The 230686-nt window shown below is 38.5% G+C and carries 212 protein-coding genes, 11 tRNA genes and 1 riboswitch; of the genes, 116 read left to right on the plus strand and 107 right to left on the minus strand.

Annotated elements, in window-relative coordinates; all coding sequences use genetic code 11:
- The first annotated feature begins 154 nt into the window (after positions 1-154).
- Entirely contained in the window at positions 155-685 is a 531-nt protein-coding gene (locus tag AW165_RS20300) for an NMCC_0638 family (lipo)protein (protein ID WP_060465978.1), read from the plus strand.
- Between the two features lie 59 nt (positions 686-744).
- Here AW165_RS20300 and AW165_RS12125 read toward each other — a convergent pair whose 3' ends face one another.
- From AW165_RS12125 to AW165_RS12135, 3 genes are all read right to left on the minus strand, one after another.
- The gene (locus tag AW165_RS12125) at positions 745-2118 is read right to left on the minus strand and encodes a dihydrolipoyl dehydrogenase (RefSeq protein ID WP_060465979.1); all 1374 of its coding nucleotides are present in this window, start codon (positions 2116-2118) and stop codon (positions 745-747) included.
- A gap of 82 nt (positions 2119-2200) precedes the next feature.
- A complete protein-coding gene (locus AW165_RS12130; protein ID WP_060465980.1) occupies positions 2201-3400 on the minus strand; it encodes a hypothetical protein in 1200 nt (399 codons plus the stop codon).
- A gap of 365 nt (positions 3401-3765) precedes the next feature.
- Complete coding sequence (locus AW165_RS12135) at positions 3766-4101, minus strand: TIGR01244 family sulfur transferase (RefSeq protein WP_002116083.1); 336 nt, start codon at positions 4099-4101, stop codon at positions 3766-3768.
- A gap of 192 nt (positions 4102-4293) precedes the next feature.
- Between AW165_RS12135 and AW165_RS12140 the strand changes: the two genes are divergently transcribed.
- The 3 genes from AW165_RS12140 to AW165_RS12150 are packed head-to-tail and all read left to right on the plus strand — an operon-like array spanning position 4294 to position 6046.
- A complete protein-coding gene (locus AW165_RS12140; RefSeq protein WP_060465981.1) occupies positions 4294-5190 on the plus strand; it encodes an alpha/beta hydrolase in 897 nt (298 codons plus the stop codon).
- Positions 5191-5628, plus strand: a complete 438-nt coding sequence (gene trxC, locus AW165_RS12145) for a thioredoxin TrxC (RefSeq protein WP_003655112.1) — start codon at positions 5191-5193, stop codon at positions 5626-5628.
- 1 nt (position 5629) lies between these two features.
- Positions 5630-6046 carry an acyl-CoA thioesterase gene (locus AW165_RS12150; RefSeq protein WP_002116010.1) on the plus strand — a complete coding sequence of 139 codons (417 nt, stop codon included), beginning with the start codon at positions 5630-5632 and terminating at the stop codon, positions 6044-6046.
- A 70-nt stretch (positions 6047-6116) separates the two neighbouring features.
- On the opposite strand, the gene AW165_RS12155 is transcribed toward AW165_RS12150, so the two are convergent.
- From AW165_RS12155 to AW165_RS12165, 3 genes are all read right to left on the minus strand, one after another.
- Positions 6117-6623 (minus strand): ester cyclase, encoded by a 507-nt coding sequence (locus AW165_RS12155; RefSeq protein WP_060465982.1) that lies wholly within the window; start codon positions 6621-6623, stop codon positions 6117-6119.
- 76 nt (positions 6624-6699) lie between these two features.
- Positions 6700-7194 carry a DUF4442 domain-containing protein gene (locus AW165_RS12160; RefSeq protein WP_005804736.1) on the minus strand — a complete coding sequence of 165 codons (495 nt, stop codon included), beginning with the start codon at positions 7192-7194 and terminating at the stop codon, positions 6700-6702.
- A 34-nt stretch (positions 7195-7228) separates the two neighbouring features.
- Positions 7229-7717 (minus strand): YajQ family cyclic di-GMP-binding protein, encoded by a 489-nt coding sequence (locus tag AW165_RS12165; protein ID WP_002051423.1) that lies wholly within the window; start codon positions 7715-7717, stop codon positions 7229-7231.
- 91 nt (positions 7718-7808) lie between these two features.
- Between AW165_RS12165 and AW165_RS12170 the strand changes: the two genes are divergently transcribed.
- Positions 7809-8123 (plus strand): rhodanese-like domain-containing protein, encoded by a 315-nt coding sequence (locus tag AW165_RS12170; protein ID WP_002116171.1) that lies wholly within the window; start codon positions 7809-7811, stop codon positions 8121-8123.
- Positions 8124-8159: 36 nt separating this feature from the next.
- Here the strand turns inward: AW165_RS12170 and mnmC are convergent, their stop codons facing one another.
- Genes mnmC through AW165_RS12190 form a run of 4 tightly spaced genes read right to left on the minus strand, consistent with a single transcriptional unit; the run spans position 8160 to position 11496 of the window.
- Positions 8160-10034: an FAD-dependent 5-carboxymethylaminomethyl-2-thiouridine(34) oxidoreductase MnmC gene (gene mnmC, locus AW165_RS12175; protein ID WP_060465983.1), complete on the minus strand. Its 1875-nt coding sequence runs from the start codon at positions 10032-10034 to the stop codon at positions 8160-8162.
- 23 nt (positions 10035-10057) lie between these two features.
- Positions 10058-10540 carry a hypothetical protein gene (locus AW165_RS12180; protein ID WP_060465984.1) on the minus strand — a complete coding sequence of 161 codons (483 nt, stop codon included), beginning with the start codon at positions 10538-10540 and terminating at the stop codon, positions 10058-10060.
- Between the two features lie 4 nt (positions 10541-10544).
- Positions 10545-10847: a YciI family protein gene (locus AW165_RS12185; RefSeq protein ID WP_032005578.1), complete on the minus strand. Its 303-nt coding sequence runs from the start codon at positions 10845-10847 to the stop codon at positions 10545-10547.
- A gap of 34 nt (positions 10848-10881) precedes the next feature.
- Positions 10882-11496, minus strand: coding sequence for a septation protein IspZ (locus AW165_RS12190; protein ID WP_005064166.1), 615 nt, complete (start codon positions 11494-11496; stop codon positions 10882-10884).
- A 44-nt stretch (positions 11497-11540) separates the two neighbouring features.
- On the opposite strand from AW165_RS12190, the gene AW165_RS12195 reads away from it, so the two are divergent.
- A complete protein-coding gene (locus tag AW165_RS12195) occupies positions 11541-12392 on the plus strand; it encodes a PHP domain-containing protein (RefSeq protein WP_060465985.1) in 852 nt (283 codons plus the stop codon).
- Between the two features lie 6 nt (positions 12393-12398).
- Here the strand turns inward: AW165_RS12195 and AW165_RS12200 are convergent, their stop codons facing one another.
- Both AW165_RS12200 and radC read right to left on the minus strand, forming a co-directional pair.
- On the minus strand, positions 12399-13310 hold the full coding sequence (locus AW165_RS12200) for a bestrophin family protein (RefSeq protein ID WP_005064169.1): 912 nt from the start codon (positions 13308-13310) through the stop codon (positions 12399-12401).
- 61 nt (positions 13311-13371) lie between these two features.
- Entirely contained in the window at positions 13372-14091 is a 720-nt protein-coding gene (gene radC / locus AW165_RS12205; RefSeq protein WP_081410647.1) for a RadC family protein, read from the minus strand.
- A gap of 99 nt (positions 14092-14190) precedes the next feature.
- Here radC and coaBC point away from each other — a divergent pair, with 99 nt between their 5' ends.
- Positions 14191-15444 carry a bifunctional phosphopantothenoylcysteine decarboxylase/phosphopantothenate--cysteine ligase CoaBC gene (gene coaBC / locus AW165_RS12210; protein WP_002116235.1) on the plus strand — a complete coding sequence of 418 codons (1254 nt, stop codon included), beginning with the start codon at positions 14191-14193 and terminating at the stop codon, positions 15442-15444.
- A gap of 64 nt (positions 15445-15508) precedes the next feature.
- Here the strand turns inward: coaBC and secF are convergent, their stop codons facing one another.
- From secF to queA, 8 genes are all read right to left on the minus strand, one after another.
- Positions 15509-16474, minus strand: a complete 966-nt coding sequence (gene secF, locus AW165_RS12215) for a protein translocase subunit SecF (RefSeq protein WP_014207646.1) — start codon at positions 16472-16474, stop codon at positions 15509-15511.
- Between the two features lie 8 nt (positions 16475-16482).
- The gene (secD, locus tag AW165_RS12220; protein ID WP_002116237.1) at positions 16483-18384 is read right to left on the minus strand and encodes a protein translocase subunit SecD; all 1902 of its coding nucleotides are present in this window, start codon (positions 18382-18384) and stop codon (positions 16483-16485) included.
- A gap of 51 nt (positions 18385-18435) precedes the next feature.
- Positions 18436-18765, minus strand: a complete 330-nt coding sequence (gene yajC / locus AW165_RS12225; protein WP_002116168.1) for a preprotein translocase subunit YajC — start codon at positions 18763-18765, stop codon at positions 18436-18438.
- 97 nt (positions 18766-18862) lie between these two features.
- Positions 18863-19996 (minus strand): tRNA guanosine(34) transglycosylase Tgt, encoded by a 1134-nt coding sequence (tgt, locus tag AW165_RS12230; protein WP_002116306.1) that lies wholly within the window; start codon positions 19994-19996, stop codon positions 18863-18865.
- Between the two features lie 153 nt (positions 19997-20149).
- Positions 20150-20719, minus strand: coding sequence for a LemA family protein (locus AW165_RS12235; RefSeq protein WP_060465987.1), 570 nt, complete (start codon positions 20717-20719; stop codon positions 20150-20152).
- Positions 20720-20804: 85 nt separating this feature from the next.
- Complete coding sequence (locus AW165_RS12240; RefSeq protein ID WP_060465988.1) at positions 20805-21833, minus strand: hypothetical protein; 1029 nt, start codon at positions 21831-21833, stop codon at positions 20805-20807.
- Positions 21834-21925: 92 nt separating this feature from the next.
- Positions 21926-22927: a hypothetical protein gene (locus AW165_RS12245; RefSeq protein WP_060465989.1), complete on the minus strand. Its 1002-nt coding sequence runs from the start codon at positions 22925-22927 to the stop codon at positions 21926-21928.
- Between the two features lie 85 nt (positions 22928-23012).
- Positions 23013-24050, minus strand: a complete 1038-nt coding sequence (gene queA / locus AW165_RS12250; RefSeq protein ID WP_060465990.1) for a tRNA preQ1(34) S-adenosylmethionine ribosyltransferase-isomerase QueA — start codon at positions 24048-24050, stop codon at positions 23013-23015.
- Between the two features lie 182 nt (positions 24051-24232).
- Here queA and AW165_RS12255 point away from each other — a divergent pair.
- From AW165_RS12255 to AW165_RS12300, 10 genes are all read left to right on the plus strand, one after another.
- Positions 24233-24319: transfer RNA gene (locus AW165_RS12255), tRNA-Leu, on the plus strand.
- Between the two features lie 323 nt (positions 24320-24642).
- On the plus strand, positions 24643-25665 hold the full coding sequence (locus AW165_RS12260; protein ID WP_060465991.1) for a DUF2939 domain-containing protein: 1023 nt from the start codon (positions 24643-24645) through the stop codon (positions 25663-25665).
- A gap of 321 nt (positions 25666-25986) precedes the next feature.
- A complete protein-coding gene (locus tag AW165_RS12265; RefSeq protein WP_060465992.1) occupies positions 25987-27258 on the plus strand; it encodes a sensor histidine kinase in 1272 nt (423 codons plus the stop codon).
- 67 nt (positions 27259-27325) lie between these two features.
- Positions 27326-30076: a bifunctional [glutamate--ammonia ligase]-adenylyl-L-tyrosine phosphorylase/[glutamate--ammonia-ligase] adenylyltransferase gene (glnE, locus tag AW165_RS12270; protein WP_060465993.1), complete on the plus strand. Its 2751-nt coding sequence runs from the start codon at positions 27326-27328 to the stop codon at positions 30074-30076.
- A 24-nt stretch (positions 30077-30100) separates the two neighbouring features.
- Positions 30101-31027, plus strand: coding sequence for a branched-chain amino acid transaminase (locus AW165_RS12275; protein ID WP_017385645.1), 927 nt, complete (start codon positions 30101-30103; stop codon positions 31025-31027).
- 69 nt (positions 31028-31096) lie between these two features.
- A complete protein-coding gene (locus AW165_RS12280; RefSeq protein WP_060465994.1) occupies positions 31097-31987 on the plus strand; it encodes a mitochondrial fission ELM1 family protein in 891 nt (296 codons plus the stop codon).
- A 22-nt stretch (positions 31988-32009) separates the two neighbouring features.
- On the plus strand, positions 32010-33038 hold the full coding sequence (locus AW165_RS12285; RefSeq protein WP_060465995.1) for a glycosyltransferase: 1029 nt from the start codon (positions 32010-32012) through the stop codon (positions 33036-33038).
- Positions 33035-33790, plus strand: a complete 756-nt coding sequence (locus tag AW165_RS12290) for a polysaccharide deacetylase family protein (RefSeq protein ID WP_060465996.1) — start codon at positions 33035-33037, stop codon at positions 33788-33790. The genes AW165_RS12285 and AW165_RS12290 overlap by 4 nt, the downstream gene beginning before the upstream one ends.
- Complete coding sequence (locus AW165_RS12295; protein ID WP_060465997.1) at positions 33787-34551, plus strand: glycosyltransferase family 2 protein; 765 nt, start codon at positions 33787-33789, stop codon at positions 34549-34551. The genes AW165_RS12290 and AW165_RS12295 overlap by 4 nt, the downstream gene beginning before the upstream one ends.
- Before the next feature lie 11 nt (positions 34552-34562).
- Positions 34563-35597, plus strand: a complete 1035-nt coding sequence (locus tag AW165_RS12300; protein ID WP_060465998.1) for a glycosyltransferase — start codon at positions 34563-34565, stop codon at positions 35595-35597.
- Here the strand turns inward: AW165_RS12300 and ghy are convergent.
- Both ghy and AW165_RS12310 read right to left on the minus strand, forming a co-directional pair.
- Positions 35594-36487 carry a glycosyl hydrolase Ghy gene (ghy, locus tag AW165_RS12305; protein WP_060465999.1) on the minus strand — a complete coding sequence of 298 codons (894 nt, stop codon included), beginning with the start codon at positions 36485-36487 and terminating at the stop codon, positions 35594-35596. The genes AW165_RS12300 and ghy overlap by 4 nt on opposite strands.
- Positions 36488-36505: 18 nt before the next feature.
- Positions 36506-37321: a glycosyltransferase family 25 protein gene (locus tag AW165_RS12310; RefSeq protein WP_060466000.1), complete on the minus strand. Its 816-nt coding sequence runs from the start codon at positions 37319-37321 to the stop codon at positions 36506-36508.
- 216 nt (positions 37322-37537) lie between these two features.
- Here AW165_RS12310 and AW165_RS12315 point away from each other — a divergent pair, with 216 nt between their 5' ends.
- Positions 37538-38326 (plus strand): glycosyltransferase, encoded by a 789-nt coding sequence (locus AW165_RS12315; protein WP_081410648.1) that lies wholly within the window; start codon positions 37538-37540, stop codon positions 38324-38326.
- 65 nt (positions 38327-38391) lie between these two features.
- Complete coding sequence (locus AW165_RS12320; protein WP_060466001.1) at positions 38392-39543, plus strand: glycosyltransferase family 4 protein; 1152 nt, start codon at positions 38392-38394, stop codon at positions 39541-39543.
- A 37-nt stretch (positions 39544-39580) separates the two neighbouring features.
- Here AW165_RS12320 and AW165_RS12325 read toward each other — a convergent pair whose 3' ends face one another.
- The 3 genes from AW165_RS12325 to AW165_RS12335 form a co-directional block, all read right to left on the minus strand.
- On the minus strand, positions 39581-39799 hold the full coding sequence (locus AW165_RS12325) for a hypothetical protein (protein WP_060466002.1): 219 nt from the start codon (positions 39797-39799) through the stop codon (positions 39581-39583).
- 148 nt (positions 39800-39947) lie between these two features.
- Entirely contained in the window at positions 39948-41732 is a 1785-nt protein-coding gene (gene aspS / locus AW165_RS12330) for an aspartate--tRNA ligase (RefSeq protein ID WP_005064200.1), read from the minus strand.
- Positions 41733-41902: 170 nt separating this feature from the next.
- Complete coding sequence (locus AW165_RS12335) at positions 41903-42667, minus strand: DUF4184 family protein (protein WP_060466003.1); 765 nt, start codon at positions 42665-42667, stop codon at positions 41903-41905.
- A 136-nt stretch (positions 42668-42803) separates the two neighbouring features.
- On the opposite strand from AW165_RS12335, the gene znuD reads away from it, so the two are divergent.
- On the plus strand, positions 42804-44858 hold the full coding sequence (gene znuD / locus AW165_RS12340) for a zinc piracy TonB-dependent receptor ZnuD (protein WP_060466004.1): 2055 nt from the start codon (positions 42804-42806) through the stop codon (positions 44856-44858).
- A gap of 75 nt (positions 44859-44933) precedes the next feature.
- Positions 44934-46397: a phospholipase D family protein gene (locus AW165_RS12345; protein ID WP_057070606.1), complete on the plus strand. Its 1464-nt coding sequence runs from the start codon at positions 44934-44936 to the stop codon at positions 46395-46397.
- A 277-nt stretch (positions 46398-46674) separates the two neighbouring features.
- Here the strand turns inward: AW165_RS12345 and AW165_RS12350 are convergent, their stop codons facing one another.
- Positions 46675-47121 carry a hypothetical protein gene (locus AW165_RS12350; RefSeq protein ID WP_002116392.1) on the minus strand — a complete coding sequence of 149 codons (447 nt, stop codon included), beginning with the start codon at positions 47119-47121 and terminating at the stop codon, positions 46675-46677.
- A gap of 165 nt (positions 47122-47286) precedes the next feature.
- On the opposite strand from AW165_RS12350, the gene AW165_RS12355 reads away from it, so the two are divergent.
- Positions 47287-47670, plus strand: coding sequence for an RcnB family protein (locus AW165_RS12355; protein ID WP_005064209.1), 384 nt, complete (start codon positions 47287-47289; stop codon positions 47668-47670).
- Positions 47671-47708: 38 nt separating this feature from the next.
- Here the strand turns inward: AW165_RS12355 and AW165_RS12360 are convergent, their stop codons facing one another.
- The 4 genes from AW165_RS12360 to AW165_RS12375 form a co-directional block, all read right to left on the minus strand.
- Positions 47709-48191 (minus strand): phosphate-starvation-inducible protein PsiE, encoded by a 483-nt coding sequence (locus AW165_RS12360; protein ID WP_002116490.1) that lies wholly within the window; start codon positions 48189-48191, stop codon positions 47709-47711.
- A 121-nt stretch (positions 48192-48312) separates the two neighbouring features.
- Entirely contained in the window at positions 48313-50094 is a 1782-nt protein-coding gene (locus AW165_RS12365; RefSeq protein ID WP_060466005.1) for an acyl-CoA dehydrogenase C-terminal domain-containing protein, read from the minus strand.
- A gap of 167 nt (positions 50095-50261) precedes the next feature.
- Entirely contained in the window at positions 50262-52064 is a 1803-nt protein-coding gene (locus AW165_RS12370) for an acyl-CoA dehydrogenase C-terminal domain-containing protein (protein ID WP_039762875.1), read from the minus strand.
- Between the two features lie 289 nt (positions 52065-52353).
- Positions 52354-52731, minus strand: coding sequence for a hypothetical protein (locus tag AW165_RS12375; RefSeq protein WP_060466006.1), 378 nt, complete (start codon positions 52729-52731; stop codon positions 52354-52356).
- A gap of 132 nt (positions 52732-52863) precedes the next feature.
- On the opposite strand from AW165_RS12375, the gene baeS reads away from it, so the two are divergent.
- Positions 52864-54522: a sensor histidine kinase efflux regulator BaeS gene (baeS, locus tag AW165_RS12380; protein ID WP_005064224.1), complete on the plus strand. Its 1659-nt coding sequence runs from the start codon at positions 52864-52866 to the stop codon at positions 54520-54522.
- Between the two features lie 21 nt (positions 54523-54543).
- Positions 54544-55230, plus strand: a complete 687-nt coding sequence (locus tag AW165_RS12385) for a response regulator (protein ID WP_002116101.1) — start codon at positions 54544-54546, stop codon at positions 55228-55230.
- A 70-nt stretch (positions 55231-55300) separates the two neighbouring features.
- Here AW165_RS12385 and AW165_RS12390 read toward each other — a convergent pair whose 3' ends face one another.
- The 3 genes from AW165_RS12390 to AW165_RS12400 form a co-directional block, all read right to left on the minus strand.
- Positions 55301-55882 (minus strand): L,D-transpeptidase family protein, encoded by a 582-nt coding sequence (locus tag AW165_RS12390; protein ID WP_060466007.1) that lies wholly within the window; start codon positions 55880-55882, stop codon positions 55301-55303.
- Positions 55883-55956: 74 nt separating this feature from the next.
- Positions 55957-57399: a protein adenylyltransferase SelO gene (locus AW165_RS12395; RefSeq protein WP_060466008.1), complete on the minus strand. Its 1443-nt coding sequence runs from the start codon at positions 57397-57399 to the stop codon at positions 55957-55959.
- A gap of 99 nt (positions 57400-57498) precedes the next feature.
- Positions 57499-58671: an acyl-CoA desaturase gene (locus AW165_RS12400; RefSeq protein WP_002116208.1), complete on the minus strand. Its 1173-nt coding sequence runs from the start codon at positions 58669-58671 to the stop codon at positions 57499-57501.
- A 208-nt stretch (positions 58672-58879) separates the two neighbouring features.
- Here AW165_RS12400 and AW165_RS12405 point away from each other — a divergent pair, with 208 nt between their 5' ends.
- Complete coding sequence (locus AW165_RS12405) at positions 58880-59413, plus strand: META domain-containing protein (RefSeq protein ID WP_005064230.1); 534 nt, start codon at positions 58880-58882, stop codon at positions 59411-59413.
- 28 nt (positions 59414-59441) lie between these two features.
- Here AW165_RS12405 and AW165_RS12410 read toward each other — a convergent pair whose 3' ends face one another.
- The 3 genes from AW165_RS12410 to AW165_RS12420 all read right to left on the minus strand — a co-directional run bounded on the left by AW165_RS12410 (position 59442) and on the right by AW165_RS12420 (position 62779).
- Positions 59442-60155, minus strand: a complete 714-nt coding sequence (locus AW165_RS12410) for a glycerophosphodiester phosphodiesterase (protein ID WP_060466009.1) — start codon at positions 60153-60155, stop codon at positions 59442-59444.
- Positions 60156-60230: 75 nt separating this feature from the next.
- Entirely contained in the window at positions 60231-60809 is a 579-nt protein-coding gene (locus tag AW165_RS12415) for a cob(I)yrinic acid a,c-diamide adenosyltransferase (RefSeq protein ID WP_060466010.1), read from the minus strand.
- Between the two features lie 95 nt (positions 60810-60904).
- A complete protein-coding gene (locus AW165_RS12420) occupies positions 60905-62779 on the minus strand; it encodes a TonB-dependent receptor plug domain-containing protein (RefSeq protein ID WP_060466011.1) in 1875 nt (624 codons plus the stop codon).
- Positions 62780-62814: 35 nt separating this feature from the next.
- A riboswitch (cobalamin riboswitch) is annotated at positions 62815-63022 on the minus strand.
- Between the two features lie 126 nt (positions 63023-63148).
- Here AW165_RS12420 and AW165_RS12425 point away from each other — a divergent pair.
- Genes AW165_RS12425 through AW165_RS12440 form a run of 4 tightly spaced genes read left to right on the plus strand, consistent with a single transcriptional unit; the run spans position 63149 to position 66576 of the window.
- Entirely contained in the window at positions 63149-63817 is a 669-nt protein-coding gene (locus AW165_RS12425) for a phosphoribosylanthranilate isomerase (protein ID WP_060466012.1), read from the plus strand.
- Positions 63792-65021 (plus strand): tryptophan synthase subunit beta, encoded by a 1230-nt coding sequence (gene trpB, locus AW165_RS12430; RefSeq protein WP_060466013.1) that lies wholly within the window; start codon positions 63792-63794, stop codon positions 65019-65021. The genes AW165_RS12425 and trpB overlap by 26 nt, the downstream gene beginning before the upstream one ends.
- Before the next feature lie 9 nt (positions 65022-65030).
- The gene (locus AW165_RS12435; RefSeq protein ID WP_005072710.1) at positions 65031-65543 is read left to right on the plus strand and encodes a DUF1543 domain-containing protein; all 513 of its coding nucleotides are present in this window, start codon (positions 65031-65033) and stop codon (positions 65541-65543) included.
- A gap of 37 nt (positions 65544-65580) precedes the next feature.
- A complete protein-coding gene (locus AW165_RS12440) occupies positions 65581-66576 on the plus strand; it encodes a DUF2804 domain-containing protein (protein WP_060466014.1) in 996 nt (331 codons plus the stop codon).
- A gap of 8 nt (positions 66577-66584) precedes the next feature.
- Here AW165_RS12440 and AW165_RS12445 read toward each other — a convergent pair whose 3' ends face one another.
- On the minus strand, positions 66585-67460 hold the full coding sequence (locus AW165_RS12445; protein ID WP_005072715.1) for a metal-dependent hydrolase: 876 nt from the start codon (positions 67458-67460) through the stop codon (positions 66585-66587).
- Between the two features lie 121 nt (positions 67461-67581).
- Between AW165_RS12445 and AW165_RS12450 the strand changes: the two genes are divergently transcribed.
- From AW165_RS12450 to AW165_RS12470, 5 genes are all read left to right on the plus strand, one after another.
- On the plus strand, positions 67582-68631 hold the full coding sequence (locus tag AW165_RS12450) for an AraC family transcriptional regulator (protein WP_060466015.1): 1050 nt from the start codon (positions 67582-67584) through the stop codon (positions 68629-68631).
- 246 nt (positions 68632-68877) lie between these two features.
- A complete protein-coding gene (gene trpA, locus AW165_RS12455) occupies positions 68878-69681 on the plus strand; it encodes a tryptophan synthase subunit alpha (RefSeq protein WP_060466016.1) in 804 nt (267 codons plus the stop codon).
- Entirely contained in the window at positions 69678-70574 is an 897-nt protein-coding gene (accD, locus tag AW165_RS12460; RefSeq protein ID WP_002116475.1) for an acetyl-CoA carboxylase, carboxyltransferase subunit beta, read from the plus strand. Before trpA ends, accD begins: the two co-directional genes overlap by 4 nt.
- The gene (gene folC, locus AW165_RS12465) at positions 70571-71857 is read left to right on the plus strand and encodes a bifunctional tetrahydrofolate synthase/dihydrofolate synthase (RefSeq protein ID WP_060466017.1); all 1287 of its coding nucleotides are present in this window, start codon (positions 70571-70573) and stop codon (positions 71855-71857) included. Before accD ends, folC begins: the two co-directional genes overlap by 4 nt.
- Complete coding sequence (locus AW165_RS12470; RefSeq protein WP_005804697.1) at positions 71848-72906, plus strand: SPOR domain-containing protein; 1059 nt, start codon at positions 71848-71850, stop codon at positions 72904-72906. The genes folC and AW165_RS12470 overlap by 10 nt, the downstream gene beginning before the upstream one ends.
- Before the next feature lie 29 nt (positions 72907-72935).
- Here the strand turns inward: AW165_RS12470 and AW165_RS12475 are convergent, their stop codons facing one another.
- Genes AW165_RS12475 through AW165_RS12485 form a run of 4 tightly spaced genes read right to left on the minus strand, consistent with a single transcriptional unit; the run spans position 72936 to position 75192 of the window.
- Entirely contained in the window at positions 72936-73514 is a 579-nt protein-coding gene (locus AW165_RS12475) for a dual specificity protein phosphatase family protein (RefSeq protein ID WP_005064259.1), read from the minus strand.
- Positions 73511-74323: an MBL fold metallo-hydrolase gene (locus AW165_RS12480; protein ID WP_212823863.1), complete on the minus strand. Its 813-nt coding sequence runs from the start codon at positions 74321-74323 to the stop codon at positions 73511-73513. The genes AW165_RS12475 and AW165_RS12480 overlap by 4 nt, the downstream gene beginning before the upstream one ends.
- A gap of 31 nt (positions 74324-74354) precedes the next feature.
- Entirely contained in the window at positions 74355-74510 is a 156-nt protein-coding gene (locus tag AW165_RS19960; protein WP_212823866.1) for a hypothetical protein, read from the minus strand.
- Positions 74511-74550: 40 nt separating this feature from the next.
- Complete coding sequence (locus AW165_RS12485; protein WP_002116558.1) at positions 74551-75192, minus strand: peroxiredoxin; 642 nt, start codon at positions 75190-75192, stop codon at positions 74551-74553.
- A gap of 406 nt (positions 75193-75598) precedes the next feature.
- Between AW165_RS12485 and secA the strand changes: the two genes are divergently transcribed.
- Together secA and AW165_RS12495 are read left to right on the plus strand one after the other, a co-directional pair.
- Positions 75599-78319 (plus strand): preprotein translocase subunit SecA, encoded by a 2721-nt coding sequence (gene secA, locus AW165_RS12490; protein WP_060466018.1) that lies wholly within the window; start codon positions 75599-75601, stop codon positions 78317-78319.
- Between the two features lie 131 nt (positions 78320-78450).
- Positions 78451-78894, plus strand: coding sequence for a hypothetical protein (locus AW165_RS12495; RefSeq protein WP_002116535.1), 444 nt, complete (start codon positions 78451-78453; stop codon positions 78892-78894).
- Between the two features lie 66 nt (positions 78895-78960).
- Here AW165_RS12495 and AW165_RS12500 read toward each other — a convergent pair whose 3' ends face one another.
- Both AW165_RS12500 and trhA read right to left on the minus strand, forming a co-directional pair.
- Positions 78961-80271, minus strand: coding sequence for an MFS transporter (locus AW165_RS12500; RefSeq protein ID WP_016143091.1), 1311 nt, complete (start codon positions 80269-80271; stop codon positions 78961-78963).
- Positions 80272-80403: 132 nt separating this feature from the next.
- Positions 80404-81045 carry a PAQR family membrane homeostasis protein TrhA gene (gene trhA / locus AW165_RS12505; RefSeq protein ID WP_031944657.1) on the minus strand — a complete coding sequence of 214 codons (642 nt, stop codon included), beginning with the start codon at positions 81043-81045 and terminating at the stop codon, positions 80404-80406.
- A gap of 128 nt (positions 81046-81173) precedes the next feature.
- Between trhA and AW165_RS12510 the strand changes: the two genes are divergently transcribed.
- The gene (locus tag AW165_RS12510) at positions 81174-82385 is read left to right on the plus strand and encodes a class I SAM-dependent methyltransferase (RefSeq protein ID WP_081410650.1); all 1212 of its coding nucleotides are present in this window, start codon (positions 81174-81176) and stop codon (positions 82383-82385) included.
- Positions 82386-82397: 12 nt separating this feature from the next.
- Positions 82398-82817, plus strand: coding sequence for a GNAT family N-acetyltransferase (locus AW165_RS12515; protein WP_060466020.1), 420 nt, complete (start codon positions 82398-82400; stop codon positions 82815-82817).
- Between the two features lie 29 nt (positions 82818-82846).
- Here AW165_RS12515 and AW165_RS12520 read toward each other — a convergent pair whose 3' ends face one another.
- From AW165_RS12520 to AW165_RS12540, 5 genes are all read right to left on the minus strand, one after another.
- The gene (locus AW165_RS12520; protein WP_060466021.1) at positions 82847-83707 is read right to left on the minus strand and encodes a patatin-like phospholipase family protein; all 861 of its coding nucleotides are present in this window, start codon (positions 83705-83707) and stop codon (positions 82847-82849) included.
- Positions 83708-83722: 15 nt separating this feature from the next.
- On the minus strand, positions 83723-83980 hold the full coding sequence (locus tag AW165_RS12525) for a hypothetical protein (protein ID WP_001280981.1): 258 nt from the start codon (positions 83978-83980) through the stop codon (positions 83723-83725).
- 165 nt (positions 83981-84145) lie between these two features.
- On the minus strand, positions 84146-86281 hold the full coding sequence (locus AW165_RS12530) for a 3-hydroxyacyl-CoA dehydrogenase NAD-binding domain-containing protein (RefSeq protein WP_060466022.1): 2136 nt from the start codon (positions 86279-86281) through the stop codon (positions 84146-84148).
- An 18-nt stretch (positions 86282-86299) separates the two neighbouring features.
- Entirely contained in the window at positions 86300-87505 is a 1206-nt protein-coding gene (locus AW165_RS12535) for an acetyl-CoA C-acetyltransferase (RefSeq protein ID WP_060466023.1), read from the minus strand.
- 169 nt (positions 87506-87674) lie between these two features.
- Positions 87675-88685, minus strand: coding sequence for an AraC family transcriptional regulator (locus AW165_RS12540; RefSeq protein ID WP_002116561.1), 1011 nt, complete (start codon positions 88683-88685; stop codon positions 87675-87677).
- Between the two features lie 210 nt (positions 88686-88895).
- Between AW165_RS12540 and AW165_RS12545 the strand changes: the two genes are divergently transcribed.
- From AW165_RS12545 to AW165_RS12570, 6 genes are all read left to right on the plus strand, one after another.
- Positions 88896-90014 carry a CaiB/BaiF CoA transferase family protein gene (locus AW165_RS12545; RefSeq protein WP_002116185.1) on the plus strand — a complete coding sequence of 373 codons (1119 nt, stop codon included), beginning with the start codon at positions 88896-88898 and terminating at the stop codon, positions 90012-90014.
- A 155-nt stretch (positions 90015-90169) separates the two neighbouring features.
- A complete protein-coding gene (locus AW165_RS12550) occupies positions 90170-91402 on the plus strand; it encodes a carbohydrate porin (RefSeq protein WP_081410656.1) in 1233 nt (410 codons plus the stop codon).
- 174 nt (positions 91403-91576) lie between these two features.
- Complete coding sequence (locus AW165_RS12555) at positions 91577-93982, plus strand: glucose/quinate/shikimate family membrane-bound PQQ-dependent dehydrogenase (protein ID WP_005064285.1); 2406 nt, start codon at positions 91577-91579, stop codon at positions 93980-93982.
- Between the two features lie 166 nt (positions 93983-94148).
- Positions 94149-95792 carry a nitrite/sulfite reductase gene (locus AW165_RS12560; protein ID WP_060466025.1) on the plus strand — a complete coding sequence of 548 codons (1644 nt, stop codon included), beginning with the start codon at positions 94149-94151 and terminating at the stop codon, positions 95790-95792.
- Positions 95785-96270, plus strand: a complete 486-nt coding sequence (locus tag AW165_RS12565) for a DUF934 domain-containing protein (RefSeq protein WP_017385604.1) — start codon at positions 95785-95787, stop codon at positions 96268-96270. The genes AW165_RS12560 and AW165_RS12565 overlap by 8 nt, the downstream gene beginning before the upstream one ends.
- An 81-nt stretch (positions 96271-96351) precedes the next feature.
- Complete coding sequence (locus tag AW165_RS12570) at positions 96352-96705, plus strand: DMT family transporter (protein ID WP_017385603.1); 354 nt, start codon at positions 96352-96354, stop codon at positions 96703-96705.
- A gap of 51 nt (positions 96706-96756) precedes the next feature.
- On the opposite strand, the gene AW165_RS12575 is transcribed toward AW165_RS12570, so the two are convergent.
- The 3 genes from AW165_RS12575 to AW165_RS12585 all read right to left on the minus strand — a co-directional run bounded on the left by AW165_RS12575 (position 96757) and on the right by AW165_RS12585 (position 99129).
- Entirely contained in the window at positions 96757-97200 is a 444-nt protein-coding gene (locus AW165_RS12575) for a VOC family protein (protein WP_060466026.1), read from the minus strand.
- A gap of 129 nt (positions 97201-97329) precedes the next feature.
- Positions 97330-98505, minus strand: a complete 1176-nt coding sequence (locus AW165_RS12580) for a thiolase family protein (RefSeq protein ID WP_014207591.1) — start codon at positions 98503-98505, stop codon at positions 97330-97332.
- 108 nt (positions 98506-98613) lie between these two features.
- Positions 98614-99129, minus strand: coding sequence for a GspH/FimT family pseudopilin (locus tag AW165_RS12585; protein ID WP_060466027.1), 516 nt, complete (start codon positions 99127-99129; stop codon positions 98614-98616).
- Between the two features lie 379 nt (positions 99130-99508).
- Here AW165_RS12585 and omp38 point away from each other — a divergent pair, with 379 nt between their 5' ends.
- The gene (gene omp38 / locus AW165_RS12590; protein ID WP_060466028.1) at positions 99509-100573 is read left to right on the plus strand and encodes an outer membrane protein Omp38; all 1065 of its coding nucleotides are present in this window, start codon (positions 99509-99511) and stop codon (positions 100571-100573) included.
- A gap of 121 nt (positions 100574-100694) precedes the next feature.
- On the opposite strand, the gene AW165_RS19755 is transcribed toward omp38, so the two are convergent.
- The 5 genes from AW165_RS19755 to AW165_RS12610 form a co-directional block, all read right to left on the minus strand.
- The gene (locus AW165_RS19755; RefSeq protein WP_171254252.1) at positions 100695-100838 is read right to left on the minus strand and encodes a hypothetical protein; all 144 of its coding nucleotides are present in this window, start codon (positions 100836-100838) and stop codon (positions 100695-100697) included.
- Between the two features lie 18 nt (positions 100839-100856).
- Complete coding sequence (locus AW165_RS12595) at positions 100857-102062, minus strand: RtcB family protein (RefSeq protein ID WP_060466029.1); 1206 nt, start codon at positions 102060-102062, stop codon at positions 100857-100859.
- Between the two features lie 264 nt (positions 102063-102326).
- Complete coding sequence (locus AW165_RS12600; protein ID WP_014207587.1) at positions 102327-103787, minus strand: amino acid permease; 1461 nt, start codon at positions 103785-103787, stop codon at positions 102327-102329.
- 21 nt (positions 103788-103808) lie between these two features.
- Positions 103809-104822, minus strand: coding sequence for a methyltransferase (locus AW165_RS12605; protein ID WP_060466030.1), 1014 nt, complete (start codon positions 104820-104822; stop codon positions 103809-103811).
- Between the two features lie 63 nt (positions 104823-104885).
- Positions 104886-106244: a uracil-xanthine permease family protein gene (locus tag AW165_RS12610; RefSeq protein ID WP_002116159.1), complete on the minus strand. Its 1359-nt coding sequence runs from the start codon at positions 106242-106244 to the stop codon at positions 104886-104888.
- A gap of 178 nt (positions 106245-106422) precedes the next feature.
- Here AW165_RS12610 and typA point away from each other — a divergent pair, with 178 nt between their 5' ends.
- The 3 genes from typA to AW165_RS12625 all read left to right on the plus strand — a co-directional run bounded on the left by typA (position 106423) and on the right by AW165_RS12625 (position 109426).
- Positions 106423-108258 carry a translational GTPase TypA gene (typA, locus tag AW165_RS12615; RefSeq protein WP_002116501.1) on the plus strand — a complete coding sequence of 612 codons (1836 nt, stop codon included), beginning with the start codon at positions 106423-106425 and terminating at the stop codon, positions 108256-108258.
- 257 nt (positions 108259-108515) lie between these two features.
- Positions 108516-108947: a large conductance mechanosensitive channel protein MscL gene (mscL, locus tag AW165_RS12620; RefSeq protein WP_014207584.1), complete on the plus strand. Its 432-nt coding sequence runs from the start codon at positions 108516-108518 to the stop codon at positions 108945-108947.
- A 134-nt stretch (positions 108948-109081) separates the two neighbouring features.
- Positions 109082-109426, plus strand: a complete 345-nt coding sequence (locus AW165_RS12625) for a gamma-glutamylcyclotransferase family protein (RefSeq protein WP_060466031.1) — start codon at positions 109082-109084, stop codon at positions 109424-109426.
- Between the two features lie 14 nt (positions 109427-109440).
- On the opposite strand, the gene AW165_RS12630 is transcribed toward AW165_RS12625, so the two are convergent.
- On the minus strand, positions 109441-109731 hold the full coding sequence (locus AW165_RS12630) for a peptidylprolyl isomerase (protein ID WP_002051379.1): 291 nt from the start codon (positions 109729-109731) through the stop codon (positions 109441-109443).
- A gap of 19 nt (positions 109732-109750) precedes the next feature.
- Positions 109751-110575 (minus strand): bifunctional DNA-formamidopyrimidine glycosylase/DNA-(apurinic or apyrimidinic site) lyase, encoded by an 825-nt coding sequence (gene mutM / locus AW165_RS12635; RefSeq protein WP_060466032.1) that lies wholly within the window; start codon positions 110573-110575, stop codon positions 109751-109753.
- 75 nt (positions 110576-110650) lie between these two features.
- Between mutM and AW165_RS12640 the strand changes: the two genes are divergently transcribed.
- The 4 genes from AW165_RS12640 (at position 110651) to AW165_RS12655 (ending at position 115589) form a co-directional block, all read left to right on the plus strand.
- Complete coding sequence (locus tag AW165_RS12640) at positions 110651-111217, plus strand: DNA-3-methyladenine glycosylase (RefSeq protein ID WP_060466033.1); 567 nt, start codon at positions 110651-110653, stop codon at positions 111215-111217.
- Between the two features lie 134 nt (positions 111218-111351).
- Positions 111352-113490, plus strand: a complete 2139-nt coding sequence (locus tag AW165_RS12645; protein ID WP_060466034.1) for a TonB-dependent receptor family protein — start codon at positions 111352-111354, stop codon at positions 113488-113490.
- 9 nt (positions 113491-113499) lie between these two features.
- Positions 113500-114609 carry an NADH:flavin oxidoreductase/NADH oxidase gene (locus tag AW165_RS12650; RefSeq protein WP_060466035.1) on the plus strand — a complete coding sequence of 370 codons (1110 nt, stop codon included), beginning with the start codon at positions 113500-113502 and terminating at the stop codon, positions 114607-114609.
- Positions 114610-114665: 56 nt separating this feature from the next.
- The gene (locus AW165_RS12655) at positions 114666-115589 is read left to right on the plus strand and encodes an AEC family transporter (protein WP_060466036.1); all 924 of its coding nucleotides are present in this window, start codon (positions 114666-114668) and stop codon (positions 115587-115589) included.
- A 31-nt stretch (positions 115590-115620) separates the two neighbouring features.
- Here the strand turns inward: AW165_RS12655 and AW165_RS12660 are convergent, their stop codons facing one another.
- From AW165_RS12660 to AW165_RS19315, 4 genes are all read right to left on the minus strand, one after another.
- Positions 115621-116445: a tetratricopeptide repeat protein gene (locus AW165_RS12660; protein ID WP_060466037.1), complete on the minus strand. Its 825-nt coding sequence runs from the start codon at positions 116443-116445 to the stop codon at positions 115621-115623.
- Positions 116446-116630: 185 nt separating this feature from the next.
- The gene (locus AW165_RS12665) at positions 116631-117341 is read right to left on the minus strand and encodes a DsbC family protein (protein WP_002116329.1); all 711 of its coding nucleotides are present in this window, start codon (positions 117339-117341) and stop codon (positions 116631-116633) included.
- Between the two features lie 146 nt (positions 117342-117487).
- Positions 117488-118210, minus strand: coding sequence for a YgfZ/GcvT domain-containing protein (locus AW165_RS12670; protein WP_060466038.1), 723 nt, complete (start codon positions 118208-118210; stop codon positions 117488-117490).
- A gap of 59 nt (positions 118211-118269) precedes the next feature.
- A complete protein-coding gene (locus tag AW165_RS19315) occupies positions 118270-118386 on the minus strand; it encodes a hypothetical protein (RefSeq protein ID WP_002116161.1) in 117 nt (38 codons plus the stop codon).
- Between the two features lie 38 nt (positions 118387-118424).
- Between AW165_RS19315 and AW165_RS12675 the strand changes: the two genes are divergently transcribed.
- The 4 genes from AW165_RS12675 to AW165_RS12690 all read left to right on the plus strand — a co-directional run bounded on the left by AW165_RS12675 (position 118425) and on the right by AW165_RS12690 (position 120360).
- Positions 118425-118877, plus strand: coding sequence for an SRPBCC family protein (locus tag AW165_RS12675; RefSeq protein WP_014207573.1), 453 nt, complete (start codon positions 118425-118427; stop codon positions 118875-118877).
- 138 nt (positions 118878-119015) lie between these two features.
- Entirely contained in the window at positions 119016-119372 is a 357-nt protein-coding gene (locus tag AW165_RS12680) for a DUF488 domain-containing protein (protein WP_060466102.1), read from the plus strand.
- Positions 119373-119462: 90 nt separating this feature from the next.
- Positions 119463-119807, plus strand: a complete 345-nt coding sequence (locus AW165_RS12685) for a zinc ribbon domain-containing protein YjdM (RefSeq protein ID WP_002116259.1) — start codon at positions 119463-119465, stop codon at positions 119805-119807.
- A gap of 211 nt (positions 119808-120018) precedes the next feature.
- Complete coding sequence (locus tag AW165_RS12690) at positions 120019-120360, plus strand: YegP family protein (protein ID WP_005064346.1); 342 nt, start codon at positions 120019-120021, stop codon at positions 120358-120360.
- A 54-nt stretch (positions 120361-120414) separates the two neighbouring features.
- Here AW165_RS12690 and AW165_RS12695 read toward each other — a convergent pair whose 3' ends face one another.
- The 4 genes from AW165_RS12695 to AW165_RS12710 form a co-directional block, all read right to left on the minus strand.
- On the minus strand, positions 120415-122130 hold the full coding sequence (locus AW165_RS12695; RefSeq protein ID WP_060466039.1) for a proline--tRNA ligase: 1716 nt from the start codon (positions 122128-122130) through the stop codon (positions 120415-120417).
- 58 nt (positions 122131-122188) lie between these two features.
- Positions 122189-125287 carry an efflux RND transporter permease subunit gene (locus AW165_RS12700; protein WP_060466040.1) on the minus strand — a complete coding sequence of 1033 codons (3099 nt, stop codon included), beginning with the start codon at positions 125285-125287 and terminating at the stop codon, positions 122189-122191.
- A 15-nt stretch (positions 125288-125302) separates the two neighbouring features.
- Positions 125303-126412 carry an efflux RND transporter periplasmic adaptor subunit gene (locus tag AW165_RS12705; RefSeq protein ID WP_081410658.1) on the minus strand — a complete coding sequence of 370 codons (1110 nt, stop codon included), beginning with the start codon at positions 126410-126412 and terminating at the stop codon, positions 125303-125305.
- A 68-nt stretch (positions 126413-126480) separates the two neighbouring features.
- Positions 126481-127119: a hypothetical protein gene (locus tag AW165_RS12710; RefSeq protein WP_044100316.1), complete on the minus strand. Its 639-nt coding sequence runs from the start codon at positions 127117-127119 to the stop codon at positions 126481-126483.
- A 284-nt stretch (positions 127120-127403) separates the two neighbouring features.
- Between AW165_RS12710 and pilG the strand changes: the two genes are divergently transcribed.
- From pilG to AW165_RS12745, 7 genes are all read left to right on the plus strand, one after another.
- On the plus strand, positions 127404-127787 hold the full coding sequence (pilG, locus tag AW165_RS12715; protein ID WP_000389061.1) for a twitching motility response regulator PilG: 384 nt from the start codon (positions 127404-127406) through the stop codon (positions 127785-127787).
- Between the two features lie 23 nt (positions 127788-127810).
- Positions 127811-128173 carry a response regulator gene (locus AW165_RS12720; RefSeq protein WP_046811934.1) on the plus strand — a complete coding sequence of 121 codons (363 nt, stop codon included), beginning with the start codon at positions 127811-127813 and terminating at the stop codon, positions 128171-128173.
- A 56-nt stretch (positions 128174-128229) separates the two neighbouring features.
- Complete coding sequence (locus AW165_RS12725; protein WP_060466042.1) at positions 128230-128766, plus strand: chemotaxis protein CheW; 537 nt, start codon at positions 128230-128232, stop codon at positions 128764-128766.
- Positions 128767-128812: 46 nt separating this feature from the next.
- Positions 128813-130894, plus strand: a complete 2082-nt coding sequence (locus AW165_RS12730) for a methyl-accepting chemotaxis protein (protein ID WP_060466043.1) — start codon at positions 128813-128815, stop codon at positions 130892-130894.
- 147 nt (positions 130895-131041) lie between these two features.
- Positions 131042-135571 (plus strand): Hpt domain-containing protein, encoded by a 4530-nt coding sequence (locus AW165_RS12735; protein WP_060466044.1) that lies wholly within the window; start codon positions 131042-131044, stop codon positions 135569-135571.
- Entirely contained in the window at positions 135568-136035 is a 468-nt protein-coding gene (locus tag AW165_RS12740; protein WP_060466045.1) for a hypothetical protein, read from the plus strand. Before AW165_RS12735 ends, AW165_RS12740 begins: the two co-directional genes overlap by 4 nt.
- 309 nt (positions 136036-136344) lie before the next feature.
- The gene (locus tag AW165_RS12745; protein WP_060466046.1) at positions 136345-137226 is read left to right on the plus strand and encodes an alpha/beta fold hydrolase; all 882 of its coding nucleotides are present in this window, start codon (positions 136345-136347) and stop codon (positions 137224-137226) included.
- A gap of 135 nt (positions 137227-137361) precedes the next feature.
- Here the strand turns inward: AW165_RS12745 and dapE are convergent, their stop codons facing one another.
- From dapE to AW165_RS12760, 3 genes are all read right to left on the minus strand, one after another.
- Entirely contained in the window at positions 137362-138498 is a 1137-nt protein-coding gene (gene dapE, locus AW165_RS12750; RefSeq protein WP_005064372.1) for a succinyl-diaminopimelate desuccinylase, read from the minus strand.
- Between the two features lie 126 nt (positions 138499-138624).
- Positions 138625-138768, minus strand: a complete 144-nt coding sequence (locus AW165_RS12755; RefSeq protein ID WP_014207555.1) for an entericidin A/B family lipoprotein — start codon at positions 138766-138768, stop codon at positions 138625-138627.
- Between the two features lie 123 nt (positions 138769-138891).
- Entirely contained in the window at positions 138892-139773 is an 882-nt protein-coding gene (locus tag AW165_RS12760) for a DUF1853 family protein (RefSeq protein WP_060466047.1), read from the minus strand.
- A 103-nt stretch (positions 139774-139876) separates the two neighbouring features.
- On the opposite strand from AW165_RS12760, the gene AW165_RS12765 reads away from it, so the two are divergent.
- The 11 genes from AW165_RS12765 to AW165_RS12815 all read left to right on the plus strand — a co-directional run bounded on the left by AW165_RS12765 (position 139877) and on the right by AW165_RS12815 (position 142138).
- Positions 139877-140245: a YbaN family protein gene (locus AW165_RS12765; protein ID WP_017400240.1), complete on the plus strand. Its 369-nt coding sequence runs from the start codon at positions 139877-139879 to the stop codon at positions 140243-140245.
- A 90-nt stretch (positions 140246-140335) separates the two neighbouring features.
- Positions 140336-140839 (plus strand): cell wall-recycling L,D-carboxypeptidase ElsL, encoded by a 504-nt coding sequence (elsL, locus tag AW165_RS12770; protein WP_057070566.1) that lies wholly within the window; start codon positions 140336-140338, stop codon positions 140837-140839.
- A gap of 206 nt (positions 140840-141045) precedes the next feature.
- Positions 141046-141121 (plus strand) — tRNA-Val (locus AW165_RS12775).
- Positions 141122-141145: 24 nt separating this feature from the next.
- Positions 141146-141222 (plus strand) — tRNA-Asp (locus tag AW165_RS12780).
- Positions 141223-141269: 47 nt separating this feature from the next.
- Positions 141270-141346, plus strand: a tRNA-Asp gene (locus AW165_RS12785).
- A 47-nt stretch (positions 141347-141393) separates the two neighbouring features.
- A tRNA-Asp gene (locus AW165_RS12790) sits at positions 141394-141470 on the plus strand.
- Positions 141471-141517: 47 nt separating this feature from the next.
- Positions 141518-141594: transfer RNA gene (locus AW165_RS12795), tRNA-Asp, on the plus strand.
- Between the two features lie 47 nt (positions 141595-141641).
- Positions 141642-141718: transfer RNA gene (locus AW165_RS12800), tRNA-Asp, on the plus strand.
- Positions 141719-141807: 89 nt separating this feature from the next.
- A tRNA-Val gene (locus AW165_RS12805) sits at positions 141808-141883 on the plus strand.
- Between the two features lie 36 nt (positions 141884-141919).
- Positions 141920-141996 (plus strand) — tRNA-Asp (locus AW165_RS12810).
- 66 nt (positions 141997-142062) lie between these two features.
- Positions 142063-142138: transfer RNA gene (locus AW165_RS12815), tRNA-Val, on the plus strand.
- Between the two features lie 373 nt (positions 142139-142511).
- Here the strand turns inward: AW165_RS12815 and AW165_RS12820 are convergent.
- The 4 genes from AW165_RS12820 to yccS form a co-directional block, all read right to left on the minus strand.
- Positions 142512-143297, minus strand: a complete 786-nt coding sequence (locus tag AW165_RS12820; protein WP_060466048.1) for a YdcF family protein — start codon at positions 143295-143297, stop codon at positions 142512-142514.
- Positions 143298-143411: 114 nt separating this feature from the next.
- Positions 143412-146000, minus strand: a complete 2589-nt coding sequence (locus AW165_RS12825; protein ID WP_060466049.1) for a PepSY domain-containing protein — start codon at positions 145998-146000, stop codon at positions 143412-143414.
- 155 nt (positions 146001-146155) lie between these two features.
- Entirely contained in the window at positions 146156-146731 is a 576-nt protein-coding gene (locus AW165_RS12830; protein WP_002116136.1) for an SdpI family protein, read from the minus strand.
- Positions 146732-146831: 100 nt separating this feature from the next.
- Positions 146832-149006 (minus strand): YccS family putative transporter, encoded by a 2175-nt coding sequence (yccS, locus tag AW165_RS12835; protein WP_017400237.1) that lies wholly within the window; start codon positions 149004-149006, stop codon positions 146832-146834.
- A gap of 127 nt (positions 149007-149133) precedes the next feature.
- On the opposite strand from yccS, the gene AW165_RS12840 reads away from it, so the two are divergent.
- On the plus strand, positions 149134-150348 hold the full coding sequence (locus tag AW165_RS12840) for a multidrug effflux MFS transporter (RefSeq protein ID WP_060466050.1): 1215 nt from the start codon (positions 149134-149136) through the stop codon (positions 150346-150348).
- 25 nt (positions 150349-150373) lie between these two features.
- Here AW165_RS12840 and AW165_RS12845 read toward each other — a convergent pair whose 3' ends face one another.
- Complete coding sequence (locus AW165_RS12845) at positions 150374-151081, minus strand: nitroreductase (protein ID WP_060466051.1); 708 nt, start codon at positions 151079-151081, stop codon at positions 150374-150376.
- Between the two features lie 510 nt (positions 151082-151591).
- On the opposite strand from AW165_RS12845, the gene AW165_RS12850 reads away from it, so the two are divergent.
- The 7 genes from AW165_RS12850 (at position 151592) to AW165_RS12875 (ending at position 160024) form a co-directional block, all read left to right on the plus strand.
- Entirely contained in the window at positions 151592-151795 is a 204-nt protein-coding gene (locus AW165_RS12850; protein WP_005064392.1) for a hypothetical protein, read from the plus strand.
- A 183-nt stretch (positions 151796-151978) separates the two neighbouring features.
- Positions 151979-152119 carry a hypothetical protein gene (locus AW165_RS19325; protein WP_014207545.1) on the plus strand — a complete coding sequence of 47 codons (141 nt, stop codon included), beginning with the start codon at positions 151979-151981 and terminating at the stop codon, positions 152117-152119.
- A 99-nt stretch (positions 152120-152218) separates the two neighbouring features.
- Entirely contained in the window at positions 152219-153694 is a 1476-nt protein-coding gene (locus AW165_RS12855) for an alanine/glycine:cation symporter family protein (RefSeq protein WP_017400234.1), read from the plus strand.
- A 170-nt stretch (positions 153695-153864) separates the two neighbouring features.
- Positions 153865-154839, plus strand: a complete 975-nt coding sequence (locus tag AW165_RS12860; protein WP_005804673.1) for a patatin-like phospholipase family protein — start codon at positions 153865-153867, stop codon at positions 154837-154839.
- 203 nt (positions 154840-155042) lie between these two features.
- Positions 155043-156278, plus strand: coding sequence for a threonine ammonia-lyase (locus AW165_RS12865; protein ID WP_060466052.1), 1236 nt, complete (start codon positions 155043-155045; stop codon positions 156276-156278).
- Between the two features lie 237 nt (positions 156279-156515).
- On the plus strand, positions 156516-157709 hold the full coding sequence (sbmA, locus tag AW165_RS12870; protein ID WP_032005414.1) for a peptide antibiotic transporter SbmA: 1194 nt from the start codon (positions 156516-156518) through the stop codon (positions 157707-157709).
- A 266-nt stretch (positions 157710-157975) separates the two neighbouring features.
- The gene (locus AW165_RS12875; protein ID WP_060466053.1) at positions 157976-160024 is read left to right on the plus strand and encodes a M13 family metallopeptidase; all 2049 of its coding nucleotides are present in this window, start codon (positions 157976-157978) and stop codon (positions 160022-160024) included.
- A 43-nt stretch (positions 160025-160067) separates the two neighbouring features.
- Here the strand turns inward: AW165_RS12875 and AW165_RS12880 are convergent, their stop codons facing one another.
- On the minus strand, positions 160068-160817 hold the full coding sequence (locus AW165_RS12880; protein ID WP_060466054.1) for a DUF4850 domain-containing protein: 750 nt from the start codon (positions 160815-160817) through the stop codon (positions 160068-160070).
- A 124-nt stretch (positions 160818-160941) separates the two neighbouring features.
- Here AW165_RS12880 and AW165_RS12885 point away from each other — a divergent pair, with 124 nt between their 5' ends.
- Entirely contained in the window at positions 160942-162009 is a 1068-nt protein-coding gene (locus tag AW165_RS12885; protein ID WP_060466055.1) for a DUF1176 domain-containing protein, read from the plus strand.
- An 83-nt stretch (positions 162010-162092) separates the two neighbouring features.
- A complete protein-coding gene (locus AW165_RS12890) occupies positions 162093-162611 on the plus strand; it encodes a hypothetical protein (RefSeq protein WP_060466056.1) in 519 nt (172 codons plus the stop codon).
- A gap of 77 nt (positions 162612-162688) precedes the next feature.
- On the opposite strand, the gene AW165_RS12895 is transcribed toward AW165_RS12890, so the two are convergent.
- The 4 genes from AW165_RS12895 to gatC form a co-directional block, all read right to left on the minus strand.
- Entirely contained in the window at positions 162689-163267 is a 579-nt protein-coding gene (locus AW165_RS12895) for a DJ-1/PfpI family protein (protein ID WP_060466057.1), read from the minus strand.
- 169 nt (positions 163268-163436) lie between these two features.
- Entirely contained in the window at positions 163437-164906 is a 1470-nt protein-coding gene (gene gatB, locus AW165_RS12900; RefSeq protein ID WP_000796643.1) for an Asp-tRNA(Asn)/Glu-tRNA(Gln) amidotransferase subunit GatB, read from the minus strand.
- Positions 164906-166384 (minus strand): Asp-tRNA(Asn)/Glu-tRNA(Gln) amidotransferase subunit GatA, encoded by a 1479-nt coding sequence (gene gatA, locus AW165_RS12905; protein ID WP_005072830.1) that lies wholly within the window; start codon positions 166382-166384, stop codon positions 164906-164908. The genes gatB and gatA overlap by 1 nt, the downstream gene beginning before the upstream one ends.
- A 53-nt stretch (positions 166385-166437) precedes the next feature.
- Positions 166438-166752 carry an Asp-tRNA(Asn)/Glu-tRNA(Gln) amidotransferase subunit GatC gene (gene gatC, locus AW165_RS12910; protein ID WP_000107699.1) on the minus strand — a complete coding sequence of 105 codons (315 nt, stop codon included), beginning with the start codon at positions 166750-166752 and terminating at the stop codon, positions 166438-166440.
- Positions 166753-166885: 133 nt separating this feature from the next.
- Between gatC and AW165_RS12915 the strand changes: the two genes are divergently transcribed.
- The 6 genes from AW165_RS12915 to AW165_RS19330 all read left to right on the plus strand — a co-directional run bounded on the left by AW165_RS12915 (position 166886) and on the right by AW165_RS19330 (position 171707).
- A complete protein-coding gene (locus AW165_RS12915) occupies positions 166886-167926 on the plus strand; it encodes a rod shape-determining protein (RefSeq protein ID WP_000601379.1) in 1041 nt (346 codons plus the stop codon).
- A 16-nt stretch (positions 167927-167942) separates the two neighbouring features.
- A complete protein-coding gene (gene mreC, locus AW165_RS12920) occupies positions 167943-168800 on the plus strand; it encodes a rod shape-determining protein MreC (protein ID WP_032056659.1) in 858 nt (285 codons plus the stop codon).
- Complete coding sequence (mreD, locus tag AW165_RS12925; protein WP_060466058.1) at positions 168787-169278, plus strand: rod shape-determining protein MreD; 492 nt, start codon at positions 168787-168789, stop codon at positions 169276-169278. Before mreC ends, mreD begins: the two co-directional genes overlap by 14 nt.
- Positions 169266-169826: a Maf-like protein gene (locus AW165_RS12930; RefSeq protein ID WP_060466059.1), complete on the plus strand. Its 561-nt coding sequence runs from the start codon at positions 169266-169268 to the stop codon at positions 169824-169826. The genes mreD and AW165_RS12930 overlap by 13 nt, the downstream gene beginning before the upstream one ends.
- Before the next feature lie 113 nt (positions 169827-169939).
- Positions 169940-171394 (plus strand): ribonuclease G, encoded by a 1455-nt coding sequence (gene rng, locus AW165_RS12935; protein WP_005064412.1) that lies wholly within the window; start codon positions 169940-169942, stop codon positions 171392-171394.
- Between the two features lie 139 nt (positions 171395-171533).
- Positions 171534-171707 (plus strand): PA1571 family protein, encoded by a 174-nt coding sequence (locus tag AW165_RS19330; protein WP_002116397.1) that lies wholly within the window; start codon positions 171534-171536, stop codon positions 171705-171707.
- 27 nt (positions 171708-171734) lie between these two features.
- Here AW165_RS19330 and AW165_RS12940 read toward each other — a convergent pair whose 3' ends face one another.
- Entirely contained in the window at positions 171735-173120 is a 1386-nt protein-coding gene (locus AW165_RS12940) for a WS/DGAT/MGAT family O-acyltransferase (RefSeq protein WP_060466060.1), read from the minus strand.
- 171 nt (positions 173121-173291) lie between these two features.
- Positions 173292-174026, minus strand: coding sequence for a phosphoadenylyl-sulfate reductase (locus AW165_RS12945; protein ID WP_060466061.1), 735 nt, complete (start codon positions 174024-174026; stop codon positions 173292-173294).
- A 184-nt stretch (positions 174027-174210) separates the two neighbouring features.
- Here AW165_RS12945 and thrH point away from each other — a divergent pair, with 184 nt between their 5' ends.
- Positions 174211-174828, plus strand: a complete 618-nt coding sequence (gene thrH, locus AW165_RS12950) for a bifunctional phosphoserine phosphatase/homoserine phosphotransferase ThrH (protein ID WP_002116438.1) — start codon at positions 174211-174213, stop codon at positions 174826-174828.
- Between the two features lie 58 nt (positions 174829-174886).
- Here thrH and AW165_RS12955 read toward each other — a convergent pair whose 3' ends face one another.
- Positions 174887-176251, minus strand: a complete 1365-nt coding sequence (locus AW165_RS12955) for an outer membrane protein transport protein (protein ID WP_060466062.1) — start codon at positions 176249-176251, stop codon at positions 174887-174889.
- Positions 176252-176850: 599 nt separating this feature from the next.
- On the minus strand, positions 176851-177549 hold the full coding sequence (locus AW165_RS12960) for an NAD(P)H-dependent oxidoreductase (protein ID WP_060466063.1): 699 nt from the start codon (positions 177547-177549) through the stop codon (positions 176851-176853).
- 159 nt (positions 177550-177708) lie between these two features.
- On the opposite strand from AW165_RS12960, the gene AW165_RS12965 reads away from it, so the two are divergent.
- The gene (locus AW165_RS12965) at positions 177709-178734 is read left to right on the plus strand and encodes an AraC family transcriptional regulator (protein WP_060466064.1); all 1026 of its coding nucleotides are present in this window, start codon (positions 177709-177711) and stop codon (positions 178732-178734) included.
- A gap of 48 nt (positions 178735-178782) precedes the next feature.
- Here AW165_RS12965 and AW165_RS12970 read toward each other — a convergent pair whose 3' ends face one another.
- Together AW165_RS12970 and AW165_RS12975 are read right to left on the minus strand one after the other, a co-directional pair.
- Complete coding sequence (locus tag AW165_RS12970) at positions 178783-179775, minus strand: fatty acid desaturase family protein (RefSeq protein ID WP_060466065.1); 993 nt, start codon at positions 179773-179775, stop codon at positions 178783-178785.
- 105 nt (positions 179776-179880) lie between these two features.
- Entirely contained in the window at positions 179881-180681 is an 801-nt protein-coding gene (locus AW165_RS12975) for a PaaX family transcriptional regulator C-terminal domain-containing protein (protein WP_017402623.1), read from the minus strand.
- Positions 180682-181034: 353 nt separating this feature from the next.
- Between AW165_RS12975 and AW165_RS12980 the strand changes: the two genes are divergently transcribed.
- The 8 genes from AW165_RS12980 (at position 181035) to AW165_RS13020 (ending at position 187823) form a co-directional block, all read left to right on the plus strand.
- Entirely contained in the window at positions 181035-181853 is an 819-nt protein-coding gene (locus tag AW165_RS12980; RefSeq protein ID WP_002116515.1) for an undecaprenyl-diphosphate phosphatase, read from the plus strand.
- Positions 181854-182010: 157 nt separating this feature from the next.
- Positions 182011-182907 carry an AraC family transcriptional regulator gene (locus AW165_RS12985; RefSeq protein WP_060466066.1) on the plus strand — a complete coding sequence of 299 codons (897 nt, stop codon included), beginning with the start codon at positions 182011-182013 and terminating at the stop codon, positions 182905-182907.
- Positions 182908-182939: 32 nt separating this feature from the next.
- Entirely contained in the window at positions 182940-183950 is a 1011-nt protein-coding gene (locus AW165_RS12990) for an NAD(P)H-quinone oxidoreductase (protein WP_081410653.1), read from the plus strand.
- A 208-nt stretch (positions 183951-184158) separates the two neighbouring features.
- Entirely contained in the window at positions 184159-185034 is an 876-nt protein-coding gene (gene hchA / locus AW165_RS12995; protein ID WP_060466068.1) for a glyoxalase III HchA, read from the plus strand.
- Positions 185035-185165: 131 nt separating this feature from the next.
- The gene (locus AW165_RS13000) at positions 185166-185675 is read left to right on the plus strand and encodes a hypothetical protein (RefSeq protein ID WP_060466069.1); all 510 of its coding nucleotides are present in this window, start codon (positions 185166-185168) and stop codon (positions 185673-185675) included.
- Positions 185676-185710: 35 nt separating this feature from the next.
- Positions 185711-186160, plus strand: coding sequence for a hypothetical protein (locus AW165_RS13005; RefSeq protein WP_060466070.1), 450 nt, complete (start codon positions 185711-185713; stop codon positions 186158-186160).
- A gap of 481 nt (positions 186161-186641) precedes the next feature.
- Positions 186642-187061: a hypothetical protein gene (locus AW165_RS13015; RefSeq protein ID WP_060466072.1), complete on the plus strand. Its 420-nt coding sequence runs from the start codon at positions 186642-186644 to the stop codon at positions 187059-187061.
- Positions 187062-187364: 303 nt separating this feature from the next.
- The gene (locus AW165_RS13020; protein WP_060466073.1) at positions 187365-187823 is read left to right on the plus strand and encodes an SMI1/KNR4 family protein; all 459 of its coding nucleotides are present in this window, start codon (positions 187365-187367) and stop codon (positions 187821-187823) included.
- 681 nt (positions 187824-188504) lie between these two features.
- Here the strand turns inward: AW165_RS13020 and AW165_RS13025 are convergent.
- Positions 188505-188577: transfer RNA gene (locus AW165_RS13025), tRNA-Arg, on the minus strand.
- A 308-nt stretch (positions 188578-188885) separates the two neighbouring features.
- Between AW165_RS13025 and AW165_RS13030 the strand changes: the two genes are divergently transcribed.
- Positions 188886-189140 (plus strand): TIGR03643 family protein, encoded by a 255-nt coding sequence (locus tag AW165_RS13030; protein ID WP_032052731.1) that lies wholly within the window; start codon positions 188886-188888, stop codon positions 189138-189140.
- 85 nt (positions 189141-189225) lie between these two features.
- On the opposite strand, the gene AW165_RS19345 is transcribed toward AW165_RS13030, so the two are convergent.
- Together AW165_RS19345 and AW165_RS13035 are read right to left on the minus strand one after the other, a co-directional pair.
- Positions 189226-189366 carry a DUF2256 domain-containing protein gene (locus tag AW165_RS19345; RefSeq protein ID WP_081410660.1) on the minus strand — a complete coding sequence of 47 codons (141 nt, stop codon included), beginning with the start codon at positions 189364-189366 and terminating at the stop codon, positions 189226-189228.
- A 4-nt stretch (positions 189367-189370) separates the two neighbouring features.
- Complete coding sequence (locus AW165_RS13035) at positions 189371-190894, minus strand: cryptochrome/photolyase family protein (protein WP_060466074.1); 1524 nt, start codon at positions 190892-190894, stop codon at positions 189371-189373.
- Positions 190895-191182: 288 nt separating this feature from the next.
- On the opposite strand from AW165_RS13035, the gene nudC reads away from it, so the two are divergent.
- The gene (gene nudC, locus AW165_RS13040) at positions 191183-191962 is read left to right on the plus strand and encodes an NAD(+) diphosphatase (protein ID WP_060466075.1); all 780 of its coding nucleotides are present in this window, start codon (positions 191183-191185) and stop codon (positions 191960-191962) included.
- Positions 191963-192017: 55 nt separating this feature from the next.
- Here nudC and AW165_RS13045 read toward each other — a convergent pair whose 3' ends face one another.
- Positions 192018-193397, minus strand: a complete 1380-nt coding sequence (locus AW165_RS13045; RefSeq protein ID WP_031946772.1) for an amino acid permease — start codon at positions 193395-193397, stop codon at positions 192018-192020.
- 378 nt (positions 193398-193775) lie between these two features.
- Between AW165_RS13045 and prpF the strand changes: the two genes are divergently transcribed.
- The 3 genes from prpF to AW165_RS13060 all read left to right on the plus strand — a co-directional run bounded on the left by prpF (position 193776) and on the right by AW165_RS13060 (position 196465).
- Entirely contained in the window at positions 193776-194963 is a 1188-nt protein-coding gene (gene prpF / locus AW165_RS13050; RefSeq protein ID WP_060466076.1) for a 2-methylaconitate cis-trans isomerase PrpF, read from the plus strand.
- Between the two features lie 163 nt (positions 194964-195126).
- Positions 195127-196038, plus strand: coding sequence for a polyprenyl synthetase family protein (locus AW165_RS13055; RefSeq protein WP_060466077.1), 912 nt, complete (start codon positions 195127-195129; stop codon positions 196036-196038).
- Between the two features lie 58 nt (positions 196039-196096).
- Positions 196097-196465 (plus strand): MmcQ/YjbR family DNA-binding protein, encoded by a 369-nt coding sequence (locus tag AW165_RS13060; RefSeq protein ID WP_060466078.1) that lies wholly within the window; start codon positions 196097-196099, stop codon positions 196463-196465.
- A gap of 71 nt (positions 196466-196536) precedes the next feature.
- Here AW165_RS13060 and AW165_RS13065 read toward each other — a convergent pair whose 3' ends face one another.
- The 4 genes from AW165_RS13065 to AW165_RS13080 form a co-directional block, all read right to left on the minus strand.
- Entirely contained in the window at positions 196537-197391 is an 855-nt protein-coding gene (locus AW165_RS13065; protein ID WP_002116544.1) for an SPFH domain-containing protein, read from the minus strand.
- A 28-nt stretch (positions 197392-197419) separates the two neighbouring features.
- Entirely contained in the window at positions 197420-197881 is a 462-nt protein-coding gene (locus tag AW165_RS13070; RefSeq protein WP_016143172.1) for an NfeD family protein, read from the minus strand.
- A gap of 105 nt (positions 197882-197986) precedes the next feature.
- Positions 197987-198904 (minus strand): patatin-like phospholipase family protein, encoded by a 918-nt coding sequence (locus tag AW165_RS13075; RefSeq protein ID WP_014207516.1) that lies wholly within the window; start codon positions 198902-198904, stop codon positions 197987-197989.
- A gap of 66 nt (positions 198905-198970) precedes the next feature.
- Positions 198971-199597, minus strand: a complete 627-nt coding sequence (locus tag AW165_RS13080; protein ID WP_060466079.1) for a lysophospholipid acyltransferase family protein — start codon at positions 199595-199597, stop codon at positions 198971-198973.
- A gap of 128 nt (positions 199598-199725) precedes the next feature.
- On the opposite strand from AW165_RS13080, the gene AW165_RS13085 reads away from it, so the two are divergent.
- From AW165_RS13085 to AW165_RS13110, 6 genes are all read left to right on the plus strand, one after another.
- A complete protein-coding gene (locus AW165_RS13085; protein WP_060466080.1) occupies positions 199726-200985 on the plus strand; it encodes an MFS transporter in 1260 nt (419 codons plus the stop codon).
- A 73-nt stretch (positions 200986-201058) separates the two neighbouring features.
- Positions 201059-201250: a hypothetical protein gene (locus AW165_RS13090; RefSeq protein ID WP_014207513.1), complete on the plus strand. Its 192-nt coding sequence runs from the start codon at positions 201059-201061 to the stop codon at positions 201248-201250.
- 273 nt (positions 201251-201523) lie between these two features.
- A complete protein-coding gene (locus tag AW165_RS13095) occupies positions 201524-202816 on the plus strand; it encodes a DcaP family trimeric outer membrane transporter (RefSeq protein WP_002116353.1) in 1293 nt (430 codons plus the stop codon).
- Between the two features lie 178 nt (positions 202817-202994).
- Positions 202995-204644, plus strand: coding sequence for a phosphoethanolamine transferase (locus AW165_RS13100; RefSeq protein WP_060466081.1), 1650 nt, complete (start codon positions 202995-202997; stop codon positions 204642-204644).
- A 14-nt stretch (positions 204645-204658) separates the two neighbouring features.
- Positions 204659-205333 (plus strand): DNA-binding response regulator PmrA, encoded by a 675-nt coding sequence (locus tag AW165_RS13105; RefSeq protein ID WP_002116411.1) that lies wholly within the window; start codon positions 204659-204661, stop codon positions 205331-205333.
- 23 nt (positions 205334-205356) lie between these two features.
- Positions 205357-206691: an ATP-binding protein gene (locus tag AW165_RS13110; protein ID WP_060466082.1), complete on the plus strand. Its 1335-nt coding sequence runs from the start codon at positions 205357-205359 to the stop codon at positions 206689-206691.
- 1 nt (position 206692) lies between these two features.
- On the opposite strand, the gene AW165_RS13115 is transcribed toward AW165_RS13110, so the two are convergent.
- The 3 genes from AW165_RS13115 to AW165_RS13125 form a co-directional block, all read right to left on the minus strand.
- Complete coding sequence (locus AW165_RS13115; RefSeq protein ID WP_081410654.1) at positions 206693-207403, minus strand: phosphatase PAP2 family protein; 711 nt, start codon at positions 207401-207403, stop codon at positions 206693-206695.
- Between the two features lie 138 nt (positions 207404-207541).
- The gene (locus AW165_RS13120) at positions 207542-208729 is read right to left on the minus strand and encodes an ammonium transporter (RefSeq protein ID WP_016143347.1); all 1188 of its coding nucleotides are present in this window, start codon (positions 208727-208729) and stop codon (positions 207542-207544) included.
- Between the two features lie 305 nt (positions 208730-209034).
- On the minus strand, positions 209035-209919 hold the full coding sequence (locus AW165_RS13125; RefSeq protein ID WP_060466084.1) for a LysR family transcriptional regulator: 885 nt from the start codon (positions 209917-209919) through the stop codon (positions 209035-209037).
- A gap of 116 nt (positions 209920-210035) precedes the next feature.
- Here AW165_RS13125 and AW165_RS13130 point away from each other — a divergent pair, with 116 nt between their 5' ends.
- Together AW165_RS13130 and AW165_RS13135 are read left to right on the plus strand one after the other, a co-directional pair.
- Positions 210036-210941: an AEC family transporter gene (locus AW165_RS13130; protein WP_060466085.1), complete on the plus strand. Its 906-nt coding sequence runs from the start codon at positions 210036-210038 to the stop codon at positions 210939-210941.
- A 128-nt stretch (positions 210942-211069) separates the two neighbouring features.
- Positions 211070-212086 (plus strand): molecular chaperone DnaJ, encoded by a 1017-nt coding sequence (locus AW165_RS13135; protein WP_060466086.1) that lies wholly within the window; start codon positions 211070-211072, stop codon positions 212084-212086.
- A gap of 57 nt (positions 212087-212143) precedes the next feature.
- On the opposite strand, the gene AW165_RS13140 is transcribed toward AW165_RS13135, so the two are convergent.
- The 3 genes from AW165_RS13140 to AW165_RS13150 form a co-directional block, all read right to left on the minus strand.
- A complete protein-coding gene (locus tag AW165_RS13140) occupies positions 212144-213163 on the minus strand; it encodes a DUF4435 domain-containing protein (RefSeq protein WP_060466087.1) in 1020 nt (339 codons plus the stop codon).
- The gene (locus AW165_RS13145) at positions 213156-214781 is read right to left on the minus strand and encodes an AAA family ATPase (protein ID WP_060466088.1); all 1626 of its coding nucleotides are present in this window, start codon (positions 214779-214781) and stop codon (positions 213156-213158) included. Before AW165_RS13145 ends, AW165_RS13140 begins: the two co-directional genes overlap by 8 nt.
- Positions 214782-214852: 71 nt before the next feature.
- Positions 214853-217750: a valine--tRNA ligase gene (locus AW165_RS13150; protein ID WP_044101603.1), complete on the minus strand. Its 2898-nt coding sequence runs from the start codon at positions 217748-217750 to the stop codon at positions 214853-214855.
- A gap of 196 nt (positions 217751-217946) precedes the next feature.
- Between AW165_RS13150 and AW165_RS13155 the strand changes: the two genes are divergently transcribed.
- The 3 genes from AW165_RS13155 to AW165_RS13165 are packed head-to-tail and all read left to right on the plus strand — an operon-like array spanning position 217947 to position 219939.
- Positions 217947-218618 (plus strand): hypothetical protein, encoded by a 672-nt coding sequence (locus AW165_RS13155; protein WP_060466089.1) that lies wholly within the window; start codon positions 217947-217949, stop codon positions 218616-218618.
- 25 nt (positions 218619-218643) lie between these two features.
- Entirely contained in the window at positions 218644-219450 is an 807-nt protein-coding gene (locus AW165_RS13160; RefSeq protein WP_005064503.1) for an SDR family NAD(P)-dependent oxidoreductase, read from the plus strand.
- A gap of 54 nt (positions 219451-219504) precedes the next feature.
- A complete protein-coding gene (locus tag AW165_RS13165; protein WP_017402613.1) occupies positions 219505-219939 on the plus strand; it encodes a nuclear transport factor 2 family protein in 435 nt (144 codons plus the stop codon).
- On the opposite strand, the gene AW165_RS13170 is transcribed toward AW165_RS13165, so the two are convergent.
- From AW165_RS13170 to sdsA, 8 genes are all read right to left on the minus strand, one after another.
- The gene (locus AW165_RS13170) at positions 219936-220370 is read right to left on the minus strand and encodes a YbjQ family protein (protein WP_002116525.1); all 435 of its coding nucleotides are present in this window, start codon (positions 220368-220370) and stop codon (positions 219936-219938) included. The two genes, AW165_RS13165 and AW165_RS13170, sit on opposite strands and share 4 nt — an antisense overlap.
- Positions 220371-220377: 7 nt before the next feature.
- The gene (locus AW165_RS13175; RefSeq protein WP_002116377.1) at positions 220378-220728 is read right to left on the minus strand and encodes a YbjQ family protein; all 351 of its coding nucleotides are present in this window, start codon (positions 220726-220728) and stop codon (positions 220378-220380) included.
- Between the two features lie 108 nt (positions 220729-220836).
- On the minus strand, positions 220837-222288 hold the full coding sequence (gene adeK / locus AW165_RS13180; protein ID WP_060466090.1) for a multidrug efflux RND transporter outer membrane channel subunit AdeK: 1452 nt from the start codon (positions 222286-222288) through the stop codon (positions 220837-220839).
- Positions 222288-225464 carry a multidrug efflux RND transporter permease subunit AdeJ gene (gene adeJ, locus AW165_RS13185; RefSeq protein WP_060466091.1) on the minus strand — a complete coding sequence of 1059 codons (3177 nt, stop codon included), beginning with the start codon at positions 225462-225464 and terminating at the stop codon, positions 222288-222290. The genes adeK and adeJ overlap by 1 nt, the downstream gene beginning before the upstream one ends.
- 12 nt (positions 225465-225476) lie before the next feature.
- Positions 225477-226724, minus strand: coding sequence for a multidrug efflux RND transporter periplasmic adaptor subunit AdeI (gene adeI / locus AW165_RS13190; protein ID WP_002116482.1), 1248 nt, complete (start codon positions 226722-226724; stop codon positions 225477-225479).
- A gap of 24 nt (positions 226725-226748) precedes the next feature.
- A complete protein-coding gene (locus AW165_RS13195; protein ID WP_005064516.1) occupies positions 226749-227375 on the minus strand; it encodes a phosphatase PAP2 family protein in 627 nt (208 codons plus the stop codon).
- Between the two features lie 183 nt (positions 227376-227558).
- The gene (locus AW165_RS13200) at positions 227559-229619 is read right to left on the minus strand and encodes a site-specific recombinase (protein ID WP_060466092.1); all 2061 of its coding nucleotides are present in this window, start codon (positions 229617-229619) and stop codon (positions 227559-227561) included.
- A 14-nt stretch (positions 229620-229633) separates the two neighbouring features.
- Positions 229634-230611 (minus strand): All-trans-nonaprenyl-diphosphate synthase, encoded by a 978-nt coding sequence (sdsA, locus tag AW165_RS13205; protein ID WP_002116233.1) that lies wholly within the window; start codon positions 230609-230611, stop codon positions 229634-229636.
- Positions 230612-230686 lie beyond the last annotated feature (75 nt).

Genomic DNA, 230686 nt, shown 5'->3' on the forward strand with positions numbered 1-230686 from the left:
GAGTAAGTCATCGCCAGCTCATTATTCAAACACCCCCATTCTAATGAATGGGGGTGTTTTTTATTGCGATAAAAAAAATCTAAATCCCCGAGTAACTTTAGAATGAATTATGATATAAATCACATTATTTAAAATGATAATAAGAGTATTAATCATGAAATTTTCAGAATTTAAAATATTTTCCTTCATATTGTCTACAATACTCAGTTGTAGTTCTATATATGCTAATGAAACTGTGAAAAGTTTGTATAGTACAAAAGCCTTTTTAAATATTTGTGTAAGTTCTAGAGGAAACCCTGAATTAATAAATAAACAAGCAAAAAATATGGGATTTATCCAAATGCCTAATGAATATGCTGCACATTTTTTAAAAGATTATAATGGTCATGCATGGATGATAAGTTCCTCTGAAGGAAAATTTGTTATTACTCAACTCGATAATGGCGTATGTTCATTATTTATAAATAAAGGAAATTCAACTGAAATTCAGAAGAATTTAGAAAGCTGGCTACCTCCAGAATCTACGGGCCTAACTTATAAAAAAGAAGTATATAAAGATAAGAATTTGACCACAACAAATTATATTATTTCTAAAAATGGGAAGGCTTTAGAAATATGGATATATACTAGTTCATCAGAAAAGAATGCTTCATTAGTTGCGGTTATTTCCCATCAAATGAATTAATGAAAGCAAGCGGAAGTAGAAGAGCCAATTTAATTAATAAAGGACTCTCCTAAAATTGATTATTTCAGTTGTCTACGCGCATGCTTTAGAGCAGTTCGAAGGCCTTCTTCTAAAGTCGGGTGATAAAAGGGTTTCTCTAGAATATCATTTAGCGTTAATTCTTCACCGATTATCCAGCTTAATAAATGGGCCATATGTTCAGTTGCTTCTGTAAATAGCTCAGCACCTAGAAGCTTTTGGCTTTTTCGTTCTATATAAACTTCAATAGCACCTTTATTTTTTCCAAGAACTATAGCTCTTCCTTGTCGTTCATAAGAGGCTTCGCCTGTAATAAAATCTATACCTTCATCTTTTAATTGCTTATAACTTTGACCTACGATCGCCATTTCAGGATGACTAAAGACAATTCCTAATGGAGTAAGCGTCTTAACTGAGTTTACCTGTGGATAATTTAAACAGTTATAAACAACTTTTTTACCTTCATGTGCTGCTTCATGTTGTAGTGGCGTTGAGGTGTAAGCGTCACCGACAACAAAAATTGGATATGTATCTAGCTGCTTAGTTTTAGCATTTACAGGTAATAACTTAATATCTTTGAATGAATTATCAATATTTTCTAGTTTTAAAGTATCAATTAAACTTGTACGGCCGGTTGCAGCTAAAACATATTCAACTTCGAGAGTTTTCTCTGTTTCATCAACTTGGTAAGTTAATACAGCGTTTTCCTTACTGCATTTAACTTCACTCGGTAAAGTCTCGAATAGAATTGTTAATTCTTTTCCTAGCTCTTTTTGAGCAAGCTGTTGAACTCTAGAACTGGTTAGGATTCCAATTCGTTTACTGCGAGCGAAGATTGTTGTTTCTACACCTAGACGATGCATAGCCTGTGCAATCTCAAGAGCGATCACACCACTACCAATTACAGCAATAGATTTAGGAAGTGTTTTTAACTCAAATATTTGGTCTGTTGTTATAAGCCGGTTTCCTAATTCTTGCTTCCAAATTTGATCATAATTAGGAGTTGAACCAACCGCCAAAATAAAACTTTTTGATTTGTACCGTTTTTCGTTAACTTCTACAGTTTGTGCATCAATAAAATGTGCCTTGCCAGAAATTTTATGCTCAGTCGGCCATTGATCTACATCTTTTAAAGTTGCTTGTGTAAATCTATCACGTAAAGTTTGTAAATGCTGCATCACTTGATCAGTATTAATATTTGCAGATATGTCTAAAGCAACCTCTTGAGCATTTTGAATGTCAAACATACGGTTTGCTGTAGAGATGAGAACTTTACTTGGCATACAGCCTACACGGGCACAAGTAGTATCCCATGGTCCATCATTTATAATTAAAATATTGTTGGTATGTTTAACGGCTTCTTTGTATGCGCTAATACCAGCAGTACCTGCGCCAATGATAATAATATCGAACATTGTCATTAAGCTATTTTAATAGATATTTAGAATATATAGAAAAACCCTCTTAAACAGAGGGTTTCGTCCTAATTATTTAGCTTTAAAATGTAAATTTTTGCATAAAAGGTGTTTTTAGGGTTGTTGAAACAGTACCATTCTGACTAACAGAAGACTGACCTTCAATGCTTATCCCATTAATAACATGCTTAAAGTCTAATGTGGTTCCATTCAAGCTTTGTTTGAAAGTAAAAATATTTTGTCCTTCTAAATAAATACTGCCATTAAATTTCTGTGCATTCGTTGTTGGTGATTCATTTTCAACTCGGCTTCCTTCAAGGCTAGTAATACTTGGTAGGCTCAATATTTGGTGATTATTAGCCATTACTTTATATGTCGCATTGTTCGTATTACCAGGAGTTGAGTTCACAACAAATGAAATTGGCTCTGCAAAAGGGACATTAGGATTGTCATTAATGAGTACGTTGAAACCAGAACCACCTTGAACTACATAGAGATCACCATCAATTGATGTATTATCTTTATAGACACTCATTGCACCCGTGGTTACTTCTTTTTCAGTTGGTTGGCCAGTCTCTGGATCTTGAACTAGAGCGGTTGTCGTAATTTTATAATCACTTGTGGCAGCATTAATTAATACGAATCTTTTTTGCTTGGTTTGTTCAAGTCCCCATGACTGTTGGAAAGGATAAGCAAACGCACCTGTAATAGTTACATCTTGAAAGTTTTTATCATTATTTTCATTTTCAAAAATATAAATTCTGGTATTTGATTGATAGTCCTGTAAGTTCGGAGATATATTGTCGTTTGCCAGTTTAATGTTCTTCAAGTCGTCTGCTGTAATATCAAAATCCCAATCATTATATCCAGTGAGTAAAGTTTTTATTTCTTCCCCTTTAAATACATAGCAGGCGCGGTAGTCTGTAGTACTCTTGATAAAACATTTATCACGATAGTGATCGGAGTACTTAGTAAGATCTACTTTTCGAATGTCTAAGGTTAACTTAAGTGGTCCTTGAGCAAAGGTATCTAGTGCATGATCAATATAACCTTTTGATTGCTTTTCATCATTAAGATCATAGGCACCAAATAGATATTTACCTTCTTGTTTTACATTATTTAAAACTGAGGTCGCTAACTCCTGATCTGGTGATGGAGTGATTGGTATTGTTGTAGAACCAGAATTTGAATTTTGATTATAGTAGCCATCATTGCCACCCCCACCACAAGCTGTCAAAAAAGCAGCCAAAGTAACTCCACATACTCCTTGAGTAAGTTTCATGATTATCCCCATTAAAATGATAAGTTATTTAAAATAATTTTTTAGGTTTATAAAATAACATATATTTCATGAGGTTGCTCATGATATTTATAGGCAGGGTAACTGATTAAATGCGTGTACCCATCGTTACCCCGACAGTAGGTTTTACTTGCATTGAGGAGCATGCGCTAATGATTAAACAGCTTAAAAGAACGAAAATAAATTTATTCATAGAAAATTAATAAATGAATCAAAAGATATAAATACTCTAAATTAATATTATTTTTAGTTCTGTTGAGTTCGTGCAGAGATATGCAAAATAATTTATCAAAAAACCCTACTTTAAAGAAGAAAATAGGGTTTTAAAGAGTACCAATTTTTTAAACTTAGTCGTCTAACAAATCCATTTGTTTCGCTAATTGATATAGATTATTTGAACGGTTTCCTGTGCGGCAGAACATCAGCACAGGTTTTGGCAATTCATTATAATGATTAGCAAAAGTACGTACATCTAGTTCAGTAATTTGTCCAGCTACAACAGGTTGATAAACATAGTCTAAGCCTACTTGACGTGCTGCTTCTTCAATCTGAGCGCTTGTAGGTTGTTCTGGGCCGCCTTCCATATCTGGTCGGTTATTAATAATAGATTTAAATCCTTTTTCTACAACTTGGCCAACGTGTTCTGGACCAATTTGACCTGCGAAACCAACATTATCTGACATTTCGTCACTCCAAAATTTAACAAAACCTCTTATGCTGTATCATAGCATTAAGCTTAACCTGAGATACAAGACACTAAAACGTTGTTCCTACATAGATAAAACTTATGTCATAGAACAGCTCTAGATTTTTAAAAGGCGATCAGGATGTTTTTTGTAAATTCATTACTTCGACCATAATGCCACGGAGCACATATGCACGCTTATACGGTTGAGCCTTTATATGTTCCATGTGATCAGGAAATGATCGCAGCTGACTTTTATATTCCAAAAACAAATAATAAATCTGCGGTAATTATCATGGCGCATGGTTTTGCCGGATTGCGTCAATTTAAACTCATTCAGTATGCCCAGCGATTTGCTCAAGCAGGTTACGCTGTTATTTTATTTGATTACAGATATTGGGGCGGCAGTACTGGCAAGCCTAGAGAAATGGTCTCCATCAATTCACAATTAGAAGATTGGAAGACAGTGATTCAGTATGCTTCGACTTGTAAACTTGTAGATAACCGAAGGATTGTGCTTTGGGGAACTTCTTTAAGTGGGGGATATGCGCTAAGCCTAGCTTCTGAGTTAAAGAATATTCAAGCAGTTTTAGTACAAATTCCATATGTAGATGGCGCTGAAACTGCCAAGCTCTATCCTTTACAGCGTTATCCCCAAGCATTAAAGCTATCGAGTCAGGATTATATGGGATCAAAGATGGGGCTTAATCCAAAGAGATTACCTGTTGTTGATCAACATAACCTATGCTTTATGCCTACTGCAGATAGTTATTATGGCTATTTATCGATTGTGAATCCTGATTATTATTGGAGTGGGGAAGTTCCTGCTCGTGTCTTTTTTAATCTGATGCGATACCGTCCAATCCAAGTTGTGCGCCAGATTAATATTCCTGTTTTATTTATTGCTGCACAAAAAGATTCACTTATTTCTATTGAGTCAAGCCGTGAAGCTGCGACAAATATTGCGCCTTTTGTGAGTTATCATGAATGGGATATGAAACATTTTGATATCTATCACGGTTCATGGTTTGAAAAAGCAGTGACAACCCAATTAGAATTTTTACATCAGCATATAGGAGTGATGTAAATGATTATTGTATGTGCATCGTGTGGTGCTAAAAACCGAGTTCCAGAAGAAAAACTTCCAGAACAACCAAGCTGTGGGCAATGTCATCAGCCATTACTACCGCTTGCACCTATTGAGCTAAATGAGCAAAATTTTAGTAACTACATCACGAATAGTGATCTACCTATTCTTATAGACTTATGGGCAGAATGGTGTGGACCTTGTAAAATGATGGCTCCACATTTTGCGCAGGTCGCAAAACAGAATCCAGGCGTTATCTTTGCCAAGATTGATACCGAAGAATCTCCTCGCTTGAGCCAAGCTTTTCATGTGAGAAGTATTCCGACACTTGTCTTAATGAATAAAACGACAGAGGTCGCGCGTATTAGCGGTGCGTTACGTGCGCCTGAATTGCAACAGTGGCTCGATCAACAACTTCAAACGAATTTCGGGAGCTAAGGTGTCAGAAGCTTATACCAAACCAGAAGGAATTTTATCCTTACAAACGATTGCCATGCCAGCAGATACAAACTGGAGTGGTGATGTATTTGGTGGATGGATTGTGTCACAAATGGACTTGGCTGGAGCAATTCACGCAGAACGTTTCAGTCGTGGTCGCTGTGCTACGATTTCTATTAATCAAATGACCTTTTTGGTTCCGGTAAAAGTTGGCTTTGTCATTAGCTGCTATACCAAGATCTTAAAAGTTGGAAATACTTCTATTCAGATGCAAATTGAAGTTTGGGATAGTCATGATGACTCTCGTGAACCAATACGCATTACTGAAGGAGTTTTTACCTTTGTAGCAGTAGATGTAAAAGGTAATAAGCGTCAAATACCTGAAGAAGCGAAACAGAAGTTTTTGGAAACTCAATAAGAATCAGAAAGCCTGAATCTTAGTATTCAGGCTTTAATTTTTATTCAAAAGAAAAACTAGTTTTTAGAAATTAAAACATCGTATTTGTATTTTTGCTTTGATCAGGAATATTTTGTATCACATCCCAATGCTCTACGATTTTTCCATTTTCAACACGGAATATATCAACAATTGCTCTTCCTCGATCTTTTTCATTTTCAGTCGAATGGACATGTAAAACGACAAGATTGCCTTCAGCAATCGCACGTTTAATCTCATTTTTAGCTTGCGGATTCTTTTGGAATTTTTCAGTGAAGAAATTAACGAAAGGTGCTTTCCCATCTGGAACATTAGGATTGTGCTGAATGTATTGTTGACCAATATAGCGGTCTGCATATTCTTTAACTTTATGTTTTAAAAAGACACCTTCATAAAAGTCGGTCACTATTCTTTTGTTTTGAGCACTTACTTTATCAATAGCTTCTGATTTAGCCGAAGTTACTTTACTGGTTTTAATGCTGGGTTCAGTCGCGTGAGCCGTTATTGTTGTAAATATTAAACTGGTAAATAAAGAGGAAAGAATTAATATTTTTTTCATTTTTAACCTCAAGATACAAAATATTAGTTTTATATCTTGAGGTAAATAACCGTCTAAAAATACTTTAGATTAGTTATTATTTCTTACGTTTAGGTAACCATGCCCAGAGCATTTGACATTGAATTGGTTCATTGCCTGCGTCATCAATCACAGTAACAGGAATCACAAGTTCGCCTTTCTCATTATCTGCAATAAACTTTTGTTGTTCAGCAGACAATGTTGCTGTAGCAGTCAAACCGCCTTCAACCACTTTTAAATAATCTACATGTAATGATTTGATTAATAAAATACGATTATCAGGAATATGTAAACCGGTTAGAAAACCTGTTGCAGTTTCTGCTAAAAGAGCCATAGCCGCGGCATGCACTCCTTTAATATGATTTTGCATATTTTTTTGGTTATCTAAACGGACAGTAACGTGGTTTGAGTCTACTTCCAGATAGCGGATATTTGCTGTACCCACCATTGGTACGATACGGCCAAACGCCTTGCTCCAAAGCGTGCTCCGAATACCTTTAGGGAATTTTGAAGTTGCTTTTACCAGTTTTGATAGACGATTGGATTGAGACATGGGATTACCTTAGCTTTAAATGGCCGACAAGATATTAATCTTTAAAGTTATTAAACTGTAATGGCACACCGAATTGTTGTTCACGTAAAAAAGTCATGACTTGTTGTAAGGTGTCACGCTTTTTATCAGTCACACGAATTTTGTCGCCTTGAATAGAAGATTGCACTTTAACGCCACTTTCTTTAATGGCTTTATTAATTTTTTTTGCAGTATCAGAGTCAAGACCATCTTTAAGTTTAATGACTTGTACAAAGTTTTTGCCAGAAGCCGCAGCTTTTTGTGGATCAAGTGCTTGAACATCAATTTTACGTTTATAAAAATGATTTTCTAACATGTTATAAACTTGTTCACACTGGAAATCACTTTCGGTACTGATTTTGATTTCTTTATTTTTTTCATTTAATTCGATAGAAACATCGTGACCACGGAAGTCAAAGCGTGTTGCAATCTCTTTTTGTGTGTTTTGTACAGCATGATTAACTTCAAATAACTCTAATTCAGAGACAATATCGAAAGAAGGCATAGTTTAGACCTTTACAAAGTGAAAGAATATTTGAGATGCTAAGAGGGTTTTCTTCATTTGCCAAGTGTTGTTTACATCAAAGGAGTGCACAATGATCCGTAAACAAGAAATTACAACATTTGAATTCCCAGAAAATGCTGTTATCTGGGATGTCCGTGATACTAATGCTTATGCAGAAGGGCATGTTAAAGGTGCGGTGAATCGCCCAATTAATGATTTGAATGCTGATATTTTGAACCAGGTCTCTGCGGGTCAGCCGATTTATATTTTATGTGGTGGTGGTAGCAAAGCTCCTCGTGCAGCTGAGAAACTAGAAGGATTGGATGCCTCGCGTGAATATGTCGTGCTGATGGGCGGGACACGTGCAGCTCGTGATGCTGGCTTGCCTCTAGAGCAGGGCGCATAAAAAAAGCACCTTCGGGTGCTTTTTTATTGAAGTGAATTATTGCGGTTTAAAATAAGGCTTTTTAGGTTTCACTTTCTTTTGGAACCGTTGAGGATTCAATTTTTGTAATAAGCGGTCTGGTACTGGACAAGCTTCTCCTAACATTTGAGCAACTAAGATTTCACTGCACAGCGGGGCAAATAAGAAGCCTTTAGAGCCAAGCCCAGCAAAAGTAGCAATTCGGCTATTCTCCTGCATTTTTCCAACCAGAGGAAAATAATCCAAGCTTTGTGCCCGTATAGATGCACGTCCTTGCCATGCCGAAGGTGATGGTAACTTTTCAGCATATTCATGGAATACACTGTGGATTAATTCAAAGTTATGCACATGGTCTTCGGGAAGTACATCTTGGTCTTCACGATTTGGGTAGAAAGACGCACCCAAAATCATCTGTGAAGCATCAAGTTGCATGCAATAGCCGCCATAGCTATACGCTTCATTTAAAGGTAAAGGGGCAAACGTATTATCAACCCAGCTCACTTGTCCACGTATTGGTTTTAACTGCGGATAGCTGTCAAATAAAGCAGCACTTTCTCGAGCACAGCACACAACGACATGATCTGCTTCTGCAATAACTTGATTATTGGTTTGCAATTGAACTTTCTTTTCACAAGAAACAAGTGCTGTGACATGGGCAATTTTGAGATTGATACATGGATGCTGCAAAATTTCATCACGTAATTGATGTGGTGAGACGGAGCCAGCCTCAGTTAGCAATATGCTTGAGTAATCAGTTTCAAGTGAGTTCGCTGAGTTAGTAACAACTTGAGCTGGATACTGATTTACCAAATCGAGAAGTTCATCTGCATTTTTCAATGCAATTTGTTGAATTTGAAGTGGACGGAATGCATTAAAATTTTTATAAAAATTTAAAGCATGTTGCCAACTTAAAGTCATGAGATGTTCATGACTTTGTTCAATTGGGCATAGTTTCGGATTAAGTAATGCCAAAGGGTTTCCAGAGGCACCCGATAATGCATTGTTTTGCTCGTATAAGGTCACTTGGTGGCCACGTGTTGCAAATGCCCACGCCATGCTTAAACCTGCTACACCAGCCCCTATAATCGCAATATGCTGTTGCTCTGTAGCCAATGTATGAGTTTGATCTAATTCTGTGAAACCTTCATCAGATTCAGGCAGATTCCAGACTGCTTTGAGCATTTCTCGTTTATGGCCAAAACCACGTGGACGAGAAATATCAATACCATGTGCTTTGAGTCCACGTTTTAGAATGCCAGCAACACTAAAAGAGGCAAATGTAGTGCCATAACCTGAAAGACGGACAATATTGTTTAAAACATTCTGTTCCCACATGTCTGGGTTGCAAGACGGTGCAAAGCCATCTAAAAACCACGCATTCACAGCTTTAGTTTTAGCCATGCTTGGGAAAATTTCTTGCGCATCTCCAAGCCATAAATCGATGCTAAAACGTTCTTTAGGAAAAGTTAAACGATGACATCCGGCAATAGGCAGGGGATATTGTTCAATTAACTGCTCTGCAAGTGGTTTAAGCTCATCCCAGACATTTAAAGCGCGAATAAGATCAGCTTTACTTAACGGAAATTTTTCTACGCTAATTGCGTGTAGATGGCTTTGATTATCAGGACGAACTTGCTGCCAAAGTTGCCAAAGTGCAAGAATATTTAAACCTGTACCAAAACCGGTTTCTCCTACACTGAAATATTCAAAATCTTTTAGATTAGCTAATCGTTCTGATAAGTCATTACCATTTAGAAAAACATGTCGTGTTTCAAGTAGGCCATTATCTTTAGAGAAGTAGACATCACCAAATTGTTTAGAAATGGGAATCTCGATACCATCGACAAATTCCCAGTCCAGCTCTGCTGTTTGGATACGGTTTGATACGTTCATTGAATTTAATAGATCGCTTGGTATTACCACTGGCGTCGACGTTTTGTATGAATATAACTAGCAATAAAGAAACCTAGCAATACACCACCCGCTAAGGTAACAGCGCCATATAAAAACATTTGCGCACTTCGTTCGCTTTGTAAGACTTGAACCTGAACAGAGAGATTATCATTTTTTAGCTGTAACTCTTGGTTCTGGGCCAATGCTTCAAGGTTGGCATGTTCTAGCTGTTTTAAGCGAGATGCTTGATCTTGAACCAGGGCTTTGATTTTTGCGTCTTGCTGTTGCTTGTTCTTTGCGAGCTGTTCTGCTGTAAGTGGTTGTGTTGCAGTTGGTGCTGTCGTCGCTGCAGTTTTGGCTCCAGTTGAAGATGTTGGAGCTGGTTTAGCGGCTTGAGTTGAAGGCGCACTTGGGGAGTGAGTTGCTGGTGTCGCAGCAGGTTCAACTGCTCCAGCAGTTGAACATATCAAACACAAGCCAAGAAAGCTTTTGATTGCAAGCTGCATGCGATTACCCTTTTGGAAATGCTTTATTAAACGGTTTTACATCAACGTGAGCATAAATGCCTTCTTTAAGAAATGGTTCTTCTTTTAACCATTCATCTAATGCTTCGCGACTGTCGAATTCAACAATCATGGTGCTACCAAAGAAGCCTGCTTGCGGATCATTAGGATCTTTTGGCATAGCACCCGCTGTAACAAGGCGGCCTTCATCATCGAGTTTTTGTAGACGTTCGATATGCTGAGGGCGTACTGCCAAGCGTTTTTCTAAAGTTCCTTCGTTATCGGTACAGCTTAGAACAAAAAAAGGCATGTAATCGTATCTCTATAATCAATCTGGAAGCACTTTAAGCGTCTGGTGACTTAAAATGTTTGCGTAAAATAATGAACTGAATAATGATAAATGAAAACATCACGATCATGTCACCAAATGCAGTAAATTCGCCCCAATATTTTCCACCGTGAAATAAAAATGCGAAGAATACATGCAGACAAGACATAACGACAAACATCGCAGCCCAAGCGAAATTGAGATTTTTCCAACCTTTTTCACTCAAATCTAAAATAGGGTCAAATAAGCGTTGAATGAGCGGTTTACGGTCTTTACCAAACCAAGGTGAAACCAAGAATGCGCCTGCGAAAACTAAATTTAAAATCGCAGCTTTGAGACGAATATAGAAATCGTCACTTAACATGAGGGTGATACCACCAAAAATGACAGTCATAAACAATACAAACCACTGTTGTTTATCAAGACGGAATTTTTGGAAAACGAATAGGGCACCATATACCACAAGCATTGAAATAATTAAGCCAGTCGTCGCTACAAGAATATTATTATTATCGGCACCACCAGCAGACCCGATCAGTTTCAGTAAAGGATGCTGGGTGTCAGTTGGATCAACTGTTTTATATAAATAGAAGAAAATAATTAATGGAACAAAGTCCAGAAGTGCTTTCATGTTAGAGTATCTGATCAGGTTTGGCGAATGGCATAGTATAAAAGATGCAAGGCATAGATTTACATACACATAGCAATATTTCTGATGGAACTTTGTCTCCGGAATTGCTGGTGCAAGCTGCTATTGATGTAAACTTGCATACGTTGGCTTTGACTGACCACGATACAATGGATGGGTTGCAGCGTGCAAAAATTGCTGCACAAGGTCATGATTTAAATATTATTTCTGGTGCAGAGATTTCTAGTCAGTGGTCGCGCCCAACCACTAAGAAGAGTTATGGTGTACATATTGTTGCTTTAAATATGCAAGATGAAGCACCAATTTTAGAAGCATTAGAACAACAAAAAAGAATTAGAGCGCAAAGAGCTAAAGTGATTTGTGAGCTATTAGAAAAATGTATTGGTTTTCAGATTTATGATGATGTTCTTGCCAAAGTAGAAAATCAGGCGGATAGGGTAACAAGAACTCATATTGCTAAAACATTGGTCGAGAAAAATGTCGTGACTCGTCCTCAACAAGCATTTGATCGTTTCTTAAAAGAAGGAAAACGTGCTTTTGTAAAGTTTGAAGGACTAAGCTTAAAAGAAACCATTGATGTGATTCATCAAAGTAAAGGCTTCGCAGTATTAGCACACCCGACCCGTTATGATTTATCTGCAACTAATGTTCGTTATTTAATTGAATTATTCGCGACTTCAGGTGGAGACGCAATTGAGTTACCTCCACAAATGGAACCTCTATCTACTCGCCAGATGATTGATCGAATGATTGAACAATATCAGTTGGCAGTTTCAATTGGCAGTGATTTTCATGGTGAAAATATGCCATGGATTAAACTAGGAAATACGCCTAAACCCACTGATAAGCAGCATGGGATTTGGGAACGTTTTCTTTAATCGAGCTCAGAGTAAGTTGTTATCTTGAGCTTGAATTGGAGGAGGTGTTGGTTTACCTAGAGTCCCTAATAACTCAATCTCGATACTACGTACCATTGCATCTAGCGGTAAATCATTACTTTGGGTACCAAAAGGCTCTTCAATTTCAGAGCTTAGAGCATCCAGACCCAAAAATGTGTATGCCAAAATTCCGACGAGTAAAGGTGTTGCTAATCCAAGCAATGAACCCAGACTAAACGGCAACATAAAACAGAAAAAATAGACTGTGCGGTTAAGTAAAACTGAATAAGCAAATGGAATAGGTGTATTGGCAATTCGGTCACAGCCAGTTTGTACGACGCTTAAGTCGGCAACATTCTTATTCATTTGTGCATAAATGATGTCAGAAATTTCACCTTCTTTAAGTGCCTGCAACAATTCCCAGTGAATGAGACTGAGCGTGTACTGAGGAGCATTATTTTGTTGGTAGAGTTGAGTGAGTGCTTGCTGACTCATACCACTGGTTTGTATTAACTCAGTTGGGTTCGCCGTCTGACGACGTAAACGGTCACGCAATACATTAGCAAAAACAATCACATGTTGAATAACGCGCTCACGGCGAGCTTGAGTTAAAATACGGCAGTCACGGTCAAAATGGCGCGAAGTTGCAATGAGAACGCCCCATAATTTTCGAGCTTCCCACCAACGGTCATAACACGCAGTATTTTTAAATCCTAAAAAAATAGAAAGTACGACACCAATGAGCGTGAAGCCAACCAAAGGAATCTCTGGAAAGCGATAAAGATTGATGTATTCGACTCCACCAATGATTGCCGAGATCAGCATCACAACGCCTAGGGATGGCAAAATTTTGGGTAAAATTGTGCCTCGCCAAGAGAATAATACTTTGAAAATGCTAGGCTGTTCCCGAACAATCATTTTATTTTAAACGTCGCTATTTTTGTTTTGATCTTCTAGGCTTAGTAGTACTTTGTCAATATCATTGAACTGATATTGTTGCTGGGTTGAGCAGTTGTTGTTCAGCAAAGGAAAAGCTCCCTTCTGGTGAGATAATAAAGTGGTCAAGCAGACGAATTTCGACAAGCTGACAAGCCTGTTCAAGTTGCTGAGTTAAGGCAATATCTTCGGAAGACGGTTGTGGAGAACCAAAGGGATGATTATGTGCAATAACGAGCTGGCAAGCATGTTGCTGTAAGGCATAGCGTAGGGTTTGATTGACCGAAACTGCGCAATGCTGAACTGAACCAAAGAATAGCTTTTTAAAATGAAGCTTTCTTAATTCGGGATCTAGGCACAAAACAGCAAAGACTTCTTGTTTTTCGCCTTTTAATTCATAACGCAGATAATCCAAAACTAAATCTGATGAATGAAGGCTGATATTATTTGTCTGGAAGTGATGATCGAGATAACGCCGTCCAAGTTCTTTGACTGCCAGTAATTGTGAATATTTCGTTGCCCCAATGCCATTAAATTGAGTTAACTCACTAAATGAGGCATCAAACACGGCATTAAGATTACCGAAGTGCTGAATGAGTAAACGAGATAACTCGACTGCTGAATGTTGCCTTGAACCTGAGCGAAGAAAAATCGCGAGTAGCTCAGCATCTGATAAACTTTGTGGACCTTGTTGTAATAACCGTTCTCTTGGCCGTTCTTGTTCAGGCCAATTTTTAATAGAAGTATTCATATTCCCCAGCATTATTCGCTTAAAATTTTATTTTGTTTGCCCAATCAATCTTGGGTCTGCGCGTATTTAATGCTATTGTGAGCGCCACTGCAACAGAAAGGTATCCTGTTCGTGAGCTTTGATCTAAGCGTTATTCCTCATAAAAACATTGTTTTAGCTGTTACTGGCGGAATTGCTGCCTATAAAAGTGCCATCTTAGTCCGCCGCCTCAAAGATTATGGCTTTGACGTGCGAGTGGTGATGACACATGGTGCTCAGGCATTTATTACCCCACTAACTTTTCAGGCTCTTTCTGGTAATCCTGTTCATACTGAACTTCTAGACCCTGCGGCTGAAGCGGGTATGGGACATATTGAATTAGCACGTTGGGCTGATTTATTACTAGTCGCACCTGCAAGTTGTGACACATTGGCTAAATTTGCGAATGGTTTGGCAGATGATTTACTCAGTACAGTTTTTTTGGCAACAAAATCTCCTGTTTGGGTAGCTCCGGCGATGAATCAGCAAATGTGGGCGGCTAAAGCAACTCAACGTAATTTGCAAACCTTGGTCGAAGATGGCGTACATGTGATCATGCCGGATGCGGGTGAGCAGGCTTGTGGTGATGTTGGCTTAGGCCGTATGCCTGAGCCAGAAGAAATTGCTCGCCAAGTCGCTGGCTATTTCCATCAAGCTCAACGTGCCATCGCTGAGAAATTTGGACTGTTGGCAGGTAAGCGAGTAGTTATTACTGCTGGGCCGACACGTGAAGCGATTGATCCTGTCCGTTATATCTCAAACCATAGTACTGGCAAAATGGGCTTTGCTTTAGCCGCTGCTTGTTATGCTGCTGGCGCGCAAGTGACTCTGATTGCGGGACCTGTAAGTTTAGATACGCCTAATGGTGTTCAACGTGTAAATGTTGCCTCAGCACGACAAATGCTCGATGTTAGTATGAGTTCACTAGAAACAGGCTGCGATATTTTTATTGCGACTGCGGCAGTTGCAGACTATCGCGTAGCAGAAGTTGCTGAGCATAAAATTAAAAAAGCAGGGGATGAGTTGAATGTTTCCCTTGTCAAAAATCCAGATATTGTGGCAACAATCGCAGGTCAGGAAAAACGTCCATTTATGGTGGGCTTTGCAGCCGAAACGCAAAATGTTGAAGAATATGCGGCAGGTAAACTTGTTGCTAAAAAATTAGACATGATTGCGTGTAACGATGTATCACGTGCTGATATTGGATTTGCTTCCGATGAGAATGCGATGACAGTTTTCTTTGCTGAAAGCTATCACATGAAAAAGCGGGAGTTGGAGAAAGCATCTAAACAGGAAATTTCTCAACAATTGGTTGAAGCTATTTCGGATGCATTACGCCGTAAATAATTTTTGAATCAAATAAAAAACCGCGAATGAATCGCGGTTTTTTATTTGTCTTGTTTTAGACAACTTAAGGAATTTCATCCTCAAATTCAGGTTTAACCTGAACGATGAAGTCTTGACGGTTAAGACCACGCCATAATGCAAATGCAGTACCGATATAAATCGAAGAATAAGTACCGACAAATACACCAACAAACATTGCCACAGAGAACCAGTGTAGACCATCACCACCTAAGAACATCATTGCTAGAACAACAAGTAATAATGTCATTGAGGTATGAATAGTACGACGCAAAGTCTCAGTTAACGCAATATCGACGATTTCACGAGGAGTCGCACCGCGAATTTTACGGAAATTTTCACGAATACGGTCTGACACTACAATGTTATCGTTAAGTGAGAAACCAATAACAGCAAGTACCGCAGCTAACACTGTAAGGTCAAATGGCCATTGGAATAATGCAAAAGCACCAATAATAATGATGATGTCGTGGAATAAAGACATTACAGCACCCATCGCGAGTTTGAATTCAAAGCGGATGGTTACGTAGATCAACATTAAGATAAGTGCAAGTGCAACGGCACCAGCAGAACGAACATAGAGCTCGTTACCAACCTGACCACCTACAGAGTCCACTTTATGAACTTCGGCAGCATTATTTGGTAATTGTACAGCCTTAGTGATCGCGTTATTGAGATCTTCAACCTTAACTTCTTGTACTGGCATACGCACAAGTAAGTCTTTATTACTGCCTAAGGTTTGTACTACAGCATCTTTAAAACCAGCTTTATCGAGCGCCTGAATAACTTCAGACTGATTGGCTGGTTGAGCATAGTTAAGCTCAGCTGAAACACCACCTGTAAAGTCTAAACCGAGGTTAAGACCTTTAGTCGCAATAAAGAAAATACTTGCCAAAGTAATCAGGATCGAGAAGATCGCTGCAGGTTTGGCAATCTTCATGAACGGGATGATTTTTGCATCATCCGGACGACCATATTGTTTTGAATCTTGTTGAGTCACTTTAGTCATCATCGATCTCCTTAAATGCTCAACTTTTTCAAATTACGACGTTTGCCATAAATGATTTGTACGATTGCACGAGTTACTGTAATTGCAGTAAACATCGAACAAATAATACCGATCATTAATGTCACGGCGAAACCTTTGATTGGGCCTGTACCAATTGCAAACAGAATGAATGCAACGAGGAACGTGGTTAAGTTCGAGTCAAAAATGGTGTTATAGGCTCGATCATAACCGGCCACAATGGCCTGTTTGGGTGAGGCCCCCCAGAGCATTTCTTCTCGGATACGCTCACATATCAATACGTTCGCATCGACCGCCATACCAATGGTAATAACGATACCGGCAATACCCGGTAAGGTGAGGGAAGCTCCAATCCATGACATCACGGTTAAAATCATTGCCAAGTTAAACACAAGAGCAAAGTTCGCGATTAAACCGAATACACGGAAGAAAACCACCATCCAGATTGCAACGAGCAAGAAGCCGATTTGAGTAGACAATACACCTTTATCAATGTTTTCTTGACCAAGGCTTGGACCTACTACACGCTCTTCAACAAAGTACATTGGCGCAGCCAAAGCACCAGCACGAAGCATTAATGCAAGTTCAGATGCTTCTTGAGGAGAACTTAAACCGGTAATACGGAAAGTCGAACCTAAAACAGCTTGAACTGTTGCAGCGTTAATGACTACAGACTCAGTATATGGCGTACGAACTTCTGTTTGTGCACCAGTTTTTGGATCTGTGACATAGTTAATTTTTTGCTTGTTCTCGATGAACAATACCGCCATGCGTTTACCAACCGCATTACGGGTTGCATCGGACATTAGCTTACCGCCAGCGCTGTCGAGCGTGATATTTACTTCGGCACCGCCAGAGTCCTGACTAAAGCCAGAGCTTGCATTTTGAACACGCTCACCAGTCAAGATTCGGTTACGTTGCAACAAGAGTTGACGACCGCTATCTAAAGACTCATAAGCAAAAACTTCTGTGCCCGGAGGTAAAGGTTGACCATTATATTTACCCGTATATGGATCGATATATTGATCATTTAAGTCAGAAACTAAACGGAATTCGAGGTTCGCAGTACGTCCTAAAACACGTTTAGCTTCAGCAGTATCTTGTACACCCGGTAATTCAACAACAATACGGTTGCTACCCTGACTTTGTACCAATGCTTCTGCAACACCAAGTTCGTTAATACGATTACGTAATGTTGTTAAGTTCTGATTTACCGCATATGACTGAATTTCTTGGCGACGTACATCGGTATAAGTAAGCTTTAAAGTAGAACCTGTAGAGCTTGCTAATGCCTGTTGGGTATATTCATTCCCATTACGACGTAAAAAATCCATTGCTGCATCACGGTCAGCATTGTCAGCAAATTGAACAGTGATCACATTATTTGTTAATGCAAGACTGTTAAATTTGATCTTGTTTTCACGGAACTGACGACGCAAATCGGTGGCAGAGGTTTCCATACGTTGGGCAACGGCTTTGTCCATATCTACTTCAAGCAAGAAGTGGACACCACCACGTAAGTCCAAACCAAGTTTCATTGGTTTTGCCCCAATCTTTTGCAGCCATTCCGGTGTGGTTGGTGCAAGGTTTAGGGCGACAACATATTCATCACCTAAGTCACGACGTAATACTTCTTTTGCTTTTAACTGCGCTTCAGATGAACTGACACGCAATAGGGCAGCATTATTTGTAAAAGTATTGTCATGGCTCGCAATATTTGCTGTTTTTAAAATTTGCTCTGCTTTTTTCACCACACTTTGATCAATTTGGGTACCAGCTTTGGCACCGGAAATTTGAACAGCGGGCTCATCCGGATATAGACTCGGCAGTGCGTATAATGTACTGATTACCAGAACAACCAGAATCAGTAAATATTTCCATGCAGGGTAACGCATTCGCTTTCTTCTTAAATGAAAAAGCCGTGCTAAAGCACGACTGTTTTATGATTAAAGGTTATTTAGAGTGCCTTCAGGTAATACTGAAATTACGCTGGCACGCTGAATTTTTACTTCTACACCACGGCTAAGTTCAACAACTGCATAGTCACCTTCAATTTTGGTTACTTTGCCCATTAAACCGCCAGCGAAAACAACTTCACTACCAACACCTAAGCTCTCGATTAAAGAACGGTGTTCTTTAGCACGTTTTGCTTGAGGGCGCCAAATTAAGAAATAAAAGATTGCAACGAATACGACAATCATCAAGATGTTTGGCAAAATACCATTAGTTGGGCCAGCTGCCGGTGCTGCATGAGCAGCAGAAATTAAAAAGCTCATTTTGATTTCCTAAAGTTAAAAATATGAGTCAGATAACTGACATAATCCTAATTCGTTTTGCAATTTACCTTGTCTTGAGGTTGAGCGCAAATCTGGCTTATTCATCAACCGGACATGGTGGAACTTCTAAACCACGACGGGCATAAAAGTCCTGAACAAATTCATCAAATGTGCCATTGTCTAATGCATCACGCATACCTTCAGTCAAACGTTGGTAATAACGTAAGTTATGAATAGTACCGAGCATAGACGCTAACATTTCTCCACATTTTTCAAGGTGGAATAGATAAGCACGGGTAAAGTTCTTGCAAGTGTAGCAATCGCAATGTGGATCGAGTGGGCTCTGGTCATGGCGATATTTACTATTACGAATACGTACCAGACCATCAGTGACAAAATAATGACCGTTTCGCGCATTACGAGTCGGCATTACACAGTCAAACATATCGACACCGCGGCGCACCGCTTCAACGATATCTTCTGGTTTACCAACACCCATCAAATAACGCGGTTTGTCATGTGGCATTTTATTCGGTAGATAATCTAAAACTTTGATCATCTCTTCTTTAGGTTCACCTACAGATAAACCGCCAATTGCGTAACCGTCAAAGCCGATTTCTAAAAGGCCATTTAAAGACTCATCGCGTAAGTCTTCATACATGCCACCTTGAATAATGCCAAATAACGCATTGTGATTTTTGAGCTCATCATGATGATGGGTTTTACAACGTTTTGCCCAGCGCAAAGAAAGCTGCAATGATTTTTGAGCTTCTTCATGTGTCGCAGGGTAAGGCGTACACTCATCAAAAATCATCACGATGTCAGAGTTCAAGACCTGCTGAATTTCCATAGAAATTTCAGGTGATAAAAATACTTTTGAACCATCAATCGGTGAGCGGAAGGTAACACCTTCCTCTTTGATTTTGCGCATTGCGCCAAGACTAAAAACCTGGAAACCGCCAGAGTCAGTCAAAATTGGCTTATTCCATTTAATAAAGTCATGCAAACCACCGTGTTCTTTAATCACTTCAAGACCCGGACGCAAATATAAATGGAACGTATTTCCTAAAATAATTTGTGCCTGAATGTCTTCGATGTCACGAGGTAACATGCCTTTGACTGTGCCGTAAGTCCCCACTGGCATAAAAACAGGTGTTTCAACAACACCATGTTCTAAAGTTAAACGACCACGACGGGCGCGCCCCGACTGACCTAATTTTTCAAACTTCATCTAAAAATCCTGAACACGAGCAGAGGCGAAGAAACAGTTCGCTGCTAAAAAGAGGGCTATTTTCCTTGATTCTGCGACGTAGTTCTACTACTAAATGTAGCTGGTTATAAAATAGATAAATTTCCGATAGTTTAGATACTATTTTTCTTCCTATTAAAAATTAGGTTTATAGTCAAAATTTTCATTAACAAGATTATCTCTAAAAGGGCGAATCGCTTTCTTGGATAAAGTTAAGGTGTTAATGAGATTATTAGGGAATACTTCAATCTGGTTGTTGAATAGCTCGACATTACGGTTAAAAATGCTAATTGCTGCACCAACATTTTCATTTTGTTCCTGAATATCATCCATCATTTTGCTATACAGCGAATCAGCTTTAAGCTCTGGATAATTTTCAACAACAACGTTTAAGCTTCGAATAAGTTCTTGGCTCATTTTCTCGATCTGTTGTAGTTGAGAAATATCAGTGTTATTCACATTTAAATTAAGAATTTGTTGACGTAATTGAGTAACCTTTTCTAATGTCGATTTTTCAAATTGAGTATATTGATTGAGTGTTGATTCGAGGGATTCCAAGGTCTTTACTTTTTGACGCTCGAAATTGGCAACTTCAGCCCAAGCTCTTTTAGTCGCATTAAAATAACGTACGATGGTGTTACGGATGTGAACGCCCCAGACAACCAGTACGACGAAAATCCCCAAGAAAATAAATAAACCTGTCATTTTTACTCCTCTTATTTTTGTTCCCTCATTGAGCCTTTTAACTTCTTATTTTTTGATAAGTTGCCAGTTCAGCGCTACGAGAGATTTATTTAATTAAATTAAGCATTAATTGCTGAAATTTTTCATATTGCGGCATAGTCATGGTACGCAAGTGCCCACGTAATGTTGAAACATCATGTATTTCACTTTGCTTGCTGGTGATCTGAAAAAGATCTTGTTCACCGAGATAACACAAAATTTGCTCTTCATGATGATAAATTAAATCACCTTTAAAGTGTTGAAAAAAATCATGAAGTTTTAAAGTTATACTTGGGCTAACTTCTTTAGCTAATTGGTGTTGGGCAGTACCAAAAATATTGAGCTTTTGGTTAATCAGAATGTCAGTGCTTTGCCATTCAGTTAAGTAAGGTGCAAAAAAGTGAGAACGTTGGTTACTTACAGCAATACCCAATGCAGGCATTTGAAATATAAAAGCGCCCCATAGATCTCTATGGATCTCTTTAACTATTTTTTTGTCACTATCCTGATTTTGAAGAATGGGGAAATTATTTACATAGTGATATTTGAACAGCAGAACTTGATGTTCCGTAATTCCATCATCCCATGTAGTGGAAGCAAACTGAGTAATTTCATTAGATTCATTACCCCGATTAAACAGTGGAAAGTGTTGCTTTAATTTACTTAAGACTAAAATTGGTTGAGATTGAATAGGAAGATAGGCCGGTAACTGTTGAAACCGTAATCCATAACGTAAAGTGGTGATACGTTCTTCTAAATAGTGAATGACTTCGCTTAGAGGTTTTTGCGGTTCATAGAGCAAATAGGCCAGAAAACCAGTTAAAAATGCCCATAAGAGGCTCAAAATATATTGAATATGAGGATGAAAAAAGTATCCAAAGAATAAAGTCGTAATACTGCAAATACCTAACAAATACGGCAATACATTAACAAAACGAAGGTTAGGATCTTCACGCCATGGATGTAACGCATTTAAGAGTTCTTGATCTGTTTGTGATTTTTGTCCAGCATCCCAAAGTCGAGCAATATTGCGAAAAACCTGTGTATTTTTCTTACGTCTTATATGTAGAACTTCTTGTAAGGTATTAATTGGCATGGAAGTAATGAGGTCATTATCATAAAGTGCTATTTTTAGATTATCTTTTAAATTGAATGAGATAAATAGAAATAAGTCATAAATAATTACTTTTATGATTTCGGCATTTGAGTTTCATTAATGAAATGCTGCAATTTATTTGCAAATTGCTCAAACTCTGGCATTAAAAGAGTTTCAAGGCATTCAGCAAGCTCACGTACACTAGCGCCATATAAGCTTTGTTGCTGTAAAAGATTTACATTACAGAGCCAACATAATGCAGAGGTTTCAGGGTGTACATAAAAATCCCCTGGAAAATCTTCCAACATTTTTTCTAATAATAACAAACGGTCTGGGCTTAGAAATTTTACTAAATCCAACTCATTAATTCCGCTTTGTTGGTACTTTTGATTAAAACGGATATCACTTGATTCCCAAGCTACTCTTAAGCGACAAACCTTTTTCTGTTTACTTGAAATACTAACTCCGCGAACTGGAAAATTCTCTAAAATAACGCCGTATAAGTTATAGCTAACATCTTTTAGTTCCCATTTACCTTTTGAATTATAGGCCATCTCTCGATTGATATAATGGTATCTAAAGATTTTATAGGGGTGAATTGTTTCTCTTACTTGCCACTTGCCGTGTATTGCAGTTAAAACTGAATTTTCTTGATTGCCTAACTTAAACAAAGGAAAGTCTGAAGCGGATGTTCCTTCTTTAGGTAGGTTATCTTCAGTTGCAAATTTGAAATTATATTTATGTTCATAATAATAAATTTGGATATCTTGAAGTAGGCAAATCAGTTCGGAGGTAGAGGCTCTATGATAAAAACCATAAAAGATTGCAAGAATGGCAAAAGGGAAGAAGTAAATCGAGATTAAAAAGCCTAATGCCATACAAACTAAGGCGAAAATTGTAGCATTCCAAAAAATATAATTTCGAATATCAAGTTGTTGGGTGCCTGTCCAATTTTTTAATGAATGAATAAGTATTTCTGGAGGTAATTGCTGATTAAGTAAATTTCTTAATGCCTCAATATTTTTTAAAGTAATTTTGTTATGTGTATTTTGATTGTCAAAAGCACTTTGAATTTTTTGAAAAAGCAGTTTCATAAATTTTATTATTAGTCGAAATTGTAGTTGGGTCAGCTGGATTAAACTTTAAATGAGCTTATAAAATTTAACCCAGCTTTAATTTTTAAACTTCTAGCTTATCAATCAGCATTGCATCGCCATAGCTAAAGAAACGATAGCGGCTTTTAACTGCATGTTCATAAGCAGCCAAAATGTTGTCTCGATTTGATAGCGCTGATACCAACATGAGCAGGGTAGACTCTGGTAAATGGAAGTTAGTAATTAAACGGTCTACGATGCAGAACTCATAACCTGGATAGATAAAGATTTGCGTGTCGCCAGTCCAAGCTGCGATTTTACCGCCATGAGCTTGAGCTGCACTTTCTAAAGCACGTGTCGCAGTTGTACCAATGGCAATCACTTTATTACCACGTGCTTTAGTCGCCAAAATTAAATCAATAGTTTCTTGAGGAACATCACACCATTCACTGTGCATGACATGATTGGTAATGTCATCAGTACGAACAGGCATAAATGTGCCAGCACCAACGTGTAAAGTCACGAAAGTTTTTTGAACATTTTTTTGCTCTAACTTTGCTAGTAACTCTTCGTCAAAGTGCAAGCTCGCAGTAGGTGCTGCAACACTGGCAATTTTTTCAGGATTATGGAAAACCGTTTGATAGCGTTCAGTGTCAATTTCTTCTGCTTCACGGTTAAAGTAAGGCGGAATAGGCAACTGACCATATTGCTCAAGAACAGGCAAGATCGGCTGTGAAAACTCAACCACAAATAAATTTTCGTGACGACCACGTACAATCACAGGAATATTATCTGCACCAACAAAAAGCTCCGCACCTGCTTTAGGTGAGTTGCTAGATTTGATATGACAATACGCTGTGGTGTGGTTCAGCATACGCTCAACCAAAATCTCAATAGCACCGCCTGTAGAGCGTTTTCCTTTAAGTCGAGCTTTCATGACCTTGGTGTCATTAAGCACCAACAAATCACCCTCTTCGAACAGATCGATAATGTCTGTGAACATGTGATCGTGATATTTACCCTTTGAGTCTAAATGCAACAACCGCGAAGCACTACGTGATTCGAGAGGGTAACGGGCAATAAGTTCATCAGGTAATTCAAAGGAAAAGTCAGACAGTTGCATATTTGAGAAAAAACACCACAAAAATTGGGCCTAGTATAAACTTTTTCGCTTTTTTATGGCTGTGCTTCTGACCTAAATCATGAAAAATGTTTAAATGATCTAAAAGTGAACGATAATATTCACTTAGGGTTTGACAAGTTTTACAAACGCGCTAATATACGCAACACAAACATACTTCCTCTCCCGAGGTGGTGAAATTGGTAGACGCGGCGGACTCAAAATCCGCTGTCAGAGATGACGTGTCGGTTCGAGTCCGACCCTCGGGACCATATTCAGAATCGTAAGATTCTACGAAAACCTCTAAGCTAACGGCTTAGGGGTTTTTTTGTTGGGTTAAAATGCCTATCAATTATAATTTTATCTTTTATTGTTAATTCTTAATTTATAGAAGGTTTAGATCTCTTATGAAATTTCATTTGGGAGACAATTTGTGAAAATAAGTGATGATCTATAATTTTGGCGGAATAAATAGATCTGTCCTTCATTCAAAGTCTTGAGCTGTAAATTTTGATTAGAATATAAAAGACAAGATAGGGGATATGTTTAGGTAGAATTATTTTCTACTTATTATTTTACAATTAGAGAGTAAATCATGAATAAAAAAGCTATAGGGGTAATCTTCGGATTAATCATTTTGATTTTTGGGTATTTATACGCTTCGCCTTATATCATCTTAAATAGTATTAAGAATGCATTGAAAGAGAATGATAGTGAACAGGTTTCTGCTTATATTGACTATACAAGTGTACGCCAAAGTCTGAAAGATCAGATGAATGCTTATATGTTAAAAGAGATCACAGCTAAAGAAGCTAATGGTTGGGAAGCTTTAGGTGCAATGATGGTTTCAACTTTGGCCGAAAAGATGGTCGATGCGGTAGTAACACCTGAAGGTATGACCTTGATGCTGCAAGGGAAGAATCTTAGAAAAAGTTTAACTGGTAAGAGAGAGGAAGAAGATACGCATAAAGAAAGAACAGATACCTCAAAGATAGAATATAGAACTCGGTACTTATCAATGAGTATGTTTGAGGTAACTTTTAAAAATAAAGAGAATGGTTCGGATGTAAAAATCATTATGGAGCGTGATGGTTTAAGCTGGAAAATAAAAAAGATTGTTTTACCCATGGATGAGATAAACCCTGAACAAAAACTAAAGCCGACAACGATTCCTACAGTAGAAAAAATACCAGAATCTGAAACTTCAGCGATGATAGAACCAACGACAACATTTAATTTCTCTGGTGTACAGAAGGGGGCGAAACTTGAATCTTGTTATCATGATCCATGTTCAATTATTCGGGTTATGGAGTTCAAGTTAATAAAGCAAACACCCACTGAATCAAATATTGAGTTATCAGTTGTAGGTGGTAGTCGAGGCTGGGATGCTAAAAAAATAGAATGGAACCATGAAGCTCATAAAATCCAGATTCAATGCTCTATCACTAAGCCAACATTACAGATTGAAGATGAGGTAACAATAATACCTTTAAATGATTCTGGAGTGCCTGGGGTATTATGGTCAGATGCCGAAACTTATATGCAAGCATGCCATAACTACACTGGGGACATGGGAGCTGGCATTCAACAGTATGGTTATAATGTACAAGATAGTTAAGTTATTAATAAAATAGTAATCTGAAAAAAGGCTAGTTTATTGGCCTTTTTTTAAACAATACTTTTAATTAGCTTTTGAAAATTCTGAACTCGCATTTCTAACATCTTACAACTCGCCACCTTCAAATATTTGTTGTATTTTCCTCAAGCATACCCACTTTATGTATCTGAAAACCTTTAATTGAAACTTCACATTTCTATTTTGAAAAGAACGTTGCTCTTTTAATGTACTGTGTTAAAGTTTGTAGTAGATCATAATGATTATAAGTACATTTCTTGAGAGCGGTTCCGACCAAAAACGACATAATCTGTGAGGCGGGCAATGACATTCCAACGTTTAGAACTAAATCAGGTTGAGCAGTTAAGTGCTTGTAGGATATCCCTGTTGCTTGGATTAAATGCCGAGCAGAACTACATCGAACAATTTTTCCGGTTTAGTCTTCGTCTTTTGAATTGTAAAAAAGCCTTATTGACTTTTAATCAGGAACCTTACTTTTGGCACCGTTGCCCTGAAGGCATGACGGCAATTTCGTTTAAGCCATCAAAGCATTTAAAACAGTGCTTCGCCAAACAACAGATCATTAATCACTTACATCCCTCATATCAAAATTTAATCAACTATTTAAAAGAATTAAATATTGAGTGCAGCAGGGCATTGGCCGTGCATCTTCTACATCCTGATAAAACCTCGATGGGTTTTGCTGTCTTTTTTGATGACGATGCGGCAACGTTTGAAGATGATGATATTCAATTATTGCTCGATTATTGTTCTACTTTTATGCAGCAAGTCGAGTTGAAGTTTAACTATGAAGAGTTAAACGAGCTCTATGAACAACAGGTAGCAATTAATTCGAGTAAGACAAAATTTTTCTCGATTATCTCACATGACTTACGTGCACCCTTTCATGGATTGCTTGGATTTTCTGAGGTACTTGCTAAAGAGCGTGAAACTTTAGATGAATCTAGTATTCAAAATATTGCAGACTATTTATATGACACCTCACAATCGACCTATAACTTGCTTGAAAGTTTGCTGACATGGGCGATGGCCGAGGGAGGGCGTTTTGTCTATCACCCGATTAACTTTAAACTTAGACAAGTCAGCAATATTGTTTGTGATGTACTGCACACATTAGCTTTAAAGAAAAATATTGAACTGGTTAATGGTGTTCCAGATGATTTAAACATCTACGCCGATATCAATATGATGACCTCTGTAATTCAAAACTTGGTGTCAAATGCGCTGAAATTTACCGACGTTGATGGATCAGGCAAAGTCTTTATTGAAGCCAGGCAAGCAGATGCAAATATAGAAATTACTGTTCGAGACACAGGTCTGGGCATGACTGAGCAACAAATGGCAAATTTATTCCATCCACGTATTACTGCAAGCTTTAAAGGCACTGCAGGGGAAAAAGGTGCTGGTTTAGGTTTGAGTCTTTGCAAGCGTTTTGTCGAGATTAATCAGGGGCAAATTACTGTTGATTCTAAAGAAGGGGTGGGAACGACATTTAAGGTTCTATTACCTTCAGCTCAAGAAAGTCATGAGGTGCATACCGAACATCATTCTTCATCAGAAGCAAAATTAGTCTAATCCCTTTTCCTAACACTACTCGAACTGCTATAACTAAAAACAGAGTACGAGGAAAAGAGCTTTTTATATGAATGCGGAGCAGTTACAAAAAACATTGCGTGCCAGTCAGTACGCAGAACAAGTTTTAGGTTTGCATCAAGCTGTTTTAGAACAAGATTATCAAATAGATCAATTTACTGCACCGCTCTCTACCGAACAGATTTACCAATTTGTACAGACCACGCTAGATGGGATTAGTGATGAAACGCTTTGGATGCGCGGAATGCGCATTTTACGTAACCGTCTAATGTTCCGCTGGATCTGGCAGGATGCCAATCAGCTGACTGATGTTGTCACACTCACTCGTGAACTTTCTGATTTTGCCGATGCCAGTATTTGTGCAGCAAAGGATTTTGCGCGTGTCGCACTTGTGGCGAAACACGGTGAACCTGTGAGTTACTCTGGCAAAGTTCAAGATTTGATTGTTGTTGCCATGGGTAAACTTGGTGCTCAAGAGCTTAACTTGTCGAGTGATATCGACTTAATTTTTGCCTTTGATGAGCAAGGTGAAACCAACGGTCGCAAATGTATTGATGTACAGCAGTTCTGTATTTTGTGGGGGCAAAAACTCATTTATTTGCTTGAGCACATTACCGCAGATGGTTTTGTGTTTAGAGTTGATATGCGTTTACGTCCTTGGGGGGATGGCTCGGCATTAGCGATTAGTCATGCCGCTTTAGAAAAATATTTAAGTCAACATGGCCGTGAGTGGGAACGTTATGCGTGGATTAAAGCGCGTGTTGTCACTGGAGGTAAAGAAGGGCAAGACTTGTTAGAAATGACACGTCCTTTTGTGTTCCGCCGTTATGTCGACTACACCGCTTTTGCCGCGATGCGTGATATGAAAGCGATGATTGAGCGTGAAGTGTTACGTCGTCATATTGAGGATGATATTAAACTCGGGGCGGGTGGTATTCGTGAAATTGAGTTTATTGTTCAGGTATTTCAGCTTATTTATGGCGGGTCTAAACGTGAGTTACAAGACCGTCAATGTTTAGTTAGTCTTGAGCACATTGGGGAAGCTGGCTTATTAGAAAAACAAGCTGTATTAGAACTTGAAGATGCTTACCTATTTTTACGCCGTGTTGAACATGCAATTCAAGCTTTGAATGATCAACAAACGCAGTTGTTGCCAGAAGAATTAGATCTAAGACAACGCATTATAGATACCTTAGGTTTTACGAGCTGGAATGAGTTTCTCGATGTTCTTAATGAAAAACGTCAAAAGGTAAAAGTTCAATTTAAGCAACTGATTGAAGATACCAGCTCTAATGCAGCAACTGAAAATTTTGGGCAGTTAGAGCAGCAGTTAGATGAGGTGCTAGATGACAATGCGAAAAATCTAATTCATGAGTTTTGGCATGGCCATGCACTTAAAAAACTTCCTTCAAATGCTGTGCAGCGTTTAAAAACGTTTTGGCCTCATTTAATTGAAGCGATCTTACAGTCTGAACAACCACAAACTGCACTGTTGCGTTTAATGCCACTGATTGAATCAGTCATGCGTCGAACCGTGTATTTGGTGATGTTGATTGAAAGTAAGGGGGCACTGCAACGCTTAGTGAAAATGGCGACAGTGAGCCCGTGGATTTGTGAAGAGTTGACTCAGTATCCGGTGCTACTGGATGAGTTCTTATCGATGGACTTTGAGTTACCAAAACGTAAGGACTTAGAAGACTCATTACGTCAGCAGTTGCTTCGTATTGAGATTGATCAGGTCGAAGACCAAATGCGAGCACTTCGCCTGTTTAAAAAGAGCAATGTACTCACTGTTGCGGCCAGTGATGTGTTAGCTGAAAGCCCATTAATGAAAGTATCTGATGCATTGACTGATATTGCTGAAGTCAGTGTAAACGCAACTCTCCATTTAGCTTATCAGACCGTGGCGAAGCGCCATGGTTACCCAAAAGATGTTGATGGGAAACGCTGCTCACTCGACTACAAAGCTTTTGCTGTTATTGGTTATGGCAAGGTGGGTGGCATTGAGCTTGGCTATGGTTCTGACTTAGACCTTGTCTTTATTCATTATCTAGATGAACAAGCAGATACTGATGGAACGAAGTCTATTAGTGGCTTTGAGTTTGCTATGCGTGTCGCTCAAAAGTTTATGTCACTCATGACCACTCAAACCCTTGATGGTCGTGTTTATGAAATTGATACACGCTTAAGACCTTCAGGTGAAGCCGGTTTATTGGTAACAAGTCTTAAGGCTTACGAACACTATCAGTTGAAAAGTGCATGGCTTTGGGAGCATCAGGCATTAGTACGTGCCCGCTCTATTGCAGGTGATGAGGCGCTTTGCCAGAAATTTGAAATATTTCGACGCGAGATATTGACTCAATCTAGAGATGAGGCTTATGTTCGTGAGGAAGTGTTGAAAATGCGTCAGAAAATGAAAGACCACCTAGGTTCGTCTTCTGAACAAAAAAAACATGGTATTTTTCATTTAAAACAGGACGCAGGTGGTATCGTCGATATCGAATTTATGGCACAGTATGCTGTACTTGCATGGAGCGGGACGAAACCCGATCTCGCCCATTATTCTGATAATGTAAGAATATTAGAAGATGCTGCTAAAGCAGACTGCTTATCCAGTGAAGATGCCACAGCATTAATTCGAGCCTATCTTAGTGAACGTGCCGAAAGCCACCGCTTAGCCCTTGCAAATCAATCCATGCAAGTCAGCGCAGCGGACTGGCGTAGTACCCGTGCGGTCGTTTGCAATTTATGGCAAAGATTAATAGACCCAACCGCCTTGGTTGAGTTGGATAGTGAATGATTTTATAACAATTTGGAGTGTTCCATGAATTTGGCTGATCGTGATGGTTTTATTTGGCAAGATGGAAAATTAATTGATTGGCGTGATGCAAAGATTCACGTTTTAACCCATACATTACACTACAGTATGGGCGTATTTGAGGGTGTTCGTGCTTATGAAACGCCTAAAGGTACTGCCATTTTCCGTCTTCAAGACCACACAAAACGTTTGTTAAATTCAGCAAAAATTTATCAAATGAAAGTGCCGTATGATCAAGCCACGCTTGAACAAGCACAAATCGATGTTGTTCGTGAAAATAAACTAGCTTCTTGCTATTTACGTCCATTAATCTGGATCGGTTCAGAAAAACTTGGTATTGCAGCAACAAATAACACGATTCATGCCGCAGTTGCAGCATGGGCGTGGGGCGCATACCTTGGTGATGAAGCAATGGCGAATGGTATTCGTGTTAAAACTTCATCATTTACTCACCATCATCCAAACGTGACGATGTGTAAAGCAAAAGCATCTGGTAACTACACATTGTCAATTCTTGCTCATCAAGAAGTTGCACATTCTGGTTACGACGAAGCAATGTTAATGGACCCACAAGGTTATGTGTGCCAAGGTTCTGGTGAAAACGTATTCTTAATTAAAGATGGCGTTTTGCACACTCCAGATATCGCTGGTGGTGCGCTTGATGGTATTACACGTCAAACTGTGATGACAATCGCTAGAGATCTTGGTTACCAAGTTGTTGAGCGCCGTATTACACGTGACGAATTTTATATCGCAGACGAAGCATTCTTCACAGGTACTGCTGCTGAAGTAACACCAATTCGTGAATACGATGACCGTCCAATCGGTTCGGGTACTCGTGGCCCAATTACCACTGAAATCCAAAAAACTTACTTTGATGCGGTTCAAGGTAGAAATCCGAAATATGAACACTGGTTAACTTACGTAAAATAAGTTAATCCGTTAACATAAAAAGGCGAACTTCGGTTTCGCCTTTTTTATTTTTTGGCTTAGGGAGCTTCTATGCATATTGTCTATGTGTCTGATGGTAAGGCAGGGCACCGCTCACAAGCATTAGGCTTGTTTCAGGCAATGCAAAGACAACAGCCAGAAACAACTTTTGAAGAGGTCCTAATTTCTGAGTTACCTATTATTTCTTTAATTCAGGCACTTTTCTCTTCAAAAAAATCCTTATTTAAACAAGTACCTGACTTTGTATTTGGCGTGGGAAGTCACACTCATTTTCGTGTTTGGTTACTCGGTAGAATTTTTAAAAAGGCTAAAACGATTATTTTAATGAAGCCAAGTTTACCTATTGGTTGCTTTGATTATGCTGTTATTCCAGAACATGACGGTATTCACGCCGATAGCCATGTGATTGTCACGCGTGGTGCATTAAACCCCATCCGTAATGAAAATCGCCATCAAACCGCGAGAGTTTTAATCGCTTTAGGTGGTTCATCTAAACGACATCAATGGAACCAAAATAAAGTATTAACCAGTGTTCAAAAAATTGTGGAGAATAATCCAGATGCTGAAATTATTCTGACCACTTCACGTCGAACCCCAGCAGAGTTTGTCGATATTTTAAGACAACAAAGTTTTGCCCAGCATTTACACATATTTCCAGTTGATCAAACACCCCAAGGCTGGATTTTCGAAGAAATGCAAAAAGCAGAAGCAGTTTGGGTGACAGAAGACAGCGTCTCTATGATTTTTGAGGCGCTTACCGCGGGTTGTCGAGTCGGGGTGATGGCAATGGACCGTTTGAAAGACGACCGGATTACGCACTCAGTTGATCAAATGTTAGAATCAAAATTAATTTCACAGCAGACTTGTGTTGTACAGTTACCACAACCTTATGCTTTTAAAGAAGCAGACCGTGTGGCAACATATCTTTTATCAAAAAATTAAATTTTTTATTTTGAGTAAATAAATGAAAATATTGCATATTGCAAATTTTGGCTTTAATAAACAAGGCGCCCATTTTTACTGCACAGACCGTAAAATTTCTGCCGGATTAATTGAAAATGGCCATTTCGTTTATGATTTTAGTTTTCGAGATATGGCTCGAATGGGCACCATTTTTAAAACAAAAAAACTGGGTGCCAATTGGGCTAATAAAGAAGTCTTAAAAGTCGTTAATAATATTGAGCCGGACTTGGTACTGATTGGACATAGTGACTTAATGAGTCCAGATGTTCTAAGACAAATTAAAGAATCTTATCCAAATACTAAAATTGCATTTTGGTATGTTGATCCGCTTTATCTTGAAAACAAACTCGACTTTGTTAAAGCATTCTCGCCATATTTGGATGCTATTTTCTGTACAACAGGCGGGGAATATCTACAAAAGTTAAAACAGCCTCATTTAAGCGTAGCCTATCTGCCAAATGTAGGTCACCGTAATGTAGAAACATTACAGCAATTTTCAAATTCTAAGACTGACAAGACTTTTATTTTCTGCGGCGTGGTCTATAAAGAACCTGAGCGTGAGAAGTTCTTAAAGGACTTGGCAGATGCTTTGCAACAAGGCCATGTGAACTATCAATATTATGGTTGTTTTGAACAACCTGGCGTTTATGGTAAAGCGTATTATAAAGTTCTGTCTGAAACAAAAATGGGACTTAATTACTCACGTCGTAATGATGTAACCTTGTATAGTTCTGACCGTATTGTACAGCTGACTGGTAATGGTTTACTTACCTTTAGCCCAAGAATTCCGGGCTTTGAGAAGCTCTATACTGAGCAGGAAGTGGTTTACTTTGATGATCAGTTTGACTTGGCCAAGAAGATCCAATTCTTTGATCAAAATCCAGAGCAGGCTGAAAAAATAGCGAAAGAAGGCTGGGAGAAAACACGTAGGTCTTTCAATGCTAAACGCATTACCCAATTTATGGTTGAAGTGACATTTAAGCAGCCCTTTTCAGAAGATTATGAATGGTCACATGAGGTTTATGCATGATGTGGTTTTTGTACGTTGCGGTAGGCCTATTAGTACTTGCTGCACTGTTATATGTGCTGGGTAATTATACATTCTGGCTTCCGTTTCGTTCGAGTAAACTACCTCGCATTGTGATGCTACATCAGGTTACCCCTAAAGATGCGGCCTCTGGCATGAATATGCCTCCTGAAAAGTTTGAACAACTCTTAACGTTATTGACGCGTAAGGGGACTACTTTTTGCTTTGTTTCCGAGCTTGAACAATATCGGAATCAAAAAAATGTCGTTGCTTTAAGTTTTGATGATGGCTTTATGGATAATTATCTTTATGCCTATCCATTACTAAAAAAATATAATGCAAAGGCAACCATTTATTTGGCGACACGAATTGAAGGAATCGAAAAGCTAACTCATGATCAAATCCATGAAATGGCCAACTCTGGTTTAATTGAATTTGGTGCACATACCCAACATCATGTGAACTTACTTAAACTTGATGATCAAACTGCTTATGACGAGATGCTTCAGTCTAAGCGTGATGTTGAAGCATTAGTTGGAAAGTGCCCGAGTTTTGCTTATCCATTTGGTCGATTTAATGAAAAGCACCAGAAAATGGCTCAAGAGATTGGCTTTAAAAACGCAGTATCGACTCGTAAAAAAATCGAAGCGTATGAAGCAGCTAATCAATTTAATATTCCACGTGTCAGCACGCATGGTGCCATGAATGCTTTACAGATGCGTATCGCCCTTGCTAAAGGACGTTATAAGTTATGAATAAAATTCCATGTAGTGTCTATATTGTCACTTTAAACTGTGGTGCTTGGTTAGAGCGGACTTTGCAAAGTGTCAGTGAGTTTGATGAAGTTATTATTTTAGACTCTGGCAGTACTGATAATACTTATGAAATTGCTCAGCGTTTTGAAAATACGCAAATCTCTCATCAAGATTGGCAAGGTTATGCCGGGCAAAAAAGTTTAGCTTTAGCAAAATGCCGAAATGATTGGGTGCTCAATCTAGATGGCGATGAAGTTTTATCTAACGAGTTAAAACAAGAGATTGTTGAGACCATTCAACAGAACAAGCTTGATGCATTAATCACACCAATTAATGATGTGTTCTTAGGTGTTCCAAACAGCAAACATACTAAAAAACATGCAAAGGTACGTTTTTTCCGTAAGTCTAAAGGGCATTATGATCTTGCTAATAAGGTCCATGAAAATGTGATTGTAGACGGTGAATCTCAGCGTGCCCAACATGATATTTATCATTATGGTGAGTCGAGTATTTTCGTTAAGGTCGAAAAAAATAACCAATATTCCAACTTAAAAGCGTTAGAGAAATACCAAAAAGGAAAGTCTCCAAGTGTTGCAAAATTGGTTTTGGTGATGCCTGTGACTTTTATGAAGTCTTATTTTATTCGCCGTAGTTTCTTAAATGGTTGGCGTGGTTTCGTAAATAGTATGATTAATGCGTTTTATGCTTTTCTAAAAGAAGCCAAACTGTTTGAACAGACCATGAATAAAGATAAGAAATAAGTAGGCAAGCTATGAAAATTGTTCAGGTATTGGCAACGAGTGGTGGAGTAGGTGGATTAGAGCAGCACACTTTTAACCTTGTTAATGAGCTTGCTTTAAACCATGAAGTACATGTGATTGCACATCCTTGCTATGTAGACAAGTTTAGCCAACAAGTACATTTTCATGCTATCGATTTTGCCCGTAGTCGTTGGAATATTTTTTTACTTTGGCAACTTAAAAATCTTATTCAGCAGATCCAACCCGCTATTGTTCATGCACAAGCAGGAAAAGCGGCTGAGCTGATTGCCCGCATTAAGCCATTTGTATCTGGTCCAAAGTTTGTAACGACTGTTCATGGTACTAAAAAGAATAAATCTGCTTATTTAGCAGGTGATGCAGTTATTGCGGTGAGCCAAGCGCTCACGCAAGGCATTCCAGAGTCTAAAGCACACGTAGTTTATAACGGGGTATATCCTCAGCCCGTACTTACAACTGAAAATAAAGAAAAATTACTTCAATCGATTCAAAAAGATTTTACCGAGCTAGACACAAGCAAAAAAGTTGTTATGTGTATTGGACGTCTAGAACCAGTAAAAAATATCAGCTTGTTGATTGATTCGATGCAACAGATTGATGCCAATTTATGGATTGTTGGTGACGGTTCACTTCGAGCAAGTTTGGAAAAGCAAGTCAGCGAATTGAACATGCAAAATCGGGTCGCTTTTCTTGGGTTTAGAACTGATGCGCGTGATCTGGTACAACTGGCTGATATGGTGGTTTTATCATCAGATCGTGAAGGTTTCCCACTTGTTATGGTCGAAGCTTTACAGGCCGATAAAGCAATGGCTTCAACCAAAGTGAACGGTGTGACCGAGTGGTTGCCAGAGCAATATCTGGCACAAATTGGAGATGCACAAGGTTTAGCAAAAGCGATTGAATATGCACTGCAACCTGAGGCTCAAAACGACTTTAGCCCTTTGTATGCAAAAGCCAAGGCTGAACTGACTGTACCAGCCATGGCTGAGCAGACGCTTAATATTTATAAAGGCCTGGTGAAAACTTAATTATTCTTCGGTGTAAGGCGGATGGCATCAAGTACCACGAAGTTATCTTCGACATTAATAGTATGACAACCGTCATCTGCTTGATTCCAGTCTGGTAAAACTACTTCTAGTAATTTTTCTTCATAAGCTATTGGGCTAAGCTGAGTAATTGCCTTTAATTCGATATTGCCGCCATACCGCTTTAAAGAATCTTGGCTTGGTCGAACCAGTTGCCCTTTATAAATAAAAGGTTTGCCTGCCATACGGAACTGCTGACTGCCTCGACACACCGGATTCATTGGGTGCTCTTGCCAGTTCGGATTTAAAATATCTTCGGTAAAGAATAGATCTAAACGATCACCAAATTTCTTACAATCACGCCGTGTTGAAGTAAAAAGATACCATAGGCCTTCATGATAGAAAGGGGTGCTGTCGACTGCTTCGATATTCTCTATCAGATTAGAATGCTTTTCCCATTTCAATGGAAATTCGGTACATTTCCAAAGTTCAATTGTCTTGTTGGCAGAAGTTTCTGGGATCATGTACCAAGTGTCTTCTAACTTAAATACACAAGGATAAGAAAGGTGATAGTCGAGCTTTAAGATTGTCTCTGGTGGTGTGTAGGTGCCATCTTTAAAGACTTCTAAAACAGAAAGAAAACCTACTGGATGTTGATCATCAACTTCTTCAAAAAAAATGAAATGACGGCCATTTTCATAAGCATAAAAACTATCTGCAAAAGTAAACTTTCTAGGGGAATGGATTTCAAAGAGTGAATCTAATTGCTCAAGTGTAGTAAAAGGTTGCTCTAACCAGCCAAAGCGCATATACCAATGAGAGTCAAAAGTTTTTGCTTTTTTTGCTTGTTGGTACTTGTACCATTTTTTTTGAAGACCGCGAGTTATTAACATTTCATTACCTGTAGCTACTCATTTTTGTGTTTGGGCGGATTGGAGAAAGTATGCTAATCGAATAATTTTTTTGAAAATAAAAAGAGAAATAATCCGAGAAATTAAATCATTTTTCATTTTGTTAAAGTTCTTTTTAAAGCGATTTGGCTTTTTCATGTATGTTTTTCTATCAGATGCAATATGGCTTTGCATCTCGTCGTCATGCTCAAAGCAATAATAAAAAGGAGTGGAAATATCTCCTTCTAATAAATATTTCCAGTCATCAATATAAGTCAATTTCTTTATTTGCTTATTGACAAAATCTTGAGCAGTTTCTCGGGTTAAAGAGTAAGCATATGTGGCTGTATATAGGTCTTTAGGGCCAGTCATATTGAAGTAAAGTTCATCATTACTTACGTATCCTCTTATTCGTCGTCTAGATGGTTCAGAGTGTCCTCCTAAGAATGCGAATGCGGGATTGGTTTCTAATAAAGAATGTAATTTCTGCTGTATATGTTCGGTTTGAAAAATTACATCATCTTCAATAATTATTATGCGATCATATGCTGCATAATCACCTTGAGCTAGACGTTGCCAAATAATCATATGACTTAACCAGCAGCCTAGTTCACTTGGTCCTAATTCATGATCACATAATCCAGCAAACTGACGACTTAAATTTAAAAAAGTTAAATACTCATTAGGAAGTTTTTTTCCATAAATTGCTTCGAAAAATTCAAAATCAATTTGTATGTCATGAATGATTGATTGCAAATTCTGGTGTTGATGTTTAATTTCTTCTTGGCGTTCATCACTTCCTTGTAAAGAGACACATAGAATAAGAATCTTTTTCATGTTTCAACTAACTTGATACAATACAATTTAGATATTCTATACTTCTGTATTTATTGTTGATAGTCCTTCTACATATTCTTCTGGTTTAGCTCTAAAATAATTTAGAAGTTACAAGTAGTGTTGGTGGTTGCTTGTACCTTTGGTGAGGGCGATCAGATTATGTGAGGGTTAACAATAATAGTATGGGCAACAAGAATTTATAAAGGCTATACCTAAATGATGTCAAATAATTTACCTATCATTCATGCTTTGTGGATTGGAGAAAAACTCGGAGCAATTTCTAGATGTTGTTTACACTCTTTTGTAATGAGGGGGCATGAGGTCCATTTACACACATATGCAGATATTATAGATGTTCCAGAGGGAGTAAAGTTAGTAGATGCAAATAAAATTATTTCTAAAGACCAAATTATAAAACATAAGGAAACAGGAAGTTATGCATTATTTTCAGATATTTTTCGTTATGAATTAATGCGTAAAGTTGATGGTGTCTATGTTGACTGTGATGTGTATTGTTTAAAATCTATTTCAATACCAGAGCATGGATACTTATTAGGCTTTGAGGATGATGAATGGATTAACGGAGCGATTTTGCGTATTCCTAAAGAAAGTGATTTACTTAAAGAACTATTAAAAGCCGCATATGATCCTTTTTTTGTGCCACCATGGTTCTCTATAAGTAAACAATTTAAATTAAAAATAAAAAAAATAATGGGAATTGGAAAAAGTCTAGCAGATATGCCATGGGGAGTTATTGGTCCTAAAGCTATTACTTATTATGTTAAGCAGTTGGATTTAAAAAATAATATTCAACCAATTGATATTTTTTATCCTGTTCACTATCAATGTATAAGTCAGCTTTGTGATCCTGCCCTTACTATAGCTGATATTACTACTTCTCGTACTACTTGTATTCATTTATATAACGAGATGTTAAAAGGTATAAAACTAGATGAATTAGATGACCATACTATTATGTCACGTCTTTTAAGATGTGATATTTAATTGTTTATTAAGATAATTAAAGCAAGTTTTAAGTGTACATTTTATTAATGTATTGAGGATGTTTAATGAGTGAATATAATAGACCAATTAGAGTTGGTTTGATTATTGATGAGTTTTTTGGCGGTGCTAATACTGCTTTTGGTGGTTATGGATTTTTAGCGAGAAATCATATAGCTAAATATATTCCAAATGCGGATATTCAAATTGATGTGTTACTAGGTAAAGGAAGCAAAAAACTCTTTGCTGAAGAGTATTTAGTAGATGACGTTAAATTATATCGACTTCCGCGTAGAAAATGGTTTGCTCGTCGCTGGCTTAGGAAAAAAAATTATGACATTTATTTAAGTGTTGAATTAACATTTAATTATGTATTGGAAAATGAATTAGATAAAAGAAAAAAATTAGTTTTATGGATACAAGATCCAAGACCTACCTATGAGTGGGAAGAAATTAATACAGTTAAATTATTTCCTGAAACTAATTATTATAATCAAAAAATATATGATCTAGTACATGATTGGTATAATAATGGCCGTGTAAAATTTATTTCGCAAGGATATTTTCTTAATCAGAAAGCTATCGATTTATATCAATTGGAAAATAGTGTTCCCATAGAATATATGCCTAATCCAATTGATATTAATTTCAATTTTGATGTTAAAACTTATGTTAAAAAGAATATAATCATTTTTTTAGGTCGTCTAGAATCTGTAAAACGAGGGTGGTTATTTTGTGAAATCGCAAAAAGAATGCCGCAATATGAATTCTATGTACTAGGACAGACTTTTAGAGAGGAAAGTAAAAATAATGAGATTATGAAAGGTTACCAGAATATTGATAACTTGCATTTTGCGGGCCATGTCGAAGGCAGCGAAAAAGAAAAATTTTTAAAAGATGCTAAGTTGCTTATTAATACCTCTATTCATGAAGCATTACCTATTTCATTTTTAGAAGCGCTTTCTTTTGGAACTTTATTAGTAAGTAACCGTAACCCTGAAGAACTAACGAGTAAATTTGGAATTCACGTAGGAGATGTATTAGGAGATGGCTTTGAAAAAGTTCATTTATATGTTGAAGCTATTGAATCTTTAATGGAAAATGAAGAACAGAGACATCTTTTAGCAATACAAGCTAGAAAATATATTGAGGAATATCATAATGTAGCTGATTTTACTAAAAAATTAAGAAATATCCTATTTCAAGAAGTAAAGTCTTAAGAATAAAATCCCGTATTGATAAATACGGGTAATTTTCTTATAGTTTATCCGCATTTCCTTTTAAAACCATATAAATCAATGCAACAAAAATGAGCAATGCACCAACCAAGCTACTTACACAGAAAAATAAAATACGTTGATTTGTAGTCATGTTAAATAATTCATTTGCAAGAATATAGCGCATGAAAAACCATTGTGCGAGGGAGAATACAATCACGACTAAAGCATGTCGACGTACATCAGGGCGCATAGCCATATAGCTGACCTTTTAATTGAAAGCAGCCTATTATGCCACTAACGTGCTTTTTCGCAAAGCATAGCTTATGAAAACTGAATGTTTGTTTGATATTGTTTAATAAAAAACCCTGCATAAGCAGGGTTTTTTAATTTGAAGATCTAAAAAATTATTTAGATTCTTCAGCTTTTGGCTTTTCACGTAAGCGGATACCCAAGTCACGAAGCTGGTTTGCTTCAACAGGAGCAGGTGCTTGAGTAAGTGGACATTCAGCAGTCTTAGTTTTCGGGAATGCGATAACGTCACGAATTGAAGTCGCGCCAGTCATAAGCATAACTAAACGGTCAAGACCAAATGCCAAACCACCGTGTGGAGGAGCACCATAACGAAGTGCGTTAAGTAAGAAGCTGAATTTCTCTTCTGCTTCTTCATCAGAAATACCAAGCGCTTCAAAAATCGCTTTTTGCATTTCTAATGTGTAAATACGAAGTGAACCACCACCAACTTCAGTACCATTCAATACCATGTCGTAAGCAACAGAAAGTGCTTCACCTGGATTGCTCTTCACGTCTTCTACGCTAGATTTAGGTAGCGTGAATGGGTGGTGAACAGAAGTCCATTTACCATCGTCAGTTTCTTCAAACATTGGGAAGTCAACAACCCAAAGTGGAGCCCACTCACAAGTTGAAAGGTTCAAGTCGTGACCAATCTTGACACGAAGCGCACCCATTGCGTCATTTACAACTTTAGCTTTATCAGCACCGAAGAATACGATATCGCCATCTTGCGCGCCAACACGTTCCAGCAGCTCAAGTACAATCGGTTCAATGAATTTCACGATTGGAGATTGAAGACCTTCAATTCCTTTAGCGAGTTCATTAACTTTAATGTACGCTAAACCTTTAGCACCATAGATGCCAACGAATTTGGTGTATTCATCAATTGCACTACGTGGCAATGAAGCTGCACCTGGAACACGTAAAGCAACAATACGACCTTTAGGATCTTTTGCAGGGCCAGCGAATACTTTGAACTCTACTTCTTGCATTAAGTCTGCAACGTCAACGAGTTTCAACGGAATACGCAAATCTGGTTTGTCAGATGCATAGTCACGCATTGCTTCGCTATATGGCATACGGCGGAATTTTTCAAATTTTACGCCAAGCAAGTCGTTAAATAATTTAACAGTCATGCCTTCCATCAAATCCATGATTTCATCGTCGTTTAAGAACGATGTTTCAATGTCGATTTGAGTAAATTCTGGCTGACGGTCAGCACGTAAGTCTTCATCACGGAAACATTTCGCGATTTGGTAGTACCGATCAATACCACCAACCATCAATAATTGTTTAAACAATTGCGGTGATTGTGGAAGTGCGTAGAAGCTACCATTTTGTACACGACTTGGTACTAAATAGTCACGTGCACCTTCAGGAGTTGCACGAGTTAAAATTGGAGTCTCAACGTCTAAGAAACCGTGATCGTCTAAATAATTACGGATCAAGTTAGTTACTTTAGAACGGAAACGTAAGCGATCTAACATTTCTGGACGACGGATGTCCAAGAAACGATATTTTAAACGGTGTTCTTCTGACACGTTAATGGTGTCATCATTTAACGGGAATGGCGGAGTTTCAGAAGCAGCAAGAACTTCGATTTCTTTGCCTAAAACTTCGATTTGACCACTCACCATATTTTGGTTTTCAGTACCTTCATAACGGCGACGAACACGACCTGTAATTTTTAATACATATTCAGAACGTGCTTTATCTGCTGTTGCAAATGCTTCTGGAGTATCTGGGTCAATAACCACTTGAACGAGACCATCACGGTCACGCATATCAAGGAAAATAACACCGCCATGGTCACGGCGACGATGTACCCAACCGCATAGTGTAACGGTCTGGTCGATTTGGGCTTCAGTTAAAGAGCCACAGTAATGAGTTCGCATCATGATGAAGATTATCCAAACTATATTGGCTGAAAGGACGGATGCGTAAACCGCGCACCGTCAAAAAAGTAAGTTTTCGATTATGCCTTGTTGGATGGTTTGTCACAAGAACTAGATCAAAAAACCGCAGAAATTAACCTGAAAATGAGCAATTTGGCAGCGATTTTAATTATTCATCCCATTCTTTGTTGTCGATCTAAAACCAAGAATAGTAAGCATCCTAAGCTAAAGGTACTTAACCAACCTTGCATAAATTCATTAATAGAGCGGCCCGTAAAATAATACGTATCGGCATGCCAAACTTCATGAGGAATGTAGCGGGCATAATCCCAAAAAGAAAATAGGCCTAACACTGTAGATAAAATCAAAAGAAACCATGCAAAAAATTTAATTTTTTTACTTACTTTCCAGTGTTGTTTATAGCGCTGATAATAATGAACACACATCCAAGCAATAAAAGGTAGCGCAAGAGCAGAGGAGCCTAGCTGTAAAAGACGATGTAAGGGATAAGGGTGTCCCAAAAGATGAACTGTGGTCGCTAATACATCTTTAAATATAAAAGTCCGAAAGTCTGAGTGTGTTAGGCCATCCCAAATTAAATGAGTGGCAATCCCTAAAATAAGCGCGAGTAATGTTCCAATCAAAAATAAAAACATACGTTTTAAAGAGTGGAGGTCAAGATCATGTTGAATGCCCAAAAAACGATAAATTACAGGCCGGTAAAGTAAATACCAAATAGCACAGAATAATAATCCTAATGCAAGATTTGGGTAGAAAAGTCCTTTCCATTGATGTGTCAACATCCCTGACTGCATTGTAAATAAGCGGTAAAGATCGGGTGTCATACTTCCAATTGCTAGAGCTGCAACTGGTAAAGTGTTTCGGCTAAGCTTTGAAAGAGGGGGTGCTATAACGGCATGAGAGATTGTAAAAGGCATTATAAAACAGAGATTACTCACATCATTTAATTGCCCAGTCTAAAGAATCAGCCGATTGGAAATGTTTTTTATTGCAAAAAGACTGAAATGTTATAATATAACAAAACAAAAGGCGTAGCGATCAGAGAATCACCTCATGTTGTTCTATAAAAATATTTTGACCTTATCCATTTTAGCTGTCATATCCGTACCTTCGTTTGCAGCAGAAAGTGAAAATGTTGAAAAGCTAGAAACCATTCGAATTAAGGCTCATCCACTTGAGCAAACTTCACAAGATTTTGCTGTGGCAGATACTGTTGTTGATCAAAAGCATCTGTCGCAAGGCGCTGCTGCCATTGGGGATGCACTCAGTAGTGAAGTCGGAATTTACGCGAATCAGTTTGGGGCTGGTTCGAGTCGTCCAGTGATTCGTGGACAAGATGGACCACGCGTTAAAGTACTTCAAAATTCATCAGAAAATATTGATGTCTCGACGTTGTCTCCTGACCATGCTGTTACTGTAGATCCTGTGCTTGCGAAACAAGTCGAAGTAATTCGCGGCCCTTCAACTTTACTGTTTGGTGCGGGGACTGTCGGTGGTTTAGTCAACGTCATTGATAACAAGATCCCTACGCAAATGCCTGAAAATGGTTATGAAGGACAAGTTGGCTTACGTTACAACACTGGAAGTGATGAAAAACTGGCGAGCGCTGGCGTAACTGTTGGCCTAGGCAGCCAAGTTGCTTTACGTGTTGAGGGGTTAACTCGTGATGCGAATAATTATATTGCGCCCAATTATATTCATGAAGGTGAAAAAGAGCGCCGTGTAGACAATACTTTTGCGCAGGGTGACTCGGTTAATGTTGGTTTGTCTTGGATTTATGACCGTGGTTATACGGGTATTTCTTATAGTAACCGTCGTGATCAATATGGTTTACCGGGGCATAGCCATGAATACGAAACTTGCCATATTCATGGTTTAAGTTTGCATTGTGGAGACCATGAAGAGGGTGAAGAAGGTCACGATCATGAGCATGAAGAACATGAACATGGTGGCCCATGGATTGATTTAAAATCTGAGCGTTACGATTTTAAAACCGAGTTAAATGATCCATTTGCAGGCTTCCAAAAGTTACGTGCGCAAGCAAGCTATACTGACTATCAGCACGACGAAATTGAAGAGGGAACAATTGCGACCCGATTCCAAAACAAAGGTTATGATGGACGTATTGAGTTAGTACATAACCCGATTGCAAGTTGGGAAGGGGTAATTGGTGCACAGTTAGGTCAACAGAAATTAGATTTAACTGGCGAAGAAGCATTTATGGCTCCGACCACTACCAAAAAGTGGAGCGTATTTGCTTTAGAACATAAACAATGGAAAGACGTACATTTTGAGCTTTCTGCCCGTGCAGATCAGCAAGAAATTGATGTAGACGACAATTCTAAACAGGATTTTGATGGTTCGGCATTTTCTTACGCAGGTGCTGCGAATTGGGAATTTGCACCGAACTATAAACTTTCTTTTGTCGCTTCACATCAGGAACGTTTACCTTTAGCTCAAGAGTTATATGCAAATGGTGGACATTTTGCGACGAATACTTATGAGTTAGGCAATGATCAACTCAGTAAGGAAAAATCGAATAATGTTGAGTTAGGTTTGCATTTTGATAATGACAAACTTGATTATCATCTTCATGTGTACCATAACTGGTTTGATGACTACATCTATGCGCAAACCCTTGACCGTTATAAAGACTTCCGTTTAGTTCAATACACTCAAGATAAAGCACGCTTCTATGGTGCAGAGGGTGAAATTGGTTATCAAATTACCCCAATGTACAAGATCAGTGCTTTTGGTGATTATGTGCGCGGTAAAATTGATGCAGAAGGTAATGCTCCACGTATTCCAGCAGGACGTTTAGGTACTAAAGTCGATGCAGATTTTGGTGATGGTTTTAGTGGTTCTGCCGAGTACTACCATGTCTTTAACCAAGATAAGATTGCAGCTTACGAGACCGAAACTGAAGGCTATAACATGCTCAATCTTGGGGTGGCATATTCTGGACAATATGGTGCAAAAACAGATTATCGTGTTTATATGAAAGCAAATAACTTGTTAGATGACACGGTTTATCAACATGCTTCATTCTTATCAAATATTCCACAAGTTGGACGTAATTTTACAGTAGGTGTTGATTTTAGTTTCTAAGGCTTTAACACGAAACTAAACTTGAAAAATCAATCCAAAAGACCTAATTTGAAAGCATCAAGTTAGGTCTTTTTTATGCGTATTTTTCAACGAATTCATCAAAAAATAAATTGGTCAGGGCGTCGTTATATGGCGGTATTACTTTGCGTTGTTGCTATTGCATATCTTGCATCAGCGATTTACCACACAGTAAAACCATTACCACAAGGGATTAACTTTAGTGGCAAGCTTAGACATGCCGATGTCAAATTTTTAGCAGACAAAACTTATCTTGATGCAAAAGGGCAACAGCAGGTTGATCAGCACATCTTTGATGAAATCTTGAAAATGATTGATGAGGCAAAAACCACGATTGTGGTGGATATGTTCTTGTTTAATTCTGAAGTAGGTGACTCAAAACTCAAGCAAAGACCATTAATGCAAGAGCTAACCGATGCATTAGTAAGTAAGAAAAGACAGAACCGCCAAATTCAGATCGTTATGATTACCGACCCGATTAACTCGGTTTATGGTGGTATCAGCCCTGAACACTACCGTCAGTTACGTCAGGCAGGTGTTGATGTGATTGAAACGAATTTAGCCCCTTTACGAGCTTCTAACCCATTCTGGTCAGGCTTCTGGTACATCTGCTGTCAAAATATTGGTAATAACCCTGAAAAGGGCTGGTTACCGAATCCATTCGGTGATGAAAAAATTACACTGCGCAGCTATCTAAACTTATTTAATTTTAAGGCCAATCACCGTAAGACTGTTGTGGTCGATACCGATGCTGGTTGGAAGTCATTGGTGACCTCAGCAAATCCACACGATGGTAGTTCTAGACACTCTAATGTCGCGTTGGTTGTAACAGGGGCAACAGCTGCTGATGTTCTTCAAACTGAAGCTGCAGTTGCACAAATGTCAGGCAGTAGCTCTCCATCGCTCATTTTAGGTGACTTTGAAAAAGACGTTAGCAAGCCTCAAGTGCAGGTGTTAACTGAAGGCGCAATTTATCAATCTGTATTGAAATTGATTAATTCAGCGAAGCCGAAAGAGCATCTTGATTTAAGTATGTTCTATTTATCTGAACGCAAGATTATTCAAGCGCTAAAAAATGCTCAAGAACGAGGCGTTATTGTTCGTGTTTTACTAGATCCGAATAAAGATGCATTTGGTCGACAAAAGAATGGTATTCCAAACCGTCAGGTGGCTTCAGAGCTACACGCTGCGGGCATTCCAATCCGTTGGTGTGATACACATGGCGAGCAGAACCATAGCAAAATGATCTTGAAATATAATGCCCAACACGCTGAGTTGATTGTAGGATCTGCCAACTTTACGGCCCGTAATTTAAAAAATTATAACCTTGAAACGGATATGTTGGTCATTGGCAAAGTTCAAGATCAAGTTTTTAAAGATGCGCAAGATTACTTCAATACCTCGTGGTCAAACCTAAAAGATAGACAGATGAGCGTGGATTACGCGAAGTATGCAGATGAGTCTAAAGCGAAGTATTGGATTTATCGTTTTATGGAATGGTCAGGATTATCGACTTTTTAATTCTATTTTTTATATAAACGTTGAGGCTATATGTTCACGACGGAGTCTTACTTAGTCTCACCCTAAAACTAGAGCTCATTCGTTACTTTGGTTTTGCCCAAAGTAACCAAAGGCATTTGTCATCCACAAAACCTGTTCAATATCTTCATTTAACCGATTTTATTGCAAATACAATATATTCATAAATTTCGGGCAGGTTGTGGATGACATTTAGCACAAGCGAATATTGGAAAATATTAATTTCTATATCACTTAGCCTACCCATCATTGAAATAATTTAAGGTGCAGGCGGAATCAATTGATCCAACGCTTTATCATCAAGTTTTTCGATTTCACTCAAATCCGTTTTAATTTTCCACTGTGACTCATCGTCAACAGGATTCGGCAAACGCGCTTCAAGCCAATCACAAACCACATCCGGAGAAAATTCAGGATGGTTACATTGAATAATCCATGATAAAAAGTCTTTGGCTTCACCATTCATGTAAGGTGGCGGTGAAACAGGGAAGAATAATGTGGGTAGGCGTTCATTCGTCGATAGATAATTTAAAACATGACCTAATTCTTGAACTGTTTGCCATGCAAGTGCATGCTCTACGTCAATACTGAACTTAAACCACCAAGCATGTTCGCCATCTGCTCCATGAGCCATAATACGGGCTTCTTGTACACTTGGAACTTTGCAAAAAAATTGATGAAGACGCTCAAAACTGATTTCAGACACAGCAATTGACCTAGTTTGAAAAATGCTAATGGTAGCACAGATACAGATTCTTCATATTTTCTTTATAGTCATTACAAAGTTTAGCAATCAAAGCGGTTTTATTCATGGTTTCTCCTTGAGTCTCTTCTAATCTAGCTTCATATCAAGATTAAAAGGAAATAGGCCATGAAAAAGCCAATCGTTCTTGTACTTTCGACATTAATGTTAGGTATATCAGCTACCGCGATGGCCGATTCTGGACACCGTTGGAACAATGACCATGGTAAAAACTATGATCGATATGAGCATCGTGATGACCGCCGTCATGATTATCGTAATGATCACCGAGCGCCAGTTTGGTCAAATGCTGATCGTGGTAAGCATTATGGTAACTATGTTGCTTTTAAACGTGGTGAACGTATTCCTGCCCAATATCGCCATAGCCGCTATTATGTTTCGGACTGGAGAGCACACCGTTTATATGCGCCACCACGTGGATACCACTGGGTTAAAACCCCTAACCAATACTTATTAGTAGACTCAAGACACAACATTTACCGAGTTCGTTAAATGTAAAACTAAAAAGGCCTCAATAGTGAGGCCTTTTTCTATGCTAACTCATCATCTTGCGGTTGAGGGGTTTTCAAATTATTTGAGGTTTTTGCATGTTTCTCTTTCATTACTGATGGGTAGTGCCATGAAGCAAATCGTACAACTAAAATAGATAAGGCTAAAATCAAAATTGAGCCTGTAATAATGACTTGATCAATATCTGCTTTATGATCATGTTGAATATCTGAAATGAGTAGACGGGTTAAGGCCGTAATCGCGACATAAATAAGAAATCGTACAGGCATATGGTTGGTTTTAAAGTAAATTCCAACCATTGCTCCAAGCTCTAAGTAAATAAATAATAATAAAATATCATCAATTGAAGCATACTTTTTGACAGTAAGAATTTCAAAAACCGTATTGGCTGCCGACCATGCCACCATACACCCGATAATAAACAAGGCTAAATAATGGAAGGCTTCTACGGCGTAATGTCCGAAACGGTCAAGTATTCGTTCGTATTTTTTAGGATCAGGCATAATAAGATCTTTTGTTCACTTCGTAATGTTTAGAAATTAAACAAATTTTGTGCCAATGGAAATAGTAAATACAAAATAAAAAAACGCCTGATTATTCAGGCGTTTTTTATAAAGAACTTAATTAAGATTGATTTGTAAAGTAATCTTCACTAAAGCCCATAATTAAGTCAGAACCAGCTTTGACTTTAGCAATACGCGCATCAATATCTGGCAAGATACGTTCAACAAAGTACTGAGCCAAAGCAAGTTTGTTTTGGTAGAAATCACCAGACTTATCTTTAGCAGCGGCAGCAATTTTCGCAAACATGTATGAGAAGCTGAGTAAACCCACTGCATGTAAATAATCAACCGCAGCTGAGTTAGGGAACTCTACATTTTCAGCAGCTTGCTCAATAATAAACTGAGTGATTGCTTCGATTTCAGTTGCAGCATCTAAAGTTGCATCTTTAATGAAGTTCAAATCAGTGTCTAAGTCATTTGCAAAGTCACGAATTTCAGTGATGTATTCAGCAATGAATGCACCGCCACATTTAATGGTTTTACGACCAATTAAATCTTGAGATTGAACACCGTTGGTTCCTTCGTAGATTTGAGCAATACGAAGGTCACGAATACATTGTTCCATACCCCATTCGCGGATGTAACCGTGACCACCAAATACCATTTGAGCATCTAAAGTCGCTTGGAATGCGGTATCTGTGAGGTAAGCTTTTGCAATTGGAGTTAAAAGCGCAACGCGGTCATTGGCTTTTTTCACTGCTGCTGCATCAGTTGAGAATTTAGTGATATCGAGTTGTTGACCTACATAGACTGCAAATGCACGAGATGCTTCATTATTTGCACGTACATTTAACAACATACGACGTACATCACCATGCACTAAAATGCTGTCAGCAGGTTTATTTGGCGATTGAACACCAGCTGCACTACGACCTTGTAAACGGTCAGTCGCGTATTGAGCAGCATTTTGATAAGCAAATTCAGATGCACCTAAACCTTGAATACCCATTGATAAACGTTCGTAGTTCATCATAACGAACATTGCAGCAAGGCCTTCGTTTTCTTTACCAACGAGGTAACCTTTAGCTCCATCAAAGTTCATCACACAAGTTGCAGATGCCTTGATACCCATTTTATGTTCAATAGAACCTGGACCAACATGGTTACGGTCGCCTAAAGAACCATCTTCATTTACAAGGTATTTCGGTACGATAAATAACGAGATACCACGTGAACCAGCAGGGGCGTCTGGAGTTTTAGCAAGTACCAAATGAATGATGTTTTCTGCTAAATCGTTGTCACCGCCAGTGATGAAGATTTTAGTACCTGTGATGTTATAAGTACCGTCTTCATTACGTTCAGCTTTGGTTTTGATAATACCTAAGTCAGTACCTGCATGTGGCTCGGTTAAGCACATGGTACCTGACCATTCACCTGAATAAATCTTAGGTAAATAAGTTTCTTTTTGTTCTTGAGATGCGTAGCTGCTTAAAGCCATACCTGCACCCACGGAAAGAAGCGGGTAAAGCATGAAAGATGGGTTAGTCGCAAATAACATTTCATCAGAAAGAACGGTGAGCATTTTTGGCATGCCTTGACCGCCCCATTCCTCATCGGCACCTAAGCCAATCCAACCACCTTCTGCATATTGACGAAATGCATCTTTAAAACCAGCTGGTGTGAATACTTCGCCGTTTTCATAGCGAGCACCTTCTTCGTCACCGGTACGGTTTAATGGATGAGTCACGTTCTGAGCAAATTTAGCCATTTCTTCTAAAATTGCTTCAGCTGTTGCAGCATCTACATGAGCGAGTTTCTCATTAGACTGCCAAAATTGTTCTGCTTTAAATACATCATTTAAGATGAATTTCATATCAGCTAAAGGAGCATTGTAAATTGGCATAATCGTTCACCTTTTTTGTGCACATTGGCCTGTGCTAGATATCCTGTAAAACGAAATGGATATGGAATTTAAAGTGTAAATTTATCATTGATTTTATAAAAAAAGGACCGTCAAAACTGAGCAGTCCTTTTTTGTTTTTTAACATTGCATATCGCAACTAACTATGGTTAGAAAGCGAAATGTTCAGCGTCTAATGACATTAATGGATCTAGACCACCAGCGATCACATCTACGTGAGAACGTACACGTGGCAAGATTTTCTTGAAGTAGAAACGAGCAGTAGTTACTTTCGCATTATAGAAGTCAACATCGGTTGTACCTTCTGCCAATTTCTCTTGTGCTACAAGCGCCATACGAGCCCATAGGTAAGCTAAAGTGATATAACCTGCGAAGTATAGGTAATCTACAGCAGCAGCACCGACTTCATCTGGGTTTTGCATCGCACGCATACCGATTTGCATAGTAAGATCGCCCCATTCTTTGTTAAGCGCCGCAAGCGGTTCAACAAATTCTTTCATAGCAGCGTTGTCTTTGTTTGCTTCTACGAATTTATGGATGATCTTAGTGAAGTCACGTAGCATTGCACCTTGAGTTTGCAATACTTTACGACCTAACAAATCAAGTGCTTGGATTTCAGTTGTACCTTCATACAAGCAAGCAATACGTGTATCACGTACGATTTGTTCCATGCCATGCTCAGAAATAAAGCCATGACCACCGAAGACTTGTACACCGTGCTTAGCAGATTCAGAACCTGTTTCAGTTAAGAATGCTTTTGCAATTGGAGTCAATAAAGACAAGATGTTGTCAGCAAACTTACGCTCTTCTTCAGTTTCGCCTTTTTCAACGATATCTGCGTATTGAGCAAGTAAGTAAACAAGAGCACGACCGCCTTCAGCAAACGCTTTTTGAGTTAAAAGCATGTTACGAACAGCAGGGTGAACGATAATTGGATCTGCTTCTTTTTCTGGAGCTTTAGGACCAGAAAGTGAACGCATTGCTAAACGTTCTTTCGCGTAAGTTAACGCACCTTGGAAAGATGATTCAGACGCTGCTAAACCTTGAACAGCAGTACCAATACGTGCTGTGTTCATGAAGGTGAACATACAGTTCAAACCACGGTTTTCAGGTCCAATCAAGTAACCTTTAGCTTGGTCAAAGTTAATGACACAAGTCGCGTTACCATGAATACCCATTTTGTGCTCGATAGAACCACAACGAACTGCATTACGCTCGCCTACAGTACCATCTGCATTTACATGGAATTTAGGAACGATGAATAATGAGATACCTTTGGTACCTTTTGGCGCACCTGGTAAACGAGCAAGAACGATATGGATGATGTTTTCAGCCATGTCATGTTCACCAGCAGAGATAAAGATTTTCTCGCCAGAGATTGCATAGCTACCATCAGCATTTGGTTCTGCTTTAGTACGGATAATACCTAAATCTGAACCTGCATGAGACTCAGTTAAGCACATCGTACCTGTCCAAACACCTGAAACAAGGTTTGGTAAATAAGTATTTTTTTGTTCATCAGAACCGTGATGCTCTAATGTACGTACAGCTCCGTGAGACAAGCCTGGGTACATGCCCCATGCCCAGTTAGAGCTACCTACCATTTCAGAAATTGCGATACCTAAAGAGTTAGGTAAGGCCTGACCACCGTATTGTTCTTCTGCTGATAAAGACGGAAAGCCAAGTTCAATATATTTTTGATAAGCTTCTTTAAAACCTGTTGGAGTAGTGACTACGCCATCATTCCAAGTACAACCTTCACGGTCGCCCACTTGGTTTAAAGGAGAAAGTTCATTTTCACAGAAGTCAGCAGCAGCTTCTAAATATTGATCAACCAATTCACGGCTTACGTTACCTTGGAAATCAGGTAATTTTGCATAGTGTTCTTCAGCATTTAATAATTCATGCAAAACAAATTGCATATCACGTAAGGGCGCTTTGTATTGTGGCATATCGGGTTCCTCAATACTGGTGAAACCAGAGTTATAATCTTAATCTATGAGAATGTGCCATGAGGCACCTTGGACTATTACATCGTGCAACAACTTGCATAACTGCACAAGCACCTCAGGACCTTTACTTTGTGACTGCAAAGTCAAGAAAAAAATGCTTAAACTAGCTAAGTGCTTTGAGTGTAAACACTTTTGGTTATGTTTATATGATACAAATAGTCAAAATCGTAAACACTTATGTATAAACAAAAGGCGCCTATAGGCGCCTTTTGTTTTATGATTTTTAGAATTATTTTGCTTGAACTGGTGCAGGAGCAGGGGCATTAACAGGTGGTTGAGGGCGTTTTGGTTCAAAACGAAGGTTACAAGTACCTTCAAGTGTCTTATCTCCAATTTGAACACTTACGGGTTGTCCATTGGCCTTACCATCACATGCTTTTTGGATTTGTTCAAAGCGAGCTTGACGTTCTGCGCGGTGCTGTTCCCATGCAGCTTTTTGTTCTGGGGTGAACTCACGGTGCTTCATACGGTGGTGACCCTCACGTGGGCCATCTTGCATCATTCCATGCTCTGGTTTAGGTGGTTGAGTTGTCGATTGACACGCAGCCAAACTTCCGATTGTTACAATTGCCGCACTGAATAATGCAATTTTTGCCGTCATTTTCATATTTAAAGCCCTTTAATGTTGTGTTTTCTGATGGCTTAAAGATTAGATAATAAAGATGTAGAAACAATGGAGAGTTTTTCTTTTCGTTGTTGGTTACAATGCAAAATATAGGGTAAAAATGAGAGAGTGGTTTTGAACGTTCTACGTGTTCCCATTGCATTACGGTTATTTTTGACAGTCTTGCTCACCACATTGCTTATTGCGACTGCAAGCTTGAGCGTTTTGCACTGGACAATGCAAAAGAACTTTGCCAAATATGTGGCTGACGTTGAAATGCAGAAACTAGACCGCCTCATTACCAATCTTGGCGATGTCTATACCGTGTACCATGATTGGGGAAATGCGATTCAGGCACAGATTTTACAAATCGAAGGAACAGCGGCTCCCGATGACTATGATCGTCTCTCACAGTGGTGGCTTCGTCGCCAATATGACATTGCCATACAGCAGCATTCTTTTGATGAACACGCGCTTATCAATATTTCACCGCAAGTTGCACCGACAAATAAAAATACTATTTTTAGTGATGAGGAATTAAGAGCACTCGAGCAAAATTTACCTTCCCAGTATCAACCCTTTGAAGGGCTACGTTTCCCTTTAAGCGCAAACCAATTTCGCCCAAGTGATGATAAAAATAAGTCTAAGAAGGGAAGCTTAAAAGATATTGAAACCCAAAATGGGAAGAAACGTTTTATCGCTTTACCAGACCGTTTAGGATTGAGTTCCCGTTTATCTCTATATGATGCACAGCACCAGTTTGTGGTAGGTGAACCGCCTTCTTCAGATCAAATGTCATTTCGCCCGATTATTTTAAATAATAAAGTCGTGGGATATTTAGGTTTAAAGCCTGTTTTAGATAAAGAAGACGCTTTGAGTATTAATTTCTTTAGTAATCAAAAGCGTTATTTACTCTTAATTTATGCTTTAACCTTACTATCAAGTTTAGTTGCAGCACTGTTAATGGCGACTTATTTTAAAAAGCCAATTCAGCGTTTATTAAATGCAACCAATGAATTAACCAAAGGAAATTATCAACACCAAGTGGTCATTAAGCGAAATGATGAGCTAGGTGATTTATCTACTCAATTGAACCACTTGGCAGAGATTTTACATCAGCATGAAGAGTCGCGACGTCAATGGGTGGCTGATACTTCTCATGAATTAAAAACGCCTTTAGCTGTATTGCAAGCACAAATTGAAGCGATGCAAGACGGGATTCGAAAAGCCACACCTGAACATTTAGATGCAATGATGCGTCAGGTTTCAAGCTTGAAAAAATTGACCCAAGACCTTGCAGACTTGGCGCAGGCAGATGCTCAGCAGCTTAAGTGTTATTTGAGCTCTGTAAATCCATGGGAAGTGGTACTACAAGAAGTTGAAAACTTTAAACCCAAACTTGAGCAGGCTGGTCTCGAAATTCAAGTTGAAGGAACAAGTTCTCCGCTATTATTAGACCGTGACCGGTTTAAACAGATTATTGTTAATTTAATTAGTAATAGTATTCGTTATACGGAAACAGGTGGCAAAATTCATATTCATACAAGCCAGACTCCTCAAGAGTGGACTTTGTATGTCGATGATAGTCCTTATGGTTTAAGTGATGAGCAGTTATCCCGTTTAGGTGAACGTTTCTATCGCGTAGATGATTCGCGTACGCGTAGTACAGGTGGAACAGGGCTGGGCTTAGCTTTGTCTTGTAAGATTGCGCAGGCGCTTGGTGGTACACTCAGTTTTGAACATTCACCATTAGGTGGTTTACGTTGTGTACTTACTTTTAAAAAGCAGAGTTAAATATAAAAGGAAAAATATCTCATGAAACATGTGATGTTGGTTGAAGATGAAGTCGAATTGGCGCATTTGGTGCGTGATTATCTTGAAGCTGCCGGTTTTGAAGTAAGTATGTTTCATGATGGTCAAGATGCCTATGCGAGTTTCCAGCAACGTAAACCAAATTTGATGATTCTGGACCTAATGGTTCCACGAATGGATGGTTTAACGATTTGCCGTAAAGTTCGTGAACAATCAGATTTACCGATTATTATGGTCACTGCCCGTACCGAAGAAATTGACCGAGTATTAGGTCTTAACATGGGAGCTGATGATTACGTATGTAAACCATTTAGCCCAAAAGAGTTAGTGGCTCGTGTACAAGCTGTTTTACGCCGTTTAGAGCGTAAGGCAGAACCTGAACAAAATGATTCTTTCCGAATTGATAAAGCACAACAAAGAATTTGGTATCAACAAAAATCGTTGAGCTTAACGCCAACCGAATTTCGCTTACTTGAGCTATTTTTAGAGCATGTGGGGCAAGTTTATTCACGTGCACAATTATTGGATCATATTAATCCAGATAGCTTTGATGTTGCCGATCGTGTGATTGACAGCCATATCAAAAACTTGCGACGAAAAATTAGTGAAGCAGCGGAAACTGGTAACCGCCATGAGTGGATTCAAGCAGTTTATGGTGTAGGTTATCGCTTCGAATATCCTGAAGAGTAAGTCTTCATAAAAGTTATTCTGTGGATAACCACAATGTTATCCACAGAAAATGTGGATAGTTTTAAAGATTTTATGGATAAATTATAATCTTGGTTTGATTGGGTACCAATTGCCAAATTTCATCTATATCTACATTTCTAACCGCGATACATCCTAACGTCCAATCCTTATGGGGCATATAAGTCGAGCTAAAAGGCATCGAGAGTAATGATTTCGGAACAGATCCATGAATCATGATATCTCCTCCTATTGGTTGATGATGTTGCTTGGCATAAGCAATATCTTTCGCATTGGGATAGGAAATATGCAAAGATTTATAGTAAGCACTTTGTGAGTTTCGCCAATCTATAGAATAAATCCCTTCAGGAGTTCTACCATCATTTTCAAAGTGTTTATGTCCTTTGGGATTAAAGCCGAGACGAATCGGATATTGCCGAATCACGTCCTGATTACTCTTGAGCAGAAGTAGGCGTTGGTTTTTAAACACTTCAATTGAAGTAACAGGCTTGGTCTTGATTATTTCTTGGATCTCTTCATTTGAGAGGGCTTGATGGCTTGACGTAAAAGTCGGTAAATATTTTTCATAATTATAAAAAGCGATTCCCAGTGGAACTATAAGAAATGTACAAATAATGAGGGGTTTAATTTTCATATATTATTCTTTGATGTGTAAGAAACTCTCTTAAGCTAAGTGGCTTAAGAGAGTTTAGTTTTTTAATATTAAGATTAAGATGAACAGCTCACTGCCACATCTGGAACATCACTTGGTAATGGCCCTAAATCTTGTGGTTGCTCAAGATCTGGTTGTCTTGTGTATGGATGATTAAGTAGCTTAAATAAACGATCTACTTCGCTAAAATCATCTCTTTCCGCTGCTTCAATAGCACGCTGAGCCATGTGATTCCGTAAAATATAAATCGGATTTGCTTTTTGCATATTTGCATCCAGCTCATCAATATCTTGATGTTCACGAATGCTTTCATATTGGCTAAGAAACTCATCAAACTGTCGAATATCAAGGCAATCATCTCGTAAAGCTTTGTATTCTTTATTTTGAAGACGAATAAAACTTTGAGTGTAATCGAGTTGTTCAGTTTGTAAGATTCTTAAAAACGCAAAACTACAATCAAGGCTGTCTTTGTGGAAATGGGGAAGTCCCATTTTTTGACATAAACCTTGTCCATAGTGTTCTAAAAAGATTGGTTCAAATTGTTCTAAGCAACGTGCTAACTCTTCTTTAAACTTATCTTTTTGTTCAGGTTCAGCGAGAGGAATTAAGTTGTTTAGCCACGTCCATAAGTTCCAATGGCCTATACTCGGTTGATTTTGATAGGTATAACGACCTTGGTAGTCCGAGTGATTGTTGATCCAGTTGGGGCGGAAACGCTCCATAAAACCATATGGCCCAAAATCGAGTGTTGAACCTGTAATATTTAAGTTATCGGTATTCATCACTCCATGAGCAAATCCAACCAATTGCCATTTCGCAATCATAATTGCAGTACATTCAACTACCTTTTTTGCAAAGGATAAAATTGGATTTTCAGTTTCTAAGCATTCTGGATAATGCCATTCAATACATTTTTGAGTGAATTCTGACAGCAATTCAGGCGCATATTGATTAATCCATTCGAAGTGTCCTAAACGAATATGACATTCAGATGTTCTAAGTAGCATTGCGCCTAACTCTAGTTTTTCACGCTGTACACCTTGAGTCGAGGTTGTAAAACCGACTGCATGACTAGATGCGACGCCTAAAGCATTTAGAGCATGTCCTGCTAAATATTCACGGACCACAGAACGTAATACTGCTCGCCCATCTCCCATTCTTGAATAAGGCGTAGGACCTGCACCTTTGAGATGTAGGTCAATGGTTTGACCCTTTGTATTCAGTATTTGCGCAATCAGTAAGCCACGTCCATCGCCGAGTTGTCCTGCCCATTGTCCGAATTGGTGGCCAGCATAGACCATCGCAAGAGACGGAAATTCAGGGAATGTACGCTGTCCACTACAGATCTCAACCCATGCATTTTTATCGTCTTCTGACCATTGCAGTTCATCAGCCAAAGCACTGTTAAAATGTCCTGCTTTTGCACCACGTAAAGGTGATGGTTGCTGAACATGAAATAATTTAGACGGAAGTGAAGGGTAGAGCGGATTAAACTGCATAGGCTTAGCAAAATAGAGAGAGCAGATTTCACTATAACACAGTTAAAAAGCAGGCATAAAAATAGCTCCCGAAAGAGCTATTTTAGATCAGAATTTATTTTAGTCTGACACCACGTTGGTATTCTTTTTAACACTACGCATCAGTGTTTCTAAGCATTCGCGGTGATGACTTAAACGGTGTTCAAGCAATTGGAAATCAACTTTAAGCTTATGATCCATTCTATGAATCTTTTCAGCCATTGCTGCTTTTTTCGCTTGTAACTCTTGTTCTTTAAGTTTTGCCCAATCATTTAATGTGTGTGTAAATGCTTCATACTCTTGTGCAATACGTTGCTTCATTTGAGTAATGTCTGCATTTACATCATGACCATAAATAGCGAGGTCTTGTTCAGCGTATTTAAATTTCATCGCCAGTTCTGCTTTTTTAATATTAAAGCTTGGAATACGACGTAAATTTTTAGCTAAACCAATTTTAGAACATGACCAGATTAACCATTTTGTTGGGTCATATTGCCACCATTTCACACCATTACGATAGTCGTATTGGAAGATATGGTGATAGTTGTGGTAACCCTCGCCCCAAGTGGCAATGGCTAACCAGAAATTATCACGTGCTGAGTTTTCGTCTGTATAAGGACGTTTACCAAACATATGGCAAAGCGAGTTAATAAAGAATGTAACTTGATGGCTAATGATTAAACGTAACAAACCACCTAAAAGGACTACACCCCATAGGTCGCCAGTTGCCCAACCGATTAAACCTAAAATACCAACATGAACTGCAACTACAAGTAGCGCGTAATATTTATGCTGGAACATGACCAATTTATCATTGAGTAGGTCTGGTGCATTTTTAAAGTCTGGCTCAGATGGTGAATGATCGCGGATCATCCAACCCATATGGGCATACCAAAAACCACGCTCAATCGAATACGGATCTTCATCAACATCATCAACATGTCGATGGTGAGTACGGTGACCAGATGCCCAGAACAAAATACTATTTTGCACGGCAAATGTTCCACCGATCATTAAAAGAATTTTAAGCGGTAACGACGCTTCATAAGCTCGGTGAGCCCAAAGGCGATGGTAACCAGCAGTAATCCCCATACTACTTAGAGCTAAAAGAAAAAATAAGCTTACCCATGCGCTTACACTAAAATCATAATAATACGCATAAATCGGGATTATGATTGCGGCAAGAATTGGTAAACCAATTAAGGTAATGCTAGCGGTCCAGTTAATTGGGGCTTTGAGTGGGGCGGAAGTCATATCCGGCAGCGCTCCTAGAATCCTTGTGAAACAAGGTACAAAGACAAAACGACATAGCAAAACCAATCATCAAGATATATTGCTATTCTATCCTTCATATTAGCACGTGCTTAGTGAGAATCACTAGCATTATTGTACAGATGTATTGAAAGAACCGTAACAGAATTAAACTATGTCAAAGAGTTTTTCAAGCAGGAGAAGTTGTTTAATGAACGTACAACGATTGAAAAAAAAGAACAGCATTGATATTTCAAGAAAATTATCATTGAAGTGTGTCTTGGTCACAATCAGTCTTGTATTAGCCGCATGTCAAAGTGCACCCGAACAAACTACGAAAAAAGTTCAAACAAAAAGAACAGTTCATCAGACTCAAACCCCTATTGTAAAAAAGCGAGTGAGTCCAGATGGCATTCAAGATATTGATTGGCAGATCACTCAGATCAGTGGTCATAAGGCAAAATTTTTTAACCAATGGCCAACCCTTTCACTGAACTCAGCAGTCAAAACAGTATCGGGACATACTGGCTGTAATGCTGTTTTTGGCCGTTATACATTTAATTTCAGTCAGCAAAAACTTGATATGCAAGTAAATGCAGGCCATTCAAGCTGTGATGGTGCTTTGGCTCAAGAAGCAGAGCTGGTAGATGCTTTGCAACGTATCCAACGCTTCCAACTCGTAGGTAATACGCTATATCTACTTGACCAAAGTGGTCAGCGCCTCATTCAGGCACAAAAGAAATAAAAGGTGGTTTTTACCACCTTTTTTATATTTACAGGGCTTGTAACATCGTAGTTGGAATATCTGTAATTAAGCCCTGAATTTCTAAATCACGCAGCCTTTTTGCTCTTTCTACATCATTCACTGTCCACACACTAATGTTCAACCCAGCTTGATGAGATAGTTGGATCATTTCATCTGTTGCCAGCTGATCATGCCAACCAATATGACCGCAACCATATTGATGCGCGAGTTCAATTGCCGTTGCCCCAACAGGAAGTTCAACTAACAATCCGCGTTTAAATTGAGAGTTTATATCGCGTAAGGCGGTTAGAATTTGAAGATCAAAACTTGTGATGGTTACAACTTTTTCAAAGCCCTGTAATTCCGTCTCAAGCTTTTGAACGAGCTTTTCGGCCAACGCCATATCTCTTACAGCTTTAACTTCAACTTCAATATGATCGAAATTATCAAGTAAGTTTAAAACACCTGTAAGGGTCGGTGTTGGTTCAGGAGTCGGCCAATTGGGCCAGCTTTGACGATGATCAAATGACAACGCTTGAGCTAAAGTAGATTGTTCTACAACTTGATCGACTCCAGCTGTACGCAAAAAATTGTCATCATGAATAACAACTAACTCTTGGTCTTGAAGCTGACGAATATCGAATTCGACACCACGAATACCTAAATTTTTTATGTGCTGAAACCCACCAAGTGTATTTTCAGGAGCTTCTCGGCGTGCACCACGATGACCAATAATGCGCATAATTTTCTTCTATGAAATCTTTTGATTATGGTCTCTTTAAAAAGAGCAGAGACCATGTTTTAATCTAATCTATTTTTAAATAATCTCATTAATATTTTTTTGCCAAAGTACTTCTTGTCCGCCTTCGGCACGTTGTAAAGCACGCGATGCGACAAATAACCAGTCAGATAGACGGTTTAAAAGTTGGAGTGCTGTAGCTTGAATATTTTGATCACGAGTTTGTACTGACATGAGCGATCGTTCTGCACGGCGGCAAACGGCACGGGCTTGATGAGCATAACTACAAGATAAAGAACCAGACGGTAGAATAAATTCCTTAAGCATCGGTAAGTCTTCATTCATACGGTCAATTTCTTTTTCAAGAAATTCAATACAAGCGGGCTGAAGTAAATTGTAGTTTGGAATACAAACCTCTCCACCTAAATCAAAAAGCCAATGTTGAATTAAACTTAAGCTTTTATCCCAATCAGCCTTGTTAGTTACTTGGCTATCTGCGATTTGAGCACGAAGTACCCCAATAATGGCGTTGAGTTCATCAACATCACCAAGTGCTGTAATTCGTAAATCATCCTTGGCAACACGAGAACCATCGCCTAAACCTGTTGTACCTGAGTCGCCTGTGCGTGTATAGATTTTGCTTAAACGGTGTCCCATGATGGATATCCTGAACATAAAAAAGGGATAATGTCGGTCAGAACATTACCCCGAAACTGGAGTTAAGAAAATATTTTTATAGTTGGAGTGAGAAATTAATAACGGAAAGTGACCCCAACAGAAGCTTGGCGGCCACCGTTGATATATTCTGAACCGAAATCGTTAACGACAATATTTTCTACATCACCAATATTCTGAATATTAGTGAAAAGTTTTACATTTGAGCTGATATTCCAAAAAGCATTTAGATCAACTGTTGCATAACCTGGAACTTTAATATTAGCAGAGCTTGTATTTGCTTTTGAGCGAGCAACTACAGCAGCATTGACACCATACAATCCATCATCATAGCCCACTGTCAATGTATAAGTTTGACGAGGTCGATAAGGAGTATCTAATTTAGTCTCTTTATTTTGTGCTTTTGAGTAGACATATTCAGCATTTGCAAATAGGTTGTCGAGTACCCATTTCAAGCCAATTTCACCGCCTTGAATTTTTGCTTTATTTAAATTGATGTAGGTTGTTTTTCCGTCTATCTTACCCGAGCTAATCAAATTCTCCACATCAGTAGAATAACCTGAAATATAAGCTGATAATCCGTAGTTTAGTTTTTGATCTAAACCAATTTCATAAGAGACACTTTTTTCTGGCTTGAGATTCGGATTACTATAAAAGCTACTACCATAAGAACCATATAAATGTTCTAGTGTTGGTGCTTTAAATGCCGTACCAACATTGGTATAGATACTTGTAAGTGGTAAAAGCTGATAGCGTACTGCGATTTGTCCAACAGTATGTGTGCCAAACCAATCATTATCTTCTAAGCGTATGCCAGCTTGAGTGTTGAGACCATTCTTCTGATATTGGTGTTGTAAATAATAACCTGTAGAGTTCGTACTGCGTATCGCTTCCGGAGTAGATGATGCATCATATTCTGACTTGCTATATGTAACACCAGCTAAAATATTCTGATGTTCCATGAATTTCCAAACTGCGTTTAGATCACTTTCATTTGTTTCAGTATTATAGTGACTAGATGTAAGCTTATAGGTTTGCCAATCTGTATCTGTTGATACCCTTGTGTTCTTAATATTGGAATAACGTGCATTAAGCTTAATATCAGGATTGACTTGATATGAACCTAACCAATTGATGAGTTGATTTTTGAAATCACGTATTCCTGTGTTGGAATTTAAAGTTGAGTCATAATATACATTGGTACCTTGATTCTCACTAATAGAGATGCTGGTATCAATCTGATTTTGCTGATAACCTATTTTTGCATGGTATCCTTTTTGATCAAAGCCAGCTTTATCATTTTTATCTTGAATGCTAAGTATTCGTGTTCCATCCGATTCTAAACGTTGTCCGCCAACCTGAGCATAGAATCCAGAAGCATCAACATAATCTGCATTAATAATCGACTTATAAGTATTATTCTCTCCATAAATTCCAGTCAAATTTATGCCTGATTTTGTTGGTTTTTTTGAGATTAAGTTGATTACACCACTAATAGCATCTGAACCATATTGTACTGAAGCTGGACCTTTTAGAATTTCAATTTGATCAACATCAGTTAAATTTATAAATTCTGGATTGACTGGACCGAAACCATTTTGTGAATTTAAACGGGCACCATCTTTCAATAAAAGTGTTTGCCCAGTTTGCCCACCTCGTAAAGATAGGTCTGCAAGTTGGCCAATTCCACCATTTTGTTTTACATAAATAGATGCATCTTTTTGCAAGATGTCAGATAGATTTAAAGCAGGATTCTTTTCAATTTCTTCTTTTGAAATCACTGTAATACGTGCCGGAACTTCACTCGCTTTTTCAGCAGTTTTTGAAGCAGTGACTACAATTGGATCAAGCTGAGTTACATTCGTTGAATCTTCAGCAAAAATAACAGGTGAAAACCCCATCGCAATAGCGATAGCCCCTACTAGACGAGTAGGTTGAAAAGACTTAGACATAACATGCTCCATACATTCACCCCACGTGAATGATCGGGTAGATAGATGAAACAAGTAGGTCTCCGGACTTCAGCGCCATATTTAATTTATGGACATATTCACCTTCCCACATTACTGCAGTGGTGTAAGTCGAGAACGACTTAAAAAATATGCTTTACATTGTTACCGTTGCGGGGGCAGTGCCGGACTTTCACCAGCTTCCCTAAAGCATGAATTGCTTACACTTGCTTCCAATTTTACGCAGTATAAAGTGGCGATTTACTTCATACAATGTCATTTGGAGCAATTCCCTGAGAACTTTTACGCAAGGGACAAAAATTGCATTACAATGGCGTTTATTTTAAGAAATGGTTGTAGTTTAGGCAGATCATGAGCCAATCAAACCAAAAACGTACACGAGCAAAAATCTGTGGAATTACTCGCATTCAAGATGTTCAGGCAGTTGTTGCTGCTGGAGCAGATGCGATTGGTTTTGTTTTTTTTCCGCCAAGTCCAAGACATGTAACAGTTGAACAGGCCCAAGAATTAGCAAAAGTAATTCCACCTTATGTACAAATGGTAGGTTTGTTTGTAAATGCGAGTGCTACTGAAATTCAGGATGTACTTGATTGTGTTCCCCTAGATGTATTACAACTACATGGCGATGAAACTCCAGAACAATGTCAGGAAATTGCTCGCCATTGTAAACGTCGCTGGTATAAAGCGATTCAGGTTAAACCTGATCTGGATGTAGTTGCTGAAATTCAAAAATATCAGGCAGCGGGTGCCAGTGCTGTATTGCTCGATGCATGGCATCCTGAGCTCAAAGGGGGCACAGGACATCAGTTTGACTGGTCTAAATTCCCAAAACTTGATATTCCATTAATCTTGGCAGGTGGTTTAACCCCTGACAATGTCATTGACGCTATTCATACTACCGGTGCTTTTGCAGTAGATGTGAGCGGAGGCGTAGAGTCCGCAAAAGGTATAAAAGACCAACAACTCATTGAACGATTTATGCAAGGAGTCCAACGTGGATCAGCAAAACAATGTGATTGACTATACACAGTACCCAGATGCTGCAGGGCATTTCGGTATCCATGGCGGACGTTTTGTGTCAGAAACTCTAATGGCGGCATTAGAAGATTTAGAAAATCTCTATTCCCGCATGAAAAATGATGAACAGTTTTTGGCAGAATTCGACCGTGACCTCGCCTACTATGTAGGTCGTCCTAGTCCACTTTATTATGCTGAGCGATGGTCAAAAGAGTTAGGTGGTGCGCAAATTTACCTTAAACGTGAAGACTTGAACCATACAGGCTCACATAAGGTAAACAATACGATTGGTCAGGCGTTATTGGCAAAGCTTTCTGGTAAAAAACGTATTATTGCCGAAACTGGTGCTGGGCAGCATGGTGTAGCAACAGCAACAATTGCAGCACGTTTAGGTCTTGAATGTGTTGTTTATATGGGTGCTGAAGACGTTAAGCGTCAAGCCATGAACGTTTATCGTATGCGTTTGTTGGGTGCTACAGTTGTTCCTGTACAAAGCGGCTCTAAAACGCTGAAAGACGCCATGAACGAAGCAATGCGTGACTGGGTAACTAATGTTGATACGACCTACTATGTGATTGGTACAGTTGCAGGCCCGCATCCATATCCTCAACTCGTTCGTGACTTCCAGTCGATTATTGGTCGTGAAGCGCGTAAACAGATTTTGGAACAAGCAGGTCGCTTACCAGATGCATTAGTTGCCTGTGTAGGTGGTGGTTCAAATGCAATGGGCTTGTTCTATCCATTCTTAAACGATGCCAACGTGAAAATGTATGGTGTTGAAGCAGCTGGTTTTGGTATTGAAACTGGTAAACACTCTGCGCCATTAAATGCGGGTCATGTGGGCGTATTACATGGTAACCGTACTTATTTAATGAGTGATGAGCAAGGCCAGATTATTGAGACACACAGTATCTCGGCGGGCCTTGATTATCCGGGTGTTGGCCCTGAACATAGCTTCTTGAAAGATATGAAGCGCGTAGAATACGTGCCGATTAATGATACTGAGGCTCTACAAGGTTTCCGTGATTTAACCAAAATCGAAGGGATTATTCCTGCACTTGAAAGCTCACATGCTATGGCGTACGTCTCTAAGCTTGCACCGACGATGTCTAAAGATCAGATTATTATTGCGACTGTTTCAGGTCGCGGTGATAAAGATTTAATGACAGTTGCACGTATTGATGGCGTAGAAATGGTTGAGATATAAGAGGATACAATGCCAAGTTTGTTTATGGTGATGTTAGGCGGGCGTCATGCACGTGCTAATACAGAAGTTCATGATGTAGTCATGGCTGTAGGAGATACTTTGGAAGAAGTTTATCCTCAACTTAAACAGGCTTGGTTTGGTGAGGCTCAAGGATTACATATTGATGCTTGGGCCAAGCTCTCTGGTGTTAGCTCTCAAGGGCAAAATTATCAAATTCACTTTACAGACGCTGCTCCACAACCAGATGATTTAAAATTATATTTAATTAATCTGGGCGGATATAATGCAAGTGAATTCGGTGAACTTCACCGTTATGAGTTTGTGGTTGCACCAAATGCGGTAGTTGCCAAACAATTAGGTAAACAATTTATAGATCGGCAGTGGCAAAAAGCACATACAGATCGAGTCATTGATATTGATGACTGCTTAGCGATAGATTGTGTAGCAGGGCGCTATATTCATTTAATAAAAGGCGATTTTGCTGAAACAATTTGGGAAAATACGTATTTGACCGTGGTATAGGTCATTTGAAATCTAATATTCATATGGAAGTGGGTAAATGGATTTAATTCAAGAAAATGGACAGCCTCGCTACGGGCGTTTTGAATCTGTACCGTCAACCATTCACGTACAACATTATATTTATAAAACCCCTTACGGTAAGGTCCTTAAAGGCTGGCGTAAACAATTAAAATATAAAAAATTTAAATTCTGCGGCATTCAACATAAACACTATAGTATTGGTCTGGCAATTGCAGATATTGGCTGGGTTGGGCATGGCTTTTTCTATATTTATGACCATGAAACTCAGCAAGTCATCGAGTGGAATGCCATTCAGCCTTTAGGTCATAAAACCTATCTCGATGAACAGCCATTGTTTAATCAAAGCTATTTTTCTAAATCGCCTTATCAGTTTGATATCCAGCATGCCAATGGTGTGCGATACATTCGAGTCACTAAATATGGTGAGATTCAACTTAGCGCTCGTATTTTTTGTGCTGGAACCGATATATTAAGCTTGTGTACACCAACAGGAATCAATGGTTGGACCTATACCCAAAAGCAGACCACATTGGCTGTAGAGGGAATGTTTATTAATAAACAAAACCAAATCGTACAATTTGATGAAAAGACATTTGCCTCTTTAGATGATACCTGCGGTTTTTTGCGACCTGAAACGGCTTGGTTCTGGCTTTCATGTAATTTCTGGGATGAGCAAGGGCGTCGTATAGGGCTAAATCTGGCTTCTGGTGTTAATGAAAGTTTTGGTAATGAAAACTGCTTATGGATTAACGGCGTTTTATTTCCACTAACTGATGTTTTATTTGAAAAAGTAAATGATGAACTTTGGAAAATTAGCTCTCTAGATCAAAAGCTTAATCTACAAGTGCATATTGGTTGGTGCCGATACGAAAATATTAATTTAAGAATGATTGGCAGCCAGTTCAACCAGTGGCAAGCTAAAATTAGCGGCACGATAGAGCATGAGGCAACCGATATAATCAATTGCAATGAGCAATACGGTTTACTAGAACAACATTATGCAAAATGGTAACAAGCAGGTTATAAACCTGCTTGCCAGAATGCCTCACCAGCTGCAATAGGATCATTGGTCTTTTCGAGTGTTTCAATCCAAACAGGATATTGACGAATGACTGGATGCTGACTTGGATGAAAGTCTTTTTTAAACCAATCTAAATATTGGTTTTTCATAGCGGTTAATGTGCCATTTTTGCCAAAGAACCAAGGTAAACCTTTAAGATTCATCAAGAGTCTTTCTCTTGGACTAAAGCCATCACATTTCAACATGATATTCGTGCGATAGAGTGTAAAGCCAAACATCAGTACTGTCGTAAGAACCAATACAAAACGACGAGTCGACTCAGGAACTTCACCTACTTGTTTCATGACATCAAAAGCAACATCGCGGTGCTCCATCTCTTCAATGGCATGCCACGCGAATAGCGCTCGAACATAGGGGTGAGCATTTTCTAAAGTTTTTTTATGGCTATAAAACGTTTCTGCCATTAGCGCTGTTAAATGTTCCGCTGCCGCTGTCATTGCAATATTGTATTGTGGTGAGCGTTTGGTGAGTTCAAAACGAAAAATTCTTTTAAGTGTAGCTGTGAACTGGTCAACAGGCATGCCTTGCTCTTTCATGAGCTGATTCATTTTGTCATGTGCAATACCGTGTTGAGCTTCTTGTTTAATAAAGTCTGCAACCCGTTTTTGTAGTTCGGGATCATCAATTTTGTCTCGGAACATGCGGACACATTCAATAAAATAACGCTCTCCATCCGGAAAGGTTAAGCTGAGCGCATCAAACATACGAGTCAAAAAAGGATCATTATTAAACCAAAAGCGAGGCGCTTCGTTTAAATGAAAATCCAGATCTTTACGAACCACTGGCTCGACCTGATAAGAAACATGTGCGTTCATATTTTTATTTCTCGCATCTAACATGTTCATTAGTATGTCGCTAATAGTCGGCTTTGTTTTGACAGTTATTGCCAATTTTTATACAGTTTGCGACAAGATGGCATTAAAAAAAGGATGAGCCATGCAGGATTTTACGATTTCAAATGGCTACTTTTATCTGTGGAATACTTATCTAAAAGAAAAAGGAGTCGATTGGCAGGCATTAAACCTTACAGATGTTCAGGCCCGTCAAGTTCAAAATATTTTAGCTTCATCTATTGATGCTCAATCTTCTTTAAACTTTTTTCTTGAACTTTTAGAGCTGACAGAGTCTCGTCTACAAGTTTCTAATTTAGCCCTAGAAATGGCAACTTGTATTACACCTGCCAATTTTGGTGTACTGGGATACATGGCTTCTCGGAGTGGGAGCTTTGCAGAGGTTCTTGAATATGTCATGAAATTTCATCGGCTCGTCATTGACGGTGAGCAAGTCGTACCTATGCAAGTTGAGCAAGATGCTTCTAACATTCGTTTGTATTGGCCGCTAGTTGATGCCAGTAATATTATACTTTGTGAGCTGACTTTAGCTGCTATGGTTCAGCTTGCTAAACAAATTGCTCCTTTCCATGATTTTCTCTTGCAGCATGTTGAGTTTGTGCACCGCTCACGTGGTCCCTTAGTTCACTATCAGCGTTTCTTTCAATGTAAATTATCATTTGAGCAACCATACTATGCATTAACTTTTGCAAGTGAGGGATTGAATGTTCGTCCTCGACATGCAGACCCCAGCTTAATGCAACTTTTAGTGAAACAAGCAGAAGAGGCATTGGCTCAGCGGAAAATACATACAGATTTGGCTCAGCAAATACATTGGATTGTTCATGAATATTTCAAACACAAGCAACAAGCCCCGAAAATAGAGGATATTGCCATCGAGTTGAATATTTCAGTACGTAGCTTGCAGCGTCAATTACAGTCATTAAATACTTCATTTAAATTAATTTTAGATACTGAACGCATGAAACGCTGTGAAATATTACTTCACCAAAATGAAAGCCTCACCACAATTGCTGAACAGTTGGGATATTCGGATCAGTCGGCACTTGCACGGGCTCATAAAAATTTGACAGGACAAACTTTACTCATGCGGAAAAGGGAATTACAACTCGCCAATAAAAATGTTGAGAAATAAGTTTTGCATGATTGTTTTTTGATCATGTGGCGATCTAATAATGGCTCGAAAATAGGAAGCTTTGATCATTGAGAAAAGTTTCAAAATATTGATAAATGTACACCATGGGTTGTATGAATCATACAATCGAATATCGCCATAACGTTAGACCTGTTCAATGGACAAAAAATAGCGTTAAAATGCGATGTTCTTGTATTTCTACAAACAACTCCTCAATTTTAAATAATTCAAGGAAAGCACAACCCTATGTCACGTCTTGCCACCCGTTTTGAAAAGCTTAAGTCCCAACAACGTAAAGCGCTTGTATCTTATGTTATGGCGGGTGATCCACAGCCACAAGTAACGGTTCCGTTACTGCATAAAATGGTTGCGGCAGGAGTAGATGTCATTGAGCTTGGTTTACCATTTTCAGATCCAATGGCTGATGGTCCGATAATTGCGCTTGCAGCTGAACGTGCGCTTGCAGCAGGGACCAATACGTTGGATGCACTTAACATGGTAAAAGAGTTCCGTGAGCAGGATCAGGAAACACCTGTTGTTTTAATGGGTTATCTGAATCCGGTTGAAGTGATTGGTTACGAGAAGTTTGTTTCTCATGCGAAACAATGTGGTGTAGATGGTTTACTACTTGTAGATTTACCACCAGAAGAGTCAAAAGAGTTTGGTGCTGTGTTGAAACAACATGATATGGACCAAATTTTCTTACTTGCGCCAACTTCTACAGATCAACGCATTCAACATGTGACAAATCAGGCAAGTGGTTTTATCTACTACGTTTCACTTAAGGGTGTAACTGGAGCAGCAACACTTGATACGGCAGAAGCTGCTGCGCGTATTCAAAAAATCAAAAATGCCACGAATATTCCAGTGGGTGTTGGTTTTGGTATTAGTGATGCCGCTTCAGCAAAAGCAATGGGTAGCGTTGCTGATGCCGTGATTGTAGGTAGTGCTTTCGTTAAAAATTTTGCAACGTTGGCAGCGGATGACGCTGTTGAACAGACGGTGAGTAAAGTCAAGGAGCTTCGAGCAGCGCTCGATGAGTTAGTATGAATCAAGAAGTGAAACCAGGGAAAGTTCTTAGCCCTTCGACACCATGGACAAAACGTCCGGTTCCAGGTATTGAAGTCGCAGATGAGCAACAAATTCTCAAAGCAACATTTACTGAGCCAACGATAGAATGTCCTGAATGTCATGCACTAGTGACACGTACAGCAATTTCTTTCAATGCATATGTTTGTCCGCAATGTGATGAACACTTGCGAATGAAAGCTCGTGACCGCTTGAACTGGTTCTTCGATAATGTTGTAACTGAATTGGGTCAAGAATTTACTGCTAAAGATCCATTAAAGTTTGTTGACTCTAAACCGTATCCAGATCGTATGCGTGAAGCGCAAAGCAAAACTGGTGAAACGGAAGCGTTAATTGCCATGCAAGGTAACTTAAATGGCGTAGATATGATTGCATGTGCTTTTGAGTTCGACTTTATGGGCGGCTCAATGGGTACAGTTGTAGGTGACCGTTTTGTAAAGGCTGCCGAGCTTGCAATTGAAAAACGTCAGCCATTAATCTGTTTCGCAGCTTCTGGCGGCGCGCGTATGCAAGAAGGTATGTTATCGCTTATGCAAATGGCGCGTACTTCTGCTGCGATTCAAAAATTAAAAGATGCGGGCTTACCATATATCGTTGTATTAACACATCCTGTGTATGGCGGTGTAACAGCTTCTTTAGCAATGTTGGGTGATATTCATATTGCTGAACCTAAAGCAATGATTGGCTTTGCTGGTAAACGTGTAATTGAGCAGACTGTACGTGAAACTCTTGAAGAACCGTTCCAACGTGCTGAATATTTGCTTGATCATGGTGTAATCGATCAGATTGTTCATCGCCACGCTTTACGTGATACTGTATCTCGACTTGTATCGAAATTGATGAACTTACCTTGAACCAACAAGCTCCACTTTCAATAGACTCTTTAGATACATGGCTCAATTATTGGAGCCATGTTCACGTTACAGGGATAGATCTTGGTCTGGAACGTGTAATTCCTGTTGCAGAAAAGCTGGGTGTAACTCAGCCTCATGCTAAAGTTTTTACAGTAGCCGGAACGAATGGTAAAGGCTCGACCACAACCACACTGGCTGCGATATTAAACGCACAAGGTTATAAAGTTGGGTTATATCAGTCACCGCATATCTATCGCTTTAATGAGCGAGTTAAGTTAGGTGGAGTTGAAGTCGATGATCAAAGTCTGATTGATGCTTTTGTTCAAGTCGATCAGGCTCGTCGCGATTGTGATTTAAGCTTATCTTTTTTTGAAGCAACCACTTTGGCTGCTTTTGTTATTTTTAAACAACAACAATGTGATGTATGGGTGCTCGAAGTTGGTTTGGGCGGGCGTTTAGATGTCGTCAATGTGATTGATCCCGACATTGCAGTGATTACTAATATTGGCCTAGATCACACAGATTGGCTAGGCGATACCATCGAAAAAATTGCTTTTGAAAAAGCAGGCATTATTCGTCCACATATTCCAGTTATCTTCGCGGGTGAGCAACAATTACCGCAAGCAATTCAAGATAAAGCACAAAGTTCACAAGCAGACTTATATACCGTTAATCGTGATTATTTTTATAAGCTCGCAGAAGATGGACAAAACTGGTACTTTGCTTCGGAAGGAACCACTTTAAAACTTCCTTTAGGTACATTAGCGATTGAAAATATTGCAGGAGCAGTTGCGGCCATTTTAAATAGCGGACTTGAAATTTCTCAGTCAGCATTAGAAAAAGGTATTCTATCTGCTCGCTTAGCAGGGCGTTTTGAACAGCGCCAAGTGGACGGGAAAACGGTCATTTTTGATGCTGGGCACAATCCACATGGTGTTGAATTTTTGTTAAAGCAATTGCGAAATTTCTTAGAATACAATAAACAGTACACAGAAGTTGTCGCAGTATTTTCAATGCTGGCAGATAAAGATATAAAATCGGTAGTCGATTTATTGAAACCTACTGTTTTACATTGGAAAATTGCTGAATTGAATGTGCCGCGTGCTGCACCGATTCAGCAACTCAATGATGCCTTGCAAGGCCAGACAGTACAACAATATGGCAATATCAAAGAGGCTTTTAAATCAGCGCTTGAGCAAACAAATAACAATCAGCTGATTTTAGCCTGTGGTTCGTTTCATACTTTAGAAGCGATTTGGGAGTATTTGGAAGAATGTCAATGAATAACAAACAACGCTGGATGGGTGGCGTTGTTTTACTAGGAGGTGGTGTTTTATTGGCAGCATTACTTCTAAAAGGAAATGAGGAAATAAAACAGGTTGAAGCTCAACCATCCGCATCCACATCGCCAAAAACTCAAACTAAACCAAAACAGACAACTGAAGGGCAAATGGTACAACTACAACCTCTTGCGGTTGATGTTGAAACTGAAAAACGTTTGCTAGAAGAACAGCGCCGTGCGCGTGAAAAGGCCGTTGCTGAACAAGAAGCACGTGCAGCTGAGTTCTTAGCAATGCAGCAGCAAGCTGAAGCTGATGCTGCTCGTAAAGCTGCAGCAGAGTACGCTGCGATTAATGCGCGCCGTACAGCGGCTCAAGAAAGTTCAGATAATATTCCACCGGAGTTAGTGGGTGAGGCGAAAGCTAAAAACCAGCAAACCAATACGGTGAATAAAACAACTGATACTTCAAAAATAGATGCAGACAAAAAAGCTGCAGAAGCCAAACGACAAGCAGAAGCAGACAAGAAAGCGGCTGATGCTAAGCGTCAAGCAGAAGCAGACAAAAAAGCAACTGAAGCAAAACGTCAAGCGGAAGCAGAAAAGAAATCAGCTGAAGCTAAACGACAGGCAGAAGCAGATAAAAAGGCTGCAGAAGCAAAACGCCAAGCAGAAGCAGACAAGAAAGCTGCTGAAGCCAAACGACAAGCAGAAGCTGATAAAAAAGCCTCTGATGCTAAACGAAAAGCGGAAGCTGAGAAAAAAGCTGAAGCTGAAAAAGCACGTGAACTGCTTGAAAATGGCGATAAAAAGTGGATGGTTCAAGTCGCTTTGGCTGCTAACCAAGCCAATGCAGATGCAGTTGTTTCTAAATTACGAGCTAAAGGCTATAAGGTTACTACAAGCCCAACCAGTAAGGGTATTCGTATTATGGTTGGACCTGCAAAAGACCGTGATACAGCAGATGCTGCGCGTAAGAAAATTACTTCTGATTCAAGTTTAAACATGAAATCAGCGTGGGTGATTGACTGGGTACCGTTAGACCAACGTTAACCAAATTAAAAATTCCACTCAAGATGTCACTAAGATGGATTCGACAGTTGCTGTTGAATCCATCTTACATTTTCAGGTGTAAATAATCGGTCAATGTTCTTCCAAATAATATGATAACCGTAACCCCCTTGTTTCATTTCCTTAACCGCATCATCAATTGCCCAATTTTCAAAAATAATGCGATACATGGCAACGCTGGCCCCTGTACGATCTGAACCATGGTAGCAGTGCAATAAAACGCGCTGATCATTCTGCTTGGCAATTTTGATTTGTTGCATGACTTCTAAGAGATCTTGTCGGTCAATTGCCCAAGTGTTGATAGGAATATGTACAAGATTAAAATTTTCATTTTTAAAAACTAAACTATCTGCGTCTTTGGCTCTTAAATTAATGATCGTTCCAATTTGATGATTCTTTAATTCAGAAATCATTGCTGTATCAGGTTGTTCACTGCGATAAACATCATTACTAATTTGATAAAAGTTATGAGTCTGAGAAACTAAGCTTCCCCAATCTTGTGGTCGATGCTCATGGGCGATACTTTCGTGCTGCATACATCCTTGTAAACTTATACAGATGACAAGTGTAAGGAGCGATAATTTCTTCATGTTTGATACCGTTTAAGCTCATCAGGGTCGTGAGCACAAATTATTTCAATCGTGGATTCATGTTGAGCTAAATGCTGTAAACGCTTGAGGTTAAAAAGACGCTTTTCATTATCTTCTGCAAATGTTTTTTCCACCAGACCAAGTGATCTTAATTTATTTTTAGGGTTTAACTCTAGGTGTGAGTAGTAGGCATCTCCACAAAATAATAACCATTGATTTTGTTGCTTTATGGCAATTCCGCAATGTCCAGCTGTATGTCCTAACAGTGGTATCATTAAAATTTCATCTTGAAACAGCGGAAAACCTTTGACTTTTTCGAGGTTGAACCATGCTTCACCTTTTTGATATTCAACGAAGTTCCAATACCGATGATCTTTATATTGATTGGTTCTATAGCGAAGTTTGCCTTTAAAATTTGGAAGTTGGGCAGCGTTGTATTCTGCTGCTAAAACATGAACTGTGGCATGAGGAAAATCTGAGATACCACCAGCATGGTCAAAATCAAGATGAGTGACAAAGATATGCTGTACATCTTTGGGACTAAACCCGAGCTTTTGGATTTGTTGGATCGCACTAAATTCAAGATTATGGTCAATATTGCCTAAGCGTTTAACTAATGAGCCTAGGCGCTGCTTCATATGTAAGTAATCTTGCAAGCCAAAACCAGTATCGATAAGCACTAAGCCTCGATCAGTTTCAACTAAAAGACAATGACAGATTACCTCAGCTCGGAAGCCTTTTTGTCCAAATAAGGGGGCACAAACTGGGCACATGCTGCCACACTTTAAATGATGAATTTTATAGATCATGATTTTTATTTTTTTACCGAATCGTTTCGAGTTATAACTGATCTGAACAATAAAAACCATGAGTATTCAATACATAAATAAAAAAGCCATCACTACGGATGACTTTTTCGGGTGTGATATTTAATCTAAGTGTGGCTACGCGCTTCGCTTGTCTTGTAGGGACTTTTTCAGATGTTTGCCTACGCACTGCGTTTGTCTTGCGCTTTGATTAAAGCCTTTTAAAGGCTTTAATCTTGCTCAGGCTGTGGCGTGAGGCGTAAATAAGGTTTAACAGCCGTATAGCCTTTAGGGAAACGTTGTTTAATTTCTTCTTCATCTTTAAGTGATGGCACAATAACGACATCTTCGCCTTGTTGCCAGTTCGCTGGTGTAGCGACTTTATGCTTATCTGTTAATTGTAATGAATCCACAACACGTAAGACTTCATTAAAATTTCGGCCTGTCGAAGCAGGATAGGTAATGATTAAGCGAACTTTTTTGTTAGGATCAATAATCACTAATGAGCGCACTGTCAGTGTTTCACTAGCGTTAGGGTGGATAAAACCATAGAGCTCAGATACCTTACGGTCTTTATCTGCAATGATTGGAAAGTTTACAGTTGTGTTTTGTGTTTCATTAATATCGTTGATCCAGCCCTTATGCGACTCTACATCGTCTACAGATAAAGCAATCGCTTTAACATTACGCTTGGTAAATTCATCTTTTAATTTTGCTGTATAACCTAACTCAGTTGTACATACAGGAGTATAGTCGGCTGGATGTGAAAATAAGATTCCCCAACTATCCCCTAAAAAATCATAAAAATTAATTGTGCCTTCACTCGATTCTTGTTGAAAATCGGGAGCAGTATCTCCTAATCGTAGTGTCATGATCTTTCCTCAATTGCTCATAATTTGTTATTCGATTGAATGAATATGCAGCATTTACTTTATGATTAAAATTATTGTTTTTGTATTTTATTATGAACTTTTTATATAAGTGTAAATATATATGACTAAAACTCATTATTTTAAGTGCTTAATCAATGTAACTTTAAGGTAAATTTGCTAAATTAGATTCCTCGGAAGTTATGCTTAATCGATGAGCGTTAATGGTGTGTTTTTGGTGCTCGGCACATTAAGGGGAGATTAGATGAATGAAAAACCATTCGTCTAACTATCAGATTTTTTTTAGGGGTTTTGTGCAAACCCCTTGTACTTCAAATTTCTGACACCATAATAAACGACTGAGAAAAAGTTTATTCATTTGACCAAGCAAGATTTAGAGAGTTTATCCATGTTGGCAAGTCTGATCGGAGGTATCTTCGGTACAAAAAATGAGCGTGAACTCAAACGCATGCGCAAAATTGTTGAGCAAATCAATGCGCTCGAGCCGACGATATCAGCTTTAAGCGATGCAGACTTATCTGCAAAAACTCCAGAATTCAAACAACGTTATAATAATGGCGAAAGTTTAGATAAATTACTTCCAGAAGCGTTTGCAGTTTGTCGTGAAGCTGCTAAACGTGTAATGGGTATGCGTCATTATGACGTTCAGTTAATTGGTGGTATTACCTTACATGAAGGTAAGATTGCCGAGATGCGTACTGGTGAAGGTAAAACCCTTATGGGTACTCTGGCGTGTTATTTAAACGCTTTGAGTGGTCAGGGTGTACATGTCATTACTGTGAACGATTATTTGGCACAGCGTGATGCCGAGTTGAACCGCCCATTATTTGAATTTTTGGGCCTATCAATTGGTACGATTTATTCAATGCAAGGTCCATCAGAAAAAGCGGAAGCTTATCTTGCAGATATTACTTACGGTACCAATAACGAATTCGGTTTTGACTACTTACGTGACAACATGGTGTTTTCTTTAGCAGAAAAGAAACAACGTGGTTTGCACTATGCCATTATCGATGAAGTTGACTCCATCTTAATTGATGAGGCACGTACACCATTAATTATTTCTGGTCAAAGTGAAGACTCTTCACACCTCTACAGTGCAATCAATACGATTCCACCTAAATTGCATCCGCAAAAAGAAGAAAAAGTAGCAGATGGCGGCCATTTTTGGATTGATGAAAAGCAGCGTTCAGTTGAAATGACCGAAGTTGGTTATGAAACTGTTGAACAAGAACTTATTCAAATGGGCTTGTTGGCCGAAGGCGAAAGCTTATATTCAGCAACAAACCTAAACCTTGTTCACCATGTATCTGCTGCTATTCGTGCGCATTTCCTATTCCAACGTGATGTTCACTATATTATTCATGATGGTGAAGTGGTTATTGTCGATGAACATACGGGTCGTACTATGCCGGGTCGTCGTTGGTCAGAAGGTTTGCATCAAGCTGTTGAAGCAAAAGAAGGCTTAGAAATTCAGCCTGAAAACCAAACTTTAGCGACAACAACATTCCAGAACTATTTCCGTCTCTATAAAAAGCTTTCAGGTATGACAGGTACTGCTGATACTGAAGCTGCGGAAATGAAAGAAATTTACGGTCTTGATGTTGTGATTATTCCAACTCACCGTCCAATGATTCGTAACGACCAAAACGATTTAATTTATTTAAACCGTAACGGCAAATATAACGCGATTATTCAAGAAATTATGAATATTCGTCAGCAGGGTGTGGCTCCAATTCTGATTGGTACAGCAACCATTGAAGCCAGCGAAATTTTATCTTCTAAGTTAATGCAAGCTGGTATTCATCATGAAGTGTTGAATGCAAAGCAGCATGAGCGTGAAGCTGACATTATTGCTCAAGCGGGTAGCCCGAATGCAGTAACGATTGCAACTAACATGGCTGGTCGTGGTACGGATATTATCTTGGGTGGTAACTGGAAAGCTAAGCTTGCCAAACTTGAAAACCCAACTGCAGAAGATGAAGCACGTCTAAAAGCACAATGGGAACAAGACCACGAAGATGTATTGCAAGCCGGTGGTTTGCATATCATTGGTTCTGAACGCCATGAATCACGTCGTATTGACAACCAGTTACGTGGTCGTGCCGGTCGTCAGGGTGACCCTGGTGTTTCTCGTTTCTATTTATCTCTTGAAGATGACCTTATGCGTATTTTCGCAGGCGACCGTGTCGTTGGTATGATGCGCGCGATGGGTTTAAAAGAAGACGAAGCGATTGAACATAAAATGGTGAGCCGTTCGATTGAGAATGCTCAGCGTAAAGTTGAAGCGCGTAACTTCGATATTCGTAAGAACTTATTAAAATACGATGATGTGAATAATGAACAGCGTAAGATCATTTACTCACAACGTGATGAAGTATTAGCTGAAAATACCTTAAAAGAATACGTTGAAGAAATGCATCGTGAAGTGATGCAAGGCATGATTGCCAACTTTATTCCACCAGAGTCAATTCATGACCAGTGGGATGTGGAAGGTTTAGAAAATGCTTTACGTATTGATTTAGGTATTGAGCTGCCAATTCAAGAATGGTTAGACCAAGATCGTCGTTTAGATGAAGAAGGTTTGGTTGAGCGTATTAGTGATGAAGTGATTGAGCGTTATCGTCAGCGCCGTGCTCAAATGGGTGATGAATCAGCAGCAATGCTTGAGCGCCATTTCGTTTTAAATTCTCTTGATCGCCATTGGAAAGATCACTTGGCTGCAATGGATTATTTGCGTCAAGGTATTCACTTACGTGGCTATGCGCAAAAGAACCCTGAGCAGGAATATAAGAAAGAAGCTTTCAACCTGTTTGTAAACATGTTGGGTATTATTAAAACTGATGTTGTGACTGATTTGTCTCGCGTACATATCCCAACACCAGAAGAACTTGCAGAAATGGAAGCTCAACAGCAGCAGCAAGCTGAATCGATGAAGCTTTCTTTTGAACATGATGATGTAGATGGTTTAACTGGTGAAGTTACACTTTCTCAAGAAACCATGAACGAGTCTGCCGATCAGCAAGCTTTCCCTGTTCCAGAAAGCCGTAATGCCCCATGCCCATGTGGTTCAGGACTAAAATATAAGCAATGTCACGGTAAGATCTAATCTGCCTTCACAAAAAAAGCAGAACAATTGTTCTGCTTTTTTTATGTTTGTAGTAAGCCTGTGAATAATGTTTGCAGTTTTAAGCATTAAATGCTATTTACTTCTCATCCAGAGTGTATGTTGGAAAGACAATGAAAAAAGTATTACAACCTTTATTTTTAACTGTTCTTGCTGTACCAAGTTTTGTTTTTGCAGCAGAAGCAGCTTCAGCCCCTCAAACGACAACGGTTGACAAAGTACTTGCAGCAAAAGGCCCAACTTCGGCTCAAGCTGTAGTGAAGCAAGAAAATACTACAGTGATTAGTCCACGTACAGGGATTCGCTATACGTTGGGTAACACAGGTAATCGCCCAATTATTTTACAAACTACAGCGATTGCTCCGGCAAACTCAGCAAACATTAATCGAATTGTGGCAAGTAACCCAGCTCTTTCTGCAAAAAGCCAAGAAAAAGCAAAAGTTGCTTTAATTGGTGAAGCAGCAGTAGCAGGACCAGCAGCAGTTGCAGCAAGCAATGTAACAGCGCCAGCTGCAACAAATAGTGTTGCTCCCGCAAATCCTGCATCAATGAATTAATTCATATACGTATAAAAAAGCCAGTTCAAATTGAACTGGCTTTTTCATGGGGGTGTCTTTACAACTTTAAATCTGATTATTCACATCATCATTTTTTGTTTCACGAATGAGTAAGAATGCGATAAGTGATAAAAGTGATGCAGCAGTAAGATAATAACCAACCGCATATAAACCATAAGTTTCAGCAAGTTTAGTCGCAATCAGTGGGGCAAACGATGCACCAAAAATACCAGCCAAGTTAAAAGTTAATGCTGAACCTGTATATCGAACTGAAGTTGGGAAAAGTTCAGAAAGAACTGTACCAATTGGACCATATGTTAAGCCCATAATTGCCAAGCCAGTACATAAGAAAAGGAATACAATTAAGGTATTTCCAGACTCTAACATACTAGAGAAAAACAAGCCGAAAATCGCAGCAGCAATACAAACGCCAATAGAAGTTGTTTTACGACCAAATTTTTCTGCAAAAATAGCCGATAAAGGAATGAATGCGGCGAAGCAAAGTGTGGCAAAGAGTTGAAGTTCTAAGAATTCACCACGCGCATAACCCAGTTTAGTGGTTCCCCAGTTTAAGGCAAATACGGTAGTAAGATAGAACACAACAAAGGTACAGATTGCTGCAACTGTACCAAGAATAAGCTTACCGGTATGTTTGGTTAAAACTTCTTTAAATGGAATATTAACTTCTTTTTGCTTATCTAAGACTTTCTGGAAAGCTGGAGTTTCATGAAGTTTTAAACGGATATATAAGCCAACAATAACCAATACAGCACTGGCAATGAATGGAATACGCCAACCCCATTGCATGAATGCTTGCTCAGGAATAACTGCGCTTAATAGTAAGAATGAACCTGTTGCCAAAATAAAGCCAATTGGGGCACCTAGCTGCGGAAACATGCCGTACCATGCTCTTTTTCCTTCTGGGGCATTTTCAGTCGCTAATAATACTGCACCGCTCCATTCACCGCCTAGGCCTAAGCCTTGTCCTAAACGACAAACAGCTAATAGTAATGGTGCGACAATCCCGATTTGGGCATAGGTTGGAAGCAAACCAATACATACAGTTGAAATACCCATAGTCAGTAAAGCTGCAACTAAAGTTGCTTTTCGGCCAATACGATCTCCTAGATGGCCAAATAATGCGGCACCGATAGGACGGGCAATAAAGGCAATTGCAAAGGTTGCCAGAGATTGTAAGACTGCGGCACTGCCACTACTAGCAGGGAAAAATAGGTGAGGAAAGATAATCACGGCAGCTGTTGCATAGATATAAAAGTCGAAGAACTCAATGGTTGTACCGACTAAGCTTGCAAACAAAACTCGTGTTTTTGAATTAGTGGCTACTACAGGAGCAGCAGTCGCAGAGGTTGACTCCATATAAGTCCTTATATCCGTTAAAATTTATTTTTAATTACTATTCTTTTTAAAGACGTATTTTTCTCAAAGAATAGCGTGAAAGAACATCATCCATGACTCTTTCAGGATCACTGAATATGAGTGAAAAATGGACTAAACTACGTACCAATAGATTGCAAGAAAATGTGCCCCTGCACCTAAAAGCACAAAAATATGCCAGATCGCATGGGTATATCTTACCTTTTTTAACGCGTAAAACAATGCTCCAACCGTATAAGCTAATCCGCCAATAATTAACAAAATCAACGCGTCTTTACTTAGATAGGTGCGCATATCATCCATAACAAATACAGCAAGCCAACCCATAAGAACATAAGCAAGTAGCGAAATTTTCTGAAAACGATGAATAAAAACTAACTTGAAAAGTGTACCAATTGCAGCAATGCTCCAGAGAGCAATAAGTAAAATATGAGCTTTTTGCGTAGGTATAGCAATGCTTAAGAACGGGGTATATGTTCCCGCAATTAAATAATAAATAGCAGTGTGGTCGAGTTTTTTATACCAGTAGCGTAAGTTTTGTGTTTGAGCAAAATGATAGAGCGTAGAACTGGTAAAAACTAAAATTAGACTAAATGAGTATACCCATAAGCCCACCCACTGAGCAGTTGAAAGATAAGATCCCTTTATAATTAAAAAGATAGAAGCTACAACTGCCATAACAACACCAGCACCATGACTATAGGCATTAAATAGTTCTTCTTTTGGATCGTAAGTTTCCAACACAGATTTACTCATAACTTTAATTTTTTTGATTAAAAATACAAATGTATAGAAATACAAAACAGTCGTAAAGTTATTTTATTTTTAATCCTAGACCCTTTAAACTTCTATTTTATATGAGTCTTCATTTTTCAGGTACATCCGTGTCGGTTTTCTCCTTTGAGCAAGAACAGCAATTCTTTCATGAAATCAAGCAAATGCTTGACCAACAAGCTTTTGAGCGTTTGATCTTGAGCCAATATAAGGGAGAGTTGGCGCAGCTGGAAAAAATTACTTTCCGCATTGTAGAGCTACATGGACAAAAACAGCTTTCAGCTCTATACCATCACACGACCCAAGATGTGACTAAAAATTATTCATTTCAAGAAGGTTTGCAACAAATTGAGCAATTAATCACTCAGTGTAAGCAAGCAAACTTATTTTCGACTACTCAAGAAATTCAACTTAAAAAAAATAAGAAAAAAGCCATATTAAATATGGGCAAAAAGCAGGCGGTAAATACGACACAAACGGTTCAGGCACATGACCGTGAAAAGCAGCGCTATGTACAGCAGGGGAATGCATTTTTAAAAGAGCTGGGTATTACTGATGAAAAAGCTCAGGTCATTCCAAGCATGGCTCGTAAATGGAAACAGATTAATAAATTTATCGAAATTTTTGCGAGTGCCTATGAACAGATTGATGCGTCTCAACAAGAGTTACGCATTGTCGATTTTGGCTCGGGGAAAGGTTATTTAACTTTTGCATTATATGATTATCTGCAACAACAACAGAAAACACCATTAATTACTGGTGTAGAGCTGCGCCGTAATTTGGTGGAGTTTTGCCAGAACGTTGCAGACAAAGTGCATTTTAATCACTTAGACTTTTTTGAAGGTGATGTTCGTAGTTATCAACCGGAAAAGCTGGATGTTATGATTGCCTTACACGCATGTGATATTGCGACTGACTTTGCTATTCATACTGGAATTCGTTTAAACGCTTCGATGATTATGTGCGCACCATGTTGCCACAAAGAGTTACGCCCTCAATTACATAGCCCAGAAGTTTTACAACCAATGCTACAGTTTGGTATTCATGCTGGACAACAAGCTGAGATGCTGACTGACACTTTACGTGCTTTACTTTTAAAAGCGTATGGTTATGAAACCAAAGTTTTTGAGTTTGTATCGCTTGAACATACCAGCAAAAATAAAATGATTTTGGCGACAAAACGCAAAAACGTTTCACAGCCTGACACCAAGATTATGGCTCAAATCCAAGCATTGAAAGAAATGTACGGAATTAAAAAACAAACGTTGGAATTATTATTGCAAGATCAGTTGCCGATCGAAAATATCGGCTGTAAGTGCTAGGACGGTGAATGGATGTATAAAATTGTAGAGGGTGGTTGGGAACAGCTTGAGCAAGATGCCAAATACATCCGTGAACAAGTCTTTATCCGAGAACAGGGAATTGCACCTGAAGATGAATGGGACGACTTGGATGCCACAGTTCTACATTTTATTGTCTATGACAAAGAGCAGCCTATCGCTACAGCACGCTTGTTGCCGCAACATAGCGTAGGGCGTGTTGCTGTTTTAATGCCTTATCGAAAGCAGGGTATAGGTCAAATTTTAATGCAGCATATTATTGAATATGCGCGCCAACATAAATTGCCTTACTTAAAGCTTTCAGCACAAACCTATGTGACAGCTTTTTACGAAGTTTTAGGTTTTAAAGTGCAGGGGGAGGTTTACGAAGACTGTGGCATTCCACATATTGATATGGTTTTGAAGTTAAATTGAGATTTCTTTTTAGAAATCTCAATTTTAATTTATTTCATTGCATTCCAACTTTCGATGGCCTGTAAGCCAGTTTCTAAACCGACTTCATAACTGTAGCGAAGCTTTTTTGGATTGGTAGTTAAACGGCCAGCCATATTTTTAAGAGGCGGTGGACACACTTCTAAAATTTGCTGGTCTGGATTTTCACCACGAACAAAATCGACCGAAGCGTTATAACGAGCACAGCGGCTACGCAAGCTACTAGCGAAACCATAATGATGTTTAAACGCATATTTTGCGAGGAATTGATCACCTCGACTACTTGCTTTGAAATAGTTTTTCGGACGAGTACGTAAAACTAACATTTTTTTGACGCCACTTTGCTGAGCCGTCCAGCGAACGGGTAGGGCATCTGCAACACCACCATCAAAATAAGGTTCACCCATAATATCGACGGGATGACGCGTTAAAACTGGAATTGAGCTAGAAGCACGAAGCGCATTGAGTAAATTGTCTTTACCCGCACGAAGATATTCTGCATGACCTGTTTTGGCATGCGTCAACACCATATAAAAATCTGGATTTTTAGCGAAAAGACTCTGTTGATCAAGTGGATGTTCTTTTTCACCAATTTCCCACATCCATTTTAAATCAAGTAAGTCGCCGCCTTTAAAAAAGCGTTTGTAATCGATAAATTCAGGACGCAGTGAATGATCAATATAAAATGTTAGAGTGCGGCCTTGCTGGCCTGCTAGGTAGTTGGCGACATTAGTTGAACCAGACGATACACCAACATATAAATCGAATGGGTTGAACTGTTGTTGTAAAAACGCGTCAAGTACACCACTGGTAAAGGCACCACGCATGCCTCCACCTTCTACAACCAGTGCGTTGCGGGAAAAATCTGTCATTTGAAAAATATCTGATTACTGAGTTGATTGCTTATGTTCTTGCATATCCATTTCAGGCATGTTGTCACTATGTTGAGCATGTTGCTCTGTAGAGTGTTCAGCCTTTTGCTGCATTTGCTCTTGTTGTGCTTTGCGCTGTGCACCTGGCATATAGTCAGGTTCATTACTCATTGCTAAATAGAAAAAGCCAAGGAAAATTGCACTTAAAACACCAACGATCAGAACAAATTTCCAGCCTAAAATTGCTGACTCGGAAGAATTTTTATCGGACATAAGAATTTCTCGAATGTGCTGTAGAAGCACAAAAATGAAGTCTATTTATAGCATATTTAGGTCGGTGGCAGGAATCTTAAAGGTCATAAAGAAAAACCCATATAAATAAAATATATTTATATGGGTAAGGTTTATGCAGTTTTTTAAATATTCAATAAGACTAAATTACTGAATATTTTGTTTCTGCTCAGCTTTGGTTTTTAGTAAAGCTGGTGGTGTAAAACGTTCACCATATTTGGCAGCTAATTCTTCGGCACGTTTTTGTGCTTTATCAGTACCATACTGATTTAGGAATTGAATTGCTCCTCCAGTCCAAGGTGCATAACCAATCCCAAAGATAGAACCGACATTGGCATCAATTACAGACTCCAATACGCCTTCTTCATAACAACGTAAAGTATCTAAGGCCTGTACAAACAGAATGCGATCAATCATATCTTGTTCAGAAATATCATGATCTTTTTTCCAGCGGTTTAAGCCTTCCCATAGATGCTTTTTACCATTTTCAGGGTATTCATAAAAACCAGCTCCAGCAGCTTTACCTTTACGGTTTAACTCATGAATCATGGTGTGAACCACTTCATCTACAGAAGTTTTAGGTAAATCTTTTCCTTCGGCTTGTAGAGCTTTGCGTGCTTCACTGGCAACATGTTCGGTTAATGTTAAAGATACTTCATCTTGAATAGCGAGGGGGCCAACTGGCATACCAGCTTTCAGTGCTGCCATTTCAATACGCGCTGGGTGGACGCCTTCGGCAAGCAAGCGCATACCTTCTTGAATGAAAGTACCAAACACACGACTGGTAAAGAAACCACGGCTATCATTAACAACAATCGGTGTTTTTCCAATTTGTTGTACAAAGTCGTAAGCTTTGGCAAGTGTATCTGCGGAGGTGTTTTTACCTTTGATAATTTCAACCAACTGCATTTTGTCGACAGGGCTAAAGAAATGCAGACCGATAAAAGCTTTATCATCCTTACTTGCTTGAGCTAAACCTGTAATTGGCAGGGTTGAGGTGTTTGATGCCATCACACCGTTAGGCGCTAAGTATTGTTCAGCTTCTTGAGTGACTTTAGCTTTGAGTTCTTGGTTTTCAAATACCGCTTCAATAATTAAATCACAACCTTGTAAGTCTTGAGCTGAAGCTGTAGCCGTAATGAGCGATAAAACCTGATCACGTTTTTCTGCGGTCATGCGGCCTTGTGAAACGCGTTTATCTAAGAGCTTTTGTGAATACGCTTTGCCTTTCTCTGCATTTTCAACAGATACATCTTTAAGTACAACTGGAATGCCTTTAATGGCTGTTGAATAGGCAATGCCCGCACCCATCATGCCTGCACCCAATACACCTACTTTAGTGGCTTGCCATTTTGCAACGTCGGCAGGGCGGCTCGCACCAGACTTAATTGCATTTAGACCATGCCAGAAAGTGCCGATCATATTTTTAGAAATTTGACCTGTGGTAAGCTGAGTAAAGTAGCGAGACTCAATACGCAGTGCAGTATCGACATCAACTTGAGCACCTTCAACTGCGGCAGCCATAATCGCTTCAGGGGCAGGGTAACAACCTTTGGTTTTATCTCTTAACATGGCTGGCGCAATTGCAAGAACTTGTGCAACTGCTGGAGTTTTTGGATCACCACCCGGGATTTTGTAGCCCTTTACATCAAAAGGCTGTTGAGATTTTGGATTAGCCTTGATCCAAGCAATTGCTTTATCTAAAAGCTCTTGATCATTTTCGGCAGTGTCATGAATTAAACCTAAAGATTTTGCTTTATCAACACCGAACTGTTTGCCTTCCATTAAAAATGGGAACGCATTTTGAAGCCCAAGCAAACGTACCATACGTACAATACCACCGCCGCCTGGTAACAAACCTAAAGTGACTTCTGGTAGGCCAAATTTGCTTTTCGGGTCATTGATTGCAATACGGTGATGGCAACTTAATGCAATTTCCCAACCACCGCCAAGTGCTGTGCCATTTAATGCTGCAACGACTGGAATACCAAGCGTTTCAATTGTACGTAAATGACCTTTTAGCTTTTCAACCATATTGAAAAAGTCAGTTGCGTGTTCAGGCTGAACTTGAATCAGCTCATCTAAATCACCACCTGCAAAGAAAGTTTTTTTAGCCGAGCGGAAAATAACCCCTGAAAGTTCTGTTTCTGCTTTAAGTTTCTGAGTCGCTTCATCGAGCGAGTCACGAAACTCGGCATTCATGGTGTTCGCAGATTGACTAGTTGAATCAAGCGTTAAAATGACAATATTGTCGGCATTTTTTTCGTATTGAATTGCACTCATCTTCTATATTCCTAATTTTTATACGCGTTCAATAATGGTGGCAATACCCATCCCACCGCCAACACAGAGGGTCGCTAAACCGCGCTTTTTATCTTGTCGTTCAAGCTCATCAAGTAAAGTGCCTAAAATCATGGCACCTGTTGCTCCTAATGGATGACCTAAAGCAATCGCACCGCCATTTACGTTGACTTTCTCAGCTGGGACGTTGAGTTCATTAATAAAACGCATAACAACTGCCGCGAATGCTTCATTGACTTCAAACAGGTCAATATCATCAATCGTTAGCCCAGCTTTTTCTAAAGCTTTACGTGCAGCAGGAGCTGGGCCAGTCAGCATGATGGTTGGATCAGTACCGACTAATGCAGTCGCCAAAACTTTAGCGCGTGGTTTTAAATTTTGTTCTTTTACCGCTTTTTCAGAAGCTAATAAAACTACAGCTGCTCCATCGACAATGCCTGATGAGTTACCTGCGTGATGAACATGATTGATTTTTTGTGCTTCCGGATATTTTTGTAAAGCAACTGCATCAAAGCCCATTTGGCCCATCATTTCAAAACTTGGGTTGAGCTTCGTTAGACCTTCGAGTGTGGTATTGCCTTTAATAAATTCATCTTTCTCTAAAATCACCACACCTGCATGATCTTTTACCGGTACAACTGAGTGGTCGAAATAACCATTTGATTGTGCTGCCGCAGCTTTTTGTTGTGATTTCACAGCGAAATTATCAACATCTTCACGGCTATAGCCATCTAAGGTTGCAATGAGGTCGGCTCCAATGCCTTGCGGAACAAATGATGACTTAAGGTTTGTTTCAGGGTCTAACGCCCACGGTCCGCCATCCGAGCCCATTGGAATGCGTGACATTGATTCAACGCCACCAGCAACCACTAAATCTTCCCAACCAGAGCGGACTTTCATTGCTGCCATGTTGACTGCTTCTAAGCCTGATGCACAAAAGCGATTGATTTGCACCCCAGCAACATCATCATTCCAACCTGCTGCAATCGCTGCTGTTTTGGCAATATCACCACCTTGATCGCCAATTGGTGTTACGCAGCCCAAAACAATGTCATCGACTTTAGACGTATCGAGTTGATGGCGCTGCTGTAATTCATTTAATAAGGTCGTCAGTAATGTAATTGGTTTTACTTCGTAAAGAGAGCCATCTTTTTTTCCTTTTCCGCGTGGGGTGCGAATGGCATCAATAATATAAGCCTCGCTCATAACAGTTCCTTTTTTATTACTTAAACTTTGTTGTGTTTTGAGTGTACTGGTTTTAAAAGGCAACGCAATGACGATAAGCGCACCAGTCAGGTGATGATTTTTGCCAATAGAAATACAAAAAAGCCCAAGTTGAACTTGGGCTAAATGTGAAGCTAAATAGATTTAAGAATTAGTGATAACCATGTAGCTGGCGATATAGGCCAGGGGTTACACCCGTCCACTTTTTAAATGCACGGTGGAAAGTACTGGTTTCACTAAAGCCAACTTGTTGGGCAACATCTTCAAGTGTTAATTCTGGGTTAAGTAACAAGTGAATCGCAGCATCTCGACGTAAAGCATCTTTCACACCTTGATAGCTTTTACCTTCAGCAGCCAAACGGCGGCGTAAGGTTTGCGGAGATAAATATAACATTGATGCAACGTCATTAAGCGTTGGCATTTCTTCACCAATTTGGCTTTTGAGCACTTCACGAATACGAGAAGTTAGCGAGTTGGTGTTTTTGAATTTTACTAAAAGCTGAGCAGGAGCTGCTTTTAAGAATTCTTCTAGCGTTTTCTCATCTTGGCGGATTGGCAAATCAAGATAATCAGCTGCAAAGGTAATTTCAGTACGTGGTGCATCAAACTGCATAACTGGTGCAAAAAATAATGCATCATATTCATCTGCATGTGCAGGACGTGGATAGCTAAAATGAACACGTTCTAATGGCAAGCGACGTTCAATCAACCATGATGCTAGACCGTGCCAAATCATGAGCATGCTTTCAGTAATGAAATGGTCTGGATCTAAAGTTTTTGGAATGAGGGGAACTAGACGTGCTTCATGTTTGTCACGCTCTAGAGTTACAGACCATTCATCGCCAAATAATTTGTAGAATTGAGATGACAGTTCAAGGGCTTGGCCCAATGTTTTTGCGTGAATAATCAACTGACACATAATGGCAAAAGTGCCCAGACGACGCGGTTGTACGTCAAATCCAACGTGTTCATCCTGTGTGACCATCCACAACATTTTTATAAAACGAGTGTATTGTTCTGGTGAGATTCGAGCTTTAGGTTGACGTAATAATTCCGCTTCAATACCCACATGTGAAAGGAGCATTTCAACATCCATGCCAAGGCGTTTTACGCCTGTCAAAGCCGCATTCACGAAGTGGATGCTAATCGTATCGCGACTCATATTGAATCCTTCAGTCTCTTTGATGTTCACTTTAAATTGACCTAAATGACCGTCTAAAAAAATAAATTGGCGATTTACAACAGAGTAAAAGCACTTTTTACATGTTAAATTGCCGAAATGATCAAGGTAAATGGCTGAACATGACATTGTTTTAGTATATTTGCTTAACTAATATAAAAGAAAATTCGAATAATAGTGGTTAAAAATACGATGACGACAGCATTAAATGGACTTAAAGTTCTCGATTTCTCGACGCTCTTACCTGGACCTTTTGCCACAATGTATCTGGCCGATATGGGAGCAGAAGTCATCCATATCGAATCTCCATCACGTCCTGATTTAATCCGAATCATGCCGCCATATGCAAATGGTCAAGCAACAGCACATAGTTATTTAAACCGAAATAAACAGTCGATTGTTCTCGATTTAAAGGATAAGGCGAGTATTGATCTGATTAAAGCCAAAATTTCTGAGTTTGATATTGTCATAGAGCAGTTCCGACCTGATGTTATGCGCCGTCTCGGTTTAGACTACGCGACACTTGCCGAAATTAACCCACGTCTCATTTATTGTTCAATTACAGGTTATGGACAAACAGGGAGCTATAAAGACAGAGCTGGGCATGACATTAACTATTTAGCTTTAGCAGGTATTGCTGGATATAGCGGCCGACAAGACAGTGGTCCACCACCGCTCGGTATTCAAGTTGCAGACATTGCAGGTGGTTCACTTCATGCTGTCATTGCAATTTTAGCTGCGGTTGTCGAACGTGGACGTAGTGGAATGGGACAATATATTGATATTTCCATGACCGATTGTGTTGCTAGCCTCAATAGTATGGCCGCATCAGCGACACTTGCTGCACAGGTTGAGCAGGCTCCAGAGCATGGCATGCTCAATGGCGGTATTTTTTATGACTATTATATGACTCAAGATGGCCGTTATCTTTCAATAGGTAGTCTTGAGCCACAATTTATGTCTGGTTTATCAGTGGCGCTTGATTTGCCTTTATTATTACAAAAAGGTGCTTCCTTAGATGTCGAAGACCGACAAGAAGTTAAACAAGCCATTCAAGAGAAAATTAAAACGAAATCATTTAAAGAATGGCATGAAATTTTTGCAAATCTTGATGTGTGTGTAGAACCTGTTTTAAGCCTAACTGAGTCCTTAAACTCGCCTTTAGCACAAGAACGTGGATGGATTGTGGATGTACCTTTGCAAAATAATACAGCGGATACAGAACCACAATTGGCTTGTCCAATTAAGTTTTCAAGATCGAAAATGAGATATTCCTTTATAGGTCAAAAACTTGGTGAAGGGCAGTGGTAAAGAGCTGGGGCCATTTTTCATACAATGTGTATTAAGATTATTATTAGATTAATCAATCGATTAACATTTTGAATAATTTCTTTACATAAAATTAGCGTACCCTTTATAAACAAAGACATAAAAGGTATGTAAACATGAAAACACATAAATCCTTGATGGCTTCCTGTTTATCCGTTTTATCAATTACTCTTTTTATACAGCATGCACAAGCTGCTGCTGCATTCGACCCAAATAGTCCTTGGATGTTGGGTGATTGGAACGGTCAACGCACAGCGTTACAAGCACAAGGTTATGATTTTTCTTTTGGATATACCGGCGAATACGCCGGTATTTTAGATTCAAAAAATACGTCTACGCATGGTAGTGCTTATACGGGGCAACTTGCACTAGGAACTCATTTTGACCTAAATAAAATTTTAGGTTGGCAAGATACGGAAGCTCAAATCACATTAACATATCGTGATGGGCAGTCGCTTTCTGAACATTCACCAGCTTTAGCAGGGCACTTAAGCTCGGTGCAAGAAGTGTGGGGGCGTGAGCAAACTTGGCGTTTAACAGATTTGTGGATCAAGAAGAAATTCCTTGATCAGAAGTTAGATGTGAAAGTCGGTCGTTTTGGTGAAGGTGAAGACTTTAACAGTTTTGACTGTGATTTCCAGAATTTAGCGCTTTGTGGTTCGCAAGTCGGTAACTGGGTGGGCGATCAGTGGTATAACTGGCCAGTAAGCCAATGGGCAATGCGTGTTAAATATAACTTGCAACCTGACTTATATACGCAAGTTGGTGTATATGAATACAACCCGGAAAATCTGGACCGAGGTAAAGGTTTTAACTTAAGTACTGATGGTTCTCACGGTGCAATTATTCCTGCCGAAGTAGTTTGGTCACCTAAATTAGGCGCTCAAAGTATGGCTGGTGAATACCGTTTAGGTTATTACTACAGCACTGCTGACGCCGAAGAAATTACGAATAAGGCTCAAACATCTCATAAACAAGGGGTGTGGGTAACTGCAAAACAAAAATTATTCCAGCCTGCTGATCAAACAGATCGCGGTTTGACAGGTTTTGTGAACCTGACTTTCCACGACTCTGATACCAACAAAATTGATAACATGCAAAATGTAGGCTTGGTCTATAAAGGTTTGCTCAATCAACGTCCTCAAGATGAGTTGGCACTCGGTGTGGCTCGTATCCATATCAAGGATGATTGGAACGATGTTCAAACTAAAGAATATGACACTGAATACAATACCGAGTTTTACTACGGTATTCATGCCACTAACTGGTTAACTATTCGTCCAAATGTGCAATATGTTCGTCATGTTGGTGCATTAAAAAATGGTGATAACACTTGGGTTGGCGGTATTAAATTCTCAACTGCATTCTAAGCGTAATTACTCCGAAAAACGGATTGTCGAGGGCTAAATCATTGATTGAATTATCCTGACCTTCCGTTTTTTCTTGATGCCTGAATTTGTTTTAGATGTATTGGTGATGCCATTTTTCTATAAGGTTCTTGGCACATCTTTCCTATAAAAATGATGATTGATAAGAGGTGGTTTATGAATCAACCTACTTCAAGATCAGGTTTAACGACTTTTACCGTAATTATTATTGGGTTACTGGCGTTATTCCTGTTAATTGGAGGTATTTGGCTCGCTACACTAGGCGGTTCAATTTACTACATTATAGCTGGAGTATTACTCCTCATTGTTGCATGGCAACTCTACAAGCGTGCTTCTACTGCTTTGTGGGTTTATGCTGCATTAATGCTAGGAACTATTATCTGGAGTGTCTGGGAAGTTGGAACAGACTTTTGGGCGCTTGCACCACGTTTAGATATTTTAGGTATTCTTGGTTTATGGTTATTGGTTCCGGCTGTAACTCGTGGAATCAACAACCTTGGATCAAGTAAAGTTGCCTTATCTTCAACTTTAGCAATTGCAATCGTGTTGATGGTTTATTCTATCTTCAACGATCCGCAAGAAATTAATGGTGAAATCAAAACACCTCAACCAGAAACAGCTCAAGCCGTGCCTGGTGTTGCTGAAAGTGATTGGCCAGCTTATGGCCGTACTCAAGCAGGTGTGCGTTATTCTCCATTGAAACAGATCAATGATCAAAACGTAAAAGACTTGAAAGTTGCTTGGACTTTACGTACTGGCGATCTTAAGACAGATAACGACTCTGGCGAAACGACTAATCAGGTTACACCGATTAAAATCGGTAATAACATGTTTATCTGTACAGCTCACCAGCAGTTAATTGCGATTGATCCTGCTACAGGTAAAGAAAAATGGCGTTTTGATCCGAAACTTAAAACGGATAAATCGTTCCAGCATTTAACTTGTCGTGGTGTGATGTACTACGATGCAAACAATACAACTGAGTTTGCAACGAGTCTTCAAAGCAAGAAATCTAGCTCTACACAATGTCCACGTAAGGTATTTGTACCAGTCAACGATGGCCGTTTAGTGGCTGTAAATGCTGACACTGGTAAAGCATGTACTGACTTTGGTCAAAATGGTCAAGTGAACTTACAAGAGTTTATGCCATATGCTTATCCAGGCGGTTACAACCCAACATCTCCTGGTATCGTGACTGGATCAACTGTTGTGATTGCTGGTTCTGTAACAGATAACTACTCCAATAAAGAGCCATCTGGTGTGATTCGTGGATACGACGTTAACACTGGTAAACTTCTTTGGGTATTTGATACTGGCGCAGCAGATCCAAATGCAATGCCGGGCGAAGGTACTACTTTTGTTCATAACTCACCAAATGCGTGGGCACCTTTAGCATACGATGCCAAACTTGATATCGTTTATGTACCAACAGGTGTAGGTACACCAGATATCTGGGGTGGTGATCGTACCGAGCTGAAAGAGCGTTATGCAAACTCAATGTTAGCGATTAATGCTTCTACTGGTAAATTAGTGTGGAACTTCCAGACAACCCATCACGATTTATGGGATATGGACGTACCATCACAACCATCTTTAGCTGATATCAAAAACAAAGCCGGCCAAACTGTTCCTGCAATCTATGTATTGACGAAAACAGGTAATGCCTTTGTGCTTGATCGCCGTAATGGTCAACCAATTGTTCCTGTAACTGAGAAACCAGTTCCACAAACAGTTAAACGTGGACCACAAACTAAAGGTGAGTTCTATTCAAAAACTCAGCCATTCTCTGACTTGAACTTGGCACCACAAGATAAATTGACTGATAAAGACATGTGGGGTGCCACTATGCTTGATCAGCTCATGTGTCGTGTATCTTTCAAACGTCTAAATTACGATGGTATTTATACGCCACCATCTGAAAACGGTACTTTAGTTTTCCCTGGTAACTTGGGTGTATTTGAATGGGGTGGTATGTCAGTTAACCCTGATCGTCAGGTTGCTGTAATGAACCCGATTGGTCTGCCATTCGTAAGTCGGTTAATTCCTGCTGATCCAAACCGTGCACAAACTGCAAAAGGTGCGGGAACTGAGCAGGGCGTACAACCGATGTACGGCGTACCGTATGGTGTTGAAATTAGCGCATTCTTATCTCCGCTTGGTTTACCTTGTAAACAACCGGCTTGGGGCTATGTAGCTGGCGTTGATTTGAAAACTCATGAAGTGGTATGGAAAAAACGTATTGGTACAATCCGTGATAGCTTGCCGAACTTGTTCCAGTTACCAGCTGTGAAAATTGGTGTGCCTGGTTTAGGTGGTTCAATTTCTACTGCCGGTAATGTCATGTTTGTTGGTGCAACTCAAGATAACTACTTACGTGCGTTTAACGTTACTAACGGTAAGAAACTTTGGGAAGCGCGTTTACCAGCAGGTGGACAAGCAACACCAATGACTTATGAAATCAATGGTAAGCAATATGTTGTGATCATGGCTGGTGGTCATGGTTCATTTGGTACGAAAATGGGCGACTATTTAGTGGCTTATGCCTTACCAGATAACAAATAAAAAGCTTTTATAGAAAGGGCCCGGATTTATCCGGGCTTTTTTTATGTCGATTTATATTAAAGCTTATCAATAAAACCGTTATTAAATATGCAAAAAAAGCATTTTATTGATGAATAAAAGCTCGCTATGCTATCCGCCTTAATAATGAATCTACTAGCCATACGCCATGTATTTATATACCGATTTCGACCAGCAGCTGGTTAATGAACGAGTTGCTCAGTTCCGTGATCAAACAGAACGCTATTTAGCTGGCAAACTTTCTGAAGACGAATATCGTCCATTACGTTTGCAAAATGGTTTATATGTGCAACGTTATGCGCCTATGCTGCGTATAGCTGTGCCGTATGGCTTAATGAATTCTAAACAATTACGTAAAGTTGCTGAAGTTTCAACTGCTTATGACCGTGGTTATGCACATGTATCTACACGTCAAAACATTCAGTTAAACTGGCCTGCACTTGAAGATGTGCCAGACATTTTAGCTGAACTTGCAACTGTACAAATGCATGCCATTCAAACCAGTGGTAACTGTATTCGTAACACCACAACTGACCAATATGCAGGTGTGGTTGCTGGTGAAATTGCAGATCCACGTCCAACATGTGAATTGATTCGTCAGTGGAGTACATTCCACCCAGAATTTGCATTCTTGCCACGTAAGTTCAAAATTGCTGTTTCTGCACTTGAAGAAAAAGATCGTGCGGCAACTGCATTCCACGATATTGGTGTTTATATCGTGCGTAATGAAGCAGGCGAGATCGGCTATAAAATTATGGCTGGTGGTGGTTTAGGCCGTACTCCAATCATTGGTAGCGTTATCCGTGATTTTTTACCACGTGAAGACTTAATTGCTTACTTAGAAGCGGTTTTACGTGTTTATAACTTGCATGGTCGTCGTGATAACAAATATAAAGCACGTATCAAAATTCTAGTTAAAGCATTAACTCCTGAAGTGTTTGCACAGAAAGTTGAAGCTGAATTTGAACATACACGTGAAGCATTGAAGATTCAGCCAGAAATCTTGAAAAAACTGGATGAAGAATTCACCCCGTTTGATTATCAAGATTTGGCAGATGAAGACTTCACAGCTTTATTTGCTGAACATCCAAAATTCAAACAATGGTTCAATATCAACACGCATGCGCATAAAGTGAAGGGCTATCGTATTGTTACGATTTCTCTAAAACGCGCAGGTATTGCGCCAGGTGATATGACCACCGAAGAAATGAATTTTATTGCAGACCTTGCTGATAAATATACTTTCGGCGAACTTCGCACGACTCATGAGCAAAACATTGCTTTGGCAGATGTGCCTCAAAAAGATTTGTTTGATGTATGGCAAGCGCTTGAACAACAAAATATGGCACGTGCACATATCGGCTTTATTACCGATATCATTAGTTGCCCGGGCGGTGATTTCTGTTCACTTGCAAATGCGAAATCAATTCCAATTGCTGAAGCAATTACACGTCGTTTTGATGACTTAGACAAAGTTTATGATCTTGGTCATTTAGATCTAAATATTTCTGGTTGTATGAATGCTTGTGGTCATCACCATGTAGGTAACATCGGTATTTTAGGTGTAGATAAGAAAGGCGCTGAGTTCTATCAAATTACATTAGGTGGTAATTCAGACCATGATGCATCAATCGGTGACATCTTAGGGCCATCTTTTGCAGCAGATGCTGTGCCAGATGTCATTGAAGAAGTATTGAATACTTATCTTGATTTGCGTACTGAAGGTGAGCGTTTTGTTGATACATATCGCCGTGTAGGAATTCAACCATTTAAGGAGCGTGCATATGCTTAATACAGCTCTACCAGTGCTTTATAAAGATGGCACGATTACAGATAATACTTATCAAATCATTGCTGAAGATGGTGTTATTCCCCAAGGTGATGTTGTTGTAACAACAGCTCAACTCGATCAATTAGCTAACGTTCAAGGCAAAAAAGCTTTGTATGTGACTGTAAATGATTCACCTGAAGAGCACACATTTCCATTAAATGAACTTGATGCAATCTTCATTGAGTTTGCGGGTTTTGGTGATGGTCGTGGTTATTCATTCGCTGCACTACTACGTCGTCAAGGTTTTCAAGGTGAGTTGCGTGCAACTGGTGATGTGTTTAAGGATGTCTTAAACTATTTAAAACGTTCAGGTTTTGATAGTTTTGTGATTAAAGAAGGTAAAGATGTGCAAGAAGCGGCAGCTGGTTTGCAAGACTTTACCAACCCATACCAAGCCTCAACAGCCGTACCGCAAGCAAGTTATCAAACTGGCGCTTAAATAGTTTTTAAATATAAAGGCTGAACTCAGGTTCAGCTTTTTTTATGAATAATTTTTAAATGACTCAACTGAAGAACAACAATGTTTGGTTTAATTTCAAAAATAAATCCTGGTGCTTGGTGGCTACTTTTTGCTATTGCGACAGATGTACTCTCAACATTTTATTCTGCTAAGGGGAATGGCTTAGTCAATAAAACAGCTCAGGGTATTGCTCTGGTTTTGTATATTATTTCTTTTGCATGCGCTGCTATTGCTTTGAAATATATGCAAGCTGGAATCTTATATGTGCTTTGGTCTGGGATAGGTGTATTAGCAACAGCTTTTTTGGCAAAGATTTTTCTTGGTCAGAATATTGATGTGGCAGGATGGGTGGGAATTGGTTTTATTACTGTAGGTTTAATGATTATTGCACAATATTCCAATATCGATGTTTAAAGCCCTTATAGAAATATTAAGTATCTCTATAAGGGCTAAATATTGAAAATATTAGGTATCGAGCTGGCAGTTAACCATCCACTTTATACCGAACTGATCGGTAAAAGCGCCATACAATGCGCCCCAGAACGTTTTTTCTAAAGGCATTTCAATTTGACCATTAACAGATAAAGCATCAAAAAGTTGTTTTGCTTTTTCTTGCTCATCTTTTTCAAAGTTGATCGAGATGTAGTGATTATTTCCTTGGGTAAAAACGCTGTTAGGGGCACAAAACTGATCATTTGTATCTGAGGCCATAAGCACAGTGTACTCATTAATCGGTAAAGAAACATGTAGAACCAGATTTTTGTCGGCTTCCGATAACGTCACACCTTCAGGCGCTGGCATATCACCATAACGGCTTAACATACCGAATTCACCGCCAAATACTGATTTATAAAAGTTAAAGGCTTGTTCTGCTTGACCTTGGAAATTGAGATAGTGATTGAGTTGCATTGTTATTGTCCATTGTTGTTTTCGTTTAAAGGAATAAGTTAAAACTTAAAAGTGATTTTGTGGGTCATTTTTTGTAGTTTTTTCATAAAAAATCCCACCGAAGTGGGATTTTAAAATAATGAATTTGGATTAAATGAGTTCAATTGCAACTGCTGTTGCCTCACCACCACCAATACAGAGTGCAGCAATACCTTTTTTACCGCCAGTACGTTTCAGTGCATGAATAAGGGTAAGAATAATACGAGAACCCGTAGAACCTACAGGGTGACCTAGTGCACAAGCACCACCATTGATATTTACTTTCTCTGCATCAAGTTTGAAATCATCAATTGGGCACATAGTAACCATAGCAAACGCTTCGTTAATTTCCCAAAGATCGACGTCTTGAGCATTCCATCCCGCTTTTTTAAGAACTTTTTCAATAGCACCAACTGGAGCGATCGTAAATTCTGAAGGATGCTGAGAGTTTGACGCTGTCGCGATAATTTTTGCAAGCGGTTGTAAACCGCGCTGTGCTGCAACTTCACTTGAAGTTAATACTAATGCAGACGCACCATCCGAAATAGAACTTGCATTTGCGGCGGTAATCGTACCGTCTTTTGCAAAAGCTGGTTTGAGTGAAGGAATCTTGTCAATCTTGGCATTTAAAGGTTGTTCATCCTGATCAACAACGACATCACCTTTACGACTAGGTACAGTAACTGGAACGATTTCGTCTTTGAAATAACCTTCAGTAATTGCTGTTTGAGCACGTTTCAAAGAGCGAATCGCAAAGTCATCCATTTGCTCACGTGTATAGCCACGAGTATTGGCCATATCTTGAGCAAATGAACCCATTAAACGCCCAGTTTCAGCATCTTCAAGCCCATCAAAGAACATATGATCTTTAATTTCACCATGGCCCATGCGATAGCCAGCTCGTGCTTTTGGTAAAACATAAGGTGCATTTGTCATAGACTCCATACCGCCAGCAACAACAACTTCAGCACTACCTGCTTTAATCATATCAGCGGCTTGCATAACAGCTTTCATGCCAGAACCACAAAGCTTGTTAATCGTTACTGCACCTGTAGAGTCTGGTAAGCCAGCTTTACGCATCGCTTGACGTGCTGGACCTTGCTTTAGGCCAGCAGGCAGTACACAACCCATAATGACTTCTTCGACATCAGTAGGCTGTAAACCTGCTCGTGCGATTGCTTCTTTAATCGTTACAGCACCTAATTCAGGCGCTGTAAGTCCTGATAGTGATCCTTGAAAACCACCCATGGCAGTACGAGCACCATTTACAATTACGATGTCAGTCATTGTTGTAATCTCCGATTGTTCTTAATCTCAAAATAAGAAATGTTTAAAACCTAGGCAGTATATTGCAAAAATCAAAGAGAGATATCTTCTGCATTAGACTGTAGAGTTCTAACAATTTTTAAGGTCTTCTAAACGGGTGTGTCCCATTTTGCTGAGAATTAATTTAAAGTTTTTAAGCTGGTTATAAGAACAGTAAGTAAAAGTGCCGTTAGATTCGCGTGGGAGTCCTGTGTCGCCCTGAAATACAATACTATTTAGTTTTTTTCCAAACTTTTGAAATTTTAAAGAACCGTAGCGATGAGCAAGTTCAACATTGGTTAATACTTCTTCATTGTTTTCTCTTTGTAGATTCTGATTCGTGTCTACAAAGCTTATAAGACTTGTATCCCAGTTACTATTACATGTAGACAAATCAACACTTGGGCAAATTACGACACTCTTATGTCGTAGAATTGCGTCGTATTTGGCTTTTTGTATATGAATTGTGAGTAGTCGAGACGAATTTTTTAATTCTACAGAAGCCATAAATTGATGATATAAAGGAAGCGCTATAGTGGCCATAATCATAAGAATTGCGAGTGTTATAGTGAGTTCCAACAACGTGAAACCGGGAGATTTAAACATTAAAATTCCTTAATATATAAAGAAATATTTTGATTTTATGCTTTCTATCAATGATTTATAATGATTTTTGTAGTGAGGAAACACAAAATTAAATAAAGGTTATCAGGATGCTAGAATACTGGTAAAATCACCGTAAGCGAAAGAAAGAAGTTGTTCATATTTGCTAGTTGAGTGAAAAATTACCGAATTACAACGGAAATTGTAAGTAATTTTGTCAATAATTTACTTGATTAAAATTATCAAGCACTTGGAAAGTCTATCAAGTGTTTGTATGATTCAAATGTGAATAGCTTAAAAATAATACTGGGGTGAAAATATCTCAGGGGCCAATAAATTTAGGCTGAGCTTGAACAACAATTGTTATCTCTGGAGGATATCCATGAAATTGAGTCGTATTGCACTTGCTATGCTTGTCGCTGCTCCATTAGCTGCTGCTAATGCTGGCGTAACTGTTACTCCATTATTGCTTGGTTACACTTTCCAAGACACTCAACACAACAATGGCGGTAAAGATGGCGAGTTAACTAACGGACCTGAATTACAAGACGATTTATTCGTTGGTGCAGCTCTTGGTATCGAGTTAACACCATGGTTAGGTTTCGAAGCTGAATATAACCAAGTTAAGGGTGATGTAGAAGGTATTGCTGGTGCTCCAAGCGCTGAATACAAACAAAAACAAATCAACGGTAACTTCTATGTTACTTCTGATTTAATCACTAAAAACTATGACAGCAAAATCAAGCCATACGTATTGTTAGGTGCTGGTCACTACAAATACGAGATTCCTGACCTTTCTTATCACAATGATGAAGAAGGTACTTTAGGTAATGCTGGTGTTGGTGCTTTCTGGCGCTTAAACGATGCTTTATCTCTTCGTACAGAAGCTCGTGGTACTTATAACTTTGACGAAAAATTCTGGAACTATACAGCTCTTGCTGGTTTGAACGTAGTTCTTGGTGGTCACTTGAAGCCTGCTGCTCCTGTAGTAGAAGTTGCTCCAGTTGAACCAACTCCAGTTGCTCCACAACCACAAGAGTTAACTGAAGACCTTAACATGGAACTTCGTGTGTTCTTTGATACTAACAAATCAAACATCAAAGACCAATACAAGCCAGAAATCGCTAAAGTTGCTGAGAAGTTAACTGAATACCCTAACGCTACTGCACGTATCGAAGGTCACACAGATAACACTGGTCCACGTAAGTTGAACGAACGTTTATCTTTAGCTCGTGCTAACTCTGTTAAATCAGCTCTTGTTAACGAATACAACGTTGATGCATCTCGTTTGTCTACTCAAGGTTTCGCTTGGGATCAACCGATTGCTGACAACAAAACTAAAGAAGGTCGTGCTATGAACCGTCGTGTATTCGCGACAATCACTGGTAGCCGTACTGTAGTTGTTCAACCTGGTCAAGAAGCGGCAGCTCCTGCAGCAGCTCAATAATTTGAGTTCTTGAACAGTAAAAAAGCGACTCGTTAGAGTCGCTTTTTTTATGGCGATTTTTAAAATATTTAGGCATTTCTGTGTCTCCTTAATAATTACTTTCGATCTTGGTTTAAATTAGTTACCAATTACCTTTCTTCAATTGCTGTTTAGTGTCTTGTCTATCTCTGCGATGTTGAGCACGAGGTTTTTCCGTTTCGTGCATACCACCTTTGTGTAGTAAAGGGGATAGAGCTACTTGATTACGGACTTTGATCTTTGGCATTTCTTTAATTTTCATGCTTTAACCTTTAATACATAAAACTTGTTTTAGAGTATGAACGACTTCAATGAGATCTGACTGATTCGCCATGACTTCATCAATGTCTTTATAGGCGCTTGGAATTTCATCGACAACGCCATTGTCTTTACGGCATTCAATACCTTGGGTTTGTTCAATAAGATCTTGCTGATTAAAAAGCACTTTTGCTTTACTTCTGCTCATCTTACGCCCAGCCCCATGAGAACAAGAACAAAATGATTCAGGATTTGCTTTGCCTTTAACGATATAAGATCGTGCTCCCATTGAACCTGGAATAATACCTAGCTCATCTAAGCCTGCTCTAATTGCACCTTTTCGGGTAATCAATAGATTTTCGCCAAAATGTGTTTCACGGCTTACATAATTATGATGACAATTAATCGCTTCTTTTGTCATTTGAAAAGAAGGTAGAAGAGGGCGGATCGCTTCTAAAATTAATCGCATCATCTCTTTGCGATTTTCAAAAGCATATTCTTGTGCCCACTCTACAGCTTCTACATAATCATCGAAACTTTTTGAGCCTTCAGCAAAATAACTTAAGTCTTTATCCGGTACATGTCCAAAGCGATGCTGAGCTTCTTTTTTGGCTAACTCAATAAAGTAAGTACCAATAACATTACCGAGCCCTCTGCTACCTGAGTGTAGCATTAGCCATACATCTTGATTCTCATCAATACATAATTCTATAAAGTGATTACCACCACCCAAGGTCCCAAGTTGTTTTTGCCATGTTGCATCAAATTGCCGAAGCATTCGGACAAGACCAGGATGCTTTTTGATAATTGGTTCTAAGCGTTTTTCAAGTGGAATAATGCTAGAAGCTTTCGCTTTGACTTGTTTATGCAAAGCAAAGCCAACCGGGACTTTGCGTTCGATCGCATCACGCAAACGACTTAAGTTATCAGGTAATTGTGAAGCCTTTAAACTCAAGCGAATTGCATTCATACCACAACCAATATCTACCCCTACAGCAGCAGGGATAATGGCGTGTTTAGTTGGAATAACACTACCTACAGTTGCGCCTTTTCCTAGGTGAACATCGGGCATAACAGCAATATGAGAATAGATGAATTGCAGTTGTGCCATTTTCTTGAGTTGTTCGATACTTTCACTATCTATGTCTTGAGTGAAAATTTTAACAGGGACACCATAAAGTGCCTCCTTGTTTAATATTTTTTGTATGCCCATAATTTTTCTCTTATTTTTGTCCGAGCAGGCATAAAAAAACCTAGCGAATGCTAGGTTCTAAATTTAAGCATTCGGACAAGTGGTGTGAATTTGTACACTTGTCCGTGAGCTGACATCGTGCCAAATAATTTAATCTGTTTTACCTTGTACTAATGGCATGATGTCCTCCTTATTTAAAAGTGCCGTTGAAAATCTGAACGGCATTTTACGCTTTTTAAATCAAAGATCAAGCTTTTGATCTTTGATTTACTTTAATGACTAGTTTTAATCTTGCTCAGGTTTGACGTTCATTTGATCGTAAGAGATCAATTTGGTTTTATTTTTCCACTTATAACCTAACCAAATGATCAAGAACAGTGGCAAGCTAATATAAGTTGAAAGTAAGCCTAACCAATCAATTTTTCCACCTAAAATGGCTTGGTAGTTCTGTCCTAAGATAATGATTGAACAGAGAATAAATGCAAACCAAGGTGCAAATGGGAAAAATTTGGCACGATATGCTAAATCTTCTAATTTATAACCTTGAGCAATGTATCCTTTACGGAAGCGATAGTGTGAAATTGCGATTCCTAACCAAACAATAAAACCGCACATACCAGACATATTGAGTAGCCAGTTAAATACTTGTTTTTCACCAATAAATGTCGTTAAGAAACAGAATGCAGCAATAAACGTTGTTGCATATAGCGCGTTCATTGGAACGCCACGGCCATCGAGTTTTGCAAACCACTTTGGTGCACGGCCTTCTTGAGCCATTTTAAACAACATACGAGTTGAGGAATACATGCCTGAATTACCTGCTGATAAAATAGCAGTAAGAATGACAGCATTCATTAAACTCGCAGCAAAAGCAAAACCTACTCTTTCATAAAGCAATGTAAATGGAGATAGTGCGATATCTTCAGTGGCAGCTGCTTGTAATAAATTCGGGTCATCATAGGCAATTAGAGTGCCGATAATGAAAATACATAGGATATAGAATAATAAGATTCGCCAGAAAATCTGTTTGATTGCAAGTGGAATTGTCTTCTTTGGATCTTTTGATTCGCCAGCAGCAACCCCAACCATTTCAGTTCCTTGGAAAGAGAATCCGGCAATCATTGCTACACCAATCATGGCTTGTAAACCGCCTACAAAAGGTGCCTCTTTATAGGTCCAGTTTCCGAAGGTTGCAACACCTGGAGTTAGCATAATCTTGATAATCATAGCTAAGCCAATAATAATAAATGCAACAATCGCAATTACTTTGACCATCGAAAACCAGAATTCGCTTTCCCCAAATCCCTTTACTGTCATGGCATTGATCAGAAAGATAACGATAAGGAACAGGGCACTCCAATAGAACCCTGGAATATCAGGGAACCAGAACTTCATAATAAACTGAACCGCAACAAGTTCGAATGCAACCGTAATTGCCCAGTTATACCAATAGTTCCAGCCTAGAGCGAAACCAAAGCCTTCTTCGACATAACGACTGCCGTAAGTAAAAAAGGCGCCGGATGTTGGTGTATGAGTTGCAAGCTCACCTAAGCTGGTCATTAAGAAGTAAATCATAATGCCAATGAGTGAGTAGGCGAGTAGCGCTCCACCAGGGCCAGCGTTTGCAATGGTTGATCCAGAAGCAAGGAAGAGGCCTGTACCAATGGAACCACCAATGGCGATCATATTCAGATGACGAGCCCCAAGCTTACGCTGGAGTTTTTCAGGAGCATGTGTTTCGCTCATGGAGATTCCTTACATAGTTTGTTATGCACAGGCATATAACACCTTAAAGCCTTGATGATCAGTTTTAATCTGGCACTGACCAAAGTGCTTCTCAATTAAGATCGGATAGTTTAAAAAACGGTTTGCTACAATCCATAGCTCACCTGATGCCTTTAAATGTTTTTTAGCGTTCTGGCAGAGTCCTTCACTTGCATCATAGTTGGTATGAATACCCTGATGGAAAGGGGGATTACTGACAATGGCATCGAGTTCTGTTGGAGCGTCTGCAATTCCTGTAACGGGCTGCAATCTCAACTGGTCTGAACCTATTCCATTTCGACTAAAAGTCATTTCCGTTGACCGTAAAGCGAAAGCATCAATATCTAGGGCATGAATAATATTACTTGAATTTATTTTTGCCAAATAGCAACTGATAATTCCAGCACCACACCCGAAGTCGGCAATTCTACCTGATTTCACCTGATTAAGATAAGGGAGTAAAATAGCAGTTCCGACATCTAGATGATTTTGGCTAAATACACCAGGAAGGGCACAAATCGTAAGCTCTTGTTCATTAACATGAACAGTGTAAGTTTTAAGCCAACTTTCGAGAGGTTTAATTTGTTCTGTTTTCTCAATCTTTAAGTGCCATAACTGACAGTGACGTGCACTATCAAGTTTAAGTACTTTGCCGAAGCTTTGTAATTGTTTGGCAGCGCGTTCAACACCACCTTTTTTTTCACCTACTAAAAAAACAGACTGAGCAGTTTTAAGATTGCTCATTACGACATGCAATATGTAATTTAACAGTTCTTTAGATTTGGGAACAAAAATGACAGCTTGATCGAATTCTTGTAATGGAAACTCAACTGAGAAATGCGCATTTGTTCCACTATTTATAAAGCTCTGGTAGTCAGCATGGTTCCATGTCCAGACTGAAGCATCAATATCCGCTGGTAATTGACTGACTAGGGCATCATTCGGTGCATTAATGAACAAGATTCTACCTTTTAAATAGTCTTGCTGTCTTAATACCACTTCACTTCTAGGATCCATGTACATCTCTCATGAAGAAGAATGCCCAGTGGGAACTGGGCAATAATCAAAATTAAAAAATAGTTATTTATGTGTTTCAGGAAGTACAACATTTAAAATTAATGCTGCTATACCACCTGTCGCTACGCCAGAGCTAAAAATATTTTTAAATAATTCTGGAAGGTGCTCCAAAATTTGAGGAACTTGAGCAACACCCAAACCTAATGCAAGTGAAATTGCGATAATTAAAAGTGCTCGGCGATCAAGGTGAATAGATGAGAGAATGTTAATGCCTGATGCAGCAACCGCACCGAACATCACCATCACAGCGCCACCTAATACCGCTTGTGGTACGGCTTGTATTACACCAGCTACTGCTGGAAATAAACCTAATAAAATAAGTAAAGCAGCAATCCAGATACCCACATAACGACTTGCAACCCCAGTAAGTTGAATTACACCATTATTTTGAGCAAAAACAGAACTAGGGAAAGTGTTAAATAAGCCTGCGAGTAAAGAGTTCGCGCCATTCACTAAAACGCCACCTTTAATACGCTTCATCCATTCAGGGCCATTAACGGGTTGGTTTGAAAGTTTACTGGTTGCTGTCACATCACCAATTGCTTCTAAAGATGTGACTAAATAAATAAAAGCCATTGGAATGAATAAGCCCCAAGAAAAGCTTAAACCAAAGTGCATTGGCGTTGGAATCTGTACAAGAGGCGCATCTTTAATACCTGAGAAATCTAGGTAACCCATAAATCCTGCAAGAATGTAACCAATCACTAAAGCAATTAAAATTGCTGAACTTTTAATCCACACCACTCGGATACGGTTTAGCACAATAATAATAGCAAGTACGGTACATGACATAATAAGGTTGTCTGCACTTGCAAAAGTATGGTCTTGCATCGCTTGGTAGCCACCACCCATGCTAATCAAGCCTTCTTTAATCAGTGTTAAGCCAATTAATAAAACAACAATGCCAGTCACCAAGGGAGTAATTAATCTTTTTACCCATGGAAGAATTTGCGAAACACCCATTTCAATAAAGGAACCAGCAATTACTACACCAAAAATTGCAGCCATAACTTGGTTTACTGGCGTTCCAGCAGCCACCATTGCACTACCAATACCAATAATTGGGCCAATAAAGTTAAAGCTTGTGCCTTGTACAATCAGAAGGCCAGCACCAAATGGGCCGACTTTTTTACATTGAAGAAATGTAGCAATACCCGAAATTACCAAAGACATCGATAAAATCATGTTGGTTTCGGTACGTGACACACCTAAAGCTAAACAAATTAAAAGCCCTGGTGTAACAATTGGTACAATAATCGCAAGCAAATGCTGGAAAGCTGCTAAAAAAGCGATCAGAGGTTTTGGTCGATCATCTAAGCCATAAACAAGGTCAAGATGGTCTTGAGAGTGTTGATTGGACATGGGTGTAGGTCCGCCGCAATTTTGCAAATTGGCGCTATTCTAATCGAGATACCTATCTTTACAAAACGAATTACAGGCTATTGGAAAATTTTTTTGTCAATGTCAATAAACTGTCACTACTCAAGAGTAGTGTTTTTCTGTATAATTTGCCCTCAAATTTCAGGCGTTTCGAATTTTCATGTCAGATATCAAAAATCTCCGTAATATCGCAATTATTGCGCACGTCGACCACGGGAAAACCACACTTGTCGATAAACTACTTCAGCAATCTGGTGCTCTCGGTGAACGAGCAGGCGAGATTGAGCGTGTCATGGACTCAAATGCGCTTGAAAGTGAACGTGGTATTACCATTCTTGCAAAGAACACTTCTATTACTTGGTTAGATAAACGTACTGATACAACTTACCGTATCAACATCGTGGATACCCCGGGACACGCCGACTTCGGTGGTGAAGTAGAACGTGTTATGTCGATGGTTGACTGCGTATTACTTTTAGTTGACTCTCAAGAAGGCCCAATGCCACAAACTCGCTTTGTGACACAAAAAGCCTTTGCTCGTGGTTTAAAACCAATTGTTATTATTAACAAAGTTGACAAACCAAGTGCACGTCCAGATTGGGTTATTGATCAAGTATTTGATTTATTTGATAACCTTGGTGCAACTGATGAGCAATTAGATTTCCCAATCGTTTATGCATCAGGTTTACGTGGTGTAGCGGGTCCTGCTCCAGAAGAACTTGCAGAAGACATGACTCCGTTGTTCGAAACGATTGTAGACATCGTTGAACCACCAGCAGTTGACGTTGATGGTCCATTCCAAATGCAGATTTCATCACTTGACTATAACAGCTTCGTAGGTGTTATCGGTGTTGGTCGTATTCAACGTGGTTCAGTAAAATTAAATACTCCTGTTACTGTAATTGACAAAGAAGGCAATACACGTAACGGTCGTATCTTAAAAATCATGGGTTACCATGGTTTAGAGCGTATTGATGTTGAGTCAGCATCTGCTGGTGATATCGTATGTATTACTGGTATCGACGCACTTAATATTTCTGACACGATTTGTGATCCGAAAAATGTTGAAGCATTACCAGCTTTATCTGTAGATGAACCTACAGTATCTATGACTTTCCAAGTAAACAACTCTCCGTTTGCTGGTAAAGAAGGTAAATTCGTAACTTCACGTAATATTCGTGAACGTCTTGATCGCGAATTAATTCATAACGTAGCTTTACGTGTTGAAGACACTGACAGTCCAGACCGTTTCAAAGTATCTGGCCGTGGTGAACTTCATCTTTCAGTTTTAATTGAAAACATGCGTCGTGAAGGCTTCGAAATGGGCGTATCTCGTCCACAAGTAATCATCAAAGAAATTGATGGTGAAAGACAAGAGCCTTACGAAAACGTAACTTTTGACGTTGAAGAACAGCATCAAGGTGCTGTAATGGAACAAATGGGTCACCGTAAAGGCGAGATGACCAATATGGAAGTTGACGGTAAAGGCCGTATCCGTATTGAAGCAACTGTACCTTCACGTGGTTTGATTGGTTTCCGTTCTGAATTCTTGACCATGACTTCTGGTACAGGGATCATGACTTCAAGCTTCTCGCATTATGGTCCTGTTAAACAAGGTACTGTTGCGAAACGTCAAAACGGTGTATTGATCTCTATGGTTCAAGGTACTTGCTTGGGCTATGCATTGTTCAGTTTACAAGACCGTGGTCGTTTGTTCGCTAAACCACAGTTAGAAGTTTACGAAGGTATGATCGTGGGTATTAACTCTCGTTCAGACGATATGGTTGTAAACCCGACTAAAGCGAAACAATTAACTAACGTTCGTGCGTCTGGTACAGATGATGCTTTAACTTTAGTACCTGCAATTGAATATACGCTTGAACAAGCGCTTGAATTCATTGAAGATGACGAGTTAGTAGAAGTAACACCTAAATCAATCCGTATCCGTAAGCGTTACTTGACTGAAAATGAACGTAAACGTAACCGTGATAAATAATTTTTCTTAAATGAAAAAGAAAAAACCGCTAAATTAATTTAGCGGTTTTTTTTAATCGTTATATTTGAAATTAAAGTGGGCTTAAAATCATATTTTTGTTGTAAGAGAATATGTTGTTAAAGTGTGAAATGACTTTCTTTTTTTGATAAAAATATTAAATTATCAATATCATGGCGAGTACTATCTAATTCGATAAGATGCCAATGAAAAAGAAAAATATGACGTGTTTCGGCCCCCCGACATCTGGAGATGTTTAGATGAGTATTATTCAAGAATTTAAAGAATTTGCCATTAAAGGCAATATGATGGATTTAGCCATTGGTGTGATTATTGGTGGTGCTTTTGGCAAAATCGTGGACTCTTTAGTTAAAGATATCATCATGCCGCTTATCACTGTAATTACTGGTGGTGGTGTTGATTTCTCTCAAAAATTCATTGTATTAGGTGCAAACCCTAATAATTTACAATCTTTAGATGCCTTGCAAAAAGCAGGTGTTAATGTTTTAACTTATGGTAATTTCCTCACCATTTTAATTAACTTCATTATTTTGGCTTGGGTTGTGTTCTTAATGGTGAAATTATTAAATAGACTTCGCCGTGATAAAAATGAACCAGAAGCTCCAGCTGCAACTCCTGAAGATATTCAATTATTACGTGAAATTCGTGATGAGCTGAAAAAACAAGCCTAATAAGATTTGAAATAAAAACGGTACCTTGAGTGCCGTTTTTTATTACTTCATATTTTATATTGGACTCAGGATGTTGATAAAATTGCAAGATCGCAGATCAGACCAACTATGAATATTGAAAAAGGGATAAATTAATGAATCAGCTTTTTGTGTATGGAACATTATGTCCAAATAAAGCAAATGCTCATATTCTCGAACAGATTGGGGGTAGTTGGATCAAAGCCAGTGTAAGAGGTGTGATTCATATTTTAGATTGGGGTCCTGACAAAGGCTTAAAAGCGCTTGAGTTAGATTCGCAAGCGGATTGGGTAGAGGGTTATTTGTTTAGCACAGAAAAACTTGCTGAAAACTGGCAGATGCTTGATGACTTTGAAGGTTTTCAATACCAGCGTGTTATCGCAAATATAAAATTAGAGTCAGGCGATTATGTTAAAGCCTGGACATATCAGCTGAATGCACAGGCTTCTGAAAAACCATAGTTAAAATTATGGAATCAGCGTAAGCTACCCATTCTAAATTTAACTTCTAAAAGATGATAGCCAAACTGGCTTTTGATTGGACCTTGTAACACACGTTCAGCAGCTGTAAAAACAACTTTGTCGATGACGGGCACCAATTGCCCTTTTTTGACTTCACCAAGTTCACCACCACGTTTTGCCGAATTACAGGTAGAGTATTGCTTGGCAAGTTTGGCAAAGTCAGCGCCACTTTGTAACTTCTTTTTTAGCTGCTCAGCTAAGTCTTTATCTTTGACTAAAATATGTCGGACAATTGCTGTTTGCATGTTGTCTTCCTCCAAAAAATTAAGGCTTTCTCAGCTTTTTAAGCGGTTGGCACTGTGGGCAAAATACGCTGGCACGCTGACCAAGTTTTAAGTTTTCTAATGTGGTTTCACAGTTAACGCACATTTCTCCAGCACGACCATAAGCAAGTAGTGTTTGCTGGAAATAACCATTTTCACCCATGGCATTGCTGTAGTCTCGTAATGTCGAGCCACCCAAATCAATCGCCGACTTTAAAATGCGCTTAATCTCGACAACAAGTTTTTCAATTTGTTGCATGGTTAAATCACAAGCGGGCTGTGCTGGATGAATGCCAACATTAAACAAGCTTTCAGTTGCATAAATATTGCCTACACCGACGACTACATGATTATCCATGAGTGCAATTTTTATGCCGACAGATTTATTCTTGAGTTTTGAAGCTAAATATTCTGCATGAAAGTCGGTACTTAGAGGTTCAGGCCCCAAAGTATCTATGAGTTTGCCTTGAGTCTCGTGGTTAAGCCAAAGAATGCAGCCAAAACGGCGAGGGTCATGGTAACGTAATTGCTGATCTTCAAATTGAATAATCAGATGATCATGCTTTCTCAGTTCATCATTTGGCTCGGTCAGACGAAAGCTTCCTGACATACCTAAATGCCAAAGCATTTGATCTTGTTCAAACTCTGCCAAAATATATTTTGAACGTCGATTTAACCCGATGAGACGTTGTCCGACAAGTTTCTGAACATCAGCTGGTATAGGCCAGCGTAAGCTAGGATTACGTACTTCAACACTAAGAACTTTTTGATTCAATAAGGGAAATAAACTGGTTTTGGTGGTTTCGACTTCGGGTAACTCAGGCATGCCAACTCGCAGAATTAACAGATATACTGGATTAATCAAGTATAACGTGTGGTATGTAATATTTCAGAGATTACTATGTCAGATATTTTACCATTAAGCTGGTTTCAACGTGAAACCTCAGAAGTGGCTTATGATTTAATCGGTTGCGTATTGTGTAAACGACAACCTGACGGCCAAGTGATCCGCTGTACAATTAGTGAAACTGAAGCTTATTTGGGTGTTCGTGATAAAGCCTGCCATAGTTACAATGATAAACGTACAGCTCGAACAGAGGTAATGTATGGCCATGGTGGTACGATTTACGTCTACTTAATTTATGGCATGTATGAAATGCTTAATATTATTACTCAAACAGAGGGTGTACCTGAAGGAGTGATGATTCGTTCTGCGTTTTTAAATAATGCTTCAACCAAAAAAGACTATAAGCTTTTAGCTGGGCCCGGCAAATTGACACGCTATTTAGGTATTGATCGATCTTTAAAAGGACAAACCTTGGGAGAAGGATCTGGACTATGGGTTGAAGCGGCATCAACGCAACCAGAAGTAGTGCTAACGCCACGTATTGGAATTGATTATGCCGAAGAAGCAAAACATTGGCCTGAACGATATTGCTGGAAAGACCATCCATCTTTGAGTCGATAATTCTAATCTGGAAATCAATTTTTAGATATTGATGAAGAGTGTTCTAGATTTACAACAATGCAGATCGAATTCTATATCCAGACAAGACACCGCTTTTTGTTATGATAACTACAATATAAATAAAGGAAATAAGCATGTCCTTATTACGCTTAGACCGACTTCATTACTGTATTTTGATGAGTATGGGCTGTATTTCTAGCCCCATTGTTTGGGCAGATGACTCAGTTCAAGACATTGTTGTATTGCCAACCTTACATGTGGAAGCAACGCGTACCGATACAACCTATTTGCAAACACCAGCTTCGGTTTTTCGAATAGATGCACCTCAAGTTGATACTTCTTCACAAGTAAATTTAACCGAAGTTGTGAAGGGGATACCGAGTTTACAAATTCGTAATCGTGAAAATTATGCACAAGATTTACAGCTATCTATGCGAGGTTTTGGTGCACGCTCTACTTTTGGTGTTCGAGGCATTCGGCTTTATGTAGATGGTATTCCCGCAACAATGCCAGATGGGCAGGGCCAAACGTCTAATATCGATTTAAGTAGTTTGGATCATGTTGAAGTTCTAACGGGACCTTTTTCATCGCTATATGGAAACTCATCTGGCGGGACAATTTTAACTTCTACTAAAGAAGGACAAGGAAAAGATTCAATTGAGCTGAGCTATTCGGGAGGCAGCCACGATAAAAGCCGAGCTGGACTCGTGCTACAAGGTGGAGCAAAGGGTGCGAATGAACCGAGTTATGTTATTAGTTCATCATACTTCGATACTGATGGTTACCGAGAACATAGCGGTGCAGAAAAAGTATTAAATAATGCAAAACTCAGTTGGAGTCTTGATGATGGTAGCAAAATCAACTGGATAACCAACTATGTAAAAATTCATGCAGACGATCCAGGCGGTTTAACCCGTGCTGATTGGGAAAATAATCCAAAACAGGTTGTCCAAAATGTTTTAGATTACAATGCCCGAAAAGAAATCGATCAAATTCAAACAGGATTGACGTGGTCAAAACCAATTAATGACCAACATGAACTTTATGCAATGACCTATATGGGGCAACGTCAGGTAACACAATACCAATCGATTCCTGATACTGTACAGAAGAATCCAAATACACCGTACCAAGCTGGTGGCGTAATTGATTTTAAGCGTAATTATTATGGCGCTGATTTCCGTTGGACGGGCAAAGAGTTACTCCCAAATACTACTCTAAGCGTTGGTGTTGCACTTGATGCAATGAAAGAAGATCGACAAGGTTATCAAAACTTTAATGATACTGGTGATAAAGGTGTAAAAGGGGCTCTACGCCGTGATGAAGATAATACTTTGTGGAATATCGACCCATATTTACAAGCGTCATGGCAGTTCTTGCCTACATGGCGTTTAGATACGGGTGTACGTTATAGCAATGTCCATTACAAATCGAAAGATTATTATATTGTTGGTTTGAATGGAGATAATAGCGGTAAGACATCTTATGAAGAGGTGTTACCTTCAGTTGCTTTAAGTTGGCAAATCACTCCAGATGTTTTGGTTTATGCAAGCTACGCAAAAGGTTTTGAAACGCCAACATTTACTGAAATGGCCTACCCTGCACAAGGTGGTGCAAGTACTTTAGATTTAAAACCATCGACAAGTGATACTTATGAAACTGGTTTAAAGTCACAAAATCAATTAGGTGATTTTACGTTGGCAGTTTTCCAAACAAAAACTAAGAATGATATTGTTTCAGCGGAAAGCTTTGCTGGCCGATCAACCTTCCGCAATGCAGATAAAACCTTACGTGAAGGCGTAGAGTTTGCCTGGAATAAAAAGTTGTGGCGAGATTTAACAGCGATTGCAAGCTATACATATTTAGATGCAACCTTTGATTCTACTGTACCCGCAGCTGGGAAAATTTCTGAGATCCCAGAAGGAAATGCCATTCCAGGAATTGCTAAAAACCAGGCTTATGCCTCTTTAGCTTGGCAGCCATCGCACGGTCTATATGGCGGTGTAGAAGTACAGTATATGGATAAAGTATACGTGAATGATACCAACAGTGACGCAGCGCCAAGCTACAGTGTAACCTCAGCTAATGTGGGCTACGCATGGGTAATGGGCGACTGGAAAGTGAATAGCTTTGCCCGTGTAGATAACCTATTTGATAAAAACTATGCAGGTTCAGTGATTGTAAATGATTCAACTCAACCAGTTGGACGTTACTTTGAACCAGCGGATGGACGTAACTGGAGTGCAGGTTTACGTGTAATTAAGCAATTTTAGGAATTAAAAATGGCAAAATTATTTGAAACGGTTAACTTTGGTTCACTACAACTGGTCAATAGAATTGTAATTGCTCCAATGTGCCAATATTCGGCAACAGATGATGGTGAAATTACCTATTGGCATGAACAGCAATGGGCAAATTATGCATTATCTGGCGCTGGGCTTTGTATTGTAGAGGCGACTGCTGTACAACCTGAAGGTCGGATTAGCTATGCTGACCTTGGGCTTTGGAATGATCAACAACGTGACAAAATTAAAACGTTGTTAGCTAAGGTTCATACACTTTCACCGATGCCATTTGGAATTCAGTTAGCACATGCAGGCCGTAAAGCATCTACTGAAAAGCCATGGTTAGGCAAAGGACAAATTGCAAAAGATCAGCCTCATGGTTGGCAAACGGTTGCACCAAGTGAAAGTACTTTTTCTGTTCATGATGCGGCACCCCATGCTTTGACCATTGCTGAGATTAAACAAGTTCAACAAGACTTTGCAGCGGCTGCAAAACGTGCTGTAGAAGCTGGGTTTGAGTTGATTGAAGTTCATGCTGCACATGGTTATTTACTTCATCAATTCTTATCGCCAATTGCCAATCAGCGTACTGATGAATATGGCGGTTCTTTAGAAAACCGTATGCGTATGACTCTTGAGATTCTTCAAGCAATTAAACTCGCTGTACCAAAGGGTTATCCTGTTGGCGTTAGACTCTCTGCGACTGATTGGTTAGAGAGCATAGAGCATTGGGATGTTGAATCTACAGTGGGGTTATCAAAAGCTTTAGAGCAATTGGGTGCAGCCTATGTGCATGTGTCTAGTGGTGGTTTGCACGAGCATCAATCTATTACGATTGGGGCAGGTTACCAAGTTCCATTTGCTGAACAAGTTAAAAAGCATGTGTCTATTCCAGTTATTGCTGTAGGGTTAATTACTGAGCCAGAACATGCTGAACAAATTTTGGAAAACCAGCAAGCTGATGCTATTGGTCTTGCTCGTGCAATGTTATATGACCCAAGATGGCCTTGGCATGCAGCAGCGGCTTTAGGGGCAGAAGTTAAAATTGCCCCTCAGTATTTACGTTGCCAACCTCATGGCTTAAAACAGCTTTTTAACTCTTTTTAATTGTATTGGGCAAAGTCATCTTTGCCCATTTTTCTTTCGCTAAGTGAGGACGGTCAGTGGTTTTTCAGGTTATTTTACCTATCTTGATATTGCTATTGATGGGCTATGTTTGTGTCCTCATCAAATTGGTAACACCTGAACAGATCAGGGCTCTTAGCGCATTCGTAATTAAAATTTCTTTACCAGCTTTTTTAATTCATTCTTTGGCAAATAAAAACTTACAAGACATTTGGCACCCCGCTTATTTTATTGCTTATGGCGGTGGATCTTTAATTTTATTTTTCTTGGCTTTCATTCTCTATCGAAAATATTTTAAAAATAGCTTAACCCATAGCGCTGTCATATCGATGGGGGCATCTATGTCCAATACTGGATTTATGGGAACAGCTATTCTAACCATGTTGATAGGTAATCACGCTGCAATCTATATTTCTTTAACACTCATCATTGAAAATTTATTGATTGTGGCGCTCATGCTGATTTTGGCCGAAGCTGGTTTACATCAACAACAAAATCTTTTACCGCTTTTAAAACAGACATTTTTAAACTTACTCAAGAATCCTGTCATTATCGCGATTTTGGTTGGGATGGGATGCATTCTTTTAGATGTTAACCTTCCTGCGACGCTTGATCAGTCTTTAGAGTTACTTGGGCGTACAGCTTCGCCTTTGGCCTTGTTTGCAATTGGCGGGAGTTTGGTGGGTATTGGAATAACAACGGTAAATATAGAAAGTGTTTTGTTGGCGACCTTTAAAGTTGTGCTAATGCCATCTGTTATTTTTGCACTTTTTTTAATAACTCCAAATGTAAGCCGTGAAATGCTTTACGCAGGAACATTAATCGCTGCTTTACCAATGCCGATTGCTTTCGGAATTTTTGGACAGGCTTATGGCTTAAATGAAAAAGCCTTAACCCCGCTTATGATTAGTACAATTGTTGGTTTTATTGGGGTGAGCTGGCTGATTGCTTTGTGGTGGTAAAAGAAAAGCCCCATAAGGGGCTCATCATCCATTATTTTTTCGGTGCTGGTTGTGCGGGAGCATTTGCAGCCTGTTTACTCTTTTCTGCAATAATCTTATCAACCGAAGCTAACGATTCTTTAGCATTTGGAACATTTTGATTGGCAAGTTCAGTAAAGATCTTTTTAGCCTGCGGTAGATTTTGCGGAATGATATTGCCATTCGCCATCATGGTTGCTAAAGCCATCGATGCAGGCGCATAGCCTTTTTGTGCAATTGACTGTAAAGCTTCGATACCTTGGCGTTTCATTAAAGGATTTTTATTTTCAACGCCTTGGCTAATGTCATAGAGTGCTTTGACCTGAATAGCAGGGTAGTTTCCTTTTCGAATTAAAGGCGCCAATTTTTGAAGGGCAATTTGATGTGACTGCGGTTTTTTCTGAGCAAATAAAATCGTCGCGATTTTCACAGTTGCATCATCAGAACCTTGAGCCGATGCCTTTTGAATATATTGACTGAATTTGTTGCTGTCTTTGGCAACCCCTAATTCACCAGTCTCATAAATTTGTGCAAGCGTGTAACTCGCTTGGGCGTAACCTTTATTTGAAGCATCTTCATAATATTTGAGGGCTTTAGAAGAGTCTTTTGCTGTACCTTGGCCCATTTGAGTCATATAGCCTAAGTTATAGATGGCTTGGGCATTCCCTGTTTGGGCTAGGCGTTGCATTTCTTGAAATGCGGCAGAGTAATTTTTTGCTGCGTAGAGTTGTTCAGCTTGTTTGAAAACATCGGTTTTAGCAGCAGTCGCCGTGTTATCAGCTGCAAAAATTGATGCACTTGAAAGGGTGATTAGGCTTGCGATTAGTAATTTCTTCATTTCTTTTTAACCTTTTACTTCGTAGCTACATCATTCCATTGATGCATTAAATAGTTTCAATTTCTCATCATAAATATTGATTGCTGAAAGTAAACAGCCGATTTGTATATAAAGCGCTGCACTTTGGGCAAATTGTGGAGAAAAAAAGACCCACTCACATTCATATAACGGAGTGGGTAATATTATTATTTTGCTGACTGAAGTAATGCTTCAATTTGTTTGGCATCACTTGGTACACCAGAGAGTCTTTGGCCATCTTGCAAGAACAGGGTAGGTGTTCCATCTATATTTAATTTTTGACCTAAAGCAATATTTTTCTGAATTGGGCTTGAGCAACTTTTGCTATTAGTCGGCAATTTGCGATTAAGCATATAGTTTGTCCAAGCTTCTGCCGGATTTTTTGAACACCAGATTTGATTTGAAACTTTTTCAGCATTTGGATGCAAACTAGTAAGAGGATAAAGGAACACATATACGGTTACGTTATCAACCCCAACCATATTTTGTTCTAGGCGCTGGCAATATGGGCAATCTGGGTCACTAAAGACATAGAGCGTACGTTCGCCTTTACCTTTTACATATTTAATCGCCTGATTTAATGGCAAACTTTTAACGTCAATCTTACCCAATTCGGCAATACGTTCTTCAGTCATATTTTTTTGTTGTTTAATGTCGACTAAATTACCAACAAAAAAGTACTTCGCATCTTGATTAGTATAAACAATGCGGCCGCTTGTATAGACTTCATAAATGCCTTGTACAGGCGATTGATAAACACCTTTTACAGGCAAATCCGGATAATTCGTCTTAAGATTTTGTTCAAGTGTTTTAACATCAGCATGAGCAGAACCGAAAATAGCCAGACTCAACATGAGTGTAGCAAGTTTAGTTTTCATCTTTTTTCTCTTTAATTTCAATAGGGCTAATGATGGCATATAAAGCTTAAAAAATTGATGTTCTAATCCAATGAAATCATTAGTGTTTTGTATCTATAAAAAAGCCCACTAACTTAGCAGTGGGCAGTTTGGACTAATAAAAATTATTATTGTGGTCTTGCAACATCACCACTTAAAGCTTCAGGTAACTCAAGAACTTGAAGTCCTAACTCTTGTAGAGCAGCAGGTTTCGCAACAACTAAAGCAAGATAGCCTTCATCATTTGCAATACTATTGACGACTTCAACATCATTATTTAATTGAGTTGCTGAAGCAGGTGCTTCACCTGTACCCTGAACCAGATGTAACCAGTGTTTTGGTTTTGCTTTAAACCAAAGACGCGCCACAATTTCCTGACCTAGGTAACAACCTTTGTCGTAATTGACACCTTCACGTTGATGTAAACGTAATTCCTGTGGTTGGAATTCATGTTCAGTAGCCTGTGTAATCCAAGCTTGACCAGTCATAATGGCTTGTTTTTGCCATTCTGAAATATCAGTTTCAGCAGTAGTGAATTCAGTTTGATGATCCTCAACTTTTGGGAACACAGTGCCTTGTTCACTTAAGGTCATTTTTGAAAAGGCACCATACTTTTTAATATGCTTGGCGAACTCTTCAGCTTGATCTTGAGTAACTACAATTTCAAAACTTTCAGGATTAATCTTCTTTAGCCACAGCCCAAAGTGAATACGACCTTTAAGATCACAAATGGCTGTATAGCGAGTTGTATTTTCAGCTAAACGTTCAGTATCTACAGTAACTTGGCCTTGTAAAAACTTTTGTGCATCTACACCGTTTAAAGCATATGAGGAGAAAGCGAGCAGACTCATGGTTAATCTCAAATTCAATATGTTTCTTTATGATTGCTGACTATTTTGCTCCATTTTTACTAAAAAATCAGCCATAGTTTTCGTAATTTGAGTTTGTCCTGAAGTTGGCTTTTTTGTTTAAAAAAACACCAAAAATATACGTTCGGATAAATCGGAAGGTTTAAGCTAATAGCCATAATTTCGATAATTTAAAAGAAATTAAAATAAGGAGAATATGATGGCAACAGGTACAGTGAAATTTCATCGCGTGTTTAAGGCACCAGCCGAGCGAGTCTATCGTGCATTTTTAGATCCAGATGCTTTAGTCAAGTGGTTACCGCCCCACGGTTTTACTGCGAAAGTTCATAGTTTTGATGCAAATGTTGGTGGCTCATACAAAATGAGTTTTACCAATTTTTCAACAGGTTCAACACATGCTTTTGGCGGAACATATGTGGAATTAGTTCCAAATGAACTAATTCGCTACAACGATCAATTCGATGACCCAAATTTACCTGGGACTATGCAGGTTACTATTACATTAAAAAGCGTATTGGTAGGTACAGAAGTGCATATTACGCAAGAAGGAATACCGGAAGTTATTCCTGTGGAAGCCTGCTACTTAGGTTGGCAAGAGTCCCTATCTTTGCTTACTTTATTGATTGAAGCTGAAATTCCCGATCAATAAAAAGTTATTTTTAGAGTCACATAGAAAAGTGAGTAGATTTATTTCTGCTCACTTTTTCTTTTTGAGCTTTATTCTAAATGAATAAAATATAGAATAATTTTATAACTCCAAAATATAAACAATATGCAGAGAAAAACGATGGATATACATATTAAAAGAATTTATGAAACTGCTGAGCCCAGTGATGGAAAGCGAATTTTGGTTGACCGTTTATGGAGTAGGGGAATTAGTAAGGAGAATGCCCACTTAGATTTGTGGCTAAAAGAAATAGCACCATCGACCGAGCTTAGAAAATGGTTTCATGCTGCAACACCAGATCATTGGCACGAGTTTAAACAGCGCTATTTAAAAGAGCTTGAGACCAATTCCGCAGTTCAAGAGCTACAACAAATCGCATTGAAGAATACGATCACACTTTTATATTCAGCCAAAGATGTTGAAAACAATCACGCAATTATTTTGAAGGAATATTTATTAAGTAAAAACTTAAAATAATATATAAATTTTTTTTTGGTAAAAGTCTATTATTTAAAACTTTAAAAAATGAGTCATTTCTCGCATAATATACTTTTTGAGATTTTTTTCATGTCTTTGCCAAACTGCCCAAAATGCCAATCAGAATATACTTACCAAGATGGCGACCTATTGATTTGTCCTGAATGTTCACATGAGTGGAAAGAAGGAGAAGCATCAGCAACTGAAGAACAAGAAATTATTAAAGATGCAAATGGAAATGTCTTGGCAGATGGTGATAGCGTCACTGTAATCAAAGACTTAAAAATTAAAGGTTCTTCTTCAGTCGTTAAAGTAGGTACGAAGGTAAAAACGATTCGTCTAGTGCCAGATGCAAGTGATGGTCACAATATTGATTGTAAAATTGATGGTATTGGTCAGATGAAATTAAAATCTGAATTTGTAAAAAAAGCTTAAACTGTTAATTATTATTACATTTCAGCAGAGATATACGTTTATATCTCTGCTTTTTAAATTTCTAACATCATTATAATTTTATTACGAAAAAGTATAAAAAATGGACTATTCAAGGAATGTTCGCGCCTTTATATTGTCATTAATAAAAAATAACTTTCGTCCAGAATAATAACGAAAGTCATACCCACACCAACAAAAAAATGAGGTTTTTATGGCAGGATGGTACGAAATTTCACAAGCGAGTGATGGACAATACCGTTTTATCTTGAAGGCAGGAAATGGTGAACCTATTTTAAATAGTGAGCTATATAAGGCAAAAGCCTCTGCTGTAAATGGTATTGAGTCAATTCAGAAAAACAGTGGTGATGACGCCCGATATGAGCGTTTAACTGCAAAGAATGGGAAACCTTATTTCAATTTGAAAGCTGCAAATCATCAGATTATTGGTACGAGTCAGTTTTATGCGAGTGAAGCTTCACGAGATAAAGGAATTGAGTCGGTTAAAAACAATGGTTCATCAACGACTGTTAAGGACTTAACGGTTCAGGCATAAAAATTGAGTTAAAAAAAGCAGCTTCGAAAAGCTGCTTTTTTATTTAGGTATTTATTAACGCGCTAACTTAACTAAAAGTTCTTCTTTAGTTAAATTGCTCGCTTCAGCATCGCGGCGGCCTTTATATTCAAAAGTACCCGCATCAAGACCTTTTTCACCAATCACAATACGGTGCGGAATACCCATTAATTCAAGGTCAGAGAATTTAACGCCTGGGCGTTCGTTACGATCATCAAGTAATACATCAAAACCTTGAGCTTGAAGTTCTGCATACAGAGACTCTGCTGCTTCAAGAGTACGTGGTGATTTGTGCGCATTCATTGGAACAATTGCAATTTCAAATGGTGCAATAGCTTGAGGCCAGATAATACCTTTGTCATCATAGTTTTGTTCAATTGCAGCTGCAACAACACGTGTTACACCAATACCGTAGCATCCCATAGTTACTGTAAATGGTTTGCCATCTTCACCTAAAACTTTACAGCCTAAAGCTTCAGAGTATTTAGTACCAAGCTGGAAAATATGACCTACTTCAATACCACGTTTAATTTGTAGTGTACCTTTGCCATCTGGAGATGGATCGCCTTCAACCACATTACGTAAGTCAAAAACTTCGCTAATTTGCGCATCACGTTCCCAGTTTACGCCAACCGCATGTTTGTCCGCTTCATTTGCACCCGCAACGAAGTCAGAAAGAACCGATGCAGCACGGTCAACAATTACGGTTAAGCCTTTTTCGACTAAACCTTGTGGACCAGTAAAGCCAGCAGTTAAACCAAATGCTTGAAGTTGTTCTTCAGTTGCAAAAGTAAGAGGCGCAGCAACTAACGGATGCTTCTCAGCTTTAATCTCATTAAGTTCGTGGTCACCACGTACAAATAGAGCAACGACAGGAACATTACCTTTTTCATCAGCAATGCCTTGAACCAATAATGCTTTAACAGATTGCTTTGGATCAGCATTTAAGAATTGGCAAACATCATCAATCGTTTTTTGGTTTGGTGTTTCAACCAATTTAAATTCTTGTGTCGGTGCTGCGCGTTCACCCACCAAAACAGCCTCAGCCATTTCAACGTTTGCTGCATAATCAGATTCAGTTGAAAATGCGATGTCATCTTCACCACTAGCAGCCAATACGTGGAATTCGTGCGAAGCTGAACCACCAATAGAACCTGTATCTGCTTGTACTGGGCGGAAATCTAAACCTAAACGAGTGAAAATACGACTATAAGTGTCGTACATCACATCATAAGTTTCTTGTAATGACTCTTGAGTTGCATGGAAAGAATAAGCATCTTTCATGATGAACTCACGTGAACGCATTACACCAAAACGTGGTCGAATTTCATCACGGAATTTGGTTTGAATTTGATAGAAGTTTACAGGGAGCTGCTTATAACTTTTTAATTCGTTACGCGCCATATCTGTAATAACTTCTTCATGCGTTGGCCCAAGTACGAATGGGTTCGTATGACGATCTTTAAAACGTAATAACTCAGGGCCATATTGTTCATATCGACCTGATTCTTCCCAAAGACTTGCAGGTTGAGTCACGGGCATGAATACTTCCATCGCGCCTGAACGGTTCATTTCTTCACGAACAATCGCATCTACTTTTTTAAGCACACGTGTTCCCATCGGCAGCCATGTATATAAACCAGATGCCAATTTACGAATCATCCCCGCACGTAACATGAGCTGGTGTGAAATCACTTCAGCATCATTTGGGGTTTCTCTCAACGTTGCAAATAAAAAGCGGCTTGCGCGCATGGAAAAAGTCCTAAAAGTTAAGCGTTATAAAAACGCAGATTATACGATAATCGCTGCATTATGACATGAATCGTCGTGTTTGACGCAGCATAAAGTTTTTCAAGTCATCCAGATAAGTGAAAATGACGGGTACAACCACAAGAGTCAACAGAGTAGAGGTTATCACACCACCAATAACCGCATGAGCCATTGGCGCGCTTTGCTCACCGCCTTCGCCGAGACCTAAAGCTAAGGGAACCATCCCCATCACCATAGCACTTGTGGTCATCAAAATTGGACGTAAACGGGTCTTACCAGCTTGTAAAATAGCGTCATAACGGCTCACACCCTGATCCATCGCTTTCTTAATAAAATCGATCAGCAAAATCGCATTTTTAGTGACAAGCCCCATCAGCATAATAATACCAATAATCGAAAACAGATTTAGCGTGCTTTGGAACAGGAATAAGGCAAGAAAAACACCAATCAATGATAAAGGTAAAGAGGCCATAATTGCTGCGGGATGAATAAAGCTATTGAACTGAGAACCTAACACGATATAAATAAATACAATCGATAGGGTAATGGCTGTTAATGCGTATCCCGCAGATTCAGCCATATCGGCGTTTGCTCCTTGAGTATCGAATGTATAGCCCGCCGGTAGCTTAAACGCCTTTTGCATTTTGTCGATGTCTTGACCAATATCTCCGCTCGGGCGACCTGAGGTATTTGCCTCAATAAGAACCTCACGTTCAAGATCACGTCTGTTAATTTGCGAAGCCCCAAGCTTTTCTTCGGTCGTTGCGATGGCACTCAATGGAACTAATATATTTTGTCCAGCTGCATTAGTTTTATTAGAGTTGATATATAAATTTTGAACATCTTGCGGAAGCATACGTTTATTTTCATTTAAACGTAAATTTACATCATAAGTTTCGCCGTCGCGGTCTTCCCAAGTGGTGACATTATCGCCCGCAATTAATGGTCGAATGGCATTCGCAATTTGGGAAACAGATAAGCCCAAATCACTTGCTAGCACGTGATTAATATGAACACCTAAAGTTGGTTTAGGTTCTTTCAATGAGCTTTCTAAATCAACTACGCCTTTAATTTTTTCCATTTCAGCGATAAAGCGATCTGAAATTTTTTGTAGTTCATTTAGGTCAGATCCTTTAATAGAAATCATGATTGGCTTTTGTCCGCCAGAGACAGAGTCTTGTGCTGCGGCAACAGAGGTCACTCGAATACCCGCTACAGTTTGCAAACGGTCACGGAACTCATTGTTGAGAGTATTCAGATCTGAGCTACGTTCTTGTTTCGGTTTTAAGGTCACCCCTAAACCTGCATGATTTTTACCAGAGTCTACTTCACTGTTAACCACGCCATAAGTAGAAACCACATCAGGGAATTGTCTAATAATTTGATCGACCTGATGTAATTTGGCTTGGGTATATTCTAAAGAAGAATCTACAGGAGTCTCGAACTGGATACGGACTTCACCTTTATCTGGTGTAGGTACAAATTCGGTTCCAATCAGTTTCGATAGCCCTAATGCAGCAAATAATGAAGCGATTGCAACAATGACGGTAATAAAACGAAAGCGTAGAGCAAGCTTTAATAGCTTTTCATAAACATGAGTAAGCCGATCTAGCAAATTAGAAATATGGTTAAAAAAACGTTGTAGCCAATTATCTTTTTTCTTTACAGGATCTTTCCAATGAGCTGAAAGCATTGGATCGAGCGTAAAGCTAATAAACATTGAAATTAAAACAGCCGTACTGACAGTTACACCAAATTGATAAAAGAAGCGTCCAATCAGACCACCCATAAAGGCTACGGGTAGAAAGACTGCCACAATAGTAAGCGTGGTTGCGAGTACAGCTAAACCAATTTCTTTTGTCCCTTCAAGAGCAGCGGTCACATGGTCTTTGCCCAGTTCAGTATGTCGGACGATATTTTCGCGAACTACAATTGCATCATCAATGAGTAAACCAATACTGAGTGATAAAGCTAACAGCGTCATCATATTAATGCTAAACCCGAAAGCCCAAATAAAAGTTAAGGTTCCGAGCAAGGTAATCGGTAAGGTTAGACCAGTAATAACTGTAGAGCGGAAAGAGCCTAAAAAGAGTAAAACAATGAGAACTGCTAAAGCAGCACCTTCAATAATTGTTCGAACAACATCTTTGATTGAAGCGCGAATACCTTTAGAGCTATCAGCTACGACTTTGTAATCTAAGCCCGCAGGCATTTGATCTTTTAATTTCTCTAACGTTAGATAAGTCTGATCGACGACTTTAATTACATTGGCATCGGAACTTTTTAAGATATCTACTGAGACCGCAGTTCTTCCATTATAAAAGGCACTCGATTGTAGTTCGGCTTGTGTGTCCTCAACAGTTGCTACTTGCTTTAAAAAAATGGGTGAACCATTTTTATTGGCAATGACCAAATCACCAAATGCAAGGGGATGAATAACTTTTGATTGAATCTGTACAACCAGTTCAGAATTTTTTTGCTGTAAGGTCCCTGCAGGCACTTCAATATTTTCATTTTTTAGCGTGTTAATGACCTGATCAATACCAATGCCGTAGCTTTGCAATTGTGCAGGAATAACCTTTATTCGTATTTGCCGTTTAGCGTCGCCCAATAAATTCACATTACCGACACCCGAAACCGTTTTAAGCTGAGGTACGATTTTTTTATCTACATACGAACTTAATTGCGCCAAACTCATGCTGTTTGATTCAAATACGACTGACATGATTGGGCTAGAAGAGGGGTCATAGCGTTGCACAATCGGTGTATCAATTTCATCACGGAACTGCGCTGTGACGGGTGCAATTTTGTCACGAACATCTTGTGCTGCAATCGCCGAAGAAGTATCAAGATTAAACTCGGCAATCACCATTGAAAGGCCTTCACTTGAGCGTGAAGTAATTTGTTTAATTCCTGAAATTGTATTGATTTGATCTTCAAGTTTTTTTGTTATATCTGACTCAACCGCTTCTGGTGACGCACCCGCATATTGTGTGGTGACTACTACGAATGGGAAATCTATATTTGGAAACTCTTCGACAGTCATACGTTTCCAAGAGGCCAACCCGAGTACCATTAAGCTGAGCATCATCATAATGGTAAAAACGGGGTATTTCACACTGATTCGAGTAAACCACATACGCTATTTGCTACCTTATTTATTTTTGTCGGTTGTAACCGTCACTTTTTTATTAATGTCGGAATCTTCAAATTGAATACGGCTGACCAGATCTGTGCTTTGTAAACCTTCGACTAAAGCAATATTATCGTTATAACGCTGTTCAACCACCCGAATTTTAACTTTTTGAATGGTGTGATTGCGTATTACCCATACAAACGGGTCATGTTGTATATTTTGAATGCTGTCTAAAGGAATAGTTTGGCCTTGATGAGTGTCATTGCGCAAAATGTTTCCATTAATGAAAGCTCCAATACTTAACGAGTCAATTTTTTCTTTAGGAGCAGCAAAGAACTCAATTTGTCGACTATCTTGATCTGCAACAGGTGAAATACGAGTTAGCGTTGCATTTAATTGTTTTGAATTGCCCTGAATTTGATATTGAATGTTACTACCGACCTTAAGTGCAGCTTGCTGTTCAATTGGCAACTTGGCCTGTATTTCAAGTTGATCTGGATTTACGATTTCAAATAGTGTTTGTCCAACTGAAACAGTTTGACCGGGTTCAACTTGGCGTTTAGTAATCACACCTGAAATTGGACTAGTAATAATTCCGTCTTGATCCGCTTTTTTAGCAATATCAACATTGGCCTGTTGTGCTTTTACACTTTCAAGCTGGCCTTTATAGTCAACCTGACTTTGTTCAAACTCGACACGAGCAATAAAACCTTGATTAAATAATCTTTGTTTTCTGTTCATCAAATTACGAGCAAGTTCAGCTTGTGACTGAGCTGATGCAAGGTTAGCTCGTGCTTGTGCTAATCGTGCAACATTGTCCTGATTATTCAATCTCACCAGAACTTGGCCTTTTTGTACCTGTTGACCCACATTTGCAGTGACATTCGTCGCTGTTGCACTCACTTGTGCCTGAATGGAACTTTGCTGAACCGCTCGAATAGTTCCTGTAAATGCAGTTTGAGAGTCAAGAGCTCCTTCTTTAACAGCAATAAGGTCTTGAGGAATAAGCTCAATTTTTATAGGAGCTGAGGCTGAGGTTTGAGTTGTTTCTTGCTGATTACATGCAGCTAAAATTAAACATAAACTAATAATACTCAGTTTAAAAAAAGTAGAAGGGGTGAGATGCATTGTGTGCATACAGCATCATCCTATAATTCAAATTTTATTTTGCCCCTATTCTTGATAAACCTTTGCAGTTATTCAAGCTTTTTTAAACGATCGATAATATTTTCATACTCATTGTTGGTTCGGTTATAGGTCTTGGAAAGCGTTTCAAGTGTTTGTTTAACCCGATTAATATTATTTAGATTGTTTTCAATCAACGCCTTATGACGCTCAGGAATCGGTTCTCCTTTTCTGAAATACTCCATTTCCTGACGCTTAAATAAAATTTTGTCTTGTTGTAATTGATTAAGTTGTTCCTGTTGATAATTAATTTGCTTTTTTATAGACACTAATGCCTGATCTCTTTTAATCGAAGCTGTCTTACTATTGCTATAAGCTTTTTTTAATTTGATATCTTGTTCTTTATGTCGCGCCAATAATGCCCGTTGACTTGATTGATTTAAATCAGCTTCAGCATTATAAGAGTGGTTTCTTTTTATCACTTGCATATTACGATCTAGAGCTTCATAACCATAACGAATATGAGCGGGTGTGACCGATGTACTAATATTGGCAATACCATGTTGATCATAATAACGATACCAAACCGCTTTAGGTGTATCGGCAATAGCAACACTAAAGGGTAAGAAAAAGAGTGATCCGAAGGAAATAATGCCTATAGATACAGACAAACAGTTCCTGTAAAAGGCATATTTCATCCTGTCATTCATTGAAAATCCCCAAAAAAGATAGCTAAGTCGCTTATTTTTAAATATTTAATCTTCATTATATTAATTATTATTTAGCTGAATAAAAATATAGTCATTATAAAAAAAATGATAATTTTAATTAAAGTGTGATGAGGTTAAAAGTTATTGTTTATAAATGAGAAAGTAGACAAAAATGCCTCATTGAAAATAGAAGGTGAGATATGTTAAAAATGCGTATAAATGTGTAAAAACAAATTTAAGTTAAATTGCATTTATATTTTATTTTTATGGGGATGGAAGATTAAATGGAAGATGCATTCCAAAATCTGAAAGTAATGGTGATTGATGACTCAAAAACCATTCGCCGTACAGCAGAAACCTTATTACAGCGTGAAGGCTGTGAAGTCATTACTGCTGTGGATGGATTTGAAGCTTTGTCCAAAATTGCAGAAGCAAATCCAGATATTGTTTTTGTCGATATCATGATGCCTCGTTTAGACGGTTATCAAACCTGTGCGCTGATTAAGAACTCTCAAAATTATCAGAACATTCCCGTTATTATGCTCTCTAGTAAAGATGGTCTGTTTGATCAGGCAAAAGGGCGTGTGGTAGGTTCAGATGAATACTTGACGAAACCTTTTAGCAAAGATGAATTGCTAAATGCGATTCGTAATCATGTAAGTTCATAATTAAGTAATTTAAGGGCAAAGAAATGGCACGTATTCTTATTGTAGATGATTCACCAACAGAAACTTTTCGTTTTAAAGAAATTTTAACCAAGCATGGTTATGACGTACTTGAAGCATCTAATGGTGCAGATGGTGTAACTTTGGCAAAAGCAGAGCAACCAGATCTTGTATTGATGGATGTAGTCATGCCAGGTGTAAATGGTTTTCAGGCAACACGCCAGATTACTCGTGATGAAGACACTAAACATATTCCGGTTGTTATTGTGAGTACTAAAGATCAAGCAACTGACAGAGTATGGGGCAAGCGTCAAGGTGCACTTGACTACTTGATTAAGCCAATCGAAGAAAAGCAATTGATCGATGTAATTAAACAATATCTAAATTAACTCATCCAACCATAAAAGCATAAATGGCGGGGTACGCCCGTCTTATAGGATCGAGTATGGCCGCGAACGGATTTATCGAGTTACTTCGTTTGTCTAAACGAGGTAACAAGAATTACGCTTCAGTCCAAAATGAAGCAGAACGGTGGTCAGGAATTGCTTTTGAAATGAGAGGGCAATACTTCGTCGCACCACTTGGGGAAATCTCAGAAGTTATCTATCCACCAAAATATACATCTGTTCCAAATACCCAAAGTTGGGTAAAGGGATTGGCAAATATCAGGGGAAGATTACTTTCAGTTTCTGATTTGGCGCATTTTATTTCAGGGCAACGAAGTTCATTTTCATCTGCCCAAAAAGTATTATGTATTAGCTATCACGACCAGTATATGGGGTTGGTTGTTGATCAAGTCTTGGGGATTCAACACTTTAATAAAAAAAGCTTTTTTTCTCAAAGTTTAAACTTGGAGGGAAATCTAAAAGAATATTGCCAAGGGTATTTTCACCAGCACAATCAGCACTGGCATGTCTTTTTATTTAGTCGATTATTGCAAAACCCACATTATATGAATGCATCGACAAAATTTATAAACTAATTTTTATGCTGTTAATAAACAGTATATTTTTCTGGGGAGAAGCTGTATGGGCTTTAAACTTAAAAAGAAAAGTGGCAATCGTAGTGTAAACGAAAAATCGAATGTCAACTTTATTGCGAAAATCCAGTCAGAAATTGAGCAATATGCCAGTTTATTTGGGGAAAGTAAAAAGTCCAAGCCTATCCTTTATGTAGCTTCTGTATGTTTAGTATTAGCTTCAACTTCGCTCACTTATTTATTTTATAGTGTACCTCGTCATAACCAATTAACACGTAGTATGGGTGAGTTGCGCTTACTATCACAAACAATTTCTAGACAGGCTACGGAAGCAACGGCTTCTGGATCGCCTGAAGCGATGAAAGAGTTAATTGAATCACGCCAACTTTTTGCCAAAAATATTAAAAATGTCGAAAACATTTATGGCACATCTTCAAAAGAATACAAAAAAGTAGCCAGTCTGTGGAAATCTTTGTCTTATGACGTTGACTTGATCTCATCACAACAGAACGTAATTAACCAGTTATATAATATGAATATCTCTATTAGTGATTCTATTCCTGAGATTCAAGCTGAATATAACTTGATGGTTGATAAGATGGTTCGCGAAAAAGTATCAAGTAATCAGGTTGTGATTGCTAAAAACCAGGTATTTATTGCGGAACGTATTTTACGATCTATTAACTCCGTTTTCGTTAGTACAGAGAACTCTGAGAACTCAGCACATGACTTTAGTATCGATATCGAGACTTTCGGCGTGTACTTAGAAGCGCAGCTAAACGGAAATGCTGAATTAGGCGTAGCTAAAGTTGATTCTCCTGAAATTCGTGAATCCTTGGAAGGTATTAAAAGTGAGTATGATAAAGTTTTAAAATCTGCGGCGACGTCAGTTCTTAAAAATACAAACCAGATTGTAAACGTACGTCAATCATCTAGTGAGATCTTCTCACAGTCTGATACAATGTTAACTGCATTAGGTGATCTTTCAGAGCAAACACAATATGGTTGGAAGGCTTTTGCATTAGTTGCATTACTCACATTATCACTTCTTGGTTTGATTGGTTCTGTCTTAAAGCTTTTATCCCTTCGTAGTAAAGCAGATAAACAACGTGTAGCTACATTACAAGAAGAGTATGATCGTAACCAGAATGCTATTTTACGTTTACTAGATGAAATCGCCGACTTGGCAGACGGTGACTTGCGTTCATATGCAACAGTATCTGAGGACTTTACTGGAGCAATTGCCGACTCGATTAACTTTGCGATTGACCAATTACGAGACCTCGTATCTCGAATTCATGAAACTTCGCAAGAAGTTGCTCGTTATACACATAATACACAGAATATTACTAACCAGTTAGCAGAAGCATCTGAGCACCAGGCACAAGAAATTGCTGGCGCATCAACAGCAATGAACGAAATGGCATTGTCTATTGACCAAGTATCGTCTAATGCATCCGAATCAGCTAGCGTAGCACAACGTTCGGTATATATTGCCTCTAATGGTGCACAAGTCGTAAACCGTTCTATTGAGGGTATGGATACGATTCGTGAACAGATTCAGGAAACCTCAAAACGTATTAAACGTTTGGGTGAGTCTTCACAAGAAATTGGTAACATCGTATCGCTCATTAACGATATTGCAGACCAAACAAACATCCTTGCATTAAATGCAGCAATTCAAGCATCTATGGCCGGTGAAGCAGGCCGTGGTTTCGCCGTGGTTGCCGACGAAGTCCAGCGTCTTGCGGAACGTTCTGCTTCGGCGACTAAACAGATTGAAACGCTTGTTAAAACGATTCAAACGGATACTAACGAAGCTGTTATCTCGATGGAACAAACGACAACTGAGGTTGTACGTGGCGCTAACTTGGCGAAAGATGCGGGTATTGCACTTGATGAAATTCAAAAAGTATCGGGTGACTTGGCAAACTTAATTGCGAGCATTTCTGATGCTGCAAAACTTCAATCAGCATCTGCAAGTCATATTGCTGCAACCATGACAGTCGTACAAGAAATTACTTCACAAACAACAACGGCAACTTTCGATACTGCTCGTTCTGTATCTGAATTAGCGAATATGTCGGAGTCATTACGTGAGTCAGTAACGGACTTTAAATTACCTGACTAAATTGGGGGATGAGAATAGCTATTCTCATAATAGCTATTCTTTTAAAAGTATGAGCAGCGCCAAACAAATATTGGGGAAATAGTTATTTTTTTGGTGCTGACTCTGTAGTTTTCCCCACTCAGGGGGTAAGCAAAAGAAGCCTTTGCTATGAAAGAAATATTAAAAACTTTAACTGAAGCAATGATGCTACCTAAAGATAGCTATTCTGAACAAGATGCTGAGTTTATTGAGATTTTCGTCGAAGAAATTGAAGAAATTTTTGTTGATTTGCAACCATTGCTAAATGAATGGATGTGGTCTAAGAATACTGCTACGCTCACTGAAATTCGCCGCCATTTCCATACCTTAAAAGGTTCGGGAAGAATGATTGGCGCTAAATCTTCAGCTGAGCTTGCTTGGACAGTTGAAGACACGCTCAATCGAGTAATCAATCAAAGCCTTAAGTTGACTCCAGCTATCCAGAGTTATGTTCAGTTAGTGTTTAAGTTCTATTTCCTTAAATTAGTAGATAACTTTAAGCAAAAAAGAGCACATGCAGTAGATTTTAGACCGCTTATTTTATTGGGACAACAATTACAACAACAGCAAAGTTTAGAACCTGCTTTAGAAGAGCTTTTACAACTTTCAAATACGCTTACTGCCGAAACAATAACTGGACTTGAGCTAGACTATCTTGAGCAAGATTCATTGGCTGAGTCAATTGTTGAAGATGTACATACTGAAATTGAAATAAATCTAAATGAAACCTTAGCCTTATTTATGGAAGAAGCGGAGGAGCATTTATCGACAATTAATCAGTTCTTAAATCAAGAGCTACATCAGTATGATAGTTACAATGCTTTAATACGCGCTCTACATACTTTGCGTGGCAGTTCTGCAATGGCGCAGGTCGAAACAATTTTTGAAGCCAGTACCAAAGTTGAGCAGTTATTTAAAATCTTATTACAAGAAGAACTTTCTTCTAATTCAGATGAGATTTTATTATTACAAGAATATCGCGATTTTATTGGAGAGAGCTTAGAACTGCTATCTAGCAATAGTTCAAGTGAACAGCTTGAAGTGAGATTAGAGCAGTTTAATCAATCATGGGATGTCTACGTTGAGCAGCATAGTGATCGAACAGATCCATTAATGCCTTCACATGGTTTGGTATCGCAATTATTACTGTTAGATGTTTCTGAGCTACTCGATGCAGAATTGGATTTTGAGAAAGGAATTCGTAACGAGTTTCCTGGTTATCTTGAACGTCTAAGTGAACAGGCTGATTTGTTGCTACAGCATACCCACTCTCAAGCAATGCTAGGTTTACATGAATATACGAGCCAATTGAAAGACAGCTATAATGTATTGCTTGATAAACCTGTGTTATTGCAATCGGACTATATTTTTGAAATTTATCAAAAAGCGCATCAACAACTTATTCAATTGTTCGATGCTTTAGCTGCTGGTCAGCGAGTCGGTATTGTTAAGCAACATCAAAGTATTCTAGAAGAATTAAAACTTTATACGCTACATACACCTAGTATTCAAAATGATTTATCTCAGCAGAATTTTACTTTTGATGAGTCACTATTCAATATTGAACTAGAGTCTGAAGTTCCAGAAGTTATTAGAGTAGAGAATTCATCAGACTCTGCTGACTGGACCCTATTAAGCCAAAGTGTACAGCAAGATCGTCAATATATTTCCTCTACACAGGTAAATCAAAACTTTGATCCAGATCTATTAGACATTTTCCTCGAAGAAGCTGATGAGTTGCTTGAAGGAATGGATACAGATCTTAATATTTGGATTAATGATCAAGAGAACTTTGCGGCTCTCAATAATTTGATGCGTTATCTGCACACCTTAAAAGGTGGAGCAAATATGATCCAAGCAACTTATATTGGCTTAATTGCACATGAATTGGAAAGTATTTATGAGCGCTTAATTCAAAGACAGCTAATTGCTTCATCTGCTCTCATTGATTTTATACGTCTGGTTCAAGATGACTTGGCTGACCGTCTACAAATCATGCGTGAAAAACAGCTAGATTATGAAGCTTATTACACAATTAACGCATTGAAAAGAGCAGGTCAAAACTCTAACTTCCAATCTGCACCTGAGATTGAAGCATCTGATATTGAACGTGAGATATTCTCTGAACAAGAGGTGATATCTGAAGTATTAATAGATGAAGTACCGTCAGAAATTGAAGCTGTTATTGAAGAATTAGAAGCTCATCACGATCAAGTATTTGATACAGTTGTTACTGAATTGACTGCGCCAGTTGAAGCAATAACATCAGTTGTATCGTCGCAAGAGAATGACGCTCTGGTTGATGAAGAGGACATTACTGCTGTTGTTGAGCAGACATTCCTCGAAGAAGCTGCTGAATTGTTAGAAATGGCTGATATGCTATTGAAACAATGGTTTGATCAGCGTACGAATCGTAGTATCTTGCTTCAATTACAAAGGGCCGTGCACAGCTTGAAGGGTGGTGCACGAATGGTTGGTTTAGAAGCCGTGTATGCGATTGCCTATCAACTTGAGAATGCTTTTGAACAATTTGCACTACATCACTTCAACTCGAATATTTATGACCATTTGCTCGAAAGTGCAATTGCATGGCTAAAAGACGCAATTTTCAAGTACAACTACCAGCATTTTGATGGACTACAACAAAGTTTAGAAAATATTCAATTCTTTGAAACGAATATCCAAATTCCAGCTAAGTTAAGTAAAGCTGATTTGTTTAGCTCAGAACCCGTGATGACCTTTATACAAGGTGATGGTACAGAACCACCGCCAATGATGGGAGCATGGGAACAAACTCAACGGCTTGATCAAAATAATGAGATGATCCGAGTTTCGGCAGATTTAATTGAAAAAATGATTGATCTGTCGGGTGAAAATTCGATTAACCGTTCGCGAATTGAAATGGATTTAAGCCAATTTGGACATACGCTAGCGGAAATGGAATTGGCCATTCAGCGACTTGCAGATCAGTTGCGTCGAATGGAAGGTGAATTGGAAACCCAAATTATTGCAAAACACGGTATTGAGCACTCTCGATATACGGAGTTTGATCCGTTAGAGATGGATCAATATTCGTCTTTAAATCAATTATCAAAATCTCTTGCTGAATCTGCATCGGATTTGGTCGACTTTAAAAATACATTATCTGACAAAATCAGAGATACAGAAAGCTTACTTTTACAACAGTCACGGATTCAAGCAGAAATTCAAGAAGGTTTGATGCGAACGCGATTAGTACCTTTCTCTCGATTACTGCCGCGTTTACAGCGAATTGTCCGTCAGACGTCTACAGCTTTGAACAGACCTGCAGAGCTTTTTGTAAATAATACCGAAGGTGAGTTAGATCGCAATATTTTAGAACGGTTAGTGACCCCGCTTGAGCATATGCTCAGAAATGCAATTGACCATGGTCTAGAAGATCGCGTGCAACGTCAACAAGCACAAAAACCAGAAACTGGACGTATTGAACTTAATATCCATCGTCAAGGTACAGATGTTGTTGTGACATTTAAGGATGATGGAAGAGGTATTGATATCGAAAAGGTTCGTCAAAAGGCATTGATGTTTGGTTTAATTAATCCTGAACAAGTATTGGAACATCAAGATATTTTACAGTTGATTTTCCATCCGGGTTTAAGTACAGCTGATCAAGTTACTCAAATTTCAGGTCGTGGTGTAGGACTGGATGTAGTACAAAGTGATATTAAGGCTCTAGGTGGCCATGTGAGCGTAGAGTCTGTGTATGGCCAGGGAACGGTCTTTACAATACGTGTTCCAACTACAGTAGCGGTTAGTGATGCCTTAATGGTTAAAGTTGCTGATCAGCAATTTGCAATCCCTCTGGCCCAAATTGATCGAATTGTACGAGTTTCACCTGCATCATTAGAACAATATTTTGGAAGCGTACAAGAATTCTTTGAATTTGAAAATAAACGCTATCCATTGCGCTATTTATCTGAATTTGTTGGTAGTCAACCAATTCCGCGTTTAAGTGGAATGATGTATTCATTACCAGTATTAATGATTAAGGCAAATAATGGCCAAACTGTCGCATTATTAGTTGACCAACTGATTGGATCACGTGCACAGATTGTAGTCAAACCAATTGGGCAGCAGTTCTCTAGTATCGGTGCGATTGCAGGAGCAACTATTTTAGGTGATGGTCAAGTTTGCTTAATTTTAGATGGTCAAAATATTGCTCGCCAAATTCAGTCTACTCGTCGACTTAAGCTGGTTAATGAAGCGGTTTATAGACAACGAGAGTCTGATGAGCGACGTCTCATCATGATTGTGGATGACTCAGTAACTGTACGTAAAGTAACCTCTCGTTTGCTCGAGCGCCAAGGCTATGATGTTGTGACCGCTAAAGATGGTGTGGATGCTATAGAGCAGCTAGAAAACATTAAGCCAGATCTGATGCTGCTTGATATTGAAATGCCACGCATGGATGGTTTTGAAGTTCTTAATCTTGTACGACATCATGATATGCATCAATACATGCCAATTATTATGATTACATCCCGAACAGGTGAAAAACATCGTGAACGAGCATTCTCATTAGGTGTAAGTCAATATATGGGTAAACCTTTCCAAGAGGAAGAGTTATTAGAGAATATCGATACTTTACTTGTGGCGTTTGAAAGTGAGGTCAAATCATGAAAGGTAGTGTAAATACATCTTTGATCGGTAATATGGACCAGCAAGAGCTTCAGCATTTAATTACTGTCTCAACTGGTTTTATTGATGCATATATTATCGAGTGTCATCAGCAAGTGCCGATGCTATTGCCGCAAAATATAGTGTTATCTGCCATGGATGTTAAAAATGGTATCAAGCATATTGAATGGCATGATGTAAAACTCCCTGTTTATTCGGTTCACAACGAAATAGATTCTCGAGCAGTAGCTTTAGTCATTGAAAGCGAAGACATTAGTCAACGTTTTGCACTTGTGTGTAAATCGATGCCAGTTTCAGTTCGTCTGCGTATTTCTGAAGTTGTAGATGAAAATGAATATATACAAGAGTCTTTACAGCACTCAACTGTATTTAAATATGTTCGTATGGACAATCAACGCTACCATGTTCCTAATTTGCAATATATTCAAAATTCACTCCATCTATAAAATATCTAAAAAAGGAACTCATTTTGAGTTCCTTTTTTTATCAAAAATAGATGAAATTCTTTTATAGAATATAAATTTAGTTGTTTAAAAAATCCTTGAAGTGCTTGCTTTATTTATATCGCAAATTTATATTTTATATGTATTTCAAATGCTAAAATATAAGAAATTACCAATATTTACTTTTAATAAAGTCTCATACTAAATTTTAAAAGGAGATAAATTGAAGTTATAGTTAAAGGATGAACCTAATTTTATTATATTAATCATAGCGAAATAACCTAGAATAAAATCTTTTATAGCAGAAAATAAATGTCAATTCATAAAGAGCTACATATTTTAAAAACAGATGATCATGGTGAATTTGCTTTATGGGAAATTTCTAAAAGAAATAATTCTCTAATAAAAAAAGAAGCAATTTTCTTATCTCATGGTGCATTTTCGGATAAAACTGTTTGTATAGGCATTGCAGATTATTTGGCAAATCATGGTTATATTTGTTTTATTTTAGAGTGGCGAGGGCATGGTACTAGCCCAAAAACAGATATACCATTTAATTTTGAAACTGTTGCATTATATGAATATAAAACTGCATTTCATTACATTCACCATCATTTTAATATAACCTCCTTGCACTGTGTAACACACAGTGGTGGAGGGCTATGCTTAACCATGTTCTTAATTAATTATCCTGAATATTTAAAAAATATTCAAAGTATTACTTTTGTTGCTTGCCAAGCATTTGGAGCAGTAAATAATTCCTTTGATTTTATTAAATTGTTTTCTGCAAAATTAGTTGTAAAAGGTCTAGGTCAGATTCCTGCTAATAAATTTAAGTTGGGGCGAATAAATGAAACCTATTACACGATGCGTCCATGGTTTAATTGGAACTTAAAGGAAAATTTTATAAGTGAATTTAAAGATATAGATTATAAAAAATTTATGAGCTCTATTAGAGTTCCAATATATTCTATTTGCGGGACTGGCGATAAATTTATTGCCCCTGCTAAAGGATGCTATAAATATTTGCAAGCTTTTGAAAATGAAAATAATGTATTTCGAGAATTTGGCTATTCCAATAGTAACTTAGAAAATTATTCTCATAGTCGAATTGTACTTAGCCAAAATGCTGCTAAAGAAGTCTGGCCAACTATATTGCAATGGATAGATAAGAATTCAAAAACAGCTTTTTAAGCCATTTATATTAAAACTAATTTTCTAGTTTATTGAATATAAATAATCTTTAAAATTTTAAAAGAATGTATTGATACTTTAAATATAAAAAACGCCCCCAAAAGGGCGCTTTTTCAATTCATGGGATCTTAACTTTTACTTAGCTAATAAATTTTCCAAAATTTGCTCATAAATATCAGTTAGTGGATCAAGGTCTTGTACATCAACATGTTCGTTAATTTGATGAATTGTTGCGTTAAGAACACCTAATTCCAATACCTGTGCGCCTGTTGGAGCAATAAAACGGCCATCAGAAGTACCGCCACTCGTTGAAAGCTCAGTTTCAGTACCCGTTACGTTCAAAATAGCAGTTTGCGCTGCATTAACGAGTTCACCCACAGGTGTTAGGAATGGTAAACCAGAAAGATTCCAAACGATTTCGTACTGTAAACCGTGTTTATCTAAAATCTCATGCACACGTTGTTTAAGTTGTTCTGCTGTTACTTCTGTTGAATAACGGAAGTTAAAAGTAACTTCTAGTGCGCCAGGAATGACATTTGTTGCGCCAGTGCCAGCATGAATATTTGAAATCTGAAATGATGTTGCTGGGAAATATTCATTTCCATTATCCCAAACAGTTTGGCACAGTTCTGCTAAAGCTGGTGATGCTTCATGAATCGGATTACGCGCCAAATGTGGGTAAGCCACATGACCTTGCTTACCTTGAACTTTTAATACGGCATTAAGTGAACCACGACGACCATTTTTAACAATATCACCCAATTTATGAGTACTAGAAGGTTCGCCTACCAAACACCATGTCATCTTTTCGTTACGTTTTTCAAGAGTCTCAATCACTTTAACCGTACCGTTAATAGCAGGTCCTTCTTCATCAGAAGTAATTAGAAAAGCAATCGAACCCTTGTGATCAGGATGTTTTGCGACAAAACGTTCAGATGCAACGACCATAGCTGCAAGTGCTGTTTTCATATCGGCCGAACCACGACCATATAATTTTCCATCGCGAATTTCAGGTGCAAACGGATCTGAATTCCATGCTTCTAACTTGCCTGTCGGAACTACGTCAGTATGACCGGCAAAACAAAATACAGGTTCTTCAGTTCCGCGACGCGCCCAAAGATTGTCAACTTCACCAAAACGCATCGGTTCAATATGAAAACCAATTTTGGCTAAACGGTCTGCCATGATGGTTTGGCATGTATGATCAATAGGAGTAACAGAAGGTTGTTGTAACAGTTCTAAGCTAAGCGAGAGAGTGTCTGAATGGTTCATACCGAAAATTGCGTGCTGATCAGGTGAAATATAGTCCGATATAATAGGCGAATCTCTAGGGGATGGGTACGTAAAAATAAAAAAACCTTATCGGAATGATAAGGTTTTTGAAGTAACAACTCTAACTTACATTTTATCTTGTGTTTTTTCAGCAGTATTCGTTACAGCATCACCTGCTTTAGAAACATCTTGCCCAAAACCTTTAAACGTATTACACCCTGTTAAAATAACAGCAACCATTACAGACGCAGCTAAAACTTTTTTCATCATTTTCTCCGTTTAAATTTAATAATGAAGTAAATTTAGATTAAAAAACAAACGGAAAAAGAAACATGACTGTTTAATAGTAAAAACGTTATAAAATGTTTCTAGAAGCTTAAAACTTATTGTTAATTAGCTTAATTTTTGCAGGTGAGGCTTAATGTTTAAGTACCAAGGATGTCTAAACATATAAAACAAAACCTCTTCACTATTTTTACAATATAGACCGTCTGTCCACCAATGTGCTGGATTTGAAGTCTGCTCTTTATTTGGACACAACCATTCGTGTCTTTCTAATCGATAAAAAGAAGAATGGGGAATGGTAGTCCCCCAATATCCCAAACGACGCTTTAAATTTATCCAGTCTGGTAGCGACTTTTGAGAATTTAACTGAAATGGCAGGTAGAGTTGTCCTTTTAAAACCGCAAAACGTTGTTGAATCTTAAAATTTAATGCTTCAGAAAATTGAAATTGCTTATTCGTAAAATGATAAAGTTTCTTGCTCAAAGTATCCTGACGGTTTAATCCAATCCATTGTTCTAAATGTAAGTCTGCCTCGCCCAAATAGTATTTTAACGCGACTTCCCAATGTTCAATTTGTTGAGTTTCTTTATTTAAAATTAAAAAATCTAGCTCACCTAAAGTTTTTGCTCCATCAATTTTTTGAATACTATGGCCTAATAGTTGGTAAGGATGATAATTATTCTCTTGTAGCCAGAACCAAAGTAAATTCTCAAAGCGTAAACCTAAGCGTGTACTTTTAAGTTGAGATAAAAACAGGATTAAAGGCTCTGGTGACTGATCGAGCTCTTTTAACCGTGGTAAATAATTTTGGAAATGCTCTTCCCATACTTCGGTTGGGTGTAGCTTAAAGTCGTGTTGTATAGAAAAACTTTTTGGTAATTGGCAAAGTAAATTTGGACTAGCAATACAAAAAGCCAGCTGTCGCACTATAGGATGTTGAAATTGAAGCCATGGTTCGAAATAGGAAGTTTTCACTGAGGCAATATTCATATATTTAATACTCGAAGTAATTCATCCTAATTTCATAAGGTATCAACAAACAATATTAGAAAAACACTTTATACTAACGCTAACAGCAGGTTAAGGTTTATATATGCGAACATTGTTCTGGCGCTCTTTGGTCGTGATTTTTATCACGCTAGGCATTATTGGAGCAATTTTACCAGGTATGCCCACAACAGTGTTTTTGATTCTAGCTGCATGGGCAGCTTCAAAAGGATGGCCACAAATGGATGATTGGTTGTTAAACCATCCCAAATATGGCCCAACATTACGTGATTGGCGAGCCAATGGTACAGTACCACGTAAAGCCAAATGGATTGCAAGCATAATGATGGCAATCAGTGGCCTTATAATGCTGTTTACTTCAGCACCGCTTTGGGTCAAGGTTTTTACTGATACTACCATGTTCATCGTTGCAGTTTGGTTATGGCTACGCCCTGAGCCAAAATTAAAAGATTGATAATCTTTTAATTTTGGCGCAAGACAAGTTCTTCATATAAATTTTTACTTAAACTCAAAGTATTTGAGTTGATATAAGAGAATAAGTTCAATGTCTCAATTTAAGCTCGAAGAAGCAGATGTCCTCATCGATTTAGCAAATCAAACATTAACTTTGCCTAAACATAATAAGTTTTATGTCATTTCTACCGGAAAGAACGGAATTGGTGAGCAAGAGAATACTGGTAGGACTCCACGTGGATGGCATAGGGTTGCAAAAAAAATTGGTGCACAATCTCCTCAAAATGCGGTTTTTATTGCACGTAAGCCAACAGGGGAGGTCTATAGTAGTGAACTAGCAGCACAATTCCCTGAAAGAGATTGGATATTGTCACGTATTCTTTGGTTAGATGGCTTAGAAGAAGGCTTTAATAAAGGCGAAGGTCATGACACCATGCAGCGTTATATCTATATTCATGGCACACCTGATAAAGAACCGATGGGTGTGCCCATGTCACATGGATGTATTCGAATGCGTAATGAAGAAATCATTGAACTGTTTGATTTAGTCTCTGAAGATGCATTGGTTTATTTGTCTGAGCAATCTTTGATCTAAAATAAGATTTTAAAAATTCTTATTTAATTAGCTGAATGATCAAAATATTAAAATAAGTGCTTAAATAAAATACAAAAAATTGTTTTTTACTTAATAATGACTTATTTTTAATCATTCATTCGCATTTTTTTGAAAAGTTGTCGAAAAGCGTTTGACACCTGTTAAAGATTCTCTATAATGCACCTCACAAACGATGAAGACGTTAAGGGCGCTTAGCTCAGTTGGTAGAGCGTCTGCCTTACAAGCAGAATGTCGGCGGTTCGATCCCGTCAGCGCCCACCAAGCCTTTACGTTAAGCTCTCAAGTGCAGCGGTAGTTCAGTTGGTTAGAATACCGGCCTGTCACGCCGGGGGTCGCGGGTTCGAGCCCCGTCCGCTGCGCCACTTAAGACTTAACATCGTTTACCCCACAATTGCGATATTGTGAAAGTGCAGCGGTAGTTCAGTTGGTTAGAATACCGGCCTGTCACGCCGGGGGTCGCGGGTTCGAGCCCCGTCCGCTGCGCCACTTTTGACTTAACATCGTTTACCCCACAATTGCGATATTGTGAAAGTGCAGCGGTAGTTCAGTTGGTTAGAATACCGGCCTGTCACGCCGGGGGTCGCGGGTTCGAGCCCCGTCCGCTGCGCCACTTTTGACTTAACATCGTTTACCCCACAATTGCGATATTGTGAAAGTGCAGCGGTAGTTCAGTTGGTTAGAATACCGGCCTGTCACGCCGGGGGTCGCGGGTTCGAGCCCCGTCCGCTGCGCCACTTTTGACTTAACATCGTTTACCCCACAATTGCGATATTGTGAAAGTGCAGCGGTAGTTCAGTTGGTTAGAATACCGGCCTGTCACGCCGGGGGTCGCGGGTTCGAGCCCCGTCCGCTGCGCCACTTTTCAGTTCGGGTTGTGTTTGGAAGATGATTTAAGATGTAAAAATTTTAAATCGAAAAATTAATAATTTATTAGTTTTTTCTTCTTGGGGCGCTTAGCTCAGTTGGTAGAGCGTCTGCCTTACAAGCAGAATGTCGGCGGTTCGATCCCGTCAGCGCCCACCATATATGTGACCATACTTTATTTTAAAGTATTGTAGTGCAGCGGTAGTTCAGTTGGTTAGAATACCGGCCTGTCACGCCGGGGGTCGCGGGTTCGAGCCCCGTCCGCTGCGCCATTCTCTTGATTCCCTTGTCTAGAGAATGTAGAGTATGAAGATACATTCGCTATCTTTTCTCATTAAGGGCGCTTAGCTCAGTTGGTAGAGCGTCTGCCTTACAAGCAGAATGTCGGCGGTTCGATCCCGTCAGCGCCCACCATAATTTCTATCAGAAATTTAAAATCCCCTAAATTCATATTCATCTATAAATATCCTATACTTACATGTAAATTTATTTACTATGTGGTTCGGTGTAGATACAACTTTTCTATTCTAAAAATAAAGACCTTATATCTTTAATTTATTCTTTTTACTGATCGCTATTTTTTTAGTTTTTAACATTAGTATTTCTTCATGCTTTTGATGAGATTCCTCAAGCTCATTAAATTGCGTTACTAGTGGTTAAAGATAAGCATCTAGCCTGTAATTTACTAGTTCTAGCTAATATCAACTTTGTATTTGTACCGATCACTAATATTTTCACAAAAAAACTGCTATTTTTTTAAATAGCAGTTTTTTTATTAAATTATTTTTTAATATTCGTTTAAAATCCATCCACTTGCATATGCGAAATATTCCCGTAACCATGCATTGTAACGAGTAGCTAATGGTGTTTCTGCCGCTACCCCATAAACTTGGGTATAGCCCTGTTTCTTTGCAATTGCTATTGCTCTAGGAATATGAAAATCACTTGTCACAATAGCGATTGGCTGCTCTAAGGTAATGTGGTGCTGTTCTAATAAGGGTTTACTATTTTTTAAGTTAAGCTCTGTGCTAGTGCTTTTATCTTCAAGGATCATTTGATCTCTTGCGATATGATACTTTTGTTCAAGATAACGAGACATAACTAATGCTTCGCTTTCTTTTTCTGAAAAATCAAGACCACCTGTTAGAACAATCTGTGCTTGCTGCTGTTTTAGGGCTAGAGGGGCGGCCGTATCTAAACGTTTTGCAAGAATTGTGGATGGCTGACCATTCTCAACACCGCTTCCTAAGACAATAATTGCTTTTACAGGAGGAATATTATTTGAAGTATCTTTATTTTCTTTAATAAAGCTAAAAAAATAGCCTAAGCCAATTAACCATATCCAGAAGCATAACCATCCAAAACGCCAAAGTGTATGTAAGCGATAGTGATAGAAGAAAAAGCGCTCTAAATGATAATAAAATAAGGAATATAGGCAGAAGAAAGCACCTAAAATTAAAGGAATAATGGTGCCTACATTAATTTTATTGAGACAAATTAGAACTAATCCATCTAGAAATAAAATTGAACCAATGATTGCTAGGAAAATACGGATCCACTTACTGACTTGCATTGTGCTTAGAGTTGCAATTTAAATTGCAGACAGTGTATGCAAAATCATTCTGAATGCAATAAAAAACCGAGTAAAGCATTTAAGCTATTACTCGGTTTTAGTTTTTATTGATCTTTAATAAACATCACGGCGGTAACGACCTTGTTGTCTTAAATCATCTACCTGTTCTTCACCCAGAATTTCGATAAGTGCTTGATCGACTCCACTTGCCATACCATCAATACTACCGCATACATACAGAACAGCACCGCGTTCTACCCAGCTTACTAATTCTGCTGCGTTCTGACGGATTACATCTTGAACATACATGCGTTGTGCTTGATCTCTCGAAAAAGCTAAATCGAGGCGCTTTAACATTCCTGTGGTTTTCCATGCCTCAATAGTTGATGCATAGAAGAAATCACATGCTCTTTGACGTTCACCAAAGATTAACCAGTTTTCAGTGTAATCATGACGCGTACGGGTGTGTAATAGGCTCATTAAGCCAGCAATACCAGTTCCGTTACCAATACAAATAATAGGGCGGTTATCATCAATAAGATGGAATGATTCATTGGTACGAATACGCAAAGCGATTTCATTATTAACTTGTGTATGTTGAGTTAGCCAACCCGAACCTAAACCTAAATTACCAGACGCATCATATTGTTGACGAACCACCAAACGTAGGACTTGCTGAGAAGGAATACTCGCAATCGAATACTCTCGCGTTGGTAGAGTAGGGAGCTGCTCTAATAAATGATCCAGATTGGCAAATGGTTCAATTTCACCAGTTAAATCTTTATTCCAAAGCGCTTTTTCGATTGAAATCTGCAATGAATCAACTTTTGAATTTTTAAGAATATGATGCTTTTGCAAAAAAGCATGAATACGTTCAGGACTATTACCAGGCTGGATTTCAGCAATATCACCCGCTTGCCATATCGCCTCATGATTTGCTTTAAGTTCGATATTATAAGCAGGCTGACCTAAGCTATTTGGATTGAGTAAATCACGTTGCTGCAATGTCCAACTATCAAATACTTTTTCCAGATTTACCGCATGCAAATCTAATTTAGTTGCCTTCGCGAGAGATTGATTCCATTTTTGAATATCCGATGGGTTTGCATTATCAACTTCAATTGTATTGAAGAGAGCATGGGCACCATTTGCTTTAAGCCAAGCATCTACTGCATGGCCAAAACTACAATAAGTGTCTGGGTATTCTTTAGAGCCCAGCGCTAGAATAGCATAGTTGATGTGCTTAAGATCCACATTCAATTTTAAAAGTTTTTTAGCAAAGCTTGTAGCAAGATCAGGAGCATCACCAGTACCATAAGTACTGATCACAAATAAAACCTGCTGATGTTGCTCTAAATCAGTTTGTGTTAGCTGCTGTACAGGTTTTACCTGAACGGGTTGATGAGCCTCTTGTAAACTTGTTGCCGTACTCCAAGCGAGTTGTTCAGCTACGCCGGTTTGAGTTGCATAAGTAATAAGCCAAGGCTCTGCATTTGGATCAATGTATTGTCCTGCTAAAGACTGACGAGCCGCCTGTGTTAATTTTTTCTGTTTACGGCGTTTAAGATACAGCATCCACCCAGTAACCAAGAACAAAGGCATTGCTAGAGAAGCAAGCATTGCAACGAATTGATAAATTGGTCCAAAGAAGCTACCGCGGTGTACGGGTAACATGCTGCTCATAATCTTTTGATTAAGCTTTTTGTCTTCGTAAAGCTCCATCTTTTCGATGTTGCCAGTTTGATAATTATAGATGGCTTGGTTACGTGCCCGCTCGTGTTGTGGGATAGCATCGACAAAGCTTAACTCAATTTTTCCATCATCTTTTTTCGGTAAGCTTAATGTTAGAGTCGAATAATCACGTCCAACCTGACTATTGAAGCCACTCCATGTTTGATTAAGTGCTGTAATGAGTTGAGTATTATCTAATTGAGGCTCTGATTTTTTATCATTATTACGGTCAGATTGTTTACCGTGCTGTATTCCACGATTTTGATTTTGAGGAGCAGCGCCATGATCTTGTCGTTTAGGCTGTTCAACTCCCATCACTTTGAACATGCCACTACGCCACCAATCATAAGACCAATATAGTCCTGTACATGCGAAAAGAAGATAAAAAACAATGACCCATGTGCCGACAACAGCATGTAGATCCCAAATAAAATTCCGGCCTTTGAGTTTCGGTTTAACAGCAAGCCATTGACGAACAGAGTGCTTTTTAGGCCAACGTAAATATAACCCACTGAGTACGAAGTAAATTAGCATGAGTGCGCAGGCACCAGTAATTTGTTTACCAACTTCACCTGCTGTTAAATTACGATGAATTTGTTGTATGAGTAACAACAACTTTCGGCCTTTAACATCTGGAAGAATCTCAGCGTTATAAGGATTCACCATCATATTATAGCCACGGCGTTCACCTTCTTTTTCAATATTTACAATAGAAGAAGAGGTTGGGTCCTTGGCGATCGTAATGCTATTAATTTTGATTTCAGGTTGTGTTGTATTGAAATGTTGATATAGCTGAACAGGAGTTAATTTTGGAGTGTTTTCAGCTTGTACAACATAACTATCAGAATTCACCCATTTTAAAATTTGTTGGTCATAAGAATAAATTGCACCTGTAACACCCATAATGGATAAGATTAGGCCAGCAGTAATACCCAGAAACCAATGAATTTGAAATAAAATTTTTTTAAACATGGTCGAAAATGTAAATATGATGGAGATCTTGTAACGAAGTATAGCCGAAGATTGGGGAGATAATATGGATTTTGGAGATAATATTAATTTTCATTATCATTTATTTTTAGCTTAATAAAAAACCTCCATGAGGAGGCTTTTTATAGAATCTAGAATTACAAGGTTTTTGGTTCACCTACAGATTCTTTTAAGTGTGTGCGAATTGTGTTGAACGAGAAGTTTTTAGAATCCATACGCTTAGGTAGGATATAAGCACCTTGTTGTTCTTGGCCTTTTGGATCTTTTACTTTGAAATTGACCAAAATAAAATCAGGTGTATTGTACCATTCGTAGATATTTTTCCATCCAATAGTACCTACGCCTTCTTGTAAGCCCATTTGTTGACGCATCACAATACCATGAGGCTGCACACCTAAACGAATACCTTTGATTTCCTGTACCGGAAATTCATTCATTTTGCGTTTAACGTACCACTCTAGTCCGTATTTACGACCTAGGTAGTAAAGCACTACAGCAACAATAGCAACCCAGCAAAAAACAGTAGAGTAGTTCTTAATAAAAATAAGACCTAATATAGCTAGGGCTAAAACGACACCCATAATTGCCCAAATTTTTGTGCTGATTTTATTAGTGCTGCGCCAGATAAGAAGCTGTGCATTACGTTGTTCAGCTTCTGACACGTCATAGGGAACAGGCTGAAGCGTATAAGCGTATAAAGTTTTCGCGGTCATAGTGCAAATAACAAATTGTAAACTGTTTTAAGTTTAGCATTAATTGGCATAAGTCAGGAAAGGATATTATGCCAATTTCATACTAATTTCCGACTCAAATTTATAACGATGCAAGCTCGCTGGCATCATTATCAAGATCATGACTTAGGCGTTGTTTTAGCATACTAAAACGGTTCAATACACCAAGCATGAGTGATAGCTGCTGTAAAATGATGAGTGATTTTTGATCCTCTTCATTATTTTGACTCAAACGTTGACGTATCGTCTGAAGCATATTTTGTGCTGTAAGATCAGGCATCTCATCTCTTAATAGAGCACCTTGAATATCATCCAGCGCTTGGTCTAAGAGTTTAAGAACAGCTTGATCTTGAATGCTTTCCCGATGTGCTCCAAGTGCTGCGATATAACTTAAAAATGTATGGTTTAAACATAAAAATTCAAAGATATCCGACTTACGGGTAGGGTCAAAGTCTGGCTCTGTTGCTAAAGTTGAAATAAGTGAAGCAACCTCGGCATCTGTATTATGAGCAGCACGTCTTACAATACGGTAATTCAGCGCATGATTGCGACCTTCATGATATTGTTTAACAACTTCAGCTAAATAATTGCATTGAGCTTGTAATGAACGTCTGATGTTGCGAGGTAAGCGTCGGAATTTCCAGTCAGGCCAAATAAATGTCACTCCAAACCAAGCTAGGGCACATCCAATTAAAGTATCTACAAATCGCGGAATAGCAGCAGCCATTGCCGAGCCATCTAGATTAAAGTTAATTAATGCCAAAATTGTAATAAATGCGGTTGCTTGAGCATATTGCTTACTGCGTAACTCAAAAAACAGTACCCCGCTCAAGATCAACATTAATAGTTGTCCTTCGACGGAAGGCACGAGAAATACAATGGTAAGACCAACAATAATTCCGACTAATGTTCCGACAATTCGTAAGCGTAAGCGACGTTTGGTTGCGTTGAAGTTAGGTTGGCTTACAAATAGGGCTGTAAGCATAATCCAATAGCCGTACTCGATATTGGTCATTTGAATCAGCACATACCCAATAAAAAGAACAATTGAGACGCGAATTGCATGGCGGAAAAGTACAGATTCAGGAGTTAGATTTTGCTTTATTCGGATGACAATATCGTTCCATCCTTGTAAATCATCATCTTTAAGCTGGTTCTCTGCTTGTTTAACTTTATCAGACTGAATGTGTTGTTCCGTTTCTAAGTTAAGTAACTGAGAGTCGATAGATTTTAAATTTTGGTATAAAGCGAAGAGAGCATTTACCCATAACAGATCATAATGCTGATCACGTCTTAGCTTCTCTAAAGATAGTCTTAAGTTCTCAAAACTCTGCTTGAAGCGTTTGTTATGGTTATAAGGTTTGCGTTGTAAAATACATTCGTTTAACTCTTGGCAAGCTTTGCCTTGAACCGCCAAAATTCGTTGAAATCTAAATAAAATATCACTGTGCTGAAAAATTTTGGCTAACTTTTGATAGTCGATATGGGCTGAGTCAGCCCGCTCATGAATGTCTTGAGCGACAAAATAATAATGTAAGCTTCGGCGTGTATCTTTTTGCCCACGGTCACCTTTTAAACGAGTCAATAAAGCTGTTTTTAAGTCATTAAAAATCGTAATTAACTTACCATTTTCTAATGACAGCTCAATCATACTTTGCTGATAGCTGGCAGGAGTCATATCTACATCAAATAAATTTGATTTTGCAAATAGAAAATCACCTAGAGATGCATAAGACGCTGCGAGTTTATCTTGAAGTTGGCGAACCGGAAATAGTAAAAAGCTAATAGTAGCAATGAGGCCATACCAAGCAGCACCTGCAACTAAAAGAGCAGGTTGAATATACCAGTGATCAAAAAGGTGAACACCCAACATGGTATAGACCGAAACAACCAAACAGCCATAAGAAATAGTGGCGTAACGACGTCCTAATGAACCTAGTAAAATCCAGCCAATACATGAAGCAATCAACCCTAAAGCAAAAGCCATTGGGTAGGGGAAAAGTAGTTGTACAGAAGCTGCGGTAACGAAGAACCCAATATAAGTATAAATTAGGTTCATGATTCGCACGGAAAAGCGATCATCAATATCACTCAAACCTGCTGCGACTACACCTAAAGTGAGTGGAATAGTTGCTAATTGATAGCCTAAAAAATAAGGCACGAAAGCAGTTCCTGAAAAGGCTATCAGCATTCGCACGTTATACATAAATGTTGTGTTATAAGTCGCTCTTTTTAGGCGTTTAAACCAAGATTTCAAATGAAGTCCTTGCTGATCAACCTGAGTGATAAAGGATTTGTGTATTTCTACACCAATGTTGCACAAATCATACGATAGACAGTGTAAGCTTGTCTGTATGCAAATGAGTGAAAAATGAAATATCGTTATGTCTGAACAAACAGCCCAGCGTCAATACTCTATTGGCTGGATTATGTTGCTCGCTTTACTTACGGCTTTAGGGCCGTTATCCATTGATATGTACTTACCTGCGTTACCACAAATGGCCCATGATTTTGGGGTAAGTACGCAAATGGTGGCAAATACACTACCAGCTTATTTTTTTGGTTTAGCCATTGGGCAGTTGGTTTATGGTCCTTTAAGCGATCGTATCGGTAGAAAGAAACCACTTTACTTTGGTCTCGCGCTTTATGCAGTCGCAAGCTTATTTTGTGTAATGGCTACTAATGAATGGAGCTTGATTGCGGCCCGTATTTTACAAGCTTTAGGTGGTTGTGTTGGCGTAGTCATGGCTCGTGCAGCAATACGCGATAAATTGGACGTTCAAGGTTCTGCACAAGCTTTCTCAAGCATGATGATTGTCATGGGACTTGCACCAATTTTGGCTCCTATGATCGGAGCATGGATTTTAATTTGGTTTCCGTGGCAGGCTATTTTTATTGCGCTTTCAATTGTGGGTACACTATGTTGGTTGTGCGTACATTTCTTTTTTAAGGAAACTTTGGCAAATGATAAAAGGCTTAAGCTATCACTCTATCAAGTGGTGACTTTATATGGAGCTATTTTCAAAGATGCGAGTTTCCGCTTACCTATGTTTGCAGGCTGTTTAACGGGGGCTGCATTATTTTGCTATATCAGCTCAGCACCTGCAGTGTTTATGGACCAGTACGGACTTAATCAGCAAGAGTTTGCTTACGTATTTGGACTAAATGCTTTTGGCATCATGTTAATGTCCTCTTTAAACAAGCATTTAACAACACGTGTTGAAATTACCAAACGCTTAAAATCGGGTTCACTTGTGCAAGTGACTGGAGCCATCATTGTATTTACTGCTGGTTTAATTCCTGCGGCGCCTTTATGGCTGGTTATGGTAGGGTTATTTTTAGCTATTTCAGGCATTGGTTTAACAGGCCCAAATGCTATGGCGTTAGCAATGTCCAAACAAGGTGCTCGCGCTGGAACGGCAAGTGCAATTATGGGAAGTATGCAATTCGCTTGTGGCCTTTTAGGAGGCGTGCTTCTTAACTTCCTGATTTGGTCCGCATCGCTCAATATGGGCGTAATGATGGTGTTATTTACACTAAGTGGTTTTATTGTCGTCTTGAAAGCGACACAACAGGTCAAAACCAAGCCATTCTCATAACTTGACGAGAATGGCCACTTATAGCTTATTCGTCTAGAAAAACTGTGAAATGTTCAACAGGTTCTCTAGGCGTAATAAAGGTATTTACAATATGATCTGGGTCAGCATGACCTAATGCAATTGCACATACCAGTTCTTCATCATCTGATGCACCTACTATATCTAAAACAATAGGGTGAAAATGATTCCAAGCTGCTTGTGGGCATGTATCTAAGCCACGTGCCTTGGCAGCGACCATCACGTTTTGGATCATCATTGCGATATCCATTTTAGAGCCGATTCCCATCGTTTTATTTACGGTAAAGAAAAGGCCGACTGGTGCATCAAACAATTTAAAATTACGTAGCTGCTGTTCAGCCATTTTTTCTTTTTCGCCCTTTTTGATTTCGAGTAAACCGTAGAGTCCCCAACCATTCTCGCGGCGGCGGTCAATAAAAGGGGATATCCATTTTTCAGGGTAATAGGCAAAAGTCTCTTTATATTGTTCTGCTGGCTCAGGATTTTTTGAAACTTCAATTTGTGCAGCGCAGACACGTTCAACCATTTCATCACGCTTTTTGCCTGTGACCACATAGACTTTCCATGGTTGAGTGTTCGTTCCAGAAGGTGCTCGACTTGCGACTCGTAATATATCTTTAATGACTTCTGGCTCAATTGGAGTATTTAAAAAAGCGCGGACAGAATGTCGAGAAGTGATAGCTTCATCAACGAGACGAACTTGTTCCAGATTCATGCGTACTCCTATATCTTTTCTTAAATACTTAATACTTTTTTGAAGTTTAATTTCATGTTTTGAAAGTACTTCATTTATAAGCAAAAAATATTAGAAAAGGGATATCCTTAAAGATATGATGATGTGTTTAGTTTGGATATAATGTCTAATTAAATCTAATGTGAATATGCCACTTTAGATCTAAATAGACAAAAAAGTATGATGTTTTTGACTATAAAAATAAATTTATAGCATCAGTTGGATTAAAAATCACTCAATTGAAAAAAAGGTATAATATGTTTAAAAACAGTACAAAACAGATGATTTTGGATAAAAAATAATCGGAAATAACATAAATTTTTAATGAAAAACATACACAAAATTTTAAATTTCTGCATAATACCGACTTTTTTACGCAGGTATGATTTCTCCATACTCATGTTAGGAAAGAAATGGCTGCATACAAAATCCCTTTACAAAAAGGATTTGGATGTAGAAATGGAGAAATACACGAGGAATAAGGAGCTTTACATGAGTTTACCGCTCATCAACAAGCAGTTCATGAAACAAGGATTGGCGATTACCATTGCAACCATGAAAATGAACGTAACTCACGCAACTACTGAGCCACAAGAAATACAACAGCTTGGTACAGATCTAAATGCACTCTTCTCCAATCAGAGGGAAAAGGGCGCAGATAGCCGCGTTATGGCGATGGCTCGTTACAGTCTTTGAAATTCATATCCATTTTAGACATTCGCTCTCAAGTATATGTAAATATGCTTATTGGCTTAAATCCAGATTTTTATAACTCGATTAATTGATGGGAATCATTAAACGAGCTGATTTAGCGGTGGTCATTTGTTAGTTTCCAAGTTTGTAGCCGAGTCGATGCATTCTGTTCACCCAAATGGGAATATGTTCAGTGGTGCGATGAATTCATTTTATCTGAAGGGTGCTTTCTCTCATGCAACCTTCAAAGGCTTAGTGCTGGGCATTATGTTGCTTAAACTTGTGACGTTAATTGCTATTCAAGTGACATTAAAAGTTTTTCCTTAAATGTACTGAAGAAGTCCCTATTTTGAGGGGCTTTTTTGTTTATTGCAGTATTTTGGCTTGTGCTATTAGCACATTAGCAAGAACGTAAGCGGACCGAGTATGAATGAACAACTCAATGCCACACTGATGTCGTGGGTACAATTTTTTAATGATCCTTTATGGGATTTTCTGGTTATTTTCTTGCTGGCTGTCGGTATTTTTTATACGGTCTTAACAGGGGCAGTGCAGATCCGCATGTTCTTGCAAAGTATCCGTGTCATGAAAAGCAGCCGTACAGAAGGCGAAGATGAGCATGGACTTACACCTTTCCAAGCTTTTGTAACGGGTCTTGCGAGCCGTGTTGGGGTGGGTAACATTGCAGGTGTGGCAATTGCGATCGCAATTGGTGGCCCTGGTGCTGTGTTTTGGATGTGGGTAACTGCTGTACTTGGTATGAGCTCTGCTTTTATTGAGTCTACACTTGCTCAGCTCTTTAAAGTTCGAGATAACAAGACTAAACAGTTCCGCGGTGGACCAGCTTACTACATTACCCAAGGTTTACGCAGTAAAACCTTTGGTGTGGTTTTCGCACTAGCACTCATCTTTACCTACGGTTTCGTATTCAACTCAGTCCAAATTAATGCGATTGCTAATGCTTCTTCACATGCTTGGGGTTGGGACAAAGCTAATCTTGTTGCTCATTTAGGTGGTGTTGATCTAGAAATTTCATGGGTTGGCCTTGCGCTTGTTGTTATGGTTGCATTGGCAATTTTTGGTGGTATTAAACGTATCGCTAAATTTGCAGAGATGTTTGTACCTTTAAAAGCTGGTCTTTACCTATCTGTTGCTCTTTATATTGCAATTAGTAACTATGCAATTTTGCCTGATATTTTAAAGCTGATTGTGACTGAAGCTTTCCACTTCAATGCTGCGGCAGGTGGTTTCTTCGGTGCGGCAGTGTCAATGGCAATGATGCAAGGTATTAAACGTGGTTTGTTCTCAAACGAAGCAGGTATGGGTTCTGCACCAAACGCGGCTGCTGCATCTGATGTAAAACATCCTGTAAACCAAGGTTTAGTGCAAATGCTTGGTGTATTCGTAGATACGTTCATTGTATGTACAAGTACCGCAATCATCATCTTAGTTTCTGGCGTATACCAAGACGCAGGCTTTGTTGGTGTTGAATTAACACAACGTGCCTTAGAAACTCAAGTTGGACATTGGGGATCTGATTTCCTAGCGGTTCTATTATTCTTATTCTGCTATTCAGCTGTATTAGGTAACTATGCTTATGCAGAAGGTAATGTACAGTTTATTAATAACAACCCGAAAGTCATGTTCATCTTCCGTATTTTCGTATTGGTGATGGTGTACTTCGGTGCAATCGGTAGTGTTCCGCTCGTTTGGTCAATGGCTGACTTGTTTATGGGTATCATGGCAACCATTAACTTGATTGCAATTTTACTATTAACGCCAATGGCACGTACTTTGTTAAAAGATTACCGCGAGCAATTGAAACGAGGCATTAAAGAGCCTGAGTTTAAAATTGACAAGTATCCGGAATTGAAGAAAAAAGTTGATTCAGATATCTGGTAAGTTTCAAAAGGCCTCTTATACATAAGGGGCCTTTTTTATATAGGGGACAAATAAAATACTTGAGTCTAAATTTTAAACATGACAAATTAAATAAATTCACTACAGCTTTTCACGAAAGTAGCAACTAAAATTGCAATCCGAACTTAAACCTCATAGTACGAAGATGGGCCATGAAACAGCTTAAATTGTGGGTTCTCGGACTCTCTATGGTGTTGGCGGGATGCCAGACCACCACACACTTGTCTGCTGCTCTAAAACCGCAAACGACAGAAGCTTATGCTCGTCCTGTCGATCAACCTTTTGCAAGAATTAAAAAAATGCAAAAACGTCCTGTTGTTGCGCTTGTATTGGGTAGCGGTGGGGCACGAGGCTATGCTCATATAGGGGTGATTGAAGTTTTAGAACAACATGGTATTCGCCCGGATTTTATTGTGGGTACGAGTGCGGGTAGTATTGTTGGGGCAATTTATGCGAGTGGTAAAACACCTGCTGAACTGCGTGATACTGCTTTAAAAATGAAAGCTGGCGATGTCCGTGACATTAGTATCGGTTTAAAAGGTTTTTTTGATGGTAAAAAAGTAGAGAACTACGTTAACCAGCAAGTAAATAACATGCCACTCGAAAAAATGAAGATCCCAATGTATGTGGTGGCAACTGAACTAAAGCATGGCACTAAGACCGTATTTAACTACGGCAATACCGGTCAAGCCGTAAGAGCCTCTGCTTCGATTCCGAGTATGTTTGTGCCAACTAAAATTGGTAAATCTGAATATGTAGACGGTGGGTTGGTGAGTCCTGTACCGGTTGAAGTGGCTCGTGATTTAGGGGCTGATGTCATTATTGCAGTTGATATTTTAGCTCAGCCTATTTACACAGAAACATCGAATGTCTGGGGACTGTTTAACCAGAATATTAATATCATGCAAGGGCGTTTGGCAGCAGAAGAATTACAATATGCAGATGTTGTTATTCAGCCAGATTTAAGAGAAAAAGCACATATTTTTGATGTCAAAGGCCGTGAAGCTACTATGAAATCTGGTATAGATGCAGCTAATGCCAAGCTTTCTGATATTCAGTTTGCTATTGATGAAAAAATAGCTGAACAAAATATGTCTACGGAAGGCTTGAGTGCTCAAAGCCAATAAATAAACGTTAATATTCTGAAAGTTATAAAAAAAGCCCACATAGGGTTTTTTTTATGGAAGTCTAAATCTTCAATTTTTGGAATAAAATTTTTTGTATATTAGAGACATGTTGGATATGCTGAAAACTCTAATGGTTAATATGAAATATTGTTGCCGTTTTTTAAAAATAATTGATTTGTAGTGTATTGAGGCTGACTGGATAAATGATACAGCAACAGGTTAAAAATGGCTTTCCAACATTAGATGATGTTCATGCTGCCGCAGAGCGTTTGGAAGGTTTAGTTGTAAAAACTCCCTTTGTTTTCTCAGAGACCATTTCTAAAACCTTAGGGGCTGAGATGTGGTTGAAATTTGAAAACTTACAATTTACAGCTTCATTTAAAGAGCGGGGTGCTCTGAATAAACTGTTGTGTTTATCTGAGCAAGAAAAGCAACATGGTGTTATTGCAGCTTCGGCAGGCAATCATGCACAAGGTGTAGCCTACCATGCTCAGCGGACAGGTGTGACTGCAACTATTGTAATGCCGAAATCTACGCCAAATGTTAAGGTGCAACGAGTACGTGAGTACGGTGCGCGCGTTATTTTGCATGGGCAGGACTTTTCAGAAGCTGCTGCTGAAATGCATCGTGTTGCACAAGAAGAATCTTTAACGATTATCCACCCATTTGATGATGCTGAAATTATTGCGGGTCAAGGCACCATTGCACTTGAAATGCTTGTGGCTGTGCCTGATCTGGATATTTTGGTTGTGCCAATTGGTGGTGGCGGTTTAATTTCTGGTATTGCAATTGCTGCTAAAGCGATCAATCCAAAAATCAAAATTATTGGGGTGCAATCAGTTGTATACCCAAGTATGGCAAAACTACTTTGCAATTATCAACATGCGGTTTCAATGGGCTCTACTGTTGCTGAGGGTATTGCGGTAAAAACTCCAGGTGAGCTTACGACCCAAGTTGCTAAAGAATATGTTGATGACATTGTCGTTGTCACTGAAGACATGATTGAAGAAGCGATTGCACTATTACTTAATATTGAAAAAACAGTATGTGAAGGAGCAGGAGCGACAGGTATTGCTGCAATTATGTCGCGTCCCGATCTGTTTTTAGGTCATAAATTAGGTGTGGTTCTGTCAGGTGGCAATATTGATACACGTGTTATGGTCTCTGTATTACAACGCCATTTAACCCGTACAGGTCGGATGGTTCGTATTCGTGTTGAATTACCAGATAATCCAGGTGCTTTAGCTCGTTTGACGGCCATTATTGCTGAGCAGGGTGGTAATATTTATGAGCTGCGTCATGAACGCTTTGCGGCAACAAGCCGTGCCAAAGAAAGCGCTGTGAGCGTTGATGTAGAGTTAAAAAGTGCCTCGGACCTAGATTTGCTCATTCAAGCAATGCAATTAGAAGGCTATATTGTTCGTAAAGAAGAGATTTAATCTCTGATATCACTGTGTTATAAAGCTGTATATGGCTCTATCGAGAGTCATATACAAGGTAATTTAAATGGATTAAATTGCCAAAAAAGGGATTAATTTACAAAAAAACGATCAAATCCTTCAATGGAACAGGAAAAACTGACAATTCTCTAAACTTTACCCTTCACAATTTTAAGGTTTAGGTTTTAGTATTCCTTTCATTGTAAATTTGAAGAAATATAGGGATATCCACGCTCAATGTTCAAATCATTTTTTCCATCACCAAGGTATTTTTTTATATCTGCGGTCATTTGGATCGCGCTCAATATGGTGCTCTGGTACTCAGGTGGGAACACATGGGGAACTTTTATCGGCTTTGCTAAGGGCTACCATGATGTTCAACCACCATTAGGTGTGAGCCGTTTTTGGTCTCCCACTTTCTTATGGTTTTATGTTTGGTTTTTAGTCTCTACTGCGCTTTTTGCTGGTTTCTGGAGGACTATATCGAATAACCCTTGGCAACGTTGGTCTGTGTGGGGCTCGGCGTTTATTTTATTCAATATCTGGTTTAGCGTTCAGGTTAGTGTAGCTGTTAATGCATGGTATGGGCCTTTTTATAATCTCATTCAAAGTATGTTGGATCACGGTGGTGGTGATATTAATAAACTTTATATGGGAACAGTTACATTTCTTTTAATTGCGATGGTCGGTGTGACTTTAGCTGTTATTAATGCTTTTTTTGCTAGTCATTATGTATTCCGCTGGCGTACAGCAATGAATGAATATTACACAGAGCATTGGGAAAAGCTTCGTCATATCGAGGGGGCTTCACAGCGTGTTCAAGAAGATACCATGCGTTTCGCCTCTGTTTTAGAAGACCTCGGAGTAAATTTTGTTAAGGCTATAATGGTTTTAATTGCCTTTTTACCTATTCTTTTTGAACTTTCTAAACAAGTTAGAGTACTGCCTATTGTAGGTGAAATTGATCATTCATTGGTCTGGGCTGCAATTGTATGGGCTGTTTTTGGTACTGTTCTATTAATGGTGGTTGGTATTAAATTACCTGGTTTACAGTTTAATAATCAAAAAGTAGAAGCTGCCTATCGTAAAGAACTTGTCTATGGTGAGGATCATGAGGAGCGTGCACAGCCAAAAACATTAAGAGAATTGTTCTCAAGTGTTAGGCTGAATTATTTCCGTTTATATCTGCATTACTCTTATTTTAATTTAGTTAGTATTTGGTATATCCAATTAGATATTTTATATAGTCTAGTTGTTTTATTCCCTTCTATTGCCGCAGGTAAAATGACATTGGGTTTAATTACGCAAATAGGTAATGTTTTTGATAAAGTCCGTGAATCATTCCAATATTTAATTAGTTCATGGAAAACGATTATTGAACTGCTTTCAATTTATAAGCGTTTAAGAATATTTGAGAAAATTTTAGATTAAAAAGTAATCATATCTCTGAAAGATGCCTTGGTTCAAGCCATGGCATCTTTAGAATATTAAGTATTTAGTAGAATAAAAGATTTGGTAAGTTTCTTCGTTTATAATTTTGATTTATATAAAAATATATTTTTGAAAATATTATATTTTCGCGGTATAAAACTTGCTTCTATATTGGTTTTAATTTTGCCATTCGCTTAATTAATAAAAAATAATCACTTTAAGCTATTGTTTTAGATCATTAAATATTTAAATATGAGGTTAAGTCTTTGAAATCTATTTTACTTAAAAGTGCTCTTACGATTGCACTTATGACTTCTGCTAATTTGGTACGTGCGGAATTAGTAACAAATTCTCAAATCAAAAAAATATCAGGTATAGATCAACAATATATTGATTACTCTATTAATGAAAAGAACGATTTTTATTCACATGTAAATGGTATTTGGTTAAAAAATACTGAAATCCCAGCTGATAAAGCAAGTTGGGGAGCTTTTAATCAGCTCCGTGAGTTATCAATCACCCAAGTACATGGAATTGTAGAAGAGCTATCTGGTCAAAAGTGGGTGGATGGTAGTTTAGAGCAGAAAATAGCTACTCTATATGCTAGCTTTATGGATGAAAAAAGTATTGAGAAGCAAGGTGTTAGTCCTCTAAAAAATGAGATAAATCAAATTGATAAATTGAAAAATAAGAATCAAATTGCAATTTTAATGGCACATTTTGCTCGTATTGATGTCAATAGCCCAATACGTCTAAGCATTGAACAGGATATGAAACAATCTACTGAAATGGTGGCTGGGTTGGAGCAAAGTGGTTTGGGTCTACCTGACCGTGATTATTATTTGAAAGATGATAAAAAATTTATTGAAACTCGTGCACAGTATTTAAAGTATATTGAAAAAACTTTAACACTTGCTGGAGACTCGCAAGCCGAGCAACATGCTCAGGAAATCTTAAAACTTGAAACTCAGTTAGCACGAATACAGTGGAGCAACGTTCAAAACCGCGATCTTGCAAAACGCTACAATAAATATAAACTCGCAGATTTGTATAAATTGACCCCTGCATTTGATTGGCAAGGTTATCTAACTGCAACTGAATTAAAAGGAAAAATTGATACTATTCAGGTAAATCAGCCAGACTACTTTCAGGGCTTAAATACAATTATTCAAGATACACCCTTAGATATATGGAAAGCTTATTTTAAATTGCATTTGATAAATAATTTTTCTCCATTACTAAATAGCGCTTTTGTAAATAATAAATTTGATTTTTATAACAAGACACTTCGAGATATTACTGAACAAGAAGCGCGTTGGAAGCGTGGTGTACAGCTTGTTGATAAGATTCTGGGAGATGGTATTGGCAAACTGTATGTTGAAAAATACTTTCCTGCTGAGAAAAAACAACGGATGGAATTATTGGTTCAAAATCTGATTCGTGCTTATGACCAAAGCATTACAGAATTGGACTGGATGAGTCCTGCGACGAAAATACAAGCTCGTAAAAAGCTTTCTCACATGTCAATAAAGATCGGGTATCCAAAAAAGTGGCGTGATTATTCTGGTCTGCACATCGCTAAAAATGATTTAGTTGGAAATATAATTCGTGCAAGTGAGTTTAGATACCAATATGAACTTAATAAATTGGGTAAGCCGGTTGATCGTGATGAATGGTATATGAAACCACAAACGGTGAACGCTTATTACAATCCATCATTGAATGAAATTGTATTTCCAGCAGCGATATTACAACCACCTTTTTTTAATATAAACGCAGATGATGCAGTGAACTATGGTGGTATAGGTGCTGTGATTGGCCATGAAATTAGTCATGGCTTTGATGATCAGGGTAGTCAGTTTGATGAATTGGGCAATATGAGAAACTGGTGGAATGCTGAAGACCACCAGCGTTTTAAAGCTAAAACACAAGCATTGATTGAACAATATAACCGTTATGAACCGATTGCTGGTTATCATGTTAATGGTGAATTGACATTAGGGGAAAATATTGCAGATAACTCCGGGTTAGCAATTGCCTATAAGGCTTATCAAATTGCATTAGATGGTAAGCCAGCCCCTGTAATTGATGGACGGACTGGTGAGCAACGTTTTTATATGGGGTGGGCTCAAGTTTGGCGTGCGAAAACCCGCGAAGCTCAAGCGCTTATCTATTTAAAAACTGATCCTCATTCCCCTGATAAAGTGCGTGGCAATGGAGCTTTAATGAATCAAAAACCATTTTATGAGGCTTTTAAAATAAACGAAGATGATCAGATGTATTTACCACCAGAGAAGCGGGTAACTATTTGGTGATTAAGAAAACCCGCGAAAGCGGGTTTTCTTATTAAGTATTGGATTAGTGCGTTGCATTATAAAAATTAAGGATAGTGCCAACTAAAGACTGCTGCGATTTATCTAAGGTAACTTGAATCTCTTTATAGTTAAAAGTGTCTTCATCATAATATTTGGCAATACCATGGGTTTTATTGTTCACTTGTGGAATTTGATAACTAAAAAAAGCAACTCTTTTAGAGGGATGAACAATATTGATGAGTTTTTTAGAGTCTTTAAATCCGCCAAATTCATTTTCAAGACTTTCTTTTAATAGTTGAGGAAAGTAAAGCGTTGCATTGGGTAAGCCACACCCAACGCAAAATGAAGAATCATAGAGTTCTATTGCTTGTTTGTGGTCTGGACTCATGACTAGAGCAAAACCAGTTCCATTTGCACCTGCATTTGCTTCTACATCTTGCCAGTTACGTGGAACCAGTACTAATCCTGTTTCAGGTAATGCAAGAAGCTTGAGTTGCTTGGCATGTTGAGTATCGAGTTTAAAATTAAAATTGCAGCTTTTAGGTGTGCATTTTTCAAAATCTTTAAGTAAACCATCCTCCATTGGGTTTTGTGCAGTAACGCCATAAAACGGGACTGTAACACCATTTAAAAACTTTGCCTCTCCTAGAGAATAGAACTGATTATCTGCTTTGCGGGTTGCAGCAGAGCTATAAAACTTTGGAAAATGGGGAGTAAAGCTTTTTACTTCTGCATAAACAGTTGAAGTTAGACTGACCAATGCTGTGCATAATAAAAAATTCAGTTTTTTCATTTTTAGAAAGTAATCAATTTAAATCTTATATAAATCTAACATATTCTTTTAAACTAGACGGTAACTCAAAATTTAACGCTATTGTTAACTTCATAATAAAACAGACGTGTAGAGACATGAAAAAATGAAAAATATACTTTCAATTGGTTGTTTGGCAGTAATGAGTTCTTATAGTTTTGCTCAAGAAATCAAAGGTATTTCATTTTCATACCAAGAGTGGGAAATCTCGTGTAGCAATACGGGTACATGTAAAGCCGCAGGCTATCAAAGTGAAGAAAATGGTGATAATCCAGCATCACTTTTATTGGTGCGTAAAGCAGGGGCAAAACAACCTGTGCAAGCTGAATTTGCTTTATCAGACTATGAGCAAAGTTTGCCAGCCAACCAGCTTAAAAATATTCATTTTTATATAAATGGCAAAGATTTAGACGCTGTGACTGTAGATGGTACTGAGTTACCACTTATGGGTAAACTCAACAGCTCGCAAGTCAATGCTGTACTACAGCAATCCAAACAGAAGACTGAAATTGTATTTAAAAATGCACAGCATGAATGGAAAATTTCCGATGCTGGAATGACTGCTGTGTTATTAAAAATGGATGATTTTCAGAGGCGTATCGGAACTGTTGGTGCTTTGGTTAAAAAGGGTAATGCCAATGAAACCAAAGTGCTTATGCCTGAGCCAAAACTACTTGTTAAACGTATTAAGACTTCAAACAAACCTTATTTAACTTTACTGCCTAAAAATAAACAGTATCAAGCAATACACCGTAGTTTGATGGCTGCTAAACCGAATCCGAAAGAAGACGGCTTTTGTGAAGGCGTTTATGGTGGTAATAGCGATGGAGCTGAACCACAGAAAATTGAGTTATATAAACTAACCAATAAGAAAGTTCTGGCGACTACGTTGTGCTGGAGAGGCGCCTATAACGAAGGATATGGCGCTTGGGTGCTCGATGAGTCGTTAAATGGTAAAGCCACGTTTGTGGCTGAATCCGCTTCAGATTTTGATAGCGGTATTATCAGTAGTGCTCAAAAGGGAAGAGGCATTGGAGATTGTTGGGCAAGTGAAGAATGGGTGTGGGATGGCAAAAGCTTTGTACATACTAAGGATATGTGGACGGGTATGTGTAAAGGCTTGGCAGCAGGTGGGGTGTGGGAACTTGATCGAATAGAGTCTGTGGTGAAATAGGTATTTTGCGGTTACAGAGTCATAACAGGTAACTTTAGTGACTCTGTGATAAAAAGAACAGATTGTTTATTGGAGCCAGACCTATGTCACATCATCTTTACGCTATTGTTTGCCGTAAGTTTTCACACCTGAGCCGTTCAATATGTGTGGCTGCTGCTGTGTTGGGGACTACCCAAATTGCGATGGCTGGCCCAACAGTTGATCAGTTAAGTGACTGTTTAGTTAAGGCTACAACGGCTTCAGACAAAACTACTGTACTTCAATGGACATTTACAGCTTTAGCAGCTCATCCCGACTTAAAAGCATTTAGTAATGTAACGCCTGAGCAAAAAGATCAGTTAGACCAAAAACTGGCTCAGGTTTTACAACGTGTGATTGTTGAGCAATGTTCTGCTCAGACCAAAGCTGTAATTCAGGCAGAAGGTGTGAAGGCAGTTGGAGAAGCTTTTCAACAGTTAGGTCAAAGTGCGGGTGAAGATATTGTTAAAGACCCAGCCGTTAAACAACAGTTACAAGGTACATTGCGTTATATCGATTTAAATAAATTAGTGACGACGTTTTTAACGCCAGAAATTTGGAATAAATTAGGAATTACAAGATAAAAATCTAATTTTCTATTTTAGTAATAAAGCCTGCTATCTAAATGCAGGCTTTATTGTTTCTGGGATGAAGAGATCTCTTAGATCGTAATTGTAGCGCCTAAAACTTTCACAAATTGAGCTAACCAAGCTGGATGTGCAGGCCAAGCTGGAGCAGTCACCAAATGTCCATCTGTAACGGCTTCAGTCACAGCAATATCTGCGTATTGTCCACCTGCCAATTTTACTTCGGCCGCACATGCTGGATAAGCTGAGCAGAGGCGGTCTTTTAAAATGTCTGCCGCAGCGAGTAACTGAGCACCGTGGCATACAGCTGCAATTGGTTTTTTCACTTTATCGAATTCACGTACAATTTCGATAACACGATCATTCATACGTAAATACTCTGGTGCACGGCCACCCGGAATCACTAGACCTACATAGTCTTCGGTATTAATGGCATCAAAATCATAGTTAATCGCAAAGTTGTGGCCACGTTTTTCGCTATAAGTTTGCTCGCCTTCAAAATCATGAATAGCCGTCGCAATATGATCACCGTTCTTTTTATTTGGGCAAACAGCATGCACGGTATAACCTAAACCTGTTAAGAACTGAAAAGGAACCATAGTTTCATAGTCTTCGGCATAGTCACCGACCAACATTAGAATCTTTTTAGACATGATTTATCTCTCTTTTTAAAATATAAGTTATCTAAATTATTAATTTAAATTAGCACAATCACTGAGTAATTTTTTAGGAAAAAAGTGCATTCTTTAGTCGAAGGATGCTTTAGACGGATATAAAAAAGCCCCGATAAATCGAGGCTTTTTTTTGAGTTAGCTAATGAAATTAACCAATCAATTTTTTCATTAATTCATTTACTTGAGCAGGGTTGGCTTTACCCTTAGAAGCTTTCATGACTTGACCAACAAGACCGTTAAAGGCTTTTTCTTTACCAGACTTGTACTCTTCAACCATTTTTTCATTGGCTGCAAGTACTTCTTTAATGATCGCTTCAATTGCACCTGTGTCAGTTTCTTGCTTTAAGCCTTTTTCCGCAATAATGTCATCGGCAGATTTACCTTCCGATTCCCACATAAAGCCAAAGACTTGTTTAGCAATCTTACCGCTAATGGTGTTATCAACAATACGAGCAATCATGCCGCCAAGTTGTTCAGCAGAAACAGGAGAGTCTGCTAAGTCTAGGCCAGCTTTGTTTAACGCACCTGAGAATTCACCCATTACCCAGTTTGCTGATACTTTACCTTGCTTCGCACCGCCAGCAGCAGCCACAACAGCTTCATAGAAGTCTGCCATTTCGCGTGAGAGCGTAAGTACGTGAGCATCGTACTCAGTTACACCAAAGTCTGCGATAAAGCGCGCACGGCGAGCAGCAGGGAGCTCTGGAAGTGCAGCGCGAGCAGCTTCAATTTGCTCATCAGCAATAATCACAGGTAACAAATCTGGATCGGGGAAGTAGCGGTAGTCATTCGCTTCTTCTTTAGAACGCATAGAGCGCGTTTCCATTTTGTTTGGATCGAACAAACGAGTTTCTTGGTCGATACTTCCGCCGTATTCCAAAATTTCCATTTGGCGTTCAATTTCAACATTGATCGCTTGCTCAATGAAACGGAATGAGTTGAGGTTTTTAAGCTCACAGCGCGTACCAAAAGGTTGGCCTGGACGGCGTAAAGACACGTTACAGTCGGCACGGAATGAACCTTCGGCCATGTTACCGTCAGAAATACCCAACCAACGTACTAATGTGTGAATCGCTTTGATGTAAGCAACTGCTTCTTCAACCGAACGCATGTCGGGCTCAGAAACGATTTCAAGTAAAGGTGTACCAGCACGGTTTAAGTCAATGCCAGACATGCCTTCAAATTGGTCATGTACAGATTTACCAGCATCTTCTTCAAGGTGAGCACGAGTTACGCCAATACGTTTAGTCGTACCATCCTCAAGTTGGATGTCGATGTGACCTAAGCCTACAATCGGGTTGTCCATTTGGCTAATTTGGTAGCCTTTTGGAGAGTCAGGGTAGAAGTAGTTTTTACGTGCAAATACAGAAGCTTGGTCGATGTATGCATCGATACCCAAACCAAAGCGAATTGCAAGATCAACTACTTTTTCATTCAAAACTGGGAGTACACCCGGCATTGCCAAGTCTACAAGGCTCGCTTGCGTGTTTGGGTCTTGACCAAATTCAGTCGATGAACCAGAGAAAATTTTAGAATTGGTTGCAAGCTGAGTGTGAATCTCGATACCAATAACGACTTCCCAACCGTCAATCAATTTCAACTTTTGAGCTTCAGCCATTATGCATTCTCCTCAGCAATTGCCGCACGTTGAGTATGGAAATCGGTATTTTGTTGGTATTGATGAACAATCGACAACAATTGTGATTCTGACCAGTAGTTACCAATTAATTGTAGGCCTACAGGTAAGCTGTCTTTATCAAAACCAACAGGAGCATTAATCGCTGGTAAGCCTGCTAAGTTCACTGCAAGGGTATAGATATCGCCTAAATACATTTCAGTTGGGCTTAAGTTCGCACCAATTTTATATGCAGTTGTTGGCGCAGCAGGAGCAGCAATCACATCCACATTCTCAAATGCTTTTAAGAAGTCTTGTTGAATCAAACGACGTACTTTTTGAGCTTTTACATAGTAGGCATCGTAATAACCCGCAGAAAGCGCATAAGTACCAATGAGAATACGACGTTGAACTTCTGGACCGAAACCTTCTGAACGAGAGCGTTTGTAAAGATCCATCAAATCAGCTGGGTTTTCACAGCGGTAGCCGTAACGAACACCATCGTAACGTGACAAGTTAGATGATGCTTCTGCTGGCGCGATGAGGTAATACGTTGGAACATAGGCTTCAGTCATGTTGAGGTCGATCTCAACAAGCGTTGCACCCATTTCTTCAAGCTTTTTCAATGATTCTTCAACACGAGCTTTTACGTCGGCATCTAAACCTGCAACGTTAAAGTACTGTTTAGGAATACCAATGCGTAGACCTTTTACAGATGTGTTGTTTAAGTTTGCAACGTAGTCATCAACTTCTTTTTTAACCGAAGTCGAGTCTTTTGCATCGTGACCCGCAATTACATTCATTAAGTAAGCACAGTCTTCAGCAGAGCGTGCCATTGGCCCCGCTTGGTCTAAAGATGATGCATAAGCAATGATCCCGAAACGAGATACACGACCATAGGTTGGTTTTAAGCCCGTTAAGCCACAGAATGATGCAGGTTGACGAATTGAGCCACCTGTATCAGTACCTGTAGCAAAAGGTGCTAAATCAGCCGCTACAGCCGCAGCAGAACCACCTGATGAGCCGCCAGGAACATGGTCAAGTGCCCATGGGTTACTTGTTGCACCAACATATGAGCTTTCAGAAGTTGAACCCATTGCAAACTCGTCCATGTTCACTTTACCTAAAGTGACAAGACCAGCAGCTTTTGTTTTTTCAACAACAGTTGCATCGTAAGGAGAGATGAAGTTGTCTAGTATTTTTGAACCGGCAGTTGTTTTAATGCCTTTGGTACAAAAGATATCTTTATGCGCAAGAGGAATACCCGTTAAAGCTGTTGCATTACCTGCTTTTAATGCAGCATCGGCAGCGTCAGCTTCTGCGAGCGCTTGTTCAGGCGTAACCGTCACGTAGCTTTTTACCAGTGGGTCAATTTTAGCAATACGTTTTAAATAGTGTTCAGTCAGTTCGCGAGATGAAAACTTCGCTTGGCTTAAGCCCTCAGCAAGTTCACGAATTGATAAGCGATGTAAATCAGTCATGAGTAAAATTTCTTTACATTCAAAATAGGGAAGATGGGTTAATTGAGTAAAAGTTATTCAATCACGCGAGGAACAAGATACAAACCATCTTGAGTTGCAGGTGCAACTGCTTGGTATTCATCTCGATGATTGCTTTCAGTTACCACATCAGCACGTAAAGGTTGAGGATTGTCAAAAGGACTTTTCAAAGGTTCTACGCCTTCCGTATCAATGCCTTTTAAGGTTTCCATCATGCCTAAAATTTTATTTAGACTTTGAGCATATTCAGCAGATTGCGTATCATTGAGCGACAATCGAGCAAGATTGGCGATTGCTGAAACTGTTTGTGCATTTAAATCTGCTGAATGCTGTGCATCCGATGTAGACATAACATCACCTAATCAGTATTAAAAATTTTCAAAATATCGTGCGTTATAATAAGCGATTGACTTGTTCAAATCATCACATTTAGTTTAAAGTTGCCACCTTGCATCCACATGAAAGTTTAACTGAGAACGAACCGTGATTCTAAAACGACTAATTGGCTTGTTTTCGCCGGATCTAGCCATTGATTTAGGTACAGCAAATACACTTATTTATGCACCAGGCCGCGGCATTATATTAAATGAACCAACAGTTGTGGCAATTCGTCACAGTGGTTCACAAAAAATTGTTGCTGCTGTAGGTCTAGATGCTAAGCAAATGCTGGGCCGTACGCCTGCGAATATTTCTGCAATTCGTCCAATGAAAGACGGTGTAATTGCGGATTTTGAAGTGACTGAAACCATGTTGAATCAGTTTATTGGTAAAGTTCACGAAAAACGTTTGTTCCCACCTGCACCTCGTGTAGTTGTATGTGTACCATGTAAATCAACTTTGGTCGAGCGTCGTGCGATTCGCGAAGCAGTATTTAATGCTGGTGCCCGTGATGTTCGTTTGATTGAAGAGCCTATGGCAGCAGCAATTGGCGCAGGTATGCCAGTTGAACAAGCATGTGGTTCTATGGTTGTGGATGTTGGTGGCGGTACAACAGAAATTGCAATTATTTCATTGCAAGGTTGTGTCTATGCTGACTCTTTACGCATCGGCGGCGATGTTTTTGATGAGCAAATCATCAATTATGTTCGTAAAGCTCACGGTTGTGTGATTGGTGAAACCACTGCTGAAATTATTAAAAAAGAAGTAGGTATGGCTGTTTCTGATGGTACAACATTAGAAATCGAAGTACGTGGCCGTAACCTTGCAGAAGGTGTGCCTCGTGCAATTACCGTAACTTCTGACGAAATTACTCAAGCCATTTCTGATCCATTACAAAGCATTGTAAGCGCTGTGAAATCTGCTCTTGAGCAAACTCCTCCTGAACTTTCTTCTGATATTGCTGAGCGCGGTATTGTGTTGACAGGTGGTGGTGCGCTACTTCGTAACCTTGACAAGTTATTGGCTCAAGAAACTGGTTTACCAGTCGTTGTTGCTGAAGATCCTCTTACTTGCGTAACCCGTGGTGGTGGTAAAGTATTAGAATTCTTCGACAACCCGAACCATGACATGCTTTTCGTCGGTTAAGTTTAAGGATTAGGCGGTGCAACCGAATATTTTTTCAAGACAGCCGCCATCTTTCCGCTCGTTCATTATTGCGGTCGTTACATGTTTGGTTGTGCTGTTCTTTGATTGGCGCATGCCTTATGTAATTCAGCCAGCAAGGGATGTCTTGTACGCTGCATATAACCCAATTTATGCATTGGCTAGTTATCCGGTACTGTCGAGAGAATGGCTGAATCAACAAACAAAATCTGAAGCACAACTGCGTCGTGAAAATACAGCGATGCAGGCTGAGCTTTTACAAGCTCAAGTCCGCTTACAGAAACTTTCTGAACTGTCAGCTGAAAATACCCGTTTACGAGGCCTTCTTGATACACCGTTAATTATTGATGGTCGTATGGAAATTGCCGAAGTGATTGGGACAGATGCAGACCCATTACGCCATATCATCATTATTAACCGAGGCTCTACGGACCATCTAAAGGTCGGTCAAACGGTTCTGGATGATAAGGGGATTATGGGGCAGATTATTAATGTATACCCTCATAGCTCACGTGTGATGTTGTTATCAGATAAAGAACATTCACTGTCGGTACGTCTTGAGCGTACTGGAATGCGGGCGATTGTTTCTGGTACAGGCGATTTGGGCCGTTTAAAAATGGAATATGTCCCGACCAGTGCGAATATTCAGGTGGGTGATAAAGTGTTTAGCTCAGGCTTGGGTGAACATTTCCCAGCAGGTTACGCAGTGGGTACAGTTGCCAAAATAAAACGCCATAATTCAGGTGAGTTTGCTGAAATTGATGTAACACCATCAGCACAATTAGCAACAGGCCATCATGTAGTTGTACTTTTCTCTGAATCATTAGCGAAGGAGCAGCCATATGCCGATCGCTAAACTTAAACGAGAAAAGCGTAAAGACCCATTATGGGGAATTATTCTCTCCGTTATTGTGGGTTCTGTACTCATGGTTTATCCGCTATCTTATGATATTTCAGGATGGCGGCCACTATTCATGTTGATGATCATGCTATTTTGGGTAGTATGTCAGCCAACATGGTGTGGGGTCTGGTTTGCATTTGCGATGGGGATTTTTACAGACTTACTGCTTGATGCGCCTTTAGGGCTCAATGCCTTAAGTTTTGTAATTGTGACTTTTCTTACCCGTTTTTTAATTCGGGAACGCCGTATTTTAACTTTTGTTAATTTATGGACGATAGCAACGCTGGTCATTATTGCCCATTTAGCATTTATGTGGGTAACACAGACGATGGGTGGAATTCATTTTTCGATTGCTAGACATTGGCAACCTTTGATGACAAGTATCATCACGTGGCCAGTCGTCTATTATTGTTTGGCAAAATGGCGCATATAGTTTTAGCATCTAGCTCTCCTCGTCGGAAGGAGCTGTTGCAACAGCTAGGCTTAGATTTTGAAATCTATAGTCCTGACATTGATGAGTCTGTTCATGAAAATGAGCTGGTTCATCATTATGTTGAACGGTTGGCTAGAGAAAAAGCTCAGACTGTATTGAAGCTTTTTCCAGAAGCAATTGTTATTGCTGCCGATACAAGTCTGGGACTTGATGGTCAAATTATTGGTAAGCCTGAATCGAAAAGTCATGCCTTTGAAATCTGGAAACAATTATCTGGACGTTGGCATGATGTGTTTTCTGGACTGTGCGTTGCGACTCAACAACAGATGTTAAGTCAGGTAGTGCAAACACAAGTTGAGTTTCAGCGCCTGACTACACAGGATATGGAAGATTATTGGACCACGGGTGAACCTGTTGGAAAAGCGGGTGGATATGCAATTCAAGGAATTGCCTCGCAATATATTCCCCAAATTCAAGGAAGTTATAGTAATGTTGTAGGACTTCCTTTATACGAATTTGCACAGTTATTCAAAAGAGTAAAGACATAAGGGGTTGTTATCATTCTTCATTGAATAGCATTGTCGATGAACACTAGACAACGTTAAAGTTAACAGCTTCTCTGACTCTTTAATAAAAATTTTATAATGCTTTGAGTTTATGTATGTCAGAAGAACTACTTATTAATGTCACGCCTATGGAGTGTCGGGTGGCATTAATCGAAAATGGAACTGTTAATGAACTGTATGTCGAGCGTACAGTTAAACGCGGTCTAGTCGGCAATATCTACAAGGGTAAAGTTGTACGAGTGCTTCCGGGCATGCAAGCTGCCTTTGTTGATATTGGTTTGTCTCGAACAGCCTTTTTACATATCAACGATATGGTTTGGCCTCGTTCACAGCCTACCCCAAATGTCTTTGAGCTATTACATCCTGGGCAAACCCTTACTGTCCAAGTAATGAAAGATATGTTGGGCACAAAAGGTGCACGTCTAAGTACAGATCTTTCAATTCCTTCTCGCTATTTGGTTTTAATGCCATATGGCAACCATATTGGTGTTTCGCAGCGTATTGAGTCTGAAGAAGAGCGAGATCGTCTGCGTAATATTATTGAAGGTATTCAATCTGAGCATAATTTACCTGGTAGCGTGATTGTCCGTACGGCTGCAGAAGGGGTGGATGAGGCAGAAATTGCTCAGGACATGTGCTATCTGAGCAAATTGTGGGAGTACATTCAGCGTAAGCAGACTGACGTTGCTGTTCCTTCTTTAATTTTTGAAGAACTTCCATTACCTCAACGTATTATTCGCGACTTAGCAAGCGAAGAAACTGCAAAGATTTATGTAGATTCGCGAGAGATTCATGCAAAACTGCTTGAGTTTGTAGATGAATTTGTCCCGAATATGAAGAGTCGCCTCATCCATTATCCGGGTGAGCGACCACTATTTGATCTTTATAATGTTGAAGAAGATATTCAAAAAGCCTTACAAACTCGCGTAGCTTTGAAATCGGGCGGTTATCTGATGATCGACCAGACTGAAGCCATGACAACGATTGACGTTAATACAGGTTCATATGTAGGTGGTCGTAGTCTTGAAGACACGGTTTTTAAAACTAATATGGAGGCGACTCAAGTTATCGCGCGTCAACTTAGACTGCGTAATTTGGGGGGGATTCTCATTATTGATTTTATTGACATGCAAGAAGCAACTCACCGTGAAGAGGTGATGCGTCAGTTCGAGAAAATGCTTGAGCGAGATCACGCGAAGACCAAAATTACTCAAGTGTCAGAACTTGGTCTGGTCGAAATGACGCGTAAACGAACTCGTGAATCATTAGAACACTTGTTATGTGAATCATGTCCAACATGCCAAGGGCGTGGTTTTGTCAAAACAGCGGAGACAGTGTGTTACGAAATATTTCGTGAGATATTACGTTATACCCGCGCATTTGAGTCAACGAGTGGCTTTACTGTTGTTGCCCATCCTTCTGTGATTGACCGATTATTAACAGCAGAAGCACCAGCAGTAGCCGATTTAGAGCATTTTATTAACCGTGTTATTAAATTTCAGGTCGAAAATTTATATACGCAAGAGCAATACGATATCATTTTAAGCTAAAGTTGTAACAAGATATCGCTTAATCCTTGTTACAACTGAAATTTTACTTTCATTCATGAATTTTAAATACTACTTACATACAGTAGCCCTAGACGTTCTCCCTATTAAACGTCTTAGCAAACAATAAGAGGTATAACCCATGAATGTAAGTGAAAACTTAATTAGCAACGGTCTTAAACATGTTTTAGAAAGCACGCCAGTAAATAGCTGCTATATGTTGAATGACCAAGGTAAAGAAGTACCAATCACAACTGCAATGATTCGTTCAGTATGTCATCAGTTGCTTAACCAGTGCCGCACAATCAAAAAATAAGGGGCCAATTCAAAGCCCCTTAATTTTCTAACTTGCTGAATGATGTTTCAGCTGTTTCTCTACAATAATTTCTTCAAAACGTTGAATCTCATCTTCTAAATGAGTCAAAAGGTTTTGCATTTTTGGCAAAGCATTTCGACAAGCTGTTAAGCCAACTTCAAGCTTATCTAAATAACTGGTCATGGTAATGTTTAGAGCTTGTCCATCCATGACAATCGAAGCAGGGTAGAGCGCATCTAATTTCGCGCCATTCCAATAAAGCGGCTCACGTGGTCCTGGTACATTGGAAATCACTAAATTGAACGCCTGACGCTTAGGAAGCATTCCTGACATGATGTTTAATCCTGCCGGACCATAAACTACCGCACTATAGTTTAAAATTTCATTCGCAGTCATGCGGCTAAAGCGTTGCTTTGAATTTTGCATGCTGCGACGAATGATTTCTAGGCGTTCTAACGGTTGGTCTTTATGAGTTCCTAAATTTGCCAGAATCATGGTAATTCGGTTACTCATGTCAGAATCATCTGTACGTAATGAAGCTGGAACCATGGCAATAAGTGGTTTCTTAGGTAAGCTATTTTGACTAATCAAATATTCACGTAAAGCACCAGAACATACTGCGAGTACAACATCATTAATTGTTACGCCTAATACTTTTGAAATCTTTCTAAGGCGGCTTAATTCAAAGGATTGGGCCGCAAAGCGACGTGAAGCACTCACTCTTTGGTTCAAAATAGAAACTGGCGCCTGAAAAGTAGAAACATAATCAGGATTTTTACCCATTTCCTTGAATATTGTTTGAGATAGCTCGTGCATGACTTTGGGAGCTATGTCGAGTTGAGATTTAATACCGCCTAAAATACTTTTAATTTTACTAGTACTTCGAGTTGGTACTTTTAGACGCTTAGCTCTTTTGCTCTCAACACACCATAAAGGAACAACATGTTTCTCTTCTGGTGTTTTTGATAGAGATTTCTCGATCAAACGCATACCAGCAACACCATCTACCATTGCATGATGGATTTTAAAATACATGGCAAAACGATTGCCTTCGATTCCTTCAATAATGTCACAAGTCCAAAGTGGCTTTGCACGATCAATTAGTGAACTATGCTGCTGTGAAATATACACCAGAAGTTCACGAATACGGCCAGGATGAGGCAAAGCAATGTGGCGAAAGTGATGATCGATATCGAATTCTTCATCTTCATCCCAAAATAAACCACTTAAGCGGTTATTGAACGGAGGAATAGGAATGCTCTTTGAGCGTTTAATATCTTCTACTAAATCATGTACAAAGGTTTCTGGTGCATTTTCAGGAATTTCAAATAAAAATAATCCACCGACATGCATGGGTTGCTGTCTTTTTTCAAGTGACAGAAAAATGAAATCAATTGGGTGTAATGGACGCATAAATCATTGTGCCTCATGCATTTTTCTAAGAAGCCCTTATATGAGCTCTTATTAGAATTATAGAACCGTAAAATTAAGTATATAGCGTTTAGAGTAGAGAAAATATGACTTTGTGTACGGAACATGACATAAAAAAAACCACTGATTTGCCAGTGGTTTTTTGATATCCAATTACTTTTTCATATTACCAGCATGTAAGCCACACTCTTTTTGAGTGGCTTCTTCCCACCACCAGCGTCCTTCACGCTCATGTTGATTTGGTAATACAGGTCGCGTACATGGTTCACATCCAATAGAAACAAAACCACGCTCATGAAGAGGGTTATATGGAATTTCCATCATACGGATGTAGCTCCATACCTCAGCACTTGTCCAGTTCGCTAGAGGATTATATTTAATGAGTTGCTTACCTGGGCCAGAGAAACCTGCATCAGCTTGTACTACAGGAATCTCTGTACGCGTACCTGGGCTTTGATCTTTACGTTGACCCGTAATCCAGCCATCTAAAGTCGCAAGTTTTTTACGTAAAGGCTGAACTTTTCGAATACCACAACATTCTTGATGCCCATCTGTAAAAAAGCTGAATAAACCTTTTTCGTTTACCATGTTTTGAACAGCGTCAGATTCAGGGAAACAAATTTCGATATTGATATTGTAATGTTTACGAACAGTTTCAATAAATTGATAAGTTTCGGCATGCAGGCGGCCCGTGTCGAGACTAAATACACGGAAAGGTTTACCTAAGCGTGAAGCAATATCAATTAACACAACATCTTCTGCTCCCGAAAACGAAATTGCAATTTCACCTTGTTGGCTTAAGGCAAGTTCTAAAATTTCTCGAGGGCTTTTGGTTGCATATTCAGCAGCAAGAGCATCTACGATATCAATAGTCGGAATAACGGTCATGTGTGTTCCTGGCAAAAGGCTTGGGCGCATTGAGTTATGAAAAATATTCTAAAGGATAGTTGATAAAGTGCTTAGCACTTTAATTTCGATCCTTATGAATAAAATTGATTTGATCAATAACAACGCAAAACTGAAAATCTTAATGGTATGATACAGCAATTTTTAACCAACGTTGGAAGCATTCATGGAAATCGTATGCCTAGATCTTGAAGGGGTTTTAGTTCCTGAAATCTGGATCAATTTCGCTAAAAAAACAGGGATTAAAGAACTCGAAGCAACAACTCGTGATATTCCGGATTATGATGTTTTAATGACTCAGCGTCTTAATATTTTAAAACAACACGGTTTAGGCTTAAATGATATTCAAGAAGTCATTGCTGAGATGGGGCCATTACCGGGAGCAAAAGAGTTTGTTGAATGGGTGAGTACGCATTTCCAACTTGTGATCTTGTCAGATACCTTCTATGAATTTGCGCATCCTTTAATGAAGCAATTAGGGTGGCCAACAATTTTCTGTCATAAGTTAGAGACAGATGAAGAAGGTATGATTACCGCTTATAAACTACGTCAACCAGATCAAAAACGTGAGTCTGTTAAAGCATTGCATGGCTTGAATTTCCGTGTAATCGCAGCTGGCGATTCGTATAACGATACAACCATGCTTGGTGAAGCGGACCATGGTTTCTTGTTTGATGCACCTGCAAATGTGATTGCCGAATTTCCTCAGTTTCCAGCTATCCACGGATATGATGCATTAAAAGAAGCAATCCGTTCAGTTTCACAGCGTACAATCCCAGCTTAAAAATAAATAATAAAAAAGGCGCTTTAAGCGCCTTTTTTATATACATAATTTTTTAAACTTAGAATTTATAACCAAGTTTTAAACCATAAGCGATAGCGTTGTTATCAGAGAATTCTGCAACATAGTAGTCATCGCTACCAGCTTGGGCACCAGTTTGAGCTTTTGCATCACCCAACCAGAAATATTTTACACCGCCAGCAATAAATGTTTGTGGAGTAGGGCTGTATTGAACACCTACGCCTACGTTCCAGTAACCTTCAGTTGGACCTAAAGTTGTTACAGGATTACCTGCGCCAGAGTCCCAACCTACCGAAACGTTACCCGCCCACTTGTCGTTAAGTTTACGACCTACACCGGCATTCACAGACCACTGGTCATCAGAATATTCAACTAGATTAAAGCCATTTGGTCGGCTAGGAGTTGCTATTGGACCTACAGCTTCTGATACTTTGCCAAATTTATATGGACGAATTGCGAAATCTTTCCAATTTACCCAGCGTACATTCGCAAATGCGACTGTGTTTGCCATAATCCCTGTCTGGAAATCAAGGTTTACAGACTGAGGTGTAGTAATTGTAGTCTTGCCTTCTAATTGGTTAGCAGCAATAGCCTTGCCAATTGTTTGTTGAATCGCTCCAGCTTGGGCAGGAGTTAACTGACCAGCTGCAACTAATTGTCCAATAGTTGATCCAAGTGCTCCAGCATTGGCTGTAATTGAATCTGCAAGTGCAATTGTTTCATCTGCATTAATTTTATGGTCAATTTCTGAGCGGTATGTAATCGATGCCTTAAGTGCAATTTCTGGAATTTGGAAAGCGGCCCCAGCTAACCAGCCAGCTGCTCCATCTTCAGGAATTGAAGCGTCATAGCCATTATATAGGCTATATGCAGAACCTCTTAAATGAACATTTCCTTTAATCGTTTGGTATACACCGCCACCATAAAAGTTAAAATTTTCAGTGGGTTGGAATCCAAAGATCATCGAAATATTTTGGGTGTCAACCTCAACAGAAGTAGCACCTTGAGTTCCGCCTAAAGCACCTGTTGTAATTGGTAAAGTGCCAAGAATTGGATCTGATGGGCTTGCTACAAAAGCATTATTACCAGAATATTGTGCATCGGCTCCAAATGGTTGATCGTATAGTAAACCAAAAGAGAATTTATCAGTAAGTTGTAGTTTTAAGGCTGCGCTTGGGAAGTAATAATCTTCTCCCATATCACCAATATTACGACCTGTTTTGATTGTACCGGCTTCCTTACCAGCTACATCTGGGTCTAAAACAGAAATTCCAGCTTCAAAGTAATTACCAGGCTGCAAAAATGCAGAGATAGATTGTCCAGAGCGATCCAATGCTGCTGCAAAAACCCCAGTTGCAGGCAGCGTTGCTAAAATCATTGCAGTGCTCAGATGTTTTAATTTCATTTTAATCTTTCCTTGAACTTCAAGACATTTTTTTAAAAGTAACAGAGTTAAACCGTTTAAACTGTGTTGCCTTCAAAGCTCCTAATTACAAGTAATAGAAGCTTTGATAACTCCATGTAACAAAAATAGCATAATTAAAATAAGAGTAAATCTATTGTATGAACTGGGCAGTACTCATTTTTTATACAAAATCTGTCAATAATGGATGAAATATGAAGGAATATTTGCATTGTTAAATTAATTTAATTAATTGATATTTATATTTTTTATGTATCAGTAATGGTCTTTATTTTTATGACATTTTTGTCACAAATCCAAGAAAAATGGTCAAAGATTTTTTTGTAAAAATATGAATTAAGTGATTATGAAATGAGTATTGGTTGTCATTTTTAGTTGATAAGTCTAGTTTCTCTACATCTGTATATTATTGATTCAATTTTATATTCTTAGCCTTATAAAAAAAATTGCCTTAATTTTTTTACCATTTGATCTATTTTTTGAGCGAATTTGGATTCTATATTTGAAAGTTATATGCGATAAAAAAACCGAAAATAACAATCTAGATTCGGTTATTTAACTTTTATAGCTAAAACATAGCATTAGATTGGATATAGTTTTTCATCAAATTGCTCAAGCTTTGGAAATGTTAATGACTCAAGCTGGTCCAAATGAGTAAGGTAGATTACATAGTCTTCAAGAAGGGTTTCTCGTGCTTCTTGGCTAATATAAGGTAAATGGTAAGCAATGAATGGAGGCAGGACTTCAAAACCAGCATATGCCAAAGTACCACGTTGAATCGGAGATAAATAATTTTCAATTGGACCATGAATAGAGTTTTCTCCAAACATGTGTGTTCTACCACCGAGTGTTAAACACAACATCGCTTTTTTACCTACCATGCCGCCGTGGTTGTAAAATCGTTTGCCTCCATAAAAAAGCCCTGAGACAAATACGCGATCAATCCAACCTTTTAAAATTGCTGGCACAGATGTCCAATAAAGTGGGAAATTTAAAATGACTAGATCTGCTTTTTTTACCTTTTCAATTTCTGCTTGAATATCTGCAGCTAGAAGTTGATTTTTGCTGGCATTTCTTTGTTCAAGTGCATAGTTAAAATAATCAGGCTGATTAAGCTCTAAGAAATCCTCTTTAGATGCAATAGGGTTAAATTGCATCGCATATAAATCTGAAATTTCTACGCTGTGCCCCAATTTTTCTAAGGTTTGCTTAGCTATATTTTTTAGAGCAGTAGTGAAAGACTGCGGTTCTGGATGAGCATGGACAATTAGAATGTTCATAGGGGAGGACCTGTATTCTTTTCAGAAATTGTGCTGTCTAGTGCAATTCAGCGGATTTTGTTTTGAATAACTATGCATCAATTTAAAAGCATGGCATAGTTCATGAACTGACAGTTTTTACCATTTCGCGCCATTTTATTTTGCTCATATGGGTTGCTCATGAATCCAGAATTACCCGGAACTTATATTAATTTAATCGTTGAGACCGTTAAGCGGTGCGGTGTCTCTGGTGAGCAGCTTTTAAATGGAAGTGGAATAACCTTAGACCAATTAGAAAAGCCTTACTGGTATGTTGAGTTCAACATCTTAAATCAGCTTATTGAACGGGCGATTGAGTTATGCAAAGAGCCAGCATTAGCAGGGTATTTAGCTTTAAGCATGACGGCTTCATGTTATGGTTCAGTCGGAATGGCTGCCATAGTTTCTCCAAATTTAGGAGAAGCGCTAAAAATACTTGAACAATTCATTGGTTCACGTTGTAAGGTTTTCAAACCAGAATTAAAACAAGAAAATAATGATGCATGTTGGTCAATTCATCAGCCCGTCAATGCATTTCAGCTGAGCCCCAATGCCAACATTTTTTTATTAGTCGGTTTTGTCCAAATTGCGAAAAAATTAACAGGGCTTTCTCATTTGGGAAAAGTTGAATTACAAATGCCCGAGCCGATAGGTTTTGACCAAATCAGTCATCAACTGGCTGTGACTTGTTTATTTAACCAAAAGCGTAATCGTTGGATATTTCCAAAAGAGTATTTAGCACAACCTGTATTAACGGCAGACCCAATGCTAGCGCCGTTATTAAATGCGCAGTGCAAGCGGGATATAGAGAAATTAAACTTAAAAAGTGGTTGGAAAGGGCAAGTCAAACAAGTGGCCGAAAAATTGCTTATGAATGGGAATATTGAGGCATTAAAAGTTGGGCAAGTGGCTCATATCATGAATATGTCGGAGCGAACTCTGCAACGCTATTTAGCTCTTGATGATACTAGTTTTACGCTCTTGGTAGACTCACTGAAAAAGGAGCATGCCCAGAAACTTTTAGCTCAAAATAACATGTCGATCGAAAAAGTCGCTTTAATGCTAGGTTATGCCGAGACTTCTCACTTTACCCGTGCATTTAAGCGGTGGATGGGAGTGACGCCTAAATATTTCCAAACCAAACATAAGATGGATGATTTAAGTTAAAAGGCCACAAATTTAATTTCATGGCCTTTCATTTATGATTTGAGTCAATTAATTAGATTGTTCTGGCTTAGATGAGAGTGAATCAATCACTTCAAAATAGCTAGGTGGTGCTGGAACATGGCGGCGCGCTCTCAATAGACGATGCATACGCGGCAGTTTGAAGTAGGGCACCGAAGCCATTAAATGGTGTTCCATGTGGTAATTGACATGAATAGGCGCCACAAAACTTCTAGCAATCCAACCTGCACGTGTTGTTCGTGTATTGGTTAAAGCCGTATTACTCGTTTGCATACCTGCATGTTCGGCCATTGAGCGAATTCTTAAAAATAATGGAAACGGTGTTAAATAAGCTAGGGGCCATAACCAATAAAACCGTTGTTGACCAAAAGCTTTTAAAACACCATAGAGAGCTACATTGGTTGCAATGGCACCACTACTGTTTTTTATAAGACTTTTGGCATAGTCAACGAAATCTTTATTGCTTCGATCTAACCAGACCTGATCATTGGCAACAGTCCATTTCATTAGATCTAGATCCATTAACACTCGACCAAAGCTAAACTTTAATCCTGTCATACCTGTTAAGTCGCGTAAAAATTTACGAGTAAGCGATTTTTTATTTACAGGAAAACCAGAAACTAACGAAAGATCGGGGTCATCTGGAGTAGAGGTTTTTGCATGATGACGGACATGATGTACGCGGTATTTTTGTAAATCATTCCAGATTGGACGGGCGCATAGCCATTCACCTACAAAGTCATTTATTTTCTTATTTTTGAACAAGCTTTTATGAGATGCATCATGCATCAAAATTGCTAGACATAACTGGCGACCCGCCAATATGGCCAAAGCTAGCATACAAGCAAGTAATTTGCCCCAGCTAGGTAAGTAATCCCACATCATGATTAAGCTTGCAAATGTTCCGCCAATAACAGCCCACGTACTTGCAACAGCCCAAGCACCGTATATGTCTGAGGGTTGTGTGAGTTCTTGTATTTCTTCTCTGCTAAATAGATCGGTCACACTCACTTGTGCATTCATTTTTATTCTCCCAAATCAGATTTTGGTATCCATATCTTATATTACAAATATATTCATAAAATTGTAAAAAGTGAAATATTTGTTTGTAAAAAAATAAATCGCCCTTTAGTGGGCTAATTCATTTTCATAAAGTTTCTGCCATAGCTTTTGTCCAATCGAATCGAGCTGTTGTACATTTTGAGCAAACTGATTGCGGGCATGTTCATCAACAAATGGAGAAGGCAGTAGAGGATCATTCATGAGTAAGGTAATTGTTTCACGTCCTAATAACAAAGCTTGGGTAGCAGCCTCATTTAAGGATAGATTTTTATAGTTCAAAAGCCATTCTTGAATATCTTGACTATACATTTCATAGTTCTTTTCAAGCTGTTTGGTATCCCACAAAGAAGGAATTAACGAAACTGTTTTTGCGTCAAATTTTTGAATAATAGAAATTTTAGCTTCATTTTCAAGACCCGCTAAAATGAGCTCTTCACATGTTTTTTCAAAGCTATACGCTAAATTATCTGGACGTATATAAATTCCAGTTTCGAGTTCTCTAAAACCAAATTGACGTAAAGCGTGTTCTCTCTTTTTTAAAGCGGTTCGATCAATACGACCTAATGTCCCCGTAAATACTGCCAGATAGTGTTGTTGCCATTCTTTAGTCTGCTTAATGCCATTTTTACGATTCAAAATGACTTTTGCCCATTCTTTGGTTGATGGCGAAAGTTGATAAATACCGCGTTCTACACTTTCTATCATGCCTTCATTTAATAGCCGAGTCGTAGCCACACGTATACCGTTGTCACTCATATTAAAAAGTTTAGCGGCAATTAATATTTGTCTAATCGTGAGCTGAGGGTAAGCAGAGGAAAGAAATAAATCGATAATGAGATGGCGTGCATTAATTTTGGTATTTTTCATTCAGATTGAATTTTTGAGATGACCTGCATTTGATCAGAATAATATCATGTTTTTTTAAGGACTTTTTAAGATCATTTTGTAGAGTACGTAAAGGTAAAAAGCTTTGTCTATAACAAGAAAAACTTTGGCAGTTCTTAACCAAGTTTTATCTTTTTACGATAGTTAACCCAAGTTTGTCATCATGATGTGATACATTATCGCACTTTAAATAAACTGCCTTTAACTAGGGGCAATAACCACAAACGTTAGAAATGATCTGATATTGAACATGTGTTAAGTCTAATTTGAGACTTACCAATTTCGATAAAACAAATTTTAGGTCGTTCTAATGATTAACTTTCTTTGAGCAAGTTATGGAAAATTTTGAAGTTATAAAAGCACTGTTTTTAGGCTTTGTCGAAGGCTTAACTGAATTTTTACCCATCTCGAGTACAGGCCATTTAATTTTATTTGGTCATATTATCGATTTCCACTCAGACGGCGGTCGTGTATTTGAGGTCGTAATCCAGTTAGGTGCTATTTTGGCAGTGTGCTGGTTATACCGACAAAAAATTATTAACTTGATTAAGGGATTCTTTAGTGGTGATGTGGAGTCACGTCATTTTGCGATTAGTGTGCTTATTGCATTCTTTCCAGCAGTCATTATTGGTGTTCTAGCTGTCGACTTTATTAAAAGTGTTCTATTTAGCCCAATTGTGGTTGCGATTGCCTTAATTGTCGGTGCCCTTATCATTTTCTGGGTGGAATCTAGACAGTTTGAACATAAGACCCTAGATGCAACTAAAATTACTTTTAAACAAGCGCTTTTAGTAGGTCTTGCTCAGTGTGTGGCGATGATTCCGGGAACTTCACGTTCAGGCGCAACAATTGTAGGCGGAATGTTTGCAGGTTTATCACGTAAAGCTGCTACAGAATTTTCTTTCTTCCTTGCTATGCCGACCATGTTGGGCGCTGCGACTTTTGACTTGATTAAAAATGCTGACGTACTTACCTCAGACAATATGGTTAATATTGGGGTAGGTTTCGTTGCTGCTTTTATTGCCGCGCTGTTTGTTGTAAAAGCATTAGTACTGTTTGTAGAACGTCATACGTTACGTGTATTTGCTTGGTACCGAATTGTACTTGGCGTAATTATTTTGATTGCAGCAATGTTCTTTAATTTATCGGCTTAAATAATCTGATGAAGTGAAAAACCTAGAATGCTCTAGGTTTTTTTATGCCTAAAAATTGATTTGAATTGCCTATTTATACAAAGTAAACGTAAGACAGATGTTTTCATTTTAGGTTCATTGTTATATTGATTATTAGATTACTTCTCACAATAAAACTATGCCGCAAAATCATCTTACAGAACATTTGGTCGATGCATTTTTGCACTTGGCTCCAGCAGAAGGCCTCTATCCTACTTTTATCTCTAACATCACTTTGATGCGTGTAGATCATTCCACACCACCTATTGCCGTGCTGCAAGAACCCTCAATTGTTTTAGTGATACAGGGGGTAAAGCGAGGATATATTGGTAAAGAAATCTTTCAGTTTCAACAAGGTCAGTGTTTATTTATCTCAATTGCAATACCGTTTGATTGCGATACTGTGGTTGAAAATAATGAACCAATGCTCGCGATAGCCATAAAATTTGAACCACAAATGATGACTGATCTCATTACTAAAATGGATAAACAGCAACAAGTGGTTACTGAAGATGCTCATTCAGAAGATTTAAAATTAAGCTGCGGGCTTAGAGTGATTGACATGAATGAGACTATTTCAGAGGTTGCTCTACGATTACTCAATTTACTTCGCTCTAAACAAGATACTTTTATATTGGGTGAGCAAGTTAAAAGAGAATTGGTTTATCGTGTGGTGCAGGCTTCAGGCGGCAATCTAGTCGAGAGCTTATCTGCTATGGCAAGTCGAAATGGCGTGATTTATACCATTTGTGAAATTATTCAACGTGATTATTATCATAACTTAACGGTTCAAGAATTAGCGAAACAAGCGGGCATGAGCATCTCGCTTTTTCATCAAACTTTTAAAAAGGTGACGAATTATTCGCCCTTACAGTACATCAAAATTACTCGGTTACATAAGGCACGTGAGTTAATCACGAACAATAAAATGGGAGTCGCAGAAGCCGCCTATGAAGTTGGATATGTTAGTGCTTCACAATTTAGCCGAGAATTTAAACGACTGTTTGGCATTCCACCCAAGTCCTCAATTATTTAACGTAGATTAGTATTTTTAGATATAAATCAAACATGGAGCATTTTATGACCCTTCCAACAACCATGAAAATTATTGAAATTACGGCTCCGGGTGGACCTGAGGTTCTAAAAGTTCAAGATGCTAATATTCCAGAACCTCAAGCAGATGAAGTCTTAATTGAGGTAAAGGCTGCAGGAATCAACCGCCCTGATGTATTGCAGCGTATGGGTTTATATCCTATGCCTAAAGGTGTTACTCAAATACCTGGACTTGAAGTCGCTGGTGTTGTGGTTGCTGTAGGTGACGAAGTAGATCAATTCAAGGTTGGCGATAAAGTTTGCGCCCTAACAAATGGCGGCGGTTATGCAGAATATTGTGCGGTAACTGCAACTCAAGTATTACCAATACCTGAAAATTTATCATTTACTCAAGCTGCTGCGATTCCAGAAACATTTTTTACAGTTTGGGCAAATCTATTTGATATTGGCCGTTTAAAGAAAGATGAAACCGCACTGATTCATGGTGGGGCAAGTGGTATTGGAACCACAGCTTTAGCCATTTGCCACGCTTTGGGGATTAAAACTTTTGCTACGGTTGGTAGTGAAGATAAAGTTGAAGCACTCTCAAGTTTAACGACAGCAATTAACTATAAAACCCAAGATTTTGAGCAAGAAGTTTTGAAACATACTCAAGATCAAGGTGTTGATGTTATTTTGGATATTGTGGGTGGTTCTTATTTCACAAAAAATTTAAATCTATTAAAACGTGATGGCCGACTGGTCATTATTGGTTTTATGGGTGGACGAATCGCAAAAGAATTTGATTTACAAAAACTGATTTTAAAGCGTGCCACAATTACGGGCTCAACGATGCGAGCACGTAATAGCCAAGAAAAAGCCCAGATTGCCCAATCTTTGCATGAGCATGTGTGGCCATTATTGGCTCAAGGTAAATGTTTACCGCAAATCTATAAAACGTATGCTTTTTCAGATGTACAAAGTGCTCACACATGTATGGAACAAGGTGATCATATCGGAAAGATCGTTTTAGAAATGAATGCGTAACGCTGTAATCATTGAAGTTTGGGCGAACGACAGGTTCGCCTAAACTGAATTTTATAATTCTAGATTCTGCCTATTTCTCTATAAAAATTGCCAAATTCTATTGGCAGATTGCACCAGTTCCATAACTTCACCTATAAATTGAGTAAGAAATAACAATTGGTTTTTACCTTATTATTTCTTTCCATACTGATGAAAAAGGATAGTAACAATGAATACCGCAAATATTGATGATAAAAATCCTACTCCAGATTTGGCTGAAGATAATGCCTTTTTCCCATCACCTTATTCACTAAGCCAATATACTGCTCCTAAAACTGATTACGATGGCACGACTTACCCAACGCCGTATACAGGCAATAAAAAAGTTTTAATGATTGCAACTGATGAGCGTTATATCCAGATGCAAAACGGTAAGTTCTTCTCAACAGGTAACCATCCTGTAGAAATGCTTTTACCGATGTTTCATTTAGATAATGCTGGCTTCGAAATTGATATTGCGACACTTTCAGGAAATCCAGCCAAACTTGAAATGTGGGCAATGCCAAAGCAAGAACAAGTGGTGTTAGACACCTTTCAGAAATATGCAGATAAATTAAAAAATCCGCTAAAACTTGCTGACATTTTAGAAAATGCAGTCGGTGAAAACTCACCATATGCGGCTGTATTTATTCCGGGTGGGCATGGCGTATTAGCTAAAATTCCACATAGCCTTGAGGTGAAAAAAGTTCTTAAATGGGCGGTTGAGCATGATAAATTTATTATTACATTATGCCATGGTCCAGCTTCATTACTTGCTGCGGCTGTAGATGAACAGCCAGAAAACTATATTTTTAAAGGCTATCAAATTTGTGTATTCCCTGATTCATTAGATAAGGGAGCAAATATTGATATCGGTTATATGCCTGGAGCTTTACCTTGGCTAGTGGGTGAAAACCTTGAAAAACTTGGTGTGGAAATTTTAAATAAGGGCATTACAGGTCAATGTCATAGAGACCGTAAATTGCTAACTGGTGATAGTCCGCTTGCTTCTAATAATTTAGGCAAACTCGCAGCGGAAACATTGTTGGCTGAAGTGAAGGATTAAGTAAGCAGTTTTTATAGAAATAGGGCTTTTTATTAAGCCCTATTTTTTTATAATGAATGTGTTAGGTATAAATTTGAAAATGATAAGTGATGTAAAATCAGCATAATAAGTAAGAATAGGAGAATATTAAAATGATAAAAATAGAAGATATAAATCTACTTGAGCAAGGGTATAAGTTGGTATTTGATTTAAGGTTATCTTCTTCAATATTGATGGATGAAAATTATATCAAAAATATACAGCAAACTACGTTGGATAAGGGAACAACTATGGGGCTTAAGGGCGACAATGGTTTATATGCAACAGCTGAATGGTGGGAAAATATCAAAAATGGCAATATAGAAACTTATTGTTTGAAAGGAGTAATAGTTGAAATTAATGAGGAAAATCCTTTTATAGCGGAAAATACAATGATTACAATTAAAGTAAATGGAACGAATAAAGAAATTTTTCAAGATATAGTTTTTACGAGTGAAAGAGAAAAAACTATTAGTGAAGAGCTTTACAAAGCTGGAAATGAGATAGTATCCATTTATATTCTTGATAAATTAAAAGAGGAAGATACTTGGAATTGGATAGTAGAAGAGAAATTGGGTGTTTCTCCATTACTTAATAGAGTTTACATTAAGGGTGAAGGTTAAAATTATTTTATATTAATGGATTATAGGGGTTTAATATGGGTGAGGATGAAATTAATATTATAGCCTATAATTACGTGGGCTACATTAAATTAAATAAAGATATTATTTTTCCTGCTGATGGTAATGAAAATGATATTATTTACAACCAAAGTGGAGTTAATAGGAGGGTTTTTTCTGGATATGTTAGCTTTCCCGAAGTTGAAAAGAATACTTTATTTTATATGAAAGCTTTTTTGCTTACTCTTACTGTAGATATACCTTGTAAGGAAGAAATTCATTCTTTAATTAAAATATTTTCATATTGTGAAAACCACTCTTCATTAATTGAAAAATTATCATTAGGTCTAAAATCTAATTCAAAAGGTCTTATTTTTAATGGGCTTAAAGAAATAATCGGTGATTTTTACTTGTTTGAAAAAATTGATGACTTGTTTTTCTATGATGGAAGAGAGGAGTCGTACAATATTTTTTTTAAAGATAAATAATTTAGATAGTTATAAAATATAAAACGAATAAAGACTAAATAAAATGACAGAGAATTGTGCATTGATTAATCAAGGATATAAATAGATATTTGAATGAGGTAGTAAGTATCACCGAATATAAGTTTTAAGACTAGGGGGCTTCATATGAAATTAAAGAAGATTTACTTTTATCTGCTTGAAAGGCATAAGAAAAAGATAGTTTTTTTAATTTTATTTTTTACTTTAGTGAGTGTTTTCATTCAAGTTAAAGTGGGCTTGATTGACTATGGATACTTTTTTGTCATTTTCCTGAGTTGCTATGCTTGTATATATATGTGGTGCAATGGAATATTTGCAGAAACTTTACCAATCACTGAATCGAGTAATAATGGAGAAATCATAGCGAGGTGGATGATGATTTTTTCAAGTACATTTTTTCATGTTTATTTATTAATTAATCCATTGTTAAATAAATAGTTTTTTTAAATAATGAAGTATTAATATGAATAAACTAGATTTAAGTGTTAAGGTGGTTCAGGGGAGAGATTCCATAGAGATAAATCATATCGCTTTTGAAAATTCAGCCTTTATATGGCCCACGGATAAATCTGATTTAAAGTTATTCGTTGATCAAGGTGCCTTACTTGTACCATCTGAATTAGAAAAATCTATTTACACTTCTGGATTTTATCTAATATTTACAGATGTCTCTGGTATAGCTGATGATGGCGGTTGGGATTATATCAAGGTTACTCATAAGAATAACCTGGTTTACTGGGAAGTGTGGTTTAATAATGGCTGGGTTGAGTTAGTTTTTGACCTAACTGTGTATCAAAAAGAGCTTTTTGAAACTATGAATCAACTAAAAATATTGCCACCAAATATTATTGTACAGCCTAGTCAGATTATATTTCCAGAATAATAGTAAATTAAAGCTGGCATTTTGCCAGATTTTTGTTGGTAAGATTTTGATTTTAAGTATTTATATAAATTTTAATCTATTTGATATGTTTAATGTATTTAGCTTATATAATTATATGTGGAATTTTAAAATTAATATTATATAAGATTTTTAGTTGTTAACAATATGTATAAAGGTTAATTGGAAAATTAGTATTAATCCTGGTGCTGCGATTCTATTTGGTATTAATAGGTAGGAATTTAATTTGTGTAAAAAACAGTACCGAAAAGGAAAAGCTAAAAAATTAGATAGAGGGTAATATATATGAGTATTAACGATGTTGATAAGGCCATTGCTTTAATAAATTTACATCTTGATGAGGCTGATTTTGAAGGGGAGAAAGAGGAACTTCTAGTAAAATTAGCTGAGAATTACTTGGAAATAACTTTTCCTGATAGTTACAGATATTTTCTAAAAAAATTAGGATGTGGAGATATTGCAGGGCAAGAATTTTATGGAGTAATTAATGAAGAAAAAATTAATTCAGGAATTCCTGATGCAACATGGGTTACACTAAACAATAGAAGGCAATCTGATTTGCCAGCTAAATATATTGTTTTTTATCATTTTGGTGATGGTAATTATGCAGTTTTGGATTGTGAAAAAAACAATCAAGGTAATAATATAGTTGAAATTTGGTCTCCTGGTGAGAACACATTCCAATTTTTCTCAGCTGATTTTGGTAGCTTTTTTTATAACCAAATTAAAAAAATGTTTGATTAATTTAATTAATGATATTTTGAGCACACTACACTAACTTATGAAAAATTATCTCACAAAAATAGAAAAAATTTTTCTGACTATGCTTGGGAAGTTGAATCAAAAGGATGTCTTGAGTTGGAAATACAGGTATTTGATAAACTATATACATTTAAATTTTATGATCCTATTAGTTTGAAACAAACTATTGAAGATGATTTGAGATCAAATCAATATTTTTTATGAAAATATGGTTGTATTGCCAAAATTAAATTTAAGGAATATTGAAAAATTTATAGAAGATATAATTGATACTCCTTATCTATTATTTTTTTCTACAAAAAATCTAATAAAAGGACAAGAGGTAGGAAGTGAAAGAAACTTATCTTTTAATATATACAAGATATAAATTCCTAATATTTTCGGTATATACATTAATTTCTGCTTTTGGATTATTTTTGCAATATATCAACGAAGTTTTATCTATATCTTCTGTTTTAGTTATATTTTCATCAACTTTTTTTTGCTTATATGCTTGGTTTAATGGAACTTTTACCTTTGTATTTGCTATAGATGTTAATAGTAGTACAGGCGAGGTTTATAGAAGATGGTGTGTAATTCTTTTTAGCTCTTTATTCTATGTGTATACTTTAATTGATCCTTTTCTATAATCATTACTAGCATATCTATTTGGTAGATTATATGTGCGCCCTGCGGGACTCGAACCCACGTCGGTCGCTTAGGAGGCAACTGCTCTATCCAGTTAAGCTAAGGGCGCATAATTTTATGATTATAAACAAAAAAGCTATTGCTAAGGCAATGGCTTTTTTACGTTTTAGTTATTAAAACTTTTGCCAGAGTGGCCAATAAAGATAAAGTTGAACCATTCAAAGGTTTCAAACACTTATATCTGTAGAAAAACAGTTTAGAAAGCTAAAAAATCACAAAAACTTCATGTTTATCTTTCTATGATCTGAAGCAAAACACGAAAAGGTTTAAGACAAGCAATTGAGTAGATGAAACTATTCCCAAAAGGTTGTTTGTTAAAAATCAGATTTAGCTACCTATAATTCAAAAGGGCAGAGCATGAAAAAAATTGATGAACAGGACTTATCTAGAATTATTGAAATGGCATGGGAAGATCGCACTCCATTTGAAGCAATTGAGCGAGAGTATGGCTTAAGCGAAAGCGAAGTGATTCGTTTAATGAGATACAACCTAAAAACCAATAGTTTTAAACTTTGGCGTAAACGTATGGCAGGGCGTAAAACTAAGCATCAACAATTACGTTCACCAGACGTTGAACGAGCTTACTGCTCTCGTCAGTATAAATATGCTTAACATCATCAGATATAATCAATTGAAAACCAGCTGATTCAACAATTAAGAGTAGTGTTGAATCAGTTAAAACAATCGAGTGAAATATCTACTTAGTTGATCGGGCTTGTCTTTTACATCTTTCAGAGCAATATTTTACTTCTTCCCAGCAACGTTCCCATTTTTTTCGCCAGTCAAAAGGACGTTGACAATAGGCACATATTTTCTGGGGGAGATACTGTTTTTTCATGGTCTTAAAGCTCATCAAGTTGATGAATAAGTAACTTTGCATGCTGCATGACAGAAGCTTTATCTTTCATACGATCAAGGTTTTTATAGACCATAGCCATTCTGGGATTCTGACGAAATATGGCCTCATGTCGGCTCATAAAATACCAATATAAGCTGTTAAATGGACAACTGTCGGACTCAGTTTTTGTTTTAACGTTATATGTACAGTGTGGACAATAATTTGACATTTTATGTATGTAATTACCTGATGCAGCATAGGGTTTACTTGCCATGATGCCGCCATCTGCATACATTGCCATGCCGAAAGTATTCGGTAATTCGACCCATTCATAAGCATCTACATAGACTGCTAAATACCATTCGCAAATTTCTGATGGGTTTACACCTGCTAAAAGCGCAAAGTTGCCTGTAATCATTAAACGCTGAATATGGTGGGCATAGCCATGTTGAAAGGTATTTCTGAAGCATTCGGTCATACATGCCATTTTTGTGTTACCCGTCCAGTAATATTGTGGCAGCGGCGTGCTGGCATGAAGGGTATTTTGATCGCTATAGTCAGGCATAGACAACCAATAGATTCCACGCACATATTCCCGCCATCCTAAAATCTGCCGAATAAATCCTTCTACTGCATTTAAGGGAGCCTGTCCGTTGTAATAAGCTGTTTGGGCAGCGTCACATACCTCTTTTGGTAATAACAATCCACAATTTAAATAAGGCGAGAGCAGACTATGAAACATAAAATCTGAACCATAAACCATAGCATCTTGATAATCGCCAAAGTGGGGTAGGTTGTTAGAAATAAAATGGTCTAAAGCAAGCAAGGCATTTTGACGGGTTGTTGCCCATTGAAAGGAATTGAGATTGCCGATATGTTGAGAAAATTCTTTCTTGACCAGTTGAATAACATCTATATCAATTTGATCATGCTCAAAGGTTAATTTTGGTGGCAAAGGTGGATCGCCTGACCATGCTTTTCGATTGGCTTGATCAAAGTTCCATTGCCCACCTACAGGTTGTTGGTCATGCATTAAATAGTGAGTTTGCTTGCGCATTTCTCGATAAAAGTATTCCATTCTTAGTGTTTTATATTTGTTTGCCCATTGCTTGAATTGTTCTACGGTACAAAAGAAGCGATCATCTTCTAAACAAATAACAGGTAGTTTTAGTGAGTTAGCCCATGAACTTTCGATTTCATGCTGTAAGCGATACTCACCACATTGGGTAACGACGAGAGTATTTGCCGAGAAGTGTTGCTGCTGCAAAGCAATAAAGTCGACTAATTTTTTTATATGACTTTCGCGCTTAAATGTGTGATAACGGATTTTCCAGCCCTGTGCTTTTAATTCTTTTGCAAAGTGTCGCATTGCACTAAAAATCAGCGCTATTTTTTGTGGATGATGCGCAACATAAGATGTTTCCTCAAGTACTTCAGCCATCAAAATAATGTCTTCATTCCGGTTTAAATACTTGAGCGTTGCGAGTTGGTGATTTAATTGATCACCCAAAATTAAACCAAATCGCATATTTTTGCTTCATGAGATGGAACTAAAACTAGTCTAAATTTTCAGAGATCAATTTTATGTGAAGCAGTGCTTCTAAGTTCATCACTGGTCAGTTAGCTATAAAGTCATAGATATAACTTAAAATCATAGCACGCGTGAATAAAATGTGATTTTAATCAAAAAGATACAAATTAAATAAATTGAAGATGTTCGCCAGTATGCGTAAGATTTTTGAAAAATACGTTTTAAGTCTGATCCTTTTGAAGGAGCTATAGAGGCCGTCGAAAGGTTTTTAACTCGAGTATATAAATGGATACCAACAACCATCCTATTGCTTATATTTTTCAGCAGCAACAACTTTTGGTTGATGCGAATTTTAATCTACCTTGTCTTGAACAGCAGGAATATGATTTACCTATACAAGCAGACCCTCTAGTAATAGCAAGAGATTTCCAAGAAAGCGAACTTATACCAAATGGATATCAGTTCATACCCATTCGCCAACTCTTACAGTATTGGACTAAACCTCAGTTTGAGCAGGCAAGTCGCGCTTTTCAGTTGCTAGAGTGGCGCCGTAATCATCAGTTTTGTAGTCGTTGCGGACATAAAACCCAGCAGCATAAGACTGAATATTCGATGACTTGTCCAGCATGTAATTTTAGTCAATATCCTAGGGTCAATCCTTGTGTAATTACCATTATTACGCGTGGTGAGGACGAGATTTTGCTGGCTAAAAATGCTAGAAATAAGAGCCAGATGTACAGTTTAATTGCTGGCTTTGTCGAGGTAGGGGAAACACTAGAAGATGCTGTTCGACGTGAAACATTAGAAGAAGTTGGATTACAAATTAAGAATATTCAATATTTGGCGAGTCAACCATGGCCATTTCCGAGTAACTTAATGTTGGCTTTTAAAGCTGAATATGAAGCGGGCGAAATTGAAATTCAGGAGAACGAACTGAGTGATGCTCAATTTTTCAAACTTGATCAATTACCTGAAATTCCATTTAAAGGCAGTATTGCGCATGCAATGATTATGCACGTTATTCATGGCACACCTGTCGCTGATGATACGAAACAGTGGCTTTAATCTTATAGTTTTAAATAAAAAAGCCATTGTCTAGACAATGGCTTTTTAGATTTATTTATTCTTCAGGATTCTCAATGGAATCCAGTTTTTTAGGATTTAAATAGTCAAAAAGTACAAGCATTGCAGTAATCCAAATAGGGATCATCATTACTGACTCTTTGAAGCCTTGAGTCCACATAATATAGAGAACCACAGCAATAAACGCTAAAACTAAGTAATTACTAAAAGGTGACCATAACGCTGGAAAAGATGTCTTAATATTCGCGTGCTTAACAAAGCGTCTATACTTCAAATGTGTAATTGATATCATTGCCCAGTTTAGAACAAGTGCACCAACTACAACATACATGAGATGTCCAAGAGCATCTTCAGGTACAAAGTAATTTAAAAGAACGCAACCAAAGATTAATAAAGCCGAAAGCAGAACAGCGGGAATAGGAACCCCCTGTTTATTGGTTTTTGCAAAAACTTTTGGTGCATTCCCTTGTTGAGCAAGACTGTAGAGCATACGGCTATTTGCAAACATCCCACTGTTATAAACAGATAAAGCAGCAGTTAAAATAATAAAGTTCAGTAAGTGTGCAGCCCAACCAATTCCCATTTGGCTAAAAATCATAACAAATGGACTTTTGTCGAGACCGCCAAGATCTAATTGGTTCCATGGCACTAATGAAAGTAAGATCGCTAGTGAACCGATATAGAAAATCAAAATACGGAAAACGACTTGGTTAATTGCTTTTGGAATCGTTTTTTTCGGATCTTTTGCTTCTGCTGCGGCCATACCAATCAGTTCAATACCACCAAAGGCGAACATCAAGAAAGCCAACATATAGAAGAGGCCGCTAAAGCCATTTGGAAAAAATCCACCATGAGACCAAAGGTTACTAAATGAAATATTTGAGCCTACATCTGCTGTAAATAGCAAATAAAGCCCAAAAACAATCATAGAGATAACCGCAGCAACTTTAATAATAGCGAGCCAGAATTCGGACTCACCATAAAATTTGACGTTGGTTAAGTTAATTGCCGTAATCACGACAAAGAAAAATAAGACAGAAGTCCACGCTGGAATATGAGGCCACCAATAATTAATATATTTGGCTACCGCGGTGAGTTCACTCATCGCAACCAGAACGTAGAGTATCCAATAGTTCCATCCGGTTAAAAATCCGGGAAATTTCCCCCAATATTTATACGCAAAATGGCTGAACGATCCTGCAACAGGTTCTTCAACAATCATTTCTCCCAAGTGACGCATAATCAAAAACGCGATTAAGCCGCCAATGGCATATCCTAAAATAATGGATGGTCCCGCAGATTGAATCACTTGCGCCGAGCCTAAAAATAATCCGGTACCAATTGCTCCACCCATAGCAATTAATTGGATGTGTCGATTTTTTAGTCCTCGTTGCAGTGTAGAAGATTCGTTGGTCAAAGGTCTTCACTCACAATGAATAAGTAAATTATTCTAATAGATGGAGTTATTTTAGCCTAGACTACAAATTAATAAGCTGTGACTGAAAAGTAATTATAAAAAATATTTAAAATCATAATCTTACTTTTAATATTTTAATATCGAGTGAAAAGTACTCTAAAAAATATAATTTCAGATAGACTTTTTTTCTTAGATTTTGCTTAGATTAAGTCATTGCAAGAGCATTGTTAAATTCACAAAATATGCTCGCGTCAATACGATTGATGTATAAAATAGATCGCTATCTCTTGGCCTTAAAACAATTTAAGATGCAGAGAAGGGTAAACAAGAATGCTTGTTTTGATATAGAAGAACATAATAGTAAGGATAACAGTTGATATGAGCTCAGTACCGCAAATTAAAATTCCAGCAACTTATATGCGTGGTGGAACCAGTAAAGGTGTCTTTTTTAAGCTTGATGATTTGCCGGAAAAAGCCCAAGTTGCAGGACAAGCAAGAGATCAGCTCTTACTACGTGTAATTGGTAGTCCAGATCCTTATGGAAAACAAATTGATGGCATGGGTGGTGCCACTTCGAGTACCAGCAAAACAGTTATTCTCGCTAAAAGTTCTCAGCCAGATCATGATGTCGATTATTTGTTTGGTCAGGTTTCAATTGATCAAGCTTTTGTAGATTGGAGCGGTAACTGCGGTAATTTAACCGCGGCTGTTGGTTCTTTTGCGATTTCAAATGGCTTGGTTGATGCAGATCGTATTCCAGAAAATGGCCTATGTACGGTTCGAATTTGGCAAAAAAATATTCAAAAAACTATTATTGCTCATGTGCCTATTACCAATGGTCAAGTTCAAGAAACTGGGGACTTTGAACTGGATGGGGTGACGTTTCCTGCCGCTGAAGTTCAAATTGAGTTTTTAGACCCAGCCGATGACGGTGAAGAAGGCGGTGATATGTTCCCGACAGGAAATATCGTTGATGAATTAGATGTTCCTGATATTGGCCGTTTCCAAGCGACATTTATTAACGCTGGTATTCCAACCATTTTCTTAAATGCAGAAGATTTGGGTTACCAAGGTACAGAGTTGCAAGATCATATTAATAGTGATGCAACTGCACTAGCACGTTTTGAAAAAATTCGTGCCTATGGCGCGGTGCAGATGGGTTTAATTAAAGATATTTCAGAAGCGGCTGCTCGTCAGCACACACCCAAAATTGCTTTTGTCTCTAAACCAAAAAACTATACAGCTTCAAGCGGTAAGTCAGTTTCAGAGAGTGATGTCGATTTATTGGTTCGAGCTTTGTCGATGGGTAAATTACACCATGCGATGATGGGAACAGCAGCGGTTGCGATTGGCACAGCAGCTGCCATTCCAGGCACATTGGTAAATTTAGCAGCTGGCGGCGGTGAGCGTGAAGCAGTACGTTTCGGGCATCCATCTGGGACATTACGTGTTGGTGCTCAAGCTGAACTTACAAATGGCCAGTGGGTTGTTAAAAAGGCAATTATGAGCCGTAGTGCGCGTGTGTTAATGGAAGGTTGGGTACGCGTTCCAGGTGACAGTTTCTAAAAGTCACTTAAAAATGAAAAAAGCCTCTCCATTTTGTAGAGGCTTTTTTACATGGCCTTCGCAAACTCATCACGCACTTTTCATAGTGAATCGTGTATGATGTAGTGCATGAATGCTTCATGACATTCAATAAAATTTCTCTACTGATTTTATCGAGGCGACTGTGTCATCACTCTCTCAAGTTAATGCGGATGTTTTAAAACAAGCTCAACAACGTATTCAACAAGATTTATTGACGACACTGGCCGCATTTTCAATTCCAGAACCTTTAAAAAGTGCAGTACACCATGCAGTCATGCTTGGTGGAAAACGTGTGCGTCCAGCTTTATGTTATGCCACGGCTTCTTTACAGCCAAATCCGAATTTTGCTGCGGCTCGCCGTGCTGCGGTTGCAGTTGAACTTATTCATTGTTACTCACTAGCGCATGATGACTTGCCTTGTATGGACAATGATTTACTGCGTCGTGGTCAGCCGACTTGTCATGTTGCGTTTGGCGAAGATACGGCTTTGCTTGCAGGCGACATTTTACAATCAATGGCTTTTGAGGTTTTAGGGAGCCGTTTGTTCGATGAACAAGGGCAGGGTACCGATGCCGCGATTGTATTAAAACAAATGCAGATTTTAGCAACTGCCAGCTCCAAAATGGTCTCTGGACAGGTATTAGATTTGCAAGCTGAAGGTAAGCAAATTACTCAAGACGAACTTGAAAATATCCATCGCAATAAAACTGGTGCGCTCATTCAGGCGGCCATTATGATGGGTGCAGTGACTATCTTCTCTGGAACAGATCAAGCAATTCCAAAGTTGCGTCAATATGGGCAGACGATTGGTTTGGCTTTTCAAGTATTAGACGATATTCTCGATATTACTTCGAGTACCGAAACCTTGGGTAAAACCGCAGGTAAGGATGAACAAGTACAAAAATCGACGTACCCAGCCTTAATGGGGCTCGAACAAGCAAAGTCGTATGCTAAAGACTTGCATGATCAAGCTTTTGAAGCTTTAGCTCATTTTGGTGATGATGCAAAAGAATTAGTAGATATCTCACAATTCCTTTTAGCGCGTACCAATTAATAATATTAAATCAATATTCATAACTTCTATTCATATTCAATGAATAAGGGAGAAAAGAATGAATGGTGCTCAGCTTCATCAAGCTGCAATTGAAATCGCTCGCAATCTTCCCTTTAGTCAACAGTCCCATCCATTTGGGCCCGAATATGAAGTTTTTAAAATTTTAGAAAAAATATTCATGCTGACAGCAGAAGTAGCTGACGTCAAAATAGTTAATGTCAAATGTGATCCTTATAAAAGTCAGGAATATCAAGAACTCTATTCATTTATTGTTCCAGGATATCACATGAATAAAAAACACTGGATTTCGATTACACCGCATAAGAATTTAACAACCGATTTACTTCAAGATTTAATTCACGATTCTTATGATTTGGTTGTAAAAAAACTCCCTTTGAAAGATCAGAAAAAATTAAAAAACCAATAATATAAAACATAATAAAACGGCGACATAGTAGTCGCCGTTTTGATTTCAATTACGTATTGAAAGTTCCTAAATTAATTATGTTTTCCCATAATTCCGCGAATTGTATTTAAAACATCGGCAGGTAAAACCACAGTTTTAGCATTGCTTGATTTCGCCATATCTTGCATCGCTTTAACATACTGTTCACCTAACAGGTAAGCAACTGGCGTTTCTTTATCACCCACTGCACTTGTCACCATCTCAATGGCTTTTTGTGAAGCTTCAGCCAAAACAACTTGTGCTTCTGCATCACGGCGAGATGCTTCTAAGCGACCATCAGCTTCTAAAATTGCAGCTTGTTTTTCACCATCAGCTCTCGTTACTGTAGCACGACGTTGACGTTCTGCCGCAGCTTGAGCTTCCATGGCAGCTTGCATGGTAGAAGAGGGTTGGATGTCTTGGATTTCAACAGTTTTTAAAGTGATACCCCAATCTGAAATATCATCAGAAATCGCAGCTTTGAGCTTCGCTTTAATATGATCTCGTGAAGACAAAGCATCATCTAGATCCATTTCACCGACAATAGAACGTAATGAAGTTTGTACAAGGTTTTGAATTGCCCATGTATAGTTTTCAATACCATAAACCGCTTTTTCTGGTGTGGTTAAATTAATATATGCCACAGCGTTCATGAGTAATACAGCATTGTCACGCGTAATCACTTCTTGAGATGGGATATCTAACACAATATCTTTAGTGGTAACTTTATAAGCTACTTCATCAACATAGGGAATCACAAAATTAAGCCCCGGATTAAGGGTAGAATGATATTTCCCTAAACGTTGAACAATCCACTTATAACCCTGAGGAACAATACGAACCCCTTTAAAAATGGTGACAGCCACAAAAGCCAAAAAGGCTAAAACAATAATAGTACCGACTGGCATGAAAATACCCTCTCTTTATCTTTAATGTTTATGAAGTACCATGGGACTGGACAATTAAGTCATTACCCGAAATATCAATAACTCTCACACGATCACCGACTTTGACTGGTGTGGTGCTTCGGCAGTTCCACTCATCGGCCCCTAAAATAGGCATTGGAAAGCGAACGATAATTTGATCATGGTCGAGACCGGTTTGAATCACCATACCAATTTGACCAATAGTCGCTTCACGCGGTAATCCCGCTTTAGTCTTATCAATTGATAATGGTTTAATAAATTTGAACCAAAGAATGGTGCATAGCACTGACAGAACTATCCACAATACAATTTGCGTTGTGAGGCTAATATCTGGAAATAACCAGTAGAGAAAGCACACCATAATGGCGGCAATACCAAACCAAAGCGCGGCAAAGGCGGGTAGAATCAGTTCAGAAAGAATAAGTAAGATACCCAATACAAACCAGTGCCAAGGTTGTATAACAAACTCCATAGATCTGCTCTTTTATATATCTTTATGATGGGTAAAAGTGACTCAATATCACTTTTACCACTGTAGCAGATGATGGGGAGTGTGGATAGAAAAAAACCACCTCAATTAGAATTTAGGGCGTGGTGCAGGCTTAAACGCAGCTGGAGATTTTTTGAAGTTTGCAATTGCAGTTTCAACTTGGCGTATTTGCGCTTGAGCTGCTTTTTCGCCTTCCAAAATTGCTTGGTTACTTGATTTGAGATCAAGAGTACCTAGATGACCAACTTTAGGTTGAATGACAACATTGGCCTGCTTGAGCTCTTCATTAATACTTTGTTGACCCATGATATTAATGGTTTGATCCAGTAGTCCCCACATATTGGCTGGGCGATTTCCTGCTGGACGCGCGGAAATATCGACTGCAATGACAATATCTGCACCCATGTCACGAGCTGTTTTAACAGGAATTGGGCTAACCAATCCACCATCTACATATTTCTGCTTGCCAATTGTCGCTGGTACAAACACATTTGGAATACTACAAGATGCACGTACGGCTTGGCCTGCATTACCTTTAATGAAGTCAGCTTTTTGACCATTATCAAGGCGTGTTGCCACGGCAGCAAAACGGATTGGGAACTTCTCAATCGGTTTATTGCCTACATTACGGTTAACGTAGTCCTGTAACTTTTGTCCAAGAATAATACCCTGACGATTAAGTGTTAAATCGCGGATATCTGACTCTTGTAACTTTAGAGCCAGACTTTGCAATTGATAAGGCGTTTGTCCACTTGCGTAGATACTTCCAACAAAGCTACCGGCACTGGTACCCGTGACAATTTTAGGTTTAATTCCGTGAGACTCTAAAACCTTAATTACACCAATATGTGAAAATCCTTTTGCTCCACCGCCACCTAAAGCAAGTGCAATCACAGGTTCACGGGCTTTCATTGAGGTTGTCGGTGTTGGTGTTTTGCTAAATTTATCACAGCCAAATAGTGCTAGAGAGATAAATCCAATACTGGCAAATTGAGCAATTTTCATCTTTAAAAATAATCTATGTCGAGATAAATTAAGAGGGCTCATGAGACCAGATTTGCTCAATTTTTGCTAGGTTTTTTTCACTAGATTTTGTAAAGGTTCGGCAAGCCAATTGCGATTTTTAGGTGAAATTTTTCCTTCATAACGCTCAAAAATCTTGGTGAGATCTTCATCATAGTTGCCACTTGGGTTTAGGTGACCTAAGCAGTGAATCGTCTTGTGATCATAATCAAAAGAAAACATCACAATGGGAATATTGGCTTTTGCAGCGATATGATAAAAGCCACTTTTCATTTTTTTTGCTTTTTTACGTGTGCCTTCGGGCGCCATTCCAATCCAGATCTTGTCATATTTTTGAATGGTTGCAACGACTTGCTCAGTAAGTCCATTGGCTGTGTCACGTTTAACTGGAATAACTCCAGCCCAATCTAAAGCTCGTTTAAATGGTGGTTTAAAAAGAGCATCTTTACCTAACACCGTAATTTGAATACCTAATCCGAAAATCGCAAGAAATCCATACCATCCATCAATATTGGAAGTATGGGGGGAAATAATCGCCACTGCTTTTGGCAAATTAGGAACTTCACCTTCAATTGTCCAACCTTGCGCTAAAAAAAGTTTTTTAAATAGCGCTCGGCTTAAAGCAGTACCGCGTTGAGGTACTAAATCAGGTAAATTAGGGAAATGTTGATGCATATTTTTTTAAATTTTAACTTGTCCTGGTTTTATCTTAATCTTTTGAAATATATGCTTCATTGGCAAAATGTAAGAACAACATGACATTTGATGTTATTCCTCATTAAACAAATAAAAAGTAGGTTTCTATGTTGCGGCAGCAAAATCTTTATCTTCTGCTATTTTCTCTATATTGGGCACAAGGACTGCCTGTTGGGTTTATGACCCACGCTTTACCCGTGATCTTAAGAGCAGAAGGAGTTTCACTCACCCATATTGGTGGCTTTGGCTTATTAATGTTACCGTGGTCAATCAAGATTTTTTGGGCGCCGTGGGTCGACCGACACGCACTTTCCCATTTAGGACATTATCGTAGTTGGATTCTACCTACTCAGTTTTTGACTGTGGGTGTACTGTGTATTTTGTCTTTTTTCCCCGTTCAAGCTTTAGATCAACCTATTTATTTATTCGCATTTTTTATTTCCCTTCTTTTTATGAACTTAACTGGAGCAACACAAGACATTGCTACCGATGCTTTAGCAGTCAACTTGTTAAAACATGATCAGCAGCATTGGGGCAATACATTTCAGGTCATTGGTTCGCGGTTAGGTTTTATTGTTGGGGGAGGCGCCGTACTTTGGTGCTTAGACTGGTTAACATGGCAACCCACTTTTTTGCTATTAGCAACCATAGTATTTTTAAATACTCTACCAATTTGGTTATTTAAAGAGCCTCAACATACTTCTCATGCGAGTCGCGAACTCAAACTTGATCAGCAAAATTTAGTCCTAAAAATTAAAGCTTACCTAAGATATTTCTCTCAAAATAAAGAGCTCCGCTCTTGGTTAATGGTACTGATCACTTTTAAAGTAGCAGACGGTTTAGCAGGGCCATTACTTAAACCTTTAATGGTGGATATAGGATTAAGTTTTACTCAAATTGGTGTTTACATCACGATGCTCGGTGCAGTAGCAGCACTCGCTGGGGCGGCAATAGCAGGAGGCGTGCTTAAATACTTTTCAAGACCAACAGCATTAATTGGTTTTTCAGTTTTTAAAATTATGAGTCTAGGAGCCTATACTTATTTAGCCTATGCCTATGAACAAAAAATTCAGTTGAATGTCTGGGGTATATATACAGTCAATGCCTTAGAAGATGCATTTGCGGCAATGCTATTGGTGGTTATGTTGACTCTGGTCATGCATTACAGTCGAAAAGAGTACGCGGGGACAGATTTTACCTTTCAGGTTTCAGTCATGGCGACTGTTAGTGGTCTTCTTTATAGTTTTAGTGGTGTGATTGGAGATTTACTCGGTTATTTCCATTATTTGATAGCTATTGTCATTATTGCAGTAATCAGTTTACTGCCTATTTTCCTATGGAAACATGAGAAACTACAGGAAAAATAATGTTAACTAAATGAAATAAAGAACTTTAATATTGCTCAAGCAGTGATCTAAGCTTTATCTACTACCTTTGTCTATGTTTTTAAAAATGTATATTTTTAGCTATTTAAATGCTCAATTAATTGTGCCATCTTGTGTGGGTAGCAAATGGAAGCTAAATGGAGAAAAAATGGATTTGGATAACAAGAAAAATCATGTGAATCAATCAAAATGGGCAGAAAAATGTTCAATTAGATTGGTTATTAGCCTAAAGTCTAAAAAAGAATAATGAAATAACGATTTAATCATTCTATAAGATAAGAGAGTTGTGTAGGATTCGTTACAACATGAAGTTAAGGTAAAAATCTGTAAATCAAAGTATGTTTTTTTATGTCTTTGTTTATCGGTTTTAGTCTTGCACAACGTTGAAATTGGTTTTGGTTGCGGTAATAAAATTAATGTAACCAATGTGGAGGAGAGTTGATTTTTTAGCCCCTAATTTAATGGCGTAAATCAACTTGGCATGGATAGGCAACATAAAATATATTTTTAGGAGTTTTTGATGGATCTATTCCTTAATCGTAAATCTTTCGTTATTAAAAGTTTAGCTCTTACAGTTACAGCTTTAATGATGAGTGGGGCACATGCTGCGACTTCCGACAAAGCGGAAATTCAACAGCTTCGTAAAGAAGTTGAAGCGTTAAAAGCTTTAATTCAAGAACAACGTCAAGTTCAGCAACAACAACAGCAAGTACAGCAACAACAGCAAGTACAGTTAGCTGAAGTTAAGGCACAACCTCAAGCTGCTGCACCAGCTTCTCCATTAGCATCATTAAAATCTAAAACTGGTGCTGATGTGAATCTATATGGTTTTGTTCGTGGCGATGCTAACTATATTATCGAAGGTGCGGATGGTGACTTCGCTGATGTAAGTAAGTCTAATGGTGAAGCAAAAGATAAATTGCGTGCTACTGCTAAAACGACTCGTCTAGGTTTAGATTTTACTGCTCCTGTAAGCAATGCCAAAGTTGGTGGTAAAATTGAGTTGGACTTTGCAAGTGGTGACAATAACAAATCTGAAAACGTACGTATTCGTCATGCTTATTTAACTTATAACAACTGGCTATTTGGTCAAACAACGTCTAACTTCTTGGCGAGCCACGCACCAGAAATGATCGACTTTTCGACGAACATTGGTGGTGGTACAACACGTATTCCACAAGTACGTTATAACTATAAATTAGCTCCTGCGACTCAATTATTTGTTTCAGCTGAGGAAGGTAATAGTTCAGCAACAGGTGACTCAGTTAAATATAGATTACCTGTATTAACAGCTAAAATTACTCAAGGCTATGCTGGTGGTAATGGTAATGCTTCTGCTCGAGCTTTTGTTGAAAACTACAAATCAGGAAAGGGCGATGACCAGACTGGGTGGGGTGTTGCTGCAGGTACTGACTTTAAAGTAGCAGATCCTTTAAAACTCTTTGCTGATGCTTCTTATGTTGTAGGTAACAGTAACTACTTATATGGTAGTAATTCTGCTTATACTTTAGTTAATGATAATATTGAGCAAAATGAATTTGTAGCTGTACAAGTGGGTGGAACTTATAAGATTTTACCTAACCTACGTGCTACTTTAGCATACGGTGCTCAATTCGCTGATGATGGCACAGACTATGCTAAAGCATATACTGCGGGTAATGAAAAAGTTCAGCAAGCATGGCTCAACGTCATTTATACACCAGTTAAACCAATTGACTTAGGTATTGAATATGTCAATGGTAAACGCGAAACCTTTGCTGGTGATGATTACAAAGACAACCGTGTTGGTTTAATGGCTAAATATAGTTTCTAAAAACAATATTTAGTTAAAAGCTCAAAAGACGAGATTAAATCTAATCTCGTCTTTTTTTATATAAATTAAAAGAATCGGTACGCTTTAAAGCTTCTGAATTAGATCATTTTTTATTTAAGTCATTTTTAAGTTTCAATTTCTACATTAGAGCATCATAAAAAGATTGTAGTCACCCAAGATGCTGAATTTTTTTTCTACTTTAAAAAATAAACAGATTTCGCTGTTTATGTTTAATTTGATTATAGCCATTTGGTTAGGGGCAGTTCTAAATATTGGTTTTTATCACCAAGTACATCTTTTAACTCCATATTTTGGAATAAAGGCTATTCTATTTCTAGCTGCTACAGTAGTTATTGTGGTTGCTGCTTATTGTGCGATTTTACAGATTTTAAACTGGAAATGGACTGCTAAAATTTTGGCAATTTTACTCATCGTGATTGGTGGTTTTAGCTCTTATTTCGTCAATACATTAGGTGTAATTATCTCACCTGATCAGATTCAAAATATGATACAAACTGATGTCTCTGAAGTTTCTGATTTAATTTCATTGCGTTTCGGGCTTTGGACAGTTTTCTTTGTTGCTTTGCCGATTATTTTAATTACTCAAGTAAAGCTTAAACGAGAAAAAGTATCTTATTTATTGATGAAAAAGCTTGGTTCGATTGTAGCCTCATGTGCAATCGTGGGTATTTTACTATTTGTTTACTATGTTGATTTTGCATCTATTTTTCGTGAGCATCGTGATTTGAAAGGTATGATCTCACCACAAAATAGCATTTCTTCCTTAATGTCTTATTACCACAAAATGGCACCTAAGAAGAACTTGCCACTTATACATTATGGAGAAGATGCTCATCAAGTTCAGCAAGTACAAAGCAACTTGCCTAAATTAATGGTTCTCGTTGTTGGTGAGACAGCTCGTGCGGAAAGTTTTGCATTAAATGGTTATTCGAAAAATACGAATCCGGAACTTTCCAAACAAGATATTTTGAATTTTTCCCAAGTCAGCTCATGTGGTACAGCAACTGCTGTGTCGGTTCCATGTATGTTCTCCGGAATGCCTCGTGTTGACTACGATGAACAACTAGCAAGTCACCGTGAAGGTCTATTGGACATTGCTAAACGTGCGGGATACCAAGTAACTTGGATTGATAATAACTCTGGCTGTAAGGGCACTTGTGATCGTGTTGAACAGTACAAAATACCAGAAAAGTTAAAGCAAAAATGGTGTAAAGATGGCGAATGCTATGATGATATTTTAATTGATAGCTTAAATGAGTATTTAGCGACTATTCCTAAAGAAGATACTCGTCCGCGACTCATTGTTTTACACCAAGTCGGAAGTCATGGTCCAGCCTATTACAAGCGTGCACCTGCCCAATATCAACCGTTTAAACCGACTTGTGATACTAATGCGATACAGGGTTGTTCTCAAACAGAGTTATTAAATAGTTATGATGACACAATTGTATATACAGACCATGTGTTAAGTCAGATCATTAATAACCTAAAAGAATTATCGAAATATCAAACAGGTTTATGGTATTTATCTGATCATGGTGAATCGACGGGTGAACATGGTTTATATTTACATGGTTCACCGTATGCAATTGCACCGACCCAACAAACGCATGTACCAATGATGATGTGGTTTTCTGATAGCTGGAAACAACACAACCTTGCACAAGTGAGTTGTTTAGGCCAACAAACTAAAGAAAAGTTAAGTCAGGATAATTTATTCCCAAGCTTACTGAGTTTGTTAGGTGTAAAAACTCAGGTCATCAACCCTCAACTGGATATGCTGCACTCTTGTGCCCATGTGAATTAAAGCGAGCCTAGAACATGACAAAAATCTTGATGATTGAAGATGATTTTATGATTGCAGAGTCAACAATAACGTTGCTGCAATATCATCAATTTGAAGTGGAGTGGGTCAATAATGGCTTAGACGGTCTGGCTCAGTTGGCTAAAAATAAATTCGATTTAATTCTTTTGGACTTAGGGCTACCTATGATGGATGGCATGCAGGTCTTAAAGCAAATTCGCCAAAGAGCAGCAACTCCCGTCTTAATTATTTCAGCGCGAGATCAGTTACAAAACCGTGTTGATGGCTTAAATCATGGTGCAGATGATTACTTGATCAAACCATACGAGTTTGATGAGTTACTTGCCCGTATTCATGCGCTATTACGCCGTAGTGGCGTAGAGGCTCAGCTTGCGAATCATGAGCAACTATTACAAAGTGGTGATCTGGTTTTAAATGTTGAACAACACATTGCTACATTCAAAGGACAGCGTATTGATTTGTCTAATCGTGAGTGGGCAATTCTGATTCCTTTAATGAGCCACCCAAATAAAATCTTTTCTAAAGCAAATCTTGAAGATAAGTTATATGATTTCGATAGTGATGTGACCAGTAATACGATTGAAGTATATGTGCATCACCTGAGAGCTAAACTCGGGAAAGACTTTATCCGAACTATTCGAGGATTGGGTTACCGTTTAGGGCAATCGTAACTTAATTTTGGAACTTCATAACAGTGCATTATTCATTAAAAAAACGACTGATTTGGGGCACCTCAATTTTCAGTGTCATCTTAGGTTGTATATTAATTTTTAGTGCGTATAAAGTTGCACTGCAAGAAGTTGATGAAATTTTAGATACCCAAATGCGTTATTTAGCTGAGCGAACAGCTGAATATCCATTGAAAACGGTAAGCAGTGAATTTGATTTTCATAAAACTTATCATGAAGAAGACCTGTTTGTAGATATTTGGGCTTATAAAGATCAAGCCCATTTATCACACCATCTCCATTTATTGGTTCCACCTGTCACACAAGCTGGCTTTTACTCACATAAAACCAGTAATGGCTTAATCCGTACTTATGTTTTGCCATTAAAGGATTACCAGATTCAGATTAGCCAGCAAGAAAAGGTTCGTGAGGCTTTTGCTTGGGAACTTGCAGGTAGCATGTTCATTCCATATTTGATTATTTTACCTTTTGCGATTTTTGCTTTAGCTGCAATTATTCGTCGTGGGCTAAAGCCGATTGATGACTTTAAAAATGAACTGACTCATCGTGACTCAGAAGAGCTGACGCCTATTGAAGTTGTAGATTATCCTCAAGAATTGTTACCCACAATTGATGAAATGAATCGACTTTTCGAGCGCATTTCTAAGGCACAAAACGAGCAGAAACAGTTCATTGCAGATGCAGCCCATGAACTCAGAACCCCTGTGACTGCTTTAAATTTACAAACTAAAATTTTAATTAGTCAATTTCCTGAGCAGGAATCGCTGCAAAATTTGAGTAAAGGATTAGCGCGTATTCAGCACTTGGTGACACAGCTTTTAGCGCTGGCTAAGCAGGATGTATCTTTAAGTGTGATTGAACCGACGAGAGCTTTTCAGCTTAATGATGTCGCTTTAAATTGTGTTGAACAGCTTGTTAATCTGGCTATGCAAAAAGAAATCGACTTGGGCCTTGTTCGTAACGAGCCAATTGAAATGCATAGTGTTGAGCCAACTGTTCATTCAATTATTTTTAACTTAATTGATAATGCCATCAAATATACCCCTCATGAGGGGATGATTAATATTTCTGTTTTCACTGCTACAGATGGCGATGCGTGTATACAAATTGAAGATAGCGGCGCGGGGATCGACCCAGAACATTATGATAAAGTTCTAAAGCGTTTTTATCGTGTACATCATCATCTTGAAGTGGGGAGTGGTTTAGGTCTATCCATTGTTGACCGAGCAACTCAACGTTTAGGTGGGACTTTGACACTAGACAGAAGTTTAGAGCTTGGTGGACTTTCGGTCTTGGTTAAACTTCCAAAGATTTTACATGTTCACGAAACAAGGACTTGAGTTAGACAAGTTCTTGTTTGACTCGTTTTTCAAACTCAAAGCGGTGAATACAAACGGCATAAAATAAGATATTTACCGCCCAAATGACCCAACCAGTCCATAAATTATGACTCAGGAAATGTGCTCCACGCATCATTTGTGCCCATCCCATCATAAATCCTAATAAAATGCCTGAAATGAGATAAAAATAGGCACGTTTAGGTTGCTCAAGACGATAAACAAAATAACCTGTCATTAAAATGAAACCAGCGCTTGCATGGCCGCCCGGAAAGCAATGCCCATGTTTCGCAGTAAAGTCCCAAATATAGCCACCTAGGCTGTTAGGATGAACCATATTCCAAGGGCAGGCATGAGCAGATTGTGATTTTAAGAGACCAACCAGTGCGCTACCAATCATGCTCACAAAAAACATATAACCATATTGCCAGCGATAAAGCTTTAATTTCTCAACTTTAAATGATGCAAGCCATAGACCCAAAAAGATGACATAAATGCCAGTAATGATCTGCTTTACAATCTCATGGTTAAGTCTTTCCAGATACCAATTGTCTCGATTGAAAAAATGACCTGTTGAATCAATCCAAGGGTGGATGAGGTACATATCAATTTTCCCACCCACTGGAAAAACGATTAAAAGCAGAAAAAAACTGAAAAACAGAAGAATGATATTAATCTGGAAAAATTGTTTTTGTTGATTCATGCCATGCAACATCAATTAGATTGTGGGTAAAGGCATTACATAAAATAAAACTTAAATTGCTCTTAAACTATACTGAAGAAAGAAGTTCAATTTTCCTTAAAAATAAAAAAGCGACGAGAAGTATCGTCGCCCTGAGCACTTTAGAAAGTATTAAAACATACCCTCTTCAGAATTTGCTGAAATTTTATGAATAGACAAATCTGCACCACGGAACTCGTCTTCTTGAGATAAACGAATGCCGATAGTTGCTTTAAGCAAGCCGTAAACAATAAAGCCGCCAGCAAGCGCAATAGCGATCGCGAGCGCTGTTCCGATGAGTTGAGAGATGAATGAGACACCTCCTAAGCCACCAAGCCATTGTTGACCAAATAAACCTACTGCGATACCACCGAATGCGCCGCATACGCCGTGTAGCGGCCAGACACCAAGTACATCATCAACTTTAAGTTTGTTTTGAGTATAGGTGAATAGATATACAAACATAGCCCCAGCTGCACCACCAATAACAAGTGCACTGATTGGATGAACAATGTCAGAGCCTGCACAGATTGCCACTAAACCAGCAAGTGGACCATTATGTAAGAAACCAGGGTCATTTTTTCCAATCGCATTTGCTGTAATGGTTCCGCCAACCATAGCCATGAGTGAGTTAATGGCAACCAGACCAGAAATTGCATCAACACGTTGCGCGCTCATCACGTTAAAGCCAAACCAGCCAACAATCAAAATCCATGAACCAAGCGCTAAAAATGGAATAGAAGATGGCGGATGAGCACTTACACGACCATCTTTCTTATAACGACCAGAACGCGCCCCCAATAAAATGACAGCAGCAAGTGCAATCCAACCGCCCATGGCATGAACTACGACTGAACCCGCAAAGTCGTGAAAAGCTGCGCCAAAGGTTGTTTCTAACCACTTTTGCAGACCGTAGTTACCATTCCAGACCATACCTTCGAAAAATGGATATACCAGCGCAACTAAAGCGAGTGTGGCAATTGCTTGTGAACGCATTTTTGCGCGTTCAGCAATACCACCCGAAATAATGGCAGGAATTGCCGCAGCAAAAGTGAGTAAAAAGAAGCAACGCATAAGGTTATAGCCATGATCACTTGATAAAACCGTACCATCATGGAAGAAGTGCTGGCCATAAGAGATGTAGTAGCCAACAAAGAAATATGCGATTGCAGAAAGGGCAAAGTCAGTCAGAATTTTACTAAGTGCGTTCACCTGATTTTTATGGCGAACCGTACCAAGTTCCAAGAATGCAAAACCTGCGTGCATGGCAAGAACCAAAACAGCACCAAGTAATAAGAAAAATAGATCTACATTTTGCATAGCATGCTCGAAAAAAGTGCTAAATTCCATTTTGGAACAAATCTGGGTCTGTAAATTGCACCAAAATAGATTTAAGGAATCTAAAAACCTAAGTTTGTCGAAACAAACTCAATTGCATAAAAGTGAATATGCAATAAGCGCACCAATTTGGATTAAATAAGTAGTTTTTGGCGATAAATGGTGCGTTGATTTGGTTAAAGAGGGGCGGTTTTGGCGCTTTTTACGTTACAAGTCATCTAATACGCTTATAAATTGACCTGAAAGAGTTCGTTCTCAAAGTTTAAAAAAGACTCGCTCATATTCAATTAATGATCTGACCAAACCGATTGTGCGACTTCAATAAAAGCTTTTGCAGCGGGACTCATGTGCTTTTTATTTTTGACTGCGAGACCAATAGAACGTTTAAGGTTCGGTTTAAAAGGGCGTTTAACTACATTTGGATAGAGTGAGAGTAACTCTTTGGTGAGCACCATATCAGAGACAATCGAAATCCCTAACTGGTTATGGACCATGCTGACGATACTTAGAATTTGTGACACATAAAACTTGATGTCTGGTTTCACATCAAAGTTTTTTAAAATTAATTCGACCTGATGTCGACTACCCGCCATTGTCATAATAAAAGGGCAATTTTCTAGCTGTACTGGATCAATATAGAGTTGTTGGGCGAGCGAGTAACTATTCGGAATTAGGGCCACAAAACGATCTTCAATCAAAGGGAATGTATCGAATCGCTCATCTGGCATAATCAAGAAACCAACTTCTATACGCCGTTCCAATAGCCACTGGGCAACTTCTTTATCTTCACCTTCATCAATATAAATCTCGATCTTAGGGTAGCGCTGCCGAAAGGTTTCTAAAATTTCAGGCAATAGATAAATAGATGATGAAGCCCCAAAAGAACCAATACGTAATGTTCCTTCGTTTAAACCGTGGATGGCAGCCACTTCTTTTTCTAATGTATCGGAAATACTCAATAACTCTTTTACATGTGTAAGTAGCTGCTGGCCTGTCGTGGTGAGCTCAATATCGCTTTGAGTTCTTGAAATCAGGTTAATGCCCCATTGTTGTTCTAATGATTTAAGCGCATGGGAAACTGCCGACTGTGAAATTCCCAGCTTTTCTGCAGTAGCAGTGAAGCTTTTTAGTTCAGCAATGAGTGCAAAAATTTCAAGCTGGGTAAATGTCATGTTGTATTTGTTATGAGTAAAAACTCATTTTATCATGAGTTTTCATTATCTTTAATATATGAGTAAGCCAAGCGAATTGCCAAAACAGCAAGCCCTAACAAAACTCGAGTAAAGAAATGAATAGTATTGTTTTATCTCTCTTTCCTTTAGTTGCATTAATTGCATCGGGATACTTATTTAAAAAATATCGTTTTTTTAGCGATGAGTTTTGGGCTGGGGCAGAGAAGTTAAATTACTATATTCTATTTCCCGCTTTACTTTTTAGTACGCTATCGACCGCAAAAATTGACTTACAAAGCTTGAGTACAGCCATCATTGCGATGTTGGTTGTGGTTTTAGCAGTCACCATCTTTTTATACATCCTCCGAATATTTTGGCACATACCACCTGCACGTTTTGGTGTGCACGTACAAAGTATGGTTCGCTTTAATACCTATATTGGTTTGGCTTTAGTGACATCGCTTTTTAAAAGTGAAGGAATGGCAATACTGGCAATTTTATTGGCGCTTTGCATTCCGCTTGTGAATGTTATTTCGGTGCTTGCTCTAACCTCTAAAGAACACATGGCAATTAAACCTGTTTTGATTGCACTCCTTAAAAACCCGTTGATTGCATCATGTGTGGTCGGAGCAGCAGTCAATGCACTTCAAATCCCAATTTGGGAAGGCTTTACTCAGTTTATTAAGCTTTTTTCAGTGTCGAGTTTGCCACTAGGGTTGTTATGTGTTGGCGCAGCTTTACAGTTTATGCAAATTAAAAAAGACATTATGGTATTGGCAGCAGATACGTTTGCTCGACTTTTAGCAGTACCTGCTTTGGCTTATATGGTCTGCATGTGGTTTGATTTACCAAGTTTGCAAACACAAATTTTAGTCATTTTCTTTGCGCTACCGACTGCTTCTGCTTCATACATTTTAACCAAAGTTTTGGGTGGTGATAGTCAACTTATGGCAGCCGTGATTAGCTTTCAAACTCTATGTGCTGCCGTGACTTTGCCATTAGTGATTTGGTGGATTTCTTAAAATATAAACTTTAGTTAAGACACATTTTATTTTTTAAAAATGAATAGGTTGATGATGACTTAATAAATGATTTACTACCTTCCTCATCTGATTATTGCTACACTTTTTTCTTTTTCAGGTGGATGAGTATGTCCTTTGATCTCAAAGTCAGCTTGCAGCAAAGGTCTGAGCCGTCTGCACAGCAGAAAAAACTGAATCGCCTGATTGATAAAATAGAACAGCAAAAAGTTAGCCTGAGCACATGGCAAAATGCACAAGCTGAGATTCAACAGCACATACGCCAAAAACTGATGCCTGTGTATAATGATTTACATATAGTGCTATTTCAGCAGTTAGAGCAACTTTGGAATATATTGCATAGCCATGAGTTTTCTAAAGCGGATATACAACAAATCGATGAAAAAATTGCCCAGCTTGCACAAATGTTGAAGCGCTCAAAAATGCTATCTGCTGAACAGTTGGAGCTGGTAAAGCAGATCGATACCTTTTATCAGCAACATGCAGCGGAATCGGCAAAAAAGAATAAAAAAGCTCAGTCAATACAATTTGAATATGATGAAAATTCTGAGCAAAGCGTAGAGTTAGAAGAAGACTTTGAACAGTATGCTGCCGAGCAACAACAAGCGCGGGAACAAGCTAAACAGCAAAGACAACAACAGAAACGTGAACAAGCTGAGCAAATGGCAGCGCAGTCACTTAAAACAGTCTATTTAAAAATTGCCGCGATGATTCACCCAGACCGCGAGCAAGATGAAACTAAAAAAGAAGAAAAAACGGAGCTGTTCCAACAGGCAAGTCAGGCTTATGAAAAGCAGGATTTGTTTTATTTACTCAAACTTCAGTTACAGCTTGAACAGAATAAAGGGCTAGGCGCTAAAGAGCTATCTGCTGAGCAGTTGCGGTTTTATAAACTCGCTTTAGATGCACAAAGTAAGCAGCTTGAAAGCCAAATAGCTGAGATTTTAGATTCTTTTCAATTAGCAAAAAATGTAAAAGCAGAGCATGTACATATTAGTGATATTTATAAAGCGGTAGATGCTGACTGTGTTGAGCTAAAGCAGCAGTTGAAGTGGGAAAAGGAACGTTTAAAACATATGAAAAAAGTGAGTGGGATAGAGATGTTGTTGGGTGGTGGGGTGCTTTAATTTTTAAGTAAATGCTCCTAATCCTAATAGATATGAGATTAGGAGCAAGTTGATTTTTTAAGCAATTTTTTTATGATTTGTAGCAACTCTTTCTAAAAAAGAATTAAGGCATATAGGCCGAATCGCATATTGAGAGAAATCGGAAATAATATCATGGCTTTCTTTATAAACAGAAATATTAATTGATTTAAATTTCCTATTTTCATCTCGACACTTCTTTATTGTATTTTTATAGTATATTTTTTTTAATTCTCTATTTTGAGATGCTTCTTTTAATCTGAAAATAAAGTTATGAATAAAATAAAGCATGAATTTCCCACGGATAAAATAACTTAGCTCAGTTAAGCCTTTATTTTTATAAAATAACTTAGCTTTTTCTAAAAAAGTAGATTCAAAATTATCTTCGTCTACATTAATAAATTCAAATAATGATTGATTTATGCGTAGTTTTACCTCATCTAAGCTTATATAAATAATATTATCTAAATTTAGATCCCGTGCATTAATTTTTAAATCTGTAATATTATTTTCATACATGAGTCTATTCGCTCGAATTAAAGCATCTAGATCTTGAATTATATTAATAAATTGTTCTAGAAGTATCATGAATTTATTAAAACATATATTGTAATCGGATGAGCTGAGAGGTTGATTTTCATCTGTAAATTTAAACTTATGAATTAAAATATTACGAATGAAAATATCATTAGTATAGAAATTCTCAATTGAATAATAAGGTGTCATATAGATTTTATTAGAGGATGGTGGATTCTCATGATAATCTTTATCAATAAAACCAAAAAAAAATGATGATCTATATTCTTGTTTAGTATGGTTTTCTAAGGTTTTTATAATTAATTCAACATTTTTTCGACCATAAGAAACTATATAATCCCAATCCTCTTGAAATGATCCTAGATAGGAATTTAAGCTAATATTATAATAATTTATATCATCCTCGCCTTCAAAAAATAAAAAATATCTGTTTGAGTTTTTTTCAAATTTTTCCATAAAAATTTTAAAAGTGACAGAGTCATCTTCTAACTCAGCTAACATGGATTGTACGCGATCAGTCATTGTTAGATTCCTTCATTTCTAGAGAAAGATCAGCAGTATTGATTTTTAAATCATTTGAAAATATAAATGGCGAGTGTGTAGTTGCAAATAAGAATTCACATCTATCAGTTTTTAATATATTTGGTAATAAAATTTTTTGCCATTCTATCGAAAGAGATAATTCTGGTTCATCTATTATTATCCAATATTTTACTTCTTCACTAGTTTCTTTTAATAGTAATCTAGTAAAAAGTGAAATAATTTGTTTTTCACCTGATGATAGATTGTTTAATTCAATAGTTTTATATTCTTTTTTATATTTTTTTAATATTTTTATATCAACATTGTTCTCATCATAAATAATTTTTTTGTTATTGAAATTAAAAAATTCATTAGAAATATTAACAAATTTTTTTATATTTATTTCAGACTTTTCTTGATTTTCATAAATCTTTATTAAATTTATTAACATATAGTATAAGAAATTATATTTTTCATGATTTAATTGATTTTTAGTGCTTAATAGCTCAATTATTTTGTTTTTCGTCTCTTTTGAAATGTTGTCCTCACCTAGTCTTTCAAATATAATTTTTATTGTATTTATTTTTTCAGATAAACCTTGAATTTGATTTTTGGTTGGGTTTTTGAAGGAAATTGAGTTTTTTAGCATGAGACCACTAAACTTATTAAATCCATCAATCATAGATTTTCTTAGATTTATTGATATATCTCTCCAAGTGTTTTCGATATCTTCTATACCAAATTGAATTAGCTTATTACTCATAAACTTTTCTTTAATATCATTACTATTAATCATAAATTCATAATTTAATTCATTGTTGCTAAATTCATCGAACAAAGAATCGATGTTATGCTCAATTCTACGATATGTTGGTAGGTAAATAATCTTTAAATCTTTAAATTCTTTGAATAAATTAACACGGACCTCCATTGTTTTTAGCTGTTCTTGCATATCTTCAATTATGTTTTTTGATTGGTTTTTAGATTTACTTTTTATATTGAGATATAGTTCATTAATATTTTGTTCATTTTTTAATGATGTTTCATAGTTTTGAAATATATCATTATAATCTTGAAAATAAAGTGATAGAATGTCTTCATAATCTTTTATTATTTTTAAAATTTCATTGTTGTTTTTTGATTTTAATTCAGATTTTATTATTGAGCTTGTATTTTTTATTACTTTGCTACTAAATTTGTTTTCATAAACATACAGATAAATTAATGCAGTAAATGTAGAGTTAAGAGGGCGAATTTCTTCTTTATTGGGATTTATATTATTTCTCTGAATAAAATCTTTATATATTTCTATAAAGTCACTATTGATAAAATCATTTAAACTATTTAGTCGCTCTGAGTCTAAAAAAGATCTTAAAATTAATTTTGAAAATTTGTAAGTTAGATTGTTAGAAAGTATTATAATAATCGAGTCAAAATTATAAGTTGAGATTGACTTATAATCTAAAGAAAAAAAACTGTAAAAAATATTTAAAATTGTAGTTTTTCCACTACCATTTTCAGAAACTATAATTTTTTTATTGTCACGAAATTCTAGAGAAACATCATATTCGTTGTTTAAATTCAATATTTTAAATGCTTTTAAAGTAAAATTTTTCATATGTTAATCTTAGTATAAAGGGCTGAATAATCAACCCTTTATACTACAGATTAAATTGTAAACTTTAAAGATTAAAGCGCAGCAATTTGCTCCATATTCGCTTTAACTTTCTCTAACTGAGCAGCAAACTCAGCAAGCTTCGCTTTTTCACCTTCAACAACCGCTGCTGGTGCTTTAGATACAAAGCCTTCGTTTGCAAGTTTGCCCGCAATTTGGTCATGTTGCTTTTGGATTTTATCTAAATCTTTTTGCAAACGAGCAAGCTCAGCTTTAGGGTCAATTAAACCTTTCATTGGTACAAATACCGATGCATGGCTTACAACGCTAGAGCAAGACAAAGGTGGTTCTTGGTCTTTATTCAAGAACTCAATGCTTTCAACTTTAGCCAATGCTTTGAACAATGCTTCAATACGAATAATTTGTTCACGTTCAGCATCAGATGTGTTTTGAAGTAATACTGGCAACAAGCGCGCATTACCTAAGCCCAACTCACCACGGATGTTACGTACGGCACCAATCAAACCTTGAAGCCATTGCATATCTGCTTCAGCTTGTTCATTGATTTTTGCTTGCTCAGGAATCGGGTATTGAGCAGTCATAATCGTTGGGCCGCCTTGACCAAGCATTGGTGCAAGAGTCTGCCAGATTTCTTCTGTCAAATATGGCATAAGCGGATGAGCCAAACGCAATGAAGCTTCCATCACAGCAAGTAATACACGGCGTACTTCAGCTTTACGCTCTTCTGAAACTTCTGCATCATTCAGAACTGGTTTAGTTAACTCAACGTACCAGTCACAGTATTCATTCCAGATAAAGTCGTAAATCGCTTGAGCAGCAAGGTCTAAACGATACGTTGCAAACGCTTGATGTACAGCAGCTTCTGCTTTTTGCAAACGGCTGATAATCCATTGTTCTGGAAGTTCCCATAGATCAGGACGCGCTTCTTGACCAACAGTTTGGCCTTCAACATTCATCAAAACGAAACGAGTTGCGTTCCAGATTTTGTTACAGAAGTTACGGTAGCCTTCAACACGTTTTAAGTCGAACTTGATATCACGACCAGTGTTTGCAAGTGCACAGAACGTGAAACGAACTGCGTCAGTACCATAAGCATTAATGCCTTCTGGGAACTCTTTACGCGTTGATTTTTCAATCTTCGCTGCATCTTTAGGGTTCATTAGGCCAGTTGTACGTTTTGCAACTAAGCTTTCTAAATCAATACCGTCAATCAAGTCTAATGGGTCAAGTACGTTACCTTTAGACTTCGACATTTTTTGACCTTCACCATCACGTACCAAGCCGTGAACGTAAACAGTCTTAAATGGAACTTGCGATGAACCATCTTCATTTTTCATAAAGTGCAAGGTCATCATGATCATGCGGGCAACCCAGAAGAAAATGATGTCAAAACCAGTCACCAACACATCTGTTGGGTGGAAAGTTTTTAAGAAATCATTTGCTGCATCTTTTTGTGCGTCGCCAGTCCAACCTAAAGTTGAGAATGTCCAAAGTGCAGATGAGAACCATGTATCAAGAACGTCTTCGTCTTGTTTAAGTTCAACGTCAGCAGCGATGTTATTTTTCGCGCGTACTTCTTCTTCGTTACGGCCAACATAGATGTTGCCATTTTCATCGTACCAAGCTGGAATACGGTGACCCCACCAAAGCTGACGTGAAATACACCAGTCTTGAATATCACGCATCCACGCCATGTACATGTTGCTGTACTGCTCTGGAACAAACTTAATACGGCCATCTTGAACTGCTTCAATTGCAGGCTCAGCAAGAGGCGCAATTTTTACATACCATTGGTCAGTCAATAATGGCTCAATGATCACACCTGAACGGTCACCGCGTGGCGCTTTTAAGTCATATGGTTGGATTTGATCTAACCAGCCTTCAGCTTCAGCTTGGGCAACTAATTTTTTACGTGCTTCAAAACGCTCTAAACCAGCATAGTCTGCAGGTGCAGTAATAGTTTTAGAAATTTGTTCGCCAGCTTTTGCAATATATTCAAACTCACCTAAAACTTCGGCGTTTTTGTTGAAGATATTAATGATAGGCAAGCTATTGCGTTTACCTAGGTCATAGTCATTGAAGTCGTGTGCAGGGGTAATTTTTACACAGCCAGTACCGAAGTCTTTTTCAACGTAGTCATCGGCAACGATTGGAATTAAACGACCAGTAATTGGCAATACGATGTTTTTACCAACAAGGTGTGCATAACGCTCGTCTTCAGGGTGAACAGCAACCGCAGTATCGCCCAGTAAAGTTTCAGGACGAGTTGTTGCAACCACTAAATAGTCTTTGCCGTCTTGAGTTTTAACTGATTTGTCTTCAAAGAAATATTTAAAATGCCAAAGTGAGCCTTTTTCTTCTTTGCTTTCTACTTCAAGGTCAGAAAGTGCTGTTTGCAGTTTAGGGTCCCAGTTTACTAGGCGCTTACCACGGTAAATTAAGCCGTCTTCGTGCAAACGAACGAATACTTCTTTAACTGCGTTTGATAAACCTTCGTCCATCGTGAAGCGTTCACGTGACCAGTCTACCGAAGAACCTAAACGACGGATTTGTTTCGTAATTGTGCCGCCAGATTGTTCTTTCCATTCCCAAACTTTTTCAATGAACTTTTCACGGCCTAAGTCGTGACGAGTTACACCTTGTAAGCCAAGTTGACGCTCAACAACCATTTGAGTTGCAATACCAGCATGGTCTGTACCTGGTTGCCACAACGTGTTTTTACCCATCATGCGGTTATAACGGGTGAGGGCATCCATAATGGCATTGTTAAAACCATGGCCCATGTGCAAACTACCAGTGACGTTTGGTGGCGGAATCATGATACAGAATGATTCACCGTGACCAGAAGGTTTAAAGTAACCTTGTTCTTCCCACGTTTTGTACCACTTCTTTTCGATCTCGGTTGGATCGTATGTGGTTGCAATATTTTGAGCGGTTTGAGCGTCAGTCATAGTAGCTTAGATCGAATATGCATAAAAAATTGCATCTATTGTAGCAAAAAAATGCCTCGAAATTAATGTGCTGAAAACAGATAAACGGTTTTGTATTTTTTTCAAAAAACGGTAGATTTATGAAAGATGGATCACAATTTAATCGTGTGGCGACACGGCACAAAAATTACAAAAGAATTGAAAAAGGATGTTGCTGATGAGTTATGAAGTTTTTTTGAAAATTTCCGATTCGACTTATACACAATTTGAGGCTATTCGGCAAAAACTGCATGATGGGGTAAGCCAAAGTCAGGCAAAACCTTTAGGCGATGTACTCTCTGATCTTTCTTGTGAAATTATTGAGCAGGTTTTTTCTGTGCTTTTACAGTCAGGAAATGCAAGCATGTCTCCAAAACAACAAGCTGAGTCTGAAAAAGTTATTCAGCAAGTTTTAGAGACTTTTCGAAAATACATGCCTTGGTCAGTTTCATTCTTTGGAAATGAACGTCTTTTACCCTTGGTTGACTACATGACATCCCTCATGAAAGAGCAAGAGCAGCAAGTTTATATTACCTATCCGGTCACGCTTCAACTTGTGCAACAAGCCCAAACCCTTACACAGCAAATTCGTGACGGTAATATGCAAAGTATTACGGCTGCATTTGAAACACTCATACAAATTGTGGATTTAGGCGTAACAAGCCTAGTACGTGAACCTAAAAAGCGTTTAAAATTTAATTTGGTTGTCGATAAAACTCTTAACGGAGTGATCAACATGACGACGCATTTGGGCTATAAACGTTTGGAAAAGTTAGGGACACAGGTCGATCAGACCACAGCAACTCATTATATCAACCACTTTTTGGCCTTCATGCATCAAGCAGCATAATTTAAAAAGATAATAGGAACATCACATGGCCAAACTTGATACTTTGCAAAATAAAGTGGTATGGATTACGGGTGCATCTTCTGGTTTGGGTAAGGCCTTAGCAGGGGAGTTGGCTTTACAAGGCGCAAAGTTGATTTTGACCTCGCGTCGTTTTGAAGAATTAGAAGAAGTGCGGGTTGGCTTATTAAATCCCGATCATCATTTGTCTGTGGTTGCAGATATTACTGATGAAAAGCAGGTTCAAGAAGCTTACAAGCAGATTTTAAAGGCGAAAGGTCGTATTGATTGGCTCATCAATAATGCAGGTTTGAGTCAACGCGCTTTAATTAAAGACACGACAATGGCAACCGAACGCGCCATCATGGAAGTCGATTATTTCTCACAAGTTGCACTCACCAAAACCGTCCTACCAACTATGCTAAAACAGAAGTCTGGCAGAGTTGTATTTGTGTCGAGTGTAGCGGGTTTATTAGGTACACAGTACCGTGCAAGCTACTCGGCTGCTAAAGCGGCAATTCACATGTGGGCAAATAGTTTACGTGCTGAGGTCTCAGATCAAGGTGTCGAAGTTTCGGTTATTTTCCCTGGTTTTGTAAAAACTAATGTTTCTTTCAATGCACTCAATGGCGCAGGGGAACCTCAAGGCCATCAAGATGAAGCAATTGAAAATGGTTTAGAGGCAGATGTTTTTGCCGAGCAAGCTGTAAAAGCGTTAGTACAGGGGCAAGAATATATTGTTGTGGGTGGGGCCAAAGAAAAACTAGGGGTGATGGTTTCTCGGATGTCACCAAAACTTCTTTATAAAATGATTCGGAAAACAAAAGTAAAATAAAAAAGTGATTTCGCCGTGCTAAATTGATGGAAAAGCCCGCATAGAAGGTTCGCCATGGATCAGGATTATCACCGTATTTTAGAAGTCGTCACGCGTTTTCAATTGGTCTTTGATCAGAAAAATTGGGATGCTTTTGATGAGTTGTTGGCAGATCAACTTGAGGTGGACTATTTCCAATTTAGAGGAGAGCCTTTATGTGTCGTGTCTTGTCATGAATATAAAGGTTCTCGGCAGCAAGCCTTATCCCATTTACGACTACAACACAATTTGAGCAATCCTCTAATTCGGATTGAACAAGATCAAGCATGGCTAGAATGTAATTATCAAATTTATCGTTTTTCAGAAAATGATTATTTTCATTCTTTTGGTCGTTATTATTTTACTTTGGCAAAACAACAAGACCGTTGGAAAATTACCCGAATTTGCCAACATTTAACTAAAAATATTGGTAATCCACGTATTCATTTTTCTGAGGTTGGGCAGTATTAATCTTTAACTGCTGTTCCATAAGCAAAAACTTCGACCATTCCGCCTTGCATTCCGAGTTCGGTTGTACTCAGCCGAACTCCCATAATATGAGTAGCACCGACACTTTGCGCTTGTTGTTTTAAACGTACAATCGCCTCTCGGCGAGCACGCTCAACAATACTTTCATAACTGGTTAGTCTTCCACCTAAAACATTTTTTATAGATGCCAATACATATTTAAAGTAATCATGAGAAATCACAACATTACTGCTAATAAAGTGGCCTAGCTGATCACTTGTTGCAAAGCGATTGGTATCAATTCTGATATGGGCAAATTGTTGCTCTTTTTCTAGAAGTTCATTCAAATGTTTTCGTTCAATATGGCGGCCAAAAGCCCAACCAATGCTGAAAAGAATGAGAAAAATAACAAGCTGAAAAATAAGATTGTCCATTTTCTACCTATGCATTAAATGGATCGGGTAGATGAGGTGCTTGAGGCTGCACAACCACTGCTGTGCCATACACAAATAACTCAGAAGCACCTTGTGCAATATTGGAAGTTGAAAAGCGAATACCCACAATTGCATTCGCACCAAGCTGTTGGGCTTTTACAATCATACGCTGCATGGCTTCTTGGCGAGATTCTTCTAATAATTCGGTATAACCCGTCAGTTCGCCACCCACGATATTTTTTAAACTTGCCATCAAGTCACGGCCAACATGCTTACTACGAACGGTACTTCCGTAAACAACATCCAGCTGCTTTACAATCTGGTGGCCTGGAACACTTTCTAAATTACTTAATAACATTGTTTTTTATCAATCTAAATTCTTAAGGTTTCAAGATAAAAAATATTCAGATGAGTTGCAATAAAAAAGCCCACCGAAGTGAGCTTTTATGAATAAGTTATTTAAAACTTATTGCTTTTTAAGTTCAGCACTAGATGGTTGATTAACCACTGTATCTGAAGTATTTGCTTTTAAACCACCACCTAGAGTTTTGTATAACTCGATTTGGTTGTTTAAGTTTGCTTGTTGAAGCAATAACAAACCTTGTTCTGCTGAATAAGATGAGCGCTGTGCATCAAGAACCGTCAAATAACTATCAATACCGGCACGGAAGCGGGCATTTGAAAGTGTGTAGTTGCGGTTAGTTGCTTCTACTAGACGTTGTTGAGCTGTTAAACGCTCACCAATGTTGGCACGAGTTGCAAGCGCGTCATTAACTTCGCGGAACGCAGACTGAACTGATTTTTCATAATCAGACAATGCAATTTTCTGATCAGTTTCAGAAATTTTCACATTGGCACGACGAGTGCCCCAGTCAAAGATTGGTAAGTCTAAGCTTGGACCAATTGACCATACAAAACCACCAGACTTAAATAGATCACTTAAGTCAGTTGATGCATAACCTGCAGAACCCGTTAAGCTAATGGTTGGGAATAAACGTGCTTTTGCAGCACCGATATTCGCACCAGCAGCGCTTAAGTTATATTCAGCAGCTTTTACATCTGGACGGTTGTTAAGTAAGTCGCTTGGTAAACCCGCTGTAAATACATTTTGTTGCGTAATGCGTTTTACAGGTTGGGTTGGTAACAAGTTTTGTGGAACTGATTGGCCAACTAACAAGTTCAACAAGTTTTGCGCTTGAGCAATCTGTGTTTTGTAGTTTGCTACATCATTACGCGCAGTTTCTACAGAAATCTGTGCCTGACGTAGTGGAACTTCACTGTCGATGCCCACATCAAAACGTTTTTTGTTGAGATTGTAAGAATCTTGCTGTGCTTTAAGTGTTTGCTCTGCAAGTCTTAAGTTGGCAGTTGCGAAAGAATAGTTCAACCATGCTTGAGCCACTTGACTGATTAGACTGATTTGAGTCGAATCACGTGCGCTTTGTGTTGCAAGATAACTATCTAACGCAGCATCTTTTAAGCTACGTACGCGGCCCCAAAAATCAAGCTCATAGGCAGTTACACCCAGACCTACTTGATAAGTAGAGTAGGGGTTATTCGGATCACGGCTTTGAGAAACCTGACGAATTGCACTACCACTTGCTCCGATTGTTGGAAGCTGATTGTTCTGTGTAATTCGATATTGCTGTTGAGCACGTTCGATATTGAGCGTTGCTGTACGTAAGTCGCGGTTGTTGGCAAGTGCCAAATCAATCACTCCGAGCAAACGAGGGTCAGCAAAGAACTGTTTGTAACCCTGTTCAGCAATAGACGTACCAGAAGCGCTATATGCATAGCTTTGTGGAATATCGGTTTTCACGACTGGTTCTGGGCCGCGCATGCTTTGACAAGCTGCCAAAGCAAGCGCAAGTGCAGATACCGCAATGCTACGACCTGAAATAGACCATACGTTTTGCATCACGATTTATGCTCCTGAGTGTTTATGGTTTTTGGTTTGTACTTAAAGATACTACGAATCCACACATAGAATACAGGGATAAAGAAGATACCTAAGAACGTTGCACTGAGTACGCCACCGAGTACACCGTAACCAACAGAGTGCTGACTTCCTGCACCTGCGCCTGTTGAAAGGGCAAGCGGAAGTACACCGAAACCGAAGGCAAGGGTAGTCATGATGATTGGACGTAAACGCATTTTTGCAGCATGTAAAGTTGCTTCAATCAGGTCTTCACCTTTTTCCTGCAGCTCTTTTGCGAACTCAACAATCAAGATCGCATTTTTTGCAGAAAGACCGATTACCGCGATCATCGCTACCTGGAAGTAAATGTTATTTGAGAGATTTGGATCTCCTTTAATAATCATACCCAAGTAAGTTAATACGATTGCACCAATAATACCGAGTGGTACTACAAGTAAAACCGAGAACGGAATAGACCAGCTTTCATACAATGCAGCCAAGCAAAGGAAAACGATTAACAATGAAAGCGCATATAAGAATGGAGCTTGAGCACCAGACTCACGTTCTTCAAGTGATAAACCTGTCCATTCATAGTCGAAACCTTGTAAGCCCATAGATGGTAACTTAGCAATAATTTCTTCCATCGCTTTCATCGAGTCACCAGAGCTCACGCCAGGTGCAGGTGTACCTTGAATGTTAACCGATGACACGCCGTTATAACGTTCAAGACGTGGAGAACCATATGTCCATTCGCCAGTAGCAAATGCAGAGAACGGTACCATTTCGCCTTTGTTATTACGTACATACCACTTGTTTAAGTCTTCAGGCATCATACGGCTACCCGCATCACCTTGAACATAAACTTTTTTCACACGGCCACGGTCAACGAAGTCGTTAATGTATGAGCCACCCCATGCAATACGCATTGTATTGTTAATTTCGGCAATACTCACACCCATCGCTCCAGCTTGAGCTTGGTCTACATTAATTTGATACTGAGGTGTATCTTCTTGACCATTAGGGCGAACACCCACAAGACGTTTATCTTGTGCAGCCAAACCTAAGATCGTATTACGTGCAGCAATAAGTTTCTCATGGCCTTGACCACTTGAATCTTTAAGTTGCAAGTTGAATCCGGCTGTTACACCGAGTTCAGGCATTGCTGGAAGCTGTAAAGGCATGATGTAAGATGCGTCTTTAACGATCATGTTCAATGCCATACCACGCTGAATCAATGCGCCAATTTGAGTTTCTGGTGAAGTACGTTCACTCCAGTCTTTCAATTTAACGAAGCCGATACCAGCATTTTGACCAACACCTGTGAATGAGAAGCCCGAAACGGTGAAAATCGATTCCACTGTATCTTTTTCATTCATGAAGAAGTTTGTCATGGTGTCAATCACTTTACCTGTACGGTCAAGCGTTGCATTTGGCGGTAATTGAACAAGTGTCATTACCACACCCTGATCTTCTTCTGGTAAGAATGAAGATGGGAGTTTTTGGAACAAGAACACTAATAAAGCAATAACTACAGCGTAAAGCACGCCAGAGAAGATTTTGCCCTTAAGCATGCGGTTAACACCATTTTGGTAGCTATGCGACATGCGGTCAAAACCATTGTTAAAGCCTCTAAAGAAACGAGCAAAAATATTATTGCTTGGTGCTTTATTTGGATCATGCTGTTTTAAAATGGTTGCACAAAGTGCCGGTGTAAATGTTAACGCTACAATTAACGACAGAACCATTGCTGTTACAAGGGTAATCGAGAACTGACGGTAAATTACACCAGTTGTACCACCAAAGAATGCCATTGGTACGAATACCGCTGTTAATACGCTTGTGATACCAATTAACGCGCCAGAAATCTGTTGCATTGATCGTGACGTCGCCGTGACCGGATCGGTATGATCTTCACTCATAACACGTTCGACGTTTTCGACCACAACGATGGCGTCATCGACCAGAAGACCAATTGCCAATACCATGGCGAACATGGTTAAGGTGTTAATTGAGAAGCCAAAGATATTAATAACAGCGAATGTACCTAACACCACAACAGGTACAGCAAGTGTTGGAATAATCGTTGCACGCCAGTTCTGTAAGAACAAGAACATGACAATGAATACTAAAACTACCGCTTCAATTAATGTGTGTACAACACTTTCAATTGAAAGACGAATAAATGGAGTCGTGTCATAAGCCAGTTTATCTGCAAGACCTGTTGGATAGTTCTTACGTAATTCAGATAAACGATGTTCAACAGCTTCTGCGGTATCAAGTGCGTTGGCACCAGTTGCAATTTTAATTGCAAGACCACCAGCAGGTTTACCGTTAAACTTCGAGTCAAACTGATAGTTATCAGAACCTAACTCTACACGCGCAACATCTTTTAAACGAACCTCAGCACCAGATGCTGTGTTCTTTAAGAAGATATTTTTAAACTGTTCAGGTGTTTGCAGCAAACTTTGTGCATTCACTGTTGCGTTAAGCACTTGGCCTTGTACAGCTGGTGCACCACCTAATTGACCTACTGCTACTTGTGAGTTTTGCGCTTGTAAAGCTGTCGCAATATCACTAGGAGTTAGTTGATAACTGGTTAACTTAGCTGGATCAAGCCAGATACGCATTGCGTATGAACCACCAAAGACTTGTACCTCACCCACACCAGCAACACGGCTAAGTGGTTCTTTAATTGATGAGTTTACGTAGTCTTTAATGTCTGAATCAGAAAGGCTGTTATCTGGTGAGTAGAATGCAATAACTTGCAAGAAGCTTGCACCAGATTTAGTTACTGTTACACCTTGACGCTGTACATCTTCAGGTAAAAGCGCAGTTGCAGATTGCAATTTGTTTTGAACCTGAACCTGTGCAATATCTGGATCAATACCTTGTTCAAAGTTTAATTGAATAGAGGCCTGACCGTTACCAGCACTGTTAGATGAAATGTAGCGTAAACCATCTAGACCATTCATTTGTTGTTCAATGATCTGGGTTACAGTGTTTTCAACAGTCTCAGCAGATGCACCAGGATAAGTTGCAGCAATTGTAACTGTCGGTGGTGCAATCGTCGGATACTGTGCAATAGGCATTTTTGTTAGCGTGAGAATACCTGCCAACATAATGACTAATGCAATCACCCACGCAAAAATGGGGCGATGAATAAAAAATTGTGCCATTCAATCTACCCCTTATGCATTAGATGCTTTCTGTTCTGCTTGAGGTTTACCTGATTGAGCCGGTTTTGTCGCATTTGGAGCTGCACCTTGTGGATTCGCTGGTTGAGCTTGGTAAGGTTTTGCTGAAACTTCTTGCCCTTCTTTAACTTTGGCAACACCGTCAACAATCACTTTATCACCAGCTTTAAGACCGTTAGTCACAATCCAGTTTTGTCCTTGAACACCAGAGGTTTCAACAGGACGACTCTCAACAGCACCTTTGGCATTAACAAGCATTGCTACAGCTTGACCTGTAGGTAAACGTGTAATTGCAGCTTGAGGAATCAGGTAAGCATTAGGAACTACACCTTGAACAATCTGTGCAGTGGTATACATGCCTGGAAGTAACAGATGATTCGGGTTCGAGAATACGGCACGTAAAGTAATCGTTCCTGTATCCTGATTTACAGAAGCATCAGAGAAAGCAAGTTGTCCTTCGATTGGGTAAGTTGAACCATCTTCGAGCTTCAATTTCACTTTCGTGTTGTTACTATTGTTCAAACTACCTTTGCTAAGTTGTTGACGTAAACGTAATAACTCGGCACTAGACTGGTTAATGTCAACATAGATCGGATCTAACTGTTGAATCGTCACTAACGGATCAGTTTGGTTGGCAGTCACTAAAGCACCAGCTGTTACAGAAGAACGTCCAGACTGACCAGAAATTGGTGAGCGAATTGTAGAGTAGCCAAGATCAACATTTGCATTCGTTACTTGAGCTTTTGCAGCAGAAACTTGTGCTTCGGCAACATTAACCTGACCAAGTAAGTCGTCATACTCTTGTTTAGATACAGCGTTACTTGAAACAAGTTGCTTATAACGGTTTAACTTAGTACGTAGTGAAGCTAGATTTGCCTGTTGTTGTAAAAGGGTAGCCTTTGCATTTTCAAGCGTTGCACGGTTAGTTCGAGAATCCAGTTCATATAGAGCCTGTCCTTCACGAACGTAACTTCCTTCAGCAAACAAGCGTTTTAAAATCACACCACTTGTTTGAGGGCGAACTTCAGAAATTTGATATGCTGAAGTACGGCCGGAGAGTTCAACGCTTTGTTCAACACTTTGTGGTTGAGCAACAATAACACCTACTTCTGCAGGCGGCATTTTCTGAGCAGCAGCAGCTTGCTGTTTCTCATCGGAGCCTTTGCTACAACCAACAAGTGCGATACTTGTTGCTAATGCGCAAGCAGTAAGGGCAGGAGCCCAAAGCTTAGCCGACATCATTGTTCCACCTCGTTTAGATAAAATCTAAAAATATATTTGTTTTCTACTTAACCTACTTTGTGTTTGTAATAACCAGAGCCAAAGCAGTGCAATCCAAATAAAACCTATGCCCCAACCGGCGAGTACATCTGTTGGAAAATGAACTCCAGCATATATTCTTGAAAGCCCCATGCAGATAAACCAAAGACAGGAAATCAAAATGATATAAGGAGAGTTAGTGTTGGGCTTATGGCATAACATTATCATTGCCATACAAGCCAGTGTTGATGCATAAACACTATGTGCACTTGGGAACGATGCACCATAACTTTCGACAATATGATATACCTGTGGAGGTCTTGGACGGTCAACACACCACTTGAGCAGCCAACCCGTGATGATACTGCCAAGAACACCCACGCTAATGAAAATAACAGTAATATATTTTTTATACCATGCTTGATATATACACACCAATAAGGATAAAAAACATACAAAAGGCATACCACCTACACGTGCTAGAAAAGTCGTAATAGAGTTAAGATAATCTGATCGATTTTCACTCAATATTTGAACGGTGAGAAGATCCAAAGATTGAAGTCTTGGTACAAAAAGACCAAGAACACCTAATCCTAAAAAAATACAACCAATAAAAAGCAATAAATAGGGCATGTATATACCTTTGCTTGTTCAAGCAGTGTCTACTACTGAAAGCCGTTAAAAGTGTACTTGCCAGTACACTTTTTTTCAAGCCTGATAGATCATCGTAAATTCATTTTGAAAATTTTTTAACATTTGGAAAAACAATCACAACAAAATTGACGAAAATCACATTTTGTGTACAAGGCAAAATTTTTAGTGGTCTGCTTTTTTTCCGTTATTTGTTGAGGTATTTTCTTCAAGTTCTAATGGTTGTTTTGGTGGCCAGAAAAAATCGCTTGGACGAGTTAAAAAATGGGTCATGACCAATTTGGCTAAAGGTTTCCATTGTTCAAAGCGGACTCGACGCGCTCGTAATGCCACAATAATCGTTAAGGTGAAACTCACAAATAAGTTAGTGAGACCAATGCATAGCACACCAAGAAAGGACACGATAATCAGTCCGATATCTGGGCTGCCGTTAATAGTCATTAAACCTTGAATAAAGTTAGCGGATGCAAAGGCAATATGGCGAATATCTAAAGGTAGACCTAGGATAAAGCCTATAGTTCCCATACTTCCTAACATAATACCGAATAAGAAGTTACCGGCTAACGCACCTAAATTACGTTCAATATATTCAGCAAAATGGTTAAGGCGATCTTGGCCAAACCAACTAGCTAAACGGCGATGTGCTCTTAGACGCGGGCCGACTTTTCGGTAAACAGCCATATTGTCAAAGTATCCTGCAATGAGACCTGACAAAAACAGACATACTCCAGCAATTGCGGCATGTGGCACGGCTAATGACGTAAAGGGGTTTAGACTGTGTAGAAGATAAGTTGCTTTAGTATGGGTTAATAACGGTTCATCAAGGTAAAACTGCCAAGCAAAAGTGATGAGTGCAGCAGTAGGAATTGCAATTGAAATATTGCCTAAAATAGCAATAAATTGCGTTCGGATAATATTAATAATAAGCGCCGCTAATTCCGCAATTTGAGCCGTTTTAGAGCCTTTACGTTGCTGTACTGTTGCAGCAAGAGCAGCTGCCGTCATAGCAGGTTGCTTGGTCGCGACTGTAAAATGCAGAACATGAATCAGAATGAAACCTAGGGAATAATTCATACTGAAAGTAAAGGCTTGCATGAGCGGGGCCATTGTCATTCTTGCAGCAAGAATTTTTAAAGATGCCATAAAGGCAATAATGACACCTGCACCAGCGGCAGCTTTATACATTCCCCAAAAGCCTTTGGTATCTGTACTTACGTAATGTTCACCTGTTCGGCTAGCATTTTCTGTAACCTGAAAGGCAATGAGTTCACTAGTCGTACTGAGTAATGAGCGTACACTTTTTTCGCTGTAATGTGCCTTGGTTAAATCGGAAATCAGATGTCCTAAAGAAACATATTTTCCTTTAGTGTTATCTACGACCAGATAAAGTAATAACTCAATTCGATCAAGACATTGCTCAAGTAATGACAGTAAGTAAGTCAAACTTAAGCTGACACCAATTCTTTTGGTCGCACGGCGAATCTTTAAAACCACATCTCGGCATTGTTCCAACATAACAAATGCTTGTGATGCATCGGGCGGGGAAATAACTGCAATTTCATGTTCAGAAATTTCTTGTTTTTTATACTTTTCAATAAACTCAATAATTTCACGGTTCTGAACTAAAAACGGCGACTCATATTCTGTTAATTCTGGCTGAGCGTTAATAAATTCGGGATAAAGACCAATTCCACTAATTCGATAGGATAGGACTGTAATGGCTTTAATCATTTCACTTTGAATAACTAACTTCTCATCGACATTACTCTGGCTTTGCCCAATAAGACTAAATAAATTTGCCCAATCTTCATCATCAATATTATTGAGCCAGATTTTGTCACTCTCTAGATAGAAAATTTTTCCAATTAATATTTTGAGTTGGCTAGAGTCTTCGATTAACGGTAAAAAATGTGCTCCGAGTCTTTGCCCAAGCTGGTTCCAGAAACCATCTAAAGACAAGATTCCGCTATCGGCATATAAACTAACTTGCTTATAGTGATTAATTAAACGTAATAAAAAAGTTTGTAGTAAGAAGGGCGCTGTAGGTGTGCGCAAAAGACTTTCAATAAAAGCCTGTATTTTTTTCTTAATTTCATCCGTATCTTGTGGGTTGGATGGCCGGATGACATTGACGAGTTCAATCAGTAGATTTTCATCAATGACAGCTCGAGGATCCTCAAGCTGTTTCTCTATTTTTAAAAAAAGATCTGAAAAATTTATATGCATAGGCAAAATAATATCTATTGTATTCGATGTAACGCAAGCTGAGTTAAGTTAATCAAAGCCTGACGATACGGTGTATCGGGTAGGTTTGATAAAGCTTGCAGTGCTGCTTCTGTTTCTTCTTGGGCACGTTGGTTGCAATAATCTAAAGCACCAGACTTCTGTACAATTTCGATGACCTGAGATAGTTGGTCTACTCCACCGGTTGCGATACTGCGACGAATAATCGCATGCTCTTCACCTGTTGAGCGTGCTAATGCAGAAATTAACGGTAAAGTTGGCTTACCTTCCATTAAATCATCACCAATATTTTTACCTAATGTTTCAGCATCAGAGGTGTAGTCTAAAATATCATCAATAATTTGGAATGCATTACCAAAATGACCAGCAAACAATCTTAATGGCTCACGGTACGCTTCTTGCCCCGCCAAAATAGCAGCACCTTCTGTAGCCAGCTCAAACAGGCGAGACGTTTTACCATGAATAATTTTTAAATAAGTTTCTTCAGTTGTATCTGGTTGATGCTGCGATTGAAGTTGTAATACTTCACCTTCAGCAATTTCACATGTACCTGTTGAAAAGTCTTTCAATAAAGTCATGTTGTTTAAATCGACTAGTAAATCGAAAGCACGAGCAATCAAGAAGTCTCCGACTAAAACAGCTGTCTGATTGTTCCATGTCGCATTTGCTGTAGGGCGACCACGACGAAGCCCAGATTCATCTACCACATCATCATGGACCAGTGTCGCGGTATGTAACATTTCAATGATTGCAGCTAAACGCTGTGCATTTGCCATGTTATCTAAACCACAAGCACGTGCTGCAAGCAAACACATGATTGGACGCATACGCTTTCCGCCAGCTTCAACGACGTGTTTGCTGACAGACATGACTAAACCGACTTTTGAGCTAATTCCTTCATTAATCAAGTGATCCATCGCAGCGAAGTCTGAAGCAACAGGCGCAAGAATGTCTTGCTTGAAATCGATGACCATATGAAGAAAAACCCCGTATTGGTAGATAAGTGGCGTTAGTGTATCAATTAAAGATGTGTTGCACAGGTTAACAAG

This window comes from Acinetobacter sp. LMB-5 (genome assembly GCF_001541635.1).
In the GTDB taxonomy this organism is placed as follows: domain Bacteria; phylum Pseudomonadota; class Gammaproteobacteria; order Pseudomonadales; family Moraxellaceae; genus Acinetobacter; species Acinetobacter pittii.

Bases quoted from the DNA above. Each gene is read 5' to 3' on its own strand.
- AW165_RS12190 (WP_005064166.1), bottom strand. From the start codon at position 11,496: ATGAAAGCACTTCTGGACTTTGTTCCATTAATTATTTTCTTCTATTTA.
- AW165_RS12645 (WP_060466034.1), top strand. From the start codon at position 111,352: ATGTCCTTATTACGCTTAGACCGACTTCATTACTGTATTTTGATGAGT.
- AW165_RS12595 (WP_060466029.1), bottom strand. From the start codon at position 102,062: ATGGGCATACAAAAAATATTAAACAAGGAGGCACTTTATGGTGTCCCT.
- AW165_RS13130 (WP_060466085.1), top strand. From the start codon at position 210,036: ATGAATAGTATTGTTTTATCTCTCTTTCCTTTAGTTGCATTAATTGCA.
- AW165_RS12665 (WP_002116329.1), bottom strand. From the start codon at position 117,341: ATGAAAACTAAACTTGCTACACTCATGTTGAGTCTGGCTATTTTCGGT.
- AW165_RS12550 (WP_081410656.1), top strand. From the start codon at position 90,170: ATGGCTTCCTGTTTATCCGTTTTATCAATTACTCTTTTTATACAGCAT.
- AW165_RS12170 (WP_002116171.1), top strand. From the start codon at position 7,809: ATGATCCGTAAACAAGAAATTACAACATTTGAATTCCCAGAAAATGCT.
- AW165_RS12755 (WP_014207555.1), bottom strand. From the start codon at position 138,768: ATGATGAAAAAAGTTTTAGCTGCGTCTGTAATGGTTGCTGTTATTTTA.
- hchA (WP_060466068.1), top strand. From the start codon at position 184,159: ATGAATACCGCAAATATTGATGATAAAAATCCTACTCCAGATTTGGCT.
- AW165_RS12470 (WP_005804697.1), top strand. From the start codon at position 71,848: ATGTCAATGAATAACAAACAACGCTGGATGGGTGGCGTTGTTTTACTA.
- AW165_RS12675 (WP_014207573.1), top strand. From the start codon at position 118,425: ATGATGGCAACAGGTACAGTGAAATTTCATCGCGTGTTTAAGGCACCA.
- AW165_RS12360 (WP_002116490.1), bottom strand. From the start codon at position 48,191: ATGCCTGATCCTAAAAAATACGAACGAATACTTGACCGTTTCGGACAT.
- AW165_RS13080 (WP_060466079.1), bottom strand. From the start codon at position 199,597: ATGCATCAACATTTCCCTAATTTACCTGATTTAGTACCTCAACGCGGT.
- AW165_RS12200 (WP_005064169.1), bottom strand. From the start codon at position 13,310: ATGATTGTTCGGGAACAGCCTAGCATTTTCAAAGTATTATTCTCTTGG.
- AW165_RS12395 (WP_060466008.1), bottom strand. From the start codon at position 57,399: ATGCAGTTTAATCCGCTCTACCCTTCACTTCCGTCTAAATTATTTCAT.
- AW165_RS12400 (WP_002116208.1), bottom strand. From the start codon at position 58,671: ATGACTTCCGCCCCACTCAAAGCCCCAATTAACTGGACCGCTAGCATT.
- AW165_RS12735 (WP_060466044.1), top strand. From the start codon at position 131,042: ATGAAAGAAATATTAAAAACTTTAACTGAAGCAATGATGCTACCTAAA.
- AW165_RS12435 (WP_005072710.1), top strand. From the start codon at position 65,031: ATGCCAAGTTTGTTTATGGTGATGTTAGGCGGGCGTCATGCACGTGCT.
- AW165_RS12335 (WP_060466003.1), bottom strand. From the start codon at position 42,667: ATGCCTTTTACAATCTCTCATGCCGTTATAGCACCCCCTCTTTCAAAG.
- AW165_RS12315 (WP_081410648.1), top strand. From the start codon at position 37,538: ATGATGTCAAATAATTTACCTATCATTCATGCTTTGTGGATTGGAGAA.
- thrH (WP_002116438.1), top strand. From the start codon at position 174,211: ATGGAAATCGTATGCCTAGATCTTGAAGGGGTTTTAGTTCCTGAAATC.
- trpA (WP_060466016.1), top strand. From the start codon at position 68,878: ATGTCACGTCTTGCCACCCGTTTTGAAAAGCTTAAGTCCCAACAACGT.
- AW165_RS13020 (WP_060466073.1), top strand. From the start codon at position 187,365: ATGAGTATTAACGATGTTGATAAGGCCATTGCTTTAATAAATTTACAT.
- gatA (WP_005072830.1), bottom strand. From the start codon at position 166,384: ATGACTGATTTACATCGCTTATCAATTCGTGAACTTGCTGAGGGCTTA.
- AW165_RS12500 (WP_016143091.1), bottom strand. From the start codon at position 80,271: ATGGAGTCAACCTCTGCGACTGCTGCTCCTGTAGTAGCCACTAATTCA.
- secD (WP_002116237.1), bottom strand. From the start codon at position 18,384: ATGCGTTACCCTGCATGGAAATATTTACTGATTCTGGTTGTTCTGGTA.
- AW165_RS12695 (WP_060466039.1), bottom strand. From the start codon at position 122,130: ATGCGCGCAAGCCGCTTTTTATTTGCAACGTTGAGAGAAACCCCAAAT.
- sbmA (WP_032005414.1), top strand. From the start codon at position 156,516: ATGTTCAAATCATTTTTTCCATCACCAAGGTATTTTTTTATATCTGCG.
- elsL (WP_057070566.1), top strand. From the start codon at position 140,336: ATGTCTCAATTTAAGCTCGAAGAAGCAGATGTCCTCATCGATTTAGCA.
- rng (WP_005064412.1), top strand. From the start codon at position 169,940: ATGTCAGAAGAACTACTTATTAATGTCACGCCTATGGAGTGTCGGGTG.
- AW165_RS12640 (WP_060466033.1), top strand. From the start codon at position 110,651: ATGTCAGATATTTTACCATTAAGCTGGTTTCAACGTGAAACCTCAGAA.
- AW165_RS12375 (WP_060466006.1), bottom strand. From the start codon at position 52,731: ATGAAAATGACGGCAAAAATTGCATTATTCAGTGCGGCAATTGTAACA.
- ghy (WP_060465999.1), bottom strand. From the start codon at position 36,487: ATGTTAATAACTCGCGGTCTTCAAAAAAAATGGTACAAGTACCAACAA.
- AW165_RS12420 (WP_060466011.1), bottom strand. From the start codon at position 62,779: ATGTCTAAGTCTTTTCAACCTACTCGTCTAGTAGGGGCTATCGCTATT.
- AW165_RS19345 (WP_081410660.1), bottom strand. From the start codon at position 189,366: ATGAAAAAACAGTATCTCCCCCAGAAAATATGTGCCTATTGTCAACGT.
- AW165_RS12765 (WP_017400240.1), top strand. From the start codon at position 139,877: ATGCGAACATTGTTCTGGCGCTCTTTGGTCGTGATTTTTATCACGCTA.
- AW165_RS13155 (WP_060466089.1), top strand. From the start codon at position 217,947: ATGAGTTATGAAGTTTTTTTGAAAATTTCCGATTCGACTTATACACAA.
- AW165_RS12570 (WP_017385603.1), top strand. From the start codon at position 96,352: ATGTTTGGTTTAATTTCAAAAATAAATCCTGGTGCTTGGTGGCTACTT.
- AW165_RS12605 (WP_060466030.1), bottom strand. From the start codon at position 104,822: ATGGATCCTAGAAGTGAAGTGGTATTAAGACAGCAAGACTATTTAAAA.
- AW165_RS12130 (WP_060465980.1), bottom strand. From the start codon at position 3,400: ATGAAACTTACTCAAGGAGTATGTGGAGTTACTTTGGCTGCTTTTTTG.
- AW165_RS19315 (WP_002116161.1), bottom strand. From the start codon at position 118,386: ATGGCTATTAGCTTAAACCTTCCGATTTATCCGAACGTATATTTTTGG.
- AW165_RS12745 (WP_060466046.1), top strand. From the start codon at position 136,345: ATGTCAATTCATAAAGAGCTACATATTTTAAAAACAGATGATCATGGT.
- AW165_RS12480 (WP_212823863.1), bottom strand. From the start codon at position 74,323: ATGATCTATAAAATTCATCATTTAAAGTGTGGCAGCATGTGCCCAGTT.
- mnmC (WP_060465983.1), bottom strand. From the start codon at position 10,034: ATGAACGTATCAAACCGTATCCAAACAGCAGAGCTGGACTGGGAATTT.
- tgt (WP_002116306.1), bottom strand. From the start codon at position 19,996: ATGAAGTTTGAAAAATTAGGTCAGTCGGGGCGCGCCCGTCGTGGTCGT.
- AW165_RS12125 (WP_060465979.1), bottom strand. From the start codon at position 2,118: ATGTTCGATATTATTATCATTGGCGCAGGTACTGCTGGTATTAGCGCA.
- AW165_RS12410 (WP_060466009.1), bottom strand. From the start codon at position 60,155: ATGCGCATTATTGGTCATCGTGGTGCACGCCGAGAAGCTCCTGAAAAT.
- AW165_RS12390 (WP_060466007.1), bottom strand. From the start codon at position 55,882: ATGAAAATTAAACCCCTCATTATTTGTACATTTCTTATAGTTCCACTG.
- AW165_RS12600 (WP_014207587.1), bottom strand. From the start codon at position 103,787: ATGAGCGAAACACATGCTCCTGAAAAACTCCAGCGTAAGCTTGGGGCT.
- secF (WP_014207646.1), bottom strand. From the start codon at position 16,474: ATGATGACTAAAGTGACTCAACAAGATTCAAAACAATATGGTCGTCCG.
- AW165_RS19755 (WP_171254252.1), bottom strand. From the start codon at position 100,838: ATGCCAAAGATCAAAGTCCGTAATCAAGTAGCTCTATCCCCTTTACTA.
- AW165_RS13060 (WP_060466078.1), top strand. From the start codon at position 196,097: ATGAATGGTGCTCAGCTTCATCAAGCTGCAATTGAAATCGCTCGCAAT.
- accD (WP_002116475.1), top strand. From the start codon at position 69,678: ATGAATCAAGAAGTGAAACCAGGGAAAGTTCTTAGCCCTTCGACACCA.
- AW165_RS12155 (WP_060465982.1), bottom strand. From the start codon at position 6,623: ATGAAAAAAATATTAATTCTTTCCTCTTTATTTACCAGTTTAATATTT.
- AW165_RS12865 (WP_060466052.1), top strand. From the start codon at position 155,043: ATGATACAGCAACAGGTTAAAAATGGCTTTCCAACATTAGATGATGTT.
- AW165_RS12565 (WP_017385604.1), top strand. From the start codon at position 95,785: ATGCTTAATACAGCTCTACCAGTGCTTTATAAAGATGGCACGATTACA.
- AW165_RS12860 (WP_005804673.1), top strand. From the start codon at position 153,865: ATGAAACAGCTTAAATTGTGGGTTCTCGGACTCTCTATGGTGTTGGCG.
- AW165_RS12930 (WP_060466059.1), top strand. From the start codon at position 169,266: ATGGCGCATATAGTTTTAGCATCTAGCTCTCCTCGTCGGAAGGAGCTG.
- nudC (WP_060466075.1), top strand. From the start codon at position 191,183: ATGGATACCAACAACCATCCTATTGCTTATATTTTTCAGCAGCAACAA.
- AW165_RS13175 (WP_002116377.1), bottom strand. From the start codon at position 220,728: ATGTTATTAAGTAATTTAGAAAGTGTTCCAGGCCACCAGATTGTAAAG.
- AW165_RS12970 (WP_060466065.1), bottom strand. From the start codon at position 179,775: ATGAATGCACAAGTGAGTGTGACCGATCTATTTAGCAGAGAAGAAATA.
- AW165_RS13145 (WP_060466088.1), bottom strand. From the start codon at position 214,781: ATGAAAAATTTTACTTTAAAAGCATTTAAAATATTGAATTTAAACAAC.
- omp38 (WP_060466028.1), top strand. From the start codon at position 99,509: ATGAAATTGAGTCGTATTGCACTTGCTATGCTTGTCGCTGCTCCATTA.
- AW165_RS12680 (WP_060466102.1), top strand. From the start codon at position 119,016: ATGGATATACATATTAAAAGAATTTATGAAACTGCTGAGCCCAGTGAT.
- AW165_RS12700 (WP_060466040.1), bottom strand. From the start codon at position 125,287: ATGTGGTTTACTCGAATCAGTGTGAAATACCCCGTTTTTACCATTATG.
- AW165_RS12290 (WP_060465996.1), top strand. From the start codon at position 33,035: ATGATGTGGTTTTTGTACGTTGCGGTAGGCCTATTAGTACTTGCTGCA.
- AW165_RS13120 (WP_016143347.1), bottom strand. From the start codon at position 208,729: ATGCAAAATGTAGATCTATTTTTCTTATTACTTGGTGCTGTTTTGGTT.
- gatB (WP_000796643.1), bottom strand. From the start codon at position 164,906: ATGGCTGAAGCTCAAAAGTTGAAATTGATTGACGGTTGGGAAGTCGTT.
- AW165_RS12440 (WP_060466014.1), top strand. From the start codon at position 65,581: ATGGATTTAATTCAAGAAAATGGACAGCCTCGCTACGGGCGTTTTGAA.
- AW165_RS19325 (WP_014207545.1), top strand. From the start codon at position 151,979: ATGTTCAGTGGTGCGATGAATTCATTTTATCTGAAGGGTGCTTTCTCT.
- AW165_RS12975 (WP_017402623.1), bottom strand. From the start codon at position 180,681: ATGAAAAATACCAAAATTAATGCACGCCATCTCATTATCGATTTATTT.
- AW165_RS12385 (WP_002116101.1), top strand. From the start codon at position 54,544: ATGAAACATGTGATGTTGGTTGAAGATGAAGTCGAATTGGCGCATTTG.
- AW165_RS12450 (WP_060466015.1), top strand. From the start codon at position 67,582: ATGCAGGATTTTACGATTTCAAATGGCTACTTTTATCTGTGGAATACT.
- AW165_RS13115 (WP_081410654.1), bottom strand. From the start codon at position 207,403: ATGTTGCATGGCATGAATCAACAAAAACAATTTTTCCAGATTAATATC.
- AW165_RS13070 (WP_016143172.1), bottom strand. From the start codon at position 197,881: ATGGAGTTTGTTATACAACCTTGGCACTGGTTTGTATTGGGTATCTTA.
- AW165_RS12670 (WP_060466038.1), bottom strand. From the start codon at position 118,210: ATGAGTCTGCTCGCTTTCTCCTCATATGCTTTAAACGGTGTAGATGCA.
- AW165_RS12740 (WP_060466045.1), top strand. From the start codon at position 135,568: ATGAAAGGTAGTGTAAATACATCTTTGATCGGTAATATGGACCAGCAA.
- AW165_RS12555 (WP_005064285.1), top strand. From the start codon at position 91,577: ATGAATCAACCTACTTCAAGATCAGGTTTAACGACTTTTACCGTAATT.
- trxC (WP_003655112.1), top strand. From the start codon at position 5,191: ATGATTATTGTATGTGCATCGTGTGGTGCTAAAAACCGAGTTCCAGAA.
- AW165_RS12365 (WP_060466005.1), bottom strand. From the start codon at position 50,094: ATGCCAATTTACAATGCTCCTTTAGCTGATATGAAATTCATCTTAAAT.
- AW165_RS12535 (WP_060466023.1), bottom strand. From the start codon at position 87,505: ATGAGCGAGGCTTATATTATTGATGCCATTCGCACCCCACGCGGAAAA.
- AW165_RS12185 (WP_032005578.1), bottom strand. From the start codon at position 10,847: ATGCCTTTTTTTGTTCTAAGCTGTACCGATAACGAAGGAACTTTAGAA.
- AW165_RS13105 (WP_002116411.1), top strand. From the start codon at position 204,659: ATGACAAAAATCTTGATGATTGAAGATGATTTTATGATTGCAGAGTCA.
- secA (WP_060466018.1), top strand. From the start codon at position 75,599: ATGTTGGCAAGTCTGATCGGAGGTATCTTCGGTACAAAAAATGAGCGT.
- AW165_RS12310 (WP_060466000.1), bottom strand. From the start codon at position 37,321: ATGAAAAAGATTCTTATTCTATGTGTCTCTTTACAAGGAAGTGATGAA.
- AW165_RS12760 (WP_060466047.1), bottom strand. From the start codon at position 139,773: ATGAATATTGCCTCAGTGAAAACTTCCTATTTCGAACCATGGCTTCAA.
- AW165_RS12530 (WP_060466022.1), bottom strand. From the start codon at position 86,281: ATGAGTGCAATTCAATACGAAAAAAATGCCGACAATATTGTCATTTTA.
- AW165_RS12285 (WP_060465995.1), top strand. From the start codon at position 32,010: ATGAAAATATTGCATATTGCAAATTTTGGCTTTAATAAACAAGGCGCC.
- AW165_RS12855 (WP_017400234.1), top strand. From the start codon at position 152,219: ATGAATGAACAACTCAATGCCACACTGATGTCGTGGGTACAATTTTTT.
- AW165_RS12840 (WP_060466050.1), top strand. From the start codon at position 149,134: ATGTCTGAACAAACAGCCCAGCGTCAATACTCTATTGGCTGGATTATG.
- AW165_RS12425 (WP_060466012.1), top strand. From the start codon at position 63,149: ATGAGCCAATCAAACCAAAAACGTACACGAGCAAAAATCTGTGGAATT.
- mutM (WP_060466032.1), bottom strand. From the start codon at position 110,575: ATGCCTGAGTTACCCGAAGTCGAAACCACCAAAACCAGTTTATTTCCC.
- AW165_RS12960 (WP_060466063.1), bottom strand. From the start codon at position 177,549: ATGAACATTCTAATTGTCCATGCTCATCCAGAACCGCAGTCTTTCACT.
- AW165_RS12850 (WP_005064392.1), top strand. From the start codon at position 151,592: ATGAGTTTACCGCTCATCAACAAGCAGTTCATGAAACAAGGATTGGCG.
- AW165_RS12955 (WP_060466062.1), bottom strand. From the start codon at position 176,251: ATGAAATTAAAACATCTGAGCACTGCAATGATTTTAGCAACGCTGCCT.
- AW165_RS13095 (WP_002116353.1), top strand. From the start codon at position 201,524: ATGGATCTATTCCTTAATCGTAAATCTTTCGTTATTAAAAGTTTAGCT.
- AW165_RS12610 (WP_002116159.1), bottom strand. From the start codon at position 106,244: ATGTCCAATCAACACTCTCAAGACCATCTTGACCTTGTTTATGGCTTA.
- trhA (WP_031944657.1), bottom strand. From the start codon at position 81,045: ATGAGTAAATCTGTGTTGGAAACTTACGATCCAAAAGAAGAACTATTT.
- AW165_RS13015 (WP_060466072.1), top strand. From the start codon at position 186,642: ATGAATAAACTAGATTTAAGTGTTAAGGTGGTTCAGGGGAGAGATTCC.
- AW165_RS13170 (WP_002116525.1), bottom strand. From the start codon at position 220,370: ATGGACAATCTTATTTTTCAGCTTGTTATTTTTCTCATTCTTTTCAGC.
- aspS (WP_005064200.1), bottom strand. From the start codon at position 41,732: ATGATGCGAACTCATTACTGTGGCTCTTTAACTGAAGCCCAAATCGAC.
- AW165_RS12830 (WP_002116136.1), bottom strand. From the start codon at position 146,731: ATGACCGCGAAAACTTTATACGCTTATACGCTTCAGCCTGTTCCCTAT.
- AW165_RS13005 (WP_060466070.1), top strand. From the start codon at position 185,711: ATGGGTGAGGATGAAATTAATATTATAGCCTATAATTACGTGGGCTAC.
- AW165_RS12140 (WP_060465981.1), top strand. From the start codon at position 4,294: ATGCACGCTTATACGGTTGAGCCTTTATATGTTCCATGTGATCAGGAA.
- AW165_RS12165 (WP_002051423.1), bottom strand. From the start codon at position 7,717: ATGCCTTCTTTCGATATTGTCTCTGAATTAGAGTTATTTGAAGTTAAT.
- AW165_RS12965 (WP_060466064.1), top strand. From the start codon at position 177,709: ATGAATCCAGAATTACCCGGAACTTATATTAATTTAATCGTTGAGACC.
- AW165_RS12295 (WP_060465997.1), top strand. From the start codon at position 33,787: ATGAATAAAATTCCATGTAGTGTCTATATTGTCACTTTAAACTGTGGT.
- AW165_RS12710 (WP_044100316.1), bottom strand. From the start codon at position 127,119: ATGAATGACAGGATGAAATATGCCTTTTACAGGAACTGTTTGTCTGTA.
- AW165_RS12160 (WP_005804736.1), bottom strand. From the start codon at position 7,194: ATGTCTCAATCCAATCGTCTATCAAAACTGGTAAAAGCAACTTCAAAA.
- typA (WP_002116501.1), top strand. From the start codon at position 106,423: ATGTCAGATATCAAAAATCTCCGTAATATCGCAATTATTGCGCACGTC.
- AW165_RS12495 (WP_002116535.1), top strand. From the start codon at position 78,451: ATGAAAAAAGTATTACAACCTTTATTTTTAACTGTTCTTGCTGTACCA.
- AW165_RS12730 (WP_060466043.1), top strand. From the start codon at position 128,813: ATGGGCTTTAAACTTAAAAAGAAAAGTGGCAATCGTAGTGTAAACGAA.
- AW165_RS12325 (WP_060466002.1), bottom strand. From the start codon at position 39,799: ATGGCTATGCGCCCTGATGTACGTCGACATGCTTTAGTCGTGATTGTA.
- AW165_RS12485 (WP_002116558.1), bottom strand. From the start codon at position 75,192: ATGACACTACGATTAGGAGATACTGCTCCCGATTTTCAACAAGAATCG.
- znuD (WP_060466004.1), top strand. From the start codon at position 42,804: ATGTTGTTCTATAAAAATATTTTGACCTTATCCATTTTAGCTGTCATA.
- AW165_RS12820 (WP_060466048.1), bottom strand. From the start codon at position 143,297: ATGCAAGTCAGTAAGTGGATCCGTATTTTCCTAGCAATCATTGGTTCA.
- AW165_RS12355 (WP_005064209.1), top strand. From the start codon at position 47,287: ATGAAAAAGCCAATCGTTCTTGTACTTTCGACATTAATGTTAGGTATA.
- pilG (WP_000389061.1), top strand. From the start codon at position 127,404: ATGGAAGATGCATTCCAAAATCTGAAAGTAATGGTGATTGATGACTCA.
- AW165_RS12705 (WP_081410658.1), bottom strand. From the start codon at position 126,412: ATGCATCTCACCCCTTCTACTTTTTTTAAACTGAGTATTATTAGTTTA.
- AW165_RS12990 (WP_081410653.1), top strand. From the start codon at position 182,940: ATGGAGCATTTTATGACCCTTCCAACAACCATGAAAATTATTGAAATT.
- adeJ (WP_060466091.1), bottom strand. From the start codon at position 225,464: ATGGCACAATTTTTTATTCATCGCCCCATTTTTGCGTGGGTGATTGCA.
- AW165_RS12415 (WP_060466010.1), bottom strand. From the start codon at position 60,809: ATGGGACACCGTTTAAGCAAAATCTATACACGCACAGGCGACTCAGGT.
- AW165_RS12825 (WP_060466049.1), bottom strand. From the start codon at position 146,000: ATGTTTAAAAAAATTTTATTTCAAATTCATTGGTTTCTGGGTATTACT.
- AW165_RS12540 (WP_002116561.1), bottom strand. From the start codon at position 88,685: ATGAGTCGCGATACGATTAGCATCCACTTCGTGAATGCGGCTTTGACA.
- AW165_RS13160 (WP_005064503.1), top strand. From the start codon at position 218,644: ATGGCCAAACTTGATACTTTGCAAAATAAAGTGGTATGGATTACGGGT.
- AW165_RS13000 (WP_060466069.1), top strand. From the start codon at position 185,166: ATGATAAAAATAGAAGATATAAATCTACTTGAGCAAGGGTATAAGTTG.
- gatC (WP_000107699.1), bottom strand. From the start codon at position 166,752: ATGTCTACATCGGATGCACAGCATTCAGCAGATTTAAATGCACAAACA.
- AW165_RS13150 (WP_044101603.1), bottom strand. From the start codon at position 217,750: ATGACTGACGCTCAAACCGCTCAAAATATTGCAACCACATACGATCCA.
- AW165_RS12940 (WP_060466060.1), bottom strand. From the start codon at position 173,120: ATGCGTCCATTACACCCAATTGATTTCATTTTTCTGTCACTTGAAAAA.
- mscL (WP_014207584.1), top strand. From the start codon at position 108,516: ATGAGTATTATTCAAGAATTTAAAGAATTTGCCATTAAAGGCAATATG.
- AW165_RS12560 (WP_060466025.1), top strand. From the start codon at position 94,149: ATGTATTTATATACCGATTTCGACCAGCAGCTGGTTAATGAACGAGTT.
- AW165_RS13140 (WP_060466087.1), bottom strand. From the start codon at position 213,163: ATGACTGATCGCGTACAATCCATGTTAGCTGAGTTAGAAGATGACTCT.
- queA (WP_060465990.1), bottom strand. From the start codon at position 24,050: ATGCAACTGTCTGACTTTTCCTTTGAATTACCTGATGAACTTATTGCC.
- AW165_RS12475 (WP_005064259.1), bottom strand. From the start codon at position 73,514: ATGAAGAAATTATCGCTCCTTACACTTGTCATCTGTATAAGTTTACAA.
- AW165_RS19330 (WP_002116397.1), top strand. From the start codon at position 171,534: ATGAATGTAAGTGAAAACTTAATTAGCAACGGTCTTAAACATGTTTTA.
- AW165_RS13035 (WP_060466074.1), bottom strand. From the start codon at position 190,894: ATGCGATTTGGTTTAATTTTGGGTGATCAATTAAATCACCAACTCGCA.
- AW165_RS12405 (WP_005064230.1), top strand. From the start codon at position 58,880: ATGAACGTACAACGATTGAAAAAAAAGAACAGCATTGATATTTCAAGA.
- AW165_RS12195 (WP_060465985.1), top strand. From the start codon at position 11,541: ATGCAAGGCATAGATTTACATACACATAGCAATATTTCTGATGGAACT.
- AW165_RS12245 (WP_060465989.1), bottom strand. From the start codon at position 22,927: ATGAAACTGCTTTTTCAAAAAATTCAAAGTGCTTTTGACAATCAAAAT.
- AW165_RS12240 (WP_060465988.1), bottom strand. From the start codon at position 21,833: ATGCCAATTAATACCTTACAAGAAGTTCTACATATAAGACGTAAGAAA.
- AW165_RS13200 (WP_060466092.1), bottom strand. From the start codon at position 229,619: ATGCATATAAATTTTTCAGATCTTTTTTTAAAAATAGAGAAACAGCTT.
- AW165_RS12370 (WP_039762875.1), bottom strand. From the start codon at position 52,064: ATGCCACAATACAAAGCGCCCTTACGTGATATGCAATTTGTTTTGCAT.
- AW165_RS13125 (WP_060466084.1), bottom strand. From the start codon at position 209,919: ATGACATTTACCCAGCTTGAAATTTTTGCACTCATTGCTGAACTAAAA.
- AW165_RS12235 (WP_060465987.1), bottom strand. From the start codon at position 20,719: ATGACAGGTTTATTTATTTTCTTGGGGATTTTCGTCGTACTGGTTGTC.
- AW165_RS12650 (WP_060466035.1), top strand. From the start codon at position 113,500: ATGGCAAAATTATTTGAAACGGTTAACTTTGGTTCACTACAACTGGTC.
- AW165_RS13165 (WP_017402613.1), top strand. From the start codon at position 219,505: ATGGATCAGGATTATCACCGTATTTTAGAAGTCGTCACGCGTTTTCAA.
- AW165_RS12345 (WP_057070606.1), top strand. From the start codon at position 44,934: ATGCGTATTTTTCAACGAATTCATCAAAAAATAAATTGGTCAGGGCGT.
- AW165_RS12300 (WP_060465998.1), top strand. From the start codon at position 34,563: ATGAAAATTGTTCAGGTATTGGCAACGAGTGGTGGAGTAGGTGGATTA.
- prpF (WP_060466076.1), top strand. From the start codon at position 193,776: ATGAGCTCAGTACCGCAAATTAAAATTCCAGCAACTTATATGCGTGGT.
- sdsA (WP_002116233.1), bottom strand. From the start codon at position 230,611: ATGGTCATCGATTTCAAGCAAGACATTCTTGCGCCTGTTGCTTCAGAC.
- AW165_RS12980 (WP_002116515.1), top strand. From the start codon at position 181,035: ATGGAAAATTTTGAAGTTATAAAAGCACTGTTTTTAGGCTTTGTCGAA.
- radC (WP_081410647.1), bottom strand. From the start codon at position 14,091: ATGCTGGGGAATATGAATACTTCTATTAAAAATTGGCCTGAACAAGAA.
- AW165_RS12520 (WP_060466021.1), bottom strand. From the start codon at position 83,707: ATGACAGATTTTTCCCGCAACGCACTGGTTGTAGAAGGTGGAGGCATG.
- AW165_RS12985 (WP_060466066.1), top strand. From the start codon at position 182,011: ATGCCGCAAAATCATCTTACAGAACATTTGGTCGATGCATTTTTGCAC.
- AW165_RS12275 (WP_017385645.1), top strand. From the start codon at position 30,101: ATGAATTTGGCTGATCGTGATGGTTTTATTTGGCAAGATGGAAAATTA.
- AW165_RS12895 (WP_060466057.1), bottom strand. From the start codon at position 163,267: ATGTCTAAAAAGATTCTAATGTTGGTCGGTGACTATGCCGAAGACTAT.
- AW165_RS12880 (WP_060466054.1), bottom strand. From the start codon at position 160,817: ATGAAAAAACTGAATTTTTTATTATGCACAGCATTGGTCAGTCTAACT.
- AW165_RS13030 (WP_032052731.1), top strand. From the start codon at position 188,886: ATGAAAAAAATTGATGAACAGGACTTATCTAGAATTATTGAAATGGCA.
- AW165_RS20300 (WP_060465978.1), top strand. From the start codon at position 155: ATGAAATTTTCAGAATTTAAAATATTTTCCTTCATATTGTCTACAATA.
- AW165_RS12580 (WP_014207591.1), bottom strand. From the start codon at position 98,505: ATGACTGACATCGTAATTGTAAATGGTGCTCGTACTGCCATGGGTGGT.
- adeK (WP_060466090.1), bottom strand. From the start codon at position 222,288: ATGCAAAACGTATGGTCTATTTCAGGTCGTAGCATTGCGGTATCTGCA.
- AW165_RS12525 (WP_001280981.1), bottom strand. From the start codon at position 83,980: ATGTCCGATAAAAATTCTTCCGAGTCAGCAATTTTAGGCTGGAAATTT.
- AW165_RS12265 (WP_060465992.1), top strand. From the start codon at position 25,987: ATGACATTCCAACGTTTAGAACTAAATCAGGTTGAGCAGTTAAGTGCT.
- AW165_RS13065 (WP_002116544.1), bottom strand. From the start codon at position 197,391: ATGCCAGTCGGTACTATTATTGTTTTAGCCTTTTTGGCTTTTGTGGCT.
- AW165_RS12725 (WP_060466042.1), top strand. From the start codon at position 128,230: ATGGCCGCGAACGGATTTATCGAGTTACTTCGTTTGTCTAAACGAGGT.
- AW165_RS12690 (WP_005064346.1), top strand. From the start codon at position 120,019: ATGGCAGGATGGTACGAAATTTCACAAGCGAGTGATGGACAATACCGT.
- AW165_RS12945 (WP_060466061.1), bottom strand. From the start codon at position 174,026: ATGACCGTTATTCCGACTATTGATATCGTAGATGCTCTTGCTGCTGAA.
- AW165_RS12625 (WP_060466031.1), top strand. From the start codon at position 109,082: ATGAATCAGCTTTTTGTGTATGGAACATTATGTCCAAATAAAGCAAAT.
- AW165_RS12135 (WP_002116083.1), bottom strand. From the start codon at position 4,101: ATGTCAGATAATGTTGGTTTCGCAGGTCAAATTGGTCCAGAACACGTT.
- AW165_RS12845 (WP_060466051.1), bottom strand. From the start codon at position 151,081: ATGAATCTGGAACAAGTTCGTCTCGTTGATGAAGCTATCACTTCTCGA.
- AW165_RS12585 (WP_060466027.1), bottom strand. From the start codon at position 99,129: ATGTTTAAATCTCCCGGTTTCACGTTGTTGGAACTCACTATAACACTC.
- AW165_RS12445 (WP_005072715.1), bottom strand. From the start codon at position 67,460: ATGAACGCACATGTTTCTTATCAGGTCGAGCCAGTGGTTCGTAAAGAT.
- AW165_RS12545 (WP_002116185.1), top strand. From the start codon at position 88,896: ATGACGACAGCATTAAATGGACTTAAAGTTCTCGATTTCTCGACGCTC.
- AW165_RS12515 (WP_060466020.1), top strand. From the start codon at position 82,398: ATGTATAAAATTGTAGAGGGTGGTTGGGAACAGCTTGAGCAAGATGCC.
- AW165_RS12630 (WP_002051379.1), bottom strand. From the start codon at position 109,731: ATGCAAACAGCAATTGTCCGACATATTTTAGTCAAAGATAAAGACTTA.
- AW165_RS13100 (WP_060466081.1), top strand. From the start codon at position 202,995: ATGCTGAATTTTTTTTCTACTTTAAAAAATAAACAGATTTCGCTGTTT.
- AW165_RS12180 (WP_060465984.1), bottom strand. From the start codon at position 10,540: ATGCAGCTTGCAATCAAAAGCTTTCTTGGCTTGTGTTTGATATGTTCA.
- AW165_RS13195 (WP_005064516.1), bottom strand. From the start codon at position 227,375: ATGCCCTATTTATTGCTTTTTATTGGTTGTATTTTTTTAGGATTAGGT.
- AW165_RS12660 (WP_060466037.1), bottom strand. From the start codon at position 116,445: ATGAAGAAATTACTAATCGCAAGCCTAATCACCCTTTCAAGTGCATCA.
- mreD (WP_060466058.1), top strand. From the start codon at position 168,787: ATGCCGATCGCTAAACTTAAACGAGAAAAGCGTAAAGACCCATTATGG.
- AW165_RS12890 (WP_060466056.1), top strand. From the start codon at position 162,093: ATGTCACATCATCTTTACGCTATTGTTTGCCGTAAGTTTTCACACCTG.
- AW165_RS12685 (WP_002116259.1), top strand. From the start codon at position 119,463: ATGTCTTTGCCAAACTGCCCAAAATGCCAATCAGAATATACTTACCAA.
- adeI (WP_002116482.1), bottom strand. From the start codon at position 226,724: ATGATGTCGGCTAAGCTTTGGGCTCCTGCCCTTACTGCTTGCGCATTA.
- AW165_RS13075 (WP_014207516.1), bottom strand. From the start codon at position 198,904: ATGAAAATTGCTCAATTTGCCAGTATTGGATTTATCTCTCTAGCACTA.
- AW165_RS13135 (WP_060466086.1), top strand. From the start codon at position 211,070: ATGTCCTTTGATCTCAAAGTCAGCTTGCAGCAAAGGTCTGAGCCGTCT.
- AW165_RS13090 (WP_014207513.1), top strand. From the start codon at position 201,059: ATGTTTTTAAAAATGTATATTTTTAGCTATTTAAATGCTCAATTAATT.
- AW165_RS12260 (WP_060465991.1), top strand. From the start codon at position 24,643: ATGAATAAAAAAGCTATAGGGGTAATCTTCGGATTAATCATTTTGATT.
- yajC (WP_002116168.1), bottom strand. From the start codon at position 18,765: ATGAGCTTTTTAATTTCTGCTGCTCATGCAGCACCGGCAGCTGGCCCA.
- glnE (WP_060465993.1), top strand. From the start codon at position 27,326: ATGAATGCGGAGCAGTTACAAAAAACATTGCGTGCCAGTCAGTACGCA.
- AW165_RS12320 (WP_060466001.1), top strand. From the start codon at position 38,392: ATGAGTGAATATAATAGACCAATTAGAGTTGGTTTGATTATTGATGAG.
- AW165_RS12885 (WP_060466055.1), top strand. From the start codon at position 160,942: ATGAAAAATATACTTTCAATTGGTTGTTTGGCAGTAATGAGTTCTTAT.
- AW165_RS12280 (WP_060465994.1), top strand. From the start codon at position 31,097: ATGCATATTGTCTATGTGTCTGATGGTAAGGCAGGGCACCGCTCACAA.
- dapE (WP_005064372.1), bottom strand. From the start codon at position 138,498: ATGAACCATTCAGACACTCTCTCGCTTAGCTTAGAACTGTTACAACAA.
- AW165_RS12720 (WP_046811934.1), top strand. From the start codon at position 127,811: ATGGCACGTATTCTTATTGTAGATGATTCACCAACAGAAACTTTTCGT.
- AW165_RS13085 (WP_060466080.1), top strand. From the start codon at position 199,726: ATGTTGCGGCAGCAAAATCTTTATCTTCTGCTATTTTCTCTATATTGG.
- AW165_RS12575 (WP_060466026.1), bottom strand. From the start codon at position 97,200: ATGCAACTCAATCACTATCTCAATTTCCAAGGTCAAGCAGAACAAGCC.